The 230,686-nt window shown below is 43.3% G+C and carries 199 protein-coding genes, 7 tRNA genes, 1 other RNA gene and 2 pseudogenes; 147 read left to right on the top strand and 62 right to left on the bottom strand.

What is annotated here, in order from left to right; all coding sequences use genetic code 11:
• Window positions 1-143: 143 nt before the first annotated feature.
• On the bottom strand, window positions 144-611 hold the full coding sequence (locus AAEY80_RS01045) for an Lrp/AsnC family transcriptional regulator (protein ID WP_025651631.1): 468 nt from the start codon (window positions 609-611) through the stop codon (window positions 144-146).
• Between the two features lie 274 nt (window positions 612-885).
• Here AAEY80_RS01045 and rarD point away from each other — a divergent pair, with 274 nt between their 5' ends.
• On the top strand, window positions 886-1,908 hold the full coding sequence (rarD, locus tag AAEY80_RS01040; RefSeq protein ID WP_502945546.1) for an EamA family transporter RarD: 1,023 nt from the start codon (window positions 886-888) through the stop codon (window positions 1,906-1,908).
• A 113-nt stretch (window positions 1,909-2,021) separates the two neighbouring features.
• Here the strand turns inward: rarD and smpB are convergent, their stop codons facing one another.
• Window positions 2,022-2,498 carry an SsrA-binding protein SmpB gene (smpB, locus tag AAEY80_RS01035; protein WP_025651629.1) on the bottom strand — a complete coding sequence of 159 codons (477 nt, stop codon included), beginning with the start codon at window positions 2,496-2,498 and terminating at the stop codon, window positions 2,022-2,024.
• 239 nt (window positions 2,499-2,737) lie between these two features.
• On the opposite strand from smpB, the gene coaD reads away from it, so the two are divergent.
• The 18 genes from coaD to recO all read left to right on the top strand — a co-directional run bounded on the left by coaD (window position 2,738) and on the right by recO (window position 22,057).
• Complete coding sequence (coaD, locus tag AAEY80_RS01030) at window positions 2,738-3,256, top strand: pantetheine-phosphate adenylyltransferase (RefSeq protein WP_101211791.1); 519 nt, start codon at window positions 2,738-2,740, stop codon at window positions 3,254-3,256.
• A gap of 84 nt (window positions 3,257-3,340) precedes the next feature.
• Complete coding sequence (locus AAEY80_RS01025) at window positions 3,341-3,589, top strand: YfhL family 4Fe-4S dicluster ferredoxin (protein WP_201576641.1); 249 nt, start codon at window positions 3,341-3,343, stop codon at window positions 3,587-3,589.
• Window positions 3,590-3,866: 277 nt separating this feature from the next.
• Window positions 3,867-5,171 (top strand): adenosylmethionine--8-amino-7-oxononanoate transaminase, encoded by a 1,305-nt coding sequence (gene bioA / locus AAEY80_RS01020; protein WP_350587760.1) that lies wholly within the window; start codon window positions 3,867-3,869, stop codon window positions 5,169-5,171.
• Window positions 5,168-5,887, top strand: coding sequence for a dethiobiotin synthase (gene bioD / locus AAEY80_RS01015; protein WP_025651624.1), 720 nt, complete (start codon window positions 5,168-5,170; stop codon window positions 5,885-5,887). Before bioA ends, bioD begins: the two co-directional genes overlap by 4 nt.
• 86 nt (window positions 5,888-5,973) lie before the next feature.
• Window positions 5,974-6,330, top strand: an RNA gene (gene rnpB, locus AAEY80_RS01010) — RNase P RNA component class A.
• A gap of 133 nt (window positions 6,331-6,463) precedes the next feature.
• A tRNA-Met gene (locus AAEY80_RS01005) sits at window positions 6,464-6,540 on the top strand.
• A gap of 235 nt (window positions 6,541-6,775) precedes the next feature.
• The gene (locus AAEY80_RS01000) at window positions 6,776-7,588 is read left to right on the top strand and encodes an ABC transporter permease (protein WP_350587758.1); all 813 of its coding nucleotides are present in this window, start codon (window positions 6,776-6,778) and stop codon (window positions 7,586-7,588) included.
• Between the two features lie 56 nt (window positions 7,589-7,644).
• Window positions 7,645-8,316: an ABC transporter ATP-binding protein gene (locus AAEY80_RS00995; RefSeq protein WP_101211795.1), complete on the top strand. Its 672-nt coding sequence runs from the start codon at window positions 7,645-7,647 to the stop codon at window positions 8,314-8,316.
• Window positions 8,294-9,400, top strand: coding sequence for a KpsE/RkpR family capsule polysaccharide export protein (locus AAEY80_RS00990; RefSeq protein ID WP_227502344.1), 1,107 nt, complete (start codon window positions 8,294-8,296; stop codon window positions 9,398-9,400). Before AAEY80_RS00995 ends, AAEY80_RS00990 begins: the two co-directional genes overlap by 23 nt.
• Window positions 9,401-9,538: 138 nt before the next feature.
• The gene (locus AAEY80_RS00985; RefSeq protein ID WP_201616468.1) at window positions 9,539-11,320 is read left to right on the top strand and encodes a polysaccharide biosynthesis/export family protein; all 1,782 of its coding nucleotides are present in this window, start codon (window positions 9,539-9,541) and stop codon (window positions 11,318-11,320) included.
• 33 nt (window positions 11,321-11,353) lie between these two features.
• Window positions 11,354-13,945, top strand: coding sequence for a capsule polysaccharide biogenesis protein (locus tag AAEY80_RS00980; protein WP_350587757.1), 2,592 nt, complete (start codon window positions 11,354-11,356; stop codon window positions 13,943-13,945).
• A gap of 153 nt (window positions 13,946-14,098) precedes the next feature.
• Entirely contained in the window at window positions 14,099-15,316 is a 1,218-nt protein-coding gene (locus AAEY80_RS00975; RefSeq protein WP_227687578.1) for a capsule polysaccharide biogenesis protein, read from the top strand.
• A 271-nt stretch (window positions 15,317-15,587) separates the two neighbouring features.
• Complete coding sequence (gene lepA / locus AAEY80_RS00970; protein WP_025651617.1) at window positions 15,588-17,384, top strand: translation elongation factor 4; 1,797 nt, start codon at window positions 15,588-15,590, stop codon at window positions 17,382-17,384.
• Between the two features lie 78 nt (window positions 17,385-17,462).
• On the top strand, window positions 17,463-18,365 hold the full coding sequence (lepB, locus tag AAEY80_RS00965; RefSeq protein WP_201616464.1) for a signal peptidase I: 903 nt from the start codon (window positions 17,463-17,465) through the stop codon (window positions 18,363-18,365).
• Window positions 18,366-18,550: 185 nt separating this feature from the next.
• Window positions 18,551-18,946: a DUF4845 domain-containing protein gene (locus tag AAEY80_RS00960; protein WP_025651615.1), complete on the top strand. Its 396-nt coding sequence runs from the start codon at window positions 18,551-18,553 to the stop codon at window positions 18,944-18,946.
• Window positions 18,947-19,100: 154 nt separating this feature from the next.
• Complete coding sequence (gene rnc, locus AAEY80_RS00955) at window positions 19,101-19,898, top strand: ribonuclease III (RefSeq protein WP_025651614.1); 798 nt, start codon at window positions 19,101-19,103, stop codon at window positions 19,896-19,898.
• Window positions 19,899-20,260: 362 nt separating this feature from the next.
• The gene (gene era, locus AAEY80_RS00950; RefSeq protein ID WP_051395131.1) at window positions 20,261-21,226 is read left to right on the top strand and encodes a GTPase Era; all 966 of its coding nucleotides are present in this window, start codon (window positions 20,261-20,263) and stop codon (window positions 21,224-21,226) included.
• A gap of 60 nt (window positions 21,227-21,286) precedes the next feature.
• The gene (recO, locus tag AAEY80_RS00945) at window positions 21,287-22,057 is read left to right on the top strand and encodes a DNA repair protein RecO (protein ID WP_101211800.1); all 771 of its coding nucleotides are present in this window, start codon (window positions 21,287-21,289) and stop codon (window positions 22,055-22,057) included.
• A gap of 196 nt (window positions 22,058-22,253) precedes the next feature.
• Here the strand turns inward: recO and AAEY80_RS00940 are convergent, their stop codons facing one another.
• A complete protein-coding gene (locus tag AAEY80_RS00940; protein WP_227674977.1) occupies window positions 22,254-22,979 on the bottom strand; it encodes a GspH/FimT family pseudopilin in 726 nt (241 codons plus the stop codon).
• A 582-nt stretch (window positions 22,980-23,561) separates the two neighbouring features.
• On the opposite strand from AAEY80_RS00940, the gene AAEY80_RS00935 reads away from it, so the two are divergent.
• The 3 genes from AAEY80_RS00935 (at window position 23,562) to mscL (ending at window position 27,707) form a co-directional block, all read left to right on the top strand.
• Complete coding sequence (locus AAEY80_RS00935) at window positions 23,562-24,857, top strand: OmpA family protein (RefSeq protein WP_350587756.1); 1,296 nt, start codon at window positions 23,562-23,564, stop codon at window positions 24,855-24,857.
• A gap of 356 nt (window positions 24,858-25,213) precedes the next feature.
• Window positions 25,214-27,064, top strand: a complete 1,851-nt coding sequence (gene typA / locus AAEY80_RS00930) for a translational GTPase TypA (protein WP_025650910.1) — start codon at window positions 25,214-25,216, stop codon at window positions 27,062-27,064.
• 196 nt (window positions 27,065-27,260) lie between these two features.
• A complete protein-coding gene (gene mscL, locus AAEY80_RS00925) occupies window positions 27,261-27,707 on the top strand; it encodes a large conductance mechanosensitive channel protein MscL (protein ID WP_025650911.1) in 447 nt (148 codons plus the stop codon).
• 134 nt (window positions 27,708-27,841) lie between these two features.
• Here mscL and AAEY80_RS00920 read toward each other — a convergent pair whose 3' ends face one another.
• From AAEY80_RS00920 to cysM, 6 genes are all read right to left on the bottom strand, one after another.
• A complete protein-coding gene (locus AAEY80_RS00920; protein WP_350587755.1) occupies window positions 27,842-28,282 on the bottom strand; it encodes a hypothetical protein in 441 nt (146 codons plus the stop codon).
• A 220-nt stretch (window positions 28,283-28,502) separates the two neighbouring features.
• A complete protein-coding gene (mutM, locus tag AAEY80_RS00915; RefSeq protein WP_350587754.1) occupies window positions 28,503-29,465 on the bottom strand; it encodes a bifunctional DNA-formamidopyrimidine glycosylase/DNA-(apurinic or apyrimidinic site) lyase in 963 nt (320 codons plus the stop codon).
• Between the two features lie 64 nt (window positions 29,466-29,529).
• Window positions 29,530-32,082, bottom strand: coding sequence for a RelA/SpoT family protein (locus AAEY80_RS00910; protein ID WP_350587753.1), 2,553 nt, complete (start codon window positions 32,080-32,082; stop codon window positions 29,530-29,532).
• 397 nt (window positions 32,083-32,479) lie between these two features.
• Window positions 32,480-34,021 (bottom strand): 23S rRNA (uracil(1939)-C(5))-methyltransferase RlmD, encoded by a 1,542-nt coding sequence (rlmD, locus tag AAEY80_RS00905; protein ID WP_350587752.1) that lies wholly within the window; start codon window positions 34,019-34,021, stop codon window positions 32,480-32,482.
• 67 nt (window positions 34,022-34,088) lie between these two features.
• A complete protein-coding gene (locus AAEY80_RS00900; RefSeq protein ID WP_201565866.1) occupies window positions 34,089-34,913 on the bottom strand; it encodes a 3'-5' exonuclease in 825 nt (274 codons plus the stop codon).
• Between the two features lie 24 nt (window positions 34,914-34,937).
• The gene (cysM, locus tag AAEY80_RS00895) at window positions 34,938-35,897 is read right to left on the bottom strand and encodes a cysteine synthase CysM (protein WP_407074162.1); all 960 of its coding nucleotides are present in this window, start codon (window positions 35,895-35,897) and stop codon (window positions 34,938-34,940) included.
• A gap of 501 nt (window positions 35,898-36,398) precedes the next feature.
• On the opposite strand from cysM, the gene AAEY80_RS00890 reads away from it, so the two are divergent.
• The 10 genes from AAEY80_RS00890 (at window position 36,399) to tsf (ending at window position 49,850) form a co-directional block, all read left to right on the top strand.
• Window positions 36,399-39,878 carry an ATP-binding protein gene (locus AAEY80_RS00890; RefSeq protein ID WP_201576665.1) on the top strand — a complete coding sequence of 1,160 codons (3,480 nt, stop codon included), beginning with the start codon at window positions 36,399-36,401 and terminating at the stop codon, window positions 39,876-39,878.
• Window positions 39,879-40,083: 205 nt separating this feature from the next.
• Window positions 40,084-40,896: a crotonase/enoyl-CoA hydratase family protein gene (locus AAEY80_RS00885; protein WP_201631563.1), complete on the top strand. Its 813-nt coding sequence runs from the start codon at window positions 40,084-40,086 to the stop codon at window positions 40,894-40,896.
• Window positions 40,897-41,163: 267 nt separating this feature from the next.
• Window positions 41,164-42,423 carry a multidrug effflux MFS transporter gene (locus tag AAEY80_RS00880; protein ID WP_101211810.1) on the top strand — a complete coding sequence of 420 codons (1,260 nt, stop codon included), beginning with the start codon at window positions 41,164-41,166 and terminating at the stop codon, window positions 42,421-42,423.
• 423 nt (window positions 42,424-42,846) lie between these two features.
• Window positions 42,847-43,722 carry a substrate-binding periplasmic protein gene (locus AAEY80_RS00875; protein ID WP_101211811.1) on the top strand — a complete coding sequence of 292 codons (876 nt, stop codon included), beginning with the start codon at window positions 42,847-42,849 and terminating at the stop codon, window positions 43,720-43,722.
• A gap of 13 nt (window positions 43,723-43,735) precedes the next feature.
• Entirely contained in the window at window positions 43,736-45,955 is a 2,220-nt protein-coding gene (locus AAEY80_RS00870; RefSeq protein WP_201631559.1) for an ATP-binding protein, read from the top strand.
• A 20-nt stretch (window positions 45,956-45,975) separates the two neighbouring features.
• Window positions 45,976-46,338, top strand: a complete 363-nt coding sequence (locus AAEY80_RS00865; protein WP_350587751.1) for a response regulator — start codon at window positions 45,976-45,978, stop codon at window positions 46,336-46,338.
• Between the two features lie 30 nt (window positions 46,339-46,368).
• A complete protein-coding gene (locus AAEY80_RS00860; RefSeq protein ID WP_101211814.1) occupies window positions 46,369-46,818 on the top strand; it encodes a chemotaxis protein CheX in 450 nt (149 codons plus the stop codon).
• Window positions 46,819-46,866: 48 nt separating this feature from the next.
• The gene (locus tag AAEY80_RS00855; RefSeq protein ID WP_101211815.1) at window positions 46,867-47,316 is read left to right on the top strand and encodes a chemotaxis protein CheX; all 450 of its coding nucleotides are present in this window, start codon (window positions 46,867-46,869) and stop codon (window positions 47,314-47,316) included.
• A gap of 447 nt (window positions 47,317-47,763) precedes the next feature.
• On the top strand, window positions 47,764-48,573 hold the full coding sequence (gene rpsB / locus AAEY80_RS00850; RefSeq protein WP_025650922.1) for a 30S ribosomal protein S2: 810 nt from the start codon (window positions 47,764-47,766) through the stop codon (window positions 48,571-48,573).
• A 392-nt stretch (window positions 48,574-48,965) separates the two neighbouring features.
• Entirely contained in the window at window positions 48,966-49,850 is an 885-nt protein-coding gene (gene tsf / locus AAEY80_RS00845; protein ID WP_025650923.1) for a translation elongation factor Ts, read from the top strand.
• Window positions 49,851-50,142: 292 nt separating this feature from the next.
• Here the strand turns inward: tsf and AAEY80_RS00840 are convergent, their stop codons facing one another.
• The 4 genes from AAEY80_RS00840 to hflX form a co-directional block, all read right to left on the bottom strand.
• Entirely contained in the window at window positions 50,143-50,964 is an 822-nt protein-coding gene (locus AAEY80_RS00840; RefSeq protein ID WP_025650924.1) for a lytic transglycosylase domain-containing protein, read from the bottom strand.
• A 407-nt stretch (window positions 50,965-51,371) separates the two neighbouring features.
• Window positions 51,372-52,061, bottom strand: coding sequence for an LrgB family protein (locus AAEY80_RS00835; RefSeq protein ID WP_025650925.1), 690 nt, complete (start codon window positions 52,059-52,061; stop codon window positions 51,372-51,374).
• Between the two features lie 22 nt (window positions 52,062-52,083).
• On the bottom strand, window positions 52,084-52,512 hold the full coding sequence (locus AAEY80_RS00830) for a CidA/LrgA family protein (protein WP_101211818.1): 429 nt from the start codon (window positions 52,510-52,512) through the stop codon (window positions 52,084-52,086).
• Window positions 52,513-52,945: 433 nt separating this feature from the next.
• Window positions 52,946-54,412, bottom strand: coding sequence for a ribosome rescue GTPase HflX (hflX, locus tag AAEY80_RS00825; RefSeq protein ID WP_025650927.1), 1,467 nt, complete (start codon window positions 54,410-54,412; stop codon window positions 52,946-52,948).
• Between the two features lie 317 nt (window positions 54,413-54,729).
• Between hflX and AAEY80_RS00820 the strand changes: the two genes are divergently transcribed.
• A complete protein-coding gene (locus tag AAEY80_RS00820; protein WP_025650928.1) occupies window positions 54,730-55,530 on the top strand; it encodes a lysophospholipid acyltransferase family protein in 801 nt (266 codons plus the stop codon).
• Between the two features lie 226 nt (window positions 55,531-55,756).
• Here the strand turns inward: AAEY80_RS00820 and AAEY80_RS00815 are convergent, their stop codons facing one another.
• Together AAEY80_RS00815 and AAEY80_RS00810 are read right to left on the bottom strand one after the other, a co-directional pair.
• The gene (locus AAEY80_RS00815) at window positions 55,757-56,797 is read right to left on the bottom strand and encodes an aldo/keto reductase (protein WP_350587750.1); all 1,041 of its coding nucleotides are present in this window, start codon (window positions 56,795-56,797) and stop codon (window positions 55,757-55,759) included.
• 56 nt (window positions 56,798-56,853) lie between these two features.
• Entirely contained in the window at window positions 56,854-57,351 is a 498-nt protein-coding gene (locus AAEY80_RS00810; RefSeq protein WP_201565886.1) for an FKBP-type peptidyl-prolyl cis-trans isomerase, read from the bottom strand.
• 166 nt (window positions 57,352-57,517) lie between these two features.
• Between AAEY80_RS00810 and AAEY80_RS00805 the strand changes: the two genes are divergently transcribed.
• Window positions 57,518-58,189 carry a DUF1294 domain-containing protein gene (locus AAEY80_RS00805; RefSeq protein WP_350587749.1) on the top strand — a complete coding sequence of 224 codons (672 nt, stop codon included), beginning with the start codon at window positions 57,518-57,520 and terminating at the stop codon, window positions 58,187-58,189.
• A gap of 31 nt (window positions 58,190-58,220) precedes the next feature.
• The gene (locus AAEY80_RS00800) at window positions 58,221-59,006 is read left to right on the top strand and encodes a hypothetical protein (RefSeq protein ID WP_201607378.1); all 786 of its coding nucleotides are present in this window, start codon (window positions 58,221-58,223) and stop codon (window positions 59,004-59,006) included.
• 90 nt (window positions 59,007-59,096) lie between these two features.
• Here AAEY80_RS00800 and lspA read toward each other — a convergent pair whose 3' ends face one another.
• The 4 genes from lspA to AAEY80_RS00780 form a co-directional block, all read right to left on the bottom strand.
• Window positions 59,097-59,723, bottom strand: a complete 627-nt coding sequence (lspA, locus tag AAEY80_RS00795) for a signal peptidase II (RefSeq protein WP_350587748.1) — start codon at window positions 59,721-59,723, stop codon at window positions 59,097-59,099.
• Window positions 59,716-62,577 carry an isoleucine--tRNA ligase gene (gene ileS / locus AAEY80_RS00790; RefSeq protein WP_350587747.1) on the bottom strand — a complete coding sequence of 954 codons (2,862 nt, stop codon included), beginning with the start codon at window positions 62,575-62,577 and terminating at the stop codon, window positions 59,716-59,718. Before ileS ends, lspA begins: the two co-directional genes overlap by 8 nt.
• 421 nt (window positions 62,578-62,998) lie before the next feature.
• Window positions 62,999-63,550: a protein disulfide oxidoreductase gene (locus AAEY80_RS00785; RefSeq protein WP_025650934.1), complete on the bottom strand. Its 552-nt coding sequence runs from the start codon at window positions 63,548-63,550 to the stop codon at window positions 62,999-63,001.
• Window positions 63,551-63,860: 310 nt separating this feature from the next.
• On the bottom strand, window positions 63,861-65,498 hold the full coding sequence (locus tag AAEY80_RS00780; protein WP_025650935.1) for a carbon-nitrogen hydrolase family protein: 1,638 nt from the start codon (window positions 65,496-65,498) through the stop codon (window positions 63,861-63,863).
• A gap of 548 nt (window positions 65,499-66,046) precedes the next feature.
• Here AAEY80_RS00780 and AAEY80_RS00775 point away from each other — a divergent pair.
• Entirely contained in the window at window positions 66,047-66,676 is a 630-nt protein-coding gene (locus AAEY80_RS00775) for a BLUF domain-containing protein (protein WP_201565906.1), read from the top strand.
• A 160-nt stretch (window positions 66,677-66,836) separates the two neighbouring features.
• On the opposite strand, the gene AAEY80_RS00770 is transcribed toward AAEY80_RS00775, so the two are convergent.
• Window positions 66,837-68,285: a D-2-hydroxyglutarate dehydrogenase gene (locus tag AAEY80_RS00770; RefSeq protein WP_350587746.1), complete on the bottom strand. Its 1,449-nt coding sequence runs from the start codon at window positions 68,283-68,285 to the stop codon at window positions 66,837-66,839.
• A gap of 490 nt (window positions 68,286-68,775) precedes the next feature.
• Here AAEY80_RS00770 and serA point away from each other — a divergent pair, with 490 nt between their 5' ends.
• Both serA and AAEY80_RS00760 read left to right on the top strand, forming a co-directional pair.
• Complete coding sequence (gene serA / locus AAEY80_RS00765; protein ID WP_025650938.1) at window positions 68,776-70,002, top strand: phosphoglycerate dehydrogenase; 1,227 nt, start codon at window positions 68,776-68,778, stop codon at window positions 70,000-70,002.
• Window positions 70,003-70,388: 386 nt separating this feature from the next.
• Window positions 70,389-70,922: a DUF488 domain-containing protein gene (locus tag AAEY80_RS00760; RefSeq protein ID WP_101211827.1), complete on the top strand. Its 534-nt coding sequence runs from the start codon at window positions 70,389-70,391 to the stop codon at window positions 70,920-70,922.
• Window positions 70,923-71,028: 106 nt separating this feature from the next.
• On the opposite strand, the gene trhO is transcribed toward AAEY80_RS00760, so the two are convergent.
• A complete protein-coding gene (gene trhO / locus AAEY80_RS00755; RefSeq protein ID WP_350587745.1) occupies window positions 71,029-72,093 on the bottom strand; it encodes an oxygen-dependent tRNA uridine(34) hydroxylase TrhO in 1,065 nt (354 codons plus the stop codon).
• Window positions 72,094-72,492: 399 nt separating this feature from the next.
• Between trhO and AAEY80_RS00750 the strand changes: the two genes are divergently transcribed.
• Complete coding sequence (locus AAEY80_RS00750; RefSeq protein ID WP_201565908.1) at window positions 72,493-75,711, top strand: Eco57I restriction-modification methylase domain-containing protein; 3,219 nt, start codon at window positions 72,493-72,495, stop codon at window positions 75,709-75,711.
• 87 nt (window positions 75,712-75,798) lie between these two features.
• Here AAEY80_RS00750 and AAEY80_RS00745 read toward each other — a convergent pair whose 3' ends face one another.
• The 3 genes and pseudogenes from AAEY80_RS00745 to metX all read right to left on the bottom strand — a co-directional run.
• On the bottom strand, window positions 75,799-76,380 hold the full coding sequence (locus tag AAEY80_RS00745; protein ID WP_101210612.1) for a tetratricopeptide repeat protein: 582 nt from the start codon (window positions 76,378-76,380) through the stop codon (window positions 75,799-75,801).
• Window positions 76,381-76,791: 411 nt separating this feature from the next.
• Window positions 76,792-77,412 carry a methionine biosynthesis protein MetW gene (gene metW, locus AAEY80_RS00740; protein WP_201631527.1) on the bottom strand — a complete coding sequence of 207 codons (621 nt, stop codon included), beginning with the start codon at window positions 77,410-77,412 and terminating at the stop codon, window positions 76,792-76,794.
• A 71-nt stretch (window positions 77,413-77,483) separates the two neighbouring features.
• Window positions 77,484-78,896 (bottom strand): annotated as a pseudogene (gene metX / locus AAEY80_RS00735) (homoserine O-acetyltransferase MetX); the annotation flags it as partial.
• 330 nt (window positions 78,897-79,226) lie between these two features.
• Between metX and hemH the strand changes: the two are divergent.
• A complete protein-coding gene (gene hemH / locus AAEY80_RS00730; protein WP_101210610.1) occupies window positions 79,227-80,246 on the top strand; it encodes a ferrochelatase in 1,020 nt (339 codons plus the stop codon).
• A 72-nt stretch (window positions 80,247-80,318) separates the two neighbouring features.
• On the opposite strand, the gene AAEY80_RS00725 is transcribed toward hemH, so the two are convergent.
• A complete protein-coding gene (locus AAEY80_RS00725; RefSeq protein ID WP_173239191.1) occupies window positions 80,319-80,651 on the bottom strand; it encodes a hypothetical protein in 333 nt (110 codons plus the stop codon).
• Between the two features lie 163 nt (window positions 80,652-80,814).
• Between AAEY80_RS00725 and AAEY80_RS00720 the strand changes: the two genes are divergently transcribed.
• Window positions 80,815-82,119: a right-handed parallel beta-helix repeat-containing protein gene (locus AAEY80_RS00720; protein ID WP_201616441.1), complete on the top strand. Its 1,305-nt coding sequence runs from the start codon at window positions 80,815-80,817 to the stop codon at window positions 82,117-82,119.
• A gap of 67 nt (window positions 82,120-82,186) precedes the next feature.
• On the opposite strand, the gene AAEY80_RS00715 is transcribed toward AAEY80_RS00720, so the two are convergent.
• From AAEY80_RS00715 to AAEY80_RS00700, 4 genes are all read right to left on the bottom strand, one after another.
• Complete coding sequence (locus AAEY80_RS00715) at window positions 82,187-82,975, bottom strand: SDR family NAD(P)-dependent oxidoreductase (RefSeq protein ID WP_101210607.1); 789 nt, start codon at window positions 82,973-82,975, stop codon at window positions 82,187-82,189.
• Window positions 82,976-83,228: 253 nt separating this feature from the next.
• Window positions 83,229-83,765 carry a hypothetical protein gene (locus tag AAEY80_RS00710; protein WP_025650950.1) on the bottom strand — a complete coding sequence of 179 codons (537 nt, stop codon included), beginning with the start codon at window positions 83,763-83,765 and terminating at the stop codon, window positions 83,229-83,231.
• Window positions 83,766-83,943: 178 nt separating this feature from the next.
• A complete protein-coding gene (polA, locus tag AAEY80_RS00705) occupies window positions 83,944-86,898 on the bottom strand; it encodes a DNA polymerase I (protein WP_350587804.1) in 2,955 nt (984 codons plus the stop codon).
• A 351-nt stretch (window positions 86,899-87,249) separates the two neighbouring features.
• A complete protein-coding gene (locus tag AAEY80_RS00700; RefSeq protein WP_101210606.1) occupies window positions 87,250-87,663 on the bottom strand; it encodes an organic hydroperoxide resistance protein in 414 nt (137 codons plus the stop codon).
• A gap of 294 nt (window positions 87,664-87,957) precedes the next feature.
• Between AAEY80_RS00700 and AAEY80_RS00695 the strand changes: the two genes are divergently transcribed.
• The 13 genes from AAEY80_RS00695 (at window position 87,958) to rimI (ending at window position 98,912) form a co-directional block, all read left to right on the top strand.
• Window positions 87,958-88,863 (top strand): hypothetical protein, encoded by a 906-nt coding sequence (locus AAEY80_RS00695; protein ID WP_101210605.1) that lies wholly within the window; start codon window positions 87,958-87,960, stop codon window positions 88,861-88,863.
• Between the two features lie 218 nt (window positions 88,864-89,081).
• Complete coding sequence (locus AAEY80_RS00690; RefSeq protein WP_025650955.1) at window positions 89,082-90,677, top strand: peptide chain release factor 3; 1,596 nt, start codon at window positions 89,082-89,084, stop codon at window positions 90,675-90,677.
• A gap of 275 nt (window positions 90,678-90,952) precedes the next feature.
• Window positions 90,953-91,798, top strand: a complete 846-nt coding sequence (locus AAEY80_RS00685; RefSeq protein WP_227502356.1) for an RsiV family protein — start codon at window positions 90,953-90,955, stop codon at window positions 91,796-91,798.
• Window positions 91,799-91,877: 79 nt separating this feature from the next.
• On the top strand, window positions 91,878-93,041 hold the full coding sequence (locus AAEY80_RS00680; protein ID WP_350587744.1) for an FHA domain-containing protein: 1,164 nt from the start codon (window positions 91,878-91,880) through the stop codon (window positions 93,039-93,041).
• A 193-nt stretch (window positions 93,042-93,234) separates the two neighbouring features.
• Window positions 93,235-94,731: an anthranilate synthase component I family protein gene (locus tag AAEY80_RS00675; RefSeq protein WP_201565927.1), complete on the top strand. Its 1,497-nt coding sequence runs from the start codon at window positions 93,235-93,237 to the stop codon at window positions 94,729-94,731.
• A 248-nt stretch (window positions 94,732-94,979) separates the two neighbouring features.
• Window positions 94,980-95,055, top strand: a tRNA-Thr gene (locus tag AAEY80_RS00670).
• A gap of 66 nt (window positions 95,056-95,121) precedes the next feature.
• Window positions 95,122-95,205: transfer RNA gene (locus tag AAEY80_RS00665), tRNA-Tyr, on the top strand.
• An 81-nt stretch (window positions 95,206-95,286) separates the two neighbouring features.
• Window positions 95,287-95,360: transfer RNA gene (locus tag AAEY80_RS00660), tRNA-Gly, on the top strand.
• Between the two features lie 119 nt (window positions 95,361-95,479).
• A tRNA-Thr gene (locus AAEY80_RS00655) sits at window positions 95,480-95,554 on the top strand.
• A 444-nt stretch (window positions 95,555-95,998) separates the two neighbouring features.
• Window positions 95,999-97,189, top strand: coding sequence for an elongation factor Tu (tuf, locus tag AAEY80_RS00650; protein WP_025652105.1), 1,191 nt, complete (start codon window positions 95,999-96,001; stop codon window positions 97,187-97,189).
• A 200-nt stretch (window positions 97,190-97,389) separates the two neighbouring features.
• On the top strand, window positions 97,390-97,560 hold the full coding sequence (locus AAEY80_RS00645; RefSeq protein ID WP_227692024.1) for a hypothetical protein: 171 nt from the start codon (window positions 97,390-97,392) through the stop codon (window positions 97,558-97,560).
• 92 nt (window positions 97,561-97,652) lie between these two features.
• Window positions 97,653-98,198 (top strand): prolyl hydroxylase family protein, encoded by a 546-nt coding sequence (locus tag AAEY80_RS00640; protein ID WP_350587743.1) that lies wholly within the window; start codon window positions 97,653-97,655, stop codon window positions 98,196-98,198.
• Between the two features lie 243 nt (window positions 98,199-98,441).
• Window positions 98,442-98,912, top strand: coding sequence for a ribosomal protein S18-alanine N-acetyltransferase (gene rimI, locus AAEY80_RS00635; protein WP_201565937.1), 471 nt, complete (start codon window positions 98,442-98,444; stop codon window positions 98,910-98,912).
• A gap of 63 nt (window positions 98,913-98,975) precedes the next feature.
• Here rimI and AAEY80_RS00630 read toward each other — a convergent pair whose 3' ends face one another.
• The 3 genes from AAEY80_RS00630 to trxB all read right to left on the bottom strand — a co-directional run bounded on the left by AAEY80_RS00630 (window position 98,976) and on the right by trxB (window position 101,323).
• A complete protein-coding gene (locus tag AAEY80_RS00630; RefSeq protein WP_025652108.1) occupies window positions 98,976-99,407 on the bottom strand; it encodes a MerR family transcriptional regulator in 432 nt (143 codons plus the stop codon).
• A gap of 62 nt (window positions 99,408-99,469) precedes the next feature.
• On the bottom strand, window positions 99,470-100,300 hold the full coding sequence (aat, locus tag AAEY80_RS00625) for a leucyl/phenylalanyl-tRNA--protein transferase (RefSeq protein WP_025652109.1): 831 nt from the start codon (window positions 100,298-100,300) through the stop codon (window positions 99,470-99,472).
• The gene (trxB, locus tag AAEY80_RS00620; protein ID WP_101210916.1) at window positions 100,301-101,323 is read right to left on the bottom strand and encodes a thioredoxin-disulfide reductase; all 1,023 of its coding nucleotides are present in this window, start codon (window positions 101,321-101,323) and stop codon (window positions 100,301-100,303) included.
• Window positions 101,324-101,992: 669 nt separating this feature from the next.
• Here trxB and AAEY80_RS00615 point away from each other — a divergent pair.
• The 3 genes from AAEY80_RS00615 (at window position 101,993) to AAEY80_RS00605 (ending at window position 107,349) form a co-directional block, all read left to right on the top strand.
• Window positions 101,993-105,352 carry a DNA translocase FtsK gene (locus tag AAEY80_RS00615; protein ID WP_201633285.1) on the top strand — a complete coding sequence of 1,120 codons (3,360 nt, stop codon included), beginning with the start codon at window positions 101,993-101,995 and terminating at the stop codon, window positions 105,350-105,352.
• 97 nt (window positions 105,353-105,449) lie between these two features.
• Window positions 105,450-105,731, top strand: a complete 282-nt coding sequence (locus AAEY80_RS00610; RefSeq protein ID WP_201580932.1) for a hypothetical protein — start codon at window positions 105,450-105,452, stop codon at window positions 105,729-105,731.
• A 124-nt stretch (window positions 105,732-105,855) separates the two neighbouring features.
• Window positions 105,856-107,349, top strand: a complete 1,494-nt coding sequence (locus AAEY80_RS00605) for an amidase (protein WP_201633281.1) — start codon at window positions 105,856-105,858, stop codon at window positions 107,347-107,349.
• A 35-nt stretch (window positions 107,350-107,384) separates the two neighbouring features.
• Here the strand turns inward: AAEY80_RS00605 and AAEY80_RS00600 are convergent, their stop codons facing one another.
• Both AAEY80_RS00600 and rlmH read right to left on the bottom strand, forming a co-directional pair.
• On the bottom strand, window positions 107,385-108,287 hold the full coding sequence (locus AAEY80_RS00600; RefSeq protein WP_025652117.1) for a DODA-type extradiol aromatic ring-opening family dioxygenase: 903 nt from the start codon (window positions 108,285-108,287) through the stop codon (window positions 107,385-107,387).
• Window positions 108,288-108,464: 177 nt separating this feature from the next.
• Window positions 108,465-108,953: a 23S rRNA (pseudouridine(1915)-N(3))-methyltransferase RlmH gene (gene rlmH, locus AAEY80_RS00595; RefSeq protein ID WP_201575579.1), complete on the bottom strand. Its 489-nt coding sequence runs from the start codon at window positions 108,951-108,953 to the stop codon at window positions 108,465-108,467.
• Between the two features lie 236 nt (window positions 108,954-109,189).
• On the opposite strand from rlmH, the gene AAEY80_RS00590 reads away from it, so the two are divergent.
• Window positions 109,190-109,636: a DUF2147 domain-containing protein gene (locus AAEY80_RS00590; RefSeq protein ID WP_350587742.1), complete on the top strand. Its 447-nt coding sequence runs from the start codon at window positions 109,190-109,192 to the stop codon at window positions 109,634-109,636.
• Window positions 109,637-109,803: 167 nt separating this feature from the next.
• Here AAEY80_RS00590 and AAEY80_RS00585 read toward each other — a convergent pair whose 3' ends face one another.
• The 6 genes from AAEY80_RS00585 to dapC all read right to left on the bottom strand — a co-directional run bounded on the left by AAEY80_RS00585 (window position 109,804) and on the right by dapC (window position 117,341).
• Complete coding sequence (locus AAEY80_RS00585) at window positions 109,804-110,343, bottom strand: DUF421 domain-containing protein (RefSeq protein WP_101210912.1); 540 nt, start codon at window positions 110,341-110,343, stop codon at window positions 109,804-109,806.
• A gap of 160 nt (window positions 110,344-110,503) precedes the next feature.
• Window positions 110,504-111,019, bottom strand: a complete 516-nt coding sequence (locus tag AAEY80_RS00580) for an ABZJ_00895 family protein (protein WP_025652121.1) — start codon at window positions 111,017-111,019, stop codon at window positions 110,504-110,506.
• A 139-nt stretch (window positions 111,020-111,158) separates the two neighbouring features.
• Complete coding sequence (locus AAEY80_RS00575) at window positions 111,159-113,231, bottom strand: D-alanyl-D-alanine carboxypeptidase/D-alanyl-D-alanine-endopeptidase (protein WP_350587741.1); 2,073 nt, start codon at window positions 113,229-113,231, stop codon at window positions 111,159-111,161.
• A gap of 94 nt (window positions 113,232-113,325) precedes the next feature.
• Window positions 113,326-113,931, bottom strand: a complete 606-nt coding sequence (locus tag AAEY80_RS00570; RefSeq protein WP_173240168.1) for a 3'-5' exonuclease — start codon at window positions 113,929-113,931, stop codon at window positions 113,326-113,328.
• 17 nt (window positions 113,932-113,948) lie between these two features.
• Window positions 113,949-115,907, bottom strand: coding sequence for a DUF294 nucleotidyltransferase-like domain-containing protein (locus AAEY80_RS00565; RefSeq protein WP_350587740.1), 1,959 nt, complete (start codon window positions 115,905-115,907; stop codon window positions 113,949-113,951).
• A 186-nt stretch (window positions 115,908-116,093) separates the two neighbouring features.
• Window positions 116,094-117,341: a succinyldiaminopimelate transaminase gene (gene dapC, locus AAEY80_RS00560; RefSeq protein ID WP_201633271.1), complete on the bottom strand. Its 1,248-nt coding sequence runs from the start codon at window positions 117,339-117,341 to the stop codon at window positions 116,094-116,096.
• A gap of 397 nt (window positions 117,342-117,738) precedes the next feature.
• On the opposite strand from dapC, the gene AAEY80_RS00555 reads away from it, so the two are divergent.
• Window positions 117,739-118,410 carry a hypothetical protein gene (locus tag AAEY80_RS00555; protein ID WP_025652125.1) on the top strand — a complete coding sequence of 224 codons (672 nt, stop codon included), beginning with the start codon at window positions 117,739-117,741 and terminating at the stop codon, window positions 118,408-118,410.
• A 430-nt stretch (window positions 118,411-118,840) separates the two neighbouring features.
• Here the strand turns inward: AAEY80_RS00555 and glnD are convergent, their stop codons facing one another.
• Window positions 118,841-121,585 (bottom strand): [protein-PII] uridylyltransferase, encoded by a 2,745-nt coding sequence (gene glnD, locus AAEY80_RS00550; protein ID WP_350587739.1) that lies wholly within the window; start codon window positions 121,583-121,585, stop codon window positions 118,841-118,843.
• Window positions 121,586-121,759: 174 nt separating this feature from the next.
• Window positions 121,760-122,551: a type I methionyl aminopeptidase gene (map, locus tag AAEY80_RS00545; RefSeq protein ID WP_392397124.1), complete on the bottom strand. Its 792-nt coding sequence runs from the start codon at window positions 122,549-122,551 to the stop codon at window positions 121,760-121,762.
• Between the two features lie 224 nt (window positions 122,552-122,775).
• Between map and AAEY80_RS00540 the strand changes: the two genes are divergently transcribed.
• The 11 genes from AAEY80_RS00540 (at window position 122,776) to AAEY80_RS00490 (ending at window position 140,529) form a co-directional block, all read left to right on the top strand.
• Window positions 122,776-123,480 (top strand): esterase/lipase family protein, encoded by a 705-nt coding sequence (locus AAEY80_RS00540; RefSeq protein WP_025652128.1) that lies wholly within the window; start codon window positions 122,776-122,778, stop codon window positions 123,478-123,480.
• Window positions 123,481-123,747: 267 nt separating this feature from the next.
• Entirely contained in the window at window positions 123,748-124,836 is a 1,089-nt protein-coding gene (locus AAEY80_RS00535; RefSeq protein WP_101210905.1) for an esterase/lipase family protein, read from the top strand.
• A 205-nt stretch (window positions 124,837-125,041) separates the two neighbouring features.
• A complete protein-coding gene (locus tag AAEY80_RS00530; RefSeq protein ID WP_101210904.1) occupies window positions 125,042-126,151 on the top strand; it encodes a lipase secretion chaperone in 1,110 nt (369 codons plus the stop codon).
• A 448-nt stretch (window positions 126,152-126,599) separates the two neighbouring features.
• Window positions 126,600-127,088 carry an META domain-containing protein gene (locus AAEY80_RS00525; RefSeq protein ID WP_101210903.1) on the top strand — a complete coding sequence of 163 codons (489 nt, stop codon included), beginning with the start codon at window positions 126,600-126,602 and terminating at the stop codon, window positions 127,086-127,088.
• A gap of 231 nt (window positions 127,089-127,319) precedes the next feature.
• Window positions 127,320-128,330 carry a beta-propeller domain-containing protein gene (locus AAEY80_RS00520; RefSeq protein ID WP_201575564.1) on the top strand — a complete coding sequence of 337 codons (1,011 nt, stop codon included), beginning with the start codon at window positions 127,320-127,322 and terminating at the stop codon, window positions 128,328-128,330.
• Between the two features lie 313 nt (window positions 128,331-128,643).
• Window positions 128,644-129,294 carry an OB-fold-containig protein gene (locus tag AAEY80_RS00515; protein ID WP_101210901.1) on the top strand — a complete coding sequence of 217 codons (651 nt, stop codon included), beginning with the start codon at window positions 128,644-128,646 and terminating at the stop codon, window positions 129,292-129,294.
• Between the two features lie 289 nt (window positions 129,295-129,583).
• Window positions 129,584-131,605 carry a flotillin family protein gene (locus AAEY80_RS00510; protein ID WP_265089658.1) on the top strand — a complete coding sequence of 674 codons (2,022 nt, stop codon included), beginning with the start codon at window positions 129,584-129,586 and terminating at the stop codon, window positions 131,603-131,605.
• Window positions 131,606-131,789: 184 nt separating this feature from the next.
• A complete protein-coding gene (locus tag AAEY80_RS00505; protein ID WP_201576486.1) occupies window positions 131,790-133,412 on the top strand; it encodes an RNA-directed DNA polymerase in 1,623 nt (540 codons plus the stop codon).
• A 171-nt stretch (window positions 133,413-133,583) separates the two neighbouring features.
• A complete protein-coding gene (locus tag AAEY80_RS00500; RefSeq protein WP_350587738.1) occupies window positions 133,584-139,838 on the top strand; it encodes a DNA repair ATPase in 6,255 nt (2,084 codons plus the stop codon).
• Between the two features lie 129 nt (window positions 139,839-139,967).
• The gene (locus AAEY80_RS00495; protein WP_084212304.1) at window positions 139,968-140,129 is read left to right on the top strand and encodes a DUF2256 domain-containing protein; all 162 of its coding nucleotides are present in this window, start codon (window positions 139,968-139,970) and stop codon (window positions 140,127-140,129) included.
• Window positions 140,130-140,370: 241 nt separating this feature from the next.
• The gene (locus tag AAEY80_RS00490) at window positions 140,371-140,529 is read left to right on the top strand and encodes a DUF2256 domain-containing protein (RefSeq protein WP_084212305.1); all 159 of its coding nucleotides are present in this window, start codon (window positions 140,371-140,373) and stop codon (window positions 140,527-140,529) included.
• A gap of 73 nt (window positions 140,530-140,602) precedes the next feature.
• Here the strand turns inward: AAEY80_RS00490 and AAEY80_RS00485 are convergent, their stop codons facing one another.
• Window positions 140,603-141,784: a hypothetical protein gene (locus tag AAEY80_RS00485; protein WP_350587737.1), complete on the bottom strand. Its 1,182-nt coding sequence runs from the start codon at window positions 141,782-141,784 to the stop codon at window positions 140,603-140,605.
• A gap of 242 nt (window positions 141,785-142,026) precedes the next feature.
• Here AAEY80_RS00485 and AAEY80_RS00480 point away from each other — a divergent pair, with 242 nt between their 5' ends.
• Genes AAEY80_RS00480 through AAEY80_RS00470 form a run of 3 tightly spaced genes read left to right on the top strand, consistent with a single transcriptional unit; the run spans window position 142,027 to window position 145,934 of the window.
• Entirely contained in the window at window positions 142,027-143,061 is a 1,035-nt protein-coding gene (locus AAEY80_RS00480; protein WP_025652137.1) for a phosphoribosyltransferase-like protein, read from the top strand.
• A gap of 3 nt (window positions 143,062-143,064) precedes the next feature.
• The gene (locus AAEY80_RS00475; RefSeq protein ID WP_025652139.1) at window positions 143,065-144,999 is read left to right on the top strand and encodes an ORC-CDC6 family AAA ATPase; all 1,935 of its coding nucleotides are present in this window, start codon (window positions 143,065-143,067) and stop codon (window positions 144,997-144,999) included.
• A complete protein-coding gene (locus tag AAEY80_RS00470) occupies window positions 144,999-145,934 on the top strand; it encodes a hypothetical protein (RefSeq protein WP_025652140.1) in 936 nt (311 codons plus the stop codon). The genes AAEY80_RS00475 and AAEY80_RS00470 overlap by 1 nt, the downstream gene beginning before the upstream one ends.
• 126 nt (window positions 145,935-146,060) lie before the next feature.
• Here the strand turns inward: AAEY80_RS00470 and AAEY80_RS00465 are convergent.
• The 3 genes and pseudogenes from AAEY80_RS00465 to metH form a co-directional block, all read right to left on the bottom strand.
• Window positions 146,061-146,192: pseudogene (locus tag AAEY80_RS00465) on the bottom strand (vitamin B12 dependent-methionine synthase activation domain-containing protein); the annotation flags it as partial.
• An 8-nt stretch (window positions 146,193-146,200) separates the two neighbouring features.
• Window positions 146,201-147,130, bottom strand: a complete 930-nt coding sequence (locus AAEY80_RS00460) for a bile acid:sodium symporter family protein (RefSeq protein ID WP_025652141.1) — start codon at window positions 147,128-147,130, stop codon at window positions 146,201-146,203.
• Window positions 147,131-147,332: 202 nt separating this feature from the next.
• Entirely contained in the window at window positions 147,333-151,130 is a 3,798-nt protein-coding gene (gene metH, locus AAEY80_RS00455; RefSeq protein ID WP_201575558.1) for a methionine synthase, read from the bottom strand.
• 583 nt (window positions 151,131-151,713) lie between these two features.
• Here metH and AAEY80_RS00450 point away from each other — a divergent pair.
• Together AAEY80_RS00450 and AAEY80_RS00445 are read left to right on the top strand one after the other, a co-directional pair.
• Entirely contained in the window at window positions 151,714-152,268 is a 555-nt protein-coding gene (locus AAEY80_RS00450; RefSeq protein ID WP_201575551.1) for a fasciclin domain-containing protein, read from the top strand.
• 465 nt (window positions 152,269-152,733) lie between these two features.
• Complete coding sequence (locus AAEY80_RS00445) at window positions 152,734-153,348, top strand: fasciclin domain-containing protein (RefSeq protein ID WP_173240191.1); 615 nt, start codon at window positions 152,734-152,736, stop codon at window positions 153,346-153,348.
• 443 nt (window positions 153,349-153,791) lie between these two features.
• Here AAEY80_RS00445 and AAEY80_RS00440 read toward each other — a convergent pair whose 3' ends face one another.
• The gene (locus tag AAEY80_RS00440; RefSeq protein ID WP_201575549.1) at window positions 153,792-155,339 is read right to left on the bottom strand and encodes an alanine/glycine:cation symporter family protein; all 1,548 of its coding nucleotides are present in this window, start codon (window positions 155,337-155,339) and stop codon (window positions 153,792-153,794) included.
• 1,016 nt (window positions 155,340-156,355) lie between these two features.
• Between AAEY80_RS00440 and AAEY80_RS00435 the strand changes: the two genes are divergently transcribed.
• The 4 genes from AAEY80_RS00435 to AAEY80_RS00420 all read left to right on the top strand — a co-directional run bounded on the left by AAEY80_RS00435 (window position 156,356) and on the right by AAEY80_RS00420 (window position 160,182).
• Window positions 156,356-156,988 carry a LemA family protein gene (locus AAEY80_RS00435; RefSeq protein ID WP_201582314.1) on the top strand — a complete coding sequence of 211 codons (633 nt, stop codon included), beginning with the start codon at window positions 156,356-156,358 and terminating at the stop codon, window positions 156,986-156,988.
• Window positions 156,989-157,218: 230 nt separating this feature from the next.
• The gene (locus tag AAEY80_RS00430) at window positions 157,219-158,412 is read left to right on the top strand and encodes a TPM domain-containing protein (protein WP_350587736.1); all 1,194 of its coding nucleotides are present in this window, start codon (window positions 157,219-157,221) and stop codon (window positions 158,410-158,412) included.
• A gap of 73 nt (window positions 158,413-158,485) precedes the next feature.
• Window positions 158,486-159,010: a TPM domain-containing protein gene (locus AAEY80_RS00425; RefSeq protein ID WP_201582312.1), complete on the top strand. Its 525-nt coding sequence runs from the start codon at window positions 158,486-158,488 to the stop codon at window positions 159,008-159,010.
• Window positions 159,011-159,183: 173 nt separating this feature from the next.
• Window positions 159,184-160,182 carry an adenosine deaminase gene (locus AAEY80_RS00420; protein ID WP_350587734.1) on the top strand — a complete coding sequence of 333 codons (999 nt, stop codon included), beginning with the start codon at window positions 159,184-159,186 and terminating at the stop codon, window positions 160,180-160,182.
• A 97-nt stretch (window positions 160,183-160,279) separates the two neighbouring features.
• On the opposite strand, the gene AAEY80_RS00415 is transcribed toward AAEY80_RS00420, so the two are convergent.
• The gene (locus AAEY80_RS00415) at window positions 160,280-161,080 is read right to left on the bottom strand and encodes an NAD-dependent deacylase (protein ID WP_350587733.1); all 801 of its coding nucleotides are present in this window, start codon (window positions 161,078-161,080) and stop codon (window positions 160,280-160,282) included.
• Between the two features lie 35 nt (window positions 161,081-161,115).
• On the opposite strand from AAEY80_RS00415, the gene AAEY80_RS00410 reads away from it, so the two are divergent.
• Window positions 161,116-161,484 (top strand): hypothetical protein, encoded by a 369-nt coding sequence (locus AAEY80_RS00410; RefSeq protein WP_025652151.1) that lies wholly within the window; start codon window positions 161,116-161,118, stop codon window positions 161,482-161,484.
• A gap of 260 nt (window positions 161,485-161,744) precedes the next feature.
• Here the strand turns inward: AAEY80_RS00410 and AAEY80_RS00405 are convergent.
• Window positions 161,745-161,821, bottom strand: a tRNA-Arg gene (locus AAEY80_RS00405).
• A gap of 381 nt (window positions 161,822-162,202) precedes the next feature.
• Between AAEY80_RS00405 and AAEY80_RS00400 the strand changes: the two genes are divergently transcribed.
• From AAEY80_RS00400 to AAEY80_RS00360, 9 genes are all read left to right on the top strand, one after another.
• Entirely contained in the window at window positions 162,203-162,868 is a 666-nt protein-coding gene (locus tag AAEY80_RS00400) for a c-type cytochrome (protein WP_227687539.1), read from the top strand.
• A gap of 251 nt (window positions 162,869-163,119) precedes the next feature.
• Window positions 163,120-164,082 carry an ABC transporter ATP-binding protein gene (locus AAEY80_RS00395; RefSeq protein WP_025652154.1) on the top strand — a complete coding sequence of 321 codons (963 nt, stop codon included), beginning with the start codon at window positions 163,120-163,122 and terminating at the stop codon, window positions 164,080-164,082.
• 32 nt (window positions 164,083-164,114) lie between these two features.
• Entirely contained in the window at window positions 164,115-164,888 is a 774-nt protein-coding gene (locus AAEY80_RS00390; RefSeq protein WP_025652155.1) for an ABC transporter permease, read from the top strand.
• Window positions 164,889-164,968: 80 nt separating this feature from the next.
• Entirely contained in the window at window positions 164,969-165,820 is an 852-nt protein-coding gene (locus AAEY80_RS00385) for a hypothetical protein (protein WP_101211296.1), read from the top strand.
• Window positions 165,821-165,964 carry a hypothetical protein gene (locus tag AAEY80_RS00380; protein ID WP_156915615.1) on the top strand — a complete coding sequence of 48 codons (144 nt, stop codon included), beginning with the start codon at window positions 165,821-165,823 and terminating at the stop codon, window positions 165,962-165,964.
• Window positions 165,949-166,242 (top strand): hypothetical protein, encoded by a 294-nt coding sequence (locus tag AAEY80_RS00375; protein WP_201582303.1) that lies wholly within the window; start codon window positions 165,949-165,951, stop codon window positions 166,240-166,242. Before AAEY80_RS00380 ends, AAEY80_RS00375 begins: the two co-directional genes overlap by 16 nt.
• A 27-nt stretch (window positions 166,243-166,269) precedes the next feature.
• Window positions 166,270-167,115 (top strand): hypothetical protein, encoded by an 846-nt coding sequence (locus tag AAEY80_RS00370; RefSeq protein ID WP_350587732.1) that lies wholly within the window; start codon window positions 166,270-166,272, stop codon window positions 167,113-167,115.
• Between the two features lie 63 nt (window positions 167,116-167,178).
• Window positions 167,179-168,054 (top strand): NADPH-dependent 7-cyano-7-deazaguanine reductase QueF, encoded by an 876-nt coding sequence (queF, locus tag AAEY80_RS00365; protein ID WP_201575543.1) that lies wholly within the window; start codon window positions 167,179-167,181, stop codon window positions 168,052-168,054.
• Window positions 168,055-168,138: 84 nt separating this feature from the next.
• Window positions 168,139-168,540: a lysozyme inhibitor LprI family protein gene (locus AAEY80_RS00360; RefSeq protein WP_201566314.1), complete on the top strand. Its 402-nt coding sequence runs from the start codon at window positions 168,139-168,141 to the stop codon at window positions 168,538-168,540.
• Window positions 168,541-168,625: 85 nt separating this feature from the next.
• On the opposite strand, the gene AAEY80_RS00355 is transcribed toward AAEY80_RS00360, so the two are convergent.
• Window positions 168,626-170,344, bottom strand: coding sequence for a proline--tRNA ligase (locus AAEY80_RS00355; protein ID WP_101211300.1), 1,719 nt, complete (start codon window positions 170,342-170,344; stop codon window positions 168,626-168,628).
• A gap of 673 nt (window positions 170,345-171,017) precedes the next feature.
• Between AAEY80_RS00355 and AAEY80_RS00350 the strand changes: the two genes are divergently transcribed.
• Both AAEY80_RS00350 and AAEY80_RS00345 read left to right on the top strand, forming a co-directional pair.
• The gene (locus AAEY80_RS00350) at window positions 171,018-171,767 is read left to right on the top strand and encodes a DUF4230 domain-containing protein (RefSeq protein ID WP_350587731.1); all 750 of its coding nucleotides are present in this window, start codon (window positions 171,018-171,020) and stop codon (window positions 171,765-171,767) included.
• A 221-nt stretch (window positions 171,768-171,988) separates the two neighbouring features.
• On the top strand, window positions 171,989-172,243 hold the full coding sequence (locus tag AAEY80_RS00345) for a hypothetical protein (RefSeq protein ID WP_025652163.1): 255 nt from the start codon (window positions 171,989-171,991) through the stop codon (window positions 172,241-172,243).
• A gap of 67 nt (window positions 172,244-172,310) precedes the next feature.
• Here the strand turns inward: AAEY80_RS00345 and AAEY80_RS00340 are convergent, their stop codons facing one another.
• Window positions 172,311-173,942 (bottom strand): cryptochrome/photolyase family protein, encoded by a 1,632-nt coding sequence (locus tag AAEY80_RS00340; protein ID WP_350587730.1) that lies wholly within the window; start codon window positions 173,940-173,942, stop codon window positions 172,311-172,313.
• 171 nt (window positions 173,943-174,113) lie between these two features.
• On the opposite strand from AAEY80_RS00340, the gene AAEY80_RS00335 reads away from it, so the two are divergent.
• From AAEY80_RS00335 to AAEY80_RS00290, 10 genes are all read left to right on the top strand, one after another.
• Complete coding sequence (locus AAEY80_RS00335; RefSeq protein WP_025652165.1) at window positions 174,114-174,785, top strand: phosphoribosylanthranilate isomerase; 672 nt, start codon at window positions 174,114-174,116, stop codon at window positions 174,783-174,785.
• A 120-nt stretch (window positions 174,786-174,905) separates the two neighbouring features.
• Complete coding sequence (gene trpB / locus AAEY80_RS00330; RefSeq protein ID WP_201575537.1) at window positions 174,906-176,180, top strand: tryptophan synthase subunit beta; 1,275 nt, start codon at window positions 174,906-174,908, stop codon at window positions 176,178-176,180.
• A 122-nt stretch (window positions 176,181-176,302) separates the two neighbouring features.
• Window positions 176,303-177,055 (top strand): hypothetical protein, encoded by a 753-nt coding sequence (locus AAEY80_RS00325; RefSeq protein WP_350587729.1) that lies wholly within the window; start codon window positions 176,303-176,305, stop codon window positions 177,053-177,055.
• A gap of 53 nt (window positions 177,056-177,108) precedes the next feature.
• Window positions 177,109-177,933, top strand: a complete 825-nt coding sequence (gene trpA, locus AAEY80_RS00320) for a tryptophan synthase subunit alpha (RefSeq protein WP_201617452.1) — start codon at window positions 177,109-177,111, stop codon at window positions 177,931-177,933.
• A gap of 651 nt (window positions 177,934-178,584) precedes the next feature.
• Window positions 178,585-179,547 carry an acetyl-CoA carboxylase, carboxyltransferase subunit beta gene (gene accD, locus AAEY80_RS00315; protein ID WP_025652170.1) on the top strand — a complete coding sequence of 321 codons (963 nt, stop codon included), beginning with the start codon at window positions 178,585-178,587 and terminating at the stop codon, window positions 179,545-179,547.
• Window positions 179,548-179,730: 183 nt separating this feature from the next.
• Window positions 179,731-181,086: a bifunctional tetrahydrofolate synthase/dihydrofolate synthase gene (gene folC, locus AAEY80_RS00310; protein ID WP_350587728.1), complete on the top strand. Its 1,356-nt coding sequence runs from the start codon at window positions 179,731-179,733 to the stop codon at window positions 181,084-181,086.
• Window positions 181,087-181,486: 400 nt separating this feature from the next.
• Window positions 181,487-182,698 carry an SPOR and LysM peptidoglycan-binding domain-containing protein gene (locus AAEY80_RS00305; protein ID WP_025652172.1) on the top strand — a complete coding sequence of 404 codons (1,212 nt, stop codon included), beginning with the start codon at window positions 181,487-181,489 and terminating at the stop codon, window positions 182,696-182,698.
• Window positions 182,699-183,000: 302 nt separating this feature from the next.
• Entirely contained in the window at window positions 183,001-183,531 is a 531-nt protein-coding gene (locus AAEY80_RS00300; RefSeq protein WP_350587727.1) for a DUF2726 domain-containing protein, read from the top strand.
• Window positions 183,532-183,779: 248 nt separating this feature from the next.
• Window positions 183,780-185,240, top strand: coding sequence for a hypothetical protein (locus AAEY80_RS00295; protein WP_350587726.1), 1,461 nt, complete (start codon window positions 183,780-183,782; stop codon window positions 185,238-185,240).
• 117 nt (window positions 185,241-185,357) lie between these two features.
• Window positions 185,358-186,620, top strand: a complete 1,263-nt coding sequence (locus AAEY80_RS00290; RefSeq protein WP_157908401.1) for a DUF5723 family protein — start codon at window positions 185,358-185,360, stop codon at window positions 186,618-186,620.
• Window positions 186,621-186,688: 68 nt separating this feature from the next.
• Here the strand turns inward: AAEY80_RS00290 and AAEY80_RS00285 are convergent, their stop codons facing one another.
• From AAEY80_RS00285 to gatC, 7 genes are all read right to left on the bottom strand, one after another.
• Window positions 186,689-187,645, bottom strand: a complete 957-nt coding sequence (locus tag AAEY80_RS00285) for a DUF1853 family protein (protein ID WP_350587725.1) — start codon at window positions 187,643-187,645, stop codon at window positions 186,689-186,691.
• Between the two features lie 698 nt (window positions 187,646-188,343).
• Window positions 188,344-188,670, bottom strand: coding sequence for a hypothetical protein (locus AAEY80_RS00280; protein ID WP_201575519.1), 327 nt, complete (start codon window positions 188,668-188,670; stop codon window positions 188,344-188,346).
• Between the two features lie 260 nt (window positions 188,671-188,930).
• Window positions 188,931-189,065 carry a DUF4102 domain-containing protein gene (locus AAEY80_RS00275; RefSeq protein ID WP_201575517.1) on the bottom strand — a complete coding sequence of 45 codons (135 nt, stop codon included), beginning with the start codon at window positions 189,063-189,065 and terminating at the stop codon, window positions 188,931-188,933.
• 163 nt (window positions 189,066-189,228) lie between these two features.
• Window positions 189,229-189,305 (bottom strand) — tRNA-Pro (locus AAEY80_RS00270).
• Window positions 189,306-189,432: 127 nt separating this feature from the next.
• Entirely contained in the window at window positions 189,433-190,965 is a 1,533-nt protein-coding gene (gatB, locus tag AAEY80_RS00265) for an Asp-tRNA(Asn)/Glu-tRNA(Gln) amidotransferase subunit GatB (protein WP_201578295.1), read from the bottom strand.
• Window positions 190,965-192,461 (bottom strand): Asp-tRNA(Asn)/Glu-tRNA(Gln) amidotransferase subunit GatA, encoded by a 1,497-nt coding sequence (gene gatA, locus AAEY80_RS00260; protein ID WP_025652177.1) that lies wholly within the window; start codon window positions 192,459-192,461, stop codon window positions 190,965-190,967. The genes gatB and gatA overlap by 1 nt, the downstream gene beginning before the upstream one ends.
• A 70-nt stretch (window positions 192,462-192,531) precedes the next feature.
• A complete protein-coding gene (gatC, locus tag AAEY80_RS00255; RefSeq protein WP_025652178.1) occupies window positions 192,532-192,846 on the bottom strand; it encodes an Asp-tRNA(Asn)/Glu-tRNA(Gln) amidotransferase subunit GatC in 315 nt (104 codons plus the stop codon).
• Between the two features lie 822 nt (window positions 192,847-193,668).
• On the opposite strand from gatC, the gene AAEY80_RS00250 reads away from it, so the two are divergent.
• The 33 genes from AAEY80_RS00250 to rplQ all read left to right on the top strand — a co-directional run bounded on the left by AAEY80_RS00250 (window position 193,669) and on the right by rplQ (window position 213,689).
• On the top strand, window positions 193,669-194,706 hold the full coding sequence (locus tag AAEY80_RS00250; RefSeq protein ID WP_025652179.1) for a rod shape-determining protein: 1,038 nt from the start codon (window positions 193,669-193,671) through the stop codon (window positions 194,704-194,706).
• Window positions 194,707-194,977: 271 nt separating this feature from the next.
• Window positions 194,978-195,844, top strand: a complete 867-nt coding sequence (mreC, locus tag AAEY80_RS00245) for a rod shape-determining protein MreC (protein WP_025652180.1) — start codon at window positions 194,978-194,980, stop codon at window positions 195,842-195,844.
• 141 nt (window positions 195,845-195,985) lie between these two features.
• Complete coding sequence (mreD, locus tag AAEY80_RS00240) at window positions 195,986-196,471, top strand: rod shape-determining protein MreD (RefSeq protein WP_101212093.1); 486 nt, start codon at window positions 195,986-195,988, stop codon at window positions 196,469-196,471.
• 238 nt (window positions 196,472-196,709) lie between these two features.
• Window positions 196,710-197,384, top strand: coding sequence for a Maf family protein (locus AAEY80_RS00235; RefSeq protein ID WP_025652182.1), 675 nt, complete (start codon window positions 196,710-196,712; stop codon window positions 197,382-197,384).
• Between the two features lie 171 nt (window positions 197,385-197,555).
• Window positions 197,556-199,166 carry an Rne/Rng family ribonuclease gene (locus AAEY80_RS00230; RefSeq protein WP_101212092.1) on the top strand — a complete coding sequence of 537 codons (1,611 nt, stop codon included), beginning with the start codon at window positions 197,556-197,558 and terminating at the stop codon, window positions 199,164-199,166.
• A gap of 407 nt (window positions 199,167-199,573) precedes the next feature.
• Entirely contained in the window at window positions 199,574-199,885 is a 312-nt protein-coding gene (gene rpsJ, locus AAEY80_RS00225) for a 30S ribosomal protein S10 (RefSeq protein WP_010196670.1), read from the top strand.
• Between the two features lie 49 nt (window positions 199,886-199,934).
• Window positions 199,935-200,573, top strand: coding sequence for a 50S ribosomal protein L3 (gene rplC, locus AAEY80_RS00220; protein ID WP_025652184.1), 639 nt, complete (start codon window positions 199,935-199,937; stop codon window positions 200,571-200,573).
• A gap of 14 nt (window positions 200,574-200,587) precedes the next feature.
• A complete protein-coding gene (gene rplD / locus AAEY80_RS00215) occupies window positions 200,588-201,190 on the top strand; it encodes a 50S ribosomal protein L4 (protein ID WP_025652185.1) in 603 nt (200 codons plus the stop codon).
• Window positions 201,187-201,537, top strand: coding sequence for a 50S ribosomal protein L23 (rplW, locus tag AAEY80_RS00210; RefSeq protein WP_025652186.1), 351 nt, complete (start codon window positions 201,187-201,189; stop codon window positions 201,535-201,537). The genes rplD and rplW overlap by 4 nt, the downstream gene beginning before the upstream one ends.
• 11 nt (window positions 201,538-201,548) lie before the next feature.
• The gene (gene rplB / locus AAEY80_RS00205; RefSeq protein ID WP_025652187.1) at window positions 201,549-202,376 is read left to right on the top strand and encodes a 50S ribosomal protein L2; all 828 of its coding nucleotides are present in this window, start codon (window positions 201,549-201,551) and stop codon (window positions 202,374-202,376) included.
• 12 nt (window positions 202,377-202,388) lie between these two features.
• Window positions 202,389-202,664 carry a 30S ribosomal protein S19 gene (gene rpsS, locus AAEY80_RS00200; protein WP_021813372.1) on the top strand — a complete coding sequence of 92 codons (276 nt, stop codon included), beginning with the start codon at window positions 202,389-202,391 and terminating at the stop codon, window positions 202,662-202,664.
• 10 nt (window positions 202,665-202,674) lie between these two features.
• Window positions 202,675-203,004 (top strand): 50S ribosomal protein L22, encoded by a 330-nt coding sequence (gene rplV, locus AAEY80_RS00195; RefSeq protein ID WP_010196689.1) that lies wholly within the window; start codon window positions 202,675-202,677, stop codon window positions 203,002-203,004.
• Window positions 203,005-203,007: 3 nt separating this feature from the next.
• A complete protein-coding gene (rpsC, locus tag AAEY80_RS00190) occupies window positions 203,008-203,736 on the top strand; it encodes a 30S ribosomal protein S3 (protein WP_010196691.1) in 729 nt (242 codons plus the stop codon).
• 3 nt (window positions 203,737-203,739) lie between these two features.
• Window positions 203,740-204,153, top strand: coding sequence for a 50S ribosomal protein L16 (gene rplP, locus AAEY80_RS00185; RefSeq protein WP_010196693.1), 414 nt, complete (start codon window positions 203,740-203,742; stop codon window positions 204,151-204,153).
• The gene (gene rpmC, locus AAEY80_RS00180) at window positions 204,153-204,350 is read left to right on the top strand and encodes a 50S ribosomal protein L29 (protein ID WP_010196696.1); all 198 of its coding nucleotides are present in this window, start codon (window positions 204,153-204,155) and stop codon (window positions 204,348-204,350) included. The genes rplP and rpmC overlap by 1 nt, the downstream gene beginning before the upstream one ends.
• Window positions 204,347-204,619, top strand: coding sequence for a 30S ribosomal protein S17 (gene rpsQ / locus AAEY80_RS00175; RefSeq protein ID WP_010196699.1), 273 nt, complete (start codon window positions 204,347-204,349; stop codon window positions 204,617-204,619). The genes rpmC and rpsQ overlap by 4 nt, the downstream gene beginning before the upstream one ends.
• 181 nt (window positions 204,620-204,800) lie before the next feature.
• Window positions 204,801-205,169 (top strand): 50S ribosomal protein L14, encoded by a 369-nt coding sequence (rplN, locus tag AAEY80_RS00170; RefSeq protein WP_010196702.1) that lies wholly within the window; start codon window positions 204,801-204,803, stop codon window positions 205,167-205,169.
• 8 nt (window positions 205,170-205,177) lie between these two features.
• Window positions 205,178-205,495, top strand: a complete 318-nt coding sequence (rplX, locus tag AAEY80_RS00165; protein ID WP_010196703.1) for a 50S ribosomal protein L24 — start codon at window positions 205,178-205,180, stop codon at window positions 205,493-205,495.
• A 21-nt stretch (window positions 205,496-205,516) separates the two neighbouring features.
• On the top strand, window positions 205,517-206,053 hold the full coding sequence (gene rplE, locus AAEY80_RS00160) for a 50S ribosomal protein L5 (RefSeq protein WP_025652189.1): 537 nt from the start codon (window positions 205,517-205,519) through the stop codon (window positions 206,051-206,053).
• A gap of 12 nt (window positions 206,054-206,065) precedes the next feature.
• Window positions 206,066-206,371: a 30S ribosomal protein S14 gene (gene rpsN / locus AAEY80_RS00155; protein ID WP_010196705.1), complete on the top strand. Its 306-nt coding sequence runs from the start codon at window positions 206,066-206,068 to the stop codon at window positions 206,369-206,371.
• A gap of 11 nt (window positions 206,372-206,382) precedes the next feature.
• Window positions 206,383-206,781: a 30S ribosomal protein S8 gene (rpsH, locus tag AAEY80_RS00150; protein WP_010196706.1), complete on the top strand. Its 399-nt coding sequence runs from the start codon at window positions 206,383-206,385 to the stop codon at window positions 206,779-206,781.
• A gap of 175 nt (window positions 206,782-206,956) precedes the next feature.
• A complete protein-coding gene (gene rplF, locus AAEY80_RS00145; RefSeq protein WP_025652190.1) occupies window positions 206,957-207,490 on the top strand; it encodes a 50S ribosomal protein L6 in 534 nt (177 codons plus the stop codon).
• 11 nt (window positions 207,491-207,501) lie between these two features.
• Complete coding sequence (gene rplR, locus AAEY80_RS00140) at window positions 207,502-207,852, top strand: 50S ribosomal protein L18 (RefSeq protein ID WP_025652191.1); 351 nt, start codon at window positions 207,502-207,504, stop codon at window positions 207,850-207,852.
• Window positions 207,853-207,854: 2 nt separating this feature from the next.
• Window positions 207,855-208,370, top strand: coding sequence for a 30S ribosomal protein S5 (rpsE, locus tag AAEY80_RS00135; protein ID WP_010196711.1), 516 nt, complete (start codon window positions 207,855-207,857; stop codon window positions 208,368-208,370).
• Window positions 208,371-208,390: 20 nt separating this feature from the next.
• Window positions 208,391-208,570 (top strand): 50S ribosomal protein L30, encoded by a 180-nt coding sequence (gene rpmD / locus AAEY80_RS00130; RefSeq protein WP_025652192.1) that lies wholly within the window; start codon window positions 208,391-208,393, stop codon window positions 208,568-208,570.
• A complete protein-coding gene (gene rplO / locus AAEY80_RS00125) occupies window positions 208,570-209,010 on the top strand; it encodes a 50S ribosomal protein L15 (RefSeq protein ID WP_010196716.1) in 441 nt (146 codons plus the stop codon). Before rpmD ends, rplO begins: the two co-directional genes overlap by 1 nt.
• A gap of 19 nt (window positions 209,011-209,029) precedes the next feature.
• A complete protein-coding gene (gene secY, locus AAEY80_RS00120) occupies window positions 209,030-210,361 on the top strand; it encodes a preprotein translocase subunit SecY (RefSeq protein ID WP_198015437.1) in 1,332 nt (443 codons plus the stop codon).
• 32 nt (window positions 210,362-210,393) lie between these two features.
• The gene (gene rpmJ / locus AAEY80_RS00115; RefSeq protein ID WP_010196721.1) at window positions 210,394-210,510 is read left to right on the top strand and encodes a 50S ribosomal protein L36; all 117 of its coding nucleotides are present in this window, start codon (window positions 210,394-210,396) and stop codon (window positions 210,508-210,510) included.
• 254 nt (window positions 210,511-210,764) lie between these two features.
• Entirely contained in the window at window positions 210,765-211,121 is a 357-nt protein-coding gene (rpsM, locus tag AAEY80_RS00110; protein WP_021813384.1) for a 30S ribosomal protein S13, read from the top strand.
• A gap of 20 nt (window positions 211,122-211,141) precedes the next feature.
• Window positions 211,142-211,531: a 30S ribosomal protein S11 gene (rpsK, locus tag AAEY80_RS00105; RefSeq protein WP_010196728.1), complete on the top strand. Its 390-nt coding sequence runs from the start codon at window positions 211,142-211,144 to the stop codon at window positions 211,529-211,531.
• Between the two features lie 48 nt (window positions 211,532-211,579).
• Window positions 211,580-212,221 (top strand): 30S ribosomal protein S4, encoded by a 642-nt coding sequence (gene rpsD / locus AAEY80_RS00100; RefSeq protein ID WP_010196731.1) that lies wholly within the window; start codon window positions 211,580-211,582, stop codon window positions 212,219-212,221.
• Window positions 212,222-212,302: 81 nt separating this feature from the next.
• Window positions 212,303-213,310, top strand: coding sequence for a DNA-directed RNA polymerase subunit alpha (locus AAEY80_RS00095; protein WP_201566328.1), 1,008 nt, complete (start codon window positions 212,303-212,305; stop codon window positions 213,308-213,310).
• A 19-nt stretch (window positions 213,311-213,329) separates the two neighbouring features.
• Entirely contained in the window at window positions 213,330-213,689 is a 360-nt protein-coding gene (rplQ, locus tag AAEY80_RS00090) for a 50S ribosomal protein L17 (protein WP_025652195.1), read from the top strand.
• A 90-nt stretch (window positions 213,690-213,779) separates the two neighbouring features.
• Here the strand turns inward: rplQ and AAEY80_RS00085 are convergent, their stop codons facing one another.
• Both AAEY80_RS00085 and AAEY80_RS00080 read right to left on the bottom strand, forming a co-directional pair.
• The gene (locus tag AAEY80_RS00085; RefSeq protein WP_025652196.1) at window positions 213,780-214,400 is read right to left on the bottom strand and encodes an L-threonylcarbamoyladenylate synthase; all 621 of its coding nucleotides are present in this window, start codon (window positions 214,398-214,400) and stop codon (window positions 213,780-213,782) included.
• 253 nt (window positions 214,401-214,653) lie between these two features.
• Window positions 214,654-215,388, bottom strand: coding sequence for an elongation factor P hydroxylase (locus AAEY80_RS00080; protein WP_201566329.1), 735 nt, complete (start codon window positions 215,386-215,388; stop codon window positions 214,654-214,656).
• 382 nt (window positions 215,389-215,770) lie between these two features.
• Here AAEY80_RS00080 and AAEY80_RS00075 point away from each other — a divergent pair, with 382 nt between their 5' ends.
• The 6 genes from AAEY80_RS00075 to lysM all read left to right on the top strand — a co-directional run bounded on the left by AAEY80_RS00075 (window position 215,771) and on the right by lysM (window position 220,280).
• Entirely contained in the window at window positions 215,771-216,364 is a 594-nt protein-coding gene (locus AAEY80_RS00075; protein WP_025652198.1) for a YceD family protein, read from the top strand.
• A gap of 318 nt (window positions 216,365-216,682) precedes the next feature.
• Window positions 216,683-216,865, top strand: coding sequence for a 50S ribosomal protein L32 (gene rpmF, locus AAEY80_RS00070; protein ID WP_010196743.1), 183 nt, complete (start codon window positions 216,683-216,685; stop codon window positions 216,863-216,865).
• Between the two features lie 423 nt (window positions 216,866-217,288).
• A complete protein-coding gene (gene fabD, locus AAEY80_RS00065) occupies window positions 217,289-218,257 on the top strand; it encodes an ACP S-malonyltransferase (RefSeq protein WP_025652199.1) in 969 nt (322 codons plus the stop codon).
• The gene (gene fabG, locus AAEY80_RS00060; protein WP_240990841.1) at window positions 218,248-218,982 is read left to right on the top strand and encodes a 3-oxoacyl-ACP reductase FabG; all 735 of its coding nucleotides are present in this window, start codon (window positions 218,248-218,250) and stop codon (window positions 218,980-218,982) included. Before fabD ends, fabG begins: the two co-directional genes overlap by 10 nt.
• 272 nt (window positions 218,983-219,254) lie before the next feature.
• The gene (gene acpP, locus AAEY80_RS00055; protein WP_025652201.1) at window positions 219,255-219,491 is read left to right on the top strand and encodes an acyl carrier protein; all 237 of its coding nucleotides are present in this window, start codon (window positions 219,255-219,257) and stop codon (window positions 219,489-219,491) included.
• Window positions 219,492-219,770: 279 nt separating this feature from the next.
• The gene (gene lysM / locus AAEY80_RS00050; RefSeq protein WP_201567773.1) at window positions 219,771-220,280 is read left to right on the top strand and encodes a peptidoglycan-binding protein LysM; all 510 of its coding nucleotides are present in this window, start codon (window positions 219,771-219,773) and stop codon (window positions 220,278-220,280) included.
• A gap of 145 nt (window positions 220,281-220,425) precedes the next feature.
• Here lysM and queG read toward each other — a convergent pair whose 3' ends face one another.
• Window positions 220,426-221,652, bottom strand: coding sequence for a tRNA epoxyqueuosine(34) reductase QueG (queG, locus tag AAEY80_RS00045; protein ID WP_201567771.1), 1,227 nt, complete (start codon window positions 221,650-221,652; stop codon window positions 220,426-220,428).
• 190 nt (window positions 221,653-221,842) lie between these two features.
• Here queG and AAEY80_RS00040 point away from each other — a divergent pair, with 190 nt between their 5' ends.
• On the top strand, window positions 221,843-223,639 hold the full coding sequence (locus AAEY80_RS00040) for an NAD(P)H-hydrate dehydratase (RefSeq protein WP_350587723.1): 1,797 nt from the start codon (window positions 221,843-221,845) through the stop codon (window positions 223,637-223,639).
• Window positions 223,640-223,668: 29 nt separating this feature from the next.
• Here the strand turns inward: AAEY80_RS00040 and AAEY80_RS00035 are convergent, their stop codons facing one another.
• Window positions 223,669-224,172, bottom strand: coding sequence for a DUF4124 domain-containing protein (locus tag AAEY80_RS00035; RefSeq protein WP_201576931.1), 504 nt, complete (start codon window positions 224,170-224,172; stop codon window positions 223,669-223,671).
• 977 nt (window positions 224,173-225,149) lie between these two features.
• On the opposite strand from AAEY80_RS00035, the gene AAEY80_RS00030 reads away from it, so the two are divergent.
• The 6 genes from AAEY80_RS00030 to AAEY80_RS00005 all read left to right on the top strand — a co-directional run bounded on the left by AAEY80_RS00030 (window position 225,150) and on the right by AAEY80_RS00005 (window position 230,596).
• Window positions 225,150-226,862 (top strand): acetolactate synthase 3 large subunit, encoded by a 1,713-nt coding sequence (locus tag AAEY80_RS00030; protein ID WP_201577114.1) that lies wholly within the window; start codon window positions 225,150-225,152, stop codon window positions 226,860-226,862.
• The gene (ilvN, locus tag AAEY80_RS00025) at window positions 226,862-227,359 is read left to right on the top strand and encodes an acetolactate synthase small subunit (RefSeq protein WP_025652207.1); all 498 of its coding nucleotides are present in this window, start codon (window positions 226,862-226,864) and stop codon (window positions 227,357-227,359) included. Before AAEY80_RS00030 ends, ilvN begins: the two co-directional genes overlap by 1 nt.
• A 164-nt stretch (window positions 227,360-227,523) precedes the next feature.
• Window positions 227,524-228,540, top strand: a complete 1,017-nt coding sequence (gene ilvC, locus AAEY80_RS00020; RefSeq protein WP_010196778.1) for a ketol-acid reductoisomerase — start codon at window positions 227,524-227,526, stop codon at window positions 228,538-228,540.
• 238 nt (window positions 228,541-228,778) lie between these two features.
• The gene (locus tag AAEY80_RS00015) at window positions 228,779-229,204 is read left to right on the top strand and encodes a hypothetical protein (protein WP_025652209.1); all 426 of its coding nucleotides are present in this window, start codon (window positions 228,779-228,781) and stop codon (window positions 229,202-229,204) included.
• Between the two features lie 355 nt (window positions 229,205-229,559).
• Window positions 229,560-229,772, top strand: a complete 213-nt coding sequence (locus AAEY80_RS00010) for a cold-shock protein (RefSeq protein WP_010196799.1) — start codon at window positions 229,560-229,562, stop codon at window positions 229,770-229,772.
• A gap of 263 nt (window positions 229,773-230,035) precedes the next feature.
• Entirely contained in the window at window positions 230,036-230,596 is a 561-nt protein-coding gene (locus AAEY80_RS00005) for a DUF421 domain-containing protein (RefSeq protein WP_201576894.1), read from the top strand.
• Window positions 230,597-230,686 lie beyond the last annotated feature (90 nt).

Here is a 230,686-nt window from a genome sequence, read left to right as displayed (position 1 = left end):
ACTACGACTTCCTTGTCTACTGTCAATGGACTATTGAGGTGGCAATTATTGTTTACTGCCAGACTTTCGTTGATATCGTACCTTTTTTAGTAGTAACTTATCTACTTTTAATTAACTCAATAAACCAATGCTTGTTGAGATTGCTAATCAAGCAAAATCTTTGTCCCACTTTTAGTAAAATTCATCACAAATTGGCTTTTAAAGTTGCGTACATTGTTCTCATAGGTGAGCAGACCAGTCGTGAATCGATGATAATCGCTCATATTTCTGGCATTGACCATCAACATAAAATCCGCATCACCGGACACTTCATAGCAGCTCATCACTTGTGGCTGCGCATTCATCAAGCGCTCAAATCGATGTTGCATCGAGGTATTTGAGCGCGCCATCTCTATCATTACCACGGCAGTCAGGCCGTAGCCAACCTTATTTGGATCCACTATAGCGACTTGCTTAGTAATGACGCCATTGCTTATTAATGCTTGGATGCGGCGTTGGGCAGTAGCGATAGACACATGCACTTGTTCTGCCACCGTTTTTAATGGCAAGGTCGCATCATCTTGTAGCAAATTTAAAATCGCTTTATCGATATCATCTAAAATTTGGCTCATTGTATGCTCTCTTCTAAAAAGTACTTTTGTTAAAGATTTTTATAATTTTTATCATTATAAGTCAAAATTTAAGAAAATATTTGGTTTTGAGAGTCATAAAAGATAAATTTATTTATGAATAGCTTTATTTGGAGATAATTTATCAATATCGTCCAGTAAAATAGACACCACTAATCAAAGCTTGGCAAACAAAGCCTAGTAATCAAAGCTTAGCCATAATAAATACAGGCTAATAGCGGGTTTTCTAAAATCTATTTACATGTACGGTGTCTTTATGTCTATCTTAATGCTATCTAACGTATTCGCTAATACACTCGCAACGACTGTTTCGCGCTTGCCACTGGCTACTATCTGGACAGCAGGCAGCACACAGCAACGTACGTTAATCATGGGCGTGGCCTTAGCAGTATTGTCGAATTTGTTGTTTGGCGTACTTTATGCTTACAGCAGCTTTTTAGCGCCATTGTCAGGTACGCAAGTCTTTATCTGGCGTATGCTAGCGATGTGGGCGGCACTGATAGGCTATTTGCTAATTAGTGGGCGCTTGGGTTTGCATATTGATAAGTTAAAAGCGCTAGGTACTGTGAAGCAGTGGGCGTGGTTGTTATTGCCAACACCGATATTCCTCAGTCAGTTTTGGTTATTTATGTGGGCACCGGTCAATGGGCAGGGCGTTCAAACCGCAATGGGCTATTTTTTATTCCCACTAATGATGGTTATATTTGGCTGTGTCTTTTTTGGCGAAAAGTTAAGCCGTCTGCAATGGTTGGCGGTTGCCTTTGCCGCTGTCGGCGTCGGTAGTGAAATTATTCGTACCCAAAGTGTCTCTTGGGCCACGCTTTGGGTCTGTGGCACGTATCCTATTTATTATATTTTGCGTCGTCTGCAAGGGATTGGCGCGGTGACTGGACTCTTGGTCGATTTAACGATATTCGCGCCATTTGCCTTGGTTTATTTATTTTTATTCGCGCCGAGCAGTTTGAGCGTGGTAAGTGGTTCTGGTTTCTTTATCATGATGCTGGCAGGGTTGGGTGTTCTTAGCGTGCTGGCTATGAAAACCAACGTCGATGCCAGTCAAATGCTCCCCGTGAATGTCTATGGCATGATGAGTTACTTAGAACCAGCATTATTGTTTATACTGGCCATCACCGTCTTGGGCAATCCCTTTGAATCAGCGATGATTTATAGCTATGGTCTGATTTGGTTGGGTATAGCTTGCTTAATTGTGCATGGTATCCGTCAATTACGCCGCGCTCATAAGCAGTCGCAGTTTAATAAAACAGCCCAAACGATTTGAAAATAGATGCACTAAATTGATTTAATTTATTTGCCAAAGTAAAAAGGACGATTCAACAGTATGCTGAATCGTCCTTTTTACTTTAGAGTAAAGTGAATGGTTTCATCCATCTATTAATCTAAATGCTGTTTAAAGCCGCGCTGCTTATCACGTTCCCAATCACGGTCTTTTAGCGTTTTGCGTTTATCATGTTGCTTTTTACCCAGTGCCAAGCCAATTTGACATTTAACCAGCGAGTTTTTCCAATAACAAGACAACGGTACGCAAGCATAGCCCTTTTGATTGACAGCGCCAAACAGCTTTTCAATCTCGCGGCGATTGAGGAGTAGCTTACGGGTACGAATGCTATCAGGACTCACATGCGTTGAGCTAGATAACAATGGCTGGATATGCGCGCCAAATAAGAAGGCTTCATTATTGCGGAAGATGACATAGGCTTCAGTAATCGTCATTTTACCTGCACGAATGGCTTTGACTTCCCAGCCTTGTAGCGCCAGACCTGCTTCAAACGTCTCTTCGATGAAGTATTCGTGGCGCGCCTTTTTATTGGCACAAATTTGATTGTCCGGTTTTCTTGATTTTTTTGACATAATTTCTCCATAAGGGCTGCAAAATATATTGCCCTTGTCTAACAGTCCTCATCCTAACCCTTTAATATGGATTGTCTTTTATTATAAATAATAAGAGGGATGAGTCGAACCGCCTATTGTAGCAAAGCAGTTCACAAAAATGTAAGTCGGCTGTTAGGACAAATGTAGCAGATGAGTATTAAGTTTGGGCAAAATTTGCTAGCATATAGCGTAATATTACCGACTACATTAGCCACGTTATGAGCCATCCTACTGCTGCCAATTCCTCAAAGCTACATACCAAAATTTTATATCCTGGTACCTTTGACCCCATTACTAATGGTCATGTCGACTTAGTCAAGCGAGCAACCAAGCTGTTCGACGAGGTCGTCATTGCCGTTGCTTCAGGCCATCATAAAAAACCGCTATTTAGTTTTGAAGAGCGCGTTACCTTGGTCGAAACCGTATTTGCCGATTTACCGCAAGTATCGGTGATTGGTTTTGAAGGTCTGCTGGTCGATTTTATGCGTGAAAAAAATGCCACTGCTGTCTTGCGTGGTCTGCGGGCGATGTCGGATTTTGAGTATGAGTTTCAGCTGGCCAATATGAACCGCGAGCTCGATGAAAACTTTGAAGCAGTATTTTTGACCCCATCTCAGAACTATTCGTTTATCTCGTCTACCATGATTCGCGAAATTGCCAAGCTTGGCGGCGATGTGACTAAATTTGTTCCTCAGTGTGTGTCGCAAGGCTTTGCTGAGAAACTCAATCTTAAATAGACATAGTATTTATTGACGACTATTCGCTGGAACCGTCAAAACGGCCAGTCTTGATTGTTATCCGTAAAATATAAGGAGCAGTTTATGGCGCTATTAATCACTGATGAATGCATCAACTGTGACGTCTGCGAGCCTGCCTGCCCGAATGAGGCCATCTCAGAAGGCGATGACATCTATGTTATCAACCCCGACCTATGTACCGAATGCGTTGGCCATTTTGATGAGCCGCAATGCGTGGTCATTTGTCCGGTCGACTGTATCCCCCATGATCCTAATCATGTCGAAACCGAAAGCGATTTGATGTCTAAATACAAACGTATCACTGGTCAGTAATGCGTTGCCAATCGTGCCTTTGAGTTAATAGTTATTTTAAAATAAAATCGATACGTTAAAAATCGATACATTAATAGATAGGTGCGATTGGTATAAACTTCCTTTGCTTGCTGTTATCACAGAGGCTACGAAAAACTCATCCCAGTCGCACTGTATTTTTTTTAAAGTAAATCCACTATATAAAAATGCTAAAAACTAGGAATAATATGACGAATACGGATATTCAAATGGTAGTACGCTTTTTTAAAAATAAATGCTTGTCGTTTGAGCGCGTACTATGAGTGTCGATGCTGCTACCAGTGATTTTGATCAACAGCACCTTTGGCATCCCTACGCCAGCCTGCCGCCCACCTATCCAAATATCGTTATTGATCATGCAGAAGGCATTTATATTGTCACGCAAGATGGTACGCGTCTGATTGACGGCATGTCATCTTGGTGGGCGAGTGTCCATGGTTATAATCATCCAACGCTCAATGCCGCGATGATTGAACAATTGGGCAAAATGGCGCATGTCATGTTTGGCGGCTTGACCCATCAGCCAGCGATAGATTTAGGCAAAAAGCTGCTAGCTATTGTACCTGCTGGACTCGATGCGATATTTTATGCCGATAGCGGCAGTATCGCGGTAGAAGTGGCGCTAAAAATGGCATTGCAATATCAAATTGCCACTGCGCGTCCGCAAAAGTGCCAGTTTGCCTCAACGCACTCTGGCTATTATGGCGACACGTGGCATGCGATGAGTGTTTGCGATCCTGTTAATGGCATGCACAGCCTGTATGGTAAACAATTACCGATGCAGCACTTTGTGTCTGCGCCGCCTTTAGGATTTGAGCGCGGGCTAAATCAAACTACACGTGATGAATTAATAGTGTTTTTTGCTAAAAATAGCGATCAACTTGCCGGATTTATCATTGAGCCTATTATTCAAGGCGCAGGCGGTATGCGCTTTTATAGCCCTGAGTATTTACAACTACTGCGTCAGCTATGTGATGAGCATAACGTGCTGCTCATTGCTGATGAAATCGCCACAGGCTTTGGGCGTAGTGGCAAGCTGTTTGCTTGCGAGCATGCCAATATTAGTCCTGATATTATGACCATTGGCAAAGCACTGACGGGCGGTTATATGACCTTTGCCGCGACTTTATGTACGCGCCATATTGCTGACACCATCAGCCAAAGTGATTATCCAGCCCTGATGCATGGCCCGACCTTTATGGGAAATCCGCTGGCTTGTGCGGTCGCTTCTGCATCGATTGATTTAATTTTGTCCTATGATATCGAAGCTCGTACGGCAAATATGCAAACCGTAATGGAACAACAACTCGCGCCTGCAGCGACGTTAGCTGGCGTTGAAGAAGTACGTTGTTTGGGGGCGGTAGCCGTCATTGAGCTTAATGACGCGGTTAATATGCCAGTATTTCAATCTTTACTTATTGAACACGGCATCTGGGTACGACCTTTTGGTAAGTTGGTTTATATCATGCCGCCCTATATGACTACTGACACTGAATTAGTAACGTTATGTCAGTCATTGTTAACGGTGGTTCGTGTTTATTTAACAAAGCAAGGTCAACTATGAGCGTGCTATTTATCTCTGGTATCGATACCGATATTGGCAAGACTTACGCTACCGGCATGGTAGCAAAGGCGCTGATGCATCAAGGTGCTAACGTCATCACTCAAAAGTTGGTACAAACAGGCGTTAGCGTCAATTGTGATACTGGTGAGATGAATATTGCCGATGATATTGTCACTCATCGTCAATTGATGAATATGCCGTTGCAGCCTTGTGATTTAGACTTTACCACGTGTCCGTTTCGCTATGAGAAACCGGCGTCACCGCATTTATCTGCTGCGCTTGCTAATGCCGTTCTAGATCCTGAAATCATCACCAAGTTTACGCAGCAATTGCAACAAAGCTACGATATAGTGCTATTAGAAGGCGCAGGCGGATTGCTTGTACCGATCACTGAGCAATTATTAACCTTGGATTATATTGCCACTCAAGGTTATCCGGTCATTTTAGTCACATCAGGGCGGCTTGGTAGTATTAATCATACTTTGCTGAGTTTAGAGGCGATTAAAGCGCGTGGTTTGACGGTACATAGCGTCATTTATAACCATATTCATGACAGTGCTGCCCAGACGGATAAGCAAATAGCTGATAGCACGATTGATTATTTAAAAAACTACTTAGCGCAAAATTATCCAAACACACATTGGTTACAGCTGTCACGCCAAGATAAAGACCAGAAGAATGACAATGATTTAATATTACCGCTGAACTTTCTTTAGATCCTGATTCAAGTCATTTGGTAAAAAAGTGAAATAAACGCAAAAGATATTCCTAGACAGCCATTAGTTTTGCTATACTAGCGCGCTTGGTAGACTAGGCAATCGCCGCTGCACACTGGCAACAGATGCGCAGGGGAGGAAAGTCCGGGCTACATAGGGCAGCGTGCCAGCTAACGGCTGGGCAGGGTAACTTGACGACCAGTGCAGCAGAGAGTAGACCGCCCCGCGCAAGCGAGGTAAGGGTGAAAGGGTGCGGTAAGAGCGCACCGCGTGAATGGCAACATCTCACGGCATGGTAAACTCCACGCGTAGCAAGACCAAATAGGCATCGGCATGGCGCGGCCCGCGTTCGATGCGGGTAGGTTGCTTGAGCGTATTAGCGATGATACGCCTAGAGGAATGATTGTCCACGACAGAACCCGGCTTATCGGTTTACCAATTTTTTATTGTTCGTTTTTATCGTTAGTGCTATGCATATTTGCTATTAATTTGAATTAAATTCCTATTTTTTGCAGATAAACGATAATTAGGGGTTGACGACAGTCGTCTCTATCGGTATTATACCGAGCCTTAAATGGCGATGTAGCTCAGCTGGTTAGAGCGCATGACTCATAATCGTGAGGTCAAGAGTTCAAGTCTCTTCATCGCCACCATTTATAGTAAGAATAGCAGTACGAAAGAAGCCAATCCTTTGTGATTGGTTTTTTTTTGGCTAAAAAACCCAATGAAGACAATATTCTAAAGTCAGTTAGATAAATAACCGTTTATATTTACTTGCTGTTTTCTTGCTAAATCATAGGTTTATCTGTTTAGACACAGATTAATTCTTGTAACTTATGTCCCGCTTACTTATCATAGGGGCTGTTTTCGGTAAAGTCCTGTAACGCTATGTCTGTACAATTACCTCCTTATCGTCCTATTAAGCACCGTAGTGGACTGAAAGTCATGGGTGCGGCATTCCATGCATTGCTCATGCGTGAGTTGCAAACGCGTTTTGGTGGTTATCGCTTGGGTTATTTATGGGCGCCGCTAGAAGTTATTTTTCAAATTCTTATATTTTTGGTTATTTTTGGTGCTATTCGTGAGCGTTTAGTGCCAGGAATGGATTTTTCTTTGTTCTTAGTAGCAGGGATGGTTCCCTTTCGTATGTTTCAAAAAATAGCAACAAGGGCATTAGGGGCTGTTGAAGCGAATAAAGGCTTGTTGATGTATCGCTCAATCAAACACATCGATGTAATTATTGCCCGCTCATTTTTAGAGTTAATCATTTATTTTTTTACTTCGATACTACTATTAGTTGGTTTGGCCTTTTTTAATATCTATGCCAACTTAGAAAACCTGCATATTGTATTGTTTTGCTGGATTACTTTGTTCATGTTTAGCTTTGGCATCGCTTTGATTATGATGGTAATAGGGTATTATGGTGGCGAAATTAGTAAAGTAGTGGCAATATTTTTTACGATACTTTACTTTACCTCAGGTATTATTTTCCCTATTCACATAGTTCCAGAGCCTTATTTTAGTTACTTATTATATAATCCTCTGATCCATAATATTGAGCTCATAAGACATGCTTTCGCTCCCAATTATCCAGCCTATCATATTGATATAGGGTATTTTTTGAAGTGGATGATCGGTGTTAATTTTTTTGGCCTTTTACTTTATAAATTTACAGAAAGAGATATGCTGCGTTCTCGTTAAGTAGCTAACTTTCTCCTTAGTATTATTGATAGTCATTCAAAAATATAGGTAGATAAATGATCGAGATCAAAAATATTTCCAAATCATTTATGACTAAGCAAGGTCGGCATTATTTATTTAAAGATTTAAACCTGACCATCGGTGATAAAAAAAATGTAGGTTTACTTGGTCGAAATGGTGCGGGTAAATCAACGTTGCTGCGGATTATTTGTGGTCTTGATGAGCCGGATAGTGGTGAAATTATTACCGATTCCACTATTTCTTGGCCAGTAGGCGTAGCAGGCGGTTTCCAAGGGAGTTTGACGGGCCGTCAAAACGTGCGTTTTGTTTGTCGTCTTTACTCAAGCGGACCCTATATCGATGAAAAAATTCGTTTTGTCGAAGAATTTGCTGACATTGGTAATTATTTTGATATGCCAGTAAAAAGCTATTCTTCAGGTATGAAAGCACGCTTAACCTTTGGTTTAAGCTTAGCCTTTGATTTTGATTATTATATGCTTGATGAAGCTGGTGCGGTTGGTGACGCCGCTTTTCGTAAGCGTAGTGAAGAGATTTTAGCAGCGCGCCGTCAGCAAGCCGGGTTTTTAATTGTATCGCATAACATCGGTGATATTAAGCGTAATTGCGATATTGGTATTGTGCTAATGGATCAAACAGCACACGTCTTTGATGACACAACAGAAGCGATTGAGGTTTATGAAAAGCATGTCCACAAAGCGAAAAAATAAGATAATTGACTTCTCGCTGTTCATTGGCTTGGTGATCCTCCCTTGGGTGTTGGTGATCTTTTATGTCATGACCCTTGCACATCCGCGCTTTATTTCGACAGCTGATGTGGTCGTGAAACAAGTGAGCGAATCTAGCGTACCTTCTGGTGGCGGTCTATCGGCCTTATTAGGTGTGAATAGCACCAGTAAAGAAGATGCAACCTATCTGACTGAATATATACTGTCCAATGATATGGTGAAGCGCCTTGATAATAAGTTTAAGTTCCGCGAGGCTTATTATGTTGACGGTTCGGATCCTATTTACGAGATTGATCCTGATGCGTCGCAAGAAGATTTACTCGAATATTTTAAAAGTCGGGTTCATATCAATCTTGACGAACAAAGCTATGTATTGTCAGTATCGACAGAAGCCTTTGATTCAGACTACGCTTTTGAGCTTAACAAAGCGATTTTGAGTGAGTCTGAACAGTTTGTAAACCGCATTTCACAAGAGGTCGCGCGTGATCAACTGGTGTTTGCCGAGACGCAACTCGATGAATCACAGGATCGCTTGAATGATGCCAAAGAACAGTTGCTCAATTATCAAAATGAAAACGAAATTTATGACCCGCAGGCCAATGCCCAAATTGTTAATCAACTGATTGGTAGCCTACAAGCGCAGCTTAGCTCATTACGCACTGAAGAGCGACAATTGCTAAGCTATTTGAACCCAGATGCGCCGCAAGTGGTGTCGTTAAGAAGTCAAATCAAGGCAGTTGAAGAGCAGATTGCTCAAGAACAAACCAAACTAACCTCACCAAATACGACCAAATTGAACCGTCAAGCTGTACAGTTTGAGACGATTAAAGCGGATGTTGAGTTCGCCACTGAGTTATATAAGTTGTCACTATCATCGCTTGAAAAGGCCCGCTTAGAAGCCTTTAAAAAAATGAAAAACTTGATTGTAATCTCAACCCCTTATGAGGCTGAAGAAGCATCCTATCCGCGTCATATTTATATTATTTGGACATCGCTGGCATTGCTTTTGATGCTTTATGGCTTTGTACGTCTAGTAATGGCAGTGGTTCGTGACCATCGCAGCTAACTTTGGATTGTCTTACAGGGTAAGTTTTAAAATTTTTACCCTGTAAAAAGCTAAAGATTTGATGCGCTTGGCAATCGCGAACGATTTGCCAAACCAAATACCAGTAATGATCGATAGATCTGCAAAGGAATACAACGCATGAACATGAAACCACGTCCTATCGTGACCATGATTAAGGTAATCAGCTTGACGATGGCTGCGACCAGCATCTCGGCAATAGCAGCAACCAGTTATGCGGATCAAATAGCAGGGTCTAGCTTTGGTACTAGTAGCAATAGCATGAGTCAAGACCAAAACCGCAGTAACATTAATGTCTCAACGCAAGCTTTCTCTGGTGGAGTTCCGGGTCAAGCAACAACGCAAGAAGCCGTCAATGCAGCAAGCTTACCGAGTCAGTCAGTGATCAATACCACGCGCCCTTACCAAGATATCGACACTCAAGATATGATGTTTGGGGAGCAGCTATTTCGCGGTGCGTTTTCGACGACTTCTGGTTCTACCTTTAACGACAGCTATGTGATTAATCCTGGTGATAATGTACAAGTACGAATGTGGGGCGCCTATCAATATGCCGCGACCACGACTGTAGATCCGCAAGGTAATATTTTCTTACCGAATGTTGGTCCAGTCCGTATCTCTGGTGTGCAAAATGGCAGTCTACAAAACGTGGTCAAAAGTGCGGTCAGTCGTATTTATCGCTCGAACGTCGGCGTTTATGCGTCATTAGAGCAAGCACAGCCAGTGAAAGTTTTCGTGACTGGCTTTGTCAAACAACCCGGTTATTATGGTGGGCTTGCAGCAGATTCAGTATTGTCCTATTTAGACCGTGCGGGCGGCGTTGATCCAACCCGCGGCAGTTATATTGATATCCAAATCAAACGTAATGGTCAGATGTTGCAGCAAGTCAATTTATATGATTTTTTATTGGCGGGTAAATTACAGTCATTTGCATTCCGTGATGGTGACGTCATTACTGTTGCCCCACAGAAAAAAACCTTTCAAGTGGGCGGGGAAGTTCAGAACGAATACACCTTTGAGTTTGATGTAAACGACTTAACCATCGGTGATGTACTGCAAGTTGCTAGTCCCGCAGCTAAAGCTACCAACGTTAGCATCACTCGCAGTGCAGGACGCGCGCAAACCGCAGAATATTACTCCCTTGCAGAAGCGCAGAATGTTCCTGTCTATAATGGCGATCAGATGGTGGTTACCTCAGATCGTTATGCCGGCACCATCGCCGTACAAGTTAAAGGCGCTCATACGGGTAATGGTGCCATGGTTGTACCTTATGGTGCTCGTCTAAAAGACATCGTCCCCCAGTTGCAACCAAGCCCATTGGCGAAGCTGACGCATTTAACGATTTATCGTGAGTCTGTTGCTGAACAGCAAAAACGCATGATTAACGAATCGCTGGATCGTTTGGAAGAATTGACGCTTGCCAGTCAATCGACAACGCGTGAAGAGGCGGCATTGCGTCAAGACGATGCCAATTTGGTCAAGCAGTTTGTCGCCAAAGCCCGTAATGTTAAAACCACTGGTCAAATCGTCGTCGTACCGAATTCATGGCAGGATATTATCCTACAGCAAGGCGATATCATTGAGATACCCGCGCAAACCTCTGTGATTACGGTCAATGGTCAAGTACGAGCACAAGGCGCGCTTACCTTTAATCCAGATTATACGGTTGGTGACTATATTGCCAACTCAGGTGGCTTCACTGATAACGCTGATGCTAAAGATATTTTAGTTGTTCATCAAAATGGGGCAAACGAAGTGGTCAATACCGCTTATCGTATCCAGCAAGGTGATGAAATCATGGTATTGCCGAAAGTCAAAACCAAGCGTGTAGAAATTGCCCGTGGCTTGTCGCAAATACTTTATCAATTAGCCATTGCGGCCAAAGTTGTCCTAGATCTATAGTCAACCCTATATAACTTGAATAAGGTAGAGAAAATGGCAAAAAGTGTGACAAATAAGGATAAGATGCCGCTGGCGTTACCCTTTATTGACGCACTTTTTTTGCCATCAATGAAATCTAATTTATTGCCATCTAATTTATCAAAACCTGAACCGTTGGAGTCTACTGCGCCAAAACGTCTGGCGGTAGTCGGTAAAGGAATGCGCCGTAATAACCTTCTACTGTCAGACGTCTTACGAGCAGAGCTACAGCGTTGGTATCCTTGGTCAGCTTTGCAACAGCGCTTTAACGTAGGGCCTAAAACCCCTCATGCTTTTATCGGTTGGGGTCATAAAAAAAGCTATCAACGAGCAAAGCGCGCCGCCAACCGGCAAGGGCTGCCGACATTAAGTATTGAAGATGGCTTCTTACGTTCGCTAGATTCTGGGCTTAGTAGCCGCTATGGATTAAGTGTGGTTATTGATGATATCGGTATCTACTTTGATTCGACGCAGCGCTCACGCCTTGAACAGCTAATTATTCAACGTGCTCATGATTATTCAAGTGCGCATGACTTATTGTCAGACAACAAGCGCGCGCAAGCCTTAATGGCGCGTATTTGCAACGCTAAATTAAGCAAATACAATGCAGTGATTGCAAGTCCCTCATTAGATGACTTGGTGACCGAGAAAAATTCTAATATAGCGCCCACTGCTCCAAAAACGCATGTGTTGTTAATTGATCAAGTCGTTGGTGATGCCTCTATCAAAGGCGCGGGTGCTGATGGTAAGCAGTTCAAGCGCATGTTAAAAGCTGCTTGCCGTAATCACCCTCATGCCCATATTTGGATCAAAGCCCATCCTGCAGCAAAATCAGGATACCTGACCCGTTTAAAACGACCTAAAAACGTTCGACTGTTAACCCAAGCGCTTAACCCTATCGAGCTGTTGACGCAAGTTAGCGATGTTTATACCGTTAGCTCGCACATGGGTTTTGAGGCATTAATGCTCGGCAAAACAGTACATTGCTTTGGCGTTAATTGGTATAGTGGTTGGGGTTTGACCGATGATAGCGGTGCACCAAAGCGCTTGCTTAAAGTAGTAAAGAAGCGCCGTCAAGCGTTTGCTATTGCCATGACACCGCTTGAAAAATCAACAGAATCAGGGCGACTTTCTAAGTTACTGACAAAACCGTGGAAAAGACCTGAGCATCTGCCTAACCAGCGAAGAAAGCAATCTTCTAATAACCTTAGGGTTACGTTAGAAACCTTATTTTATAGTGCTTATATCGATTATAGTTCCTATGTAGATCCAGCTACCAAGCAAGCTTGCGAGATTGATAGCGCCATTGAGTGGTTAATCACCAATCGCTATTGGCAAGGACGACTTGAGGGTAATTTAACGGTATACGAGTTTAGCCGTTGGAAGCTGCCCTTTGTGAAAGCTTTTGTCAATCTACCTCGTACCAATTTGTTTGTAAAACCCAAGCCACGCCTCAAAAATTTACTGCATCCTGATCACTTACGGGTTAATTATCAGCAGCCGCTACTGGTATGGGGTCTAGCCAAGCGCCAGCAAGTACAAAAGAAACGACAAAGTAAATTGGTTGGGCAACGCTCAGATATCACAGCTATTTACTGTATGGAAGATGGGTTTATTCGCTCAAACGGTTTGGGAGCTACCTTATTGGCACCGTTGTCTGTGGTTATAGACAAGCAAGGTATCTATTATGATGCAACGCAGCCATCAGATTTGGAAACGCTATTGCGTTACTGTGAGGCCTTGACGCCAAAGCAGTGTGCACGAGTAGAGTCGCTGCGAGACAAGCTGCTGACTCAGCGGGTAAGCAAGTACAATGTGGGCAGTCATACGCCTGATTCTGATAGCAATGCTGATGGTCAGTGGAGGCAGGCCTCAATAGCATCTGGAAAATCGCGAATTCTTATTGTCGGGCAAGTAGAAGACGACTTGTCGGTGCAATATTGTGGTTCAACGATTAAAACCAACAGTGGCTTGATTGCGCGTGTACGCCAAGACAATCCTGATGCTTATCTGATTTATAAGCCGCATCCAGATGTTGAGGCAGGGTTACGCGCAGGAAAGGTAGCGGCCGCGCATCTGAAACAGGTACAAGCGGTCGCTTATGATACCGCAATGCCGGACTGTTTAGACAGTGTTGATGAGGTGCATACTATTAGCTCATTGACAGGTTTTGAAGCCTTGCTTCGTGGTTTAGACGTCACTTGTTACGGCTTACCGTTTTATGCCGGTTGGGGTTTAACGACAGATATTGATGCCCAACTATCACCAAAAGCGGACTATTTAAAGAGACGAAAACGACAGACGTCGTTGACGCTTGAACAACTGCTACACTGTACGTTAATAGACTACCCTTTGTATCGCCTTCCTAATGGCTATGGACTGGCGCAAGTCGAGCAAGTGATTGACTATTTGTACCCGCCGAAAAATAAGGATTTTGCCGTGAAGCAAAACCAGATAAATAATGCTTCGATGAAGACAAGTGTCACGTCAAAAATGCCTTTATCTCTAAGCAGCCAGATACCTAGCCAGTTTAAGCGCCGTGCTGCCACGTATTTTATGCAGCAGCGCCATCAATGGCAGCAGCGCTTACGTAAATCATCTCGTTAATAAACGCCAAGTACCTCTTATAAATCCATTGCGACAAGCAAGGGTTTTTTCGGTATAATTGTTTGTCATTTAGGGTTATTTACTCAATCCCTTTGCCTCTCTTTTGTCTGTCTATTCTTCAATCAATGGTAATCTAATACTATGGCAGCTTCGATGTCTCATTTGCTTACTCATCGACACGTCTTGCTGTTACAGGGAAAGATGGGCGGCTTTTTCAATCGCTTTTCTACATTTTTGCAGACTCAAAATATTCAAGTAAGTAAAATCAACTTTAATGCCGGTGATGCGTTTTTTTATAGCCATCCTAATACACATGAGTACACAGGTACTTTGGCGCAGTTTTCGTCTTGGCTACAGGCCTTTATTAGCGAGCATAATATTGATGCGATTGTGTGTTTTGGTGACTGCCGCCCGCATCATACACAAGCGTCGTGCATCAGTGAAAAGTTAGGCACTTCATTTTTTGTGTTCGAAGAAGGCTATTTGCGACCCGATTATATTACCTTGCAGGAGTACGGTATTAATGGTAATTCGCGGTTAAAAATTGCCGATATTAAAGCGTTGAATAAAGCCAATGATAAGCCGTTATATACGCACAATCGCTTTTATCGCTTGAGTATCGCCGCCATCGTTTACTACATTATTGCTTGGCTATACAAGAGTCGCTATCCCCATTATTCGCATTACCGAGGTATGACAGCGTGGCAAGAGGCAATAGCATGGTTAAAAGCGCCATGGCGTAAGCTGCGCGGCTATGTACCTGACAAACAACTACAAAAGAGACTGACCAAACAAGAAAGTGATAATTACTTCTTGATTAGCCTACAAGTACACAATGACTCGCAGATTACTCATCACAGTGATTATCGTGATGTGGTGCAGTTCATTGACGAAGCCATCGCAAGCTTTGCAGGTCATGCTCATGAGGCGCATTTATTGGTATTTAAGCACCATCCGTTAGATCGCGGTCATCGAGATTATCGAGAATTGGTCTGCAGTTTGGCTGCGCGCTATCAGGTCAGTCATCGCGTTTTTTATGGCTGCGATATGCATCTGCCAACCTTGATGAAGCATAGTATTGGTATGGTGACGATTAATAGTACGACAGGGCTACAGTCGGTATATCATAAAAAACCTACCAAGGTTATGGGTCGCGCGATTTACGACACCCCAAAACTGACAGACCCAAAGCCGCTTGATGATTTTTGGCAGCATCCCAAAAGCCCAGATAATGAGTTTTATTTAAGGTTTCGTGAATATCTGATTGAACAGACGCAAATCAATGGCGCTTTTTATGGCAAATCACCCTGGATGTATAAGTATTTAAAGCCAACGGATGCCACTAGCATAAGTTCTGATACCGCTAAATAACTTATCAGACAGAGCCAGCCAATGATGTCTTGGTTAAATTAAAGCCATTAATATTGCGTTGTAAAATGTTAATCTAAGCACTTATTTAATCGTTAACACTACTCAGTCGTTAATGTCAGTAGCCATTCCAATCCCTGCTAATAAAATCGCCTTACTTTACAGTGGAAAACTGCTAGAATACCTGCATACATCGGTACGCTTTAGCAATGGCTATTATTACCATTGTGCGAACCGATCATTACTCCAACATCCATTATTTAGTAGGCGCTTTGTGACTGCATTAGCCAATATTCGTAACTTTTCTATTATTGCCCACATTGATCATGGCAAATCGACCCTTGCCGATCGTTTTATTCAGATGTGTGGCGCGCTGCAAGATCGCGAGATGCAGGCACAAGTCCTTGATTCCATGGATATTGAGCGTGAGCGCGGTATCACGATTAAAGCACAGTCGGTGACGCTGTATTATGATCATCCAAACGGTGAGCGTTATCAGCTAAACTTTATTGATACCCCGGGTCACGTCGATTTCTCTTATGAAGTCTCACGCTCACTAGCGGCTTGTGAAGGCGCACTATTGGTTGTAGATGCGGCTCAGGGCGTCGAAGCACAATCGGTCGCCAACTGTTATACCGCAGTGGATCAAGGTTTAGAGGTGATGGCAGTCTTAAATAAGATTGATCTACCACAAGTTGAGCCTGAGCGTGTCATTCAAGAGATTGAAGATATCATTGGCATCGATGCCGTTGATGCGCCGCGCGTGTCGGCGAAATCAGGTCTTGGCGTTGATAAGTTACTTGAGGCATTGGTTGAGTTTATTCCTGCGCCAACGGGTGACCGTGACGCACCGCTACAAGCGTTAATTATCGATTCATGGTTTGATAATTATTTGGGCGTCGTATCACTAGTACGTGTCCGCCAAGGTACCATAAAAAAAGGTGACAAACTTTATATTAAATCGACCAAAGATGCGCATTTGGTCGGATCCATTGGTGTATTTACCCCAAAACCATTAGATACAGGTATCTTACAAGCGGGTGAAGTTGGCTTTATTATTGCGGGTATCAAGGATATTGCTGGCGCGCCAGTGGGTGATACGATTACGCATGCCAGTACGCCAGATGTTGATCGTATTCCTGGATTTAAACAGATTACCCCGCAAGTATATGCCGGTATGTTCCCTGTTGAATCGACTGATTTTGAAAAGTTCCGTGAAGCGCTGCAAAAATTACAAATTAATGATGCGTCATTGTTTTTTGAGCCAGACACTTCTGATGCACTAGGTTTTGGTTTTCGTTGTGGCTTCCTCGGCATGCTGCATATGGAGATTATCCAAGAGCGTTTAGAGCGCGAATATGACTTGGATTTGATTACCACTGCGCCGTCAGTTATCTACGAGATTGTAAAAAAAGATGGCAGTATTATTTACGTTGATAACCCATCAAGATTGCCCGAACCGAATAATATCGAAGAGTTCCGTGAGCCGATTGCCCGCTGTCAGATTTTAGTACCGCAGGATTATCTCGGTAACGTGATGACGCTTTGTATTGAGCGCCGCGGGGTACAGGTAGATATGCGCTTTATGGGTCGTCAAGTACAGCTGATCTTTGATATTCCGATGGGGGAGGTGGTCATGGACTTCTTTGACCGTCTAAAATCAGTATCGCGTGGTTTTGCGTCACTTGATTATAATTTTGAGCGTTATCAAGTGGATAAATTGGTTAAGGTAGATGTATTAATCAATGGTGAGAAAGTCGATGCGCTTGCCATGATTGTGCACGAAACCCAATCGCGTTACCGTGGTAATGCGCTCGTTGGTAAGATGAAAGAGCTGATCCCACGTCAGATGTTTGATGTCGCCATTCAAGCGGCAATTGGTAGCCAGATTATCGGACGTAGTACCGTAAAAGCCATGCGTAAAGACGTCTTGGCTAAATGTTATGGCGGTGATGTGTCGCGTAAGAAAAAGCTGCTCTCAAAACAGAAAGCCGGTAAAAAACGCATGAAGCAAGTGGGTAATGTCGAGATTCCACAAGAAGCCTTCTTAGCGGTACTGCAGGTAGATTAGATTATTAATAGACGAATATCATGGCTGGTTTTACCGATATCATCGTTGGATAAGTAGCTCGCTAATAGGCAATTAAGTATGGATTTTGATTTTAATTTGATTTTAGTGCCATTAACTATTGGCTTGGGTATTATTTGGCTATTGGATAAGCTGGCGCTAAAACAGCGTAAAACACGTGGCCGCGGCCAAGAGAGCTTACTGGTACGTTGGGCCTATGATTTTTTCCCCGTATTGGCAGTAGTATTAATAGTTCGCTCATTTTTAATTGAGCCTTTTAATATTCCGTCCTCATCCATGGTACCAACTTTATATACTGGCGATTTTATTGCCGTCAATAAATATGCTTATGGAGTGCGCCTGCCGCTGACTTACAATAAGGTATTGGATACTGGCGAGCCGGAACATGGCGACGTGGCGGTCTTTCGCTACCCTGAAAACCCTAGTATTTATTATATCAAACGTGTCATTGGCTTGCCGGGTGACACAGTCAGCTATGATCAAGGTACGCTTGCTATCAATGATGTGCCTGTAACAACCAAATCTATTGATTTTGATGCCAATGCTGAGCTAACTGCACAGCTGTACCCTGCCGGACAAGTTGCCCCAGGACAAGTGCTGACGGAAGAAAATGCGGCAGCAATGGGTCAGCAAGAAGAGGGTGAAGCGCAGTATTTTCAAGAAACGCAGGGTGAGCATGAGCATCTCGTTCGTTACTTGAAAGGCATGAATAGCTCACAGTATGCGCCCTTTTTGCAGCAACAAGCACCAGAAGTGGTTAGCTCAGAGGGTAACGAGTGGCGTATTAAAGTTCCTGAAGGTAATTATTTTGTGATGGGTGATAACCGTGATCGCAGTGCCGACGGCCGTTTTTGGGGCTTTGTCCCTGATGAAAACCTAGCAGGCAAGGCTGTTTATATTTGGATGCATAAGCCACCAGGTCTCAATTTGCCCACCTTTGCACGTAACAGCGCTATTGATTAAAGTTCTGAAGCGATTAAATTTATAAAGTGATTAAATTTATAAAGCAATAGCGGCTTGATGCGTCGGTCGTAGGCTGACTTATCAATAATAGTTTCGTGCTAATATTATGATTATCGATTGAATTGAGGGCATGCTGTAGTTAAGTGCTCAATAATAATATAATAATTTACCCGTTGAGAGGTGTTATGGTGCAGCAGTTATCTGGTTTGTCGACCCAGCGCGGAGCTAGTGTGACTAGCATTGTTTTATTCATCATTGTTCTCGGTATTGCCGTCAAATTGATAATTGCTATTGTACCGGCACAGATTGGTGATTATCAGCTGACCAAGCTTTTAGGAATGGAGCTTAAAGAAGCCAATGACAAAGGTGAGACGGCCAAGCAATTCGTCGAGCGTGTGAATCGGCAGCTATCTATCAATGCTGATTATGATACCAATGCAGAAGAGGTGTTTACTTTCACCAACAAAAAAACCGGTCAGTTGGCTATTTATAAGAAATATGAAGAAACCAACAACCTTTTCGGTAACGTCGATATTGTCAATCGCTTTGAAGGTGACATTGACGCAACCGTGACAGAGTAACCTGAATAGGCAGAGTGCTTATCTGTTATTTATTTAGCAAAAATTATTTACTTTTATATTTTTTAATAGCGATTAGTTATTAACTAATCACTATTAACCAGTCATTATTGACCAATTACTTCAGTAAAACAAAAGGGATAACCACAAGCCTCGCATGAAACCAACTTCGCAGCACTCTCAGGCGCTTCCTACCTCCCAAACAAATGACCCGTCTGTTGACACGCTTATTGTTAGCTCAGAATTCATCCAACGCCTAGCGATATTAACGCGCAAACTGGGTTATGTGTTTAATAACCTTACGCTTCCCAAGCTGGCACTGACTCATCGCTCGTTCGATAGCAAAAAAAACTACGAACGTTTAGAGTTTTTGGGCGATGCGCTATTGGGTATGATTGTGGGTGAGGCTTTATACCATCGTTATCCCAGTCAAAACGAAGGGCGATTGACGCGTATGCGTGCCACCTTAGTACGTCAAGAGTCACTGGTCATCATTGCTCAAAACTTAGAGCTTTCCAACCACCTCATATTAGGGGTAGGTGAGCGCAAGGGTGGCGGTCGTAATCGCGCCTCTATACTAGCCGATGCTGTAGAGTCGCTGATTGGCGCTATCTATCTAGACAGTCAGGATATGACTATTACTCGTGATTGCGTGCTCTCATGGTATGGCGATCTGATCGATAATGTCAACGACCAAAAAGCCCTAAAAGATGCTAAGAGCCGCTTGCAAGAATGGCTGCAATCTAAACAATTCGATTTGCCACATTATGAGCTGATGGAAACGCGTGGCAATGCACCACACCAAATTTTTGTGGTGCGCTGTCAGGTAAATATTAGTAATTGTCCTGATATTACTGAATCGGGTGAGAGTCGCCGTATTGCTGAGCAAAAAGCAGCAGAGCTAATGATTAACCAGCTACATAAACTGCCAAGCTTGCCAAAAACTCGCTCATAATCTAAATCTTAAAGCCATATTTTATAAAACAATAAATTTACATTTTTTTAAGTAAGGGTTATTTTTAAATAATACTTATTTTAAAACCGCAAATATCTCAAGCCAAGCATGGTGCTGCTATCTTATTTACTACTACTTTATTGTAGATAGCAGTAGAACTGCTGAGCTAATGATAAACCCCACAGGATAAATCTATGAGCAATCGTACTGACTTGCCATCAAATAATGAAGATAATACCGACGCTATGACCCAAAAAACAGACGTAAAACCAACGCCAGAAATCGCTGAATCAAAAAGTGCTGAATTAAATTCCGAGCACTCAGAAAACAACGATGCAGAAAACAACGATGCAGAAAATGATATGGCCATCGAAGAGTTTTTTTCGCCAAATAATAATGCGCGTATGGCTGAGGATTTTAAAGCAGGTTATGTGGCAATCGTTGGACGTCCAAACGTGGGTAAGTCAACCTTGATGAACCATTTATTGGGTCAGAAGTTATCTATTACGTCACGTAAACCGCAAACGACCCGTCATCGTATCCACGGTATTTTGTCCAATCATGAAATGCAAGCGGTGTTCGTTGATACGCCAGGTATTCATCGTAATGAAGTGCGAGCTATCAATGAGCGTATGAATAAGGCTGCCGTATCGGCACTGGTTGATGTCGATTTAGTTCTGTTTGTCGTCGACTCAGATCAGTGGCGTGACGATGATTTACTGGTTTTACAAAAGCTTGGCGATACTAATCTAACAGTAGTTTTAGTGATTAATAAAGCGGATACCTTAAAAGACAAAGGCAGCGTTTTACCATTAATCGAAACCTTTAGTGATAGCTTTGATTTCGCTGATATCGTTCCAGTTTCTGCATTAAAAAATCAAAACTTAGATCGTCTGCAAGAAGTTATTGCTTCGCATCTGCCTATTGCTGCGCCTATCTATGACACTGAGCAAATTACCGATCGTTCAGAGCGTTTCTTAGCCAGTGAAATTATCCGTGAAAAAATCATGCGCAGCGCGGGTGATGAAGTACCCTATGACTTAACGGTACAGATTGATGGCTTCAAAGACGAACCTGCGCATACCGATCCAAAGACGGGCCGCCCACGTAAAGCTTGTACCTTTATCGATGCGACGATCTACGTCGAGCGTAGTGGTCAAAAGGCAATTGTCATCGGTGATAAAGGTCAACGTATTAAACAAGTGGGTATGGATGCACGTAAGGATATGGAGCAGCTGTTTGATAAAAAAATCATGCTAACGCTTTGGGTAAAAGTGAAACGTGGTTGGTCTGATGACGAACGTGCATTGACCAGCTTGGGCTATTAACAGTGATTTAAGAATAACATCTTTGAGTGCATTTTATGATCAGCGCTGAGGTAATGATAAATGCGTAATGAAGCATTGATTGGTTATTTGTTACATCAGCGCCCTTACCAAGAAAAACGCGCTTTATATTACCTATTCTCTCAGCAGCATGGGGTCATACATGGTATTGGTAAAAAAGGCGCGCCCTTATTTATGCCCTTGCAATTGTTTGCTACGGGTAAGCGGGATTTAAAGACATTCAGCCAGATTAATATCGCACCTCAGTACGTCGTACAAACAGATGTGCTTCTAGAAGACGCTACCGCGAAAACACTCACAGCCATTCCTTACGAAAACATCACTGGTCAACAGCAATACGCTGCCTTGTATCTAAATGAGATACTCTGGCGCTTATTGCCCACTGAAGATCCGATGCCAATCTTATGGCAGCATTATCAAGACAGTTTAGATAGGCTTAAACAGCCCTTGTCTGCTAATGAGCTGCGCTTGTGTTTGCGGCAATTTGAACAGTATCTATTTAACGAGTTGGGTTTTGCCCTGACGTTAACGCATGACAATGTTCAAGATAGCATTGAGCCTTACAGTGTCTATCGGTTCTTACCTGATGTCGGTTTGGTCCCCATTGTACAAGCTGAGTTTTTAGACAGTGCTAGCCTAGGGCGAACGGTTTTTGAGGGCAACGAGATAGTGCTGATGGTAGAGCAGGGAATAAGTGATGTCACACTTAATGCTTGGTCGCGTTTACATCGGCAACTGATTGACCATCTCTTAGATTATCAGCCGCTTCAAAGTCGCTTGCTTTGGCAACAGCAACAGCGTTATCAGTTATAGCTTAAACCTCAAATCTCAAAGCATGTTAGGGTGTGTCCTCATTTTAAAAATGGTCATAAAAATGAGATAAATTGAAGTCAAATGAGGAAAGTAGCGCAAATAATATCGGGATATTAATCAGCTATTTGACGATGTTTGGCAAAATTTAGCCATTTTTAGCCCATTTAGATACAATCGCTTGAATTGAGGACACGCCCTAGTCACCACAATCAGTAGGATGACTGTCATTAGGTTTGAAACTAATATTAGCGCCTTGACTGAATGATATTTGATACATCGCCTGACTGTATACTGAGCTTGGACAATACTTAAAGTGGCCAAAATGTCCGCGTGGCTTGCCGCTATCGCCATAGAATCTGACGTAACGACGTCTTCCTGCACGCAGATGTAGGGTGCCATATTTAGGGTTTAGGGTTTGTTCTTGTAATAAGTCATCTGTGCCGCTATCGAAATGCTGATTATCGTTGTTATCTACGAATAGCAACAAGGTTTTATTGCTGTTCTTATCGCAGCGACCATTGCTATCTGACAAACATACCAATATATTTTGACGGCGAATAAGACTCTCTACTTTCGCGAGCTTTAGCGTATCTGTTAAGCCATGCCTGATACGTTTGGCTTCCATGCTTGCTAATTGCGTCAAAATAGCTGGCGCAGCAATCGTTGTGATAATCGCGAGTATTGCAACGGTGACAATCAGCTCTACCAGCGTAAAACCATTTTGACTTGAAAGTTTATAAGCGTGTTTATCGTCGGTGACATTCTGATTTAGAATCGTTTGTTTATGATTTATAGAAGAGATTTGAGACGTATAAATAAATATGATTGTACGGGCAAGCTTATTCTTAGCTAAGAGCAACTTAAGTAAAATAAATACAGATAGTTGTTGGCAATTTGACGATATTATATGTAATATAGCCATACGAGTATTACCTGTAACAAATTATGTATTTGATGCTATATTGATATGCCTATGATCACTATCACTCATTCTTGTCCGTAAACATGCAAGTTAATAACATTTAAGTTTTTGAGATAATCATCACTCTATACACGTATCATTATCGATCAGATATTCATAATGGATTAATGTTGGTTATTACAATATAAACAGAATATATGTCTATTGTCAAAAAATGTTTCAATTAGTGAATAGATAGTTTTAACAATAGAGAAAAAATACTAGTTGTACTAAAATACCCTCAACCAACAGATACGCTTCGGTTTAGAATCTATTGCGAACTCATACACAAAAGGTGAAAATCGTAAGGTGTGTTAGTTCTCAGTAACTTAAGCTGGTCATTGTGTTTTAGTTACGACATTATCGTGTAATAATGTGTAGCTCGTTAACGAAAAAAGTTGTAAACTGAATTGATAATCGCTAAGCTACTTCTAAATTAGTTTTGCTTTGTAATTTAAAATTCGTAAAAGATGTGTTTTCGGTAGCATCTTGAGAAGTAGTTTTGCTTAATGCATCACTAAAATTATCCTTTGGAGGAAGTCCATGAAATTGAATAAAATTGCTCTAGCTCTGGTTGCCGTATCGGTTGCACCTTTGGCAGCTAACGCTGGTGTTACTATTAGCCCATTGTTACTTGGTTATCACGTAACTGAGGATATCAGTGACACAGCTGACAAACAGCGTGAAGTGCTTACTACTGGTAAGAATTTACAAAACAACACTGATCGTGTAGGTAATCCTAACGGTGGTGTAGCAAAAGAAAGTGGTCTATATACTGGTGCTGCGTTAGGTATCGAGCTAACTCCTTCTACTCAGTTCCAAGTAGAATATGGTGTGTCAAGCACGAACGGCGAAGCGTCTGAAGATTCTGCTGATTCAGGCGTTAATCGTTTTGATGTTGAACAGACTATGATTTCTGGTAACTTCTTAATCGGTACTGAAGAATTTACTGGTTACACTGACAGCCCGTTCAAACCATATGTTCTAATTGGTGCTGGTCAATCTAAAATTGAAGTCGAAAACCAAGAAGCGTATGAAGCTACTTCAGACGTAGCTGGCTATGAAGTAGGCGACACTGTAAAAGCTGGTACTGAAGTATCAAACTCTAAAGACACTATCGGTAACTTAGGCCTAGGTGCTATGTATCGCATCAATGACGCGCTAAGCCTACGTGGTGAAGCTCGTGCGATTCATAACTTCGATAACAACTGGTGGGAAGGCATGGCTTTGGCCGGTCTAGAAGTTGTACTTGGTGGCCATTTAGCACCTACAGTAGCTGTTCCTCCAATGGTAGAGCCTATGGTTGAGACTCCACCAATCGTTGTTGTTGAATCTGATCTTGATTCTGACGGCGATGGCGTACCTGATAGCATTGATGCGTGCCCAGGCACTCCAATGAATGTTGTTGTTGATGAGCGCGGTTGCCCAGTACCAGTAGACATTACTGATGAGCTGAAAATGGAACTTCGTGTATTCTTTGATAACGACAAATCAGCTATCAAAAACCAATACAAACCTGAAATCGCTAAAGTAGCAGAGAAGATGCGCGAGTATCCTAACTCAACTGCACGCGTAGAAGGTCATGCTTCTAAAACTGGTCCTTCAGCACGTTATAACCAACGTCTGTCTGAAGCCCGTGCCGTTGCTGTGAAATCTATGTTGACTAACGAATTTGGTATTGCTCCAAACCGTCTATCAACCGTTGGTTATGGTTATGACCAACCAATCGCGCCAAACGACACTGAAGAAGGTCGCGCTATGAACCGTCGTGTTTATGCCATCATCACTGGTGACAAAACTATGACTGTTGAACAAACTAAAGACATGGTTGTTCAGTAAATAATAGCTAGACAGCTAACTTCTTAGTTATATCGTTACAAAAAAAGCTGCCCAATGGGTGGCTTTTTTTTATTTATGTACTGAGAAAAGCAACTTATTACGTAAATTAATCGTGCAATAATGTTATACTAGCGACCCAAACACTTTGTAGATTAACAAAGTGTACATTAGCATAGCTATCTGTACGATGGATTTTCCAGCATAGGTATTTGATTTTATTACTATTAATTAAATGAGTCTACAAATTGTGTAATCATTTAAGAGTCAAATAATCATATCTTTCTGGTTGATGGTAAAAGTTTATCCAGCGGTGCTTACTGCTACTGCATTTTTTTAAGACGAAAAGAGCATTTTATATGGCGAACGATATCAAACACCTGCGTAACATCGCAATTATTGCCCACGTTGATCACGGTAAAACAACTTTGGTTGATAAACTATTACATCAATCTGGCACTTTTGGCGACCGTGCAAACATTGCTGAACGTGCAATGGATTCAGGTGATATTGAGCAAGAGCGTGGCATTACTATTTTGGCCAAAAACACAGCTATTCGATGGACAGATAGTACTGACGATACCGAATATCGTATCAATATTGTTGATACTCCAGGTCACGCCGATTTTGGTGGAGAAGTTGAGCGTGTTATGTCGATGGTAGACTGCGTGCTTTTGGTCGTTGATGCTGTTGATGGACCAATGCCACAGACTCGTTTTGTGACACAAAAAGCCTTTGAACAAGGTTTGAAACCAATTGTCGTTATCAATAAAATTGACCGTCCTGGTTCGCGCCCTGATTGGGTTATGGATCAAATCTTTGATTTGTTTGATAACCTTGGTGCCACAGATGAGCAGTTAGATTTTCCAGTGGTTTATGCTTCGGCATTGAACGGTGTTGCTGGTCTAGAAGCCGATAGCTTGGCTGATGACATGACACCACTTTTCAAAACTATCGTTGACGTTGTGCAGCCACCACAAGTGGATGCAGATGCGCCTTTCCGTATGCAAATCTCAAGCCTTGATTTTAATAGCTTTGTTGGTGTTATTGGTATTGGTCGTATTCAACGCGGTAAGATTAAAACAAATACTCAAGTAACGATCATTGATAAGCACGGTAACACGCGTAATGGTCGTATCTTAAAAATCATGGGCTATCATGGCCTTGATCGTATCGAAGTAGAAGATGCACAAGCAGGTGATATCGTTTGTATCACTGGTATTGACGCGCTTAATATCTCAGATACTATTTGTGATCCGAACAACGTTGAAGCCTTACCAGCATTGACGGTTGATGAACCAACGGTATCAATGAACTTCCAAGTAAACAACTCACCATTCGCAGGTCGTGAAGGTAAGTTTGTGACCTCACGTAATATTCGTGAGCGTCTTGAGCGTGAGTTGATTCATAACGTGGCTTTGCGTGTAGAAGACACTGAGTCCCCTGATAAATTCAAAGTATCAGGTCGTGGTGAGCTACATTTATCGGTGTTGATCGAAAACATGCGCCGTGAAGGTTTTGAGATGGGTGTATCTGGCCCAGAAGTTATCGTTAAAGAAGTTGATGGTAAGCTACAAGAGCCGTATGAAAATGTTGTCTTTGATATTGAAGAAGAGCATCAGGGTCCAATCATGGAGCAAATCGGCTTACGTAAAGGCGAGATGACTAACATGGAGCTTGATGGTAAAGGTCGTATGCGTATTGAAGCGACTATGCCAGCGCGTGGCTTGATTGGTTTCCGTTCTGAGTTTTTAACATTGACTTCAGGTACTGGTATCATGACGTCAAGCTTCTCACATTATGGACCACAAAAAATTGGTGATGTGGGTGGTCGCTCTAATGGTGTATTGGTCTCTATGACCAAAGGTGTTTGTCTAGGCTTTGCTCTGTTTAATCTACAAAAGCGTGGCAAACTATTTGCTGAGCCACAGCTTGAAGTTTATGAAGGTATGATCGTTGGACTTAATTCACGTAACGATGATATGGCGGTGAACCCAACAACTGGCAAGCAGTTGACTAACGTTCGTGCTAGTGGTACGGATGAAGCGTTGACGTTAACACCAGCTGTCAAGTTTACTCTTGAGCAAGCGCTTGAATTTATTCAAGATGATGAATTGGTTGAAGTAACACCAAAAGCGATACGTATCCGTAAGCGCTACTTAACTGAAAGTGAACGTAAGCGTCATGGTCGTAGCAAGAAAGGTGCTTAATAGCTTATATTAATACCAATAAATATTTAAAAAAAGGCTAACACTATGTTAGCCTTTTTTGCATTTTGCTATTATACCCATAATAAATGCATGAAATTTTCCTTATAATACCCAAATAATGCCTATTGTCTGATACTTCGTCGTATACTAAATGGGCTATAGTATAATCCAAAAATATTTTTTAGGAGGACACATTATGAGTATGGTATCTGAGTTTAAAGAGTTTGCTTTAAAGGGTAATGTGATGGATTTAGCGGTCGGTGTCATCATCGGTGGTGCTTTCGCAACCATTACCACCTCGTTGGTTGAAGACATTATTATGCCGATCGTCGCCTTTATCTTTGGCGGTGAGATTAACTTTAAAAATATGTTTCTCATCTTGGGTGATGCCCCTGAAGGTATCGCGATGACTTATGATGCCCTTAAAGAAGCTGGCGTCCCTGTATTAGCGTACGGTAGCTTTATTACAGTGCTTATCAACTTTTTAATTTTGGCCTTTATCATTTTTATGATGGTTAAAATGGTCAATAACATGCGTCGTGCTGACGAAGTAGAAGAAGTGGCGGTAGAGGAGCCTTCAGAAGAAGTGCAATTGCTTCGTGAAATTAGTGCAAAGCTTAGCAATACTAATATTACTAAATAAACCCATATTATTGGACTAGTAGAATATAAAAAAAGGCTAACGCGATGTTAGCCTTTTTTATTGTCAGTTCATAAAGTTGTTAGTATGAAGGTATGACTTAATAGTTAGAGAGTATTTAAAAAGATTTGAATATCTTACGGTCTTACTATCACATAGTCATTGGTATTGATTAAAATCTCTGATGGCTGATCGACGATGATACGCACGACATTGTTATCAGTGACTTGTGACTTATAATAGTTATCCTCGGCGACGGTACAGCCCAAGCAACGTCCCATCGCATCCCACGGCTCTACAAATAACTTCTGCTGCGCTTGATCCGCATTACCACCGACGACGGCGAAAGGCAGGCTAACTAAATAGGCGGCTGTACCAGTAACGGCGGCGACTAGTTGCAACGGCTTACCTACTACCGTATCGACTACCATAGTGTCATATGAAGGACCAAAATCTGTCTCGTCAATCTCGATTGCCGCTGAGGCTGAATTCATAGTGATAACTACAAGGCTGATACTAGTAAGAGCGGTTAAAAGCTTGGACTTAACAGCATGTTGAAAGCGAGTTTTGACAGTCATGATGTCATCCTAAAATAAGGGTTGAAGATAGAGGCTAAGGCTATTGCTAAACGTTAGTATTATTGAGCGCAACTACTATTAAACATAGCTACTATTAAACCAAGATGTTGGGCGATTAGCAATATAAATCCATGCGCTGCACCCTTGGCTTTATCATTAACGGCTCAATGAATCACTTTTGTCTTGACTACTTTCTATAAAGCTTTAGTGAGTCATGTAGCTAACGATTTGGCTTTGGTAGCGGTTGACACTCAGGGCAAAAGACACTCGCGCGCCCATTGAGCTTGATATTATCAAGAATAGCGGCGCAGTTCGGACAATCTTCACCTTGTCGACCGTAGACATTTAATGTCTGTTGGAAATATCCGGTTTGTCCGCTAGCGACCGTGAAGTCTCGTAAGGTCGATCCGCCCAGTTCTATCGCTTTTTGTAGAATCATTTTAATATGTTCGACCAAAATTACAATATCATCATACGATAATAGGTGAGCGGGGGTAGCTGGATGTATTTTGGATAGATACAGACTTTCAGTCGCATAAATATTGCCAACGCCAACCACGACTTGCTGCTCCATAATGACGGACTTGATGGCTCGGGTCATTGGCTGTTTTTTAGGTTTTGCTTTACTCGCTATTGTTTTACCAGCTGTGGTTTTGAGCGTTGTTTTATCAGATAGATCCATGCGTTGGATTAGCTGATATAAGTAATCTGCAGTGAAGGACTTTGATAATGGCTCAGGACCCAAATGGTCTAGGAGCTTAGGACCATAGTCTTCATACCACAATACCGAGCCAAAGCGTCTAGGGTCATGATAGTGTAATTGTGTTGGCACATTATCAGCATTGTTAAACCCTATCACTAAATGGTCATGTTTACGCTTCTCAGTGCCAGCGCTATGCTGTTGCAAGCTACCCGACATGCCTAAATGAATGAGAAGTTGGCGCGGTGCTAATGTGGTATATCCAGTCGTGATGCTACTGTTAGGTAAGGGTGGTAAAAAATTCAATATCAAATACTTTGCTCGGCGCTCGACGCTATCCAAAGTGTAATCAATCAATTGAGTCAAGTCATCAGGCATCGACCAACGTAGTTTTGGTTGGAAGACTTTCACATCGGTTACTTGCTGACCTAATAGCGGCGCAAGGCTGGTTTTTGTGGTTTCTACTTCGGGTAACTCAGGCATAGTATTTCTTATGAAGACTCTATTATTGGATGAATATTTTTGCACAAAGCGTTAGCGTTTTTTTTTAAGCAACCGCGCGCCGAGCGTGTAAAATGCCATGCTGCTGTTCAAGCTTGGCTAAGAGCTTAGATAAATGCGCCAATCCTGATACCTCAATATGAAATTTTAAAAAGGCAATATTATCGTCATTGCTAAGGGTTTCAACTTGACGAATATTGACGTTTTCTTTGTCGATAATTTGAGTTAAATCACGCAATAATCCCCGTCTATCATAAGCTTCTACATGAATGTCGACAGGTTGGTAGCGACCTGATTTTACGCGCCAAGCGGCAGCGATTTGACGCTCAGGGTCACGTTCAATGAGACGCAAATATTCTGGGCAGCCTCGATTATGCACACTAACGCCGCGCGACAAGGTGATATAACCGGCAATAGGTTCACCATGTACCGGGTGACAGCAGCCTGCTAAATTGATCTCAATATTGTCTAGACCATCGATACGAATTTTATACGCATCAAGCTTGCCCGCGTCTCTGGCATCGACACTGGGTGTAAAGTCTTCCTCTGATCTCTCTGGCTCTAAGTGTAGCTGACGAGAAATATGGCTGGTCAGCTGGTTTAGGCTAATCTCACCTGTGACCAAACCGACAACGATATCGTCGGTATTATTGACATGAAAAAACTGCGTGTAATCGTTAAGATCGATACTGTTGGGGTGGACGGATAAACGCTCAAGCTCCTTACTAAGCATGTGCCGACCAATCTCAATGTTTTTGTCACGGTCTTGTTTATTAAACCATTGACGCAGTTTTGAGCGCGCCCGATTGGTATGAATATAGCCAAGTGAGGCAACCAGCCAGTCACGGTTAGGCTCGCGGGACGCTTTGGTAATAATCTCCACCTGCTCGCCAGTTTTTAGCTGATAAGTGAGCGGTACATAGCGCTGATTGACACGTGCAGCCTGGGCACGGTTACCGACTTGCGTGTGCACGTAATAAGCAAAATCAAGAACGGTGGCGCCTTTTGGTAGTTCGGTAATATCACCGTCACGACTAAAGATATAAATGCGCTCGAGCTCATCAAAATCAACCAGTTGTTCTTCTTCGTCGAATTCAATTTCGTCTAGCTCATCGCCGTCCAACATGGACGAGCGTGGTTGATTACGTGTTTCGTTATTAATAGAAAGCAGCTGACGCAACGAGCTGATTTTTTGATTGAGGTAGTTGTCTTTTTTGTTCTTTAGCCCTTCTTTGTAATTGACATGAGCACACATGCCAAGCTCGGCCTCAAAGTGCATCTCATGGGTGCGAATCTGTACTTCAAGCGATTTATTTTCGGCAATGACCGCCGTATGTAGCGAGCGATAGCCGTTAGATTTAGGATTGGTAATATAGTCATCAAACTGCTCGGGAATATAGCGCCACAGACCGTGTACCAATCCAAGAACATGGTAACAGTCTGAAGGATTGGTCACTAAAACGCGCAGCGCACGGATGTCATAGAGCTGGTCAAACGATAAGCCTTTAAGCTTCATTTTTCGATAAATAGAATAGATGTGCTTGACACGCCCTGATACTTCACCAGCGATACCTGCTTCTGCCAAAGCCTCATTGAGCTTATCTTGTACGCGCTGAATATAAGACTCGCGCTCACTGCGCTTTTCGGACAATAGCTTGGCAATCTCTTTATAGCGATCAGGAGCGAGATAACGAAAGGCGAGGTCTTCAAGCTCCCATTTAAGCTGGGCAATCCCCAGTCTATGGGCCAGTGGGGCATAAATCGTCATGACCTCACGCGCCACTCGGTTTTGCCGCTCTAGATGAGAAAAGGTCAGCTCACGCATCGCAAAGGTACGTTCAGCCAACTTAATCAGTACCACACGCACATCATTGGTGACAGAGATGAGCATGCTATAAATGTTCGATAGCTGGTCACGCTGATTGTTGACGAAGTGGTCTTCTAAGCGTTTGTTGCTTTCGATAATTTCTGATAGTTTCCCCATCGCCAAGGTGTCTTTGACCAAGGTGGAGATGTCCTTACCAAATTTTTGCTCAATTTCAGCCAGACTGATGATAGATTTACGCGCACTGCGATAGAGCATCGCTGCCACGAGTGCATCTTCGTCTTGATAAAGATAGGTTAAAATATCGGTCATGCCAATACCAGTAACATAGGCACCGGAGCGTTCAGATTCGCTAGTATTCATATGACTACGGATAAAATTACAGGCAGCGCTAAGGTTGGGGACAGACTCTTGCCCGATACGCTTGGCCACATTATCTAACCATGCCGGCACATCAATATTGGCATTATTTAGATCAATCTCTTCAAGCTCCTCTTCTGAGAGAATATGAGCATCATCTAAAAGCTGGTTGTCCAGATATTCGTCTTCGAGGTCAGGGTCATGACTGTGGTAAGCGTGCTGTGCAGAGCGATCAAAAGTCGTATGCAGCTTATGAGTGGTCAGTTGGTATTTGATATCGAGTGGAATTTGAGCGTAACTATTAGCAGACTGATGAGAGCGTTGACTCGCCACCAGTTGTGCCGCTAAAGTCGCACTGTCGGCTTGTGTGGTCTGTCCATCTACCAACGGTAACCCTTCACGAATTTTTACCATAGCCGACTCCTCTTAGCTATTTTGAATTGATTATAATCTTATTGACTGCGTACGGAACTCAAACTTATACAACGCATAAGTAGGTAGCTCAAAATCAATACAGCCGCTAAAAATCCATTTTTAGCAGCCATAGAGTTGTACGTAGCATCTATAAGATTATGAGTGCTAATATCCACTGCATGCTGATTAGACAGGCATAAGAAGATCACCTATTATTATCCCACTTTAACAGGACAAATCAAGAGAGGCTCTGTAATGCTCATGTCACTCAGATTGGCATAGCCGTTACTTTAGTAGCGCAATTTGACCTTGTTAATAAATATCTCTAAGACGGTTAATCTCGCGACTACTCGTCACTAGTGCCAACATAAAAGAAAGCATGTAAGCAAAATCATTGCTAAGTAGGTATCTTTTCAAAGCGTGCAATGGACTCGACATGTCCAGTGTGGCAAAACATATCCATCACGCCAGCATGAGTCAGGCGGTAGCCTTGCTCTAACAGTGCTTTGGTATCGCGTGCGAGCGTTGCAGGGTTGCAAGAGACATAGACAATACGCTCGGCATTAAATTTTGGCAGATACTGCATAATCTCCCACGCACCAGAGCGAGGTGGGTCGATAAGTAATGCATCAAAGCCCTGATTGGCCCAAGGCTTGTCAGTACAGTCTTGCGTTAAGTCTTGGCTATAGAATTCGGTGTTATTGATACCGTTACGACGTGCATTGTCAGCGGCGCGTGCGGTCATCGCCTCGCTACCTTCAACACCAACGACAGAACCAGTCTCACCAACCAAGCGTGCCAATGGTAAGCTAAAGTTACCTAGACCACTGAACAAATCGAGTACCCGTTCACCCGCTTTTAGGTCTAATAAATCACAAGCAAGCTTGGTCATCTGACGGTTCACCGACAGATTGACTTGGGTAAAATCTGTTGGGATAAATTCAAAAGTAAGGTCATATTCTGGAAGTTGGTAATACAAACGACCAAACTGCTCACTCAGGTCATCAGCCTCTGTCAAAGCAATACGCTGAATGCTGTCAACACCTTTCGACTGTAAGTACAATTGCCAATTGCGCGCGGCAAAAAACACCTTTAGCTTCTCTACATCAGCGTCTGATAACGGCGCTAAGTTGCGCACAATAAGAGCAACTGGTTGATTACCATCTGGTAGCTCTGGCATCGCTTCACCCATCGCCAACTCAAGCTGGGCAATCTTGTCACGGCTCTCTAAAGTACTTATAAGGGTTTTTAAGTTCTCGATCTCAAAGCCAATACGGGGATCTAGGATATGACACTCATTTAGCTCAGCCAAAAAGTTACTTGAGCGCTCACGAAAGCCCACCAAAGCCGTTTCTTTTTTGACCACATAACGCACACCCATTCGTGCTTTGGTACGATAACCAAGGCGATCGCCGACCACAGGGGCAAGCCAATGCTCAGGCTCAGCATTGGCTTGGTGCATCAGCATTTCAGCAAGGACAGATTGTTTAAAGTTAATCTGAGCATCTGGCTGCCAATGCTGTAAGTTACAACCACCGCAGACACCGAAGTGCGGACAGGGCGGTACCACGCGCTCAGGATTTGGGTTGGCAGTGATGCTGATCGCGTCACCTTCTTCAAAGCTGGTTCGACTATTAGTGAGTTTGACCACAGCGCTTTCACCCGGTAAAGCAAAGCTAACAAAGACTTTTTTGCCATGTTTGTCTACGGCATGACCGTCTTCTTCACTGAAGCCATTGCCATATACAGCCACGCCGCGACCATCATGCGACAGCCCGTCAATAGTAAACGGTAAGGGTTCAGCCTCTTTCAGACGGCGACGAGTCTTTGACGACGGTTTGGATTTTTTCTTGTTTGGTGGAATAGTAATGGTCTTGGTGTCGTTCACTTGCGGCGTCGCATCAGCTGCGGTAGATGTTTTTGAATCGGTGGGTTGCATAAACCTGCCTTAAATAAATAATAAATAACTAAAAGGTGAGTACAGATATTAGTACAAAGAATAATTTTTATACGGGCGGCGTAAATGACCAATCAGCGATGAATTCTTGATGACGGGCACTACCATCGGCTTGCGTGTAATTGGTTAGATAATCATGGCTTTGCTGCTGCCAAGTATCAAAATCTTGTGAAGACAATTGACCAGTCAAACGCAGCCAGCGTAGATAGATTAGCCAGGTATTCATCACATCAGACTCGCAGTAAATAGACAGTGTCTGCCAGTCCTCATTGCTCACGAGATCACCAACCATGCTGCCATCGACGCTGGTTTTGCCCGGCAGTCCGTAGAGGCTGGCGACGATATCCATCGCTTCACGGCGACTGGCACCATATTGGCTAAATCTGTCCATCAAATCAAGGTGACGAGTATGAAAACGATTGACATAATTATCAAAGCGCATGTTTTTGATGCGTTCGCCCTCTTCAAACAGCCAAGGCGCTGACAGATCATATTGCATGGCGCGGTAAATCAATACCGGAAGATCAAAACCTGAGCCATTCCAACTGATGAGCTGTGGTAATTTTTCAATGTTACTAAAGGCTCGAAAGAATTTAACGAGAATGTCTTTTTCGCTAAACTTATCTGCGGTCAACGAAAATAACGATAACTTGCCGTCCTTGATATATAACGCCGAAATACAAACAATACGTTGCAACGGCAAGCGCATAAAGTCATGCCCAGCTTCTTGTATACGTAACGCTGTCAATGCGCTCAGGGCATCCGCATCATTGAGATTCGCCAATTGTGGATAAATACGGCGAGCCGCCGCTGTATCCGCAACGGTTTCAATATCAAAGACCAATATAGGGTCAGAGGGTAGGGCATGTGACATAGATAAACCTAATTAATTTTGAAATTATGGTGCTGCATGGTCTATGCTGTCATCAACGTTATATAAGCCTGTCGATAGATAGCGATCACCACGATCGCAGACAATAAAGGCGATAACGGCATCAGGGTTTTCTTTAGCCACTTGTACGGCAGCCCATGCAGCGGCACCTGAAGATACGCCCGCGAAGATACCTTCGGTTTTGGCCAGTTTGCGCATATATACTTCAGCGATATGTTGGTCAATATCCATCACTTCATCAACCAAATCTGCATCAAAAATACCCGGCATATAAGCGGTAGGCCAACGGCGGATACCCGCAATAGAAGCTTCCTCGTCAGGCTGCAATCCGATAATTTTAATCGCTGGGTTTTGCTCTTTTAAGTATTGTGAGACACCGGTAATAGTACCAGTCGTACCCATCGAGCTAATAAAGTGGGTAATTTTACCGTCAGTTTGCGCCCATAGCTCAGGCCCAGTCGTTAGATAATGCGCTTGTCTGTTATCAGGATTATTAAACTGATCTAAGACGATACCTTTGCCATCGGCTTGCATCTGCAATGCCAAATCACGTGCCGCTTCCATACCTTCGTCCACTTCGATCAACGTCGCGCCATAAGCCATCATGGCGTCTTTGCGCTCTTGGGTCGAGTTGGTTGGCATCAATAGCGTCATTGGATAACCACGCATCGCTGCGACCATAGCCAAGGCAATGCCAGTATTGCCGCTGGTTGCTTCAATCAGCATATCACCAGGCTTGATATCACCGCGCTGTTCTGCCTGATAAATCATATTAAAGGCCGGACGGTCTTTGACAGAACCAGCAGGGTTATTGCCCTCAAGTTTGGCGAGCAGTACGGCACCGTTAGTAATATGTTCTTGCTCAGGCAGACGATGCAATTTGACTAAAGGCGTCTGACCTACGCAGTCGGCAAGATCCGTTACTTGAGTGATAAAGTTGGCGTTTGCCATGGCCGTAGTGGACATAAGGTATCCTTATTGGTTTTTTAGAGGACAATTTATTTAATAATGTGTGCTTTTTAGCCCATTTAGATGACTATCGAGTTAATTGAAGACAGGCCCTAATTAATACACTATTTTTATCGTTTAATAAAAGCTTGAGACCATCAGCGTAAATTCTGAAACCGTCATGATAAATCTTGTCCTATGACAAGGTATTGATGGTGACAGATAAAAAGTTGCGTCATTATATCATTTTGTTTTCAGCCGCGCTGATGACATCAGATATTATTGGTAAATGTCTTGCTAACAAAATGAATCGTTTAAACCTTGCAGACGTCAGTGTTATCAATGAGCGATGTTTCTCTTATAAGCGTTATGAAGGTTAAGATAAGCGCTATGAATGTTTAACAGCCATTCATAAAATCCTGTTAAGATAATCTCGAGCGTCAGTGATAGGCTGCGGCGTAATAAGTGAAAACAGCATACGTATTTATTGTAAAAATATCAGTGGAGAGTCAACCCAGCATGGCATACAAAAAACGTTTTGATACCAGTAGCGCCTATGGCCAGCTGATTATATTGGTGTTTTTACCGATCTGTTTATTAGCAGCGGTTGGCGGTACTCTGGTATTTTATGAGACGATGCGTGCCAGCAACTCAGAGCAAGAAGCATTGGCAGAGGCGGTGCTCATCCGCTATACACCCACGATTGCTGAGCGTATTCCTGAATTATTGGAGCAGCGCCAACAAGCAGCCAGTAAGGTCAATGCTGGCAATGCAGATCAAGCATCGCAAAGAGCTGCCACTACGCTCGGTGGTATCCAAGAGAGGCTTGGGCGTATACAGTCTGAGCAGCATGTCCAGCGTATTGCTATTATTAATCAGGACAATCAAGTACTCGCAACGGTAGGTTATGGCGTTGAAGAAGCGTGGCCTATGATCGAAACGACCGGCAAGTTTTTATCGCAAAAGCCAACACCTATCGGTAACGCCTATGGCAGTATGCTTGGGGATTTTGACGGTCAGCAACTCTGGCTAATGATTGATATGGACAATGAGCCGCTTTATATTGCTCGGTATCGTATTGCCATGGCGCTAGTCATCACGGGCTTGTTCACTATTTTGATATTACTGCTGAGTTTGAATATTTACTCAAAACGTTGGATTGCACCGATTTATGAGTTGCGCTTGCAGTTACAACGTACCCATGTTGACAATCTCTACCAACCTATTCCGGTTGAGTCAAATGGCGAGCTGAATTTGTTGCAACAGGATTTAGTCAGGACGTTGCGCCGCTTACATGGTAGCTTTCAAGAGCTTAAAGACCACGCCGAGCAGACCGAAGATGACTTGCGTTTGGCGTTTGATGAGATGGAAATGCAAAACATCTCTATAAGAAACGCACGTGATGCCGCTATTTCAACCAGCCAAGCCAAATCTGCGTTTTTGGCCAATATCAGCCATGAGTTACGCACGCCGCTCAACAGTATTGACGGCTTTATTAATTTGCTGGCGCGTCATGGTGAGCTCAATCCTGAACAAGACTTATATGTGCAAACCATACGCAAATCGTCGGCACACTTGCTCGCTTTAGTGAACGATGTGTTAGATTTTTCTAAAATCGAAGCGGGCAAATTGGTGCTCGATCGCCATGAGTTTGACTTGTATGACACCATCTATGATGTGGTCGACATGCTGTCACCGGTATCCTCAGAAAAGGGGCTACGCATGGCGGTGCTGTTTTATAATGATGTGCCGATGCGCGTCAATGGCGATGCCTTGCGGCTCAAACAAGTATTGACCAATATCGTCGGCAATGCCATTAAGTTTACGGACAGTGGTGATGTGGTGGTGCGCGTCAGCTTGGATGACCATCGCGACAATTACTTGATGATTAGCGTGCAAGATAGCGGCAAAGGTATTTCTTTAGCTGATCAAAAAATGCTGTTCCAAAGCTTTAGTCAAGGCGATCCGTCAATCACTCGCCAGTATGGTGGTACAGGGCTGGGTTTGGTTATCTCCAAGCAATTAACCCGTTTGATGGGCGGCGATATTGGTTTTTATGATAATGCACAAGAAAACATCGCCAATCAAGGCGCGACGTTCTGGTTTCGGATGCCAGCTCATGTCGATGTGCTAGAAGCTGCTACTGGTCAGACGATTGCGCTACCCGTGTTAGCGCCGCTGGCAAGTGCCACAGATGAGTTTAATGTGTTGGTATGGATCAATCATACGGCGTCCATCCAAGTGCTCAAAGCCAGCTTGCAATACCTACCAATTAAGCTGACCCAAGCCAACTCATTACCCGGTGTACTTGAGTCGTTAAAAGAGCGCGGTAACTATTGGGATTGGGTCATCGTCGATGATGACACCCAAGACGATATGATGGCATTACTCAAACAGATCCGCCTCCATTACCAAGGTAAGCTGGCGGTATTTGGCTATCAAGTTGCCGCTGATCAAGCGCTACTCAACCGCTATCATGCCAATATATTGTATGAGCCATTAGACAAGCGCCAGCTCTATGCCATGCTCGATACGCAAAAACGCAGGGCACCTAAAGACATGCAAGAGCCGCGCTGGAAGGGCGTGACCGTGCTGGCAGTCGATGATCATTTGCCCAACCTGCTGGTGCTCGATGCCTTGCTCAGCGAGCTTGGCATTCAGGTGATTACGGCCAATAGTGGTTTTGAAGCCATAGAGCTCATCAGCAAACAACAAACCAAAAATATCAAAACAGCCAAAGCTGATAAGCAAAGTTTATCCAAAAAGACCCAAATCTCAAAAGCCGAAACCCGTGACGAAGTGGGTAAAGCCACGAGCAGTTCTGGGTATTCTGAAGAGGCTAATGAAGACAAAGGCAGCAATCAGGATAAAACCAATAATCAGGATAAAAACAGTATTGACTTGATATTTATGGACATACAAATGCCACGGATGTCAGGGCATGAAGCGGCTCGACAAATTCGTAATATCGAAAATGCTGATAATCGTATTCCTATTATTGCCTTGACCGCCCATGGCTTGGCTGACGAGCGTGACAAGCTGATGGCGAGCGGTATCAATGATTATGTGGGTAAGCCTATTAGCCAACCACAGTTGCTACAAGTGCTGCAAAAGTGGCTAGGACGCACGACGACCGTGCCGCAATTAACCGCTATGCCAGAAGCCCATGCACAACAAGGTACTGATGCTCAAGATTTTAATTCGCAAGATTTTGATGCGCGAAATCATCCTTTAGGCTTGCTGCCAGATGATATATCGCCTGCTTATCCGCTAGTTAAGGGTAATGACGATAATCGTGATCAGGCGTCCGAGGGTATCAATCAGCAAAAAATTACTCGCCCTTTATCATTGAAAAAAATCCGTGATGACTACTTACGAGACAGCCAGCCTCGTGATGACTATAGACGAGAAACGCTGCGCGAAACTCAGCCACGTTATGCAAGTTTGCGCTATCAACAACAACGCCAAGCGTCGTTATTGTATCCTCCTTACCAAGTGTCAAGCGACACAGATGAAGAGATGTCGGCAAGCACGCAGGCCAAATTGGACGACGACATAAACCTCGACCTGAGCGTTAATGATACGAGCAGCTCCCATATCTTAGACTGGCAAGATGCGCTGACTCGTTCAGCCAATAAACCAGATCTCGCAGCCAAGCTTATTATTATGATGATTGATACGATCAATGAGGAAAAACGCGCCCTCACTCAAGCGTGGGATGCCCGTGACCGTAGTGCCCTTGCGCAAATTGCCCATCGTATCTTAGGTGGTAGCCGCTATACTGGTGTGCCGCAGTTGCGTCAGGCCAGCCAAGATTTGGAAGACAAGTGCTTATTGAATGTCCAACATACCACGCCCGCCCAGTTTGCAATGCTTGAACCCTATTATGACGCATTGCTAAGCGCGTTAAGTAATTTACAAGCGCTAGATTTATCGGCTTATCCGCAGCTGAATTATCATCGTTTGAGTGAAAATGATATGACATGGAAAATGATTTAAGACAGCCACCGACAGTGCTACATTTGAATGTTTAAAAGACCCTAATATATCAGCTAGATTTATCTGCCAAATTGACCATCATTTATTGATTAATAGGAGGGATGATATCCTGACAGTCAGTTATTCATAGGGTATGGTAGATATAACCCTGTTAATATTGGCCTCATTAGCAGGATATTTATTTTATTTATTAATAAGGATTGTTATGAACGCGATTGCCACTTATCAGTATAAGACCTTACAAGTGAGCGTGACTGACCACATTCTCACCGTTACCTTAAACCGCCCTGAGAGAAAAAACGCCATGAGCTTTCAGGTGGTCGATGAGTTGATCAAAGTAGCGGGTCGCATCAGTAAAGATAAGACGATACGTGCGGTGATTTTAAATGGTGCCGAAGGGACGTTTTGTGCCGGTATCGATTTGGGTGATTTAAACCATCCAAAAAACCAAGCATTTGCCCTTTGGGAGTTGGTAAAACCTTGGCAGAGCCTTTTTCAGCGCGTCTGTTTGGTTTGGCGTGATGTGCCTGTCCCTGTTATTGCGGTACTAGAAGGCTACTGTATCGGTGCAGGACTACAACTGGCGCTGGCTTGCGATGTTCGTATCAGTCATCCTGATTGCAAGTTGTCTATTATGGAAGCCAAGTGGGGACTCGTGCCAGATATGGGATTGACTCAATCGGCGTTGGGTGTGGTTCGCGCTGATGTCCTAAAAGAGCTGGCGATGAGTGCGCGTACGATTGATGCAACCGAAGGTAAAGAGTTAGGTCTCGTCAGTCATTGTAGCGAGACACCTTTAGAGCAAGCACAACAGCTCGCTGCTGAATTTGCAGAGCGTTCACCAGATGCGGTATTGGCCAGTAAGCGGGTCATTAATGCGATGTATGAACAATCAGCGTTGACGTTATATCAAGAAAAAGTCTGGCAGTTAAAGATGATGTTCGGTCGTAACCGTAAGCTTGCGCTCAGAAAAGCCAAGCAAGCCAGTACCGTATTCGCTAAGCGCCAATTCCGTTAAAAAGTATTAGTCCTCTCTTGATAGAGTGTTTTTGTTGTTAGCGTTTGTTTTATTAACGTCACATGGCTATTGAAATACATGCAGATAGTAAGATATAACACTGTCTGCTTGTGTAGCTGCGCATAACTTGTTTACCTGTGCATAAATAGGCATTATTATTTTTGCTACCAGTTGTTTTTATTCTTAGTGTTGTTGTCTCAAATAAAAGCTGGTACCAAGCAAAGCGTGAATAATAAAATAATAACCATCATACAAAACGGTCTAACTATGTCTGCTCCAAAGTCTTCCTTGCCCAATAAACCGCTTGTCTCTGAACGCGTGCGCTCTGCTGATTTGCCTGTTGCTTGGATTATGATGCTCGGGCTCATTGTGGCGATAGGGCCGCTGTCCATTGATATGTATCTGCCAGCATTACCCGAGATGGGTAAGAGCTTCGGCGTATCGACCGCGTTTATGGCCAACTCGGTGCCAGCGTATTTCTTAGGTTTGGTCTTTGGGCAACTGGTCTATGGCCCTCTAAGTGATCGTATTGGTCGCGTCAAACCGCTATATTTTGGTATGACCCTCTATGTTATCGCCTCGATTGTCTGTGCGACGACGGATAATGAATATGTGCTGTTTGCAGGACGTACCTTTCAAGCCCTCGGAGGTTGTGTGGGGGCAGTGGTTACTCGTGCGGCGATTCGTGATCGCCTGACTGCCAAGCAAACGGCCAAAGCTTTTTCTATCATGATATTGGTGATGGGCTTAGCGCCGATATTAGCACCATCACTGGGTGCGCTATTTTTGCGCTTCTTTAGCTGGCACTCTATTTTTTGGTTTTTAGCGGCTTTTGGTACGCTTAACTTATTGCTTACCAAATTTTTCTTTTTTGAAACGCTGACTGAAGAAAACCGCAATGTACGCCCTGCCAAAGAAGTCTTGAGTCAGTATTGGGATTTATTAAAAGACCCTACCTTTAATTATCCCGCGATTGGCGGCGGTCTCTTGATGGGAGCGATGTTTGTTTATATTAGCTCGGCCTCTGAGCTAATCATGGATACTTATGGAGTGTCAGCAACCCATTTCGGCTGGTTATTTGGTATGAATGCAGCCGGTTTTGTCGCTTTAACCCAGCTAAACCAATGGCTGACCAATCGCTTTCGTATCCTAAGTATTTTGCGTTTTGGGGCGATGATGCAGGTTATCTCTGCAGGTATTTTGTTTGTGGTAGGGATTATCTTTGGGGTAGAGGCGTGGCTGCCTTTGGTATTGGCCTGTATTTTCTTTTGTATTGCTGGTCTTGGTTTGACTCAGCCAAATGCCTCCGCAATTGCATTAGCCTTTCAAAAACGCCGCGCAGGTATGGCAAGTGCGCTACAAGGCTCGCTCATGTTTTCAGTAGGTATTTTTGGCGGTTTGTTATTAAATCTATTTCCAGTCAATCCGGTACTTAAGATTGGTATCGCCCTGTTTTCTCTAATGAGTCTTGGTTGCTTTTTAATCTGGCAGATAGACCGCAATCTAAATCTTGATGATGCCGAATGATCGATTGACTGAGTAACTAAATCGTCAGTTGAATCAGTTCTTACTTACTTGTTAAGGAGCACTCAAACGTTTTAGGCGTTATGGGTGCTTTTTTATGCGCCTTATATTACCGAATCCTATATACATTTTTGACTGCGGTTTTATAAACAAGAATCTTTTATTAGGCTGGATTTTTCTATATTTATAGGAAAATATTCTAAATGCATCCCTTATGGCAAACAAATGTAATTCAAAATTATATGCGCTATTTGCTATATATAACCATTTGTATATAAGCCTTAAACATAATTATTGCAATCATAGAGTTGCTCGATTATTATCCTACGTAACTTTATGTAAGCAAATATTATCTAACTATTATGCGACCTTGCTAGATTGTTATTCACTAGAATTTAGAAAAACCTTAAACTTTAAGGATAGGATATGAAGCAAATATATCGGATGTTACCGATTGTGTTAAGTGTTGGCTTATTCGGATGTGGTAATTCTTCTACTCAAGAGAGCGTAAGCTCGACTGGCAAGGCGATAGCGACAGAAAGTAAAGATGATTTTGTCAGTAAACTACCTGATACTGCGCCAACATTAAAGGTTGCTACTACGGGGACGATGCCACCATTCTCGTTCCAAGATGATTACGGCAATATGCAAGGCATCGACATTGATTCTATCCGTGCAATTGGTGAAGAGCAGGGTTTTAAGGTCGAGTTTTATAAAGAGACTTGGCAGAATATGTTCGACAGTGTGGCGTCAGGTGGTCGTGATTTAGCGATATCTGGTATCTCTTATAAGGACGACCGTGCAGAAAAATACGGCTTATCTGATCCTTACTTTTTTAATCCCTCTTCAATCATGTATGCTAAAAGCGAGGTAAAAATCGGTGGTATACAGGATTTAGCTGGCATGCATGTAGCGGCGATGGAAGGCTCCAAGCAAGAAGATCAGCTCAAGGCAATGGGCCAATATAGCGAGATGACTACCAGAAGCACCGCTTTTTTGCTCTTTGAAGACTTAATGCAAGGCAAGGTTGATGTGATTTTGCATGATTTGCCTATCTTGCAATATACGGCAAAAAACCATCCAGAGTATGACGTCACTATCGTCCCTTATGAAGGCGCGGATAATCCATCAGCGCAGCAAGTCATATTGATGGCGAAGGGTAACAGCAAGCTTATCAATACCGTCAATGAAGGGATTGCCAAGCTTGAGAAGAAAGGCACATTTAAGCAAATCGATGAGCAGTGGTTGGGTGGGTCTGAGCCGGCTACTAAAAGCACTACTACCAATCAGCAATCGAACTAAGGGGCTATAAAAGATGGCAACCACACATAATGTTGACAACAAACGCTATCGCAGTCTGATTGTTTCAATTGCACTGTTTTTATCATTGATTGGCGCTTTGCTGGCCTTTACTTTTTATACCTCTAGCTTGCTCGAAAGAAACACAGTCTTAATCGACCAAACCAACCAAGTCGCCAATAGTGCGCAAGCGGTAATCAAAGATCTATTCGACTTAGATAGTAGTTATGGCGAGGACACCAGCTCTCCGCATATTCAGCGAGTGTTGGAGCGTTTGGAACAAAACACCGCGCTTATCACCAACTCGATTACGGCGATTGGGCAGGGCGGAGAGATTACCGATATTGAGGGTAACAATTATAAATTACCAAAGATTAATGAGAATTCTCAAACCAAAATTGGCGCTGCTAATGAGCAGTGGCAACTTTTGGAGCCAAAGATTCAAAGCTACCTAAAAGATGCTGATAACATCATGGTTGACTCCTCTGATGAATTGATTCAAGCAGTTGAGCAGGCCAAAACCTCCAGTTTGTTTATCAACGAATCGTTAGATCAGCTTACTGATGAAGTGTTTATTAACGCTGAGCGCCAAGCGGATACCATTCGTTTGATTCAGGTGCTGGGTGTTGCGGCTATCTTTGCCTATTTCTTGATTTTCGTTTTCTTCTTCGTTCGTCGTCTGCGCGATACCGATGCAGAAGCTTTGGCTGCTCGTCGTGAAACCCAAGAAATCATGGAGACGGTGAATACAGGGCTTTTCTTGCTAGACAAAGACTTGAATATCGGTCAGCAGCATTCTCGCGCATTGACCAACATTATAGGTGCTGACAGCTTAGCTGGAGAGAACTTTACCAATGTCTTACGAGGCCGTATTTCTGATAAAGATCTGAATACCACCCGTCAATTCATTGAGCAGCTATACAATCCACGTGTCAAAGAAAAACTGGTCGATTCTTTAAACCCATTAAACAAAGTCATGCTGCACAATGCTCACGGAGCAGAGGGTGCTGACAGTCGTTATTTAGACTTTAAGTTTTCGCGAGTTTATGAAAATAAAGACATCGCTCGTATTTTGGTCAACGTCAATGACGTGTCCGACGCGGTATATTTAGAACAGCGTCTAGAAAAAGAACGCTCACAAAATGACATGCAAATCGAGATGCTAACAACTATCTTGAATGTGAATCCAAAAATTATTAACGAATTTATTAGCAATACCAAAGCGCACATCGACAAAATGAATAACATTTTGAAAAACCCAGGTAGCTCGCAATTTGAGCTAGAAGGCAAGCTCAATGCTATCTATCGTGAAATGCACAGCCTAAAAGGCGAAGCTTCTGCGTTAAAACTGCACAGCTTTACCAAAATTGCCTCCGATGCAGAAGACAAGCTGGATGCGTTGCAAAATCAGGGCAAGCTATCGGGTAATAACTTCTTGCCGTTAGCTGTACATTTAGATGACTTGCTCAGCCTATCGAATACCATTGAAACACTGGGCGAACGTATCAATCAAGCGACACCAAAAAGCGCGGCTGCGACCAAGTCAGTAGCACCATTAGCCACGCCTGCCTCTAATATTGAGAAGTCAGAAGTTGCCTCTAGCGACAGCGCATCAACGCATCATTCAGCCATCAGCATGCCTATTGCCGGCGGTAATGATATTGATTTGAGTGACGAGTCGGATGACGATCAGCTGTCTTATTATCAAAGCTTTGCGCAAGACATCGCGGCAAGACAAGGCAAGCAAGTGCAACTAAAGAGTCAGACGTTAGCGCAGGCGGCGATACCAGCCCATCTTAAAAATGTCGTCAAAGAAATCAGTATTCAGCTATTACGTAATGCTGTTGTACATGGTATCGAAACGCCTGCAGCGCGTCAGTCAGCTAACAAGCCGGCCGTGGGTACTATTGATTTAGAAGTACAGAGCGACAGCCGTGATCTCATTATTACTTTGCAGGATGACGGACAAGGTATCGATTACGACAGCATTCGCCAAAAACTTATCACCAAAGGTCGCTTTAGTGCAGACGCTGCCGCACAGCTGAATCAGGGTGAGCTATTAAAGCAACTGTTTACCTCAGGGTTTTCGACCAAAGAGCAAGCGGATGAAGATGGTGGTCGCGGTGTGGGCTTGGATATTATCAAAGCGCAAGTAAAAGAGTATGACGGTAAGCTCAACGTCAATAGTGAGCTTGGTCAAATGACTCGCTTTACCATTACCTTGCCTAAAGCTTAATTGAGGATAAGAAAGACGTTATGTATAAATTAATGATTGTTGATGATTCTAATATCATCCGAAACCGTATCCAGCGCGCGTACGATTCAGGAAAATTTATGTTGGTGGCCACGGCGACCAGCGGTGTGCAAGCCATTGAAAAATTCAATGTGCATCGTCCTGACGTCGTCACCATGGATTTAACCATGCCACAAATGGATGGTCTGGAATGTATCGAAAAAATAATTGCCATTGATCCAGAAGTTCGAATTTTAGTGGTGTCAGCCTTATCTGATAAATCGACTGGCATTGAGGCATTATCGTTGGGTGCGAGTGGGTTTTTATGTAAGCCTTTTTCAGAAGAAGAGCTTGTCGAGTCTTTACATGAGCTGATGCAAGACTAATTCTAGCCAACGATTTAAGCAGATGTCATTATGAAAGAACAACATTTACATATTTTTTTGAATATCATCACCAACTATTTTAATCAGTTCGGTAGTGAAGCACTGATCGTTGATACGCCTTATTTACTAGAAAATAAACAGCCAAAAGTCTACGACTATACTGGTGTAATCGGCATATCGGGCGTGCAAAAAGGCGTGGTATATTTTTCTGCTACTCATGAGCTATTGGCAGGTATTTTGGACAGTATGGGTGAAACGGATAAAAGTGAAGACAATTTTGTCGATCTTGCTGGCGAAGTGGCCAACACCATTGCTGGCAACGCTCGCCAAGAGTTCGGTGCAAAATTTCATATCTCTGTACCCTTGGTGTTTAAGGGCGCACCGCAAAGTATTATTTTGCCCAAAGATGAGCGTTCTTTTATCATTCCCGTTACTTGGCGCGGTCAAGTCGGTGAAATTGTGGTTTGTTTGCAAGATTAAGCGCAGCACTCACACCTCATCGATGTTAGCTATGGACAATACACTATTATGGTTAAAGTAGAAAAATTAGGCGTCTTTTTAAGCTCAATCAGCGCATTCTTTGCGCAGATTGATGAAGCGCCAGTGGCGATTGATACACCGTATTTGAACAGCAATAAAAGTGCCGTTGGTTATGATTATAGCGGCATTATTAAGATATCTGGGCCTATTGAAGGCTGCGTTTATGTGAGCGCGCCAAGCGTGATGTTGCGAGAAGTCATAAAAGTGATGGGCGAGCCCGATTCGTCGATTACGATGATGAAAGACTTGCTGGGTGAGATGACCAATACCATCTCAGGCAATGCGCGTACGGAGTTTGGCTCAGATTTTATTATCTCGCCGCCCAAGATTATTGAGGGCGCGCCAAGCATCTCTTATTTACCAAAAGATCGCCAAAGCTATGTCACGCCATTTACTTGGCGTGGTTATGAAGCGGTGATTGGTATTTGTATCGCTTAGGGCGTGTTTGATCGTCTGAGCATGGCACTGAACGTAGCTGTTCGTGGATCTAATGATAGTAATCAGCGAAAAAACGACGTTAAAGCGTCGTTTTTTTATGGTTTTTATCCAAAAAATTGTTTCATACCTTGTTCATTTATTTGATATTTAACTTGCGCGTCTCATAATAATAGCGCTAGCAGTGAGCTATGCTTTTATGATAAAATACAGCCCAGTTATTTTTAATCATATAGTATTCTATACGTTCAAATTATAGCTCATTTTTTAAACCAACCCATCAACCAATGACACACACATCATGGCAAAAAATTGCTGGGTGTTTGGCGACTTGATTAATTTGCAAAAAGTTAGTGCGATATTTATCAGCACTAATCATTAGCAAATGCGTGTCGCTAGATAGGCAGTTTTTGTGATGTGGAGGCATAACCCAACCAATAGGAATTTCACATGGCTACAAAGAATCCAACCAAAATCGAAATGCGCGACCTACTACAAGCCGGCGCTCACTTTGGTCACCAAACACGTTTTTGGAATCCAAAAATGGGACCATATATCTTTGGTGCCCGTAACAAGATTCACATCATCAACTTAGAGCACACGGTAAAAGCGTTTAACGAAGCATTGACTTACGTAAACGGCTTAGCTGCTAAGAAAAATAAAGTATTGTTCGTTGGTACTAAACGCGCTGCTAGCGGTATCATCCGTGAACAAGCTGCCCGCGCTGGTATGCCATACGTTGACCATCGCTGGTTAGGTGGTATGCTTACCAACTGGAAAACCCTTCGCCAGTCAATCAACCGTCTAAAAGAGCTAGAAAAACAAGCAGAAGACGGTACTTTCGCTAAGCTTACTAAGCGTGAAGCATTAGAGCGTACTCGCGATATGGAGAAACTTGAGCGTTCATTAGGCGGTATCAAAGACATGGGCGGCCTACCTGACGCAATCTTCGTTGTAGACGTGGATCATGAAGCGATCGCTATCAAAGAAGCCAAGAATCTAGGTATCCCAGTTATCGGTATCGTTGATACCAACTCTAACCCTGATAACGTTGATTACATCATTCCAGCAAACGATGATGCTATCCGTGCCGTGACTTTGTATGTAACTTCTATGGCTGATGCGATTATTGCTGGTAAAGAATACGCACAGACTCAAGCAGGCGGCAAAGCTGATCAAGAGCAACCTGTAGAGCAAGCAGCTACTGAAGCAGCACCAGCTGAAGCGGCTACCGAAGAAGCAGCCACTCCAGCAGAATAAATAGCTGACCCAAAAGGTTTACCTTTGTAAGGATATCTTGATAGTGACTCTGTCAGCATCCATATAAAGATATTAACAGCGTATAAGCTCACAATAGGCATGATGTAGTTCTACTCGTCATGCCTTGTTGTTGATGAATTGCTCGTTATTAGGTGAGTATTATCGCTTATAGTTGGACTCGTGATACTCAGTGTCTGCTATCACAATGACTTCAGTTGTCACGATCAACGATGTGCACTTTCATCACCACAAGAGCAATATAGTATTGATAAACAGTACTTATAAAATACAGTATCTGTAAACAATATTTATAAACAGTATAAAAATATTGAATAGAAGTTAAGCACTCACATACATAACAATACTCACATACATAATAAAAGGTAACTCTTATGTCAGAAGTAAAAGTATCTGCCAAAATGGTAAAAGAATTGCGCGACCGTACTGGTCTTGGCATGATGGAATGTAAAAAAGCGTTGGAAGAATCAAACGGTGATGTCGAAACTGCCATTGATAACCTACGTAAGTCTGGTCAAGCCAAAGCCGCTAAAAAAGCGGGTAACATTGCAGCTGACGGCGCTATCATCATCGCTCAAGGCGAAAACAAAGCATTCTTGTTAGAAGTTAACTGCCAGACTGATTTCGTTGCAAAAGATGACAGCTTCAATGCATTTGCAGAAAAAGTGGCTAGCATTGCTCTAGAGAACAACGTGACTGACGTTGCTGCTATCGCTGAATTACCATATGGCGATGGTCAAACCGTTGAAGAAGCACGTGTATCATTGGTACAAAAAATCGGTGAAAATATCCAGATTCGCCGTGTTGAAGTACTTGAAGGCGCTAACATCGCTGCATACCGTCATGGCCTGCGTATCGGTGTAGTGGTATCTTATGAAGGCGGCAGCGCAGACACTGGCAAAAACCTTGCCATGCATATCGCTGCGTTTAACCCAGTTGCCGTCGATGACGAAAACGTCGCTGCTGATGTACTAGCGCGCGAAAAAGACATCATCGAAGCCAAAGCCAAAGAATCTGGCAAACCTGACAACATCGTTGAAAAAATGATCGAAGGTGGCCTACGTAAGTACCTAGACGAAGTAACGTTATTGCGTCAGCCATACGTCATGGACAACGAGAAAAAAGTTGGTGACGTATTGAAAGCTGAAGGCGTAAAAGTACTTGGCTTTAAACGTCTAGAAGTTGGTGAAGGCATTGAGAAGAAGCAAGAAGATTTCGCTGCTGAAGTTGCTGCAACTCAAGCACTAGCTAATAAGTAAGTTTTAAAATGCAGTAAGTGCTGAGTTTGTTTTTGCTCAGTACTTATAGATTGTTTGACATAAGAAGCAATCAAGCACAAAAAAGCCCGTTATTTAATAACGGGCTTTTTTGTGTCTGCTGATTTAGTTATATCATTAACAGTTATAGTCAAAACATCCTAAAAACGCGACAGTATTGCTGATATCAATTTTTTGCAGCCTCTGTCTGCGCAGGCACAGCAAGCAAGAAAAATTGATATCAGCAGTGCGTGATGTATTGATATTACTTTTCGCTGATCATTATGTCACTATATTAACGTAAGGCCGCATACGCTGAATTGGCATAACTGGCGCTATTGGTATTGCTGCTAGTGCCATAACTGACTTTTTGCATGCCATTACTAGCAGTGGTATTGCTGTTGCTGGCGCTCATGCTACTACCAGACAAACCTGAGTCATTTTTATATAAGCTGTGATAGCGGCTCATGACGCTTTTGACATAGTTGCGAGTTTCTTTAAACGGCGGGATGCCACCATATTTATCGACGTTACCTTCACCCGCATTATAACCGGCCACCGCATGTTCGACGTTATTATTAAAGCGGCGCATCAACCAAGCGATATATTTAGCAGACCCTTCGATATTGTCGGCAGGATTCCAAGGATTGCTCACTTTGAAGCGGCGGGCAGTGGCTGGCATTAGCTGCATTAGGCCTTGAGCACCCACAGGCGAGCGCGCGTTGGGATTGAATGCGGATTCGGTATGCATCATGGCTTTCATGAGGGCAGGATCTACACCATTACGCTCGGCAGAGGCGCGAATATAACTGTCATAAGCGTTGCGGCTACCGCTACTACTTGCTGTGCTGTTACCATAATCACTACCGCTGCTATTACTGCCATCATACATCTTAGAGTCTTTGTAGTAAGTCACTTTCACTTTTTTGGTAAATTTATCAAAGTTGCCACTAGGATTGACATTGGTGAGCAGTACTTGTCCGCCTTTGTCTTTATAGATATACATATTGCCTGCGTGAGCAGTCATCGAAAGCGTGGAGAAGGTAAGTGTACTAGCAATGGTGCTGAGTAAAAGCGGAGACAAACAGCGGGTAATCAAAGGGGAGATATTTATCATAGAGATATCACTTTTTATCGAATAATAGCAAATTGTTTTGCCTATAGGCGCGTCATGTTGCGCGTTAAAGCGGTTACCGTGTTTGCAGGATTTTATAGCTATAAAGAAGATAGCCACCTAGCAATAACCACGCTTAACAAGAAACCACTTGCGATAGATACAAAAAATAATAGTTGCTTACTATAACATATAATAACTTTTTAGCGCATAGGATTAGCAGAACAAAGCACAAAAGCCGCCTTTAATTTGTAAAAAAATCAACACACTAAGGGTTTTAAGCGCATCGATTGCATACTTGCTTCAGTGTTTTTAAGTTGATACAAACGCCTCAATAGACGGACTGCGACGGTAAATGATCAGTAAAGACGAAAAATTGGCCACAATAGTGATGGGTTTTCTAAACGCTCTTAAACGGAAAAGGCACTGATAAAAATAGGTACCCACACGGCAGTGACCAAACCATTAACTGCCAAACCAAAGGCTGCATAACGACCGGCAGTGTGGCTAATTTGCCAAGCTTCTACCGTGCCGAAAGCATGAGCAGCCAAGCCAAGTGCCAAACCTTTAGCACGATCATCATCGATACTGCGAAACAAAAAGCGCGCTAGAGTACCACCGATTAGACCTGAGACAATAATAATCAAGTTAGCCATGGCCAGTGGCGCTTTAATCAAATCGGCGACGCTCAAACCAATGGGTGTAGTGACTGAACGGGTGGCAAACGCCAATATAGTGTCATGACTTAAGGAAAACAGGTACGCCAATGACATGGGTAGTAACGCACCAATAACGCTGGCCATGGCTACGATTAAGGTCAGCTTCTTGACTGGTAAGCCTTTAAAATTCATCGCCGCTAATGGCACGGCTAACAGTACCGTTACATACCCTAATAGATGGTCAAATACGGGCTTGGCAACGCTATAATAATTATTGTAATCCCATTGCAGGATGAATAAGAATAAAAGGACAAGCCCCAAAGCGGTAATCACCATCGGTAGCCACGATAGCTTACGTGCCAGTACGCGGGCAATGACGTGCGCTGCCAAGGTTAATAATATTGCTGCAAGGGTTGCCATCAATACACTATCAAAAGTCATTACATCTCCTTGGTCACACAGCTCAAGGCTGCTGTTCTTGCTTATGAGTAGTATTGGTATTTGCGCTATTGCTTAGCCAGTGATTGGCAAGGATAGCAAGTCCCCATAGCGGAATGAGCGTACTGATCAACATAGTCAGCATCACACCCCAAAACTCATCCCCTAAGGCAAATAGCAGCAAGCCTGCTCCAGCTGACACGGGCAAAAAAGCAAAGCCACTATCGACCAATAAAGTGTTGCTGGCTTGGGTGAGCCAACTGGGCAGACCTTTGAGTAATCGCCATACCATCAAAATAAGGAACATGGCGACTAGGCCAACGATATTGGCCGCTTTTTCGATACCTGCCCACTGACAGATAATAACGGCAGATTCGCGGACAAAGATGACCATGATCAATGTTAGGATGACGGACATCCATAGGGGCATACGCGAGGAATGAGTGGACTTCATAAGCAGTTTTGGCCAATTCAGAGAGAGTGTATTTATAAGCGCGAGTCGGCATAGAGCCACGAGCATGGCAGAAAAGAATATTTTTGCTAACATTGATAGTAGTCTTGAGCACTCAGCATTTTGTGTCGCGAGTTTTAGGCTGCAAGATTGGTTGATTATACAAAGCTCGATTATATAGAGAGTGGTCCAACTAATAAAGCCTATGGGCTGCTAGGGCGTGTTATTGATCTGCTAGATTTTATTAAAAAACCACTGACATAAAAAAGTCAAAAAAATGGACGATATCGTTGATAGCGTCCATTTATCATTTATCATTTAATAATTTATGATGGGCAATCGATTATACTAAACCATCCATCATAATATACCATCCATCATAATATACCAATCAACTAATTGTATTAATAAGCCCATCATTGTATTAGGCAGCTATTTAAGTCTGTGAATCTGGAATTTTCGTTTCTAGCGCTTTAGACTGCTCTGAATCTAATGTCTCAGCGTTGAGGGCATTAAATTCGTCAAACGCTTGTTCTTCGGCTGCTGTCATAGACGGTTCATCCTCTTCATCAGGCTGCTCGAACTCTTCCAGTATGGGCATCAGTAGCGTGGCTTGCGCTAATGGCAATACCTCTAAAGGATTCAAGTCGGCCTGACCCAGCAGCTGTTTTAGGCGTTCGCTAGGCAGACGAATCGTTAGGCACTCATGACCATTATCATCGTAGCTTTCTTCTAAGATAACGCCCAGCTCATACAAGGTGTTTTTAAATTGACCAGCCGTATAAGGCAGCGTCAAATCAAAGGTCGTCAAGGTACCGGTAAGCAGCTGCTGAACCGCAAGTGACAGCTCCTCCATTCCTAGATTTTGTCTAGATGACACATAGACGCGATTGGGCTGACCTTCGCTAGCGTAACCGATATGGGCAGGCTCATCTGTCAGGTCAATCTTGTTGTAGACGTTGAGCACGGGCACATCATTATCAATCTCTGCCAATACGTCTTTCACCGCTTGGATTTGCTCATGCATATCTTCACTTGATGAGTCGATGACATGTAGCAGTAAATCGGCTTCTAGCGTCTCTTCTAATGTGGCATGAAAAGATTCAACCAACTCATGCGGTAGGTGACGGACAAAACCTACGGTATCCACCAAAACCACACGACCAACACCCTGCCAGTCTAAGCGGCGTAGAGTAGGATCAAGCGTGGCAAACAGTTTATCCGCCGCATAGATGTTTTCATCGACCAAGCGGTTAAATAAGGTAGATTTTCCCGCGTTGGTATAACCGACGAGTGAGATAGTCGGTACGTCAGATTTCTGCCGACGGGCTCGACCTTGGGCACGGGTTTGGCGAACTTTTTCCAGTTTGGTTTTGAGCTGGTTTACCCGTGTTTGCAATAAGCGACGATCCGTTTCAAGCTGAGTTTCACCCGGTCCACGCAAGCCGATACCCCCTTTTTGGCGTTCCAAATGCGTCCAACCACGGACCAAACGTGTCGACAAATGGTTCAACTGCGCCAGCTCTACTTGTAGCTTACCTTCATAAGTACGCGCACGCTGGGCAAAGATATCTAAAATCAAACCGGTACGATCGAGTACACGGCATTGCACCACCGATTCAAGGTTACGCTCTTGTGACGGCGATAAACTGTGATTGAACAAAACGATATCAGCGTCATGCTCACGAACCAGTTCAGCGATTTCTTCCGCTTTACCACTACCAACGAAGAATTTGGCATCGGGTCTTTGGCGTGAGCCAGTAACCAACGCCAAGCGATCAGCCCCTGCTGAATCTGCCAGTAGCTCAAACTCGTTAAGATCGTCAGGATCTTGAATTTGGCGGATGTCTAAATGTACGATAATGGCGCGTTCGCCACCTTTATGTTTGTCAAAATAATCCAAAGAGTATCACCTATTAATAAAGTAAATAAATCGCTATTATCCATTCAGCTAGCTTTGATATAACGTTCATATGACCCTCTATATGTGGTCTTATCACTTGATATTAAAGGGTATTCGCATAATTTGCGATGACTTTATGTTACAGCCATTATCGTTGCAAATTTTCAAAGTTCTTAATACCCAGTATATAAACGAACATATGGAGTAGCAGCTCACAACACTGAGTGAACAAACTATCACTGAGCATCAGAATTTTGTTATACTTAGCTCGTTTTTTCACTATCCAAAAACTAGACATTCAATTATGAGGGACGAAGATGAGCCAAGCTAAGTCAGGCTTTTCACTCAGAAAACAATTGGGTCGCGGCAAACAGATTGCCGGTATGACCACGACGATCGCTGGAGGGCTACGCGCCGCTCAGCGGATTGGTGCCTTTAAACAGCCACCACGCGAAAAGCTGCCACGCTATATTCAAGCGTTTTGTCGCAAGATGGCCGGCTCATTTGGGGTAAAGGTCGTCGAAGTCGAGCCAGTACAACAGCATCATGGTCTATGGGTATCCAATCATGTGTCATGGATGGATATTCCGGTTGTGGGCACGGTGAGTCCGGCTTTTTTCTTATCTAAAGCAGAAATCGGTGAGTGGCCAGTATTTGGCAAGTTGGCTCATGCGGCAGGCACGGTGTTTATTCAGCGCGGTTCCGGCGATGCAGGCTCGGTGGCAGCGCAGATAGCCAGCTTTTTGGCGAAAGGGTTTTCGGTGGTATTCTTCCCAGAAGCGACCACCACAGATGGCAAGAAAATCAAGCGCATTCATGGTACCTTGTTACAAGCAGCGATAGATGCAGATGTACCGGTCCGCCCCATTGTTATCGCTTATGTCAATAAGGACGGTACGCTCAGCGAAGCACTGCCGTATTATGGCAAGCTGACGATGACAGAGAGCCTAAAAAAAGTGCTTGATACTAAGGATGTGACCGCTTATGTATTGCCGCTAGAACCAATAGATCCGAAGGGTCTAAATAAGAGCTCAGTAACTGACTTGCTACAAAAACGTATGCAAGAAGGCTTGGCTGAGCTACACACACGGGTGTTAACCACCGACCCTAAGGCATAATTTTCTAAAGTATAAGCATCTAAAGCATCGCTTGTTAAATTAGAAAATCAGCCAAAAAAAGGCGCAAATCGCAGTGATAATGCTAGCGATTTGCGCCTTTTGCTTTTGATGTAAATACGCTAACTTATAAATACCTTAGTCGCAATTTATGACAGTATGATTTGTATCAGACCAACGTTCGCATTGAATTAACTTAACTATCAAATTAATAGGTCAAGATAATAAACTAAGGTGACGGATTGGGTTGCTGGGTATGTACCGCTTCAATCGCGTCTAGTACGTCTGAGCTTAAGGTCAAATCGATGCTGTCAATATTCGATTTTAATTGCTCAGTACTGGTCGCCCCAATAATATTACTGGTCACAAATGGGCGTGAATTGACAAAAGCTAGCGACATTTGCGCCATATCCAAACCAGCATCAGAGGCAATCTTGGCATACTGTACGGTGGCTGATTTTGCTTGCTCGTTCACATAGCGGGCAAACCGATCATACATAGTGAGACGTGCACCTTCAGGGCGTTTACCATCGAGATATTTGCCAGATAGTACACCAAAGCCAAGCGGTGAATAAGCAAGCAGACCAACATTCTCACGATGCGCAATCTCTGCCATATTGACTTCATATAAGCGGTTCAGCAGGCTATAAGGGTTTTGCACAGTAATGGGTGCTATCAAATTATTCTTCTCAGCTTCCCACAGATAACGCATCAGACCCCAAGCCGTGTCATTCGATAGCCCATAAGCGCGAATACGACCTTTTTTGATCTCGTCATTTAACGCTTGAATGGTCTCTAAAAAAGGCGTCAAACCCTCCAATGATTGCGCTGCCATCTCTTCAGTATAACCGCGCTGACCAAAGAAGTTCGCTTGGCGTTCGGGCCAGTGTAATTGGTAGATATCGATATAGTCGGTTTGCAAACGCTCAAGATTGCCATCGATGGCGCTACTGATATCTTTTGCGGTATAACGTGTCTGTCCGTCGCGTAAAAAATCCATCGGTGATATTTTACTGGCCAAGACGACTTTATTACGCTGCTTGGTTCTGTTAAACCATGTGCCCATAAAGCGCTCAGTATCGCCTTGCTTGTCTTTATCTGGCGGTGACGGATACATTTCAGCCGTATCCCAAAAGTTCACCCCTTCGCTGAGCGCCATGTCCATTTGCTCATGCGCTTGGGTCTCGTCATTCTGTTGCCCCCACGTCATGGTACCCAGACAAATTTTGGAAACGCCTTCATTAATTTGTGGCAGTTTTTGATATTGCATCTTTTTATCCTTGTTTTTATTCTAAATAAGGTTTTTACTCTAAAGCAATTTTTATACTACATTAGCTTGATACCAGTGACGCCCGGCGGTGTTACTTTAAATACTTTCACTTTGAACAAGACGGATTGACCGGCTAAAGGATGATTGAAATCTACTTCTATCTCATCGTCACTGATGGCACTAATAGTGCCGGGTAAGGTGTTTTTGCCTTTGTCCTCAAACTCTATCATCATGCCGATTTCAGGGTTGTCAGCGACCAGCGCAAACTGGGTGCGGCTAAAATGCTGAATATTGTCAGGGTTCCAATCGCCAAACGCTTGCTCTGGATCGAGGTGGGCAGAGCGTGTATCACCCGCGCGCAGGTTCATTAACACTTGCTCAAAACCGGGCAATAAGCTCTCGTCGCCAATGGTCAGCGTCACTGGCGCATCGCGGCTAAACGTTGAGTCAATCACTGTACCATTCTCTAGGGAGACTTCAAAATGCAGCTTTACAAGGCTGCCAAAAGTGATGCGTGTGTCTTCATTGGGATTGATAAATTGCGAGTCATTCATAGTCAAAAGCCATCTGTTGCGGGATTGGGAAGTCAGGTCAAAAAATTCATATAAGAAATGATAAGTATAAGAAATGATAAGCCATCTGAGAAAGGTTGTAAGCGTAAATAGTGTAACGCAAATAGTGTACTATATTTGGCAAGTCTAAATGAGGGTGGAAGCAACCATGGCAAATAAGCAACAAGGTCACATTAAGAAGTGGCAAGATGATAAAGGCTTTGGCTTTATCGATACTGAGCAGGGCGACTTAGTATTCTTTCATATTAATGAGTTCAAAGTGCGCCGTCGCCCTGAAGTGGGTGAGCAAGTCGTCTTTACGCTTGGGCAAGACAATCAAGGGCGGATGCAGGCAAAAGACGTACAAGAGCTGAGCTTTGTACAGCAGAAAATGGCACAAAAGAATCAGCAAATCCGTCAGCGTAATGCAAAACGTAGTCATCAAGCGGAGTTTGAAGCTGGACAAAAGAAACGGCTGTTCCTCGGCGTTGGATTTTATGGCGTTTTAATTTTATTGGTGGTCATGAATAAGCTAAACTGGTTAGTACTTGCTTGGTATGTAGTATTAGGGGTTATTACTTATGCAATGTACGCTAAGGACAAGGCTGCTGCGCAAAGTGGCGCTTGGCGTACGCCTGAGTCGACCTTGCATCTGTTAAGTGCGCTAGGTGGTTGGGTAGGGGCGCTATTGGCTCAGACGTATCTGCGCCACAAGTCACAAAAGCCTGAATTTCGCGTTACCTATTATTTGACCGTTGTCATTAATATGGCAGGCTTGCTGTTTTTATTATCAGGTGGTGGGTTAGAGACCGTGACTGATTTACTGTCAGTGTCTCTGTAAATAAAACTAAAACATTAGGCATAAATAAAACATGATATTTTCCCGGGATTTGAAACATATAAAGTCAAATTATCACTTTAAACTAAGAACGATATTAGATTTCATCAATGAAATAGATATTTATATAGAAAAGAACCTTGATGAGATTAAAGAAGCTGGCCTTCCTTCTGACCCTGAAACTACGTCAGAAGGAGAGAAGTTAAGAGACTTTTTTATTCAAGCTTTAGATAAGAGTAATAATAAGAAGGGTGAAGGTAAATTCAAGGTTACATCGCCAGCATTGTCTAAATTTATACTAGTTTTCATTAAACAAATGAAATACAGTCAATTTTTAAATGAAATGACGCTGTCATATTTGATTGCATGCCAAGAAGCAATGTTTAAGGATTATTTGCAGTGTATTTTAATGAATAATACTAACTGTCTTAAGTCAGGAAAGGACAAACTTTCATATGATGAAATTTTAAATTTTGATAGTATGGACGAATTGGTTAAAAGTATAGTAAAAAAAACAGTTGATAGTATAGGTTATGGCAGTACCGAGGATATCGCTAAATACTATCTCGAAAAATTCAACATAGAATTTAAAGACTTTCACGGCTGGAAGATAATTGTTGAATCAAGTTTACGAAGAAATCTAGTTATTCATAATAAAAGTTTAGCAAACGATAGTTACTGTAGAAGGTTTAGTGAGTTTAGCGTAGATGATAAGATTGACATTAGCGGTGAATACATTAAGGGAGTTGCAGAAAATTTAATAGAATTTAATGAGTTTTGTCTTTTTACAATAAGTCAAAAATTTGGGATAGAAACGTAGAGTTTAGGGTAAACAAAAAAAGGCGCGTTACGACTGCGTAACCCACCTTTTTAATTTATAAATCGAATTAACATCTCTAGCTACATGCGTTTATGACCGTGGCATTTCACGCTTCTTTTCCAAAAACAGCATATCGATGACAATCAATAATACACCGATAGAGATACCAATATCTGCGATATTAAAAATCGGATAATGCCAAACATCAGCATAATGCACATGGATAAAGTCAATCACATGACCATGTAACAAACGGTCGATCAAATTACCAAGCGCACCGCCCAATACTAAGGCCAGTCCGATAGAAAGCAGCTTGGCTTTTCGCGGCGCTTTAACCAAATAGCCGATCAAGAATAATGACATTAATAATGCCAATCCGGAAAAAAACCACTTTTGCCAACCGCCAGCATCAGCCAAAAAGCTAAAAGCCGCACCGTAGTTATAAGCCAACGTCCAATTGAGGAATGGCTCAATCACGGGTACTGGCTCATGGAAAGTCAGGTTGGTTTCAGCCAGCCATTTCGTGCCTTGATCGATGATAAGTACGACCAGCGACAGCAAATACCATACAAAAGCACGACTGCCATTAGCAATCATTTTTGGCGTTTTGGTCAAGCGACTTCTCGGCGTCGTTGAGTTCCCTATTGTTGCATGCGCAGGTTTAGGCGAATTATCGACGTCAGTAGGTGGCAGATTGTTTTTTGATGAATTAGGCATAGTGGCGCACCTCGCCATTGCCTGCGACATTGGTGACGCAGCGGGCACATAGTTCAGGGTGTGCGCTATCGGTACCGATGTCATTACGGATATGCCAGCAGCGTACACATTTAGTGCCAGTCGCAGCGCTAATATTGACTATTAAATCTGCCGTTTCTTTGGTGCTGTTTTCGGCTTGCTCTGCTGTGTCATTCTGATTAGCAGCAGGAGCATCACTCATCGGCTTCAAGGTTGCATTACTAGTAATCAACACAAAGCGCAGTTCTTCATCGAGCTTGGCTAAGCTTTCATACATCGCCCCATCAGCATATAAATCAACGTCAGCAGATAAGTTGGCATTGATGATTTTTTCACCGCGCGCCGTTTCGATATGTTTATTAACGATATCTTTTGCCTGCATGATACGTTGCCAATCATCGGTACTGATGGCGCTTAGCTCAAATTCTGGGAAGGTATACCATTCTTCGGTAAACACATAACCTGCTTCATTGCCATTTTTACCTTGCAATACCTCCCACGCTTCTTGCGCGGTAAACGACAAAATAGGCGTAATCCAGCGAATTAACGCTTGGGCAATATGATAAATAGCCGTTTGCGCAGAGCGACGTGGCTGTCCATCAGTCTGGGTGGTGTACTGACGGTCTTTGATGATATCTAAATAAAAGCTACCCAAGTCTTGTGAGCAAAACGCGGCAATAAGTTGTGTGACTTGATGGAAGTCCATTGCATCATAGGCGTCGATGATTTGTGCTTGCACTTTTTGCGTACGCTCAATGATGAACTTATCAAGGCTGACGAGCTCATTGATATCAACGCTATTGGTGGCTGGATCAAAGTCATCGGTATTGGCAAGCAAGAAGCGCAGGGTATTACGGATGCGACGATACATATCGATTGCACCTTTAAATACTGTTTTGCCCGCGCTCATCTCATAACGATAATCGCTCGACGCAATCCACAAGCGCAGCATATCCGCGCCTGTTTTATTAATTTCTTCTTGCGGGGTGATGATATTGCCCAGTGATTTACTCATTTTGCGACCGTTTTCATCGACCACAAAACCATGGGTTAAGACTTGTTTAAATGGTGGGCGTTCGTACATGGCCTCAGAGGTCAATAGTGACGTCTGGAACCAACCACGATGTTGGTCAGAGCCTTCCAAGTACAGATCAGCAGGATTGGTTAATTCATCGCGCTGCTCAAGGACGGCAAAATGCGTCGTGCCTGAGTCAAACCAAACGTCTAAGGTGTCGGTAGATTTATCATAATCAGCCGCTTCTGCACCTAAATAATCCTCACAGCTGGCATCAAACCAAGCCTCAACACCGCCAGCATCGATATTTTTTGCGGCAGTTTCCATCAGCGCAGGAGTATTAGGATGCAACTCACCCGTTTCTTTATGAGTGAAAAAGGCAATCGGTACGCCCCAAGTGCGCTGGCGTGAGATACACCAATCTGGGCGACCCGTCATCATTGATTCGATACGGTTTTGCCCCCATGCTGGCGTCCAGTTGACCGTTGGGATATCCGCAAGTGCACGCTCACGCAGATCTTTGGCTTCCATACTGATAAACCACTGCGGCGTGGCGCGGAAGATAATCGGCGATTTATGACGCCAGCAATGCGGATAGCTGTGCTCAATCTTGGTATGGCTAACGAGATGACCGTTATCATGTAAGGCAGCGATGATTTTTGGATTGGCTTTATAGATGTGTTCACCAGCAAACACCGCTGCGCTTTCTAAATAAACGCCCGTACCACTGACAGGGTTTTCAACAGGTAAGTTGTACTTTAGACCAACGATATAATCGTCGAGACCGTGACCCGGTGCCGTATGGACTAAGCCAGTACCGCTATCAGTGGTCACATGATCGCCCAAGATAAGCGGCACTTGACGATCTTCAATCAATGGATGTTGGGCACGTAGACCTTCAAGCTCGCGTCCTGATACGATTGCTAATACACCTTCATTGCTGAGTTTAAACTCAGTCAGTGCGCTTTCAACCAAATCAGTTGCTAATAGGAAGTTACCTTTTTCAGTCGCCACCACACTGTAGTCATGCTCAGGATGTACGGCGATGGCTTGGTTGGCAGGTAACGTCCAAGGTGTTGTGGTCCAAATAACGGCTGCGATATTACCGTCGATTTTGCTCAATGCGGCAACCTTTTCGGTATCGAGTACATCAAAGCTAACGTAGATAGCATCTGAGACTTTATCTTGATATTCCACTTCGGCCTCAGCCAGCGCAGAGCTACAGTCCAAGCACCAGTTGACGGGCTTCATACCGCGGGTCACATGACCGTTTTCATGAATCTTGGCAAGTGCGCGCACGATATTGGCTTCTTGATGGAAGTTCATCGTCAGATAAGGGTTGTCCCAATCACCAAACACGCCTAAACGCTTGAAGTCAGCCTTTTGTAGTTCAATTTGTGTGCTCGCATACTCACGGCACAGACCACGAAATTCAGTCGCAGACACTTTTTGACCAACTTTGCCGACCTTGGCTTCGACCTTTTGCTCGATAGGTAGACCATGACAATCCCAACCGGGTACATAAGGCGCATCAAAGCCTGACAAGGTTTTTGACTTCACGATAATGTCTTTTAGGACTTTATTGACCGCGTGACCTAAGTGAATCTGACCGTTGGCGTATGGAGGGCCATCGTGCAAAATGTATTTGGTCGCACCTGTACGCGCCTGACGAATTTTGCCGTACACATCATCCGCTTCCCATGCAGCCAGCCAATCTGGCTCGCGTTTGGCAAGGTTTGCACGCATCGCAAAAGGCGTGTCGGCAAGGTTTAGCGTGTCTTTATAATCTTGGCTTGGTGTATCAGTGCTTTTATCAGTCATAGAAGGCGTCTTTTAAAATGAGGGTTAGAGGTTGCGTTTGAAATTCAGGCTTAAGGTTAAATATAATATGGGGTCAAATATTTGATAATCGATGCTAGCCTTTTGCTTAGAAAACGTTGCTTATAACGTGTTGCTTAAAAGATATAGCTTATAACGTGTTGCTTATAAATAGTTACGTCCATCATAAATGCTAATGAGACGATTGCAACAAAAAATATTTTTAACAGAATAATTAGAAAAGTGAATATGATAACGGCAGCTATTATATGACAAAATGGGTAGGGTAAAAAGAGCTGACCAGTATCGTCCTGTTTTTAACTAAAACCAATCATTGATGTCAGCATAAATACTTTGTCCATTAAAGCATAGGTCTGGCAAGTTTGATTGTCTATTTATTAGATTATACCTAACTGGCTAAGCGCTAAAAAACTTCTGACAACCACAAGCGTAATCTAAGCGACCAGAGTGGTTGAATACCGGTCAGCCCTTGCGTCATCTCGCCATCTTTTAGAACCACATAAGAAGGCGTGACTTGTCCTTGCCAATCGGCAAATATCTCACCTGCTTGATCGTTGACCGTGGTAAAGCGGTAACTATTTTCATTAAGGTAGCGGTGCAGCTCTTGATCTGAGCCAGACTTAATCGCAATGGTAACCACTGGATAATTATTTGCCGCTGCAAGCTTGTCTATCGTCGGTGAGGTCACACGACAAATCGGGCACCAAGTCCCCCAAAAGTATATCAGGGCCGGTTTATCCTCACTCAGCGCTGCTAAGTCAATGCTTTGACCTTGATAGTCGGTCAATTGCAGTTGCGGATTGGCTGGCATGACCGGTTGTCGCCACCAATTGACTGCGCTATAAATCACCGCAAATATCAAGCCATATAACAGTATGGTCTTAACTATCGACAACGTTCTTTGCTTCGACGTCTTTTTAGGTGTCTCAATTATCTTTTGGCTATCAGTCGTCATAGTGTCTGCTTTTTTTGCTTTGGCATAGTCAATCCCCTATAAATTAGATACGCTGTCAGGCTCGCTCAGTCTACTATATATAGTCAGAGCACTTTTAAACCGCTACGGTGTTACCCGCCCTAGAGGTACTCAATGTACTATCTGCGGTCGGTCGCCTTGTAGCGATTCTAAAATTCCTTGACTATATAGTACTTTCATTCGCCTTCCTTACATCTAAATTATCTTGAACCAGCGATAGATAAAAATAAACGGCTGAATAGTCAGCCGTTTATTAAAGTATTTTGTTAGAGGGTTTTTTTATACGAATCGCCTAAGGCTTTTGCGCGCGATTTTGTAATGGATCACCGATGAGGACGCTACCTGAATTTTCACGACGCTCTTCGTCGGTTAATTTACTCGCTGGAATTTTGGCTTTTTTCTTCCATTTTAAGCTAAATAAGTCATCACGGCGATCAAGCAAGTTATGCACCGAGCCTTCGTTACGGACATGAGTGAGCTTATCCAAATTCACATCTGAGAAGAAGACCATTTCGGTATTGGCTGTCGTTTCTGCCATAATCGCATCATGCGGAAAAGCAAAATCAGAGGGTGAAAAAATAGAGGACTGTGCGTATTGAATGTCTAAGCTTTCAACTTGCGGTAAATTACCCACTGAGCCGCATATCATCACATAACACTCGTTTTCAATGGCTCGTGCTTGGGCGCAGTGACGCACCCGCAAATAGCCGTTTTTGGTATCTGTCCAAAAAGGCACGAACAAAATATCCATATCGTCAAGCGCCAACAAGCGTGCAAGCTCAGGGAACTCAATGTCATAGCAGACTAAAATCCCAATACGACCCGCATCGGTATCGAATACTTTGACCTCGTCGCCACCTTCGATGACCCATGCGCTACGTTCATGCGGGGTAATATGAATCTTGCGCTGCTCTTCAACCGTCCCATCGCGGCGGCAGAGATAACTGACATTGTATAGTGTATCGTCTTCGTCCAATAATGGCATAGAGCCGGTGATTACATTGACGTTATAGCTGACTGCCAGATGCGAGACTTCGTTTTTGAACCATTCGGTATAACCGGCTAAAAAGCGAATGGCCACGTTTTGATCCGTGGATTCACACAGACCCATCAATGGCGCGTTAAAAAACTCTGGTAAGCAAGCAAAGTCTGAGTTGTAATCCGCCATAATATCAACGAAGAACTCCACTTGTTGTAGCAGCTCCTCAGGCGATTCAACCTCACGCATTTGCCACTGAATACCACCGATACGCACCTCTGATTTACGGGTGTTTGGCTTATAGTCTTGCGGCTCATAATAAATGTTGGCCCATTCAAGTAGCGTCGCAAAACCTTTAGACTGAGCATCATCTGGCAAATAGGCCGTCAAAATACGTTTAACAATAAAACCGTTGGATAATTGGAAAGATAGGGCAGAGTCGTGGATTTCACGTGACTCGACCGCATCGATATATTCGCCAGGGGTCAGGTCTTTGTGGTTATGATAATTAGGAATGCGACCACCGGCCAAGATGGCTCGGAAGTTTAACTGGCGGCACAGCTCTTTACGCGCATCATAAAGACGACGACCCAAACGGTAGCCACGATATTCAGGGTCAATTAGAGCATCCAAGCCATAAATAGCATCGCCTTTTGGATTGTCTCTAATGATTTCTTTGTGCCCAATCAGGTCATCATAGGTATGCGGGTTAGAGAACTTGGCATAATCAACGCGCATCGATAGCACGATACCAATCAATTGATCGTGGTCAAATAGGGCAATCTGTCCCTCTGGAAACGCATCAATCAAAGTATGAATAGTAGTCTTCGACCATGCACCGCCCAAGTTCACATACACGCGATCCATCAAGGCTTTTAACTGCGGATAATCTTTTTTCTTAATCTCAGCAATCGTGAGGTGAAAGTCGTCTATTTTTTCGATTTTACTCATAAGGTTCCTGTCTTCGCTGTCAATAAATGTCGTAAAGTTAACGCTGTATGCGCGGTAATAGCCATAGTTATCAGTAGAACTAAAAACTTTTGTGTAACAAAGGCGATAAAAATATTCCAATCGACTTATATAATCGTTACAATAATTTATCTTTTTATTTACAATGAGTTATAAAGACCACATCTCATATCAAAGATTTTGATAAGGGTTTTTCGTAGGTTTGCAAGCGTCTCTATTCAAGAATACTGACCTCATTAGTAGCTGTATCAATCGTACTTGAATAAACTACCTCTGTTCTACTAGTGCCCAAGTTCTGTCACATCTCTTATTATTTCTGGCTAGTCCCAGTTTGGCTTATTACTGCTGATTTCGATAATCATCATACCAAGGTAGCGGATCAATGACAGTCCCACGTAGTAAATATTTGCTACGTTTTTGTGAGTCGCTATCTCTGCTTAGCTTAGAATGAGTTTGGAATGAGCTTGGACGTAGTCTTTGTTTTTCTTGTTTTGTTTTGCGGCCTATGGGCGGCTTTTTAGGATTATTTTATGACGCCCTTAACGCGCACGGTCGACACATTAGAAACCGTAGAAGATTCCGCACTGATACAATTGGTGTATGTCAGCAGTATTACCCTCAGTGCACGGCTAAAAGCCTCAATATTCGATGAAGTAGAAGGTCATGCTCGCGATCATAATGAGCAGCATGGTATCACTGGTACTTTATGTTATGGCAATGGTCATTTTTTACAATGTATCGAAGGCAAGAAATCTGAGGTATTCGACCTGCAAAAACGCATTTTTGCGGATAGCCGTCACAAGAATATTGAAGTATTGCTATTGCGAGTCATCAATCAGCGCAGCTTTGTTGATTGGCGCATGCGCTTGTTGTTTTTGGAGCGTTGGTTATGGTCACCAGCGACCAAGAAACAAGCCGCGCAGTTGTCTCCTTTTTTACCGTTTACCCCGCATGGCTGGACTTCTGAGCGCACCGAGCAGTTTTTACAAATTATCAAAACCTTTGATACGCCGCCACATATAAAAGCCGCCGGTATTACTTACAATGCCTTGGGCAATATGTTTCGCCATATCGCGGCGCCGCACCAAGCGTTTTTAATCGTCCAAGGTTGTTTGAGTCTATTGTTGATGGTCGCATTGGTACTGCTTTATTTATCATAAACATCTTATAGATTAACTACTTTTACGCTTTTAATCTTTTATACAAGTGATGCATTGCCAGCTTAAGAGCAAAAAAGACGCTAAACTTTTCAGTCTAGCGTCTTTTTTATACCATAAAAATGGTTTACTTCCTGCTAAACCATCAATCAACAGACCCTAATCACATATCAAAAATCTTCCCACGGTTCATGATGTTGTTTGGATCAAATACTTTTTTGACTTCGCGTAAGTAATTAATCTCAGTTTCGCTGCGGCTATAGTGCAGATAAGGCTTTTTGGTCATGCCAACGCCATGTTCAGCAGAGACTGAACCGCCGTATTTTCGTACCGTCTCAAATACGTGTTTATTAACGATTTGACATTCTGCAAAGAAGTCATCTTTGCTCATATTTTCTGGCTTTAAGATATTCAGATGCAAGTTACCGTCACCGATATGACCGAACCAACACACTTCAAAGTCAGGGTAGTTGCTGCTGACGATGTGATCAATATCAGCGATAAACTCAGGTACGTAGCTTATCAGTACCGAGACATCGTTTTTATAAGGGGTAAATACTGAGATGGTCTCCGAGATATATTCGCGCAGCTTCCACAGCTCTTCCGCCTGCGCCAGACTCTGACTCATCACCCCATCGACGACCCAACCTTGTTCCATACAATGCTCAAATATTGCCATGGCTTTATCCATGATAGGCTCATACGGCGCTTCAAACTCGAGTAGCGTATAAAACTTGGTACGTGACTCAAACGGCTCTTGTACTTGGCCGTGCGCCATCAGCTTATCAATGGCCACATCATCAAAGAACTCAAACGCGGTCAAATCGATCTTTGCTTGAAAGGCTGATAGCACATTCATGACGTCGTTAAAGCTGTCCATGCCAAGTACCATGACGTTTAAGTCTTGCGGCTGACGCTCAAGCTTGATTTGCGCATGAGTCACTAAACCAAGCGTGCCTTCGCTACCGATAAACAACTGGCGCAAGTCATAACCGGTGGCATTTTTCACCATGCCGCGATTGAGCTGCAAGATATCACCTTTACCAGTGACGACAGTCAGGCCCATAATCCATTGACGAGTCATGCCATAACGAATTACCTTGATACCGCCCGCATTGGTGCCGATATTACCGCCCATTTGGCTAGAGCCAGCCGAAGCAAAGTCGACAGGGTAGTAGAGGTCGTTAGATTCGGCGAATTGTTGCAATTGCTCAGTCACCACGCCCGCTTCAATCTCGACTAAGCGATCAGCAGGATAGAATTTGCCGATTTGGTTCATCTTATCCATACTGACCACAATCTCACCATTGGCCGCGACCGCGCCAGCAGACAGACCGGTGCGACCGCCACTTGGCGTCAAGACAACATTGTGCTCATTGGCAAGCAAGACGATGGCTTGCACTTGCTCAGTGGTTTTTGGAAAGACAATGGCCGAGGCGGCAGGCGCGAAATGCTTGGTCCAGTCTTTGCCCCAATGTTCTAGGCTTTCGCTATCGGTCTTGATTTGGCTGGCGTCAAATTGATGGCTATCAAGCAGTGTGCGTAAAATAGTCTGCACGGCGTTGGTATTGTCATTGGTGTCAGGTGTAGGCTGGCTAGATAAAGAGGTCATGGTCAAATCTCGGTATGAACGTAGGCGCTATGCATAAAGGGGATTATTATATCGCTAAATGGATATAACGAAGCGGCTATAACTGTGTTTATATAATAAGAAGGTCGCGAATGTGGTTTTTAGTATTCATGAATATGCTTATTATATAATGAAATATTTGCGCGCGCATACATGGCATAAATAGTTAAAAAGACAGTTTAATAAACATTGAACATAATAGTTCACTATAGCATAAAAAGTTTTCAGGCTTGATATCCAATAATTCATCTAATCTGCTAACATCGACGTCGAATTTTGTGTAAGATATCCGGACTGTTTTCGTTTCATCCATCGTATAGTCAAAGCACTTGTAAATGGTTACGGCGTTAACCTCTCTAAATGTACTAAGTTGTACTATTTGCGCTCGGTTGCCTTGTACCCACTTTAAACTGCTTCGACTATAGATTATCCTTCAGATAATTTTATAAGACAATTATAGGACAGTTCTCATATGGCGTTATCACTACAAAAAGACAAAATCCGCTTTTTATTGCTTGAAGGTCTACACGACAATGCCTTAAAAATATTGACAGATGCTGGTTATCAAAACATCGAGAATATCAGTCATGCGTTAGATAAAGAAGAGCTGATCGAAAAGATCAAAGACGCTCACTTCATCGGTATTCGCTCACGCACCCAACTGACGCGTGAAGTACTGGAGCATGCGCACAAGCTGATTGGTATTGGTTGCTTCTGTATCGGTACCAACCAAGTAGACTTGGAAGCGGCTCGTGAACTGGGTATTCCCGTCTTTAACGCGCCGTATTCGAATACTCGTTCGGTGGCTGAGTTGGTATTGGCCGAAACCATCATGCTGTATCGCGGCATTCCTGAAAAAAATGCCACCGTACATCGCGGCGGCTGGGGCAAGTCTGCGACCAACTCGCATGAAGTACGCGGCAAGACCATGGGTATCGTCGGCTATGGCTCTATCGGCTCACAGTTGTCTGTGTTAGCAGAAAGTTTCGGTATGAAGGTCATTTATCATGACGTGGTGACCAAATTGCCATTGGGTAACGCCGTACAAGTCGGCAGCTTAGAAGAATTACTGTCGACCGCTGATATCGTGACCTTGCATGTTCCTGATGTGCCAAGCACCCGCTATATGATGAAAGCTGAGCAATTTGCGCATATGAAAGACGGTAGCTACTTTATCAATGCCGCACGGGGTACTTGTGTCGAGATTGATGATCTAGCAGCGGTATTAGAATCTGGCAAAATCTTGGGCGCGGCGATTGACGTATTCCCAAAGGAGCCAAAATCTGCTGACCAAGAGTTTGAATCACCGCTACGTAAATTCGATAACGTGATTTTGACGCCACATATCGGCGGCTCAACGCAAGAAGCACAAGCCAACATCGGTCTAGAAGTCGCAGAAAAATTCGTTCGATATTCAGATCAAGGTGATACCCTCACGGCAGTGAACTTCCCAGAAGTCTCTATTCCGTTTAAAGAAGGCTCACATCGTCTGTTACATATTCACAAAAACGTACCTGGCGTCCTCTCACAGATTAACCGTCTGTTCGCTGAGGCGCACATCAATATCTTGGCACAGAGCTTAATGACCGAAGGCGATGTTGGTTATTTGGTCATGGACGTAGATTACAACGACTCAAGCGCGGCGCTGGATCAGCTAAAAGACGTTGAAGAAACCATTCGCGTCCGTATTTTGTTCTAATAGATTACTCATAACGTTTCAGACTGACGGTATACTGATGGTATAAAAACACGTCTTAAAGTAAGTTAAGCGAAATAGCAGATGACCTTGGTGGTTGTCTGCTATTTTTTTATGTTGGGTATCGTTATAAGTATAGGGTCTAGATTGCTTTGTTTGATTTTACTGCGTTAGCGACCTTCGACCACGATTGTCCTACAAAAGTCCTAATGAGTGAGCAGGTTGAGACTGGTTAATATTGAATGAGCAAAACCATTGAACCATTTAAGACAAAACCATTTAAGACAAGAGCATGCAAAATAAAACCATACAAAATAAAGCCATGCAAAATAAGACGACAACCATAAAACTTAAAACCACAATGTGACAATACGATAACGGCTTAACTTATGACCACCACATTTTATACGATTGGACATTCGACCCGTAGTCTTGATGAGCTGATTGAGATGCTTCAAGCGGCTGATATCGAATTGCTCATCGATGTGCGCAGCTTTCCTCGTTCTCGTACCAATCCTGTTTTTAATATCGATACTTTTCCACAAGCGCTCAGTCAAGTTGGTATCAGTTATCAGCACTGCACCGACCTTGGCGGGCGACGTCCAAAACAAAGGCAGGTCGATGAGCAGATAAATGATTTATGGCGCGTGCAAGCTTTTCATAACTATGCAGATTATGCGTTGAGTGATACTTTTCAAGCCGCTCTCGACCAACTCATGCAACTGGGAAAAAAACAGCGTCTGACCCTGATGTGTTCTGAAGCAGTATGGTGGCGTTGCCATCGGCGTATTATTACCGATTATTTACTTCTGAGAGGCCATAGGGTGGATCATATCATGGGCGTTGGTCGCTTAGATCTTGCCAAACCAACACCAGGAGCTGAGCTAAATAGTCAAGACCAAGTGGTTTATCCAGCGGTATAAAAAAAGGGTTAAAAGAAGATACGCTGTTGGTCCCTTCTTTTAACCCTCATTTTCAATAAATCCGCATTTCTAATAGACGCTAGTGTCGTTAAGTGTTTGCTGATTTCTATTGTTTAGATTTAGCGTTTTCTTGCTGCTTTCGCGCTTCAATCTTTGCCGCTTTACGCTTTTCTATAACGTCCATCACATCGCTACCAATATGCGCTTCGCCGCGCTTTTTCGCCAGCTGCATTTGATGCTCGCGCTCACGGAATCGCGCTTTTTGCTCGTCAGTGGCTTTATCGATACAATGCGGGCAAGATTCGCCTTTGATATAAGCCGCACTTTGCATGTCATCTTGAGTAATGGGCATACGACAAGCGAAGCATTGCTCATAGCTGCCTTTTTCTAAGTTATGATTGACCGAAACCCGATTGTCAAAGACGAAGCAATCACCTTGCCACATAGAGTCGCTGACGGGCACTTCTTCGAGATATTTTAGGATGCCGCCTTCTAGATGATAAACCTCTTCAAAGCCTTGCTCGCGCAAATAGGCTGTAGACTTCTCACAGCGAATGCCGCCGGTACAGAACATCGCAACTTTTTTATGCTTAGCGGGGTCAAGCTCTTTTGCGACGTACTCTGGGAACTCGCGGAAGGTTTCGGTATTTGGGTTGACGGCATTTTGAAAGGTACCGATTTGCACTTCGTAATCGTTACGCGTATCAATCAAAATAACCTCAGGGTCTGAGATAAGCGCATTCCACTCGCTTGGTTTTACATAACGACCGACCGATTGCAAAGGATCGATATTTTCTACGCCCATTGTCACAATTTCTTTTTTTAGCTTTACCTTAGTGCGATAAAAAGGCTGGGCATCGGTATACGACTCTTTAAAGGTAAAGCTGCCGATGGCTTCGATACTGCGCAAATAATCTAAGACATTATCGATACCTTGGCGGCTACCAGAAATCGTGCCGTTAATGCCTTCAGCAGCGATTAACAAGGTGCCTTTGACGTCATTATCGAGCATGGTATTTAAGATTGGCTCGCGATATTGCTCAAAATCTGCAAAGCGCGTGAACTTATAAAGAGCGGCAACGACGATGTTATTGGTGACGCTATCGTAGGCTAGGGCTGACTTACTATCGGTCAGATTGGTATCCGCATTGCTATTTTGAATGGTACTCATATTTTTCTCCTGCTGGCTAGGTCGCAAACCTAGTGCGTTGGGTTAGCAGTCTGGTTCAAATAAACACGCTATTGTGTCATCCTCGCTTGATGTACTTTGGGTACAATCTGTGCTCGGCTTCCTTATATCGCATTTATTTGAAATAGACTTGGTTGGTTTAGAATGAGATATAACACTAGCGCAATTGTGGAATTGGCTAATGCGGGCGTAGTGTAGCAAATTTAGCGTAGATTTTGAATAATTTAATAGCTGATAGCATCGTTAAATACAGGCATCACTCATTAAAGACTCTTATTGAAGCGATAATAGTCTTTAGGCATTTATCCGATGAGTAGAGCTTGCTATAGTAGATGTTTGCTTATCATTTTGTTCTATTTATTTCATTGTAAAGGCGCTCATATGTCTCTGTTCCAATCTATCGTCATCGAAAAGTATGTCAGCGAACTTGATAACACTCAGTTAGAGACAGCATGGCAGACTTTTAGCCATTGTTTTTTAAACTTATCAAAGCAAGACAACATCCGCCTAAGTAAAGAAGAGCAGTATCAAGAAGGCTTTTTGCGTGACTTATTCGTCGATGTCTTTGGTTACACGCTAAATCCCAATCCTGACTATGATATAACGACAGAATTCAAAAACCAAACGGGCAGTAAAAAGGCTGATGGCGCGATACTCAAAGAGGGTCATGCTATTGGCGTGATTGAGCTAAAAGGTATGAATACCACTGACCTTAGCAAAATTGAGCAGCAAGCTTTTGGCTATAAAAACAATCAACCTAAGTGCCGCTATGTCATCACCTCTAACTTTCAAAAGCTACGTTTGTATATCGATAATGCGGTTGAGTTTATAGAGTTCAATCTATTCACTTTGGCTCAAGAGGACTTTGCATTACTGTATTTATTGCTCAATCGCGACAGCATCATGAACGATTTGCCTGCCAAGCTCAAGTCGGCATCATTGTCTCAAGAAGAAGCGATAACTAAGCAGCTTTATAAAGATTACTCGGTGTTTAAACGTGAATTATTCAATGATTTGACCACCAATAACCCAAGCGTAGACAATTTAGTATTATTTCAAAAGTCACAAAAATTACTCGATCGGCTACTGTTTATTTTCTTCGCTGAGGACAGTCATCTGTTGCCTGCCAACTTTGCAAAGGGAATCATCAGCGAATGGGAGAAGTGGAAATCGCTAAAAATGACTGTGCCTTTGTACGATAGGGTCAAAGCGTACTTTGGTTATTTGGATAAAGGTCATAAAGATGAGTATAGCGAGATATTCGCCTATAACGGTGGACTGTTCAGCACTGACGAGCTGCTGGACAGCGTCATCATCAGCGATGATATTCTACAGACCCATATCAAGATACTCTCCGAATACGACTTTGACAGTGAGGTAGACGTCAATATCTTAGGTCATATCTTTGAAAACTCATTATCAGAGCTTGATGAGGTAAAGGCGCAGCTGACAGGTGAGGTGGTAGATAAATCGCAAACCAAGCGCAAAAAAGATGGCGTGTTTTACACGCCAAAGTACATCACCAAATATATCGTCGAAAACACAGTCGGCAAGCTTTGTGAAGACAAAAAGTTAGCGTTAGCATTGAATGACGAAGATTATGAGCAAGATATTACTATTAATAAAAGCGGTAAAAAACGAAAAAAAACAGATAAGAGAATCGAAGAAGAAAAGGTAGCTCTAGATAGATTAAATGCGTATCGAGACTGGCTATTACAAATCACGATTTGTGACCCTGCGGTAGGGAGTGGGGCGTTCTTGAATGAGGCGCTAAACTTCTTAATCGCTGAGCATGAGTATATCGTTGAGCTAGAGACTAAGCTATTTGGTAGCGGTCTGGCTTACCCTGATATCGAAAACAGTATTTTAGAAAACAACTTGTTCGGGGTCGATATTAATGAAGAAAGCGTCGAGATTGCCAAGCTGTCACTGTGGTTACGGACAGCGCAGCCACGACGTAAGCTGAATAATCTCAATGATAATATCCAATGCGGTAACTCACTGATTGATGATGTAGAAGTCGCAGGCGATAAAGCTTTTAATTGGCAAACGGCATTCCCACAAGTCTTTGCAAAAGGTGGATTCGATGTGGTGATTGGTAATCCGCCTTATTTACGCATTCAAGGACTTCAAAGTGCTTATCCTGAAATGGTTAGCTATTATGAAAAGCAATTTGAATCTGCGATGGGGAATTATGATATTTATGTTTTATTTATTGAACGCTCTTTAGATTTAATTAAAGAGACTGGACAAGTTTCACTTATTTTACCGCATAAGTTCCTTATTTCTGAGTTTGGAGAAGGCGTCCGTAGATTACTGGCAGAAAACAAGCTTGTTGCAAGTTTATTACACTTTGAGGAACATCTAGTCTTTGAAGTAACGACTTATACTTGCATTTTAACGCTTAATAAAATGTCAAAAAATGAGCTACAATTTAGCTTTATCAACCCACAAAAAATCCAAGAAATGATTGAGTGGACAAGTTTGTCTTATGACGAATTGACTCATGAGAAATGGAATTTATTATCTGATACTGAAATTAATTTATTTGAAAAATTACATAAACAACCCTTAACCGCAAAAGATGTATTTTCCAAAATATTTGTTGGATTACAAACCAGTGCAGATAAGATTTTTCTGATTGATGGTCATATTGAAGGTAATTTAGTTAAAGGCTATTCAAAATCTTTAGGCTGTGAGGTTGAGATTGAAGCAGGTCTCATGAAACCTTTGTTAAAAGGACAGGACGTAGCAAGATATAAATCTCTAATAAATGAAAACTTTGTCTTATTTCCATATAGTATTGACTCTGATGGTAAAGCAAAATCAATGACTGAAAATGAAGTAGCCCAAAACTTCCCTTTGGGCTATCAATATCTTAAAGCCAATGAAGTAGAGTTAAGAGGACGCGAAAAAGGTCGTTTTAATGAACCAAATCAATGGTACTTATTTGGTAGAAAGCAAGGTATAAACGAGGTGGAACAGTCTAAAATTATTACTCCAGAGATATCTTTGGGTTGTAATATGAGTTTTGATGTTGGGTCTATGTATCATAATACTAAGTGCTATTCTTTTATTTTAGATAAGCCGTCTGATTTGGCATATAAGTTTTATCTCTCAGTTTTAAATTCAAAAATATTATGGTTTTTCCTGTCTAATACTGGCTATGTTTTACGTGGGGGTTACTTCACTTTTAAAACAAATTATTTATATCCTTTTCCATTACCTAAACTGCCTGATAATGCTAAATATTTTTCTCAAAAAGCCGATCTAATGTTATCGTTAAACGAGCAGTTGCAGAACTCAACTGGTAAGTTTGTTCGCACCTTGCAACGAAAATTTGATATCGACAAGCTGAGTAAAAAGCTAGAAAACTGGCATGAACTAACGTATTCAGAGTTCGTCAAAGAGCTGGCAAAAAAGAAAATTAAAATGAGCTTGGGTGATGAAGCGGAATGGGAAGAGTATTTTTTAGCCGAACAGACTAAAGCAAAGCAATTGATAGCAGAAATTGAACGTACCGACCGTGAGATAGATCAAATGGTCTATAAGCTATATGACTTAACCGATGCTGAGATTGCCATTATCGAAGCCAGTTAATGTCAGCATTTATCATTCTCTAAACACAAAAAATCCAGCTCAAAGGCTGGATTTTTATTTTCAAACTAAAGCTGTATGTTGCTAGATTTACTTGCTCTGAAACCAAGTATCGGCTTTACTACGAGCGCTAGCGATGTCTGAGCTTGATAAGTTCAATGCCAACTGACCGATTTTACCGCGTGCTTTGTTACGTACTTTTTCATCAAGCATGCCGTCACGGGCAGCCAAATCGTACCATTTATAAGCATCAACTAGGTTCTTTTGCTTTTCATCTAGCAAGGCAAGCGTATAGCTGGCACGGTTATCGCCGCGCATTGCCGCTTTTTCTAGCCAAACACGAGCTTGTTGTAGGTTTGGTTGGACACCTTCACCGCGCAAGTACATGATGGCAAGATTCAACTGAGCAGGGGCAACACCTTGTTGAGCCGCTTTGGTATACCACTGGATCGCTTGCTGAGTGTTTTGGGCAATCCCTTCACCTTTTTGCAAACGTTTGGCTAAGTAAAACTGAGCGTGATCGTTGCCTTGTGCAGCACGATTAGACAATTCACTGACAGGCATTAGCTCAAAACGTGAGGTATCAAGTGGCACGTTTGATATTAACTCAGCGTTGGCAAGGCCGGCACAAGAAAACAAGGCAGTAAATAACGCAGCTTTTAATAATTTCATAGCAGCTCCAAAATTAGGCAGTTAATAAGCAAAAAGAGTTGTACCGCTAAACATTGTCTCGCTAAAGACAGTTAGACGGTGATAACAATTAGGTGAAATCTTGCGATATGAACTTACCTAATTATTAGCAATTTAAATAGTTGTTGAGTATAGCCGTTACCTTTAGTCGGACCGATAAACGGTTAAAATAGAGGTGTGACTGACACTATTTCGCTAGCTTAACACCCAAACTTACGAAACTCAAATACTAATTACACGATTTAATCCTCATCACTACCTTAGTGTCCTTAATAAAATCATAGAGTTACTAAGAGATAATAAAGAGTTAACAATGTATTAAGGTCTAAAAACGTGCGTAATGGCTATTTTTAGATAGTTTCAAAGGGGCGTAAACCCTTATTGTTGTAGGTATTATTGTGCTGGTTTTTGTTTGGTCACACGGTAAATAGCGACGTCTGCCAGCAGATTTGGCGCTTGGCGTATCAAGGCTTTCATGAGCGGTGTGTGACCTTTTTCCGAATCACTAACGGCAAAGCGGTTGATGATATGGATGTCATACTTGGCACAAAGCTGCTCAAAGTCTTTAAAGGTACATAGATGAATATTTGGCGTGTTATACCATTCATAAGGCAGCGCTTCTGAAACGGGCATCATGCCTTTAAGACCCAGATGCAGGCGGTTTTGCCAATGCGCGAAGTTAGGGAAAGTGATGACGGCCTCGCGGGCGACTCGCAGCATATCGAGTAATAGTACGTCTGGCGACTTAACCGCTTGCAGCGCCCGTGCCATGACCACGGTATCGAAGCTATCATCAGCGAAACGTGCGAGACCGTCATTAAGATCTTGCTCAATGATGGACAACCCTTTGGCGATGCCATCATTGATTTTTTCTTCGTCAATCTCAAGTCCGTAACCAGTGACGCCGCGATGCTGTTGCAAGTGCGCCAGCAGCTCACCATTGCCACAGCCTAAATCCAGCACATGTGACTGCGGGGCAATCCAGCGCTCGGCCAGTTGATGATCCATTCTCATGAGCGCACTCCTGTTTGCTGACGACTGTTTTTCGTCTGGCGGTTTTTAGCATGGCTATCTGTGATAAATGGCGCGGTCAAAAATCCTCTAACGGCGCCCATATAACGGGGAATATCAAATAAGAAAGAGTCATGACCATGTGGCGCATCGACATTGATATAGTTGACAGGTTTGCCAGTCGCCATCAAGGCATCGACAATCTCTTGTGAGCGCTCAGGAGCAAAGCGCCAGTCGGTGGTAAACGACACCACTAAGTACTGACACTGAGTGTGGGCAAAGGCCGCTTTGAGCGCCGCTAATTCTTGCTGACGATCGTTTTCAGTGTCAGTTTGAGTTTCGCTGTCAGTTTCATCGCCAGTTGCTAAGTTATCAGTTGCTAAATTATCAGTTGCTAAGGTAGCTTCAAGCGCATGCTGTGCCGCTTGTTTGGTCGCATTTTTAGTCGTTTCGACAGACGCCGCGATTGAGTCGTCAAGTAGCGATCCAGACTCCGACGGATTTGTAGAGTCTACTGATGGTGCTGTTGACTGGGTTGATGACTGCCCTGACAGATAGCCACGCGTTGGATCAAAATAATCCAAAGCTTTGGTCATCAGCAAATAAGTATTGGCATCGAAATTTTCGCTAAAGCGTTCGCCTTGATAGCGAAGATAGCTTTCAACCTGAAACTCGACATCATAGCCATACATAAATTTGCCAGATTTTAAATCACGACCAAATTTAGCCTTCATCGCATCATCGGTCAAATAGGTGATATGACCAACCATACGTGCGAGGATCAGTCCGCGACGAGGGTAGGTGCCAGCTTGTAAATAGCGTCCATCCTTAAAGTCGGGGTCAGACAATATGGACTGACGTGCGACTTCATTAAAGGCAATATTCTGGGCAGAGAGTTTGGGCGTACTGGCAATGACCACGCAGCGTTTTAAACGATTTGGATAGTCGACCGACCATTGTAGTGCTTGCATACCGCCCATTGAGCCACCGATGATGGCATGCCAGACGTCAATGCCCAAGCGATCTGAGAGCATGGCTTGGGTTTTTACCCAGTCTTTGATGGTAACCAACGGAAAGTCAGGGCCATAGACCTCTGCTTCGCTAGTGTTATCTGCTTGTTTTGCATTGACACTGTCAGGATTAATCGTCGTTGGACCAGTAGAGCCAAAACAGCTGCCAATATTATTGAGACATACCACATGAAAGCGGTTGGTATCGATGGCTTTATTGGGGCCAATCATATTGTCCCACCAGCCGGCCTTTTTATCATCGGCACTGTGCAAACCTGCTGCGTGATGGCTGCCGGACAAGGCATGACAGATTAATATGGCATTTGATTTGTCGCTATTAAGCGTGCCATAAGTCTCTACCATTAAGTCAAATGAGGGCAGGGTGCGGTTGCACTCCAAGGTCAAGGGTTCGGCAAAATGGAAGTTCTGTGGTGTGACGATTCCAACTGAGCCAACGGTATCGACTGAGCTATCCACATAAGCGTGATCTTTTGGGGAGTGGTCACTGGTACTATCAGGACGTGCGTTCAAAGCTACCTCGCAAGACGACAATTATCAATTATCAATAAAAAAATAGGATGGCAATATGCTTGCCTATTGTATGGCGATGCGCGGATGAGCACAACCTTCGAGTTGAGTCTTTCGAGCGCAGTGACCATCCAGTGCGTATCAAATTGTATTAGTGTGCTTTTACCACGCGCTATCGATCTATAAAATGCTACACTCATAACGCAGTCATTCAATAATGACTTAATAATCTTTTACCTCATATTCTTCTTTAATTAACCTAATAATAAATAATACTCTATGAAACCTAAATTGCCCCCACGTATTGCCGTTTTATTGGTCAACCTTGGTACGCCTGATGAGCCGACAGCGCCTGCGGTACGTCGCTACCTCAAACAATTCTTATCAGACCCACGGGTGATTGAAATCCCAAAATTCCTGTGGGCGATTATCCTAAATCTGTTTGTGTTGCCAAGCCGTCCTAAACGGGTGGCAGAAGCTTATGCCAGTATTTGGGATGGTGACTCGCCAATGCGCAATATCCTGAACCAACAAGTGGCGATGTTAGATACGCGTTTGGCTGAGCAGGTTGCACCATTTCGTGTTTCTGTCCATTCTGCAATGAGCTATGGCAATCCAGGTTTGCCCGATGTGATGGACAAACTGCGTAGCGAAGGCGTTGACCACTTTGTGATGTTACCCGTATTTCCACAGTATTCAGCGACTTCAACGGGTGCAGTGTACGATGCCATTACTAAATGGTCGCTAAAGCAGCGTAACTTGCCTAATATTACGATCGTTAAAGACTACTTTGCGCATCCTTTATATATAAAAGCATTAGCGGATAGTATTCGCCGCTTTCAAGCGGTACATGGCAAACCTGACAAGCTGATGTTTAGCTTCCACGGTATTCCGCAGCCGTATATGGATAAAGGCGACCCTTATCCTAGACGTTGTAAATGTACCGCAGCGCAAGTCGCGCACGAGCTTGGTCTAAAAGATGACGAATGGATTATTAGTTTTCAGTCACGCTTTGGTAAGCAAGAGTGGGTTAAGCCTTATACCGACGTCATACTCGATGAATGGGCTAAATCAGGTGTAAAGTCAGTACAAATTCTCAGTCCAGCGTTCTCAGCGGATTGTCTAGAAACGTTGGAAGAATTGGCGATTGAGAACCGTGAGAACTTTCTTCATGCTGGCGGGCAAGAGTATCACTATATTCCAGCGCTGAATGCCGATGAGGCGCACATAGATTTGTTAGAAGCTATTAGTGCGCCATTGGTCAAAGGTTGGGCAGGCACTTTGGATGGTTGGGCTTAAACGATTGTATTTATTAAACCATAAAAAAATACCGAACATCGTGTTCGGTATTTTTTTGTCTAAACCGTTATCCTAAAAATCATCATCGTTACTACGTTCAGCGGCTTCTCTATCAGCGATATCCATCGCATCTGGATAATCACTGTCATCTAAATTGTCTTGAACCAATACTTCATCGACGCGCGATTCATCGATATTTTGACGATGCATGGGCGTCAATCCTTGCGTTGCATCTGTGCCGACTTCCGAATTGTCAAAGCCCGCGCTATTATCAATGACATCATCATTATCGATGGTATGTAGCATGGGATTGTCTAAATCAACTTCTTGGCTGTTATCATTGATGTCGGTATCACCTTGGATATGATCCATCTCTTCTGGTAACGGCGTTTTTGAATGGTCCATAAGGGTTTCCTTGTTATTAATGGTTATTATTGATGGTTATAAATGGTTATGGTTGATTTTGTTTATAACAATGAGTGTGACGCGTTATGATGACGACTGATAGTAGTAAGGTGTGACAGGATGTTCAAAAAATGTAAGATGAATCATAAATAAGAGGTGCTTAATGGTCGCCAGTAAGAAGGGTTTAATCACATTCTCGTTAATAACAGCCTCGTTGCTCAGTACCACGGTAGGTCTGACGGCTTGCGAACGACTGCCTTTCGTTAATGCTGATAGCACTAGAGAAAAGGTTAAGGTACAACAGCCGCTGGTGATTGATAGCAAACTCCCGACCGCTACGACGGTGATTGATTGCACACAATTAACACCCAAGCAGACGGTGGTGATAAAAGGTCATAGCGCACTCAGTAACAGCTGTGATTTGACAGGCAAGTCGCTACGCTTTGAGCTCAATGAGTCAAACAGTTCACTCGACTGTCGGGGCGCACGGCTTAGTACTATGGCTGATGATTCATCAAAGGCCAGCGCCATTACTATTAAGCCGAAAACAGATAGAGCTATCGATAATATAGCTGTGGCCAATTGTCATGTGGATGGCTATGGTCATGCGCTGCACATTCGCCAATATAGCAACCCCAATCAGCGTTACGCGCGCGGCTTTACCAACCCTGCTGACAACCGCACCCTTGCGCCAAGCAATATCCGCGTCATTAATGTCAGTAGTCGCAATAGTATTAATAGCGGCATGTTCGTCGGAGATCATGCGCATGACATTACTTTTGATACAGTGCATATCCACAACGCAGGCACCGTTGGGCTCTATTTAGAGTTTGGTAGTCGTGATAACGTGATTAAAAACTCTGTCTTCGTCGGTAATGGCTTTCGTACCTTTAAACCCAATCGTGAGGCGATTGCCATTGATTCGTCGAGCAACAATCGTATCGAAAACAATCAATTTATTCATAATGGCGCAGGCAGTATATTGCTCTATCGCAATTGTTTTGAGCATGCCGACGATCCGGCGCGGAGCAATCACTTTAAGCGTACTGAGTCGAGCCGTGACAATATTATCGTTAACAATACCTTTGAAGATGAGCCAGTCGGTGTTTGGGTAGCGTCAAGGCAGTCGCGCAATCTAAAAGGTTTTGAATGCGGCGCTTATTTAGTGAAGCAAACGCCATTTGCCAGCTATCATTTGGACAGTGCTAAAGACAATCAGATTATCAATAACCGTTTTGAGCAGGTAGAGCAAGGCATTATCGTAGAGGATGACGGCACGCTGATTAAGGGCAATAAGTTTGCAGCAAACGTCCGCTTACCTATTATTGTTGGTTCTGAGATTCGGGAAGACAGCGCAGCAGGCGCAGTCAAAGATACGCGGATTGACAATAATACCTTTATCGATAAATCTATCGAGCAGGCTATTGATATTAGACCAGCAAGCAAAACGGCTACTCATATTGAGTAGCCGTCATTGTGATTCACATTAGATAAGCATCATCGCTCATAGATACGATAGCGGATAGGCGCTGCTGTTATTGGGCGCCCACTTTTGTATTGATCCAGCGAATAAGTGGATCAGGAGTGACCTGCGAGAGAGTCTGAAAAACTTTGGCCGGTATACCAACAGAGTAGTGCGTACTTTTTAGCTTACGGTTGGGGCTGGTGCTCAATTTGCATAAAGTCTTGGCCACATCATGGACGGTCAAGTTAATACCTAAACGGTCAATACTGGTGACTTCGATGTCTTTGGTCATGTCGGACTTGACCCAGAGTGGCATCACATCAATGACTTTGATGCCGAGTTTCTCATATTCAATATTGAGACCTTCGGTGAGACCACGTACAAAAAACTTACTGGCCGCATAAGTGGCAACCTCAGGCTGACCATAGATAGCCGATGCCGAGGACACATTGACGATTTTGCCATCTTTGCTCTCCGCCAAATAAGGCGCTAGCTTATGACAACCAATCAGCACGCCCTTACAGTTGACGTCGATGAGCGACAATTGCTCCTCTAATGCTGTCTTTGGCAATGCTCCGCTAACCAGCACACCCGCATTATTAATCAGCGTATCGATGCCGCCAAAGTTATTAATCATTTGCTCGATAGCGCCATCCCATGAATCAGGCTGAGTGACATCTAACTGACCAATAATGATGCGTTTCTTTTTTACGGCCTTTTTAAAGGCTTTGTCTTCGATAGCCTGCTCAAGCGTCGTTGTATTGGTTGCAAATAATCCAACGTTGTGACCTTTGGTGGCCAATCTTTTGGCAGCGGCCAGACCGATACCGCGTGATGCACCTGTAATTAATATATTCATAATGGCTCGCTTTATAGTTATCAATGAGTTAAATCGAGGTGCATTACCAGCTGACTATATGTAGATAAACAGTTACACACAGCTACGGTTTTAATGTAAGGATCAAGACCATCCATTACAATCGTTATCGTCCCTCGTGCTTAGACTCAGTATAACAAACTAATAGACAAGGATTGTGCTTAAGATAATTACTAGTGGCAACCTAACGCTACGTCTATATTTACTTAACAGTTATTGAGTCACCACTATGGGGCTATTGGTTAATATGACTCAATTCAAAGTTTAATTTACGCAATAGGCATGATTCAAAATCGCTTAATTTAAATCGCCATAAATAAACCAACGCGATCACATAAATAATCGTTTCCGCGAACTCTTCGACTATGCCACCCAAAGTGTGGGGGAACATAATAGCGTTCTCTCCCATATATTGTAGTATGGCCAAAGTGGCGACACCAAGATAGAGCGATACGTCTACATCTTTTAGTATTGCCCAAAGGTAGCGCCATGAGTAAATCAATAAGCCAACGCTCATCAGGTAGATTACTAAAAGCACAGCGTCCTCCCACCAGTCATAAGAATGGCTGAGAAGCGAAAAATTACTTGGGATAAATAATTCTGGTAAATAGTTTAACTCACGACGAATGACCGCGACGAATACGAGAACTGAGGCCAACCAAAAGGCTTTAATTTGTTTGACATGACTCTGTGCTACGTACTGCGCGCAGCGTAGCAAGCAAGCTATTAATAGGATAATACTGGGAATTTCAATGAAGCCATCTGTCGCCAAAATAAGGCACTCCTGCTTTTTTTTGAAATAAAAAAGTGAGCCCTTGGGCCCACTTCAAACCGTAAATTGTCTCATAAGACCAGATAATTTAATGTACTGCTATTATACAGCGAAATGCCTTATCATGCCATTATGTAATTTAACTAATCAGTCATATCTCATTGTTAATACTACACAATCAATGCGCCTCATCCCAGTTTTGACCACTATCGGTCTCCACCAATAACGGTACCGCGAAGTCTACATGCCAACCTTTTTCCACGGCTGTCGTCCTTAAGACGTCTTGCATGGCATCGGTAATCAACTGGCTAATTTCATCAACCTTGTCGCTATCCACTTCGAACACCAGCTCATCGTGGACTTGTAGCAGCATTTTGGCTTGCTCTTTTGGCAGTACTTTATCGACGGCAATCATGGCAAGCTTAATTAGGTCGGCGGCAGAGCCTTGTAGCGGCGCGTTAATCGCTGCGCGTTCTGCCCCTTGCTTAACCATACGGTTGCTATGATTGATATCTGGCGTATAAAGCTTACGACCTAATATCGTCTCGACATAGCCTTTTTCATAAGCGCTGGCACGCGTATTGATCATGTAGTCTTTGACGCTTGGATAGCGCTCAAAATACATATCGATATAATCTTGCGCCTCATTGCGGCTCATTTGCAACTGCTTGGCAAGTCCAAAGGCACTCATGCCGTACAACAGACCGAAGTTAATGGCTTTAGCATTGCGGCGCTCAGTGGCGCTGACCTCTTCAACAGCTTTACCTAATACTTCAGCAGCCGTTGCAGTATGAATATCCAATCCTTCATTAAAGGCACGGGTCAAGTTTTCATCGCCTGAGAAATGCGCCATCAGACGCAGCTCAATTTGTGAATAATCCGCAGCCAAAATAACGCGACCTTCTGGTGCGATAAATGCTTGGCGAATCAGGCGACCAGTGGCGGTACGAATCGGAATATTCTGCAAGTTAGGATCAGTGGATGATAAACGACCGGTGCTGGTCAATGCTTGATGGTAGCTGGTATGCACGCGATCCGTCTCCGCATCTGCGACATTATCGAGCGCATCGGTATAGGTGCTTTTGAGCTTGGACAGTCCGCGATATTCCAATGTGATATCGACCAATGGGTGGTCAATCTTTGATAATACCGCTTCGCCAGTCGAGTATTGACCAGATTTGGTTTTCTTGCCACCCGGCACGCCCAGTTTTTCAAACAGCATCTCACCCAGTTGCTTTGGTGAGCCTAAGTTAAATTCTTCACCGGCGACTTCATACGCGCGTTTTTCTAGCGTGATGATTTCTTCATCGAAGCGTTTTGATAGCTCGTTTAAAAATGAGCGCTTGATTAAAATGCCATTTGCTTCCATTTGGCAGAGTATCTCGGCAGTTGGAATCTCTAGCTCATGTAAGAGCTTGGCATTATTTTTATCATCAGCAAGCTTTTCACTAAACAAATCAAACAACTGATAAGTGATGTCGGCATCTTCGCAAGCATAGTCACTGGCGATATCGATGGCGACTTGATCAAAGGTGACTTGCTTGGCGCCTTTGCCTGCGACGTCCTCAAAGCTGATGGTCTGGGTGTGCAAATAATGGCGCGCCAAATCATCCATGCCGTGACGAGTAGCTGCCGCATTGATGACATAGCTGGCAAGCATGGTATCCATTGCCCAGTTATTAGGGCTGGCATGGATAGCGCCTACTAAATCAATACCATAATGACTGAGAATATGCGCGTCATATTTTAGATGTTGACCGATTTTGCCTATTTTTGAATTTTCCAAAACAGGTTTAAGTTTCGCTAATACCGTATCACGATCAAGTTGCTTTGCAGTCAGCTCATCACCTTCCAGACGATGAGTCAGCGGAATATAATAGGCTTCATGCGCTCGCAGGGCAAAAGACAGCCCGACGATTTCGGCTTGACGCCAATAGACGCTGGTCGTTTCGGTATCAATAACGAAGTGCGGTGCAGCCTCTAACAATTTAACCAAGCTGTCAAAGGCAGGCTCGTCTAAAATCGTATGCCATGCTCTATCAGGATTTTTGCTGTCAGTGATATTCTCAATAGTGCTTGATTGTAGCGACTTAGCTATTTGCGCTTGTGACTCGGCATCGGCTTGACTGTTAGCGACACTTTGCGAGCCGTTGGCTGGATGGTTTGGGTGGTCAAGAGACGCTAGCTCGTTTCTAAACTCAAGCTCATTATACAATTCGCGTAATTCATCTATATGGGCACATGGATCGGTATTGATTTTTAGATCGTTCCAGTCTTGACCGATAGCTAAGTCTGTCACGATGGTGGCAAGCTTCCTATTAAACGGAATATCATCAGCATGTTCAATCAAACCTTTGGCACCTCGACCTTTGATAAAACCAATATGCTTTAACATATTGTCGATGTCGCCATACTCAACGAGTAGGTCTTTTGCCGTTTTTTTACCGATACCAGGCACGCCTTTTATACCGTCTGAGGCATCGCCCATCAAGGTCAAAAAATCAATCATTTGATTTGGCATAATACCAAGCTTGTCTACGACCGCTTGAGTGTCCGTGACTTTGCCAGTAAAGCTGTCTTCCAATATTACGCAGTCATTAACCAGCTGCATCATGTCTTTATCGCCGGTGGATATGACGACGTGATGGCCTTGTTCAACCGCACGATGCGCCAGTGTCCCGATGATATCATCGGCTTCTGCACCCTCGATGCGTAACAGTGGAATACCTAACGCGGTCACCAAGCGATGAATATAAGGAATCTGCTCTACCAGCTCTATGTCGATGGGCGGACGAGCGGCCTTGTAATCAGCAGACATATGGTGGCGAAAAGTCGGTGACTTGGTATCAAAGCAAACCGCCATATGAGTAGGGTGATAACGACGCATCAGCTTGAGTAACGCATTGAGCGTGCCACGGATGGCATTGGTGATCAGGCCTTGCGAGTTTTGCATGGTCTTCGGTAAGGCATGATAAGTGCGAAACAGATAGTAAGAGCCATCAACCAAAATAAAAGGCGGCTGATTGCTGTCCACATGACTGGTGTCCATGGTCGCCACATTGGGCATAGTCTCAAAGTTTGGCAAGACGGCAGGATCAATCGCTTGATGGGAGTTGTGGTCACTGTCGGTCATGGAGTCGGTCATAGGATCAGTCATAAAGGTCACTTATCAGCTATTAGATAGAAATATGTGCTTATTATAACGATAAAAATGACGTGTGCCGAACTGCTTAAAAGTTATGATATGTTCTATAGTCAAAATATTCTAAAAACGCGATGGTATCGCTGATATCTATTTTTCGTCACCTCTGTCTGCGCAGGTACGGCAAGCAAGAAAAATTGATATCAGCAATGGGTGATGGTTCGATACTACTTTTCACTCACTATAGCGTCATTATTTTTTGGCCAAAATTTAAGGAAAAAAAGAACCCAGCGTTAACTGAGCTCTTTTATATCTATTACTGATACTGTCATTGTTCAGGCATTATTTTACTTCTGAGGTCACTTCGCTATCGATATTACCGCGTGTGGCTTTCGAGTATGGGCAAACTTTATTGGCTTTCTCGACCAGCTTTTGAAATTCATCGGCTGAAAGTTCTGTATTTTCGCCAGTAACATGAATTTTCACCGCCAGTTGAAAGTCTAGACCTTCACCTTTACGTAAATCTACCGATACTTGAGTGGTCGAGTCAAATTTTGCTTTTTCTTCGCCTTTGACTGCCGCAAGTGCGCCATCGAAGCAAGCCGCATAACCCATAGCAAATAATTGCTCTGGATTATTACCATCTTTACTTGAACCCGGTGCGACCATGTTAATCGTCAAATCACTATCTTGTAGACTAGCTTTACCAGAACGACCGCCAGTGACGGTTGCTTGAGTAGAATATAACGTGTTCATAACATATCCTTTGTTGTTGGTTTATTTATATAATTATTTAATCCAATTAGCCATCAAGCATAACAAACTGGACGCTACGCTCTATAGCTCAGTAGTAACCATATACAATGACTTTGTAAGTGAGCATTTATGTGAATAACGATAATGTGCTTCACATTCACCAATAAGCATTGCTAAACAATTAATGGCTTTAAATATATAAGTCATGGCGACATTGATGTAAACTAGTCACATGGTTTTTCACACACTATCAGCATAGCCCTATAAAAAATCCTAACCGTAAGGACGCCTTTTATGAAAGCAACAGTATTTTTGCCTATGACCCTATCCTTACTCGCGATGGCACTCGTAGGATGTGGCGGAGAAGATGATGGTGTCTACGGTTCAGGCGACAATAAAATCACGCTGACGAGCTTTGGCAATAGCTATGACAACCGAGCCAACGCGAGTGCTATTGCGCGAATTGATCAGACATACCGCACTGGCGGGCGCGAAATTAAGATAAAAAATCTGGTGAACAGTTATAATAACCAAAGTCTTAATAGCTTAGACAGAACCGTGCTGGCAGCTGATTTTGAAGGAAGGCTGGAAAATAAGGATATTGAAGTAAATGGCCGCACCGTCAAACGTCCTATTTATGAGACAAACAGCAACAAGCAATTGAACTATGAGATTACCTATAAAACCCTGAATCTCGCAGGTTTGAACGCTGGTAGTTATAGTCCGGGCACTACCATAGGCAATAGCCGTGGTATCATTACCGATTTAAATAACTATCCTGATATCCCAACCAATGTGACGTTCCCAGCGGGCTCGGTTTGTTATATTCCAGTGGTCACTAGCGAGCGCTCGTTTTTAGCCTTTAATGAAAAAAATAAAACCGGCTATAGTACGCTGGACAGATGGATTGAGGCGGCCGAAGAACGTTTTAACGACGATAGAGATTTTAGCACCTCACGCTTTGGTGTGGGTTTGGGCAATGACCAAAAAGCTGCGCAAGTGACGTTTTTTGAGTTTAGAAACCAGCCTGCTTATCAATACAATGGCGTTGAATATGATAATGATATTTATGAAGCCGACTCTGTGGTGCAAGGCAGCACTGACCCGAATACCAACAGTGTGCGCGGTGTCGTTGACTGCACGATAGTCAATGAGGTGGCAGGGGACTTCTTAGCAGCGCAAATCACACGCTATTATTAAATTCAAAAAATATTAAGCACTTTCTAGTTAAGTGTTTTCTAATTAAACACGCTCTATTTGACCAGTAGAGCGTGTTTTTTTATGCGCTAATTCTGCAACCTGACGCTAAATCCGCTACAATACGCCCATTATTTATACTATTTATTGAAATTAATGCCCAAAAGAAAGTTACTGTCTAAAAGACAGCCTTTTGGAAGTCAAGGTTGAAGCCAAAAATTATGAGCGTAGATCCAAAGAAATTAAACAAAGAAGTGGCCAAGCGCCGTACCTTTGCTATTATCTCGCATCCCGATGCGGGTAAGACCACCATGACTGAAAAGCTGCTGCTATGGGGGCAAGCGATTCAGGTGGTTGGTGAAGTTAAAGGCCGCAAAACCGACCGTCATGCGACATCGGATTGGATGAGCATGGAGCAGGAGCGTGGTATCTCTATCACTACTTCGGTTATGCAATTTCCTTATCAAGACCATATGGTCAATCTACTAGACACCCCGGGTCACGCCGACTTTAGTGAAGATACTTATCGTACGTTGACCGCTGTCGACAGCGCGCTGATGATGGTTGATGGCGCAAAAGGCGTCGAGGAACGTACCATCAAATTGATGGAAGTGTGTCGCATGCGTGATACTCCAATTATCTCGTTTGTGAACAAGTTGGATCGTCAGATTCGCGAGCCGCTTGAGCTGCTGAGTGAGATTGAGACGGTGCTTAAGATTAAATGTATTCCGTTGACGTGGCCCATTGGTATGGGGCAGGATTTCGTTGGCGTCTATCATTTGACCGAAAATAAGACTTACCTTTATGAAAAAGGTAATGGCGGCAAGATGACCGTCTCTGAGACCCGCGACGGCTATGATTATCCGGACATACGCGAGCGCCTTGGGAAGCTGATGTTTGATGCTTTTGAAGAGTCGCTTGAGCTGGTACAAATGGCGTTAGAAGACTTTAGCGAAGAGGCATTCTTGGCGGGTGAGATGACGCCAGTATTGTTCGGTACAGCGTTGGGTAACTTCGGTGTCAACATGGTGCTCGATACCCTTGTGAAATATGCACCGCCACCAAAAGCCCATCCGACTACTGAGCGTCAAGTCTCTGCAACTGAGACGGACTTTACGGGTTTTGTTTTTAAGATTCAGGCCAATATGGATCCGCGTCACCGTGACCGCATTGCTTTCTTGCGCGTGTGCTCGGGTAAGTACGAAAAAGGCATGAAGATGAAGCACGTGCGTTTGGGTAAAGACGTGCGCATTGCCGATGCGCTGACCTTTCTCGCCGGAGACCGTGAAGCCTTAGAAGAAGCGTATCCGGGTGATATTATCGGTCTGCATAATCATGGGACCATTTCTATCGGTGATAGCTTTACTGAAGGCGAAGAGCTGAACTTTACCGGTATTCCACATTTTGCCCCTGAATTGTTTCGCCGCGTGGTGCTCAGAGACCCACTCAAGTCTAAAGCGCTACAAAAAGGCTTGCAGCAGCTCAGTGAAGAGGGCGCAACGCAGGTATTTATGCCGCAGATTAATAATGATTTAATCTTGGGCGCGGTGGGTGTACTACAGTTCGAAGTGGTCGCGCATCGCCTAAAAGAAGAGTACAAAGTACAGTGTACCTTTGAGCCAGTTTCAATTGCGACCGTGCGCTGGATTCACTGCGATGATGAAGTGGCCTTGGCTAAGTTTAAGAAAAAAGCCCATGACCAGTTGTCACTTGATGGTGGTGGCTATCTGACCTATCTTGCGCCATCACGAGTTAACTTGCAGCTGATGCAAGATCGTTATCCAGAAGTGACTTTCAGCAACACTCGCGAGCATTAATATCTGTTATTTAAGTATGAGTAAATGGTTGAAACCTATTTTCTGTTTTTTAAAAGACACGCTAGCCGTGTCTTTTTTATTGCCCGTCGTTTAGACCGTTATTAAACCGATTTTTCATAAACACTGACATCTCAAAAATACTGATGACTCAAAAGCACTGATACTTCAAAAATAGTAACCCCTCAAAAACACAAACAGTGTTTCAACAATACATCACAGTGGTTACGGTAGAATAATATTAACCATTATGTATTTATGGAAAAATTATGATAATAATGTCTCGATTTACGAGCGCCACACCACCTATTAATCCGCCGTTAATGCCGAGCAGTGGTAACTTGCGCCGAGTTGGTACGTTAGTGACAGGCCTGCTGTTTGGAACAATAGCAATGTCCGCTAATGCGGACAATCTCATTAGCAGTACCGATTATCTTGATTATGAGCTGCCCAAAAGTGTGCAAGAGATATGTGCCGAACGACAGCATTGTCCAGAGATTGAGGTTAGGTATCTCAAAACCAATCAGGATTGGATAAACGATATCACCAACGCCCGTATCAATCATCTTGTCGTCAATAGTAAACAGACTGAATCCGCACCTATCAATACTAAGGCGACGCCGACTATGGTTAAGGCGGCTATTGATGACTTCGCAAGCTCACAATTTATAGATATGCCAGACGACAGTTCATGGTCGTATAATCTGACAGTGAAGCCTGAATATTTGGGTCATGTGAATGATTTTGAATTGTTTGAAATAAGCTCCTATGTGTTTACGGGCGGCGCGCATGGCATGCCTTATAGTGAATATTTAATATTCGATACAAGCAGTAAAAAACAACTGCAACTGACAGACATATTACAGACGGGCAAAAAACCCCGTTTTGAGGCGTTGGCTTATGAGGCATATAAACAGTGGGTAAAAACGGTCGATAACGACTTAAGCAGCTATGAAAAAAATTGGCCATTTACCCTCAGCGATAACGTCACATTGACCGATAAAGGCGTTGATATTCGCTACCAGCACTATTCTATTGGCCCTTATGCTTATGGTATGCCTGTCCTAAGTATGCCTTATAACAAGCTTGACGGTGTGATCAAACCACGTTTTATTCCCAAATAATCGTTTTATCCTAAGAGAATAGTTGTAATAAGTTTCAGAGAATGATTGAACATTTAATAATAAATTAAGGAGTAATGTTATGACGAGTAATATAGACAACACAGCAGCGCCAACCCAAGCAACAGTCGCAGATACTTGGCGTCTCAATGCCTTAACCGCGGCGCTGGGTGATCTGACTTTGACTGTCAGCGACAGCCTGTCTGTGGGACGTGGCAGTGATAATGATGTGGTACTTGGTAGCAAAGAAGTATCACGCAATCACGCGGTACTGAGCGTACTGAATGGCAAGCTGTACGTGAAAGATTTGGACTCCTCTAACGGTACGTTTATTAATGAGCAACGTATTGACGGTAATAAGTCTAAGCATCTTGAAGCCAATGATACGATTGGCTTTGCCAGTTTTGCCTTCACTGTAACGCCGGTGACTGTTGCAGTGGATGAAGCTGTAGAGCAGCCAGTCTTCGCTGAAGAGCTGATGGTTGAGCGCGAATCTACGGTTGATACGGATGCTGACAAACCCGAAATGGTGATTGATGCACCAGACGTAAATTCTGAGCCAACTGCAGAGGTTAAGCCAGTTGTCAAAGAAACGATGGTTACAGACGTGTTGCCGTCAGCTAATGACTCAGATACCACTCCTGTTCAACAAGCTGATATTACTGAAAGCAAGATTGATAAGACTAATGAGGCTGATGCTCCAGTTGTTAAAGAAACGATCATCGAAGAGGTATTGGCGGCCAAAGATACTGTGGATACCACATCTGTGCAAGCGGCTCCAGTTGCCGCAGCTGCCTTAGACGAGCAGACACCGACTACTGAACAGGAAAATGTCGTGCCTAAAGAGGTCGTGCCTAAAGAAACAATAACTGAGACGCCTGTTACTGAAGAGCCAGTAGCTACTGAAAATGAAAAAGCATTAGTTGAACAGCCCGCTGTCGAGCAACAGTCCTTAGACAATGCAGACCACGACAAAACCACCAAAACCGAACTACAGGAAGAAGCTGATCCAGATGTGTTGCGTGCCAAACAAGCAGCAACTGCTCAGTTTTCGGGTACGGCCAATTTAGGGCAGGCTCACGACCTTGGTACCGAAGGCAACAATGCCATGGACCAAGCTGTCGATAACCCCGCAAATGCTGGATACGTAGAGAAAAAGCCTAGTGGTGGTTGGTTCATATGGGTATTTGCCGTCATCCTTATCATTGGCCTTGCGCTATGGCTGTTCAATATGGGCGGTATATAAAAGGTGTACGACCCTAGCTTTGTTATATCGATAAGATAAATTAATGAGTTAAGGTTAGTTCCATTATTCTTAAAAATAGCGTCAGCGTTCGTTGGAGTGTTGACGCTATCTTTGTATTGTATTTTTATCATTGTTTTGAGATTGCTTCTAAGTTTAAGGCGCTTTGCCAACCCTGTGTTAAGAGAAAGCTACTATGATGACCTTTGATGAGTATGACGCCTTTAAAAATCGTGGCTTTAGTCATGCGCCACTGGTAAAAAAACGCTTGATGGATGCGCAGACTCCAGTCTCGGTATTCTCTAAAGTACGTGACTTAAATGGCTCAGCGTATTTGTTTGAGTCCGTCGTAGGCGGCGAGCGTTGGGCGCGCTATTCGATGATTGGTCTAGGTAGTGATCTGATTTTGCAATATGTAGACGGTAATATGACGGTCAAAAAAAATGATCAGACCACCGTGGATGCAGTTGATGATCCCTTTGACTATATTCGTCAGTTGATGGCGCAGTATAAGATGCCAACTGCCGAAGATATTATTACCTTGCCGAGCTTTAGCGGTGGTCTCGTCGGTTATTTTGGTTATGATATGGTGCGAGTTATTGAACCCAGTGTGGGACTGTCTGACGCCCCCGATCCGATGTCACTGCCGGATATGTGGCTGATGCTGTCGATGAGTGTCATTGTTTTTGATAATTTAGAGAATACGTTGTCCATTATTGTTTATGCGGACTGCACCGCTGAAGATGGTTATGGTCATGCCATTCGTGAGCTAGAGCAAATTGAGGGTAAGTTGGCAGAAATGGCAGATTTAAGCGCACCGATTATGCCAACCCCAAAGTTTGAATCACAAACAGGGATGGAGAAATACTGTCGCGACGTTAAGAACATTAAAGACTATATCTCAGCAGGAGAGGTGATGCAGGTGGTGCCTGCCCAGCGTTTGACCGCTGACTATACTGGCGACTCGCTTGCTGTCTATCGCGCCTTACGGTTTTTAAACCCATCGCCTTATTTATTCTTGGTTCATGGTTACACGCTTGATGATCATAAGCGTTTCGACATTATCGGTGCTTCTCCAGAAACCTTATCACGTATCGAAAATGGCAGAGTCACCGTGCGTCCACTGGCGGGCACCCGTAAACGTGGTCAAAACGCAGCGGAAGATTTGGTGCTTGAGCAGGAGCTGCTGAGTGACGAAAAAGAGATTGCTAAGCATTTAATGCTGATTGAGTCGGGTCGCAACGACATTGGCCGTGTTTGTGAATGTGATAGTGTCAATGTCACCGAAAAGATGTTTATCGAGCGCTATTCGCAAGTCATGCATATTGCCTCTAACGTTGAGGGCGATATATTGCCTGATAAAGATGCGCTTGATGTCTTTTGTGCGACTTTCCCCGCAGGCACGTTAACAGGCGCGCCTAAGATTCGTGCGATGCAAATTATTGATGAGCTGGAGCCGTTACGCCGCACTGTATTTGGTGGCGCCATTGGGTATCTGGGTTGGCACGGTAATATGGATAGCGCCATTGCTATTCGTACCGCTGTGATGCGGCGCGGCAAAATCCATATCCAAGCCGGTGCTGGGGTAATCGCTGATTCTATTCCAGAAGCAGAGTGGGACGAGACCAATAAAAAAGCGTTGGCGCTCATTAAAGCGGTCAAAATGGCCTGTAATGGCTTGCGTATTCGCTAGATGTTTGATGGAAGTGCTTGGCAAAAGTGTCATTAAAGTTGCTAGTCCTCACCATGCAAGTTGTCGTTTTCATAAGCATGTTAATAACTATTCGAACAATCCGGATAAAAAGCGCTATTTTGTCTGATAAAAAATATCAATATAATCAGTTGCTTGACGTTTATTATTAAAATAAGTGTAAAAAAACTCAAAAAGAGCTTGCGTCTGTCTAAATATTTGATAGAATAGCCACCACTTTGAGAGAACAAGCCGACTTAGCTCAGTTGGTAGAGCAACTGACTTGTAATCAGTAGGTCGCCAGTTCGATCCCGGCAGTCGGCACCATCTCTTTCAAAGTCGCTTTTTATGAATTTGTCTTAGATTAAGTCATCTTTGTTCAAAGCAAGCTAAGGTGGGATTGGGGAGCGGTCAAACCCAACAGACTGTAAATCTGTCGCGAAAGCTTCGAAGGTTCGAATCCTTCTCCCACCACCATATTTTCTAAGTTTGTTATAGCGCCAAGCATACTCAATATATAACCACTCTTTATAAGAGTGAGCTTACAGAAGAGTAAATGCGGGTGTGGTATAATGGTAACACCTTAGCCTTCCAAGCTAATGACGCGGGTTCGATTCCCGCCACCCGCTCCATATAGTCACAATCGCAAAGACTACCAATAATTCATCACGACAGTCAGTATATTATTGCTGTATCGTGATATTTTTTTTAGTGCAACCCACTGGTTGGCTACTGTAGTTGTTAAAAGCATGCTCATATAGCTCAGCGGTAGAGCACTCCCTTGGTAAGGGAGAGGTCTCGAGTTCAATTCTCGATATGAGCTCCATTTATTATTCCAGCTTTTTGCGTTTGCTTTGCTATTTTAATACACAGCTTTATATCGATATCGAAACTATAGAATATTGAAAACGATAAAAAATCAGTATAGCAAATAAAAATTTAAGGGTGACACTGAGGTGTTGCCTTTTAGTGCTGTCAATTTCTCAATCAATTATATTGATGAAGCAATGCAGTACGAACACGCTCACATAATACAGTTTAATATTCGAGAGCTAAAAAAGTTAAAGATTGAAAAGCAAGTATAATGCCTACATATAAAAGTATGGCGTTTATATTGCACTAAAGCAGTTAAGAGTAAGACAATAAAGCAGTTTTTAGTAGATAAACCATAGCGTCAACGGTTTGATGGTTTTGTATGTATCATGAGCCGTCAAACAGCTATTTACCGATCTTTGATTATAAAGATTCACCAAAAAAAGAGGAAATACCCATGGCAAAGGCCAAGTTTGAACGCAGCAAGCCACACGTCAACGTCGGTACCATCGGACACGTTGACCACGGTAAAACCACACTAACCGCCGCTATCGCAACCGTAGCAGCAATCACCTCAGGTGGCGAAGCCAAAGACTACGCGTCTATTGACTCAGCCCCAGAAGAAAAAGCACGTGGCATCACCATCAACACCTCACACGTAGAATATGACACCCCATCACGTCACTACGCCCACGTCGATTGCCCAGGTCACGCCGATTATGTTAAAAACATGATCACCGGTGCAGCCCAAATGGACGGCGCAATCCTAGTCGTATCAGCCACTGACGGCCCTATGCCACAAACCCGTGAGCACATCCTGCTATCACGTCAGGTTGGCGTACCATACATTGTCGTATTCATGAACAAGTGCGACGTTGTTGACGACGAAGAACTGCTTGAACTCGTAGAAATGGAAGTTCGTGAATTACTAAGCGACTATGACTTCCCAGGTGATGACACCCCAATCATCCATGGTTCTGCTACTGAAGCCCTAAAAGGCTCACAAGAAAAATACGGCCAACCAGCCGTCGTAGAACTACTAAACGTACTAGACACCTACATCCCAGAGCCAGAGCGTGACATCGACAAAGCATTCCTAATGCCAATCGAAGACGTATTCTCAATCTCAGGTCGTGGTACCGTTGTGACCGGCCGTGTTGAATCTGGTATCGTTAAAGTTGGTGACGAAATTGAAATCGTTGGTATCCGTGACACTCAAAAAACCACCTGTACTGGTGTAGAGATGTTCCGTAAACTGCTTGACGAAGGTCGTGCAGGCGAAAACTGTGGCGTACTACTACGTGGTACTAAGCGTGAAGACGTCCAACGTGGCCAAGTACTTGCTAAGCCAGGTTCAATCACTCCTCACACCAAGTTTGACGCTGAAGTTTATGTATTGTCAAAAGAAGAGGGTGGTCGTCACACACCATTCCTAAACGGCTATCGTCCACAGTTCTACTTCCGTACCACTGACGTAACTGGCGCAATCCAATTACAAGACGGAACAGAGATGGTTATGCCTGGTGATAACGTTGAGATGGGCGTAGAGCTTATCCACCCAATCGCTATGGACAAAGGTCTTCGCTTCGCAATTCGTGAAGGCGGCCGTACGGTAGGCGCTGGTGTTGTTGCTAACGTATTGAACTAAGCGTTAACCTACTCAGAGTCATCTGAGAAAGTTGATCAGTTCGTGAAAAGCCATTCTCTTTATTGAGGGTGGCTTTTTTTATTGACGCCTAAATACTTATCCTAAAGTAATCGACTTTAAATTTCTGGTTTCCTTCTATATATTGTAGTATGAAAGTTAATAACTTTATATTGTCTAACTTATTAGTTAAGGAGTAATGAATGAGTGGTCTAAAAAAATTAAATAAAGAATGGAAAGAGTGGGTGAAAGTATGCATCCTCAAGGGCGTGCCAACAAATGAAATTGCTTCAGAATTATTTTCACGTGGATGGGATGATGCTGCTTATGAACTAATGAAAAAAAAAGTGGAAGTATTAATAGACCATATATAGATTTAACTGACAATAAAATATCCCTAAGTGATAAAGAAGTTTCTATATCATATACCTGTCATAAACCGCATATTGTTGTAATTGATGATTTTTTGAGTTTAGAAGAATGCGCATCTCTAATTGAAGATTCTCATGACAAATTTAAGATCTCTAGAGTTGTAAACGATGAGGATGGTAGTCGCGTTCAGTCTACCTCGAGAATAAGTCAGAGTGTAAGTTATCGTCAAAGTTCGAATAAAGTTGTTAAAACCATTGAGGCACGTATAGCAGAGTTCTTAACTTGGCCTGCTAATCATGGTGAAGGTTTATTAGTGTTAAGATATGAAGACGGGGGAGAGTATAAACCGCATTATGACTATTTTAATCCCGATAAAGAGGGTAGTAGTAATATTATGGAAGAAAGTGGGCAGCGTGTGGGTACTTTTTTAATGTTCTTATCAGAAGTCGAGTCTGGAGGTGCTACCCGTTTTCCTAAATTAAATTTTGAGGTTCGTCCCAAAACTGGTAGAGCTATATACTTCTCTAACGTTGATCTAGCAGGTAAGGTTGACGAGTTGACCTTGCATGCTGGTATGCCTGTTACTAAGGGTGTCAAGTATCTTGCAACTATTTGGCTTCGCGAAAAACCCTATTTATAGAATAATCCTCAATGAATAATAAAAAATATTGAGGTTATGCTTTTGACTTACTCCAATATTTTCTTATTACCTAAATTCTTACAGGTAGTTAAAAAATCACTCTTTTAATAGAGGGTGACTTTTTTATTGGGATAAGATTCTAGAGTAAGGTTTATTTATATATAGAATCATATAACAAGTTATAAATCCTAAGCTATGCTGGCTGTAAGTCAGGCACAGCAAAGCTAAATAAAGAGAAAAAGGATGATTATTATAGAAGCACTGCCCACGGAATTAGCCAAACGCACCACAATAATCCAAGCCGTTGCCAATATCGAAACTATTATTCAACCGCAAGATGCTTGGGGTTATCAGACAATAATAGAATTACTTGAGCAAGATAGTATTGATTTATTGGTCGTTTATCAAAGCGATAAAGTCGTTGGTTACTGTCTCTATCAAGTTATCTTTGAGCAAGCAGAGATCCTGCGCATCGGCACGCATCCTGATTACCAACGCCAAGGTATCGCCTCGCAACTTTTTGCAAAATTGAATACTGAGTTGATGAACAATAAGGTGGAACATTTACTGTTAGAGGTACGCGCAGATAATGTAGCGGCTATTACTTTATATGAGCAGCAAGGGTTGGCAGTGATTCATCGGCGGAAAGGCTATTACCAGATTCCTCATCACCCAGCCATTGACGCCTTGATTATGCAGCGTGTGTATCTTTAATAGTCATTAGCAGCACACATACTATTGGATTAATAAGTATTATAAATGAGAACATGCCCTAGATTACTCGGGTATTGTCTTTTTGCACACTTCAATATCGAGCTCATAGTCACTATCTGCTTTCATTCGCTCAAGCACTTCAATACGTTCGCTTAACAGCTCTATCATGACATTGATATTGGCTTGTTGTTTTTTGACTTGTGCCAGTTTTTGCTGTGTGAGCGTCAGTTGTAAATCGATATCTAGCTGCCCATCATAATAGTCATTAAGACTGTCTCTGATTTCAGTAAGGGTAAAGCCAATGGCTTGTGCGCTTTTAATCAACTCAATACGCTCAATGCATTCGGGATGAAACTCAGTATATAAGCGTGAGCCGGCCTGACGTTTGCGAGACTTGAGTAGCCCTAGCTCATCATAATGACGTACGGTGTCTTTGGTTGTATTGGCTTTGATGGCCAGTTTTCCAATTAACAAAAATGATGTATCAGGAGCCATAACAACCTCGTAAGTAAGATGTTCGATTCGATTATTATCTACAATCCAGTTTGAGTCTGCACTTATAACTGTGGCTGCCAAGGCTCTGCGGTATCTAGTAACGATACGGCTAAAGGTTTATGAGAGTCTTTGTGCCATTTGACTGAACGGCTGGCTATCAGTGTGTCTAATTGGTTAAGAAATTCAGCACGTGGTAGGGTCGTTGCCCCCAAGCTCATCAAATGCTCATTGGGTAGTTGGCAGTCCACAAGCGCGACATTGCTTTGCGCGCATAAGCGCATCAAGCCCCAAAACGCCAATTTAGACGCATTAGAAGCACGGTGAAACATCGATTCACCAAAATAGATGTTGCCTATTTTTAGCCCATATAAGCCGCCGATTAGTTGGCTGTTATTGTCCCAAACTTCAATACTATGCGCAAAGCCTTGCGCATGTAGCTTGGTATAAGCTGCAATCATCTCATCATGAATCCACGTGTGCTCGCCCTCAGGCAAGCCATCGCTGCGCGGCATACTACAAGAGTGAATCACTGCATCAAAGTCTTGGTTGAGAGTGAGTTGCCAACGTTCGCGGTGGGCTTGTTTGCGTAGGGATTTACTCGGTTGATAGTCAGTTGGCAGCATCACACAGCGCGGCTCAGGACACCACCAAGCGATAGGTTCGTCTTCATTAAACCAAGGAAATAAGCCCTGCGCATAAGCAGAAATCAGCGTTTCAGATGCTAGATCTCCGCCCACAGCGACCAAGCCAACCCCTTCAGGATCGACGGAAATAGGATTGGGGAAATCATAAAGCCCAAGACTTTTTAGAGTCTCAGGCTTTATATGAGCGTCAGTATCGATATGATTATCGACACTGACGCTTGGGTTAGCAGTTTTAGCAGAGTGGCTCATTTAGACTTCTTTATCAGCAGTGAGCGTTGATGCATAAGTATGATCGGTCGCCACGGTTTCGCCTAGCGAGTCTAGATATTTTTCTGCATCGAGGGCTGCCATACAGCCAGTGCCCGCAGAAGTAATCGCTTGACGGTAGACATGATCTGCCACATCACCAGCGGCAAAAACCCCTTCAACACTGGTCTGTGTCGCATTACCATTGAGGCCACTGTTGACCACAATATAGCCGTCTTTCATATCCATTTGGCCTTTGAATAGCTCGGTATTTGGCTTGTGTCCAATAGCAATGAATACCCCAAACACATCTAGTTGCTTGGTGCTGCCATCGATAGTAGACTCTAACACCACGCCATTGACGCCCATATCGTCGCCTACCACTTCTTTGACGCTATGGTTCCACTCGATTTTGATATTACCGTTTTTGGCTTTTTCAAACAATTTGTCTTGTAATATTTTCTCAGAACGTAGACCATCACGGCGATGCACCAGCGTGACTTCAGCTGCGATATTTGATAAGTATAAGGCTTCTTCAACGGCGGTATTACCACCACCAATAACCGCTACTTTTTGGTCTTTATAAAAGAAACCATCGCAAGTTGCGCAAGCTGATACGCCCAAACCTTTGAATTTTTCTTCTGATGCCAAGCCCAAGTATTGCGCTGAGGCACCGGTTGAGATAATCAAGGCATCACAAGTGTAGTTGCCGTTATTGCCCGTTAATTTAAAGGGACGCTCTGTTAAATCGACATCATTGATATGGTCATAGACCAATTCTGTACCGAAGCGCTCAGCGTGCGCTTTCATACGATCCATCAATGCAGGACCCGTTAAGTCATGCGCATCGCCCGGCCAGTTGTCGACTTCGGTGGTGGTGGTGAGCTGTCCGCCCACTTCTAAACCAGTGACCATAACAGGTTTTAGGTTGGCACGCGCTGCATAAACAGCAGCAGAGTAACCAGCAGGGCCTGAGCCTAGAATAATGAGTTTTTCGTGGCGTGGAGTAGGGTTGTCAGTTGCCATGTTTTTTCCTTGCTAAATATAAGAATGAAAAGAGCTAATAATCAATATGATAAGAAATAATCACCAAAAATATGCGTTAGTATAGTTTTTTTAATTGCTGTGTGATAATAACATAAGGGCAGACGGCAAAAAGTGCAAGTTTGCTAAAACAAACATGGGTATCATTAGAATTAAAGCATCTATAGGAATGCTTAACATGCGCAAACACAGCCTAAGAACGGCTGGGTATTTTAAAGCGTTTAGGTAAGAAGTTTAAGCGTTTTTTGTGAGTCATATCGGTTAAATGTGGCAGATTTTTGCCCAAATTGTCTATTAAGAGGTTTTCTTGCACGCTTTCTTTATAACACTGTCGCCACCGTCCCTATCTATTTGTTATTATAGGAGGTTATGCCCAGTGTCATGACGCTTGTCCGAGTCAATTATTCGATGGACAAACGATAGCAAATGACAAATAAGGGCAAGTGATAAAGCACATGTTTTATCTTATCAATGAGGCTAAACTCCCTTATATATAAGGTTTAGCCTGATGCGCTTCATCATAAACACTGCACTAGGTAAATGCATATCAGCACTTTATATTGGTGCGTTATATCAGAATTTTATGTCAGCATGGTTAGGCTTAGTCATGCATTGGCGACCAATTAGTATTAATAACAAGGCAGATCTTACGTGATATCAGCACCGCTTATTGAGTATTTGAAAAAAGGAATATTTACCCTCCTTGGGTTGATACTGGCAGTTTATCTGTTTGTTATTTTACTGACCTATACCGGTAATGATCCAAGCTGGTCGCATATCAGTAGTGATATGACGACCATCAATAATATGGGTGGTGAGACAGGTGCTTGGTTATCTGACCTGCTTTATAGCTTTTTTGGCTTTGGCGCATGGTGGTTGCTGGCGTTTGTGGTCTATGAATCTATTCTTATTTGGTGGGACAATAAGCCGACGTTTTGGTTGCTGCGCTTGGTTGCTTATGTGTTTTTAATCCTAAGTGCGAGTGCTTTATTCGCGCAACTGGTCGCTTTAGTGCAGCAAGTAGCCGATCCGGTCGCCACAGGCCTCAAAGGGGTAGCGGGTGGTATTATCGGGCTTGAGCTGCAAGCACGTTTGGCTCAATTATTATCGCAGTGGGGGAGTGTGATTTTTTTAACGGTGTTCGTGATTATCACCGCGACCTTTGCCTTTAATATTCATTGGCTGGTGATATATCAAAAAATCATGACCCTATCATGGCTTGGTTCTGGTGTAAGAAAGCAAGATAACGAGCGTGATAGTGTGCAGGCAACTAAAGAACGTCATCAACAGCGTGATGATGACAGTCGAACTGACGAAGAAGCCGCGCAAGCGGTAGCAGAATATGAGCAGCTGCCCCTTGAGCTGCAAGCTACTGAGGACACTGCGCATAAGCCACAAGCAGATAATAGTGGTCGTTTCAGTCATGTACTGACTGATTTTTTAGCGACTTCTGGGTTAGGTGCTAGCGTCAAGGCTTCTATGGCAGCAGCGACGCCAGTATCCGCGAGGAATGATAGTCAGAGCGAGCATTTATCAAGCGCCGCCGTCACGCCTAGCAGCACCAGCGTAAATGCCTCTAGCACCTTTAGCGAGAACAAGGTATCTACTACCTCAAACCCTGTCACAACGTCTACCCGTAAAGTGGAGCCGAGCTTTGCTTGGAATGATGCCAATACCGTTGATGACCTATTGGCCAGCGACTTTGCTATTCACGATCAAAGTATTCAAGACAGTAATCAGTATTCTGACGCTGCTGCACCTACTTATATGAATCATACTGAGTCACCAACTGAGACCTCAGTAGCCACAGACGCGGTAACAGAAACGGCAATGCTAGAGACACCAACAGCAAGCTCTACTGTTAATTACCAACCAAACAGCGTCGAGCAGGCAGTTGTAGGGGCAGCAAGCAAGCAAATCGCGCCTCATCTTATGGATGAGCCTCAAGCTGCAACGTCAGATGACAGTCATACAACGCATGAAACGCATGAAACAGTTGATACATTGGCAGAGTCTTGGTTAGCAGAGCATGCGCCTGTTTCACCACCTTCTCAAGAAACAGAAGAAGATACTAATAAACCTGAACAGCCAGCACTAAAGCCAGCAGTAGAGAATACTTATGACGCCTCTGCTGGGTCATCAGACAAGTTAGCAGACAAGTTATCAAATGAAGAGCAATGGAAAAGCCCATTGTCAATACAAAGTCCTGCTCCAGAAGAGGATGATGTAAGTATCGTCGCACCAGTCGCTGATATGACCCCGACCAATACGCCACCGGCTAATCCTAAACTGCCGCCTACAGTAGAAACTACCGTCACAGCGCCAGCTATTGAACCGATAGTTGCGTCTAAACCAACGGTAAGCTTTGCCGTGCCAGAGGGTGATAGCGGTAACCATATTGCTGATATGATGCCAGAAGATGACAGTCGAGCTGACGACACTGACCTGCCTGTGATGCCTCATATTAGTGATGATGCCGCCTTTAGCCAAAAATCTCGTTCGATGCAAACGGCTGCCTATCGCAGTAGTCTGACGCCTATCCCTGAGATCTCTATTTTAGATAAACCAGATCCTGATCGTAAGCCCAGTTATACTATTGCTGAGCTTGAGCAATTGTCTGAGTTATTAGAGATCAAATTGCAAGAGTTCAACGTCAAGGCTGCTGTGGTCAATGCTATTCCGGGTCCCGTTGTCACGCGCTTTGAAGTGGAGCTTGCCGCTGGCGTAAAGGCCAGTAAGGTCACCGGTATTTCACGCGATTTGGCGCGTTCGCTATCAATGGCATCTTTGCGTGTGGTCGAAGTCATACCGGGCAAGCCCTATATCGGTATCGAAGTGCCCAATAAAAAGCGCGAGATGGTGCGTTTGATTGAGCTATTAAATACCGAAAAGTTCAACGACCCGAAAGCCCAAATCAGTATGGCGATGGGTAAGGATATCGGTGGTAATGCCATCATTACTGACCTTGCCCGCGCGCCGCATATGTTGGTTGCGGGCACCACAGGCTCTGGTAAATCGGTATTGGTCAACTCAATGCTACTGTCGATGCTACTCAAATATACGCCAAATGAGCTGCGTCTGATTTTGATTGATCCAAAGCAATTAGAGCTTGCCAACTATAACGACATTCCGCATCTGCTAACGCCAGTCGTCACCGATATGACTGAAGCCGCTAGTGCCTTGTCATGGTGTGTGGCAGAGATGGAGCGCCGTTATCAGCTAATGAGCTTATTAAAGGTGCGTAAGCTTAACGAGTTCAATAAAAAGGTCATTGCTGCTGAGAAATCAGGCAATCCTATGCTTGACCCTTTATGGCGACCCAATGATAGTGTCAGCATCAGCCAAGCACCGAAGCTAAAAACTTTGCCGATGATTGTCATTGTCGCGGATGAGTTTGCCGATATGATTATGCAAGTCGGTAAACAAGCTGAAGAACTGATCACGCGCTTGGCGCAAAAATCACGCGCGGCAGGGATTCATTTGATGCTTGCCACCCAGCGTCCATCGGTCGATGTCATTACTGGTTTGATTAAAGCCAATATCCCCGTTCGTGCAGCGTTACGAGTGAACTCAAAAGTGGATTCGCGAACGATTCTAGACAGTGGCGGTGCCGAAGACATGCTTGGTAACGGCGATATGCTATTTTTAGGACCTGGTCAAATTGAGCCGGACCGTGTGCATGGTGCGTATGTCAGCGATGAAGAGGTCAACCGTGTTTGTGATGCGTGGCGTGAACGCGGTGCGCCGGATTATATTGATAATATGGCAGGCAACTTTGAACTGTCTAGTCCTAGTGGCGGTGGTAGTACGGCGAATGCCTCTGGTGAGGACGATGACCTTTATAACGATGCTGTGGCGTTTATTATGGAGACGCGAAAAGTCTCTGCCTCTAGTATTCAGCGCAAGTTTAGCATCGGTTATAACCGTGCTGCTCGTATCGTTGACTCAATGGAAGAGGCTGGCTTGGTCAGTTCGATGGGTAAAAGTGGTAAGCGTGAGCTATTAATGTAGATAAATATTGAGCTTAAAAGTAGTTATCGTTGGTTATCTATATTAGAATAAATATAAAGAGTAATAATTGCATCTGCTCAATATATAGGGAAGTTTTATGAAAAAGATAGTATTTACTATTATCGTTGCAACTTTAGGTATTTCCAACATTACGCTTGCTGATACGTTTCAAAAGCATATGTACTGTTCTAAGCCTAGTAAACCCTATAACTTTACATCTGAGGCTCAGTACAATCGATTTGTGGATGATGTTAATAAGTATCAAAGTTGTATTAACGACTTTGTTGAGGAACAGAACCGTGGAATTAAAAACCATCAAAAATCAATAAATAATGCGATTGAAGAATGGAATAGGTTTGTTCAGTTTGAACTAAAATAAAGCTTTCAAAAACAGAAAAGTCAAACATAACTGTTTGGCTTTTTTTATGAGTAGACATTACTAAGAAAACAACACTATATTAGTTTAACTTAACTCAATACTTATAAACCAAGGAAGGTCAGTTATGTTTAAAGAATATACCCAATATGATGCCATAGCATTGGCGGCATTGGTCAATGCAGGTGAAGTCAGCGCTAAAGAGGTGTTAGATGCTGCCGTCTATCAAGCCAATACACTCAATCCAAAATTAAACGCTATTATCCATCGTTTTGATGAGCGTGCTTATGATGCCGCGCAAGCAGAATTGCCAGCAGGTGCATTTAATGGTGTGCCGTACTTACTCAAAGACCTATCATTTTATTTTGCTGACGAACCCATCACGATGGGCAGTCGTAGCGTGAATGTCGTGCCAGAAAACGACAGCGAAATCGTTAAACGTATGAAAGCGACGGGTGTCAATACCTTTGGTAAGACCAATACGCCAGAGTTTGGTTTAATCATCACCACTGAACCCAAAGCGCACGGTGCCACCCACAATCCATTCAAAAAGGGCTATAGCTCTGGTGGCTCATCGGGTGGTAGCGCGGCGGCGGTGGCGAGCGGTATCGTACCGATGGCAGGTGCTGGCGATGGTGGCGGCTCAATACGTTTTCCGGCAGCATGGTGCGGAGCGTTTGGATTCAAACCCAGTCGTGGACGTAACCCCATAGGCCCCTCATTCGGGGAAGGTTGGGAAGGGGCAGTTGCCGATCATGTGATTACTCGTAGCGTACGTGACAGTGCCGCTATGCTCGACGCTACCAGTGGCGCTGAGATTGGCGCGCCTTATGTGATTGCGCCACCTGATGGGACATTTTTACAAGCAGCGATGCGCGCCCCTCGGCAATTAACGATAGCTTTGCACCAGCAGCCACTAGTCGCCAATACCGTAGTAGACAAAGAAGTTTTGAACGTTCTGGAGCAGACGGCAAAGCAATTAGAAGCTATGGGACATCGAGTGGTACCTGCCGAGCCAAATATTAATATCGAGCAATTTTGGCATGATTTTTTAGTGGTGGTTTGCACCCATACCGCCTTTACCATTGATAATATTGAACGCACATTTGGCTCGGAACATATAAAGAATCTAGAGCCGCAAACCTATAACATGGCGATGTTGGGACGCTCGCTCTCTGCCGTTGACTTGGCGCATGCTAAGCAGGGCTGGCATGACAGTCAATATCAAACGGGTCTATTACTCGACATCTACGATATGATTCTGTGTCCGACCGTACCGACGCCTGCGGTTAAGCATGGCGTGCTACCACCAAGTCGTATGGATGAGATGCTCATGCGCAGCGCAGGCTTACTCAACAAAGGCATCGATATGGGTAAATATGCCTTTAGCTCAGGGATGATTGAAAAACTTAGTCAGCCTGTACTGGGCAAAATGGCCTTTACTTTGCTGGGCAACGTCACTGGACTGCCTGCCATGTCGTTGCCAGTAGGTATGAGCAAAAAGGGTTTGCCGATTGGGGTGCAGTTGATTGGGCGTATGAATGATGAGACGACGCTATTTAGTATTGCTGGCGAAATGGAGCGCGCTGGGTTGTTTACCAAAGCTGCTTTTGAAAAGTAATTGTATTTTTGCTATCGCTATGGCTTGAAAGTTGCTTAATCAAAGCGAAAGATATCCATTCCTAAGCTGTGGTGCGCCATACTTTGATGCACCACCGAGACGCGTTGACCAGCTCCTAGGGCAAAAAATAGTGGTAATAGATGCTCATCGCTCGGATGTATGCTTCGATAATTAGGATATTGCTGCCAGTCTAATGCTGCTGGGATGTCTGTTTTGAGCTGCTGGAGTAACCATAGCTTAAAGTCTTGTGCCGTCTCATCTATGCTATCAGCTTGCCAGCGTAGGGCTTGCAGATTATGAGTGATATTGCCTGAACCAATGACGAGGATTTGCTCACGACGCAGCTGCGCCAGTTGCGCGCCTAGCTGATAACAGGCAACACTGTCATAGTGCCGTGGCAATGATATCTGGACGACAGGCACATCGGCCAGCGGATAGAGGTGTATAAGCGGTGCCCAAACGCCATGATCGCAGACGCGCATCGGATTGACGCTACAGGCGATACCACGTGCCGTTAACTGCTGCGCTAACGATTCAGCGAGCGCTGGGTGACCAGCAGCAGGGTATTGTAGCTCGTATAGCTCAGGCGCAAAGCCCGAAAAGTCATGCCATGTCTTTGGTCTTGGGTTACTACTGATTTCCAACTTTGCCGACTGCCAATGCGCCGACATAATGACGACGGCACGTGGCTTAGGTAAGTTTTGCCCGATACGAGCCAAGGCGCTGGTTGTGGCCGATTGTTCAATCGCCAGCGTTGGGGCACCATGCGAGATAAATACTGCTGGTAGCTTGGCTAAATTGGGCGCAGTTAACTGCCCAGCCTGGACCTCTGCCAAAGCTGCTGTGGTGGTAATAGGCTTATGCAGCTCTTGGTGATGTGACTCACGTTGCTGATGCGCATAAGGGGCGTTCGATGTCGCTCGTTTTGGGTATTTCATGTTCCGTTTATTAGGGCGCGCGCCCATTTTTCAATCGCTTTGATGAGGTATCTTTTTTAAGCAAACCGTTATCCATTAATATAGCATTCATGCTATTTTTGATGGCTATAATTTTCAGTAGCTAAGATTTTTGATATTAAAGCTTTCAATTGCTTAAGTTTTCAATTGTTAAGGTTTTTAGTTGCCACGATGATAAGGGTGGTTGTGATTGATGCTCATCGCCCGATATAGTTGCTCCATCAACATCACCCGTACTAATGGGTGCGGCAAGGTCAGCGCGGATAACGACCATTTCACATCAGCTTTTGCCAATACGTCCGGCGATACGCCATCAGCGCCACCTATGACTAGGGCGATATCATCGCCTTGCTGCATGGCACCGGCCAATTTATCGGCCAATCCTTCTGTCGAGAGCATCTTTCCTTTGACATCCAATACCCATAACTGCTCACGTCCCGCTGCATTATGAGCGGCTAATATCGCCTGACCTTCTTGCTCGCGGTACTGGGCGAGATTGGCATTCGAAGGGTTTTTGGCACGTTTGGCGGCGGCAAGCTCAACAATTTCTGTGCTGAGCATTGGCTGGATACGTTTAAAATATTCATCAAAACCCGTCTGCACCCAGCTCGGCATCTTGTTACCAACCGTCAAAATTCTTACTTTCATAATACATACCATGTCAATAATTGAGAAAATGTAACAAAAAATTTTTAAGGTTAAGTTGCCGTAACAAACAACCCTTTTACAAAGCTTTTTTTATGCTTTACTAGCATTCGACAAACAGTTGTTCTTTACTTCATTGTTATCTTGAGAAGTAAGGAGTTATTGTATAATGTCTTTATGCTATTTTTTTAATGCATCATAAGTTCAATTGAAAATTTTTTTAACGAAAGGAGTCGTTTATGAATCGTACTATATCGAGTTTACTTACCTTTACCGCTGGTGCTCTGCTATCTACCTCTGTTTTTGCTGCCTCTTTAAATGGCTCGCAATGGCAAACCATTGATGACAAAACGGGTGAAAAAAAGGCCATCATTCAGCTGAGTGAGAGCAATGGCAAGGTGTCAGGAAAAATAATCAAAGTACTCAACAAAGAAAATGCTAAAGCCGTTTGTACTAAGTGCCCTGGCAGCCTTAAAAACCAACCTGTTGAAGGTTTGCAGATTTTATCAGGCCTAAAAGCCGATGGTAATAATACATGGAGCGATGGCAAGTTAGTAGATCCTGAGTCTGGCAAAACGTATTCTGGCAAACTTACGTTAAGTGACAACGGTCAAAGTCTAGACCTGCGAGGCTATGTTGGCTCGCCACTCTTTGGTCGTTCGCAAACATGGAAACGCATCAAATAAAGGTTAGCCAATTTGATCAGCTAGACCATTTAGCAAGATTGTCATTCAGAAAGCTGTAATTTCAGAAAGCTGTAATTTCAGAAATAGTCTCGTTGAGTATGAATTTAACAACAAAGGATAGCCGATCAAATTGGCTATCCTTTTTTATATCTGTATTACTAACGACATCACATAAGTGGCGCAATGGTTTGTGAGACTTTGTCTTCTGTATTTTGGATATCAGCGCTATCGCTTGGTCTAGGAATAATCGTCAGCTTAGCGTCAGATTCAAAAACGATCGCCTCTACATCATCAAAACTATTAATGCCTTCAGAACGCATGGCACACTCGATTTCTTGACGGGTCAGGCGTTCAGCATTCATGGCATCTGGCAAAAACTGCCCTTGATAAAAAACGATGCGCGGTTCTGACAAAATAAAACTGCTAAATTGCGGTGAGATAGAGGCATATTTGGTGACCAAAAACTGTAATAGGTATAGAACCAAAATAGAAGCCATGCCTTCGATAAGGGGGATTTCTTTGAGCAATATGGTACTGGCACCCAATGAGCCAATCATCACGGTAACGACCCAATCAAAGTTATTGAGCTGAGAAGTGGAGCGCTTACCAGAGATTTTGGTGGTCAGCACGATTAGGATGTACACCATCACAGTGGTCAAAACGATGCGTCCAAGCTTGTCTATGTTGTCAAAAAATAGCATGTCCATAGTGTCAACTCCTATCAATAATACAAAGTAGTTCAATGTTAAAGGCTAGGGCGTGTCTTCAATCTGAAGGTTACGCTAGCTAAAACTAGCGTAACGGAATTCACACCCTAATAGTGAAAAAACTTTGTAGTACGTTGTAGAGAGTCAGGCGTGTTCAAATTCAAAGGGTTTTGCGTTTGGGATCAAGCAGACGATTCAGCGCCCAAATACTGATACGCGCACTGATAAAAGTCAGTACCAGTATCATGACTAAAGCAGAAACTAGCGGTAGAGGTTGCTGCATAGCCATCTCGACCAAGACTTCACGGTTCACCGCGTCGAATAAAAAGAACCATATGCCTAAGAAATAAATAGCAGTCAATAACCAGACCACCGCAACCCCGCTTAACGTCAAGCGATTGATTTCACTTTTATTCAGGGCGCGCTGTTGATGTTTAATAAATTTACTGACCGCAATATAAGCGCCAATAATGATAGAGAGTACGGTGACCAATTGCGAGTTTAGGGCAAGTTTGGTCTGAATCATCATAAATATCGCACTGGTAAGAATATAACCTACCGTAAAAAAACCAACATATTGTGTCAGTTTAGGCGACGTTAATTTGCTGCTTTGTGGCGACCCAGTGTGTGCAGATTGAGTAGTAGACTTGCTGAGTGGCGTGGTCTTACGTGACATAAGCTGACCTTTATAAAGGTAAAACACTGACTATCGATAACAGTGCAAAATAAGGCAATAAAAATGTGCGATAAATCAATAGAGAAGGTTGAGCGCTATTTGTTAGAGCTATTTATTCATATTACTTGATAAAGACCAATCATTGCTGAGCGGTCCAGTCGAGCATTGCATCCAATACCGGTCTGGCGGTAGTAGCATTTAACGCCTGTTCGGTATTGATAAGGCCAACGACGACATAATCCTGCCCAGACAAGCCTTTGACATATCCTGCCATCGATGTGACGTTATTTAAAGTGCCAGTTTTTATCCACGCGCGACCGATAGCGTCCGACTCAGGCAAGCGCTCGCCATGAGCGGCAATGGTGCCACTGACCCCAGCGACGCCTAACGAATTGACATAAGCATCGAAACTAGGATGGCTATAAGCATAGGTTAACAACTCGCTTAAATTAGCGGCCGTGATGGTACAGTCGCGGCAGAGTCCTGAGCCATTGGTCAGATAGGGTGGCGGGGTGTTCAGATGACTCTCCCACCACTGATTTATCGTTTGTAATGCCGCAGGATAGTCTGTAGCAGCAGGTTTGCCAAACTGATATAAGCTGCTTGTCTGCTTGCTCATGGTTTTATTATCTACGGCGTTAGCATTGCTCGGTGTATTATTATTTCCGCTAGTTATATTGGATTCTATATTACTTTTAATATTAACGGCTTTAACGCTATCTGCTTTGGTTGTACTGTTACCTATAGCAGATTGACCATAAGCACCAATCGATAGTGCGACTTGCTCGGTCATGACATTGTTAGAAAAATGATTAATATCATAAATCTGCTGGGTTAAGGTTAACGAGGGGTAACTGACCAGCGGCAAGGGTGCCATCGATAACGCTGCCAGACCCTGCGTCGACTTGCTATTTTTTGCGGTCTGATAAGGCGTTTCTTGTGAGATGACCTTGCCACTTAGGGTGTTTCCCAGTGCTTGCCATTTGGCCGCGATGACCCGTGCCGCAAAGTCTTTGGCGTCAGGATAGGCGACATAAAAAACATGCTCGCCGCAGCTGTCTGGTAGGTTATTATTTAACGCCAGCTGTTCTGATTGCCACTGCGGTGCTAGGCTATAACGGGCTTGGCCACAGGAGGCTGTGCGCGTGTTGATCGTAGTTGGCAGCTGATAATCGGCCAATTTTGGTGTGTAGTCGAGGCTTGCTTGCCCATTATCTAACGGGTAGCTCTTGATACCTATCGTACTAAAATTCACCAAAAAACCATCAGGGCTGGCGTTATAAGGCCGTAGAGGCGCATTATCAAAGGCTGCCGGATCCTTACTCACATGATCGAAGACCGCGCTATCGATAATGATATTACCATCGATATGGCGAATACCCGCTGCTTGTACGCGATAGAGTAGTTGTTGTAAGCGCTCATGGGTCATCTTTGGGTCGCCACTTCCTTGAATGATTAAGTCCCCATACAAACGGTCGCCGATGATAATGCCGCTATGATACACGCGTGTATGCCAGACAAAGTCAGCACCAAGTGTGTCCAAGGCAATAAAACTGGGAACGAGCTTCATCGTACTGGCAGGTGTGCGAGGGATGTCGGCTTGATGATTGATCAACGGTGAAAATGAAATCTTGATAGAGGTGTTTTTTGTAGACCCAGTATTTGTAGGCGCAGCGTTTATCGCAACTTCGCTACCTTCATTGCTACTACCATTATTGACAGATGTTGAGGTATCATCCGGCAGTATCGATGGCGCACTCTCTAAACTTTGATAAGTATAAGGATCATCGGTATAAGCGTGTAGCTGTTGCTCATGCTTTTGGATCGTCTGCTTTTGGATCGTTAGCAATGAACTCTGATAGGTGGTGGTTTTTTGCTTGTTGATATGATCATCACTATGCTTGTCACTATTAGTGATTTCGCTGCTATTAACAATCTGAATAGGCGCGGGTAAGCGACTGGCATTTTTGTCACCCACTGGGGTGATCACAATACTGATATCTGCTGCGGTTAAATCGGCTCGCCCTAGCGCGGCTTGAATGGCTGCTGGTAGAGCCGCTTGTGCATAGAGCGGCGATGCCATAATAGCTGCCAACAAGGCCAGCGTGGAGAAGCTTTTGCCAGACGGCATAAACAGTCTCAGATATTTCGCAAGCGATTGATGTTTGGTGGTAATAGCAGGGTCATTAGAGGGTTTAGAAGTGAGTAGCATGAGCAGTCTGTCATCAGGTAAAAAATCAGACTATGGTAACATGAGTTGCTGTTTTCGCGTAGCTGTAGCGAGCCCCTCTCAACATCAACACGCTCTAACGTACATGTAAAAATGCCATTGCTGTCATGATAGCATCGTTATACGCATCGTGGCTTCCCAATTTGGGAATCTGATAATGCGCTAAGATATTGCCCAGCTGTTGTGACTGAGTGGGGATACCCTGCGTGCGATCGCCCATACGCCGACTGTATAAATGCCGCACATCAATGACTTCGTTCGGTAATGTCGTGCCCATATAGCGTTTCACCAAGGGATTCAAAAACCCCGTATCTATTTGTGGGCAGAACCCCACTATCGGTCGATTATTAATAAAGGGTAGCAGTAATGCCAACATCTCATCATAGCTCATGCCATGCTCGACATCAGCGGTACGCAGACCATGAATCACGATAGTATCGCGGTCAGGCATCACTGGCGGTCTGCAAACCAGATGCATGCCATTACCAGTATCGATAGTATTGCCATTGATATGAATCGCAGCTATAGACAGTAAGTGGTGCTTTTTTGGATTGAGTCCAGTCATCTCACAATCAATCGCTACCCACTGCTCAGGTGCTGATGGAGCAAACATCGTTGCTAGCTCTGGACGCTGTAGATGCTTCTTTTGCCACGCGCATGATAACTGTCGAAACCAACCCATATTCGTCGATCGTCCATTCAAGAAATTTCTAGTTGATAGTGCTGTCTGAGCTGCGCCTTAAAGCTTTTAACCACCGCCAGACACTCTTTTAATAGATCGCGCTCGAGCGCTGATAACGTCGTCGGATTGACCTGCCGTGCATGTTTGTCATCGGTAGAGAGCGCCACGGATAAACGCTGCGCCATAAAAAACTCTAACGCCTCTAATAAAGTGTCGGCACGTTCTTGGGTTAAGGCATGACTGCTTACCAAGGCCTTTAGACGACCTTTAGTGCTAGGCACGTGTAAGACATCATTCTCTAATGCCAAAGTGCGAATACCATGAACCAGCGGAAAGATACCGGCTTTTTTTAAGTCAATATCTTGTACATTGGGCTTACCGCCTAGTAGGGGCACGAACTTTTGCCACCACTGATTGACATCACCAAACTGTAAGGCGGCACGGGCGAACTGACGGACGAACATTGGATCAGATTGCCTATGCGCTGTTTTTAGATGGTCGCGTATTTCAGTGAGTAGCGACTCATCGCCGCAGACATATTCGCCGTCCAGTATGGCGGACAAATAAATACTGTGCATCGGATCGCTGTTTTTAAACCACAAACTGATATTTGCTTTGAACTGTTTTAACGGCTGGCGCCACATCGGATTGGTCATCATGATATTGCCATCGCATAACGGATAACCAAGGTTTGCCAAGTGGTTGTTAAAGGTATCAGCGAACTGCGCCAAGTCAGGATGGGTAAAGCCATCACGGATAATTAAGGCATTATCTTGGTCAGTACGCATGATTTGCTCGCCGCGACCCTCTGACCCCATGACGATTAGGCAAGTATTTTCCACAATGTCTTCAGGAACGATAAGTCGCCAGAGTTTGGTGAAAACTTGGGCATTGAGCGTCTGTACCATGCGGCTAATATTGCCAATTTTGACACCGTTTTGATGTTGCGCGCGTATATAGCGACCGATGAGCTCGACTGCCGTATCTAGGCTCGGCAAGTCTTTTGCTTGCTCGATTTGAATACTAATGAGCTGCGAATGATGCCCGATATGGGCGAGCATATCGCTTTGTCCCAGTACGCCTGCGACGTCTCCATTGCTGTCAATCACCGGAAGCCTATGAATGCGGTAGCGGGTCATGGTCAATAGCGCATCGCCAATCTCGTCATCAGCCTTGATGGTACGCAGATTGAAGTTGGCATAACGCTGGCAAAGGGTAGTGGCAGGGTCTTGCTGTTCGCTCACGGCACGGCAAATATCGCTATCGGTCAAGATGCCGAGCAGATGACCGGTGCCATGTGATGTTTCTTTTATATTTTCTAAATGATTTAAGGGTCTTATCAGTACATGTTTTAGCCCCGCTTTGGTCATAGTATGAGCGGCTTCGTATAAGCTATTATTGGCATCGACAATGTGTACCGGCAATAGATTGACATCAATCACTGGCTGCAGCATGATTTGCTGTACTTCTTGCTGATCATTATAGCTATCAATATCTAAGCCTTGACTACTACGACGCTGTTGTAAGGCTTTTAACCGTTCAGGCAATTTGTCTGACAATAACTGGCGTACCAAATGGTTTTGCGCACTGATTTTGTCCACGGCCGTACCATCAACTTGTAGCAGTAGAGTGTCTTCAGCCGCACGGAACTGGTAGGGTGAGGGGTTGGTAGTATTTATGTCTGAGTCTGCTACCGATGTTTTCTCTGTTAGCGATTTGGGCAGACGCCGACTATCGAACCAGTCGTTGCTATTCAAGTGGTCAGAGTGATTGCTACCCAAGTAGGAAGCGACAAATTCACCATCAAGCAGTTGCTCAATTTGCCCTTTGATGACCACATAAAGATACTGCATGTCTTCAGTAGCCAAGCTTTCATTTTTGGCAAGATAGCGAATTTGGGTGTGCTTTCTGATACTTTGCCGTTCAGATAAACGAAAAACATCAAACGGTGGCTGGGTAAAATCAAGATGGGGCATGGCATCATCCTTGATGGCATATTCAATAGTAGACGCTTTACTATAGCACTATTAAAGCAAAAAACCTCCAATAACCATATTATTATTGTGGTTATTGGAGGTTGCTATGTAGAGGTGGATATATTTTTTAGAACTTACTGCTTTAAGGACTACTGCCGTTAAAGGTGAATGCTGTTAAAGCGACTGTTATGCGCCAAGCAACTGACGAATACGACTGATGGCCTCACGGCTCTCTTCGACACTGGCAACCAGTGCAATACGCACATAACCTTGACCGGGGTTGTTGCCATTGACCTCACGTGACAAATAGCGCCCAGCTAAGGCGTGGATATTGGTCTGCTCGTACAAGGCTTTCACAAATGCCTCGTCATCGCCCGCGAACTGCTCGGGGACTTTGACCCAAAAGTAAAATCCCGCTTCTGGCATCCGCAGTGCTAACAGTTCACCAAGCTCAGCCATCCACAGCGCGAATTTTTCTTGGTACAGCGCGCGATTGTGCTCGACATGTTTCTCATCTTGCCACGCTGCGATAGACGCCAGCTGATGAGGGATGGGCATCGCGCAGCCCTGATAGGTGCGATATTGCAAATAAGCCTGCAAAATCTCTGCATCACCAGCGACAAAGCCCGAACGCAGACCGGGTAAGTTGGAGCGTTTTGATAATGAATGAAACACCACACAGTTTTTAAAGTTATGACGACCCAAGGCTGCACAAGCTTGCAGGAGTCCAATCGGCGCGGTATCAAAATATAGCTCGCTATAACATTCGTCACTGGCAATGATAAAGTCATATTGGTCTGACAGGCGAATGAGATACTCCCAATCATCCATCGTCATGACCGAACCTGTTGGATTGTTCGGACTACACACGAATAACAGCTGTGTTTGCATCCATACTTCTTTCGGTACAGCGCGATAATTGCCTTTAAAATCATTGTCTAGCGTGCAAGGCACAAAGTAAGGCGTTGCTTGCGCCAGTATCGCAGCACCTTCGTATATCTGATAAAACGGATTGGGCATGACCACAGTAGGCGATGAGCCAGTCGATGAGCTAGGCAACTGGTGGTTTTCTATGCTATCTGTTGTCTTAGCCTTATGATCAACAACCGCTTGCACAAAACTAAAAATCGCCTCACGCGTGCCCATGACGGGCAATACTTGCGTTTTGGCATCGACGTGATTTAAAAAAAAGCGCCTCTCAAGCCAGTGAGCAATGGTTTGGCGTAGCTCAAAGAGGCCATTAGTGTTTGGATAACGGCTTATTTTGTCCAAGTTTTCACGTAGGACGTCCAGCACAAATTCAGGTGGCTCATGTTTCGGCTCACCAATACCGAGCTTGATTTCACTGTGGTTATGGGCTGGCGTACTATTAGCAAGTAAAGTTGCCATCTTAGCGAAGGGATAAGGATGCAGAGCGTTCAAGTTGTGATTCATAAGTAGGGTAACTATAATAGACAATTAATAATAAAGTTATAAAGAAAATTTACATTCGAGCAGTGTAGCACTTCCCTTATTTTTTGTCTTTTTCTTATCGCTGCTAATTTATCGTCTCTTAAATAAATGCTAATTAGAAATTATTCATTGATTGAAGCGACAGGCAAACCTAAGAAGATTGCAGGCATTATCATAAGTTTGGTGCTTTATAGCTGCTTGGTGCTTTACAGCTGATAGCATCTGCAAAAATTTGACTAGCAAGGAAGGCGAGTGCCAGTACTACATTTAGTAAACTAAGTGAGCTTGATACCGCTAATCACATTTTTGGGATTGGTATGATAATAATATAAAAGTAACTGTCAGTGTTAACGACAGATTATGCTGAGGATAATTTGATATGGCTAGTGTCTCAAAGACTGATGATCTCAATGCCAAAGATATCAATAACAAAAACTTTGATAATAGTACGCCGCGCGCAGAGTTGTATAGGCAATTAAAGCAGCGTGAGCATCATTGGTGGCAGGCGCGTCAGCATCTGATTCGCCTAAAAGAGCGCCAGATGTTTTGGTTCGGTGAGAACAGCTTTATGATGTGGCTGCTATGGCAACTGGTCAGCTATGTGGTCGTAGCGATGGTACTGATGTCGCTCAGCAAGCTATTAAATATCTCGCTGCCGCTATGGCAGTATGTGGCTTTATTTGTGCTACAAACGCTGATTTTTATCGTTATGCTGGCTTTTAAAGGTCGATTGGCCAATAACTTGCAACGCCGAATCAATAAACAAGAGCTACTGCGCGAAGAGGCGCTGAATGAGATGACTATCTTAGCCGCTGACAGTCTGTATCTCGATGTGCATGCAAAAGCACCTATCTCTTTAAAAGCACTCTATGAGCATTACGATGCCCAGTTTCATCTCTCAAGCTTGCAATGCTTGCTCAAAAAGGAGGTTGATGCGGGACGATTACTCTTGGGGGAGCAGCAGCTAGAGGCAAATATATTGCCACCAGATTTGGCTGATGATGAGCTCAACGAGCATGCTAGCGAGATGATATATAAAAGCATCATATAATCAATTCTATAGTTGAATCACTATCAAACCAATACCGTGCTGCTGGGATAAATTTTGCGCAGCCTCTGTCAGCGTAGACACAGCACGCAAGTAAAATTTGCACCAGTAACACTGATAACATTAGCATATCGATTTTATGTCGAATTGACTATATATAAATTCGCTACATCGTTATCCTCGCTAAGCATGCTAATGCATCGCTTGCACTCGGTTTCCTTGTATCAAAGTTACTTGAATTCAATTATACAAAACCAAAAATGGATTAATGACTTGGTGCTAAAAAGTCTAAACTTATCCAGCACCAATCCACTTTTCACCTTAAAAAATTTTTCACCTCAGAACTTCAATCCCAATCAATCAACGACACTTGTCAAATTCATGGATCGTTCATATTTTTAACTCTCTATACCATCTTAATCTTCAGTACCGTTTAACTTTCAACATTGTCGCTACGTAAGCTAAGACTCGTTATCAGTGCCGTTTTTAAGGTTTCGAGCTTATCGGCTGATAAGGGTTCGTCATTTCGGTCACTTATATAAAACATATCCTCTGCACGTTCGCCCAAAGTGGTAATACGGGCTGCATGCACCTCAATTTGTTGCTGCAAAAATATCTGACCGACTCGTGCTAATAGTCCTGGCTGATCGAGGGTTTCTAAGCTCATAATGTGCTGATCTGAAGCTTCATTAAACTCAAAATTAATCGTCGTCGCCACTTCAAAGTGCTTGAGCTGGCGCGGGATACGTTTGTGCGTCAATTTTGGCACTGTCGGGTTTTTGAAGGCATCGATCAGTCGCTGTTTAAGCTCTTGCTGGCTGTCTTCATCAACCAGTAGCGTGCCACTACGATCCAGCAGCACATAGGAATCCAAGGCAAAGTCACGGGTGGCAGTAATGATTCTTGCATCCAATACGTCTAGATTCATCTGATCGAACACCGCCATCGTAACAGCAAACAGATTTATTTGATCTTGGGTATAGACAAAAACCTGTACCGCATCCAGTGCCAGTTCACGATGTTCACGCAAAACCACCATTGGCGGACTATCCGCATTAGAAGCAAGCCCAATCGGTGGATGGTTTAAGATGGCTTCGGTGTGCCACAAGATGTCTTCTGCAATCTCTCGCAAAAAGTACTCATCGCCCAAATCGTCCCATAGTCGCAATACTTCATCGCGATTCATGTGCTGATTATTGACATTATCTAGCATCGCGAGCGCCTGCGCACGAGTGGCACTGATCATATCTTGGCGATTGGTAGGCGCATCAATATCGGCGCGCAGAATACGCCGCGTCTGCGAGTATAACTGTTTCATTAGCGTTGCCCGCCAGCTGTTCCATAACTGTGGATTGGTGGCATTCATATCGGCGACGGTCAGCACGTACAGATGATTGAGATGAGTGACGTTGCCTACTAAATCTGCAAAGAGTGTCACGACTTCTGGGTCTGAGATGTCTTTTTTCTGCGCAGTCATCGACATTAATAAGTGATAGCGGGTCAGCCAACCAACCAAATTGGCATCAGCGACACTCATGCCGTGTGCCAAGCAAAATTCAATCGATTCAGTCTCACCAAGCAAGCTATGATTGCCGCCGCGGCCCTTGGCAATATCATGAAACATCGCCGCCAGTACCAAAATCTCTTTGCGCTCGATACGCTGAAAGATAGCGCTGACCAGTGGAAACTCTTCAGAAAACATAGGATCGGTAAAGCGGTGCAAAATTCGAATCAAAAATAAAGTATGCGCGTCCACCGTATAGCGATGAAACAAATCATATTGCATCAGACCCGTGACTTGCGCAAAAGCAGGAATATAGTTGCCCAATACCCCATAGCGATTCATGGTGCGCAGGCGATGGAACAGATAGTTTTGCTCTTTTAGATTAGATAAAAATAAAGCTTTGTGAACGGGGTTGTCCCTATAGATTTGATCGATGCCGCGTGCTGCAATTTTTAGCGCTCGCAAGGTATGGGTACGGACGTTTTTGATGCCGTATTGACCCATGAGTAAAAACATCTCTAAAATCGACTCAGGATGTTGGGCAAAAACGCGATGATGCGCCATGGCAATTTGTTCGCCGACTTGGTTAAAGCGCGCGTTTATGGGTTGCTTTTTTGGGCGCTCATCATCAGGCAGTTGCGGCTCGATGATGGTCTCATAATAGTGATTGGTCAGCATCTCAGACAGCGTCGATATCTGCATGGCACAGCGATAGTAATCGCGCATAAAACGCTCAACGGCGGCGTTAGGCTGATCGTCTGGCTGCGCTTCATAACCCATCAGTTGGGCGATATCACGCTGATAATCAAAAAGCAGCTTGTTTTCATTGCGCCCAGTCAATTCATGCAAATGATGACGTATTTGCCATAGATAGCCTTCGGCAAAGCTCAGCTCGTCAAACTCTTTTTCGGTCAAGAAGTTCTGCTGCACCAAGTCATAGAGCTTGCTCACTCGAAAGTAGCGCTTGGTCACCCAGCCGATGATATGAATATCACGTAGACCACCGGGGGCCGTTTTAATATTAGGCTCAAGGTTATATTCTGTGGCATTGTGCTGCAAATACCGCGCTTTGGCCTCTGCAATCTTTACCTCAAAAAATGCACGCGGCGACCACTGTTTGTTGACGATCTGAATAGGCACGTCTTGCAAAGCCTCATTACCAATGAGCAACCTTGCTTCGAGTAGTGCACTGGCAATGGTATGGTCAAGCGCTGCTTCCACGCCATCACTGACACTACGCACGGATAAGGCAGGCTCAAGTCCGATATCCCACAGTAACGCCACCAAGTTATCAATCTTGCTACTGGCATCAGGACCAATCTCATTGGGAGCCAATAATAGAATATCGATATCGGAATATAGGGACAGCTCGCCGCGCCCATAACCACCAGTGGCGAATAACGCCAAATCGGTCTTATCCAGCTCAAACCATTTAAACAGGGCGATAAGTAGACTGTCTATAGCACAGGCGCGTGCCGCCACCAGTTGACGAATATTGATACCACGCTCAAGCGCGCGGCTGATATCTTCATTTATTTGGGTTAACCATTCAGGAATGCCGAGTAGGCTTTTTTCCGGCGTTTTTGCAGGCGTCGTTGGCAACAGTGACGCCGTAGGTGAGGAAAAGGAAGGCAGCGGCGTCAGATCGATCGAGGCGGCATCACAAGTAAACATGAGTGTTATCCCGTTAACAATTTAAAAAGGTGGATCATTGAAGCCAATAACTTCTTGGAGTTATAAAACTGAAAAATCGATAAGCACAATACGACGGTATCGTTGTCGATTGAGTTAAGAACATGCTCTAATAATAGCGCAAAAAAAAGACCGCCTAGGCGATCTTTTTTTGTACTACTGAGTTAAAAAGCTTAAGTCTTCTTCAGGGCGCGTGGTAAATACTTCACAGCCATTGTCGGTTACGACCATCGTATGCTCCCACTGAGCGGACAGTTTGCGGTCTTTGGTAATCGCTGTCCACTCATCAGGTAAAATCTTGGTCTGCCATGTGCCTTGGTTAATCATTGGCTCAATGGTAAAGGTCATGCCCGTCTTTAGCTCAAAGCCTGTGCCTTTTTTGCCGTAGTGCATGACTTGTGGCTCATGGTGGAATTCATCACTGATGCCATGACCACAAAACTCACGAACGATACTAAAGCGCTCAGGCTCGACCACTGCTTGAATCGCTGCACCAACGTCGCCGAGACGCGCGCCGTTTTTGACCACACTCATGCCAGCATATAGCGCGTCTTGTGCGACTTTGCAGATACGCTGCGCCATGATAGAGCCGTTACCGACGATCCACATTTTTGAGGTGTCGCCGTAGTAGCCGTCTTTGATCACGGTCACATCAATATTGATGATATCACCATCTTTGAGTAGCTTGCTTTCGGTTGGGATGCCGTGACAGACCACGTGGTTTACTGAGGTACAAATCGATTTTGGAAAACCGTTGTAATTCAGCGGAGCAGGGATGGCTTTTTGCACATTAACGATATAGTCATGAGCGATTTGGTTGAGGGCTTCGGTACTGACGCCAACTTTGACATGCTCATCGAGCATGACAAGGACGTCGCTGGCAAGTTTGCCGGCCACACGCATTTTTTCTATGGCTTCTGGGGACTGGATAAGGGATTTTTTAGTCATCATTGTGGTACTTATAGTTATGGGTTTTATGTGGTCAATTATAGCATAAATCGACAACATGCTGTTTGAATGCAAGTCATTGACTATTTCAATCATAGTGATATTAAACGACTTTATATGCACATATATGACTATATAGTCATCAATATAGGACTATTAGCATAAAAATTCCATTGAATATTGCAAAACCGACTCTAGGTGCTCTGAGCACAGGTCTTCTGTTAATGACGATGCAAACTACTTCGGCGCAAGCGGCTGGACAGTATTATAACTGTGCCAATGCTACTGGATGTGAGCTAGTCAGTAGCAAACACTGGACGTCAAATCACACGGATACCAAGTACCCCGTTGTATTGGTGCATGGCGCTAATGGATTTAATAGGCTGTTTGGGGTACTCGACTACTTCTATGGTATTCCACAAGCTTTGATAAATGGTGGGTCGAATGTATTTGCAACTAAAACCTCTGCTATCCACAACAGTGAGTTTCGCGGTGAACAATTATTGCAACAAGTCAAAATTATCAGTGCCATCTCAGGCAGCCCTAAAGTCAATTTACTTGGTCACAGCCAAGGTGGTATCGACATTCGCTACGTTGCTGCAATGCCGACCAGCTATTGTGGTCAACCCGCTGATACTGAGGTTAATGGCATTAAGTATTACTCATTTAGTGGTGTTGGCCAGATAACCAATGGTCTTGATCCAAGTGATTATCTGTTAGCTACTACAGGACTTGCGTTTGCTGGCGAGCCAAATGATGGTTTAGTGTCTTCTTGTTCAAGTCGTCTTGGCTATGTCATCAGAGACAATTATAAAATGAATCATTTGGACTCTGTCAATCAAGTAGTAGGATTGACCGCTTGGGGGCAGCCTAATCCAAAGTCTCTTTATACTACTCAGGTTAATCGTCTCAAAAATGAAAGTCTGTAACACTATCAAAAGCTTGTTGGAATATAAAGCATTAACATGAATGACTATTAAAGCTATAAAAGCAATTATTTATTAATTAATGACTGAAAAGTCACTAAAAATCGCCCCGTATATTCTAAAAAACGATTGAATGTTACAGAAGATAGCAGTATGATAATTTTGGTTGCTAAATGATTTAGCAATAGTTTCTTTATAACTTTTGCAGTAAGTGCAATATAAGTTTATATAAAGGAACTGCCAAACTTTAACGATAACAAGGATGTTGTTATGACTAAAAAACCCTCTCTTGCCTCGGCTCTCACGCCTAGCGCATTTTTACCCTCACTTGGTGCTATCAGTGCCGGTTTGCTCCTAATGGCGTTACAAACCACATCAGCCCAAGCGGCTGGTCAGTACTATAATTGTGCCAATGCCACAGGTTGCAATCTGGTTAGTAACAAATACTGGACGTCCAATCATACGGATACCAAATATCCAGTTGTCATGGCACATGGTTTAGGTGGCTTTACTAAAGCGTTTGGGTTGGTCGACTATTTTTATGGTATCCCTGAAACATTAATGCAAGGCGGAAGTCAGGTTTATACAACCAAAACGTCTTCCGTCCATAACAGTGAGCTCCGCGGTGAGCAATTGTTGCAACAGATTAAAACCATCAGTGCTATTTCTGGCAGTCCAAAAGTTAACTTGCTGGGACACAGTCAGGGTGGTATTGATATCCGCTATGTGGCTGGTGTTGCTCCACAATACGTCGCTTCAGTAACGGCAATCTCAAGCCCAGAGCAAGGCTCAAAGATGGGTGATTGGGTTATGAAACAAGTTATTGAAGGTAGTGCTAAGGATGGTTATGCTGACGGTGAGTTTAATGTCGCCTCACAGATTACCCTTGGTGTCTTTAAGTTAGTTGGTAACTTGACGGACATTAGCGCCGGTATAAGTTTTAAAGAGTTACAAGAGCAGGACGGTTGGGAGGCACTTCAAGCCTTATCTACTGATTCTGCTACTAAGTTTAATGCTAAATTTCCGGCAGCGATGCCAACCAGTTATTGTGGTCAGCCAACAGCTACCGAAGTCAACGGCATCAAATATTACTCATTTAGTGGTATCGGTCAGGTAACCAATGGACTGGATCCTAGTGATTATCTACTGGCTTTAACGGGAACGACATTCGAGGGTGAGCCAAATGATGGCTTAGTATCTGCCTGCTCAAGCCGACTCGGCTATGTGGTTCGTGATGACTATCGAATGAATCATCTGGATTCTGCCAATCAATTATTAGGTCTAGTCGCGTGGGGTCAACCTGATCCAAAAACGGTATACCGTGATCAAGTGAATCGTCTTAAAAAAGCCAATTTATAATTGGTTAATGAGTGGACTATAGCCTTGAGTCTGCAAGCGTTGTGTAAGAAAAGGGTCAACTGAGTTGACCCTTTTCTTATATGGGTAGCAGAGGTTATATATTCACACAAACAAATTTTTTATTCATGCTATCGCTTGGTGCCTCTTTCATATATTAGTATGCTACACACATATCAACTGACTTATTAAATAAGATATTTTCGTTATGCCAAACAATCGCCGTTTACCTTATCTTCCTATCATTATTATCGCTGTCATCATCGCTATCACTGTGGCGATTATCATGTGGTTTAAGCCTGACCAAGGCACTGCTGGATCTTCTGAGACTACCTCTACAGCAGTGGAGAATAACGCCAATAGCACAATGATCAATAGTTCTGATGCTAATAGTGGGGTGGCGACATTGTCTGGTCAAAATAACACTCAATTCATCACAGGGCTTGAGAACTTGCCGCGGTCTTTACAAGGCACGGATGTAGACGGTGAAATCATCATTGATGAAAATAAACAATTAGTCGTTACCGAAGGCTTACGCCGCTTGTTCGATTATTTCTTATCGGCGCTTGGTGAAGAAAATGACGCTGTCATCTATGCTCGCGTTGAGAGCTATATCCGTAATCACACGCCAGAGCCTGCCGCCAGTCAAGCGGTTGCCATATTTGACCAATATATTGCCTATCTAAAAGCCATCCCTGAGATAGAAAAGCGTTATGGTAATCTGCAATTGCAGGCGACCAAAAGTGGCGAGTTGGATTTGAATGCGGTGACACAGCAAAAGCAAGACGTCAGTAAGCTACGTCAGCAGTATTTTTCCAAAGAAACCATCACCGCCTTCTTTGGTACAGAGGATGACTATGATGATTATAGTATGGAGATGGTCAGAATCAACCAAAATACCCAGTTGTCTGATGCGCAAAAAGAGGCGGCAAAACAAGACTATATTAGCCGCATGCCGGACAACACTACCAAGGCCAATATTGCACAACAAGCCAATCTAAATGAGCTAATGACTCGTACTGAGCAGATGAAAGCCAAAGGCGCAAGCCCCGAAGCACTATACAATATGCGTCGAGAGCTGGTCGGTGCGCCTGCAGCAGCGAGACTGGCACAAGTAGATCAAGAAGACGCCAATTTCGATCAGCGTTTTGATCAATACCAAACACAAAAGCAGCGCCTATTGAGCCGAAATGCGGACAAAGCGCAGGCACAAACCCAAATCAATCAGCTCGAGCAGCAGTTATTTAACGATACCGAGCGCAAGCGCTTGGCGGGTTATGCGGCGATGCAACAACAAAATGCTGCGGCTGCCCAATAATTCCTAATAATTAGATACGGGGCAAATGATTATTTGGCAGTGAGATGTTCGATAAATAACAGCTTGATCGATCATCGGTTGATAAGTCGATAAGTCGATAAGTCGATAAGTCGATAAGTCGATAAGTCGATAAGTCGATAAGTTGATAAGTTGATAAGTTGATAAGTTGATAAGCCAAAAGTAACAAGCAGACTCGCCATCACACAAAAGTGTTAGCAGCTTATGGCGCTGCTAACAAGACCTATTAGCAAATCACCTGTATAGTTGGCACAAACCACGTCTCAATCTATACCTAATCTATCATGACAGTCATATGGCAGTCATGCATAATAGCGCCCATGTGCTGCTCAATGAATAAAGTGCTGGTCAATGAATAAAATAATCAAACAGGCGCTATAAAGCTCCGCACATGTCTATAAAAATTTGCTTAAACCTTTTAGGAGATACTATGAAAAACATGACTAAAATAATGATGGCTGCGACACTTGCGGTAGGTACATTGGCTGCAGGTTGCCAAACTACCCCTAGTGTGACCGCGCCTGTGACTCAACCAATTACTGTTGATGCACTACAAGCATATAACTGGCAGCTTGTCGATGCCAAACGCAGCAATGGTGACAAAGTCAGCCAATTGTTTTTTGACCCAAGCAAACCATTAACGCTAAAATTCTTCAAAGACGGTACGAGCAACCGTGTCACCTTTGCTAATACTTGTAATAACATGGGCGCTAGTTATAGCGTCGTAAATGACAATGTGGTGTTAGGTAATGTAATGTCGACTATGATGGCATGCCCTGAGCCACAAGCAAGCTTCGATACAGCAACTATGGCGACGGTACAAGGCAAATACAGCATCAATAACAATGCGAATAACGTGCCTATCTTGACTATCCGTAATGCCAATCAAGTGGCGTACTTTAAAGCTGTCGCAAAATAATTTGCCAATTCAATGACGCAACTTAATCAGTAATTCCTGTCTTTGATATGCCTCACTATGTAGTGGGGCATTTTTTTATTCAAAATATGCTGCCGTTTGCGCTACACTAAGGTCATCAACTTTTGTAGTGATGGATTGTTGGGGTCGATTAATCCTCTTTGCTGTTATATAACCTTAGCTTTTACTCAAGCATATTTACCGCACCATTAAAACCCTATTGGACTTTATTTCATGTTAAAACCGATTGTTTTGAAACCGAATAGTAATGTACATTACCTAAATAAAATAATCGTCATAACGGCTATCACTTTTTTAACGGGGATGGTCCTAACAGGTTGTCAGACATTGCCGAACATGACCGCACCCAATGCTGCTGTTAATATAATGACGAACAATCCGCTGACAGCCCGCATGCCAGCAATAGATCGGCAAGGGTATATTGCTTATGTTGAGGAGCAAGGCTTTGGCGCTGCAAAGATATCGACACTCTATAGTATTCGCCCTGATGGTAGCGACCGCCAATTGATTGATCAGCTCAAGGGTTATATCTATGCGCCAGCATGGTCAGCAAATGGTCAAATGCTGGCCTATAGTAAACAAGCGCTGCGTCAGCATCCAAAGATTTATATCTATGATCGCAAAAGCAATACCCAAAATCTGGTGGTAAATGCTGAGGGCAGTAATTTGTCAGCATCATTTTCGCCTGATGGTCAAAAACTCCTCTACAGCTCAACCGTCGGCGGCAATGCCGATATCTATGAGATGCGCCTAAGCGACGGTAGTACCAAACAGCTAACCACCTTACCGAGTACGGAAGTGCAGCCAAGCTACGCCAGCGACGGGCAAAGCTTTGTTTATACCAGTGATAAGGTCCGCGCTGGTCGCCCCAGTATCTATCGCTATCGTTTTGCCACAGCCAATGCAAGCGTGATACCGACAGCGGGCTATGCAGCCAGTCCGCAACTGAGCTTAGATGGTCAACGCTTGGCCTACCTTAATGGTCGCAAGGCGGCGGTGATGACGCTGGCTACTGGGCAAGTTATCAATCTAGCCGAAACGGGTCTTGATGAACCCGCTCGTCTGTCACCTTCCGCGCAGTATGCCGTCTATCCCACCAAGCTTGCACAAGTGGGCAGTCAAAATGGCGGCAGCTTGGTCATTCATTCATTAACAGGTAATACAAGCTATGCCATTGGCAGTAAGACGGGAGGCGTCGTACGCTCACCCATTTGGGGACGGTAAGAGTAAAACCTATGTATTATGTAATGGAATGTATATATAATCACTGACAAAGAAACATAAGTTGATTGTATAGCCTGCATTTTAGAGGTGGCTTAGCCATCGCTTAAATTCGTTAAAGCCAATGCGCTTATAGCCATATCGCCTGTCATTCAAAATAGAATAATCAAGCTATGGGTAAAAAATCTGGTATAAGCAAGCTGACAGAACGAATCTGAGTGGAGCAAAGTTGAGTAAATTGTAACCACATACTGCCAAATTGTATAACCGAGCCATTAATATGTTGGATTAAGCGAGTAATAGGAGAGAGCGGTTCATGCAAGAGTCTTTTTTAGTCTTTATCACTAAAATCAGTTTGTACCCCACGATTGTTTTTACGGGGCTTGTGATGTTCGTGACTCTATATTGGCTGGTGTCTTTACTTGGCATGGCGGATATGGATAGCGTGGATTTTGGTGAGGCAGATGGTGATGTCTCCCCCTTGTCATCGCCTGGCTTTTTTACCGGTCTCATGCTCAAATTTGGTCTTTATGGCGTGCCTTTAATTATCATACTAAGCTTGATTAGCTTAATCGGTTGGCTGCTAAGCTACCTATATACCAGCTTTTTACATCAATATTTTGACTCTGGTCTTTTGTATTACCTATTCGGTACAGGGGCGCTCATTTTTGTACTGGTCGTCTCCATGTGGTTGACGGGCATTATCATTTCACCCATTCGCAAAAATATCGCTAAAATTCCCAAACGGAATGCGTCTAGCAATATTGGCAAAATCGCCGTTGTGCGCACCCTGAGTGTGACCGACAAACATGGCGAAGCAGAATTAAACGATGGCGGCGCAGGATTGATACTTAAAATTCGCTCAGACACTAATGATGATTTGCTAAGACAAGGCGATAGAGTGGTATTGATAGAGTATTTAGACGAAGCCAATACCTATCGAGTCGCTTCTGTCAAAGATGAGTAACTGTCACCAATAATGTAATCGTGATGGCTATTAATAGTCGCTGTTAGCGTAGATTAGACGTGCAGAGTAAATAGACGGCAACGGTTAATGAATAATGATTCAGTAAGATAAAAATAAACTATTTTTAAGAATGGTCGTAACGGTTTTAAATTCGCTTGTGGTTGATTCAATATAATTGAGATACAAGAAAAGTGAGTGCAAGTCCTACGAATAGTAGGCTGAGCGCGTTTAATGCCGTATCTGATTTATGTAGGATTGACTATAGAATGTTTTAATTAAAGGAATGGATATGGACATACTCATTATCGTCGGCGTGGTTGTGGTGCTGGCGTTTGTTTTTATGATGGTAGCACTTTTGATGCTCAAAGCCTTTTACTTCAAGGTTGAGCAAGGCAAAGCACTGATTATCAATGGTGTGAGTAAAATCGCCGTACGTTTTGATGGTGGCTTTGTTTGGCCTATCATCAATAAAAAAGAATTGATGAGAATCTCACTCATCACCTTAGAGGTTGATAGACGAGGTAAAGAAGGACTGATTTGCGCGGATAATATGCGTGCGGACATTACTGTTGCATTTTATTTGCGAGTCAATGAAACCGAAGAAGACGTGTTAAAGGTTGCCAAATCGGTTGGGGTTGAGCGCGCCTCTGATAAAGTCGCTGTCAATGAGCTGTTTAACGCTAAGTTCTCAGAAGCACTAAAAACTGTGGGCAAGCAGATTGATTTCGTTAAGTTGTTTGAAAATCGCAGCGAGTTCCGTGACAGTATCGTCCAAGAAATCGGTAACGATCTGAATGGCTATGTCTTAGAAGATGTGGCGATTGATTATTTAGAGCAAACGCCGAAAGCCTCACTAGATTCAAGCAATATCTTGGATGCTGAAGGTATCAAAAAGATTACTCAGCTAACAGCCTTCCAAAACGTCATCACTAACGAGCTTGAGCGTGACGAAGAGTTGGCCGTTAAAAAGAAAAACGTTGAGACCAAAGAGGCAATGCTGGAGCTTGAGCGTCAACAAGCCGATGCCGAAGCCAAACAGCAACGTGAAATCTCTTCTGTCATTGCGCGTGAGACAGCTGAGACGCGCAAAATTGAAGAAGAAGAGCGCAAAAAGTCTGAAACCGCGATTATTTCAGTTGAGCAGGACTTAGCGATTCAGCGCGAAAACCAACAACGTGAAATTGAAGTGGCTGGTCAGAACCGCTTGCGTGCGGTTGTGATTGAAGAAGAGAAAGTCACGCGTGCTCGTGATTTAGAAATCGTCTCACGTGAGCGTGAAGTTGACTTACAACGTATCGAAGCTGAACGCGCAATTGAGCTTGAGAAAAAAGAAATCGCCAATGTCATTCGTGAGCGTATCGCGGTAGACAAAACGGTCGCGCAAGAAGAAGAGCGTATCAAAGAAGTCCGCGAAGTGAGCGAAGCCGAGCGTTCTAAACAGACGCGCGTATTGGCAGCCGAAGCAGACGCCGAAGAAATCAAAGTACGTCAGGTCAAAAAAGCCGAAGCCGAAGAGCTGTCAGCCAAGCACAAAGCCGTCGAGATTACCACGCTGGCTGCCGCTAATCTTGAAGCCTCAGCCAAAGACTCGGAAGCCAAAATTAAAATGGCGGAAGGTATCAAGGCTGAAGAGTCGGCACACGGCTTTGCCGAAGCGGCTATTCAAGAAGCCAAAGCGTCCTCGCTTGAAAAAGAAGGCATTGCCAAAGCCAACGTTATCAGAGCAACTGGTCAAGCCGAAGCGCAATCAGAGCGTGAAAAAGGCATGGCTGATGCTGAAGTTATCGCGGCGCGCGGCGAATCCAACGCCAAAGCTGAGCGTGATATCGGGCTGGCAAATGCTCAAGTTATCGCCGCTCAAGGCGAATCAAATGCCAAAGCGGAGCGTGAAGTGGGACTGGCAAAAGCGGAAGTCACCCGTGCGCATTTCCAAGCCGAAGCCGATGGTCTGGTCGAAAAATTCAATGCGATGGGCAGCATGAGCAAAGAAGCGCGCGAGCACGAAGAGTTCCGTATGGGTCTCGAGACTGCGCTGCAAGAAGCCATGGCGTCTATCGAAGCTGGTAAAGAGATTGCCAAAGAAAACGCTGAAGTCTTGGCAGTCGCGCTACAGAAAGCCAAAATTGATATTGTTGGCGGCGAAGCGCATTTCTTTGACAACTTTGCTAAGTCATTGTCTATCGGTAAAGCCATTGACGGTCTCGCTGGCAAGTCAGATACGCTAAGCGGCATCATCAATACCATGATGGCAAGCCAGCTAGCGAACAAGACCAATCAGTCTAACGATGAGTCTACTCAACATAACGATTAGTCGGTTTTAATATCAATAAAAAATCTGCTACTTAGGTGGCAGGTTTTTCTTTAATTTCAAGTTGTCGTTATAGGCTGGCGCTTTTAGCCCAGCTTTCAAACTAAATTTTAAATGATAATTAAGATTTATAATGAAGTAGATAATACTGTTGATGTACTTAGTCAATTAAATTAATAGGTATGTAATGACGATTTCTTATTCTGAACACATGAAAGGAATTACTAAAGAAAAACTGCTTGAAGGATTAGTTGGCTACGGACTTTTCTCAGAGAAGCTCCCACCATTCTTAACTTCTGAAGACTTTTATAATTTTTGTATGAATGAAGACAACCATCCCAAGTCCTCTAATAATAGTTCTGGACTATTTAAAGCTAAGCATGTTTCGGAATATATTAAGTATTCAAACATGAGAAATATCAATGTACCTAGACTATTAGCTGTTCCAGAACCAATAGCATATTTTAATTTATGTCACTGCTTGTCACAGTATTGGACAGAGTTAACAGACTATTTCGAATCTAAAACTAAAAATGATGAGTTTAAGATTAGTAGAATCCATATACGTAAAATTAAAGAATCAAAAACGATTTTTTCGCTTGGTAGTAGTTATGATTCATCAGGCATTACTTGGAATTGGGTCAAGAGAGTTATTAGGCAACCTGTTTCAAAAGTTTTCTCAATGAATTACAAAGACTGGTCTGAAGATGATAATCCGACCCCAAAGATTAGGATAAAAAGTAGGTTTTTAGTGCATGCTGATGTTTCAAATTGCTTTGGTAGTATTTATACGCACGCACTTTCTTGGGCATTAGCGGGAAAAAACCAAGGAAAAACCCAGAGAAATGGTTACTGGCACAATGAAATAGATACCTACACTATGAACGTTAATAAAGGTGAGACTCACGGTATTTTAATTGGTAGCCATGCTTTCAATATTATTTCAGAAATTATTTTGATAGCGGTGGATGAAAAGCTTAAAGATAAATATAAGTATATTAGAAATATTGATGATTATGAGTGTTTTGTTGAAGATTATCAAACTGCAGAAAAATTTCTGATTGATTTAGAAGCAGAGTTAAGAGTTTATGGATTGACGCTTAATCATAAGAAAACAGAAATTACTGAACTACCCATAACATATGAAGCTGACTGGATAAGAGAACTTAGATATTTCGAAGAAGGTGACTACTTCGATTATAAAGAAACTGTTCATTTTCTAGACTTTGCTATAGCTTTGATGAAAAAGAACGATGGTAACTCCGCAGTGTTAAACTATGCTATTCAGGTTTTAAGTGATAAAAAGAAATCAGTATCCGCAACAGATTACTTTTTAGACACAGTCCATCATTTAGCTTTGCTCTATCCATATTTGATTAGTCTAATGGACGAAAACGTATTCTTAAGTATAACTGATGAAAAATTGAAATTTAAATATATAGAGTCTTTTTCAAGTGACATTTATGAAATTGGACTAAGAAAGAACTACTATGAAGCATTAAGTTATGCATTGCTTTTTAGCATAAAATACGATTTTAAAGTTTCCGATAAGGTTTTTGAGGATATAGAAAATTCGAGAGATGCTATTTTGTATTTACTAGGTTATATTCACGATAAAAAATTTAATAGTCACTCAACAATTATAAAAAAATATAAAAAACTAGCTGAAGATTTAAACCAGAATAGTTTCGATGAATACTGGTTGTTTATTTATGAGGTATTTACCAAAGGGAAGTTTAAAAATGGTGATTGGAAAAATATGAAGGAGCAAGATGTTAGCTTTCTAAGAGATGCTTTTAAAGTAGTTTAGTCTTTGAATGATTTAAGATGTAATTTTGAATCTATGCAATATCGATATAGTCAATCAGTGTACCCTAACTATAATTTATAAAACGTTTTTTTAGACTAGCCACACCTTTTTCATCTTTTCTTATTGACCAAAACTCTCTTATTATATAAAAACAGAAATGGACGAGCAACGATGGTGGATACGCAGAATTCAACCGATTCAGGTAGCAAAGACCAACATAATAAAGCTGAGCAAACAGATCAAGCCGTTGCTTCAGGTAATGCTTATGAGCTTATTAAAAAGCGTCTTACTGAGCAGGGCAGTCGTCTAGAGCAGCAAACGGCCAAGCTGAACAATGCGCGCTTGCAAGAGTTTGGCAGTACCCAAATGCAAGTCATCGCTCGCACCCGCATTCGCACCGAATATAACTGTGTGGCGCAAGACATGGTGCAAGTCGGTGATTATATGCTATTCGGCTACAACGTCTTTATGGGTCTCAAACGCGCGAGCAATATCAAAGATGTGTTGTCGCTATATCGATTGATAGATCCTCCTAACAAGAATGTTGGTGATAATAATAGTGAAAGTGCTGCCGATATTGATAATGGTGAAAGCACGGCAAATACTGAAAGCGCTACAGATAACAATGGGAGCCGCGAACACACTGAGCAAGAGTATCAGCTAGAAGAAGTGGATCTAAAAAACACCTTCTTAGATCAAGAGGCCTTTGTTCAAGACTTTAATGAGCTGTATCGATATTATAAGCAAACACGGCTGATTCAGCTGACTGTCAAAGACAGCAAGCTGCTATTGGCGTTTCAAATTGGCGAGCGTATCACTGATATTCGCGTCTTTCGTTTTGCGTTAGATTTTAGTCAAGGCACACCTGAATCGGCTCAAATTGCCTACGTAGACAATCGAGGCGAGCGTGATATCGAGTTGCCGCCTGCTTACGATTTTGATTGGATTGAGACCACTCGCGAGCAGATGATCAATGGCAAGTATCCGCATATGAATATCTTAGATACGGTGTTTGTAGAAACCGTCGGCGGCGATTTGACCATTAAAATTGAGGACAATACCCAGTCAGGGCAGGGTATCTATAGTGAGCCTGTAAATGATCGCACCCAGTCGCTGACCGATGCCGAGATTGCTTATGCCAAAGTTGGCAGTTTAATACTGCTCAAGATACTGCCGTATCGCGAAGACAGCTATCGCTATTTTGTTTATAACACCTTGACCGAAACGGTACTGCGTTTAGATGCAATTGGGCAGTCGTGTGTGCAGCTGCCTGAGGATCACGGCATTATATTTCCGGGTGGTTATTATTTACAAACGGGCGAGTATAAGCTGTTTGATGCCAATAATGTCGGTGCCAAAGACTTAAAGTTTAAACGTAAAATCGTATCGCCCAATGGCGAAGATGTGTTGTTTTTATTCTATGATGTCGCTTTAGGTGTCACAGGTCTGTTTCCCTACAACCTTATCAAAAAGCAATTGGCAAACCCCATTTATTGTAATGGTATGGCGCTGGCAGAAAATGGGCGCTTGGTGCTGTTTAGTGACCAAAGTGAGCCGTCACGCATTCACCCGATGCAGATATGGCATACGCCTTATGCCTCGCCTGAGTATGTCAGTGAGTTGCCTGAGAGCACCAGCTTTTATGGCAAAATCGGCAACAAAGAATTGGTGCGCGGTATCTCTGACCTTTATAGCATTACCCGCCTAATCGATAACCAAAGCGTCTCACAAAAGCTCTATGAAGAGCTGGCGGATAATACCAGTCGTCTCTTTGATAGCTATTACTGGCTGTCTGAGCCTGAGCTGAGTGAAGTCGCCAGTAGTATTAAGGAAGTGACGGCGACGGCTGAATTGGTCATTGATGAGTTCGCCAAAGTACAAAGCATCCAGAAGCAAACCCAAACGGCATTGGCCGATGCCGACATGCAGCAAAATGAGATTTTGCGGCAGATACGCGTCACCACCTTTGAGTCTGCCAGTGATTATGTCGATCAGCTGTCAGCATTAAGACGGCAAAAGGGCCGTTTGGTTAGCCTAGAGGATTTACGCTATTTAGATAGTGATAAATTAGAAGCGTTGCAGACTCAGCTAGCAACAGCAGAGAGCGAGCTTGCCGAAAAAACCGTGCTGTTTTTAAGCGGGGAAGAGGCACTCTCAAGTTACGAAGATATATTGATCGATGTCAGTGAGCGTTTAAACACAGCAGAAACCAATGCTGAATTAAAACCTGTACTAGAAAAAATTGATGAGACAGCGCAAGGCTTAGATTTGTTGACTGAGCTATTAGGCACATTAGATGTTGCTGATGCTACGGTACGTACCCAAATTATCGATGATATATCGACCATTTATGCGAGTCTCAATCAGAGCAAAGCCAAGCTTAATCATAAGCGCAAAAATTTAGGATCGGCTGAAGCAGTCGCGCAGTTTGGCGCGCAGTTCAAGCTATTTGGTCAGTCGATTGCTAATGCCTTATCCATTGCCAATACGCCTGAGAAATCAGACCAGCAAATGGCAAAATTGCTGGTGCAGTTGGAAGAGTTAGAAAGCCAGTTCGCGGACCCAGAGAGCGGTAGTGGCGATCAATTTTTAGCCGACATCATCAGCAAACGCGAAGAGATTTACGAGACTTTTGAGAATCATAAGCAGCAATTGCTCGATGCCCGCAACCGCAAAGCGCAGAACTTAGGCGATGGCGCGCTGCGGATGCTTGAGAGTATCAAAAAACGCACGCAAAGCACAGGCGTCACCGGCTTTAAGGAAGAGGAAGCGCTCAATACGTATTTTGCTGCCGACGGACTGGTACAAAAAGTACGTAATATCGCCAAAGAGCTGCAAGCGATGGGCTTTAGTGTCAAAGCTGATGACATCGATGCCCGCTTAAAAGCCATTCAAATCGAAAGCTATAAGAGTCTAAAAGATAAGTCAGACTTGTTTGAAGATGGTGGTCAAATCATCAAACTGGGCAAGCACCGCTTTTCAGTTAATACTCAGCCGCTTGATTTGACCTTATTGAGTCGTCAACAGTCAGATGGCAAGCGTGTGCTGAACTTACATCTAACGGGTACAGATTATTATGAAGTGCTTAATAATGCTGAGCTAAACGCCTTGCGGCCGTACTGGGATATGAATATCGCATCCGAATCTGACAAGGTATACCGCGCGGAGTACTTGGCTTATAGCATTATCGAAAGTGCCAAAAATAGCCAAGACGGCCTGACTGAAACGCGCCTATATCAAGCATACGATGCGACCATCATTACCCTTGATATTAATGGTGATATTGATAATGACAGCCCATTGTCTAAATTGGTCAAAGCTTACGCCACCCCTCGCTATCAGCTCGGTTATGACAAGGGCATTCATGACCATGATGCCACGCTATTATTGATGCAAATACTACCGACATTGCGTGAAGCAGGGCTACTGATTTATACCCCGCAAGTACGTGCCTTGGCACAGTTGTTTTATTGGCAATTGAACCTCGTGCAAGCGCTTGGCTTAGACGCCTTACGTCAGTTTGGTTATGATAATTGGCTGAATGAATCAGTGCTGACGCGTGCAAGCAACTGGACAGATAGAGCCGCTACCGCTGAGCAACTGCGCCGTGCACTGGGTAGCGACACAGCCAAATCTCTGCTCGTTGAGGACATGAGTCAAATCATGCATCAGTTTGTCACCGCTCATAATGATGACAGTATTGGTGTTAATAAAGGCAGTAGCGTTGATAACGGCGCTAGTAAGCAGTCAAAATCAGGCTTAGATTCAAAGCTAGGTTCTGAAAATAGCGATATTCATAACGCTAACATCTTTAAACCAAGCTATGTCCAGCTTGCCAGTGAGTATCTGGTGAGCGTCATAGGGCAGGCGAGTATCTCTGATAGTGGCGTAGATGCCAAGATAGACTGGCAAACGAGTCAACAAGCGCAGCAGTTGTGTGAGCAGTTAAGCCAAACGTTGAATAGCGCTGCCGGCAGCACGCAAAATACGACCAGTTTTGAGCAGCTACAGTCTTCTATCAGTAAGCTGGGTTTTCAACCCAAGTCAGCCTATGAGCTACTAGCCACATGGTTTCATGCGTTACTTGATAAGGCCTATGGTGATACTGAGTCGGCTAACGTATCAGCTGATGGCACGGATGAGGCAGGCGCGGCCCTCACTGAAGAGCAGCTTGCTGAGAGTCAAGAAAAAGAAGCACTACGCAAACAACAGCTAGAAAGTGGCCGTCATTATGTGCCCGAAGCGATTGCGGTCTTACTTACCCAGTTAAATGATACCCAGCGTGAAGCCTTGGTACAGCGCCTCATTGATTCAGGTATTAGTTTCGATAAGAGCGCCACTGGCACGCCATCTACACTGTCATTCTCAGCCACAACCTCGCTGACCAGCCTCAACAATCCGCTCAATCAAGTGCAGAGCTTTGAGCGCAGCACAGGTAAAGTATCGCTTGAGATTCAAATTAATAACTTACTAGGTGAGCATACACGTATTCATCAGCAGACCTTGACCTTTGCGGTCGATGACTTCTTAAATCGTCTGCATCACCATGATACCCAAGTCATCCCTGCTTACAGACGCTATCTAGCCATGCGCTCAGAGATTTTGCATGATTCAAAAGAGACGTTGCGACTGGACGAGTTTATGCCGCGACCACTGTCCTCCTTTGTGCGTAACCGTCTGATTAATGAGAGCTATTTGCCGTTAATTGGTGACAACCTCGCCAAACAGATGGGCACGATCGGCGAGGATAAGCGTACCGATCTGATGGGTATCCTAATGATGATATCGCCACCAGGTTACGGTAAAACCACCTTGATGGAGTATGTGGCAAATCGTCTCGGCCTTATCTTTATGAAGATTAACTGTCCATCACTCGGTCATGATGTCACCTCATTAGATCCCGAAAAAGCACCTAATGCCACCGCCCGAGAAGAGCTGAATAAAATCAACTTAGCCTTTGAGATGGGCAATAACGTCATGCTCTATCTCGATGATATTCAGCATACGCATGCGGAATTTTTGCAGAAGTTTATCTCATTAGGTGATGGCACGCGCCGTATCGATGGCGTCTGGCAAGGCAAAACCAAAACCTATGACATGCGTGGCAAAAAGTTCTGTGTGGTCATGGCGGGTAACCCGTACACCGAAAGCGGTGAGGCCTTTAAAGTCCCTGATATGCTTGCCAACCGCGCCGATATCTATAACTTGGGCGATATTATGAGCGGCATGGAAGAGGTATTTGCGCTCAGTTATATTGAAAACTCACTCACCTCTAATACCGTTCTCGCACCACTGGCCAACCGTGACTTAGCGGATGTTCATCGTTTGATTAAAATGGCAAAAACGGACAATGCCAACCTCGCCCAAGCACAGAGCAGCGAGCTGACGTATCCGTATAGCACTTCAGAGGTTAACGAGATTATCGCTATCTTGCGCCATATGTTTAGGGTGCAAGAAGTCATTCTTGACGTTAATCAAGCCTATATTGCCTCAGCATCACAAGATGATAAATACCGTGTCGAGCCGATATTTAAGCTGCAAGGCAGTTATCGCAATATGAATAAGATGACCGAAAAGCTATCGGCGGTCATGAATGAAAACGAGCTGAACCAGCTGATAGACGATCACTATTTGGGTGAGTCGCAGCTATTGACCCAAGGCGCAGAGAGCAACCTTCTAAAGCTTGGCGAGATGCGCGGTGTGTTGACTGACGCAGAAAAAGAGCGTTGGGCACAAATCAAAGCCGACTTCTTACGTAATAAAGCCATGGGCGGTGAAGACGGTGATACTGGCGCGCGTATCGTTGCCCAGTTGGTCGACTTGGCTAGTGGCTTCAATACCATCAGTAGCCAGTTTGAGACATACTTAACGAAAAATGACCCAGAGCAAATCGCCCGCTTACGACAAGCAGGACAACAAGCACAACTCGATGCCCAGCTAAACGCTCAATTAGAAGCACAGAAAATCCTTGCCGATAGCGTCATTAACAATGCCAAAGTCGTCAGCGACAGTATCGACCATAGCTTTGAGAAAAGCGTGAGTCAACTGGTACAAATATATAAGCACAATCACAATACTGAAAAGGCGGAAGGCGAGTATCTCAAACAAAATCAAGGCGCGCAAAAAGCGCTGATGATGCAGCTGGTGGATGCTGTTGAGCAACTGGCACAAAAAATGGCTGATAGTTTGTCTAATAGCTTAACAGAGAGCCTGCTTAAGAATGATGAGAACCAAACGGCAGACAGCGATACGCTTGATGTTCATCAACAGACCGCGCTGATGGCAACAGCTCTTAAAGAAGCGCTTACGCCACTGACGATGCGGATGGATGAGAAGCTGGCAATTGATAGCAGTACCGATCAATCCGGCAAGCTTATCGTCAATAGCCTCAACAGGCTAAACAAAATCTTTGATGACTATGATTGATACTGACGATTAACGCTTATAAGCAATAATGATAATTAGAACTTATAATTAATAGGCTATAGCGATAAGTTATTGATGTATAGTCGTGGCAGTTGATTCGACTATGTTAAACAAACCAATGAGAAACGTATGGCGCACAAAAAGAAAAACGTCCGCAAAAAACTCTGCCCTGTCTGCGAGCGCGAATTTAGTTGGGCGAAGAAGTTGGATAAAAACTGGGAGAGTATGGTCTATTGTTCCGACCAATGCCGCCGCGTAAAAAAGTATGAAGGGTTAGATCATCAAAAGTAAGAATTTAAATCTAAATTTCGCGTTGGTTGTAGGCTGGGTTTTTAACCCAGCCTTTTATACTATATTCAGTCCAATATGAAAAAGATACAGCGGGACTGGGATGCTTAGTTTTTAATATGATTTTTGCAGCCTCTGTCGGCATAGGCACAGCAAGCCAGAAAAATTTATACCAGTTTCGCGTTATTAAATAACGTATCCATTTTATTTAGTATTAACTATACAAAGTGACGCAGGGAAGCTCATGGCACACAAAAAAGCAAACCTACCGCAAAAAGTATGCCCAGTCTGTCAGCGCCCATTTACGTGGCGCAAGAAGTGGGAAAAGGATTGGGAGCAGGTGATTTATTGTTCTGAGCGCTGTCGGCGGAGTAGAAACGATTTAAACAATAAGAATCATTAGATTTCATGATAAGTTTTGGACAGTTCGAGTATGCAAGTTGATTTAGTCTGTGTTTACAAGCCGTAGAAAGAAATTATAAGATAGGCATACTCAGTATAGCTTCTCTAGTAAGGTATTTAGCACATTTACCTTGAGCATGCATGCTACGCCACAATTTCCCTACTTCGCTTGAAACACTATTCCAAATTATTTTGCTATCATCTTTAGATTTGCTAGACAGCATGTAAACAGAGTCTGTAAAAATTTGATTACCTTCTTTCACAATAGACTCTCTATTCAATGCCCTTTTTCCTACTCTTGGTATCAAAATATCGTTAATATTCGCACTTTTAAAAATTTTAGATTGTTGCTTATTATTTAAAAATAAAAAAGGCTCTTTTAGATCCGTAGTATGAATAGATTCTAAATCTAGGTGGTCAAAATGTAGTTTACTATGACTCCCACGTACTAAAGAAGAGTTTAAGTCGCCTATTGTCTTACAGTTGCTATCTACCAAACTATTAATAATTTTTAGTTTATGGTGATACTCGAAGCATAAGCTTTTCATAGCTTCATTTCTAGTTACTAGAATTTGGTCAGTGATTCCACCAAAAGCGTCCATTTTCTTTAGACTTATTCTGTGTTTAAACTCATTCGATGATCTTTTATGAGCTATAACAGCATAGGATTGAACTTCAGTCTTCTCATATATACTATCATCCAAACTTATCACCGATAAGCTGTCAAAACTATTGATAAACTTCTCCCGTTGAGGAAAATATTTCTCAAAAGCTACAAAAGGTGCGGAAATTATAAACATCAAAGAAGATTTACAGTTCATTGATGACATTACTTTGTCTAAGAAGGCTATATCTAACTGCTTGAAACTTGAATTAGAGTTTAGTTCTAAGAAGTAATCGAAACTATAATTAGTTTTTTTCCGACAGAAAGGAGGGTTACTGATATATAAATTTTTTTTGTTTGAAGGAAGATGTTCATTCAAATAGAAATTTTCATCCAAAACATCAGCAAGGATAGGTTTATGTAGTTTACTTAATGTTCTTTCTAGTTGTTTAAACCTATCAACATCAATTTCAACCAAAATTCCATTTGATATCGGTAGTAACGCCGAAAGGTTACCCAAACCAGCCCCCAAGTCAGCGAAAAAATCATATTTATTTGGAAGAAGTGATACTAAAGACTGCACAATATGAGGAGGAGTATCAACCTGACCCAAATCTTTATCTGACTTGCTCAGATTACCCATAAGTTCCATGTTCAGTCCAAAATTTGTTTTTTAAGTATAGTTGGCCGTATAATATATATTTAATATTAATTAACAATTGTATGTTAATTCGGGTAAAGTAAACTAGATCTCTATTCATTATGTTGCTCGTACAGAAATATGTTCTTCTTGTTCGTTAAGCTTAATGAACATAAACTGTTTGAAATTCATTTCATCAGCACTGTACCATTTTTTACATGGTATCGGCTATAGTAAAATTTTAGGGCTTTAGCATGGAGCAAACAATCACAAATCTTGACGAACTAGATCACTACCTAGGAAGTGACAACTATGAAGACATTCTTGAAGATGAAGAAGCGAGAATTATTGCTAAGCATCGTTTCTTAGTATCTAAGGGTTTAAGTCATATTAAAATTAGAGATATTGAAAAATGGCTTAAGACATTTCAAAATAAACTATCGCATAGATTTATTTCAGTTTTTTTGTTGCAGAGCATTACTTATAGAAACTATGAAATGATGGAAAGTGCCTTTGCTAGAAAAATATCTAAGGATATTAAAAATATTTACGAGGAAGTAAGTCCTTATAAGAGTGATAGCCTTGAAGAATGGTTGAGACTAATAAGATACTCCAAAATAATAAGTTCACATTCGTTTGCCAATATACATTTTTATTGTATAGATAAGAGAACTAGTAGTGTGACTCAATCGAGTAACACTATTCTAAGACGACTATCATCTAAAGTCATAAATCATCTACGTATACTTCAAAATATCGATGAAGTGAAAGAAAGTATAAAAGCTAAAAATATGGTAGTTTTTATAGATGATTTCTTAGGATCAGGTACTCAAGCTGCAAAATTCTTTAATGATCATGAAATTTTTGAACTTATTGAAATTGATGATGCTAACCAAATGCCGTTAATATATATGCCTTTGATGGCAACAAATACTGGTATAGACAACTTAAAATCTGAGTTCCCTAATCTAAGAGTTTTACCATCTGAGATAATAGAAGAAGACTCTAAGTTATCAAAGCATCATTCTTTAAGCGATTTCTTACAAACATTTGACTTGGATATAATGAAGATAGATATCGAAGAGCTTTTCATAGAAATGCAATCCTCTTACAGTTTTATAAGAAAAAATGCTTGGTTAGGATGGACAAATGCTATGCTTTCCATCGTGTTTGAATGGGGTTGTCCTAATTTGACGGTGCCATTAATTTATCATGATAATAATAAGCCAACTACAGAAAACCCTGATGGGTGCAATGTAATGTATCCACTCGCTGCTAGGAGAGTGTAGGTTATGACAACTGTTGAAAAATTACTCACTAATTTATCTGTTGCTCGTACTGAGTTTAAAGTAAATAACAGAAGCGTATTATCAAGCTTCGTTAAACCACCATTTTTTGAGCAAGTAAACATTTTAAATTACGAACATTCAATTGCTTTAGTAGGTGGTCGAGGATCTGGTAAAACAATGTATTTAAGGTATTTCTCACATTGGACTCAGTTCGGTGATGGTGTGAACGCTCAAATAGATGATTTAAAAAATATAGTTCTCTACTGGAAACCAGATACTATATTCTCTAGAGCAATAGAAAGGCGTGATTTGAGCCCAATTTTAGAAGACGCCTTTTTTCAATCTTTAATAACCATAGAAATAACCAAAGAAATCATTGGTTTAATTCGGAATACAATTAATCATTTTCCATTAGAAGCAGAAGAGATAAATCTAGAGAAGGAAGTTATTGCACTGATAAGTCGCATATATGATATTGAAGTTAATGATATAAAAAATGTAGTTTTTGAACTTGACCTGTTGTTTCAGACAATATATAGCAATATATTGTCTGGAAATATGCTGAAATCATTAATACCAAATTTATTAATAAGGACAATTCTAGAAAAATTGAAGAGCTACTCATTATTTAGTAACACTTCGTTTAAAATTTATATTGATGAATTTGAGAACTTTACTTTGAATCAGCAGGCTTTCATAAATGCGTTAAGGAAGCATTCAGATGGTTTTATAAGTTGGAATGTCGCCTATAAGGCTCACGCCGAGATATCTAATTATGTACACACAAATAGTCAGAATAGTGAACAGCTTCAGAAACAGAATGATTATAGAGAAGTTAATATTGATCAAATTATTGAGGATTCTAACAAGTTAGATATTAATAATTTCTTTTCTAAAATACTGATGGTAGCTATTGATAAGATAAAATATTCTGAATGTAGTTTTGAACAATCTTCTGAAAATGTAAAAAATATGCTTGTTCATCATACTGTAAGTAGCATAATCAAATCTTATTCTAAGGAAAATAGTGGCTTTCTAAGTCGTTTATCCAAGGAACTCCGTACTTCGGACGATGGCTTAGAAGAAGAGTTAGTTCAGAGAGTCTTGCTAAAACCTGATCTAGCCGTGGCATTGGTAGCTATAAAAGGGCAAAGAAACTTTAAACCAAACTCAATCGATAGATATTTACTAAACAACCTATCTGACGCCGAAGAAAAAAGTCTAGAAGAGAAGATTCGTCACTATGCTCCATCAGGTGTATTTAAATTAAATATAACTTCTGCTTATAATAATATTCCAATCTATAGTGGATTTGATAGGTTTATGATCCTTAGTTCCAGCAATGTTAGACATTTTCTTGAACTTTGCTATCAAACATTTCAACTTCATCTGAAATCAAAAGATGGACAACAAAATTTAGAGTTGGATGATTTATTTAATATATCGAACGATACGATGCATAAAGCTGCAAATATAACTAGTGCAAAGCTGTTGAACGAAGTAACTTCGTTTGCTCCAATGGGACAAAGATTGAATATAATTGTTCAGAGACTTGGTGAGTTGTTTAGAATAAAGCATCAACTAACTCCAATAACAGAACCAGAAATCAACCATTTTGGTATAGTGACAGATTCTTTAGACGAACAAATGCAGAAAGTTTTAAACCAAGCTCTATGCTGGAACGTACTTATTCAGCATGAAGTCACTAAAGAGAAGAACAATATTGATATTAATAAATACGATTACCAACTCAATCCTATTTACGCTCCTGCCTTTGGTATCTCATATAGAAAGATGCACAAGAAAAAGTTCTCTTCTGAAGAGTTAGATATTCTATTTAATGCTAATAATGAGCAATGGATAAAGTATAGAGACTCGATGGAAAAAAATAATAACAGCATTAGCTTCAAAGCTGATACACAAGCGGAGCTATTTTAATGAAATGCAGCAATTGGTATGAACATAAAGAAGGTGATAACTGGTGTAGTATTCTAGATGAGATTGACTGTCTTATAGTTGGTAATCACTATGAGATTGACGACAGATGTAAATTCTTAGGTGGCAAATTTGAAGAATATAATAAAAATATATATGTATTCAATGTTATATATCTTCAAACGGGAACTCCTAAATTCTATCTAGATAACGAAGAAGTATCAGTTACTGATTTGAATAAATTTATCCAAAGTAAAGAAGACAGTCAATCACATCTATTGATTGACATCTCTACATTTGATCTTCCTGAACTTTACCATTTTTTAAAGTCATGTAATGATATTTTGACTTTTGCGCATATAGCTTATTCTGAACCAAAAGGATACGCTGAAGGTAATACAAAAGATGGATCGAATCTACAAACTAATAGTTTTTTATCAGAAGATGGTAACGGACTTGACTATCTTAGCTTTTGTGAAATCCTTCCACATAAAGATAAGCGATATTTAATTAGCATAGGTTATGAGTCGCACAGATTAGCAGGTTTTCTCGGTTCTGATGAAATTAGGATTGAAGACAATAAAGCTGTGATTATTGGGATACCTCCTTTTAATGTAGGATGGGAGAATCACACTATTAGGAATAACTATCAGATATTAGATACGCATAATGCAGATATTCATATAGCGCCAGCAGATGATCCAGTCCGTACTTATTTAAGTGTTTTCGAAGCTCATCAAGAGTTAAGATCATCAGAAAACCTAGTGTTAATGCCTATAGGCCCAAAACCACAAGCATTGGGAATGATTTGGTTTGCAATAGATAAGAATACAGGACCAGTTGCTGAAGTTGGCATTCAGTATGATTTCGTTCAAAAAGTGCAAAAAAGAACTTCTGGCATTAGCAAAGTCCATGTTTGGGACTTTAAATTTAGATAGTATGCTTTGGTTGATTGCTGACAAATTAGTAGTGGTGTTTTGCTAAATGCGTACACTTACTTCAACAGACTTGATTATCTTCAATATCGAACGATTAAAGTCTGCTAATAGAAAGTTTTCAACGGTCTACAGATTCAGATTTAACCACCTCTCAGCAGTCTTTATATCCCAGCCTTTATGCTCAGCATAGCTTTCTAGCTGATCGGTACTGATTTTACCGACGTTGAAGTATTCACTATCAGGATAATAGTAATAAAAACTATCACTTAACGAGCATCTCTTTTGGCAAAGATATTAGCAACCAATGCACCACTAAAGTTATGCCAGACACTAAAGATGGCACTAGGCAGGGCAGCGACAGGATTAAAATAAGTCGCCGCAAGGGCAGCGCCAAGTCCAGAGTTTTGCATGCCCACCTCAATCATAATGGCGCGGCGTTGTTTCTCAGTGAAGCCGGACAAGCGAGCGATTACATATCCCAAGGTGTAACCCAGCATATTATGTAATGCTACGACGACAAATACGATAGCACCACTTTCTAAAATAGTGGCTTTAGACACGGCAACCACTGCGGCTATAATGATAGAGATACCCAATACCGACACCATCGGTAATATCTCGGTGACGAACTCGATCTTTTTACCCAAAAATTTGTGGAAAATAACCCCTAATAATATCGGTAAAATAACGATTTTAGTAATGGTTAGCATCATACTGGCTAAATCAATATCAATCAATTGACCGGCAAAAATATTTAACAGAATAGGCGTCAAAAAAGGCGCAAGTAGGGTGGATATAGAAGTAATGGCAACACTTAGCGCCACGTCGCCTTTGGCTAAGAACGTAATCACATTACTAGACGTACCACCGGGGCAACAGCCAACCAAAATAACCCCAACAGCGATCAAAGGATCAAGATTAAAGATGACGGTTAGCAAGTAAGCAATCAAAGGCATTAAGGTAAATTGTGCCAACAGCCCAACCAATACGGGCTTTGGTCGCTTAATGATTTCTACGAAGTCTTCCGTCTTCAAAGTCATGCCCATGCCAAACATGATAATACCTAAGATAGGCACAATCAAAAACGCCAACGAGGCAAAGAATGCAGGAAAAATAAATCCTAAGACAGCACTGACCAATGCCCAAATTGCAAAAGTTTTGCCAATCCAACTGGACAGTAGAGCAATTTGATTCATAACCTTTCTTCCTGAAAATCATAGTAGGCAATAACTTAGCACGTATGTAGTCAGGAAATGATAAAAGTATTTTGCTATCAAGGTAGCGATAAGTTTGCTGACGTGGAGCAGGCTATTATTTTATAAAAAAATGGCTTACTCATATTAAATAAGTAAGCCAAAAATAACTATCAGATGTTTAGGGATTGACTAAATTTCATCCCTACAAATTCGGATTCAACCACTTCTCAGCCGTTTTCACATCCCAACCTTTACGCTCAGCATAACTCTCTAACTGATCACGGCCGATTTTTCCGACGTTGAAGTATTCACTATCAGGATGCGAGTAATAAAAGCCGCTGACCGATGAGCCCGGCCACATTGCATAGCTTTCCGTTAATGTCGTACCGATCGCATCGGTAGTACCTAACCATTCGAATAGCTTACCTTTTTCCGTGTGTTCCGGACAGGCAGGGTAGCCAGGCGCAGGGCGGATACCGACGTATTTTTCCTTGATCATCTCATCATTGGTTAAAGACTCATCAGCTTGGTAGCCCCAATAGTCTTTACGGATCAGCTCGTGCAAATGCTCCGCAAAAGCTTCTGCCAAACGGTCTGACAAAGCCTGCACCATGATAGCGTTATAGTCATCACCAGCCGCTTTATACTTTTCAGCGAGTGCTTCTGTACCCACCATCGATACCGTAAAGCCGCCCAAGTAATCAGTACACGACTCTGATGGCGAGATAAAGTCCGCCAAGCTAAAGTTCGGCTTGCCGCTGGCTTTGTCGCTTTGTTGGCGCAGATGCTCAAACTGATATTCTGCTGTGCCGCCCTCAGTCGGCGCTTGATCATAGACGGTGACAGTGTCGGCAGCCGTGCGACGGGCTGGCATCAATTTAAACACGCCCTTTGCCACGACTAACTTTTCATCAATTATCTTTTGTAGGATGTCCTCGGCATTACCAAACAGATCACGAGCCGCTTCACCAACCACATCATCTTGCAAAATTTGGGGATATTTACCTGTGAGTCCCCAAGAGATAAAGAACGGTGTCCAGTCAATATAAGACAACAGGTTAGTGATGGGGTAGTCGTCAAATATTACTTGCCCTAACTTATTAGGGACAGGCGGCGTATAGTTTTCCCAATCGTATTGAAAGCCAATCTTAACCGACTCAGCGTACGATATCTTAGCGGCTTTGGGCTGGCGCTTGGCCAGACGCTCACGCACTTTAATGTATTCGGCGCGAGTATCATCAATTAACTGTACACGGTTCTCTTTAGAGAGCAGCTTGGTGACCACGCCGACTGCACGTGAGGCGTCGGATACATAGATGACGGCATCGTTTTGATATTGCGGCTCGACTTTGACCGCAGTATGCGCTTTAGACGTCGTTGCCCCGCCAATCATCAGCGGTAGGGTCATGCCGCGTTCTTGCATTTGCTTGGCGACATAGACCATCTCATCGAGGCTTGGGGTAATCAGACCCGATAGCCCGATGATATCGACTTTTTCGGCAATAGCGGTATCGAGGATCTTATCACACGGCACCATCACGCCTAGATCGACGATGTCATAGCCATTACAGCCGAGTACCACGCCGACGATGTTTTTGCCGATATCATGGACGTCGCCTTTGACGGTCGCCATAAGGATTTTACCTTTGACCTCGCCTTCGACTTTTTCCGCTTCGATGTACGGGTTCAGCCACGCTACCGATTGTTTCATCACCCGTGCCGACTTGACCACTTGCGGTAAGAACATTTTACCCGAGCCAAATAAATCACCGACGATATTCATGCCGTCCATGAGTGGCCCTTCGATGACATCGAGGGGTTTGGGGTACTTCTCCCACGCTTCTTTGGTATCGGCTTCGATAAAGGTAGTAATGCCTTTGACCAATGCGTGCGCGATACGGGCTTCTACCGTGCCTTCGCGCCAGCTCATGTCGACAGTGCTGTCTTTTTTCTTACCACCGTCTTGGTAGTTTTCAGCGACCGTCATCAGGCGCTCAGTGGCATCTTGACCGGTTTCGCCTTGATTGCGGTTGAGCATCACGTCTTCGATGGCATCGCGTGCTTCTTTAGGGATGTCATCATACAGCTGAAGCATGGCAGGGTTAACGATACCCATGGTTAAGCCATTTTGAATTGCATGATAAAGGAATACGGAGTTGATGGCTTCACGAATCGGATTACCACGGAAGCTAAACGAGACGTTAGAGACGCCGCCCGATACCATGGCATTGGGCAGGTTATCGGTAATCCATTTGGTCGCATTGATAAAGTCTGCGCCATAATTGTTGTGCTCAGTGATACCGGTGGCGACCGCAAAAATATTCGGGTCAAAGATGATATCTTCTGATGGAAAGCCGACTTCATTGACCAAGACATCATAGCTGCGCTGACAAATCTCAGTTTTACGCTCATAAGTATCGGCTTGTCCGTCTTCATCAAAGGCCATGACGATAATAGCGGCGCCGTAGCGCATACACAGTTTGGCGCGTTCAACGAACTCAGCATGACCTTCTTTTAAGGAGATAGAGTTGACGACAGATTTGCCCTGTGTGCGCTTGAGACCTTCTTCGATGATGTCCCATTTAGACGAGTCAATCATTAAGGGTACACGGCTGATATCCGGCTCGCCTGAGACCAAGTTGACGAAGTGAATCATCGCCTGCTTGGAGTCGAGCATGCCTTCATCCATGTTGATATCGACGATTTGCGCGCCGCCTTCGACTTGATCGCGGGCAACATCAAGTGCTTCCGTGTAGGCTTCGGTTTTAATCAAACGTAAGAACTTCTTCGAACCGGTGACGTTGGTACGCTCACCGACGTTGACGAATAAGCTCTCAGGCGTGATGGTAAAGGGCTCAAGTCCAGATAAGCGGCAGGCAGGCGCAATCTCAGGAATTTCGCGCGGTGGATATTTTGCCACCATATTAGCGATTTGGCGGATATGCTCAGGCGTCGTACCACAGCAGCCACCGACGATGTTTAAGATACCTGCTTTGGCAAAGCCCTCTAGCAGGGCCGTGGTTTCCTCGGCTGTTTCATCATACTCACCAAACTCATTCGGCAGACCGGCGTTCGGATGCGCGGAGACATAGGTATTGGCGATATTAGACAGCGTTTGAATATGCGGACGCAGGGCATCAGCACCAAGTGCACAGTTAAAACCGACGGTTAAGGGCTTAGCATGGCGAATCGAGTTATAAAAGGCTTCTGCCGTTTGACCAGATAGTGTACGACCTGACGCATCAGTAATCGTCCCCGAAATCATAATCGGTAATTCAAAACCGATATCATCAAACACCCCTGTCACTGCAAAGATGGCAGCTTTGGCATTGAGCGTATCAAAAATAGTCTCGATTAGGATGAGGTCGACACCGCCTTCCATGAGCGCCAGTGTGGCTTCACGATAATTAAGCACCAACTCATCAAAGGTAATGTTACGAAAAGCAGGGTCGTTGACATCAGGAGATAGCGAGCAAGTTCGTGACGTTGGCCCTATGACTCCAGCGACGAAGCGTGGCTTGTCAGGCGTCTTGGCAGTGTATTCGTCAGCCGCTTCACGGGCAATCTTGGCAGCCGTCTTGTTCAATTCTGGCACCAGATACTGCATATCGTAGTCGGCCATCGACAGCCGCGTACCATTAAAGGTATTGGTCTCGATAATGTCTGCGCCAGCGGTCAGGTGGTCGCTATGAATCTCTTTGATCATCTGCGGCTGCGTGAGTACCAACAGATCGTTATTACCGCGTACGTCCTGCTCAATATTAGCGAAGCGCGCCCCGCGATAATCAGCTTCTTCCAGCTTATAATTCTGGATATGCGTGCCCATCGCGCCATCGAGCATCAAAATCCGTAAAGCCATTTGCTTGGTAATACGCTCGCGAGCGGTGAGCTGCTGTGCCTTGTAAGGAAATACCTCAGGCGGCGTTAGGACAAAATCGTTCGGAGTGGTGTTATCGTCAGCTGAGGTATTATCTGCTTGAGTAGCGGTTTGTAGTGTCATAGAAGGACTGCTTATATCGTCAATATTATGATAGGGAAGAAGAAAAGCGTTGGGAGCCATTCAAAGTAATAAATAAAAATTACACGCTTAAAAAGAGAGAAATATACGTTATTTTAGCATGAAAATTCGTCGTCTCGAGGGATTGTAGCGATTGCTGTTTTGGCGATACCAAAGCGTGATGTTGTCTCCTCAGCATTCGCTTGCTCATGCTACTACGACATGGACTAAAGTGTATGACATAAAATACTAGGGGACAAATGAATATCATTTCGCTTAAAGATTACATAAAGCTTTGTTTTTAAAATTAAAGTCTATTAAGCCACCTAAAAGACTGACATAAATTACATACTCATGACAAAAATAGCGTAAAAGTGAACTAATAAGGATGCTCTATATGTTAATTTGATTTCAGAAGTATTGACTTTTAGTAAGAACTGCTTACAAGCAAATGTTAATTATTTTTATTTAGTAATCATTATTAATACTTACCTATGCCAGTGCCAGCGAATTTTAAGAGTTAATTATCTACTCGTAAATTAGTAATACAATAATCAAGAATGATTCAATCATTAAGGACAATGTTATGAAAATTACCAAAATTGCTACTATCGGTACATTAGCGCTTTCGATCGCGGGTTTAACGGCTTGTAATAATATGATGCCTACTAAAAGCGCAGAGATTAAAGCACCCATGCATAGTCAATCTATGGCAAAAATGAATGTGGTACAAATTGCCCAAAGCAACCCAGACTTCTCGCTATTAGTTGAAGCAGTACAAGCGGCAGGCCTCGCGAGTGCCTTGTCTGATCCTAATGCCAACTATACGGTATTTGCTCCAACCAATGCCGCGTTTATGCAAGCATTGGCCGAAACCAAAATGACCAAAGCGCAGTTATTTGCTAATAAGCCACTGTTGACCAAAATTTTAGGCTATCACGTGATCAACGGCAATATGGCGATGTATGCCAAAGATGTGAAGCCTGGCAATGTCATGACCTTGAGCAATGATACCTTGATGGTGACCCCGAAAGGCCAACTAATGGATGAGATGGGTCGTACAACTAATATCGTCAAAACAGATATTGCCGCTACCAACGGTGTGGTGCACGTGGTTGATAGAGTATTGATGCCAAAATAACTTTTGATGTCATGATTGTTGACAGCAATGTTTATTAAAAGCAGTGCTTATTGAAATCAGTACTTATTAAAAGCAGTGCTCACTTTTTGTCTTTTTATATGATGACGCTGGTACTCGTACCAGCCATCGTTTGTGCAAGCTGATTATTAAAGATATTTTTAACGCTAATCTTTACTTCAATTTTTGTTTAAACGTTACTTTATAAACGTTATTTTATCAATAATGGGGTAGTACACGTGATCAATACAGTGTTGCTACCTAAATAAGCATGAATTGCAGATTAATCAGTTAAAATCGTATTTATTGATATGGCAGAACTAATTTTAATACATGTTTAGAGTTGGCCAGTTGATTACTGAGACTTATTAATCGCTGACTGTTATCTTCATTAATGCACAAGTCACTTTAATAAGCCGCTTTATTAACTAAGCCCATAAACTAATTAACATCTACAAGGATATACCCATGTTAAAGAAGAATTTACTATCTATCGCCGTCGTTACCGCAGCAATGTCACTAGCCGCTTGTAATGACAAAGAAGCTGTTACTGAACCGGTAGAGCCTGAAGCCACGACTGAAACAATGGCTGAGCCTGAAGTCATGGTTGATCCAGCTGTAGAAGCAGAGCCTATGGCTGACCCAATGGCAGATACCATGGCGACTCAAACGATTGCTGAAATAGCAGCGGGCAATGAGAACCTAACTATCTTGACCGCAGCGCTTCAAGCCGCTGGCCTTGATACTATGTTGATGGAAGACACCAAATACACCGTATTTGCTCCAACTGACGACGCTTTTGCTCCAGTACTAGAGAAGTTAGGCGTGACTAAAGAAGAGTTACTCGCTAACACCGATCTACTCAAAAAAGTACTTCCTTACCACGTAGTAGATATGGAAGTTAAAGCCGCTGATATCCCTTATGGTACTGATATCAAAACCGCTAACGGCGCAACGATTTCTATCAGCGATGCTAATGTCATTACTGATGCGACCGGCGGAACGGCCAACATCACTGGTACTGATATAATGGCGACTAATGGTGTGGTACATACCATCGATGCCGTATTAATGCCTGAGTAAGTTGTACTATCTGGCTTATGTTTAGGTAAGTATAAGCACTTTTATACGCCGACTAACATAAGCTACTAGCAATACCTAAAAAGCCTAGCCGCTGCGCTGGGCTTTTTTTGTGCATGCATTTTTTTGTCCATACATAATGCCATGATGCTTCTGTCATTTAACCATATAGTCAAAATACCCTAAAAGCGCGACGCTATCAGCAGTGCCTCATGGTTCGATATTACTTTTCACTAACTATAGATGCTTACACTCATAAGAAAATACGCTCATAAGAAAATACGCTCATAAGAAAATACGCTCAAAGCCGTTATTAAAGCTATGTTTGCCTTTGCTGTTTTTTACTTTAATCACTCCAAACTTATAAACCAAAAAGCCCGAGACAATGGTCTCGGGCTTTTTTACTTTTGCTTAATAAGAGTGAACAGTAGGCACATCAAAGAACGTTATTTATGCTCTTTACGTAATGGATCTGCTGCCATTCTTTGTTGCTGTTTAAGATGACGCTCTTCCCAATAAGGGGCGTTTTTGATACCGAATTTGGCAGGATCAAAAGTATAGTCCGTAACACCCGCTTTAAGCTGTGCTTCGTAGTCTCTAAGCATAGTAAGCGTTGGACGAGCCACAAAGAAGATAACCAAGATACCAACAATATTGAGCCAAGCCATGAGGCCAACACCAATATCACCAATAGCCCAGATATAGCCTGCTGAGTTAAGACCACCGTAAGCGACCATCACCATGATAAGCACTTTTACTAAGAACAGACCAGTCTTGTGAGCGCCGCGACCGATAAAGCGAGTCAAGTAAGTGACGTTCACTTCAGCGATGTAGTAGTACGCTAAGATGGTCGTAAAGGCGAAGAAGAATACGGCGATAGCAATAAAGGTATTGCCATAAGTACCATAAACAGATTCCATTGCCATTTGCGTAAAGGCTGGTGAACTGATTTCCACACCAGCGGCAACATTCTGTACGATGAACTGACCATCTGGAAGCGTGCCTTGAATGTTGTACATACCAGTAGATAAAATCATAAAGGCAGTCGCAGAACAAACGAGCAACGTATCGACATAGACCGAGAATGCTTGTACTAGGCCTTGCTGTGAGGGATGCTGAACTTCAGCAGCGGCCGCAGCGTGAGGACCTGTGCCCTGTCCAGCTTCGTTAGAGTAAATACCACGTTTGACACCCCAACCAATAGCAGCACCAAAACCGGCTTGTGCGGTAAAGGCATCACCAACGATCATACCAAATACATCTGGAATCAAGCTGACATTGCTGAACATGATAATCAAGGCTAGAGCGATATAACCTAGTGCCATAAAAGGCACTGCGTATTCAGTAAAGGTTGCAATACGCTTGATACCACCAAAGATGATGATACCTAAAACCACTAGAATGATTACCAAGGCAACTAAACGCATAGAGCCTACTTCTAAGGCTCCGATGTTCATCATAGTACCTTCACCCATTACCTGAGCAAAAGCATTGATAACACCGTTGGCTTGAACGCCTGGTAAGAACATACCACAAGATAAAATAGAAGCGATAGCGAAGAGGATGCCGTACCACTTTTGGCCTAAAGCGCGCTCAAAGTAATAAGCAGGGCCACCACGATATTCGCCAGTAACGATGTCTTTTTCTTTATAAATCTGTGCAAGCGTTGACTCAACGTAGGCAGTAGAAGCGCCTAAGAAGGCCACAATCCACATCCAAAATACTGCACCTGGGCCACCGAAGCCGATAGCAGCAGCTACCCCAGCGATGTTCCCCATACCCACACGTCCTGCGAGCGAGACGGCAAGTGCCTGAAATGACGAAATACCATCAGCACTGGACTTACCAGTAAACAGTAGCTTGATCATTTCACCGAATAGACGTACTTGTACAAAGCGCGTCATAATGGAATAAAACAGACCCGCGCCCAGACACAGATAGATCAGTGCAGGACTCCAGATAATTCCGTTTACTAAATTGACTAAACCTTCCATATATATATTCCTAATACTGTCTCGAAGTGGCTATTAATGCCGGCGTCAACCAATCATGTTAGTGGTTCACTTATCTTGCCTGCACAGACTTAAATATCTCAGTTAAGTCTTATCGGTACTTAGCCACTCAGAATGGACTGTAGTTGTCTGTATTTATCCGCTTGGCCTATTCGCAACACTGACCATGTGTATACCGCTCATTAGAGTCAATTTTAAAATGAGCTGCAGTTGCAATCCTTTGCTGTCTTTATTATGCGGTACATCTTGTCATTACGTCATCGACGTAAAAGCTGTTATCAATGGACCAGCGGATAAAACAGGCGGTTATATAATTAAACGCTGATCAGTAAAGTGATAGCATTCAACTTGCTATGAGTCATATCGATTGGCTACACTGGTAAAAGCTTATTCATTTGTTATCTCATGTTATGACAGTCTATCAACAGCGTTAATAAGACGTTCATAAGCCTTTAATACTAAACAAACGATAAGTCCACTACCAAATGTATTCAAACCGTACGGCTACGTAACTGCAATTTGCCATATTTTTAGTGCAATTACTAGAAATTTCTTTAAGAAATGCTGTATATCTCGATGTTTCAGACGATAGGGCCCATGATAAATAGCGATTAAATAAAGGAATTTTGTAACTGCTGTATTGTTATTTTACCTGCAAGCTATAGCGAAATCAGCTATAAGTAGACATAATTAGGCTTTTAAGAATAAGTAATCACAGTATAAGCAAGCACGAGTGCTAACGTGGCTAAGCGTTGCGGTTGTGTTTTGGTAACGATGAATTGTAAAAGGTGGCTTATATCGCCATTATTGGCAGGATATCTTGTAGGCTATTAGTATTAACCGTCACTTATTGCTAGCATTATCTATATTTTAAAGGTGGCCAGCAGTTGATAGACTGGATAAGTAGCGGCACAAGATGGTTAAATAAACGGTTATATCCGTTATAAAAAAACGTGTTACTAGGTATTTGTTATTTATCACTATTAGGAGAGACAACGATGACGCGTAAATCCATTGTAAAACCCATGTTGCTATCAGTAGTATTAGCGACTTCTACCGTTGGTTTGACGGGTTGTGGCTATAACAATCTGCAAGCTCAAGATGAGCAGGTAACAGCTTCGTGGTCAGAAGTGGTCAACCAATACCAACGCCGCTCAGACTTAGTGCCAAACTTGGTCAAAGTCGTACAGCAATACGCAGAGCAAGAGCAAGAGGTGTTCACCCAAGTTGCTGAAGCGCGCTCACGTGCCGGTAGTATCACCGTGACCCCTGAGGTGCTCAATGATCCTGAGGCGATGGAGCGTTATGCGGCTGCGCAAGAGCAGATGACTGGTGCCTTGTCACGTCTAATGGCTGTCTCTGAGCGTTATCCTGAGCTAAAGTCAGATGCCTTGTTCCAAGATTTGCAAGCACAGCTAGAAGGCACGGAAAACCGTATCGCCGTTGCTCGTAACCGTTACATTCAAGAAGTACAAAGCTATAATACGACGGTACGTCAGTTCCCAACCAATATCACCGCCAAAGTATTTGGTTTAGATGCCAAGCCAAACTTTAGCGTTGCCAACGAGGACGCTATTTCAACCGCACCCAGCGTCGATTTTGGCGACGACGATGCAGCGACTGCTCAGTAAAGTAAGACGCATAATATTGGTAGCATAAAATACATTTGCAGCATAAAGATAAGTGATGATTGAGGTAAAGCGGTGTTTGACGCTTTACTTTTGGCGTTAATGCTTAAAACATAGCAGATGAGTCAGCAGAGAAGTTTAGTAGTCATTAACGTAGCAACCATTAATGTAGTATTAATTAACGTAGCAACTATGCATTCAGCAAAAACGGCACTTGAGGTGGTATAGATTAGATGAATCATTCAAAAGCACTCTTATCAGTATTACTATTTACGCTGAGCATCAGTAGTGCGCCAGTGCTGTATGCGGCACCCAATGATACGGCAGTGGCTAGTGATAGTGGCTCAAATAGCACCTCGAGTATCCAACAAAATCGCAGCGTCGAGGATTTGGTGGCGATAGCCAAAGCAGGCGAGTCTAACGAAGCGATTAACGAGGCGGTTTTAGGTAACGAAGCGATTAATGGCGCCCTACTTGGCAATGATGCAATCAATCCTAATGCGGCTAACAGTGACACGGCTAATAGTGAAAATCCAGCAACACGAGCGCCTGCTAAGCCAGCTGTCCAATCAAGCGCTGAAAACGTCGATGCGGATAAGCTGATATTAAATAGTCCTGTCGTTGACCAAGCCAATATCTTGAACCCGCAAGAAAAACAACGATTAGAGGCGCAGCTACGGTCGATTTATCAGCAAGGCTTGGCGCAAGCAGCTGTGGTCATTGTGCCAACAACCAATGGCGTGCCAATATTTGACTATGCCTTACAAGTTGCAGAGAAGTGGGAACTTGGCAATAAAGACATCGATGATGGTTTGCTAATGGTTGTGGCGGTCAATGATCGTGACATGTATATCTTAACCGGCTATGGATTAGAAGGAGTGCTACCAGATGCCGCCGTCAATCGTATTATTCGTGAAGACATCACGCCCCTGTTTAAGCAAAACGACTATGGTGCTGGGATATTAGCAGGCGTTGGGGCGCTTGAAGCGCGTCTTGGTGCTGATCCTGAAGTGTTGGCGCGCGCTGATGCACAAGCGGCTGAACGCAGTCAAAGTCAAAACGATGTTGGTGACAGCCCATCGCCTGTTTTTTTATTCGTCATGGCGATGATATTTGGTAGCTTTATCACCAGTATTTTTGGTCGCATCTTTGGCTCTATCTTGACTGCTGGTGGTTTCTTTGCTGGCTCGCTGGCACTGGGCGGCGGCTTCTTTATGACCTTAATCATGGCGATATTTATATGGCTATTCTTAATCTCGCGTGGCTCCGGCGGTGGTCGTGGCGGACGCGGTGGTGGCGGTCGTAGAGGGGGCGGCATGATTTTCTTGCCCGGCATGGGCGGCGGTAGCGGTGGTGGATTCGGTGGCGGCGGCTTTGGCGGCGGCGGTGGTGGATTCGGTGGCGGCGGCGCAGGCGGTTCGTGGTAAATCGCTAGTAGGTGCTAAATAGAAAAACACACTAAATGACCGTCAGTAATGATTTACTTGAGGAAATAATATAATGGCACAAAACAACTCGTCACAGACAAGCTTTGCGCGCTGGTGGCGTCAAGTACTGTTTGTCCCTTTGCTACATAGCAAATGGCTGACAGCCGCAGCCAAAGCTCGTCTGACAGATAAGGTGACTAGCGCTGAGCGTGGACATCGCGGTGAGGTGTTTTTAATTATAGAAAATCATTTACCGATTCAGGAGGCTTTCCATATCGACTGTCGCGAGCGGGCGGTGGATTTATTTAGCGAGTATCGAGTGTGGGACACCGAAGAGAACACCGGCGTCTTGGTTTATGTCAATATCTGCGAGCACCAATTAGAGATAGTCGCGGATCGTGGTATCAGCACTCACGTGAGCCCCACAGTCTGGCGGGCAATGTGTGAAAAAGCCGTGTCTGGCATCGCTAATAAAAACACTGAAGAGAGCTTGGCTGAATTGTTAGACGAAGTTGGACAAGTCCTGCGTCAGTACTATCATCTTGAGCATGACCCCGCAGGTAATGAGCTGTCTGATACGGTAGTATTTTTGAAATAGTTTTTATGAACTGGCATTTATAAATCAGTCTTTATAAAATAGTTCTTATTAGTGGCAAAAACAGCTTAGCGTTTGTCCATAGGGTTTTACGGTAAATTGAAATATAATACTGACTCTAAAACAGCGGGTGCTGACCAAGAGGCATCTCGATAAAAAACCACTACTGGAACACTATGATTGAGTTAATAAAGAAACTGCCAAAAGCGGAGCTGCACTTACATATCGAAGGCTCACTTGAGCCGGAGCTGATGTTTAGATTGGCGAAAAAGAATCAAATAGAGATTTCTTACACAGACATAGAAGACGTACGCCGCGCCTACAACTTCACCAATCTACAAACCTTTTTAGATATCTACTATGCGGGTGCCAATGTTCTCATCACTCAAGATGATTTTTATGATTTAACGTGGGAATATATTCTTAAGTGTGTTGAAGACAACGTCATTCATACGGAGATATTTTTTGATCCACAAACGCATACGGCAAGGGGCGTACCTTTTGCAACCGTTATTACTGGCATCAAAGAAGCGCTTGCCGATGCCAAAGCACAATATGGCATCACTTCTTGCATCATCATGTGTTTTTTACGACATTTATCGCAAGCAGAGGCGTTTGAGACCTTAGAGGAGGCGCTGGCGTTTAAAGATGACATCATTGGGGTTGGTCTTGATTCTGCAGAATTGGGCAATCCGCCTGCCAAGTTTAAGGACGTTTTCCAAAAAGCCAAAGAAGCGGGCTTTAAATTGGTTGCCCACGCTGGTGAAGAGGCAGACTTTACTTATATCTATGAAGCCTTGGATTTATTAGAGATAAATAGAATTGATCATGGCGTGCAATCGATCAAAAGCCCAGAGCTGATGCAACGCTTAAAAGACGAGCAAATACCGCTGACGGTTTGTCCGAACTCTAATATCGAACTCAAGGTGTTTGAAACCTATCAAGAGCACAATATCAAAGAACTGCTAGATTACGGTCTAAATGTCAGCATAAATTCTGACGATCCAGCGTATTTCAAAGGCTACATGAATCAGAACTTTATAAATATATGCGAAAACTTACCGCTGACAGAAGACGATGTGGTTACTTTGGTAAAGAACGCCTTTCATTCTTCGTTTATCAGTGATGAGTTAAAAAAGGAATATTTAGCAAAGGTGGATCTTGCTTTGCAATAAGCAATGATTGAAGAAGTTTTTATTCGCTCAGGCTTAACGGTTGATATCAATCGTTAAGCCTTTTCTTTTTATACGAGATGCTTCTAGGGTCAAGCGATTACAGCGCTGTGATTTTTTTGATTAACAACGGCATAATCACACCGGCTTTTTCTACCAAGGTAATATCAACGATGGCGTTCGGCGTTGGGTCAAGATTTATTTCGATAACGTTAGCACCATTTTGCTTGGCCAATTGTGCAAGCCCTGCCGCAGGGTAGACCAAGCTCGATGTGCCAATACTGATAAATACCTCACAATTCGCCGCCACCTCTTCAGCGGTTTGCCATGCTTGGACTGGCAGTGCTTCGCCAAACCAAACGATATCTGGTCTGATATAGCCCTCGCAATGTGGGCAGTTAATTAGCGTCTCACTATAATCCATAGTGTCAGCGCTGCTATATGAGCCTCTAGACTGCTTTTTATAGGGTGCATCGCATTGACTACAACGATTGGCCCACAGATTACCATGCAAATGAGTCACGCTACTACCAGCCTGCTCATGTAAGTCATCGACATTTTGGGTGATGAGTGTTACCTGCTGGTCGGTTGATTGGCTATGGTATTGCCACTGCGCTAAAGCCTCATGAGCAGGATTCGGTTTTTTGTCCGCGACCAATTGTCTGCGCCACTGATACCACGACCATACCAGCTTTGGGTTGCGAGTGAACGCCTCGGGTGTCGCCAAATCCTCAACGCCGTAGTTCTCCCACAATCCTGTTTGTTTATCTCGAAAAGTGGGAATACCGCTTTCTGCTGAAATCCCTGCGCCAGTTAAAATGCAGATGCGTTGTTTTGAGTCCAATAGTTTGGCGGCAAGCGCTACTTCAGCTATTAACGCTGGTGGTAATTCTGCTAACATGGCATAACCCCTGCTTACAATGGATGCATATTTATATGATAGATGGAATTTGGTGGCTTGTCATGTTGCTAGCCGTGGTCGCAGCCCTTTGGCTGGTCGCAAAGACGCGAGGCGCAAAAGCGGATGAGACCTTTGATAATAAATCACCCAAAGGCGCGAAAAAACCTAGTAATGATGACCTACAAAAAACAGCGGTATTAATTAATAACTATTTTCCTGACTATCGCGTTAATCGTAAGGCCAATCATTTAGTTATCAGCGAGCAAAACAAAAAGATTGCGATGATTACTATTGATAAAAAAGTGGCTGCTGGTCAACGGCGTCTAGGCGACGTACCCGTGATTAATTACCACCGAGTCCCCAACCGTGCCCAATTAACTGCAAACTTACAGGATGCAGAGTAGTGTCAGTCATACAGTTTTATAAATAGGCAATCAGGCAGGCAAGTAGGAAGGCAAATTGCGGCTCAATTAGAAGATGACATATATTGAATAGAGGTTGACAACGATATGTACAACATTTTATAGGTGTTAATACATCATAGTTAATAACAGCTAAAGACGCAGAGCGTTGCTGTTAAAGGTTTTTGGAAGTGTTAGTAGGTAGGGTGCTAGAAGTATTAGGAGGTAATGCTAGGGAGAGATGAAATATCATTCATAAGAAGTGGTGCGCTCGGCGGGAATCGAACCCACGACCCTCGGCTTCGGAGACCGATACTCTATCCAACTGAGCTACGAGCGCATAATACGAGTTGACTGCTAGGTTGCTCAATACTGCATACTACGTTTAATTGAGTATTATTGACAGGGCAGTCTGTCGAAAAATAAAGACCGCCTAGTCTAACAAATAAAAGCCAGAAAGCCAATGAGCGAAGGCTGCTATTGACGCTTTTTAAGAAAAAACAAGATAGTCATTAAACAGGCATGGCAATTTACCTGCCTTTTCCCTTATAATGTCAGGGACAATTCATATTTATAATCACCGATTACAAGTGCGCTTGCAGGCGGGATGGCTGTTTGCTATTGATGACGAGGTGTCGTCAAAAGAGGATAAACAGAATGTCCAAGTCATGCGAGTCCTTGTATCTGTAATAAGAGAACGTGACGAATGAGAAAAGTAGTGATGTTATCGGCAGCTGCCATTCTAGGAATTGCTAGTATCGCGGTGAGCCAAGCGGAAGATGTTGCAGATACCCCTGTAACTGTCTCTGATGTAGCAGAAGCGCAAGAGGTGGTCGAAAATGCGCCACAACAGCTCGGTGATGATACCCAAGCTGCTGCCGATACTACAGATGACACTGCTGCAGCTGATGCGAGCGTGACAGCAGACGGCACCACAGATGACGCTGCGGCAACGGAAGAGATGGCCGCTGCAGCGCCTGCGGCTGATGAAGAGCCTATTCCGCAAGATACGCCGCAAGTACAAAAGCTCATTGCCCTATATCCTAATTTGATTGCGCGTATTCAGCCTGTTGCTACAGTATGTTTCGAAGACGATGAAGTTTGTGATGTAACCGCACGCTCATCAGGTCCTTCGGCAGGGGATGGCCCTCGTGATGGTGCTGCTGTTTATAACGCTGTTTGTCAGACTTGTCATGCTTCAGGTTTGCTTGGTTCACCTATGTTAGGGGACGCAGGGGCTTGGGGACCACGTATAGCAAAAGGTAAAGATACTCTATATACCCATGCGATCAACGGCTTCAACGCGATGCCTGCTAAAGGTGGTGCGGATATTCCTGATGAAGAAGTTCAAAATGCAGTAGACTATATGGTTGGTGAAGCCAGCTAATCATTACCAAGCCATTATGGGCGGTGATACATAGCCTATTGAATTTTTAAGATACTCATTGATTAAACGCCTATTTCATTTAATGAGGTAGGCGTTTTTTTTGATGATGAGTATTATTAATATGGTACTTCTCACATAATGCAGTTGAAATGTGGTGTTGATAGCCTCACTTTAAGACATTAAATCGTACCTGCTAAAATATTCTACAAAGCAGTTTTGATGTAAATTTTATAACAAATAAAGAGGTATTCATGTCTGAAGTACCAGCGCTATCTATTCAGAACTTATCCAAAACTTATGATAACGGGTTTTCGGCATTAAAAGATGTCAGTTTAACGGTGCCACAAGGTGGTTTTTTTGCGCTACTAGGACCGAACGGTGCTGGTAAATCGACGATGATTGGCATTATTAGTTCATTATTTAAGCCAACCAGCGGCAGTGTAAATATTTTTGGTGTCGACTTATTAGCCAATCCTTCGGTGGCTAAACAGTATCTTGGCGTCGTCCCACAAGAATTTAACTTTAACATGTTTGAAAAAGTAGAAGATATTCTGATAACCCAAGCAGGTTATTTTGGTATTTCTGCCAAAGAGGCAAAGCCACGCGCTGAGCGCTTGCTAAAAGCATTGGGTCTCTGGGATAAACGTGATAGTAAGTCGCGGGAGCTGTCAGGCGGTATGAAACGTCGTTTAATGATTGCCCGAGCGCTGATTCATAAGCCTAAGCTATTGATTCTCGATGAGCCAACCGCAGGGGTCGATATTGAGCTGCGCCGTTCTATGTGGGAGTTTATGCAGCAGATTAATGTCGAAGAGAACACCACGATTATTCTGACGACCCATTATCTTGAAGAGGCTGAGCAGCTGTGTAAGCGCATCGCTATCTTGGATCATGGTGAGATTCGAATCAATACAGATATGAAGGATTTGCTGGCGCAGTTGTCGGTCGAGACCTTTGTCTTTGACGTCTCGGCGCCGCTTGAGCATCCCTTGCAACTGACGGGCGTGACTGAAGTGGTGCAACCAGATGATCTCACGCTTGAGGTAACCTTAACAGAAGGTGAGTCATTGAATGGCGTGTTTACGCAATTGTCCGAGCAAGGTATTACTATTGCCAGTATGCGTAATAAGTCTAACCGTTTAGAAGAGCTGTTTATGCGCCTTGTCGACCAAAATATTCAGAATCAAGACAGTATGAAGGAGTCAGGACTATGAATCAGAAAATAGTAGTAGACCCTAATGACAGTATGTCATGGTCCAAAAAATGGATTGCTTTTCGGACGATATTGCTAAAAGAAGTACGCCGAATTTTGCGTATTTGGCCACAGACTTTGTTGCCACCCGTCATTACTATGACGCTCTACTTCGTTATCTTTGGTAAAATGATAGGCGATAGAGTAGGCGAGATGGGCGGTGTACCTTATATGCAGTTCATCGTCCCTGGTCTTATTATGATGGCCGTGATTACCAACAGTTACTCTAATGTGGTCTCTAGTTTTTTTAGTGCCAAGTTTACCGCGAGTATTGAAGAGCTGTTAGTCTCTCCTGTCTCCAAGCATGCTATCTTAATGGGTTACGTCAGCGGTGGTATCTTCCGTGGTTTGGCCATTGCTATTATTGTCTCTATCGTCGCGCTGTTCTTTACCGATCTTGGTATTGAACATTTATTTGTGACGATATTTACCGTGCTTGGTACTTCGATACTGTTTTCGCTGGGCGGCTTTATTAATGCCGTTTTTGCCCGCTCATTTGATGATATCTCTATTATTCCGAGCTTTGTATTAACGCCTCTTACCTTTTTGGGCGGCGTCTTTTACTCAATGGAAGGGTTATCAACATTTTGGCAAAACGTCTCGTTACTCAATCCCATTGTCTATATGGTGAATTCGTTCCGCTACGGAATTTTGGGCTATTCTGATGTCAACGTCTGGTATTCAATGGCAGCGATTTTTGTATTTTGCGTGGTGTTTTATGTCATCTCTTATCGTTTACTAAGCGATGGCTCGCGTGTGCGCTTGTAGTTAATTTATCACCTCGGTAACTTGTCATCAGTATACCGATAGTCTTATTATAAAAGCCTAACATTGTTGGGCTTTTTTTTATGTTTAAAACTTCACTAATACACAAGTTTTTTATACTAGCTGCATTAAGTAGCTTTTCCATTACTGCTATCGCGGCATCGTTCGCGACTACCGATGATTATGATTGGGTGGTTATGGAGAAGCCTCTAGATCCTGCATCTTATAAATATGACTGTAATCATGATTACAAATATGAGACTCATGCGGCTCTACAAAATTGCCTTTATAACTTGCGAGAAGATGTTGATAATGCGTTTAGTAAGCAGTGGGGGATTGACGACAGAGTTATTCGAGAAAGAAATGCGATTTATATTGACGTGCCTAATCGTAAACACCCACTAGTATTGGTTGATTATTCCAGTCCTTTTGAGACCGATTTCAATGCTTATTATTCATTAAAATATTATGATAAATCGCGGCAATTACTGACCATACATCAAAGCTTTTATGAATCAGAAACTCTGACAGTGGTCAATTTGAAGACTGGGTTTTGGCAAGATTTTGATTTTAGGAAGCTAAGTGTTTCGCCTGATATGAGATATATCGTAGGGTTTGAAAGCGAGATGGGCGCTACTGAAAACATTAATATTTGGGCACTGCAAGATAGTGGTTACTATGAAGGCTACTATAAACAAGTCTATAGCAGTAGTGACGATTCAAAAAACTACGACAGTCATAAAAATTTTTATCAAGCGGACAAAGCCAAGCTGGTTTATGATGCCGAAACCCTTACTTGGTTGAATGATAGTAAATTTTATGCAGATTATTTTTATAAGCTAAATGAAAAGGATTCCGCAGCTTTTCGAGTGCGTTATACCTTTATTAAGAATGCCTCAACGGATAAGTGGCAGCTACATGCAGGTGATATATAAATGATCGCTATTTCTCGTTATATAAAAACAGCATTGACTGTCGCAGGACTATTTATATTGACCACAATAGCAGCCTTAGATGCACAGGCAGCGCCTTTAGCTTTAGAGCCATCGACAAGTGAGGAGGTATGGCTAAAGATATAATGTTATGGGATCGTCAAAAAGCTAACAATGACGGACGCTATACAATGGTATTTGGTAGTAATGAATTATATGAGCAAAATGATAATGAGGACAAAAAACATGAGGTGTACGAAGCGCGAGATATCAGTTGGACAAGCGATAATAAAATCAACGTTGATTTTTATTACAGAGTCAATCCCACTGACACGGTAGCATTTCGCGTGCGCTATATTTATGCGGCTGACAATAAAGAAGGTAAATGGCAGAGAGTTTCAGCTGATGCTAATACCAACGATTAAAAAATAATAAAAAGGTTTAACTCTCATATGCAAGTAACTCTACCAGTAGCCCATTCAATTCGCATCTGTATGATGAGTGCAATACTGCTAATGCTATCAATGCTATCAATGCCAGCGCAAGCAGAACTGCCCAAAGCGACAATGGATGACTATGTTTGGAAAGCACTAGACAAGCCCATTTATCCTAACTGGGGTAAGGATTGCAATAGTAAGGATGAGCGGATTTATCAAGATTGCTTAGATAAAAGCTTGATGATTTATAATCAGAAACTCATTAAGAAATGGCACTTATCAAAATATGTTTCTCGTCAGTTAAATAAAACTATTATCACACTGCCCAATCATACAAGTCCTATAGTATTGACGGACGATTTTGCAGAAGGAGAAAAAGAGCTTAGATATGTTTATCTTTTAGACCATTATGATGCAGATAAGAACTGGCTTTATCTATCTGGGCAAATCTATGAGATTAACAATACAGTATTGATTGATTTAAATTCAGGCTTCAAGCAAGAGTTTGAAGGATCTCATTTGACGTTTTCACCAGGTATGACTTATGCAGCTACAGTTAAAGTTGAGTTTCCAGGAGAAGAAAATGTCATGATCTGGAAAAAAGATAAGAGCGGTGCTTACCAGTATGACGAAAAAAATAACAGGGATTACGATAAATTCCGACAACATTTAAAATTTTATAATGGTAGCAAAGATAATCCAATGGTTCACAAGGTAGAGGTTGAATGGATTACCAATGAGAGCTTATTGGTAGATTTCTATTTCAAAATGAACGATAGCGATACTGCTGCTTACCGAGTACGCTTTAACTATGTAAAGACAGATTCTGCATCAGACTGGCAAATGATTCCCATAAAATAGCCCATTGCTGTAAAATGACTGGTTGTTATTTCATTATATTTAAGCATGAAAGGTAAGTAACTTATGAGTATTCACGGTATCTTGGGTGAGCAAACTACTGACTATCCAACTGAGTATAGTCCAGAAACCTTATATCCTATTGCCCGCAGTATGGGGCGTGATGCCATTGGCTGGCAAGATGATAAGTTGATGGTTGGCATCGATTGGTGGCAGGCATTTGAGATGTCTTGGTTGAATCCGCAAGGACTCTCGCAAGTGGCTATCGCACGTTTTGGTATTCCTGCTAGCTCGCCATTTATCGTCGAGTCAAAATCACTTAAGCTGTATTTGAACAGTATCAACTTTACCGAATTCCCTAGTTGGGAAGCTGTGCAAACGCTGATTGCTAAAGACTTATCGGCATGCGTACAAGCAGAAGTGCAAGTTGAGCTGTTTGGCTTAGATGATAATCTTTATGATAAGACATCAGAGTTATTGATTGCTCAGCCTGAGGGTGCGTGTATTGATGACGCGCTTGCCAATACTAGCGAAAAGATTGCATTATGCGAGCATCCTGATGCATCTTTATTGAGCGATGCTAGAACGAATGCTCATTCAGAAATTGCCAGTGCTCAGCCTTATACTTTTTATTCTAATTTACTGCGTAGTAATTGTCCGGTGACCAATCAGCCAGATTGGGGTACATTGGCGGTTTCGATGACCAGTGATAAGACAGTCGACGACGCTGGCATGCTGCGTTATATCTTAAGTTTCCGCCAGCATAATGGTTTTCATGAGCAGTGTGTCGAGCAGATATTTGCTGATTTAAGCAAACAGTATGAGCCAAGCGAGTTGATGGTTCGTGCGTGGTATACGCGCCGCGGCGGTATCGATATCAATCCTTGCCGTGTGAGTGATATCCGCTTATTACCACAGCCAAGCCGCTTGATTCGTCAGTAGACTAAGAGTACTTGCTAATACTCATCAAATGCGTTTATATACTTATTTAGGCAGATATTATTTTGCTTTGCTTGGGAGGTCAAGATGAAATGGGCAACTGGTTTTTTGACGGCGCTAGCGGCAGCTGCTTTGTCTATCTCTCTCATGCAATCGGCACAAGCGGAGTTTATTGAAAATCAATATAACTGTGAAGATGCTTATATGGAAGTGGCTTATGATTGTGGTAATGATGCGATTATAGTCGAAAAAAATCGCCTTAATAAAATTTATATGAGTGCTTATCGTACTTTGAATACGACACAACAACAGCAGTTGGACAAAGAACAACGTATATGGTTAAAGAGTCGCAGCGATAAGTGTGACTTTGAATACGACGGTCCAATGAATAATTCTGTGGTGTACGCCCAGATTGGCGCTAATGTTTGCACCGCTAATGAGAGTCAGAAACGTAGTAAGGTGATTGCTAAAAAATATAATATCAAATAACAATTTTCATTTTTTAGAAGTAAAAAAGCGCCTATCTCATTAAATGAGATAGGCGCTTTTTATGGCACAGTTTTTACGAGTAAAACTATTTGCCGCTTACTTTTGCTATTACTTCTTCACGGCTTAGCATCTGCTTTTCTGTCTCACGGCGATTGACGTACTCGTATTTGTCCTCTGCAAGATTGCGATCAGAGACGACGATACGGTGCGGAATACCAATCAATTCAAGATCAGCAAACTTAACGCCAGGACGCTCGTTACGGTCATCGAGTAGCACGTTGATACCTTGAGCCTTTAACTCGTCATACAGGGCAGTAGCGGTCTGCATGACGGTCTCTTCTTTTGACTTCATCGGTATGATAGCGACTTCAAAAGGTGCAATCGAATCGTCAACGGTCGGCGTTTTTGGCCACATGATACCGTTTTCATCGTTATTCTGTTCGATAGCAGCAGCGATAATACGGCTGACACCAATACCGTAGCAACCCATCATTAGAGTGACTGGCTTGCCATCTTCACCAGATACGGTCGCATTCATCGCTTGCGAGTACTTATCACCGAGCTGGAAGATATGACCCACTTCGATACCGCGTTTGATTTTTAGACTGCCTTTACCATCAGGAGAAGGGTCGCCTTCTTGCACGTTACGCACATCAACAATACGTGTGATGCGAGTATCACGTGCCCAGTTCATACCGATGGTATGTTTATTGACTTCATTCGCACCGCAGACAAAATCTGATAGTGCTGCTGCTGAACGATCGACAAACACCGGCATATCTAAGTCAACACCGATATAGCCTTTATGCAAACCTGCGGCTTTTAGCTCTTCATCAGAGGCCATAGTCAAAGGGACGTTGGCTTCTTCGATTTTCTCCGCTTTAATCGTATTTAATTGATGATCACCGCGCAGTACGATCGCTATAAGCTGTGGCTCATCATTCTCATTATGACCATGGACGATTAAGGTTTTAACCGTAGTGGCTAATGGAACATCCAAATGTTCAGCAACCATTTTACAACTGGTCATCTCTTCAGTTAACACGTCTTCGCGTTCCATTTTGGGTGGCTGCCGCTCAGCAGTGCTCACCGATTCTGCCAGCTCAACGTTCGCTGCATAATCAGAAGAATCTGAAAAGGCGATATCATCTTCACCGCTATCTGCTAAGACATGAAACTCGTGCGACGCAAAACCACCGATAGAGCCAGTGTCTGCTTGTACCGCGCGAAAATCTAAACCCAAACGGGTAAAGATGCGCGTGTAAGCGTCATACATATCATGATAGGTCTTGGCCAATGAGGCCTGATCAACATGAAATGAATAGGCATCTTTCATAGTAAATTCGCGTGCGCGCATCACACCAAAGCGTGGACGAATCTCATCACGGAATTTGTTTTGAATTTGAAAGAAAGTAATCGGTAGCTGTTTATAACTACGTAGCTCGCCTTGCGCAAGATTAGTGATGACTTCTTCATGGGTCGGACCAAGCACAAAGTCGCGATCATGGCGGTCTTTAAAGCGCAATAGCTCAGGGCCGTAATCATTAAAACGACCGGTCGTTTGCCAGAGTTCTGCTGGCTGAGTCATTGGCATGAGCACTTCTTGCCCGCCAATATTCTGCATCTCTTCACGAACAATACGTTCGACTTTTTGCAAGACGCGTAGCCCCATGGGCAACCAAATATATAACCCAGAAGCGATTTTACGAATAAGACCGGCGCGCACCATTAATTGGCTTGAAGCGATATCGGCATCACTTGGGGTTTCTTTTAGAGTAGCAAACAAAAATTGACTGGCTTTCATAAATAAAGCGTAACCTTATCAACGATAAAAAATAAGAAGTAGTAGGATGTTGAGCATGTTGCTGAAAGTCTCAGAACCGCCGCAAGCTTACCTTTATTACTTGGTAATAGGCTAGGACATTGCCTAGCGAAAGAAGGCTTTTACAAAAAGCACTTTAGTAACCACATCCTGCACACAGCAGGGCGTAGTTGTAGTTGATGCATCAATATATCGGGCTATGCAAACACAAATATTCAGACTAAAAGCCTGAAGAATAAATATATGCTGGCATTTTGTTCATGCAATCTGACTATGTTAGGTAAAGTTTGCCTAAGACGCAATGACTTTTTGTTTTTTCAGAGCGAACATCGTAGAAACAGCTCAGTCTCACCTCAATCATCTGATGATTTACTGATTTTAAAGACATTTGTATAAAGATCTCTACTCTTTTTATGTAGGGATATTTGTCAACAATTATGTAGAGGATTGGTAGTTATTACTTGAAGTAATGGTTCAAAAACATCATCTAAGTCACACCATATTTACGGACTCTATTCATAAAAAGCTGATTAAGCGAATGATCAAACACAGTTTCTAGAAGAGGCTTTTATATAAGACGTGTCCATAAATAAAGCTTTTGATAAACACATGATAAAACTCTAACAATAAACGATGAAACCTTAAGGTGGCTTAAATGATCAATCCTGATAAACGTTCTTCTGCCAGCAATAACACCACTGCTCAGCCAGTAAAAAAGCCCATTGCTCTGATGTCGTGGCTGGTATTACTTATTGGTCTGGCCGCCATCGTTTTTGCGATTTATACTGTGCAAAATCTGAATAAAGAGGCGCCAATAGAGACCATTACTCGTGAGGGTGTGGTCACGCAAATCCAGCAGCTCAATCGGCTACAAACGGTCGCCTTTAGTGTAGATACCGTTATCACAAGCGAGCGCCCAGGGAGTTGGATGAAACTTTGGCAAGATGAACAAAAAGGGTTGTTTATCGCCCGCGGCCGCGTAGAAGCAGGGATTGATTTAAGCGCATTGACACCTGAGATGGTACAAGTGGTACAACCTGATATTCAGTCTAATACTAATGTAGGTGAAACAGAGGAGGGCGACGCGAACACGCCAGTCTCAATGATGCCGCAGATTGATATTACTTTGCCACCCTCAGAGATATTTTCGGTTTATCTAGATGATATCGAGATTTATGATTGGCAAACTGGGGCTTTTGGTATGATGCAAGTGGATCCTAAAATCTGGGAGCAAGCACAGAGTATGGCAAAAAAAGAAGTGCTTGAGCGTGCTTGTCGCGGCGATGTCATGAACATGGCACTAAAAAACGCTCAAACGCAGATACAACAGCTGTTTGCGTTGACAGGAGCTGTGGTCACGGTCACCACGCAGGGCGCAGGGGCGTGCCAATTGCCAACGGCTTAATGCTTAGGTTTTATTAATAAAAGGTTTTGGAGAGAGAATGTTTTAGTACGGGTAGTTAAATGAAAACGCTTTAATGAATTGCTACGCCGATTAGCAGATGTTGCTTGAAATTATTGGTAATAAGGTTACTATATTATATAGCAGGACTTATTTATTATTAACGATAGCTTTATAAATGCTGTCGTTAATACTAAGCTTATATAATGTAAGAGGTGGCATATATGACAACTCCTAATAATCAGCCGTCTGCTCATGAGAAGCGCAAATTAACCAAACACCGCAAAGAAACGGAGTCGCTATCTTTTGCGACTTGGGTGCTGCTCATTATAAGCTTTACTTGTCTAGCGTATGCCATTTATACGATTCAGACGCGAATAGTAAAGCCAGCTATCGATACTGGTAACGCTAAGGCGGCACAAAGTAGTTTGGTACAAACTGGCAGTGCGCCGCAAAATAAAGCCAAAGTAAACAGCTAACGCTTTCTTCTCAAACATATCAGCTTTACGACTTTTTTAAACTCATGACTGTTTTTTAATTCAATACTTATTTTTTAAATTCAGTAATCGCCAGTTGCCGTGCCGCTTTGTGTTCGACCATTGGGGCGGGGTAATCTAACCGCCTAAACCTATCGTCTGTGTTGATAGCTTTACGTATCTTGTCTTCGCTATGCAAAATGCTGGCAGGCATATCCTTTAATTCAGGTAACCATTCCTTTATGAATTCCCCATCAGGGTCATGAGTTTTGGCTTGGCTAAAGGGATTCATAATACGGAAGTAGGGCGCAGAGTCCGTACCGGTCGATGCGCTCCATTGCCAGCCGCCATTATTTGAGGCAAAGTCGCCGTCTATCAGTTGCTGCATAAAATAGCGCTCGCCTAAGCGCCAATCAATCAATAAGTCTTTGGTCAAAAACATCGCGGTGACCATGCGTAAGCGATTGTGCATAAAGCCCGTCGCATTTAAGCAACGCATCGCGGCATCGACTAAGGGCACACCCGTCCTGCCCGTACACCACGCATCAAAATCATCCTCATTGTATGACCAATTAATCTTAACATCGGTCTCATTTTTATAAGCTTGATGCTGGATAAGTTCTGGCTTATAGTCTAATACATGGCGATAAAAGTCTCGCCACGCCAGCTCACTGATCCAGCGATTAATGTCTTCATTGTCGCCATCATTACCATGCAATTGTTCTTGTGCTTTAGCCGCTTGTAGGTAGCAAAGTCTGGGACTGATGACCCCAATTGTCAGATACGCTGACAACTGACTGGTGGCATGTAAGCTTGGCACATCGCGGCTCACATCATAGTTATGAATATCATCTGCAACGAATTGATCCAAGCGGTGACAAGCGGCCACTTCCCCAGCAGGATAGGCAGCACGTGCGTTAGTAAGCTGTGCCTCGCTATCAATATGACTGAGCTGGGTATTATTTGCTAATGACTGTTGATAATCCTTAACCACTTTTTGGCTTAATGCTTCTATCGTGTTGGCATTATTGACGGTCTGTTTCGATATTTTTAAAGTAGCGTTATCACTATTGATTGCTAAAGCTTTATGCAGTTGTATGTTGCTAACTTCCAAGGTATGCCGCCATTTTTTATAAAATGGCGTAAATACTTGATACATACTGTCGTCATTGGTAGTGATGCTTTTCGGTGGTAAAATACATTGATCATGCCAGCGTATAAACTCGATGTCACTTTTTGCAAGCAGCTGGCTCAATTGTGCGTCGCGCTCAATCTCATTGCCCTCATATTCATGATTGGCCATGACGCAGCTAATATTATTGGCTGCACATAAGGCGTCTAATGAATCCACACAATCAGAGAAACTATCGCAAACCTGTACATGCAAGGTGATATTTAACTGTTTGTGCAAGTCATTTGCCAATATTGGCAAGGTACGGGCGATATGATCGAGTTGAACCAAGGACATGTCGTGCGTTTGCCATTGCTCAGGGGTGAGGAAGAACACAGCGCTTACTGATGCGTCATTATCACGGGCACGCTCACAAAGCGCTGCTAAAGCGGTGTTGTCATGTAGGCGTAGATCACGGCGAAACCACATCAAATAATGGGCAGAGGTTAGGCTGGTATTATCATCGTTGCTATTATTATTGCCATCGTTGTCATCAATGGTAGTGGTAGTTGCCGACGCAGTGTTAGACATTAAGTATCCTCATATTAATCAATCGCAATCATAAACAAAACTATGAATAAAAGTATGCTAGGATAAGTTTTTGGATGCAATTGATTTACTCATTGAGTAACAAATCCTCATCATTTTATGCTTAATCGCTATGACAGCCAATCTATGGCTGCTGTATTTTAAGGTCACACCATGCACGTGAAGTTTTGCGGGTTTACCGACGTAGCTGATATTCATACTGCCACCCAATTGGGTGTCGATGCGGTCGGCTTGGTATTTTATCCGCCCAGTCCACGTGCTGTGACCATGGAACAAGCCCAAACCTTAAGCATCGCCGTTCCTGCCTTTGTCAGCGTCGTCGCCTTGGTGGTTAATATGTCACACGAAGAGTTGGTTGAACTGGCGAACCATGTTGCATTTGATATCATTCAATTCCACGGTGATGAAAGCCCTGAGCAGTGCCAACAACTGGCAAATGCGGTCAATAAACGCTGGATAAAAGCCTTACGCATCAATGCGGAGAAAGATACCCTTGCTAGCGTAAGCGCGCGTATTGATAGCTTTGCAGCGGCAGGGGCAAGTAGTATTTTGCTCGATGCTTATCATCAGCATAAATATGGTGGTACAGGCGCGCGCTTTGATTGGAGCCTTATTCCTCACCATAGCTCGTTACCGATTGTCTTAGCGGGCGGTCTTGATGCTCAAAACGTCGCTGCGACGACAGAGTTACCCATTTACGCTGTTGATGTCAGCGGTGGTATCGAGGCGGCTAAAGGCAAAAAAGATGCTGCCAAAATGCGCGCCTTTATGAAAGCGGTCAAACGCGATCGATGGCAAAGCGTGACGGTCACTGACGCCATCTAAGCGATTCATAAAGCACCTTTATCCTTGTTTGGTCGTTATTCCGATTTTCTGCTTAAATCTTATTTTTTCGTTCTCCACTATTTATATTAAAAAATACCACTTATTACAGTAGGAATTATCATGAGTCATGTCGCTAACAAAGATTTATCAGCCACGGCACAAGCCGTCAATACTTTTACCAATCCAACTGATGTCCAAGACTTCAATCAGTATCCTGATGCCCGTGGGCACTTTGGTGTGCATGGCGGTCGTTTTGTCTCTGAAACCTTGATGGCAGCACTAGAAGAGCTAGAAGCGTTATACACCAAAGTCAAAGCCGATCCTGCATTCTGGGAAGAGTATCACAACGATTTGGTCAATTATGTCGGTCGTCCAACGCCGCTGTATCATGCCAAGCGTCTCAGTGATGAGATTGGCGGTGCGCAAATTTATTTTAAGCGTGAAGATCTAAACCATACCGGTGCGCATAAAGTAAATAACACCATTGGTCAGGCATTGCTTGCCAAAATGTGTGGTAAAAAACGTATCATCGCTGAGACCGGTGCAGGGCAGCATGGCGTCGCGACGGCAACGATTGCGGCACGCTTAGGACTAGAGTGTATCGTCTATATGGGTGCTGACGATGTCGAGCGTCAAAAGATGAACGTCTATCGTATGCGCTTGCTTGGCGCGACAGTTGTGCCAGTCACTTCTGGCTCACGTACGCTCAAAGACGCAATGAACGAAGCCATGCGTGACTGGGTGACCAATGTGGATAGCACCTATTACATTATCGGTACTGTGGCAGGCCCGCATCCTTATCCGCTGTTGGTTCGTGATTTCCAAGCGATTATCGGTAAAGAAGCACGCATTCAGCATCTAGAAAAAACAGGCAAAATGCCTGATGCCTTGGTTGCGTGTGTTGGCGGTGGCTCAAACGCGATTGGTTTGTTCTTTGACTTCCTAAACGATACTGAAGTTAAGATGTATGGCGTCGAGGCAACAGGCGATGGTATCGAGTCAGGTCGTCATTCAGCACCATTGGCTGCTGGCCGTATCGGTGTGCTACATGGTAACCGTACTTACCTAATGGCAGATGATGATGGTCAGATTCAAGAGACGCATTCTATCTCAGCGGGTCTTGATTATCCTGGTGTCGGCCCAGAGCATAGCTTCCTAAAAGACATGAAGCGTGTTGAGTATGTTGGTTGTACGGATAAAGAGGCGCTAGAAGGCTTCCATGAGGCAACGCGCAAAGAAGGCATCATTCCTGCGCTTGAAACTGCTCATGCCGTCGCTTATGCATTGAAACTGGCGAAAACCATGACACCTGACCAGACGATCGTCGTTAATATGTCAGGTCGCGGTGACAAAGATCTGCATTCAGTGATGAAAGCAGAAGGGATTGAGATGTAGTAAGAATAGAGTGGTTTAGATGGTTGTATAAGAAAGTTTAGCAGCGTATTAACTCGATTAGGTATCATAAATCTCAATACGCTAATTGATAACTATTTTTTAATTATCCATAGTATGCCTTCATGAATTTGAACCGCTTAATACCTAGTAAGCCTAGCCAGTTGGGCAAGTATCCAGACCAAGCGGTGCTAACAGCGCCAGTCACAATAAGTGTGGGTGTGCCTACTGAAAGTGTCAGTTTTTGGCAGAGCTATATTCTCTACTTAATGATGTTTGTAATAATACAAGTTACTATTATTTTATTTTTTATGAGTTGGTGGGCTAGTTTTGAGACAATGAGTCTATATGAATCAATACAAGACATTAAGGTTGTATGGATAATGTGTTGTTTAGGTTTGTTTTTACTATCTTACTGGATATATAGGATCACTAAGAATTCCGCTGTGCCAAATCCATGGATTGCTAAAAAATGGACTTGGAAGCATATCCCCATACTTATAATCGATAAAGACAATATCCAATTGACGTCTCAGTTTTATATAGCTAATAAAAATTTTCAGCACGATAAAGTCATAAATTATGATGACGTTAAAGCATTTTATCTTAACCGAATTCAAGGAAGCACTATTGGTTTTTGGATAGATTACACAGAAATATATAGTAGAAAGATGAAAAACCGAGGGAACAGGGTGCAAGGTCTAATATTTAATAAAAATATTCCACTGTGCGAGAGGTACAATGTTTTAAACGGTCTATACTACATAGAGCAGCGTGAAATTCTAAATATTATGAATACTTTTCATAAGCAAAGAACTGATGATATTAAATATTTGTCGCAGGACAATCCTGATAATTTAATGGATATTGGCTGGTAAGAATACACTTATATAAGCTAAAAATTTATTTAACAAAATTATAAGAGATCACTATGACCCGAATTGAAAGTACCTTTGAAACCTTAAAATCACAAAATAAAAAAGCCCTGATTCCTTATGTTATGGCAGGCGATCCTAATCCGACCACTACGGTAGGTCTGTTGCACGACTTAGTGAAACACGGCGCCGATATGATCGAAGTCGGTTTACCATTCTCTGATCCGATGGCAGATGGCCCAACAGTTGCCTTGGCTGGCGAGCGCGCTTTAGCCGCAGGCACTAGTACTCGTGATGCGCTAAAAATGGTCGAAGAATTTCGTCAGCAAGACACGCAAACACCAATTATTTTAATGGGCTATCTCAATCCAGTTGAAATCATTGGTTATGATAACTTCGTTGCGCTGTGTGAGCAGTCAGGCGTCGATGGCATATTGATGGTTGATTTGCCGCCAGCAGAGGCGGGCAGCTTTACCCAGCATTTGACTGACAACTCGATAAATGAGATTTTCTTATTATCACCGACCACTTTGCCTGAGCGCCGTAAGCAAGTATTAACCCATTGTGGCGGCTATATTTATTACGTTTCGCTAAAAGGCGTCACCGGTTCAGCAACGCTCGATACAAATGATGTAGCGACTCAAGTGCAAGCGATTAAAGCCGAGACCGATTTGCCAGTATGCGTGGGTTTTGGTATTCGTGATGCGGCATCTGCCAAAGCGATTGGTGAGCATGCCGATGGTATTATTGTCGGTAGTGCGTTGGTGCAAAACTTTGCTGATATAGATGCAAGTGATGCGACTGCTGTTGCTGCTGCTCAGCAAAAAATCATGAGTAAAATGGATGAACTACGCGGCGCGTTGGATAGCTTGAGCGCTTAGATTTATATAGTGATTGCCTGATATACCGATCGCTTATAAAAATTATCAGTAGAGTGAGTCGTGGACTTGATTCGCGGAATGAACGTATTTAGCGTCGCTATCCATCCAATATCTATCATTTAACATCTGCCATCAATACTGTATGGGTTTTATGGTCTTAACTTGAGAAATGGTCAATAGCGTAGCCACCTTAATTTACGGTTTATAAAGACTTAGTATTTATGAGCGCTTAGTATTTATGAGCGCTTAGTATTTATAAGCACTTAGTATTTATAAGCACTTAGTATTTATAAACACAAAGTTAAATGACTTTGCTAAATTTAGTTTACGAGTGTAAACTAATATAATTATAATAGTGGTTGTTAAAATAGCATTTATTGATCGTTCTATAGATTGCTTGATATCGATAAGCATAATAGGTATCAATAAGTACAATAGACTGTCATATATGTACCTAAAGATAGATACGTAAAGATAGATACGTAAAGATAGATACGTAAAGATAGATACGTAAAGATAGATACGTAAAGATAGGTACGTAAACGTGTCGCATAACGGCTCATGTTATGCTGGTATTTGACGTTTGGTCTAGACAACCATTAAACTCTCAAGGACAAGGGAATGAGCCAACTTGTCGATAAGCCTTTGATGATGGCAAATAATATGACTGATACAATAACAAAACCTGACATGACTACGCCGAACAATACTGAAAAAACCAATGCCGAGCCGAACGGGAACACCGCTGGGCAATCGTGGTTTAATCGCCCGATACCGGGTATCAAGCAGCAATTGACAGCGCCTTTGACAGCAGTAGAGACTGAGCCGTCAACCAAGTGCAGTAATTGTCATTCGATGATTACTAACACGGCGCTGATTTTTAACTGTTATGTGTGCCCGCACTGCGATCATCATTTACCGATGAGTGCTCGTGAGCGTCTGCATTGGATATTGGATCAAGTAGATGGTGAGCTTGGGCAAGAATTTACGGCAAAAGATCCGCTGAGATTCGTCGATAGTAAGCCATATCCAAAGCGCATGAGTGAAGCGCAAGAAAAAACAGGCGAATCTGAAGCGCTGATTGCTATGTATGGTAAGCTGCGCAATCTTGATGTCGTGGCTTGTGCTTTTGATTTCCGCTTTATGGGTGGCTCGATGGGGTCAGTCGTTGGCGATCGATTTGTACAAGCGGCGGAAAAAGCGCTTGAAGAGAAAAAGCCGTTACTTTGCTTTGCAGCTTCAGGCGGCGCGCGTATGCAAGAAGGACTATTGTCTTTGATGCAAATGGCTCGTACCGCAGCAGCGATTGAACGCTTAAGAATTGCTGGCGTGCCGTATATCGTGGTGCTGACCAACCCTGTTTATGGCGGTGTGACGGCATCGCTCGCGATGCTCGGTGATATTCATCTGGCAGAACCAAAAGCCATGATTGGCTTTGCTGGCAAGCGCGTGATTGAGCAAACAGTTCGTGAGACATTAGAAGAGCCGTTCCAGCGTGCTGAGTTCTTGTTAGAGCATGGCGTGGTCGATGAAGTGGTACATCGTCATCAGCTAATCGATACCATTTATCGCTTGCTAGCGAAATTATGTGGCGTTCCTAATGTTGATGCTTAGCACAGGATAATGAGCATGAGCAGCTGATTCAGTTTATAACTGCTTAGCAGCGTGCTAATATCTCTAAAATATGCAAAACTCTTTAATAGCATTTATCGTTATATGACGGTAAGTGCTATTTTTGGTTTTTAGTTAGCAAATATACAGTCTCTATTTTCATAAAATTAAATATAGGTTTGCGCCATGTCTGATTCTCAAGTTTCTAATTCCACTAGCCCCAATGATAAAGCCAGCATAACGATATGGTTAGATTACATGCAACAGATACACGTATCAGCGATAGATATGGGCTTGTCGCGAGTGTTGCCAGTTGCTGAAGCATTAGGCGTGGTGCAGTCAGCGAAAGACGATGCTTATGTATTTACCGTAGCAGGCACCAATGGTAAAGGCTCGACGACGGCAGTGATTGCACAGATGTGCCTAGCAGCGGGTTACAAGACAGCTCTCTATCAATCACCGCATCTGAGTGCTTTTAACGAGCGTGTACGTATCAATGGCGAAATGGTCAGCGATGAGATACTAATCAACGCTTTTTGCAAAGTAGAAGCGGCGCGATTACAGTGCGCTTTGACGTTGTCGTTTTTTGAGATGACCACATTGGCTGCATTATTGATATTTGCCGAAGCCGACTGTGATGTATGGGTGCTAGAAGTGGGACTCGGTGGTCGCTTAGATGTCGTCAATATTATTGACCCTGATATGGCAGTCATTACCAATATTGGCATCGATCATGTCGATTGGCTTGGTGACAATGTCGAAGATATTGGCCGCGAAAAAGCAGGTATCTTACGCAATGATATGCCTCTGATTTACGGCGCTACCGACATGCCAACCAGTGTGCAGCAGGCTATCGATAAGAATCAGGCGACTTGTTATCAAGTTGGCAAAGACTTCCATTATCGCGAGATCGATGCAATTACTTGGCAATATAGTAATGCTGCTGTTACTCTACAGTTGCCAAGACCAGCACTGTCACTAACCAATACTGCCAATGCCTTATCAGCAGTGCTGGCCAGTTCATTGGCTGTCGATATCGCTGCTATTGAGCAGGCGCTACAGACCGTTAAGCTTGCAGGGCGCTTTGACTATCGAGAGTTAGAGAATCGTCACTGGTTGTTTGATGTGGCACATAATGAGCAAGGCGTTGAGTTTTTATTAGCGCAATTACTACCGCTCTGGCAGCAACATGTGGCGCAGCAAAATAGTGATGAACAAACCAATAGCGCACCTGCAACTATCAAAATGCTCTTTTCTATGCTGGCGGATAAAGATATCGACAAGGTCGTTCAACGTTTGACCGAATCAGGCTTGCCGATTAGCGACTGGTTCATCGCTGAGATTGACTATCCGCGTGCGGCGAGCACCGAGCAGCTGCAACGTATCTTGAGCAACTATGTGGATAGTGCACAAATACATGAATTTAAACGTTTATCAGAAGCGACCGATGCCGTTATAAATGGCAGTCAGGCGCAAGACCTCATTGTCGTTTGTGGTTCGTTCCATACCATTGGTGAGGTATTGGCAGCGTTTGAAGAATGAGAAATTAAGTGAAAATATGACCAGTTTAATGTTAGGGTCTATTGAACATTCAAGTATTAGGACTGCCAGTGCCACATTTGAATGTTCAATAGACCCTTATCTTAACAGCAGCGTGAGAGCAGACAGCATGAAAAATATACTTTATAATCAAAGAGCTTTTGCAAACAAATAGATTTATTATAAGATGCTTTATAAAAGGTATTTTCATAAAAAAGCGTTTTCATAAAAACGTGCTGTTATAAATATGACATAATCTTTGAGAGATGATGGCAGTAACGGGCGGCAGCGGCTAATTATCAAAACTACTTATCAAAACCACTGGTAGGATATTAGCCGATAGGGTTTTAACAATAACCGTGCCGACCAATCAACCTTATTACCAACTAAGAGACGTAAACGGATGAACTTTTCGAGACAAGCCTTATTGGGCATTGGGATGATTATCGGTGGTAGCGTAATGCTATATGCCATGGTGCAACAAATTGGTGACGGTAATAAACCTGAGCCCGTGACCGCGATGGTCGATAAGCCCAGCGCCGAGCAAGCGGCACCGCAGCCACTCACCACTGACATCGACACTGAAAAACGTATCCTAGCGCAAAAGCAAAAAGAACGGGCGGCGCGGGTAGCTGAGCAAGAAAAGCGGGCGCAGCAGTTTTTGACGGAGCAAGAGACTGCGGAGGCGCAAGCCTTGGCAAAATCGCGGGCGGAAAATCAGCAGTATATAGCCAATAGCGCGCCTGCTGCCGAAGATGACAACAGTTCAGCAGCTGCTCAAAATGTGGTTCAACCCTCAAGCGCACAGCCTAGTACCAATAATGAAGCAACTGTCGCTACGAGCGACAATGACAAGCAACAGGCCGCTCAAGCCCAGCAACAAGAAGCCAAAAGACAGGCCGCGCTAAAAGAACAAGCCGCTGCCAAAAAAGAAGCGGAAGCAAAGCGACAGGCTGAAGCCAAACGCCAAGCGGAAGCAAAAAAGCAAGCTGAGGCTCAGACTATGGCTGAGAAAAAGAAACAAGCGGTTGAACAAGCAGCAGAAGCTGCCAAGAATGAACCACCAAAATCGCCTTCTGACTATCAAGTAAAAAGAGGTGATGGGTTGATAAAACTGGCGCGGCAATACAACATGCCTGTAGAAGTCTTAGCACAAGCGAATAATCTTTCGCCATCGACATCGTTACAACTGGGTCAGAGTATTACTATTCCATCGCGTAAGCAGGTAGATCGTTTAGCACGTGAAGCAGCAGCAGCCGAACAGGCTCGTGAAGAGAAGCGTCAAAAAGAAGAGGCGCTCGCCAAGAAGTCGACTGATGCCAAACGTGAAGCGCAGCAGAAACTCAGTGAAGCCCGTAAAGAAGTCAAAGAGACAGACGCTAAAGGTAGCTTTGGGGTACAAGTTGCCCTGGCGAATGACCAAGCCAAAGCCGATGAATTGGCCAAAAAATTCAAGTCAGCAGGCTATCAAGTGAAGACTAGCGCTACCAGTCGTGGCGTCCGAGTCGTCGTCGGTCCTGAACGTGGTAAAGTCGCTGCCTTGGCACTAAAAGACAAAATCAATAGTGATCCCAAGGTAAATACGACGAGCGCTTGGGTACTTTACTGGCGTTAAAATACTAGCGTCCATCTTGCTGTAACTGATCATTATTGCTCAATAATCAACACTCTCTTAATTAGGTTCTTTTTCGTTCTAGCTAATTTTATTCAAACACGACATCTATTGTCGTGTTTTTTGTTTTAGTGTTTGCCCATTGAGGTAGGCTTAGCTACCATGCATACCGTTTATTATTTCTTTCTGTATAACCTGTCAACCTATAAGGGTTGCCCTGTTGTGATAGGCAAATACTGACTTCCTAAAGCTCATAATAGTCACGCTATACCGCCTCTCACGCTCCTACTGTATAAGGTAAAACCATGTCATTTGGCGTTATATTTTTAATGTTGGCCGTTGGATTCTTAGGGCTGATTACGTTACCAAAGCTGTTAGCAAGACGTGAAAGCGCCGAGCCTGATCCAAAGCCAGTACGCGGCGATGAGCTGGCTATTTGGCCATTTGCCCCAATGCCCATTATGACCGATACCGAGGTAATATTTTTTAATAAGTTAAAAAATGCGCTACCAGAATATCATATCTTTGTGCAAGTTCAGCTGTCACGCATCATTGAAGCCAATAGTGATGAGACCTCTGAGCGTAGCTTTTGGTTCAATCGTATTTGCCGTCAAAGTGTGGATTATGTGATCGTTGATGTTGATGCCCAGACCACATTGCTGGCAATCGAGCTGGATGATTGGACGCATAGTAGTAAGGCACGGCAAAAGGCGGACGATAAAAAGGACAAAGCTTTAGCCAGTGCTGGCATTGCTATCGTGCGCTTTCACGCTGAGCGCATGCCAAGCGCAGATATGCTCAGGTACGAGCTGATGCAAGTGATTGAAAATTATTGATAAAGTATCTTTGGCGGACAGTCAAGATTAGTCGCAACAACGGCATTTAATTTTTTGTGTAACATTGCTGTTATATCCGTTTACTTTATAGATAAGTTGTTTAAATAAGAGTATTATTATTTTATTTTAAAGCAAACTTAAGTTTTCTAAACTAAGAGGCGCTTTTTTAAATTAAGGCATTATTTGCTTAATTAGATAAAGATTTTGGTGCTTCTCGTTTTTAAAATCACTCTATAAAGGACTGTGTTATGAAATTTTTTAAATTGAGCGCATTAGCGTTAGCCAGCACGTTAGCGTTAGCAGGCTGTGGTGATGACAACAATAATTCTTCTTCTTCTGGTAATGGTACTAATACGCCAGATGTGCCAGTTAAGCCGCCTGTCGATAATAGTTTGTCTGAGATCGAGCAAGCGAAAGAGATGATTCGTACCGCCAAGCTATTTGTCAGTGACAATAAAGCGGTTACAGATGCTTACGAAGATGTAAGTGATATCCTTACAGAAAAGCAAGATACACGTCTGGGTTATACCTTCGATATCCCAAGTGATCTAAAATACTATATGGAAGAGAATGATATATCACAGCTCACGGCAGCTGATATCTTAGCATTAGCCAATGATGCAAAATTTGAGGTCGCATTAGGCAATATCACTTTAACGCCCGAAAATGGTTTTGTCGCAATGCTAAGTACTGACGGTAAGTTTACCTTGAATGGTACAACCAAAGTAGATGTTGAAGAATACGATTATGTGTATAACCCACAAACAGGTTTGTACGGACCTGTTGTCGTCAATCAAGACAGTTTTAAGGTAGCATTTGATGGCTTTGAAGATGCGTTAAGCTCAAACACCAGTACAGATAACTTTAACGGCAGCTTGGGTTTCAAGAGTATTAACATTGGCACTGGCACTGATATCGTTGCCCTCAGCTCAAATACTAAAGGCGCAACAGTCAGTGGTCAATTCAGTGATAAAGTCATGGTCAATGATGAGTTTGATATCAATGATGCAAATAGAGAAGGCATCACACTAGAAAAGGCGGTCATCAAATTAAGCAGCCTGAAGTTGACGGCTAATGATAGCGTGATTGAAGCAAAAGATTTTGAATTTGCCGCACTGGATGTCAGCAGAAAGCTAGCAGATAACAGTCTGGTGGTTAGAACAATCCCTTATAAGTTTGCTATAACGGGCAAGATGACCAAGCAAAAACCGATGACTGATGTAGAGATTACACTGAACGCGACTGCCAATGACGCTGATATAAAGAAATTTATCATAATCGATGAAGTCGGTGATATCGAAGAAGCCGCCAATAAATACGTAGGTATGGAAATAGTATTGGCGATTAAGGGCAAGGTAACGAAAGAGAGCACAACGACGATTCCACTTGATTTCCAAGCCAATCTTAAACGTACTGCTCGTAATGTTATTGAGCTACAAGGTCTGACTGCTAGCGTAGAGGGTAAGAAGCTATTTGTAACAGGTAAGTCAAGCTTAGATAATAACTATGATGTGGTTAGCACCCAGTTTACCGTTGAGCAAAATAAAGCATCGATCAAGTTAAATGTCGATGCCAATGGTGATTTTATCAAAGATAAAATGGGTAAGCTTGGCGATATCATGGTTAACGGTAAAGACTACGGTGATTTGATGGATAATGATGGCAAAGTTACTGCCAAATTTACTGATGACAGTTTAATTATTCTATAATCAAATCATGTGTCACATCGACTCTCAACCGTTGTTAGTAGCGATTGAGGTATAGCAACAAAAAAAGAGACAGATTACTGTCTCTTTTTTATGCTCTCTAATAAACGTGAGAAATTTATGCCATATAACGTTTCAATTCTCTATGGTTTTTTACCTAAAAGCTTAGCATCGCATTTATACAGCCGTACCAAGTTAATCACTACGCCAGCGATTGCCGCTATGATGATATCCAGCGCTGCGGTTGCTGATAGTGCAGATATACCAGCTGCTGATACGAATTTTTACTTCTACCCCCAAGCGACAGGGTTGCTAGACAGTCAGACCAAACAATCAGACGCACAGATAGAGTGGAGTGTGATGGCAACGGCTCATAGCCCAACACAGCCTATCTCAGCATTTTTAGACGATTGGAGTGCCCCTTTGGACTCGGGTGATCATGCTTATGCCCAAGGTCGGACGTCGCTTGAGATTCGTCCTGCGGGCAGTGCGATTAGCTACGGTCTAGGTTGGCGTTATGATTATTTAATGACGTTTAGCAAAGAGACTGCCGAAGTTTATTGGCAGTATGAAAATAAACAGCCCTCAAGTACCAGTCAAGATTATCCGTTATTTTTGGAAGCCAAGCACAATGAAAGATTCGGTGCTAATATTGGTCTGACGCAGCAGCTCATGCCTAACTGGCAATTGACGACTCGTGCCAATCTCTGGCAAGGACTGCATGCATTAGAAGGTAAGATAGTTGGCGATTTAAGCACCAGAGTGTTGCCAAATAATGAGGTAACAGACATACGAGACAGTTTGGATAAAACCAACGCTTACATCGATTATTACTATGATGAACCGGCTTTAGGGGAGGAAAACCTAGACTGGAACCCCGCGAAACCTTCGGGATATGGTTATTCGCTCGATTTGCAGCTCACAGGTCAGTTGTCTGATAGTACGCAGTTGTCTCTGAGTGGCTACGATATCCTTGGACGTATGCACTGGAAAGACATGCCAAGCACTCGTTATGCATTGGATTATGACGTCAACGGCAGACCTCTCTATACGATTGAAGGGCAGCTTAGCACTGATGATGTCACACAGACATTGCCATGGCGAGTGGAAGGTAGCCTTCAGCATCAGCTAGACAGTCAATGGCAGCTCGGTCTACATGGTCAAGTGAATGACATTCAAGACTTATATCAATTATCCGCAGGCTACCAAACGTCCAACGATGCTTTCCCCATTACGGTGACGGGCTTGATAGAGCCGCAAACGCAAGCATTGGGTCTTGCTGTAGACAGTCGTTATGCTGGCATCAAATTGCTGACCGACAGTCTCGATTCAGAAAAAGCCAAACGCAGTGAGATTAGCTTGTATGGACGCTATGCTTGGTAGCTTCATTGCATTGCATTAATAAAGCAGATGGCTAAAGCGTCAATGTGCATATAATGCGGTGGACGTTACTAAAATTTATCATGCGTTTTGCCGCGCTGTTCAGGATAAATGACGATCGGACTATGACCTTCGAAGTATAGTCCTGTCGTAGGCATAGGCATTGCGTCGTTTGACCAAGCTACCTGCGGCTGTCGTCCATCATAGCAGTCGCGCCTAGTAAACCATTCGATATAATGGGCAGCTCGTAATGCCCTTATATCAAGCGTCGCAAGATTAGTCATATCGGTGTTATCGCACCATTTATGTATAGGAAAGCTTGGCGCTAACCAAGGCGGATAAGTAAAATTACAGGTATTGATTGGCAAAAAGAAGCGTCCTTTAATTATCCCATAACGCTTATCAATTTTAACTTGTCCATGCTTTTCGGTATCTACCCATACGGTACGAAACTGCTTGGTTTGCATATGGGTCATTTTACGCTGTAGATTGTCCTTGGAATTAATCCCAACCCAGTTCTCAGGAGCAAACGGCGCTGATCCCATAAAAAACTTAATGGCCAATTCCCAGTGTTCGGTGAGCTTGTCTTGATGATTGTATAAAATCAAATCTAGCTCACCAGTCGTCTGCTTACCGTTATACAACTGGACGTTACTGGCTAGGGTCTCATACGGATGTAGCTTGCGCGCAAAGCCATCCTCTAGCCAAAATGACAGTAATCCTTCAAAGTGAAAACCCAAGCGATTAGGGCTAGGCCGCTTGAGTAAATAGCGAGTCAGCACCTGATAAGCATTGGTGCTATCAAGTTCTTTTAAACGTGGTTCATACGCCTCAAATTGCGATTGCCAAAAGTTGGCGCTATGTACCTCAACCTCATGCGTATTTTGATGCGACGCGAAGTCCAGCCATTTGGTCAAGACGTTAGGGCAGGCAAGCACATACGCCAAATCACGAACATAAGGTCGTTTGTATGCTTCCCAAGGTGAGTTATATAGCGTGGATAAGGGTTGAGCAATAGGCTCGGACATAGGCTAGACCATCATAATGTTGTAGCATTTACCCTAACTGCTCGCTCTATAAAAGTCTATAGATGACAGGTATCAGCTAGGGTAGTGCTTGATTGTCCGATTACTAAATCATGATATTAATAATATAAAAATTAAGCTGAATATTTGGTGTATTTGATAATAAAGGTATCAGAATAACGATTAAAAACCTTAATACACCAAACGACCATTTTGGTAGTTTGTTGAATATTTTTTGGACTGATGATTTTGTGATGGTTGGAACTTCAGATTTCTCTTAGTGTTCATCTTGCTAGACCAAGTGACTTGGTTGATACGATTTAAATCGTAATTATCCATTATAGTAAACCCAAAAAAGAGCCAACCATTGAAAACAATGATTGGCTTTTCTCTATTACTACTATGTTTGGTCGGAACGGCAGGAAGTAAAGTAAAGGCTGTATGCACTGTAATACATAGGTTTGGTTATTTAATATATTAACGATACCAACAATAATACCAACAATCGTTTTTAATAATGACCTTTTTTGGCTGTTTACTGCTTCACTTACTATTATTTTGTAATTATTTTCACTGTTTGCCGTTTCAACATTTCTCAACACGGTAGGGCGGTGTAATTGTTCACAGCTTCACCAGTAGTGACCGCTGCCTAAGTGATTTTTGTGCGTCCGCAATTCGCACTTACTCCTTCTTAATGGCTATTATTTCCTCCATTCTTTCAGCTCAATCCTCTTTTCTGATTTTGCCCTATCTGCTTTTTCTTCTGCATTGGATTTTGCCCAAGCTGCACGTGCTTTTGCGTACGCTTCTGCTCTAGCTGCTTTTTCTTTTGTCATATCTTTTGTTATATCTTTTATCATATCTTCTACAGTTGCTTCTGCTTCTGCTTTAATTGCTTCTGCACTAGGTTTTGCGCTGGCTTCTTGTGCAATAGCATATCTATTATTGGCATTTGCTACTCCAAAAGTAAAAGCCGTTAAAATTATTACACCTGATAGGAATGTTAATAATTGGTTTAATACTCTCATAATACCTATTACCTTAAAGTTGGTTCAAACACGATCACTATATAATCTATCTAAATCATTAGGCAAGTTTAAAAGTTAAGCATTTTACGATGTGCCCCTAATAATCTATCCATCAGGTTCATATATTCACAAATTATCTTATTGTACGTGGTTCGGTGCATTCTTTTGGGTCGTTCACGCATGCCATGAGCAATCCCTGCTTACCATCACTGCCTATTGCTCTGTCAGGTAATATGTATTGTTTCTCATGCCAGCCTAGTTTATCCACGCATAACGCCCGTATAACGCACCCATAATTGCAGCCCGTTACCGTCACTGTGCTTATCAGGTCGTTTTGTGTCAATAGCAGTGGGGCTAGGCTGTAGCTTATTAATACCTGTGTGGGTTAGGGGCATGGGGTCATCCTTTGTTGGTATTGTCGCTGTTGGTACTGCTCGATACCAACAATAATACCAACATTCTATATGGAACGCCATACACCTATAAGACAGTGAAAACCTGAAAAACGCCCAAAATAAAGGGCAGACGGTCAATGACGGTCTGCCCTAAATCTATGTTTGGTCGGAACGGCAGGATTTGAACCTGCGACCACTACACCCCCAGTGTAGTGCGCTACCAGACTGCGCTACGCCCCGAATGACTGACTATTTTACGCAAAATTAGGCATATTGCAAGGGCTATTTATTTTAGCCAAAATCTATGACCCCAATTTACGTATTACAGTCAGCATAACCTATCGGCAAAACCAATTAGCAATTACCCTTAACCCAGTAGCTCTTTTAAGATTTGGTTTACTTGCTGTGGGTTGGCACTACCGCGACTGGCTTTCATGACTTGTCCGACCAGACCGTTAAAGGCCTTTTCTTTACCGCCACGATACTCATCCACCATGGCTTTATTTTTCGCAATGACCTCTTCAACGATGGCTTTAATAGCGCCTGTATCGGTTTCTTGCTTAAGCCCTTTTTCTTCGATGATTTTGTCAGCTGCATCATCAGTATCGCCGGCTTCACGCTCATAGAGCGCGCTAAAGACTTTCTTAGCCAATTTGCCAGATAGTGTATCGTCTTTGATACGCGCTAGCATACCTGCCAATTGCTTGGCGCTGATAGGAGAGTCGATGATGTCTTTGTCGTCGTCTTTATTTAGCGCACCGAGTAGGTCGCCCATGACCCAGTTACCAGCCATTTTGGCATCTTTCTCACCAATCTCAGCGACGACATCTTCGAAGTAATCGGCAAGCTGACGACTACCCGTCAAAATACGGGCATCATATTCTGATAGACCAAGCGCTTCCTCAAAGCGTGCACGACGGGCAACTGGTAGCTCCGGCATTGCCGCACGAATGCTATCGACAGTATGTTGCTCGATACGCACTGGTAGCAGGTCAGGATCAGGGAAGTAGCGATAGTCGTTGGCATCTTCTTTGGTACGCATGGTACGGGTTTCGTCGCGCTCTGGGTCATAGAGCATCGTTGCTTGCACAACTTTACCACCGTCCTCAATGATGTCGATTTGACGCTCGATTTCACGATTGATGGCGCGTTCGATAAAGCGGAACGAGTTTAAGTTTTTGAGCTCAGTACGCGTGCCCAATTCTGCACCCGGCTTACGAATAGAGACGTTACAGTCACAGCGGAATGAACCTTCTGCCATGACCGCGTCTGAGATACCAAGCCACGTGACCAGCTGGTGAATGGCTTTAATATAGGCCAGTGCTTCATGAGCCGAGCGCATATCAGGCTCAGAGACGATTTCGATTAATGGTGTACCAGCACGGTTCAAATCCACGCCCGTCATGCCATCGACGGCATCGTGTACTGACTTACCAGCGTCTTCTTCTAAATGCGCACGGGTGATGCCCATACGTTTTGGATATTCGTTCTTTTCACCTTCATTGACCACGACATCGATATAGCCTTCGCCAACGATAGGATTGGCCATTTGGGTGATTTGATAGCCTTTCGGTAAGTCAGGATAAAAGTAGTTTTTGCGGTCAAAGGTATTAAATAAACCCAGCTCAGCGTTGACGCCGATACCGAATTTTAGCGCACGATCGACCACGCCAGCATTTAGAACTGGTAGGACACCGGGCAAGCCTAAATCTACGATACTGGCTTGGCTGTTTGGCTCATGACCAAAGTCAGTCGGTGCGCTAGAAAATATCTTACTTTCCGTATTGAGCTGGCAGTGGATTTCAATACCGATGACCACTTCATAACCATCGACGAACAGCTCTTTACGAACCTCATGTTCGCGGGCGGCATTATTATCAGTAGTAGTTGCTGTGTTCATTATACCGTCTCCTTCGCGATGGTAGAGTGTTGCAAATGATGGTCGGTGTGCTGCTGGAATAGATGCGCAGTGGCCAACAGCTTGCTTTCTTGCCAATATTGACCTATTAATTGTAAGCCAACAGGCAAGCCTTCAGACGTCAGACCAACAGGCTGACTGAGCGCTGGTAGACCGGCTAAGTTAACACCGATGGTATAGACATCGCCCAAATACATCGTTGCAGGGTCAAGATCTTCAGCGAGCTTATAAGCAGCGGTTGGTGCCGTTGGGCTGGCGATGACATCACAGTTGGCAAAGGCGTCTTCGAAGTCTTTGACGATTAAGCGACGTATTTTTTGTGCTTTAGTATAATAAGCATCAAAATAACCAGCAGATAGCGCGTAAGTACCGGTCAAGATACGGCGCTGTACTTCAGGGCCAAAGCCTTCAGAGCGTGAGCGCGTATACAGATCGATGAGATCGGTTGGGTTTTCACAGCGATAGCCAAAACGTACACCATCGAAGCGTGACAGGTTTGAAGAGGCTTCAGCAGGGGCGAGCATATAATAAGTCGCCAGCGTGATATCAGGGTCAGTGATATTCACTTCCACAATCGTTGCGCCCAACTCTTCATATTTCTTTAGCGCAGCACGTACGGTGGTTTCTACTTCAGCGTCAAGCCCTTTGCTAAAGTATTCTTTAGCGACACCAATGCGTAGACCAGCAAATGGCTTATCACCAGCAGCAGCTTCTGCGTCATTAAGGTCTTGCACGTAGTTCGGCATATCATGCTTGATAGAAGTTGCATCGCGTGGATCGTGACCAATCATTGGTTGTAATAGATAGGCACAATCTTTAGCGCTACGACCCATGCTACCAGCTTGGTCAAGGCTTGAAGCATAGGCAATCATACCGAAGCGTGACACTCGGCCATAAGTAGGTTTGATACCCGTTAAGCCGCAGAATGAAGCAGGCTGACGAATAGAGCCACCCGTATCACTACCGGTTGCGACAGGGACGAAGCCAGCGGCAACAGCGGCAGCACTACCACCCGATGAGCCACCAGGGACATGGTTAAGGTTCCAAGGGTTGTGCACCGCGCCATAATATGAGCTCTCATTATCCGAGCCCATCGCAAACTCATCCATATTGAGCTTGCCCAAGCTAATCATCCCCGCTTTATCGATGTTTGACACGATAGTGGCGTCATAAGGTGAGACAAAGTTATGTAGCATCTTTGAACCACAAGTGGTCAGCACCCCTTGGGTACAAAAGATATCTTTGTGCGCCATCGGTACACCAAGCAGAGGACGCTTGTCGCCTTGAGCACGCATCTCGTCAGCTGCTTGCGCCTGTGCGCGGGCAGTTTCAGAAGTATTAGTGATAAAGCTGTTGATCTTGCTATCTAAGGCGTTGATGCGCTTGATATAGTGTTCGGTTAATTCCGCGCTGCTAAATTGTTTGTCTTGCAAGCCCGTAATAAGCTGCTGGGTACTCAATAGATGAAGTTCAGACATAAGGTGTCGTCCGTCAAAATGTTAATAGCATTAAATAGAATAAAATAAAGGCAGAAGTAAATAGAATAAATTATTCAATCACTTGTGGTACCAGATACAAGCCGTCTTCAACAGCGGGGGCGACCGATTGGTTGCGCGCGCGGTTGATATCGTGTTTGGCGATATCGGCACGTAAGTCTTGGCAAACTTCATGAATATTTGATAGTGGTTTGACATCAGTCGTATCAACGTTGCTAAGAGTATGCATCAGCTTTAAGACTTTACTGATTTCATCGGCATAGCTATTGGCTGTCGTCTCATCGACACCTAAGCGCGCAAGGCTGGCAACTTCTAGGATTTCTTCACGGCTGACGTTGCTGTCAGACGTTGCTGGTTGCTGTGACATAGTTTCTCCAGTGCAGGACAGTTTTTGTTATAGTCAGAGCACTTTTAAACCGCTAGGGTGTTACCCGCCCTAGATGTACTCAATGTACTATCTGCGGTCGGTCGCCTTGTAGCGATTCTAAAATTCCTTGACTATAGAGTAAATAGGTTCAAAAGTAGCGGTTAAAACGAGCGATTAATAAAGCCGCTAGTAATACCAATTATTAAAATAAAATAGCTATGAAAAGTAACGGTTATAACTAGCTACTAACATTGGTTACTGAAATTGGTTACTAAAACAAGAGTGTGATTATGAGCTTATTATAAAGCATCTGACCCAAGTTTACAGAGCTTGACGCTTGATTGCTGCACAATCTCAACCAAGTCGCGGGCATTTGTACAGACAGCATGATGATAGCCCAGACAATCATGGTAAAATTGACCGTATAGTTATGCAATCATTGGCAATCGCTCACCCGTTACAGTCAGAAATACGTTACAGTAGGCACTCGCTGCTGAGCAAAATTACTATATGCCTGTCGAGCCTTGTTATTGAATTAAATGGTGTTTCATTAAATGCACAGCTATGTGCCGCTATTTCAAACTTTGTAACAACTTTTAGCGTTTAAGACTAAAATCCTGACTTACTGATGCAAATATCTGTGTTTTTTTTGAGCTAAATCGGTATAATTTAGCTCAGTTTTGTCATTGCATCATTATTGCTTAGGTTTGACTTGTCGCGATACCTCACTTTCGCCGTAAGTAATGTCTAACGACGACCTGCTCAACACTGACGAGTAACCCCTCAGTCAATCTCATTCGCCTTATTTGTAAAGCGCTGGATATATTAGTCATGAACCTGTTTGGATTTTTATCAAATAATATCGCAATCGACCTTGGTACTGCGAACACTCTTATTTTCATTCCTGGTAAAGGCGTGGTGCTCGATGAGCCTACGGTGGTCGCGCTACGAAGCAATCGTACCCATAACCCTACCGTCGCTGCAGTTGGCCTCGATGCCAAGCAGATGCTGGGTCGTACCCCTGCCAATATCACGGCGATTCGCCCGCTAAAAGACGGCGTGATTGCTGACTTTGAAGTGACCCAAAAAATGCTTAAGCACTTTATCGGCAAGGTAAAGGCGAAGCGTTTTATGGCACAGCCTAACGTCGTGGTTTGTGTGCCTTGCAAATCAACCCTCGTTGAGCGCAAAGCCATCCGTGAAGCGGTATCATCAGCGGGCGCGAGCAAAGTGCTCTTGCTAGAAGAGCCGATGGCAGCTGCGATTGGTGCCGGCATGCCAGTGCACGAAGCGAGTGGCTCAATGGTGGTTGATATCGGTGGTGGTACGACTGAGATCGCCGTTATTGCGCTATCAGGCTGCGTTTATGCTGAGTCGATTCGTATCGGTGGCGACATATTTGATGAAGCCATTATCACTCACGTACGCCGTACGCATGGTTGTGTGATTGGTGAAACGACGGCTGAACGTATCAAGCAAGAAGTAGGCTCAGCGCTGAACGAAGACAGCCAGCTAGAAGTTGAAGTACGCGGACGTAGCATGGCAGAAGGCGTACCCAAAACCTTTACTGTCAATTCAGAAGAAGTGCAAAAAGCCCTGAGCGATCCACTAAGCGGTATCGTTAGCGCGGTAAAAGCAGCACTTGAGCAAACACCACCTGAGCTATCATCAGATATTGCTGAGCGTGGTATTGTTTTGACTGGTGGCGGTGCGCTATTGCGTGATTTAGACAAACTTATTTCAAGAGAAACTGGTTTGCCAGTGACGGTCGCTGAAGACCCATTGACTTGTGTCAGTCGTGGTGGTGGTATCGCTCTCGACTTTATCAATAATAAAAGCTTAAACATGATTTTTGTTTAAACAGTTTTTATTGTTGATGTTCGTTGTTGATTGTGTCGATATTACTTTTCACTGACTATATTGATGTTCCAATGACCATTAAAACTAGCAGTGAACAGTCGCTGCAACGATAAAAGTAAAAAACGATAAATTAAAGGTAGCCAGTTGTGCTGCCTTTAATCGCATTAATGAATGCCAGCTACAAGCATTGTCCGTAAATGCTGATAACAATGTGATTGTTATCACTAGCGCTGGCTACTGCTCACATTAGAAACCCTTAATTAGATGACTTATGACGCCAAGTATTTTTGCACGCCAGCCACTTGCACTTCGTAAGGCTGCTATTGTATTGATAGTAGCGTTAATACTGATGTGGTTCGATAGCAAAAATCCAGAATGGTTCAATCCAGTGCGCAACACCAGCCACGCCGCTATGCAGCCTATCTATGAGTTGTCCTTATTGCCCAGCTATGCCAAACATTGGGCAAGTGGCAGCTTACAATCAAAAGAAGCGCTACGCCGCGAAAACATGCAGTTAAAGTCACAATTGATCCACGCGCAAGCCAAGCTTCAGCAGCAAGACTATATCTTGGCACAAAATGCGCGCTTACAGGGTATCTTGTCGACCACCAAGCCTGAACAGTTTGAGCTAAATTTGGCACAGGTTATCGGTACCGACACCAACTTACTCCGCCAAATCGTCGTGCTTAATAAAGGTGCGCAAGATGGCGTGCAAGTCGGACAGACAGTCATCGACGAAGACGGTATATTGGGACAGATTATCAATGTCTATCCCAATACCAGTCGCTTACTGCTCATTACTGATGAGCAGCAATCGGTAGCGGTCACGGTCAAGCGTACGGGTCAGCGGGCGATTGTGACCGGTCAAGGCATACCCACCTCGTTAAGTCTTAATTATGTATTCAAAACCTCAGACGTGCGCGTGGGTGACGAGCTGGTTTCTTCAGGTCTAGGCGGGCGTATTCCAGCAGGCTATCGAGTTGGTCGTATCGCTCATATCAAAGATACCCAAGCTGATAATTTTAGAAGTATTGAAGTCACGCCAGCAGCCAACTTTATCGATAATGCGTACGTATTAGTGCTACAAGACAAACTAATAGGCAAAAACAACCTCGGTACTAATGGCAATGGCAGCTGACACTCACATCATACCTAGTGAGCCATTTATGCACTTAGCCACTTGGCCTTGCTGTACCAATAGCATCATGTATACCCATACCTTTTTAGCCCTATTCTCTGCTAAATAGCCGCCGCCAAACATTCCTAAAGGTAAGTATCCATGGCGTATTCTGACTCTAAGCACCCAATTGGGCTCTTGCTCTTTGCCATTGTTGCAAGCTTCATCGTTGCCTCATCGCTCAATGTCTATCCATTAAGTCCTAGTATGGCTACCTTGCGTCCCATGGTAATGATCATGGTGCTGATTTTTTGGTTGCTGTTTCAACCGCGTTACGTTGGTATCTTTACCGCGTTTACTATTGGTTTAGTCGCAGATCTCTTGATGGACACCCATTTAGGTCAGCAAGCCTTTGCGGCGGTCATGGTGGCACTGGTCATCAAAATCAGTAGTATCTATGTCAGACAATTAAATACTGTCAATGCATGGCTTATCGCCTCATTAAGCTTGCTACTGTTTCAGCTGAGCTTGTGGATGCTACAGATGTTTATTCAAGATATCTTTGTGGCGCAGTCCGCCTTGTCTTTATTGATGAGCATAGTCAGCTGGCCGCTAGTGCTATTAGCGTTACGCAAATTTGTGCGTTAACCAATTAAGCCTCCATTCGATAATTAGTGTGGAGTGCCTTTCCGTTATGTCTTTATCAGCAAGATGATACAGTCAGTTGAATATAAAAAAGATACAGCATGACTGATATAGATTTTTTGCCGCCTCTGTCTGCGTAGATACAGCAAGCAAGAAAAATTTGTACCAGTCACGCATCATAAGGTTGTGTATCTATTTTATTTAGTATCGACTATAGCAATCATAAAATAAGAGAATAGCGATGGATATTATTTTAGCATCTGGTTCGCCGCGTCGTCGTGAGCTGCTAGCCAAAGCGCAGCTAGATTTTACGATTATGAGCGTCGATATCGATGAAACGCCACAAAGTAATGAGTCGCCTACAGAGTATATCGAGCGCATGGTCGCTACCAAAGCTGCCGCCGCAGTACAACAGCTAAACGACACACTTAAAACGAGCAAGGCCAATCTCGCTGAGCAGCTTATCATTTTGACCTCAGACACCATTGGTGTACTGCCAGATGGTCAGACGGTACTGGTAAAACCAACTGACCGTGAGCACGCCTATCGCATGTGGCAGCAAATGTCAGATAATACCCATGAAGTATGGACAGCGGTACAAGCTACTCACGTATCTCGTGTGCCTTTAGCTTCCAAGGGTGCCAATACAGCAGACCATGAGACAGTATTCCAAATCATCAAACAACAGCAAATCACCGAGCGCACAGCAGTCACCTTTATCCCGCTGACGATGGAGATGATGAGCCGTTATTGGGAAAGTGGCGAACCTGCTGATAAAGCAGGTGGCTATGGTATTCAAGGGTTGGGCGCGGCTTGGGTGAGCCGTATTAACGGCAGCTATACCAATGTCGTGGGCTTGCCACTGCCGCAAACGCTGGCATTGATTAAAAATATCACCGAGAGTGGCATTCATTAGATAGTCAGAAGGGCAGGGACAATTTTATTAATACGCTACAAGCCCTTAACTGCTTGTCTGCACATAACGACACGCTAGGGTAATGGGCAAGAGCAAGTCGCATTTGTTACACTATGAAGCCAGTAGGCGATGAACGCCCAATAAGAAAGCTGAAAGATAAGAGAAAAAATTATGTCCGAAGAGCTGCTGATTAATATTAGTCCAATGGAGTCACGTGTCGCCGTGTTAGACAACGGTGTCCTAGGCGAAATCTATATTGAGCGCCATCATAAATTGGGTCTGGTCGGCAATATCTATTTGGGTACCGTCGTGCGTGTCCTGCCGGGTATGCAAGCGGCCTTTGTCGATATCGGTCAGTCACGGACAGCGTTTTTACACGTCAATGATATGCAGCGTGAACCGCGTCCAGTCGCCGAAAATAAGAATAAGACAGATGAAGAGCGCAATAAGAACCCTGATACCGGTACAGACAACACTGTGGTAGAAAATGGCATTGATGGCCTAGAAGTCAGCCCACCAGTGGTCAGTGTGCAAAGTGCTGATGTCTCTCCTGTCTCTAAAACCCTTATCCAACACCGCTTGCACGAAAGCCAACGTATCTTGGTACAAGTGACCAAAGACCAGCTGGGTAGTAAGGGCGCACGCTTAACCACCAATGTTTCTCTGCCATCACGCTATCTTGTGTATCTGCCATCGAGCGATCATATCGGTATCTCGCAGCGTATCGATGGCGAAGAAGAGCGCAACCGTCTCAAGACTGAGCTGAATAGTTTGATGCAAACCGTCAACCTAAAAGGTGGGCTGATTGCCCGTACGGCTGCCGAGCGCGTGCCTGTCGATAAGCTGGAAGAAGACATTTATTATTTATTACAGCTTTGGCGGACTATCTGCGCGCGGCGTCAAGAGATCAACCATCATCAAAGCTCAGAGCTTATTTACCAAGAGCTGGCTCTGCCACTACGCTCGATTCGTGACTTGGTACATACCGATACTGAAAAGGTCATTATCGATAATGCACAAATCTATGAGCAGGTCAGGCATTTCGCCAAAGAGTTCGTGCCTTTCGTTTACGATAGGATCGTGCATTATACCGCTGAGCAATCCTTATTTGACGTCCATCGTGTTGAAGACGATTTACGAGATGCCTTAAAACGTCGCGTTGATTTAAAGTCAGGTGGTTATCTGATTATTGATCAGACCGAAGCGATGACCACGATTGATGTTAATACGGGCTCTTTTGTTGGGGGACGTTCATTAGAAGATACCGTGTATAAGACCAACTTAGAAGCCACGCATGCCATCGCTCGGCAGCTGCGTTTGCGCAATCTGGGCGGCATTATTATCTTAGACTTTATTGATATGCTGGAGCAGCAGCATAAAGATGACGTGCTGGAGAGTTTACAGTCACAACTGGCACAAGACTATGCCAAGACTAAGATTACTCAGGTTAGTGAGCTTGGCTTGGTAGAGATGACCCGTAAGCGTACCCGTGAATCATTAGGGCAGCAACTGTGTGAGCCGTGTTCAACCTGTCAAGGGCGTGGCTTTGTCAAAACTGCTGAGACCGTTTGCTTTGAGATATTCCGCGAAATCATGCGCTGCGCGCGCACCTATAATTCACCGAAGAAGTTTACAGTAGTTGCTCATGCCGCAGTCATTGATTTACTACTCACTTCAGAGTCGGACACGGTGGCGGATTTAGAGTATCTGTTAGGTAGAGTTATTACTTTTGATGTAGAAAACCTCTATACACAAGAGCAGTACGATATTGTTTTAGACTGATAATTTGTACATCAGTAGGGGATTTAACACCTATTATTGAGTATGAATGGTGTTGTTTATAAAGCGTAATATCTTTAAATGCCGTGGATATTGCTCTTGCAATGAACGAAATACTATGTATAATATACACCACTGAATTATATATGCGCAGCCAATAATAAAGCTGGCGCTATGACAGCTAGAGCATCGTTTCTAGCACTATTTCATTATGCCTTTGCTGACATCCTATTATGGAAGGGTCGGCGGGGCTTTAAACTATTTTACTTTTGGCATGCTATAAGTTCGGATAAAGAACTCATTCTGGTTAAGAACAGAAGGCCGCTTTAAGTGAATATTTAACCAAACGGCTTTTGGTCATATCTTTGCAAAGCAAGAATGACGAAAGCACATATTAGGAGCTTGCTGGCATGGCTAACCAGAGAATCCGTATCCGTCTTAAGTCTTTTGATCATCGTCTGATTGATCAATCTGCACAAGAGATTGTTGATACTGCAAAGCGCACCGGTGCGCAAGTTTGTGGTCCTGTACCGTTGCCGACTCGCATTGAGCGCTTCAACGTTCTAACCTCACCACACGTTAACAAAGACGCTCGTGATCAGTACGAAATCCGTACTCATAAGCGTATGGTTGATATCGTTCAACCTACTGACAAAACTGTGGATGCGCTAATGAAGTTAGATTTAGCGGCGGGTGTTGACGTTCAAATTGCTTTGGGTTAATGCACACTACACACCCAACCCATTAATATAAGATATAAAGAGGTCTAAAATGGCGATCGGTTTAGTCGGTAAAAAATGCGGCATGACCCGTGTCTTCACTGAAACAGGCGCATCTATCCCTGTAACAGTGGTTGAGGTCAATGCAAACCGCATTACTCAAGTAAAAAATACTGATGTAGATGGCTATCAAGCCATCCAAATCACCACAGGTACCCGTCGTGACAGCCGCGTAACCGCTGCACAAAAAGGTCACTTCGCTAAAGCTGGTGTTGCAGCTGGTCGTGGTGTTTGGGAATTTCGTGCCAATGACAGCGATCTTGAAGGTCGTGAGATTGGCGGTGAGATCCTAGCTGACTTGTTCGAACAAGGTCAGATGGTTGATGTCACAGGACAGAGTAAAGGTAAAGGCTTTCAAGGCGGCGTAAAGCGTCACAACTTTAGCATGCAAGATGCCACTCACGGTAACTCAGTATCACATCGTGCTATCGGTTCAACTGGTCAAAACCAGTCACCAGGTAAAGTCTTCAAAGGCAAAAAAATGCCAGGTCAGATGGGTAACAAACGCGTTACCGTTCAAGGCCTAGAAGTGATATCGGTTGATGTTGAAAATGGGTTAATTGTCATCAAGGGTGCTATCCCTGGTGCCACCGGTGGCGATGTCATCGTACGTCCGTCAGTCAAAGCCTAAGCAAGGGGATTAACGTGGATTTAAAAACAGTTACAGGTGCGGCGGTTGAGCTTTCTGATACGGCTTTTGGTCGTGAATTCAACGAAGCATTAGTGCATCAAGTCGTCACCGCATATCTTGCTGGTGCTCGCCAGGGTACACGTGCACAAAAAACCCGTGCCGAAGTTTCTGGCGGTGGCATCAAGCCATGGCGCCAAAAAGGTACTGGTCGCGCTCGTGCAGGCTCTATTCGTAGCCCTATCTGGCGTGGGGGCGGTCGTGCATTTGCGGCCAAACCACAAGATTGGTCACAGAAAGTTAACCGTAAGATGTATCGCGGTGCTATGCAGTGTATCCTAGCCGAATTGATTCGCCAAGAGCGTCTGATTTTGGTTGAAGAGTTGAGCGTTTCTGGGCCTAAGACCAAAGAGCTTATCGCCAAGTTAAATGATTTGGGCGCACCTCGTGCACTAATCGTTACCAAAGACGTTGACGAAAACTTATACTTAGCCGCTCGCAACATTCCACACGTCAATGTACTTGGTACAAACGAAGTGGACCCAGTGAGTTTGATCGCTTTTGATAAAGTGATCATGTCAGTTGAAGCTGCGAAACAATTTGAGGAAGCACTAGCATGAATAACGCAAGACTTTATCAGATCCTAAGAGGACCTGTATTCTCAGAGAAATCTCAAATGCTTGGCGACTCATTTGGTGTGCAAGTATTTAAAATTGACTCTAACGCTACTAAGCTTGAAGTTAAAAAAGCAGTTGAGATGATGTTTGAAGGTGTTGAAGTTTTAAAAGTAAACACTTTGAACGTTAAAGGTAAGACAAAGCGTTTTGGTAAAAGCATCGGCCGTCGTAATGACTACAAAAAAGCCTATGTTACCTTAAAAGCTGGTCAAGATGTACAAATGGCTGATGCTGGTGAAGAGGTCGCGAATACGACTGCTTCTACTAGTGAAACAGCGAATAACGAATAAGGATTACACTCATGCCTATCGTAAGAGCAAAGCCAACATCACCAGGCCGTCGTTTTGTTGAAAAAGTGGTGCATCCACACCTTTATAAAGGTCGTCCTTATGCAGCGCTTCTCGAATCAAAAAGTAAGTCAGGTGGTCGTAACAATAATGGTCGCATAACGACTCGTCACATCGGTGGTGGTCATAAGCAACATTATCGTATTATCGATTTTAAACGCACCAAAGACAATATCCCAGCTACTGTAGAGCGTATTGAATACGATCCTAACCGTACTGCACATATTGCCTTACTTAAGTATGCTGATGGTGAGCGTCGCTATATCATTGCTGCTAAAAAACAAGCAGTTGGTGATACCGTGATGTCAGGTGAAACTTCACCTATCCGTCCAGGTAACTGTTTACCGTTGAAAAACATCCCATTGGGTACTGTGATTCACAATATCGAGCTTAAAATCGGTAAAGGTGCACAGATGGCTCGTTCTGCGGGTGCTAGTGTTCAATTACTAGGTCGTGACGGTATTTATGCTATTCTACGTATGCGTTCTGGCGAAACTCGCCGCGTTCATGTGAATTGCCGTGCTGTTATTGGTGAAGTATCGAACACTGAAAACAACTTGAAATCACTTGGTAAAGCCGGTGCTTCACGTTGGCGCGGTATTCGTCCTTCTGTTCGTGGTGTCGCTATGAACCCGGTTGATCACCCACACGGTGGTGGTGAAGGTCGTAACAAAGGTCGCCATCCAACCAGCCCTTGGGGTCAGAAGTCTAAAGGACTTAAAACGCGTCATAATAAGCGTACTGACAACATGATCATCCGCCGTCGCGCCAAGAAGAAATAAAGGAAGAATTTCATGCCTCGTTCATTGAAAAAAGGTCCATTCATAGACGCGCACTTGTTTGCTAAAGTTGAGAATGCATTAGACACCAACTCACGCAAGCCAATTAAGACTTGGTCGCGCCGCTCGATGATTCTGCCACAAATGGTTGGCCTAACTTTATCTGTTCACAACGGCCGTACTCATGTACCGGTTATCGTGAGCGAACAGATGGTTGGTCATAAACTAGGTGAATTTGCCCCGACTCGTACGTATCGTGGTCATGGCATTGACAGAAAAGCTAAGAAATAAGGTGCTTACCATGGAAGTAACTGCAAAATTACGCGGTGCCGCCATATCGGCACAAAAAGTTAGACTCGTTGCTGATGAAGTTCGTGGCAAATCTATCGAGCGTGCTTTGGATATCCTAACGTATAGTAATAAAAAAGGTGCTGTGTTTGTTAAGAAATGTCTTAACTCAGCCATCGCCAATGCCGAAAACAACAACGGTTTAGACATTGATACGCTTAAAGTATCAACTATATACGTTGATGAAGGCATTACGCTAAAACGTATCCTACCACGTGCTAAAGGTCGCGCTGATCGTATCAGTAAGCGTACCTGTCACATCACTATAAAGGTAGGAGAATAAGTTATGGGTCAAAAAGTACATCCAATCGGAATTCGTCTTGGTGTTGTCAAAAAGCATAACGCAAACTGGTATGCTAACCCTAAACAATACTCAGAATACCTCATCAACGACATTCAAGTTCGTGAGTATCTACGCAAAAAGCTAGACAACGCTATGATCAGCAACATCATGATCGAGCGTCCTACTGGCGCCGCTAAGATTACCATCGCCACTGCGCGTCCTGGTATTGTTATCGGCAAAAAAGGCGAAGATATCGAAAGACTTCAAAAAGAATTGACCAAAATTATGGGCGTACCTGCTCAGGTCAACATTGAAGAAATCACGTCACCTGATCTTGATGCACGTTTGGTAGCAGATGGTATCGGAAGTCAGCTTGAGCGTCGTGTTATGTTCCGCCGTGCGATGAAACGCGCCGTACAGAACAGCATGCGTTCTGGTGCTAAAGGCATTAAAGTTGAGCTGTCTGGCCGTCTTGGTGGTGCTGAGATTGCTCGTAGTGAATGGTATCGTGAAGGCCGTGTGCCATTACATACACTTCGCGCTGATATTGACTATGCGTCAGTACGTGCAGAAACAACTTACGGCACCATCGGTGTAAAAGTTTGGATCTTCCGCGGAGAAATCCTTGACGGTATGAACAGTGTTTATAATCCGGTCAAAGAAGAGCAGACTCGTGCGCCAAAACGCCGTGGTCGTGGAAACGGAAACCGTCGAAACTCAGACAGAGGTTAAACTATGTTACAGCCAAAACGTACCAAGTTTCGTAAAATGCACAAAGGTCGTAACACTGGGCTAGCTCATCGTGGAAGCACCGTTGCATTCGGACAAATTGGTCTAAAATCATTGACGCGCGGTCGTATGACAGCCCGTCAAATTGAAGCGGCACGTCGTACCATTACTCGTAAGATTAAGCGTGGTGGTAAGATTTGGATTCGTGTATTCCCAGACAAACCAATTACTAATAAACCATTAGAAGTACGTATGGGTAAAGGTAAAGGTCCTGTAGAGTATTGGGTATGCGAAATCAAACCTGGTAAAGTGCTATATGAAATTGAAGGGGTACCAGAAGAGCTTGCACGTGAAGCTTTCACGCTTGCTGCAGCAAAACTGCCCTTTAAAACTACCATTGTTAAGCGGACGATAATGTAATGAAGATCAGTGAATTACGTGATAAATCATTAGAAGAACTGACCCAGTTACTTGATGAAAAGCAACTTGATGCTTTCCGTATTCGTATGGCTAAAGCAACTGGTCAGTTGGGTAATACCCATGAAGTCAGAGGCAATCGTCGCACGATTGCTCAGATTCAGACTTTGATTAACGAGAAACAACGAGGCGACTCATGAGCGATAACAATCAAACAGCTAATGCTAGCGTATTGACAGGAAGAGTTGTCAGCGACAAGATGGACAAGTCCATCACAGTTTTGATTGAACGTCTGGTTCGTCATCCTTTGTATGGCAAGCAGCTTCGTCGTTCTACAAAAATCAAAGCTCATGATGAGAATAACGTTTGCCAACAAGGCGACCTTGTCCGCATCAAAGAAACGCGTCCAATCTCAAAAACTAAGTCTTGGACTTTAGTTGATGTGGTTGAAAAAGTAGAAAAAATCTAAGTAAATTGCATTAAAAGCCAGAAGCTGTTAAAATAGCCGCCTTTTTAAGGATGCTGATTGCGCCGAGCGTATATCACTCACATTAAGAGTAGCAGCGGTTATTTATATTAAAATGCCGACTACTCATACTGTGCTAGCGGCAGCAACTGGTTTTTATTGCTCATACGTGTGGAGTAACGCTATGATTCAGGTTGAGTCAATGCTGGAAGTTGCAGACAATAGCGGTGCAAGGCGAGTTCAGTGCATTAAAGTACTGGGTGGCTCTCATCGTCGTTATGCATCAGTTGGCGACATTATTAAAGTAACGGTTAAAGAAGCCATTCCTCGCGGTCGTGTTAAAAAAGGCGACGTGATGAATGCGGTAGTTGTACGTACCAAAAAAGGCGTTCGTCGTCCTGATGGTTCTGTTCTGCGTTTTGATGACAATGCTGCGGTATTGTTGAACCAAAACAAAGCACCGATTGCAACTCGTATTTTTGGACCGGTAACTCGTGAACTACGTGGTGATCAGTTTATGAAAATTGTATCCCTAGCACCAGAAGTATTGTGAGGTAATCCATGTCAAAATTACGTAAAGGCGATACAGTTATCGTGATTGCTGGTAAAGATAAAGGCAAACAAGGTACTGTACAAGCTGTAAAAAATGATCGTATTAAAGTAGAAGGCATTAATATTGTTACTAAACATCAGAAGCCAAATCAGGCGACTGGCGTTGAAGGTGGCATTCTTAAGCAAGAAGCTTTTCTGCATATTTCAAATGTCGCAATATTAAATGCGCAAACCCAAAAAGCTGATCGTATTACTTATCAGTTCGGCGAAGACGGCAATAAACAACGCGTCTATCGTTCGAACGGTGAAGTAGTGGCGACTGCGTAAGACACTAAGGGTGTAATGGTAATGGCAAGATTAAAATCTTTATATAACGATGAACTAAAGCAGCAAATCAAAGAAGACCTTGGTTTAGCGAACGTGATGCAAGTGCCTAAAATCACTAAAATCACACTTAACATGGGTGTAGGCGGCGCGTCTCAAGACAAGAAATTGCTTGAAGGTGCAGTAGCCGACATGACCGCTATTGCTGGTCAAAAACCTGTGGTCACTAAAGCGCGTAAATCAGTTGCTGGCTTTAAGATTCGTGAAGAATGGCCAATTGGCTGTAAAGTAACGCTACGCGGTGAGCAAATGTACGAATTTTTAGATCGTCTCATTGCCATTGCAATTCCTCGTATTCGTGATTTCCGTGGTTTTTCACCTAAAGCCTTTGACGGACGTGGTAACTACTCATTGGGTATCAAAGAACAAATCGTATTCCCAGAAGTAGACTTTGACAAGATTGATCGTATCCGCGGTATGGATGTAACAATCACCACGTCAGCTCAATCTGATGAAGAAGGTCGCGCGTTGCTTAAAGCATTCGGCTTCCCATTTAAATAAGGTAAAGACGTTATGGCAAAGAAGAGCATGATTAACCGCGAATTGAAGCGCGAAAAAATGGTTGCTAAATATGCTGAAAAGCGTATCAAGCTAAAAGAAACTATCAGTGATATGACTGCAAGTGACGAAACTCGTATGGAAGCGATGCTAGAGCTACAAGCTCTTCCACGTAACTCATCACCAGTACGTCTGCGCAATCGTTGTGCTATCACCGGTCGTCCTCACGGTTACTTCCGCAAGTTTGGCTTATCACGCAATATGCTGCGTGAGCGTGTCATGCAAGGCGATGTGCCTGGTGTTCGTAAAGCAAGCTGGTAAGGAGTAACTATATGAGTATGCAAGATACCGTTGGGGATATGCTAACCCGTATTCGTAACGCACAAATGGCTAACAAAGTATCGGTAGCAATGCCGAGCTCTAAACTACGTAAATCAATTGCTGATTTACTGGTTAGCGAAGGTTATGTAGCGAACGCTGTTGTCACTGAACAAGACAACAATAAAGCCACACTAACTATCGAACTAAAATACTTCGAAGGTAAAGCTGTTATCGAAACGATTCAACGTTTCAGCCGTCCTGGTTTACGCCAGCATCGCGGTAAAGACGCTATCCCTACTGTTAAACAAGGTATGGGTGTTGCTATCGTATCAACCAGTCAAGGTATCATGAGCGATCGTGCTGCACGCGCTGCTGGTATCGGTGGTGAAATCGTTGCATTTGTAGCGTAAGCTACACGACGATAAAGTCTATTTGATGCTTGTTAGACTTCTATCAATTGAGTAATTATAAATTATTTCAAATTGATAGGTGTCTAACGCCATCAATTATGCTAAACTAACACGCTTTTTAGCCTGTTAGTTTTTTCGCTAATAGAAGTAAGTTAATTTTTTAAGGAATATTCCTATGTCTCGTGTGGCTAAAGCCCCAGTAGCACTGCCTAACGGCGTAAGTGTTACTTTGAACGATCGGCAGGTCGAAGTTAAAGGCAAGAACGGCAATTTGTCTTTACGCCTGCATGAATTGGTCGAGCTGAAACAGGAAGATGATGCAATCATTTTCTCACCTACAGTCGATTCAAAAGAAGCCATGATGCACACTGGCACCATGCGCGCTTTGCTTAACAACTATGTTACAGGCGTGAATGAAGGCTTTGAAAGACGTCTTCAACTAATTGGTGTTGGTTATCGTGCTCAAGCTACTGGTAATAAAGTAACGCTAAACGTTGGTTACTCACATCCAGTAGAATATACGCTACCTGAAGGTGTGTCGGCTGAAACCCCAACGCAAACTGAAATTGTTTTGAAATCAAACAATAAACAGCAGCTTGGTCAAGCAGCGGCTAATATCCGCGCTTTCCGTCCACCAGAGCCTTATAAAGGTAAAGGTATTCGTTATAGTGACGAGCATGTGATTCGCAAAGAAGCCAAGAAAAAATAAGGTGAGTTGAAATGTTTGATAAAAAAGCAGCTCGTCTACGTCGAGCAAAGAAAACCCGCGCACATATCCGTCATTTAGGCGCACATCGTCTAACGGTTAACCGTACGCCGAAACATATTTATGCCCAGATTATCTCTCCGAACGGTGGTGAAGTGATTGCTCAGGCATCTACCTTAGACAGCAGCTTGCGTTCAGGCGCGACTGGTAATGCTGATGCAGCGACGTCTGTAGGCCAATTAATCGCAGAACGCGCAAAAGCAGCTGGTATTACTAAAGTTGCCTTTGACCGTAGTGGTTTTAAATATCATGGTCGAGTAAAAGCTTTAGCTGAAGCGGCTCGCGAAAACGGATTGGAGTTTTAATCATGGCTAGAAATGATAAAAATGATAAAAATGAACAGACTGACGGTCTAGTAGAACGCTTAGTTACCGTTGATCGCGTTGCAAAAGTAGTTAAAGGTGGTCGTATTTTCTCTTTCACTGCGTTAACCGTAGTGGGCGATGGCAATGGCCGCGTTGGCTTTGGTCGTGGTAAAGCACGTGAAGTGCCAGCTGCTATTCAAAAAGCACTAGAAGCTGCTAAACGCAATATGATTACTGTTGAGCTCAACGATGCAACTTTGTATCATCCGATCAAAGCACGTCATGGTGCTAGTAAAGTCTACATGCAGCCTGCATCTGAAGGTACTGGCGTAATCGCTGGTGGCGCAATGCGTGCTGTGTTAGAAGTTGCTGGTGTCAAAGATGTTTTGACTAAATGTTATGGTTCTACCAATACTGCTAACGTGGTTCGCGCTACGTTTAACGGTTTACGTGATATGTCAACTCCAGAGAAGATGGCAGCGAAACGTGGTAAATCTGTAGACGAAATCTTGGGTTAACTTAGACTAGGTGAGTTACGATGAAAAAAATGAAAGTCACTCAATTGAAATCGGGTGCCCATCGCCTAAAGAGCCACAAAGCATGCTTGAAAGGATTGGGTTTACGCCGTATTAATCATTCTGTTGTAGTAGAAGATACTCCTTCAACTCGTGGTATGGTCAATCGCGTTAACTACTTGGTAAAAGTGGAGGAAGCGTAATGGGTCTTAGATTAAATGAATTATCACCAGGTGTTGGCGCAAAGAAAACTGCCCAACGTCGTGGTCGTGGTATCGGTTCAGGTCTTGGTAAGACTGGTGGTCGTGGTGTAAAAGGTCAGAAATCTCGTTCAGGTTCTAGCATACGCTCAGGATTTGAAGGTGGTCAAATGCCTTTATATCGCCGTCTACCAAAATTTGGTTTTACCAGTAGAATGGCAATGACGACTGCTGAAGTTCGTCTGTCTGAATTGAACAAAATTGAAGGCGATGTTGTCAGCATTGAAACACTTAAAGCTGCCAACCTTATCCGTCATGATATGAAGCGTGCTCGTGTAATGTTATCAGGCGAAGTGACCAAAGCTTATACCTTTAAAGGTATCAAAGTGACTAAAGGCGCTAAGCAAGCAATCGAAGCTGCTGGTGGTAGCATCGAGGAGTAGTAACGTGTCAAAACAATCAATGTCATCGGCTGGTATACCGCTCAATCCATTTGCTTTTATACGTAAGTATGATGAGCTATGGACGCGTTTATTATTCTTAATCGGCGCATTGATTGTTTATCGTTTAGGGTCACACATTCCGGTACCGGGTATTAACCCCGTTAATTTGGCTGATCTGTTTTCGCGCAACGAAAATACCATTCTGAGCATGTTTAACATGTTCTCAGGTGGTGCGCTAGAGCGTATGTCCATCATGGCACTTGGCATCATGCCATATATCTCTGCATCTATTATCGTACAGATGATGTCTGCAGTGTTGCCATCGCTTGAAGCCCTCAAAAAAGAAGGTGAAGCAGGACGACGCAAGCTAAATAAGTATACCCGTCAAGGGACACTTGCTTTAGCCCTAGTACAGTCATTAGGAATGTGTGCTGGCTTAATCAGCCAAAATCTTACCCTATCTTCTGGTTTGACTTTTTATATTCCAGCCGTGACTTCATTGGTCGCAGGCGCTATGTTCTTGATGTGGCTTGGTGAGCAGATTACAGAGCGTGGTGTAGGTAATGGTATTTCAATGCTGATTTTTGCCAGTATTGTGGCTGGTACGCCAGGTATGATTTCGCAATCTATTGAACAGGTCAATCAAGGTCAAATGAACTTGATTGTGCTCTTTATTTTTGTACTGCTAGGTATCGCGGTTACCGCGGGTATCGTCTATATTGAACGTGCCCAGCGTCGTGTACCAGTAAACTATGCACAGAAGCAACAGCAAGGTCGTAAGATCTATGCGCAGCAGCAATCACATTTGCCGTTGAAGCTTAACATGGCAGGGGTTATCCCAGCCATTTTTGCCAGTTCGCTATTGTTATTTCCAGCAAGTTTAGGGCAGTGGGTTGGTCAATCAACTGATCCTACCTTTGTACAAAAAATATTGCAAAATATGGCATTGGTATTGTCCCCAGGGCAACCGCTATATTTAGTACTGTTCGGTGCAATGATTATTTTCTTCTGTTATTTCTACACGGCTTTGGTATTTAGTCCGCGTGAAGTGGCAGAAAACCTTAAACGTAGTGGTGCGTATATCCCAGGTATTCGCCCAGGACAACAAACTCAGCGTTATCTCGATCATGTATTAAACCGACTGACCTTTATTGGCGCGATGTATATTACGGTTATTTGTTTAATGCCAATGGTCGTCCAGTCATCGTTTGGTGTACCGTTTCAACTTGGTGGTACGTCGCTACTGATTATGGTGGTTGTGGTAATGGACTTCATCTCGCAAATTCAAGCGCATTTGATGACCCATCAATATCATGATCAGACGTTAATTCAATCGCCCACTCAACCTTAAATGAGCGGTACGATATCTCAAAGGAGTATGCTATGAAAGTTCAAGCATCAGTTAAAAAGATTTGTGGTAGCTGTAAAGTTGTACGCCGTAAAGGCCGTGTACATATTATTTGTACAGCAGAACCGCGCCACAAGCAACGTCAAGGTTAATATTTGAGTAGGGTAAAGCAACACGCTCAACCTACTAGTTAAATTAATACTTGAAAAACAACGGCGGATGCGATATCATCCGCCACTTGCCGTAGTTTATGCAAAAACTTTTATAATAGCGTCAATGAACGGACTTGTTCACAAGTCAAAACAGCGATAATAATTATAGAAGCTTTAGTATTGACAGCAAAAAATCTGAAAATTAAAGCCTTATTGATAAATAAAGCTTATTTTTCTTTAATGGAGAGAAATCAATGGCTCGTATTGCCGGCGTAAACATTCCGGATAATAAGCATGCTGTTATTTCATTAACTTACATCTTTGGTGTAGGCCGTACCACTGCTCAGAAAATCTTAGAAGCAGTTGGCATTGCCCCTACTACTAAAGTCAGTCAGTTAGATGATACACAGTTAGATGCTATCCGTGCACAAGTTGCAAATTACATGACGGAAGGTGATCTTCGTCGTGAAGTGTCAATGAATATCAAGCGTTTAGTTGATCTCGGTTGTTACCGTGGCATCCGCCATCGTCGTAACCTACCAGTTAGAGGTCAGAACACCAAAAACAACGCTCGTACTCGTAAGGGTCCGACACGCCCTCTCAAAAGATAATTAACTTAGGAAGCTAAAAGATGGCAAAAGACACTCGCAGTCGCAAAAAGGTGGCTCGTCGTTCAGTATCGGAGGGCATAGCCCATATCCATGCGTCTTTTAATAACACCATTGTTACGATTACCGATCGTCAGGGTAATGCATTGGCTTGGGCCACTTCAGGTGGACAAGGCTTCCGTGGTTCACGTAAATCTACACCATTTGCAGCGCAGGTTGCAGCTGAAGTCGCTGGTAAAGCGGCTCAAGAATATGGTGTTAAGAATATCGACGTTTTGGTCAAAGGACCAGGACCGGGTCGTGAGTCTGCGGTAAGAGCACTAGGTGCATTGGGTTATAAAGTCAACAGCATCTCTGATGTAACCCCAATCCCACACAATGGTTGCCGTGCGCCGAAAAAGCGCCGCGTCTAATATTAAAGACGAAGCTTTTTATCCCAAAAGCTTATAGGAGACATAACAATGGCCCGCTATATTGGACCAAAACTAAAATTATCACGTCGTGAAGGTACGGACTTAGGTCTTAAGTCTGGCGTTAAACCATACGACGTTAAAACTAAGAAAGCTGGTCGTCCACCAGGTCAACATGGTGTAAGCCGTAACAAGACCTCAGAATATGCTCTACAGCTGCGTGAAAAGCAGAAAGTTAAGCGTATCTATGGTGTACTTGAGCGTCAGTTCGCTAACTACTATAAAGAAGCTGCTCGTAAGCGTGGCGCTACAGGTGAAAACCTACTAGCAATGCTTGAGAGTCGTCTAGATAACGTGGTATATCGCATGGGCTTTGGCTCAACGCGCGCTGAAGCACGTCAGCTAGTCAGTCATCGTACTGTTATGGTAAAAAAAGCTGGCCGTGATGAGTTTGTTCGTGTGAACATTCCATCAATTCAGCTACAAGATGGTGATGTCATCGCTATCCAAGAGAAGTCTCGCGAACAACTACGTATCAAAAACGCTATTGAACTGGCGACACAACGTGGTATTCCAGAATGGCTAGATGTTGATCACAGCAAACTACAAGGTACTTTTAAACAAGCACCTGATCGTATTGATCTACCTGCTGAAATCAACGAAAGCTTGATCGTTGAGCTATACTCTAAATAACTGACGTATTAATCAATGTTATAATAATAACATTGATTAAATAGCGTTAATTAAACCAGTTAAATAAATCGAGGTGACATCATGATGCTAAATGCAACTGAGTTTCTAACGCCGAATGCCATTAACGTGGACACGGTTAACGAAACGATTGCGAAAGTCACGCTCGAACCGTTAGAACGCGGCTTTGGGCATACCCTAGGTAATGCCTTACGTCGCATCTTGTTATCTTCATTACCTGGTGCTGCAGTCATTGAAGCTGAGATTGATGGTGTTGACCATGAATACTCAACGCTTGAAGGATTGCAAGAAGACGTGCTTGACCTGCTTTTGAACTTAAAAGGCTTGGCCATCACGCTTCATGACCAAAATGAAGTATCTTTGACCTTGGATAAACAAGGTCCAGGCACTATTACTGCCGCAGACATCGCGTTACCGCATAATGTAGATATTATCAATCCAGAATTGGTATTAGGTACATTAAGCGACCGTGGTCATCTTAAGATGCGTTTGCGTGTAGTAATGGGTCGTGGATATGAGCCAGCAAACCAGCGCCGTGAAGATGGTGATACGAAAGCAATTGGCCGCTTGAAACTTGATGCAAGTTTTAGTCCTGTGCTTCGTGTTGCTTATCAGGTTGAGAACGCACGTGTAGAACAACGTACTGATCTTGATCGTCTTATCATTGAGCTTGAAACTAATGGCACTATAGATCCAGAAGAAGCAATTCGTAAAGCAGCCACTATTTTACAACAACAGATTTCTATCTTTGTTGACCTAGAAGCTGAAGAAGCGCCTGAGCCTGTGAAAGAAAAAGAAGAGGTTGATCCGGTGCTATTACGCCCTGTGGACGATCTTGAACTAACGGTTCGCTCAGCCAACTGCTTGAAAGCTGAAAACATTTACTATATCGGTGATTTGGTACAGCGTTCAGAGACTGAACTACTTAAAACCCCAAATCTTGGTAAGAAATCATTAACGGAAATCAAGGACGTGTTAGCGTCTAAAGATTTGGAGCTTGGTATGCGCCTAGATAACTGGCCACCAGCTGATTTACGTGTTGATGATCGCTTTTCTTATCGTAGCCGTTAAACTTTAAGGATTTTTGACTATGCGCCATCGTAAGAGTGGAGTCAAGCTGGGTCGTACCGGCAGTCATCGTAAGGCAATGTTTCAGAACATGACCAACTCATTATTTGAGCATGAACTGATCAAAACAACTTTACCAAAAGCAAAAGAGTTACGTCGCGTTGCCGAGCCATTAATCACTATGGCTAAAGAAGACAGCGTTGCTAATCGTCGTTTAGCGTTTAGCCGTATGCGTAGCAAAGCTATGGTAGGCAAATTATTTGGCACGTTAGGTCCTCGTTACCAAGCGCGTCCAGGTGGTTATTTGCGTATCGTAAAATGCGGTCACCGTGATGGTGATAATGCGCCAATGGCTTATGTAGAATTGGTTGATCGCGACTAATTTTATACGCTACTCGTAAGATAAAAAAAGCTCCAATTAATTGGAGCTTTTTTTTATGTCTTAAATTTGGTTAATCACATTATTCATTTATTAGAGCAGTAATGAATCGACGTTGGCAGCGCCTTGTCTGATAACTTCAGGTTTGCCGCTAGTCATATCAACGATAGTGGTAAGTTTGGTCGTTTTGATACCAGCATTAATGAGACCATCTATTTGGTTGCCTAACAAATCTTCTATCTCGAATGGATCATCAAGTATGTCATCACGATTCGGTAATATTAATGAGCTGGTTAAAATAGGCTCATCCATGGCTTCTAAAAGCGCTTGAGCGATAGGGTTGCTCGGTACGCGGATACCAATGGTTTTTTTCTTCGCGTGTGCTAACTTCTTCGGCACATCTTTGGTGGCATTTAAAATGAATGTGATAGGGGCAGGGGTGTGTGCCTTGAGCTGTTTGAATTGTACATTGTCTACAGCAGCGTAATTGGCAATCTCACTTAGGTCACGACATAGCAAGGTAAATTGATGCTTTTCATCAAGCGCGCGTATTTGCTTGAGCTTTTCTAGCGCATCTTTGGCACCTAGACGACACCCAAAAGCATAGCTGGTATCGGTTGGATAGATAATCAACTGATCCTTACGCAATAAGTCAGCGGCTTGCTCAATAAGACGTGGCTGCGGATTTTCTGGATGGATATAGAGTACTTGCATAACAATTCCTTATTTTATAATTATGAGTTATAGGCTTTTAGAATGGTCGATCAATTATTTTTATTAAAATATCTTTAGTAATAAATTAAAATTTTATCAACTTAACATACTGTTGAGACTGAAATAGAAACTCTTTATCTAACAGTATAGCCTAAAGCCCATATAAGTTTATTGGCAAGGCGTTACGATGGGTAGGAAATCGTTAACGGATTAGAATTATGCCCGTAAGGGAAGGTATAGAAATTTATAGTGGCTAGGTACTGGTTGATTTATCGTTACAAACTTGCAGTAATATGCACAGTAAAGTTTTAGCATCCCGCGGTAGTGTATGAGGGTCAGTAATATAAGCTTCAACTTGTAGATAAACGTCCCGAGCAAAAGTGCTACCGCTGGTATCGAAGTCGGCAAACAAATTATCTTGAGAGACTTGAAAGCGGCGGCCACAGACAAGAGTGAATAAGCATTCAAGGGCTTGTGGTTTAATCTCTACACGCTCAAACGCTTGCTGCTGAGCGGCCGTACGTCCATCAGGTGCATACCAGTAGCCAAAGTCGCTTAAGCCTCTACGTTCTTTACCAGCGACACACCAATGGCTGCACTCATGCAGCGCACTGGCAAAAAATCCATGCGCGAATTCAATTCGTGCTGGCTGCTGGTCTTGAGCAGGGAAGTATTCTGGTTCACCATCACCGCGAGCTAATATCACTTGCTGTTCGGCAAATAAGGTATTAAATAGATCAATAAGCCAGCTAGTCGCTGCTTGTTCGCTATCTTCTGTAGAGTCAACTCTCTTAGAGATATTTTGCCATTGCACTGCCAACTCTTTTAGGTTTTCGTTTGTCTTATCATTGGGTATGCTAGGTTTTGACGTACTACAACAGGATTTTAACGCTTCATCTTCTAAATTCATCAGACACTGGAGCAGAAGATCTTTGTCAATAGACGACCATAATTCAGAAAAATTAGGATTAGTAGCAGGCGATATCATAAATAAAAGGGTGACCAAATAAGACAAAAGAGAGTACTAGGGCTCTATAGATATAAGCGAGTAATAGGCAATATAAAGATAGATGTAAACTGAGAACTAAAGCGTGTCTTCAATTCACTCGATAGTCATTTAAATGGGTTAAAAATGGTTAAATCTTGCCAAACATCATCAAATAGCTGGTTAATATCCTGATATTATCTGCGCTATTTTTCTTGTTTGACTGCAATTTATCTCATTTTTACCACCATTTCTGAAATGAAGATATGCCCTAGCACTAAAATTAGTACCAAAAATCTTAACATACTAGCGCTAGCGCTATTCGGTGCTTTCCGTTAGTATGGCAGGCAATATTATACACCGTTTTTGATGAATGAGGCCGCGTATGTCAAGCACCCCAGATAGTAAGCCGTCAGTGGTTAACGCTGACAATATACAAACGCCGATATCGACCAGCATGCCCGAACACATCTCCCTCAATAAATGGGAAGACACTGGCTTTGAATGGGAAGGGGAGATAGCCCCTGCTACTTTTGAGCGTCTTTCCGCTATATTGACGACCGAGCATGAACAGGCAAACATTCAGCTTAGTATTAATCTATATCGTCGTAGCAATGTCTTACACCTATCGTTCAAATTAGTAGGTGATGTATGGCTGACTTGTCAGCGTTGCTTGCAGCCGGTAGATATTAATTTGACCGATGATTATGATATCGCTCTACTCGATGATGAGAGCCAAGTGCGTCTAATTAACGAAGAGCAAGATTATCTATTGCTTGATGAAGTGGTCACTGAGCAATCGCCTGAGCGTTTATTGCCTTTGAAGAAACTGATTGAAGATGAGATTTTGCTTAAAACACCCATGGCGCCGAAGCATGATGACTGTGAAATGACTGTTGAGCAGTTTGGTGAAATACCAGAAGAGGAAGAAAATGAGAATCCTTTTGCTGCTTTAGCGTCGTTAAAAGGCAAACTATAAGTGTAAAGTTCTGCATTTAGCGGATTTAGGACACCTTTTATCGGCTTTGTGCAGAAGAGTGGCAAGCAGGGCTTTATTAATCGATGAAACATGCGTATAATGTCCCGTTTATTGCATTCTAGCAACACGTTACTTGCAGATAAAAACTGACTAGGCAAATTGACTATAGATTTTAGACGTAGTTAGCATTTTAATGCACGTGGCAATCTATTTAACTAATGATGCGTAAGACTTAGGTTGTTGTGATTATATAGCCTCTGTCAGTATCGACTAAAGCTGAATTTTAAGCTTATCCCTTTTAAGTATAGGAGCTATATCATGGCTGTTCAAAAAAGTCGTAAAAGCCGTTCTCGTCGTGACATGCGCCGTTCACACCATCGTATGGAAGTGGCTGAGCTGAGCGTAGATGCTACCACCGGTGAAAAACATCGTCGTCATCACATGACTAAAGATGGTTTTTACCGTGGCCGTCAGCTGTTCAAGGTCAGTCAAGACGCTTAATTGATTGACTATTTAATCAGTGATGCAACGATACGATAGTGCTGATGGCACTCTACGATTTTTTGCACTGCTATTATTAGGCAATACATTTTGAGCTAACGAAAGCCAAGTTATTCCGCTACCCTTTATTAGGTGTTGGGATAACTTGGCTTTTTGCTATTAAATTTTTATCCTGTCGTTTTTATAAGTGGTTTTTATAAATTGGTATGCCTAAAAACTATCGAAAGTTAAACGCCAAAAGATATCTTACTTCAACGCCTCATTTTTCCATCAGCTATGATAATAGTAGTGGTCAGTGTATAGTTTACTTATATTGAGCTGTCTGAGTGCTCCAATCAAAAATATAACTCTAGACTGCCTCTAATTCTACAATACTCCCCATTTTCTTTAGGGATGTTTCCAATTACATAAGGAATATTGGTTATGGCCTCTGTACCCGATATGATAAAAAAACAGCCAGCCCGCATTGCGATACTTTTCCCCGGACAAGGCTCACAAGCCCTCGGGATGACCAGCGAGCTTGCTGAAATTTATCCAGAGATTCGTGATACTTTCGCTGAAGCTAGTGCTGCGCTTGGTGAAGACTTATGGGCAATTTGTCAGGATGAAGAAAAGCTCAACCAAACGCAATATACTCAGCCAGCCTTATTGACAGCTAGTATTGCTATTTGGCGCATTCTACAACCAAAATTCAAAAAAGCGCCTTGCTACCTGGCGGGTCATTCTTTAGGTGAGTACAGCGCCCTTTGTGCCGCTGGAGTGATATCGCTTGCTGATGCGGTGAAATTGGTACATACGCGTGGTCAACTAATGCAAGAGGCCGTAGTAGGTATCGATACAGCGATGGCAGCAGTGTTGGGACTAGAAGATCATCGCGTGGAAAACTTGTGTGAGCAGGCAACCGAGCATGTTGATGGGGCGGTTGTTGGCGCGGCAAATTTCAATAGCCCAGGACAGGTTGTGGTTTCAGGAAATGCGGCAGGCGTTACGGCTGTTATTGATAAAGTACAAAATACTGGCAAAAAAGCCATTCCGCTAAAAGTAAGCGTGCCATCGCATTGTGCATTGATGGAACCAGCGAGTAGTGCCTTAGCGGAAGCTTTAGCTGCCATTAAGTTTGATCAAGCGACGATTCCGGTCATTCAAAACCGTCATGCGCGCGTTGAAAGCAGTGCCGTGGGTATCAAGCAGGCATTAACCGAGCAGCTAAGTGAGCCAGTACTGTGGTCGAAAACCATGCAAGAGCTGGCTGATAAACAAATTAATATTTTAATCGAGTGTGGCAGCGGTAATGTACTGAGTAATTTGGCCAAGCGTCAAGCGCAACCGATTACCAGCTATCCTACTGACAAACCCGCCCGTCTTGATAAATTAATGGAGGTATTATCATGAGCCGTACGATCACTCTAGTGACTGGCGCCAGTCGTGGTATTGGCAAGGCCGTCGCCAAACGTTTTGCAAAAGAAGGACATTTTGTTATTGGCACAGCGACCACTGAAAAAGGCGCTGAACTCATTGACGGTTATCTACATGATAGTGGTGGTATTGGCCGTGTGTTAGATGTGCGTGATACCGCACAGGTTGATAAGCTATTTGAAGAGATCGAAAGCGTCTATGGTGCAGTGCAAGTATTGGTCAATAATGCTGGTATTACCCAAGATGGTTTGTTAATGCGTATGAAAGATGAAGATTGGGAAAATGTGATTGATACCAATTTGACATCAGTTTATCGCATGAGTAAACGTGCGGTACGCGGTATGATGAAAGCGCGCCGTGGTCGTATTATTAATATCACCTCTGTGGTCGCACAGATGGGTAATGCGGGTCAATCTAACTATGCTGCTACTAAAGCGGGCGTCGAAGGTTTTAGCCGTACGCTGGCACGTGAGATTGGCTCACGCCAAGTCACGATCAACTGTGTGGCGCCCGGTTTGATTGAGACCGATATGACTGATGAGTTGGATGAGCGCCTACTAAACTCGATGTTAGACGCAGTGCCAATTAGCCGTCTCGGTCAGCCAGAAGACATCGCAGCTGCTGTACATTTCTTAGCCAGTGACGAAGCCAGCTATATCACTGGTGCGGTTATTCCTGTCAACGGCGGCATGTATATGTAGTTTGCTAAACTGCGTTACATACTTATAATAAAAAACTGTGTGAACGAGTGTAAACTATAATAAAGGGTGTTATAATGACGAATACTTTTACGTCAAAGCCCTGTATGATAGCAGGGCTTTACTAGACATTAGACAGAACGTATAACGTGTCATAGAGTACTCAGACGGCAATGCTGATCTGGCAAATTCCATTTTATATACTAGGCGCTAGCGTTTAATTATCACGCTAGCGCAGTTTATTAAAAATAATAGATGATAAAGGAGTAATCTATATGAGTAATGATACCGAGCTAAGAGTAAAAGCGGCAGTAGCTGAGCAACTGGGTATGAACGTTGAAGACATCAATAACGATGCTTCGTTTATGGAAGATTTAGGCGCTGATTCATTGGATCTCGTTGAGTTGGTTATGTCATTCGAAAGCGATTTTGGCATTACTATTCCTGATGAAGATTCAGCTGAATTGACGACGGTTCAAAAAGCAATCGACTACGTACAAGCTCAGCTATAATTCGCTATTCACTTAGCAAGTTTTACAATACCGTTTATCTTGATAGATAGGCGGTTTTTTTATGGCTGTCATTTAGTATAACAAAGCCAATATACCATTAACATAAGCTTGGCTCATTTAACATTACTCAACATACTCTTACTATTCAAATGGAACATCTTTGCTATACTCAGAACGCTAGCAATAGCAATCAGAACGCTAGCAATAGCAAATAATGGTAATAATTAAAAAATTATCGTTAAAATAATAATGAATAAAAATACTTCAAGGAGCAGTTATATGGGTATGTTCAGTTTTGCAAAAGACATCGGTGATAAAATCTTTAACCGTGATGATGCCAAGCATGACGCTAAAGCAGAAACCAAAGCGGATGCCAATACTCCAGTACAAAGCAGTGAGCCTTCAGCGCAATCGGTTGCCAACATTTTGCTGCGTCGCATTCAGCAGCAGAATCTCAATATCAGTAACCTAAAAATTAAATATAATGGTTCGACGGATACTGCCGAAATCAGTGGTAATGCTAAAACTCAGGCTGACCGTGAAAAAGCCATTATCGCTATTGGTAACGTTCAGAACGTCGCTAAAGTGATTGATAATATCGATATCGAAGAGGATGCCCCTGAATCTACGATGTATACCGTAAAATCTGGTGACAGCCTCTCTAAAATTGCTAAAGAAGTTTATGGTTCAGCGGGTGATTATACAAAAATCTTTGAAGCCAATAAGCCTATGCTTTCTGACCCAGACAAAATCTATCCTGGTCAAGTATTGCGTATTCCTAAGCCGTAATGATGCAGTTAAAGCTCCTAATCCATAATGCTTAAGTTTAATTAGCATTAGCATATTTAATAGACATAAAAATGCCTCTTATTAAAGAGGCATTTTTGTGTCTAGCATGAGCAAATTTAGCCCATTTAGAGGTTTATCTATTGAATTAAGGACACGCTCTAGTATTCAATTTCTCAGTTTGTTCGCTAAGTGCCCAATCAATTTGTTCATCCAGCATGTCGTTATGCAAGCCTAACTTCGATCGTAGGTGAGTGACGATTTCTATACTGGGGTTAGCATTGCCAAGTCCAATGGCGATATTGCGCAAAAAGTTCACATAGCCTGTACGCCTGAGGGGACTGCCTTCAGTTTTTTTCATAAACTCTGCTTCTTGCCATTGCCATAGCTCAAGCAAACTGCTGTTATCAAGCTGATGCCGTGGTGTGAAGTCTTCTACGGTTGTAAGGTTGGCGTAGCGATTCCACGGACAAATAAGCTGACAGTCATCACAGCCAAAGACACGGTTGCCAATTGCGCGTCGATATTTGGTATCAATCACCCCATCATGCTCAATCGTTAAATAAGAGATACAGGCAGAAGCATTGAGCTCATAGGGGGCGACAATCGCTTGGGTTGGACAGATGTCAATACAGGCGCTGCAACTGCCGCAGTGCTCTTTTACTGGCTCATCATCTGGCAGCTCAAGACTCATAAACAACTCACCCAGCACAAAGAACGAGCCCGCTTGTTTGTTTAGCAGTAGCGTATGCTTGCCCGTCCAGCCAAGCCCTGCTGCATCTGCAATAGGACGCTCAAAGATAGGGGCAGAGTCACTAAAAGGTCTAAAAATAAATTCCGAGTCAGCCCCAATATCCAGATGCTGCCATTCGGCAAGCATCGCTTCTATCTTTAAAGCCAATTGCTTTAAACGGCTGCGCATGGTTTTATGGTAATCGCGACCTCTGGCATAGCGCGCAATGATACCTTGGTTGGGATGATCGTTATCAGTGACTGCCCGCGGAGTGGGTGTCTGAGTCAGATAATCCATACGCACGCTGATGATGGTTTTTGCCCCTTCTACCAGTTGGGCAGGATGCGCACGTAGGTGGTGATTGTTATGCATAAACTGCAATTGGCCTTCATAACCTTTATCCAGCCACCGTTGCAATTGTTCAATTTGTTGAGTAAATAAAGGATGATGTACGGATAAGAAGCCACAGTCGGCAAATCCTAAAGACTGTGCTTGGGCCTTAATCCATTGCTTTACCTCTGCGGTAGTGGCAAACGTTGGGCTATTATTCACATTAATTTTTTTTTCGGGCGCAGGGTTAGGCTGAGCTGATATCTGCTGAGTTGAAGAGATAGGCAAGTTTGCTTTAGAAGGATTATTCATGTGTGATAGCAGGTGATAGAGTGAATACCGATATGATAAGCCAGTGAGCTAAGAGCGCAAGCATAAAAGCAAATAAACTCACATTTCATATTGATACATACGTCAAAGTGAGCTTTTGCTAAGCTGAGATAAGCGAGTAACCAGCAAGTTTTAATATGATCAAACACCAATAAAAATAATAGAGGACATTATGAAAGCTCAATCTAAAGTATTCTTAGCAGACACAACCAGACCGATAGCGCTCTATAGCAGCGAGCAGGTCTACGCTATGGAGCAAGCTTGGTTTGCAGAGGGTTATGATAGCTTAGGACTGATGAAGCAAGCAGCTTGGCAAATGGCGCAGCATATCGAGCGGCTCTATGAGCAAAAATATCTCCAAGCTCGTGCCTCAGCTGATCATAAAGTTTATCGACGTAATAGTTGTCAGCAACGAGCGAGTATCTGGGTAGGAAAGGGCAACAATGGCGGTGATGGTTGGCTTATTGCCTACTATCTGCAACAGGCAGGCTGGCAAGTACAACTCCTCACAGTCGGTTATACTGCCGATGATCTGGAAACAGACAATCTAATGAATGCCTTTAACAAAGCAGACAAGCACGACGTTGTATCTGATGCTAAGCAAGCGCAACAAATAGCCCTATCTGCCAAGGTGCCTTACCAACGCTTTGAGGATAGTAGGGCCAGTCAAAGTGAGATAAGAGAAACGGACTGGCCAGCTGATATTTATATCGATGCATTGTTTGGTATTGGACTTGACCGTGCACCTGAAGGTGTTTATGAGCAGGCTATTAGCGCCTTTAACAAGATAACGCAACTAAATGATGCTTTGGCAATTTCGGTTGATATCCCGAGTGGCTTAGTGGCTTCTACTGGTCAAGTATTTGAGCGCATCGCCATACAAGCTGATGTGACGTTGTGTTTGATTGCCCGTAAATTCGGCTTACATACCAAAGATGGCATGGACTATAGCGGGAGCGTGATCGATATACCGTTAATACCGACTCAGCTCAGCAACTCAGCCGCCACACTGGTAACTGTGGCTCATGCTTTGAATACTCGTCGACAGAACAGCTACAAAGGTAGCTATGGTCACGTCTTGGTCATTGGTGGTAATCGCATTAATGGCTCACAAGGTATGGGCGGCGCAGCCATTCTATCTGCTAGCAGTGTCATGGCGACCGGTGCTGGCAAAATTACTGTGGCTTGTCACGACGCCTTTCATGGCGCCCTATTAACATCATTACCAGATGCAATGACAATCGATTTGCATGATAAAGAAGGGGTGAGGAAATTAATTAAGGAAGCTAGCGTCGTAACCATTGGTATGGGACTGGGACGTGATGAAAAGGCACAAGCACTTTTCATTCATTATGTTCAGGCTGCCATAACAGAGAAGAAGCCACTGGTCATTGATGCTGACGGCCTTTATCATCTGGCATCGTTACAGATGGAGAGTCAGGAGCACGAACTCATCGCTCAGCTGCGACAACACAGTATAGATCATCAGGTTTGTTTGACACCGCATAGCGGTGAAGCGGCTAGATTGCTTGATAAGAAAGTTAGTATTGTAGAAGATGATCGTTTGGCAGCTATAAAACAATGTGCTAACACTTATGGCGGTGATTGGGTGCTAAAGGGCGCAGGTTCATTGGTACTGGAGCAAAGCATATTAGAGCAGAAGGGTTCGCAAGCGCATGTTTATGTTTATGTTTGCGGCTTGGGTAATGCAGGTATGGCAAGCGCTGGCATGGGCGATGTATTGTCTGGGGTGATTGCTGGGTTGTTGGCACAACAAGATATAGAAGACGAAGGGCGCTGCTTGCATCAAGCAGTTCTGCTACACGGGCTAGCAGGAGACATCTTGGTCAAAGATATTGGCTATCGCCACGATAATAACACGCTACTGATTGGACAGCGCGGGCTACAAGCGCAAGATATGCCAGCAGCCATTCGTCATGTGATGCAACTGATTATCAATCAAAATTAAGTAGAGCAGTATGCCGTATTACATCAAGATTAGGTCGTAGAGCCATTACAGTACTGGGTGATGGCCTGCTGTACACGCTCACGCTTAAGCTCGATTTCACGACCATCTAAATATTGACGTTTGCCATTACTGTCCATCTCATAAATACGGCCGCCAACATTTAGATTGGTCAAGTTATTGCGTAGTGATTGGCAACGCTGCGCATTGGCTTGCGCTTCTTGATCCTTGATACGTGCTTCTAGTTGGGCCACCCGCTGTTCTTCTGCACTTTGAGTAGGCGTGTTTTGGTTAGCCTCTGTCTTTCCTGCTAGCTGACCTGCGTTGTTCTGTCTACCATCGCTACGAAATTCGATCACTTCAATATTTCTACCCTCTTGCGGCGCATGCTGGCTGTACTTCACTTCACCATGCGTACCAATCGATTTATACACTTGGATAGCATGACTGGCATTCATTGACAGCATTATCATACACGCAGTACTGATACTGATAAGCAGCTTGGCAGGGGTATGTATGGTAGACGTGTATGCCATAGTAGCAATCCTCTTAAGGGGTAAAAAATGAAGGTAGACATTTATTTAAGGGTAGTATTTACATTGATAAATAACAATATGAATACAGTAGCGTTTGATTTTAGCAAATAATGCTTATGAATGTACATTATTTAATAACTAATAGTTAGGGGTGGGTTTTAGAAGTTTTTCTTGACAATAGGACTCAAACCATTGAATATAATAGCAGTTGATTGGTCAGTGAGCGGCTTTTATGATATTGCCGTGGCACTTGAGAATGAGAACTACGGGTTACTTATCGGTAGCTTACGTCGTTTTATTTTCTTTGTGATAATGATATGGCAAAAATGATGATCATAGCGATTATTATTAATAACTGTATATGTTGTCTCCGGACTTATCTGTCTACAATGACTAAGATAAACTTATTATTTGAAATACGCTAAGTGTGGATTTTTGCGGTTGTATTGCTTGCATTAAATGCAAGACAATATTCGGTTATGATATTTTTTATTAGCTTATTATAAGATCGGATGATCTTATGACATAGTATTGGCTATTAGAATTATTTCATGACTTTAGCTATAGCAGCGCCTCTTTTATAAACACTATCGCTCATAAGTAATAAGCCTCTTTTATAGATGCACTCGCATCTTGTCATAGTATATCGATAAACTCCTGTCACAAAACTGACCCCAAATACATTGCTGTGTTTGAGTATTCTCTTGCGTTGTACAATGCAATTACTTAAATATAGTGGGCACACATTCTTGATATGGACAAGGATTGGCAATCATTTTTATAAGACTTAAAATAACGCCCAAACGTGGTTGTTTTCTTTTATAAAATAACGCAAATTCTCGCCGCAAAAAAAGGTGATGACAGTGACGCAAACCACGCAAAGTCCGAATATGACGGGACATACCCAAACAGGTAATGCCGCCAAAAATTTTGAAGAAAAGCAACAACGTCTTGCCGAAGGTAGCAAGCAGCCTGTGATGCTATCTGGTGCTGAGATGCTGGTGCAATCGCTGACGGATGAGGGTGTCAAATATATTTTTGGCTATCCAGGCGGCGCAGTGCTGCACATTTATGACGCGTTGTTTCAGCAAGACAACATCGAACATATTTTAGTGCGTCATGAGCAAGCAGCTGGCCATATGGCTGATGCTTATTCGCGAGTGACCGGCAACACAGGTGTCGTGCTGGCCACGTCAGGTCCTGGTGCTACCAATACAGTAACCGCTATTGCCACCGCCTTCATGGACTCAGTGCCGATGGTCGTGATTTCAGGTCAGGTGCCAAGCAGCCTAATCGGTGAAGATGCGTTCCAAGAAACCGATATGATCGGGGTCTCTCGTCCTATCGTGAAGCATAGCTTTCAAGTACGCCATGCTAGCGAAATCCCAATGATCGTCAAAAAAGCCTTTTTTATTGCGCAGTCTGGTCGTCCAGGTCCTGTCGTCATTGACGTACCAAAAGATATGACCGCGCCTAGCGAAAAATATGCCTACGAGTACCCAGATGAGGTGTTTATACGTTCGTACCAGCCTTCAGTGAAAGGGCATGGCGGCCAAATTAAAAAAGCGGTTGAGACCTTATTATCAGCGCAGCGTCCTGTTATCTATGCTGGCGGTGGCGTGATTTGGAGTAAAGCCCACAAAGAGCTGACCGAACTTGCACATCGTCTAAACTTGCCAGTGACCAATACGCTAATGGGTTTGGGAACATTCCCTGGCTCTGATCGTCAGTTCTTGGGCATGCTTGGTATGCATGGTACTTATGAAGCCAACATGAGCATGCATCATGCAGATGTTATTTTGGCAGTTGGTGCGCGTTTTGATGACCGTGTCACTAATAATGTCAAAAAATTCTGCCCGAATGCGACCATCATTCATATCGATATCGATCCAGCTTCTATCTCCAAGACTATTTTTGCCCATATTCCTATCGTTGGTGACGTAAAATCAGTACTTACAGATATGTTGGAAATTATCGGCGAAGATAAAGAGTTGGAGCAGCATGCCTTACTAGACTGGTGGGCACAGATTAATGAATGGCGTAAGCGTCATGGTCTGCGTTATGACACCAGCACTGACAATGGCATCAAGCCCCAAGCGGTCGTTCAAGCACTAGATAAAGTGACCAACAGCAACGCTATTATCACCAGTGACGTTGGTCAGCATCAGATGTTTGCCGCGCTTTACTACACCTATTTAGAGCCGGGTCAATGGCTCAATTCGGGTGGTTTAGGTACGATGGGTGTTGGCTTACCGTATGCGATGGCAGCCAAACTTGCCAATCCAGATCGCGATGTGGTTTGTATTACTGGCGAAGGCTCTATTCAGATGAATATCCAAGAGCTATCGACGTGCTTACAGTACAATCTACCGGTCAAAATATTGAACCTAAATAACGCGCAGTTGGGTATGGTGAAACAGTGGCAAGACATGCTGTATGAGGGTCGTCATGCGTCATCTTATATGAATTCATTACCAGACTTTGTCAAGCTAGCTGAAAGTTATGGTCATGTTGGTATCAAGATTACTGATCCTACCACCATGGAAGCACAGATTGCAGAAGCCATGGCAATGAAAGACAAGCTGGTATTTATTGACGTTTATGTCGATCGTAATGAGCATGTATATCCAATGCAAATCGCTGGACAGACGATGCGTGATATGTGGTTAACCAAAGGGGAGCGTACCTAATGCAACAACAACATCTGATTTCGGTATTGATGGAAAACGAAGCGGGTTCGTTGTCGCGGTTAGTCGGCTTGTTCTCACAACGTGGCTATAATATCGAAACCTTAAACGTCGCCCCAACAGAAGATCCGAGTATTTCGCGTCTGACGTTAACCACCATTACTTCCCCTGAAAGAATTGAGCAGATCACCAAGCAATTGCATAAATTGATTGAAGTGGTTAAAGTGCTTAATCTATCAGACACCGTTCACGTTGAGCGTGAGTTAATGCTAGTCAAAGTTCGCGCAACGGGTAGCGTACGTGAAGAGATCAAACGCAGCGCAGATATTTTCCGTGCACAAATTGTTGACGTCAATGCCAATCTCTATACGATTCAGATCGTTGGCGATACGGCTAAGCTGGATGGTTTTATCGATACTATCGGCCGAGAACGTGTCTTAGAAGTGGTACGTTCGGGTGTGATTGGTATTGCACGTGGAGAAAAAACACTGAGTATTTAATACGCTTAGTGGCTGAGCAACTGAATAGTTAATCAAAATCATTTTAGTTATAATCTATCTACCATTAACATAACGCTTATGTTAGTGACCATTTTACGATAATGGCTACTGCATAAGCGTTTACTATCCATGGCACGCCATGATTGAGGAAAAGGACTCTATTTATGAACGTTTATTATGATAAAGATTGCGATCTATCGATTATCCAAGGCAAAAAAGTTGCGATTATTGGTTACGGTTCACAAGGCCATGCACACGCACTTAACCTACAAGATTCAGACGTCGATGTGACTGTTGGTCTACGCGCGAACTCAAGCTCATGGAAAAAGGCGGAAAACGCTGGTCTAAAAGTTGCTGAAGTGGCTGATGCAGTTAAAGCTGCTGACGTGGTTATGATTTTGACCCCTGATGAGTTCCAAAAAGAGCTTTATAACAACGAGATTGAGCCTAACATCAAAGAAGGGGCTACGTTAGCTTTTGCTCATGGTTTCGCGATTCATTATAACCAAGTCGTTCCTCGCAGCGATCTTAACGTTATCATGGTTGCGCCTAAAGCACCTGGTCACACCGTTCGTAACGAATTCACCAAAGGCGGCGGTATTCCAGATTTGATCGCTATCTATCAAGATGCTTCAGGTCAAGCCAAGCAATTAGCTTTGTCTTACGCAGCTGGTGTTGGTGGTGGTCGTTCAGGTATCATCGAAACCACGTTCAAAGATGAAACTGAAACCGATCTATTTGGCGAGCAGGCCGTTCTTTGTGGTGGTGCTGTTGAGCTAGTAAAAATGGGTTTTGAAACGCTAACAGAAGCGGGCTATGCGCCAGAAATGGCTTACTTTGAGTGTTTGCACGAGCTTAAGCTTATCGTAGACCTCATGTATGAAGGCGGTATCGCTGACATGAACTACTCAATCAGTAACAACGCTGAATATGGCGAATATGTGACTGGTCCTGAAGTCATCAATGAGCAATCACGTGAAGCTATGCGTAATGCGCTAAAACGCATCCAATCTGGCGAATACGCAAAAATGTTCATCAGTGAAGGCGCAACCAACTATCCATCAATGACGGCTCGTCGTCGTAACAACGCTGAGCATCAAATCGAAGTGACTGGTGCTAAATTGCGCGGCATGATGCCTTGGATTGGCGGCAACAAAATCATCGATAAAGACAAAAACTAAGTCAATACTTATGATGGTAAGGCTTAATAAGTCTTAACAGACCCCGTGTTATCAAGTGATAGCACGGGGTTTTTATTGCTATCAGCAGTGCGTGATGGTTCGATATTACCTTTCACTCATTATAGCGGTTGAAAACCAGTAACCCACACCCAATGTAGGCAAGCGTCGGTTCAGTTACCTGACTATGTCGGTGACTATTTCTCTTCTTATTTTTTCCATAGATTACAGGTTGTATGTTGTGCAAATATCTTTTCCAGACTGGCTAACGCCGCAATTCGTGTATATTACTCTTAGTGCTGTCGTGGCTGTTTTGATTTGGATCGAAGGTGAGATGCTCAAAGGCACCGATGGCAAGCTGCCACAATCTAAGTTTTTTCAAATCAGCTCACTGCTAGACACTTCATGGTTTTTTATCTCTGTGGTAATGTTATATGTGATCGATCTAACGCCTTTGGCGGTTGCAGTGCCTGCCGCATACGGGATTTATACGGTGTTTGGCTGGGTCTATGGCACCAGATTGTTAAAGCGTAAAGGTATCCCAGACTCACCCAAAGATTTGGTCATACCAACTAAATATATCGCGTATAGCCAATCGTTTTCTTTAATATTTTTTGCCCTTTGCTTACTGGTGCTAACCTCGCCTTGGCTACCCTTGACCCAATAAATGTGCGCAAAAGATAGGGAGACTTAATTTTTATTATTGAATATATATAACAAGAATATTGAAATTGAAAGTAATAAACAGGGTCTATATGAGATAACAAGCCATCAAAATATGGTGACAAAAGGTTATTGAAGGGTTCTTATATTGTTTACAAAACTCTGCAATTTAATATGTTGCAGTCAAAAAAAACTGTTATAATCAAGCTGTACTCAATGGATTTGAGGCAAAAAACATAAGCTATCTTCTTGATATATTATGAGTTTGAGCCGCCGCATTCAGCAAAAGATCTAGAGTATATATCAATTAATCGGTGATGACACACGTCTCGCCAACAGTTAAAGAGTCAGGAAAATTTATGTCAGATAAAGTTGAAGGCACTGTAAAGTGGTTTAATGAAGCTAAAGGTTTTGGTTTTATCGCTCAAGACAATGGCGGACAAGACGTATTCGCTCACTACAGCGCTATCCAAGGTGGCGGTTTCAAAACCCTAGCTGAAGGCCAAAAAGTATCTTTCATCTTAGGTGATGGCAAAAAAGGCCCACAAGCTGAGCAAATCGAAGCCATCTAATTTTAACGGCTGTTGAGTATCACTGTTAACAGTATTCTCGGCAATGTTAATCTTAATAAGATGTACAGATTTCTTTGTTTGTTAAAAAAATAAAAATACTGTTTAGACTTTAAAAAAAAGCAACCTCTCATCAGGTTGCTTTTTTTATACCATTTATTTCACATCGAAAATAATAGTCGTTAAATACTAGCAGTTTAAGCAGTCGATGATTCCAGATAATGTAACGTATTTACGTAATAAAAATGCAGGAAAAAGGGTACTCTATGAAGTGGCAGACGTGGTTTTCGATTGAGTGGCAGCAAGTGTTGGGTATTTCATTGTCAGCGCTAGGATTTTATTTGGGCTTAATGCTATTTACTAGGCTAATGGGACTACGTAGTTTTTCTAAGCTCTCAAGTCATGACTTTGCTATGACAGTTGGGATTGGCAGTATATTAGCCTCAACAGTGTTGTCTGATAGCCCGTCTTTGCTACAAGGCTTGTTTGCTGTTGCTATGCTATTTGTGATTCAAGGGGTCATATCAATCATCAGACGTAAAGTCAAACCATTGAAAGCCTTGATTGATAATCAGGCCATCATATTAATGGCGCATGGCGAATACTTTTGGGACAATTTAAAAGAAGCGAATTTGAGTACTAGTGATGTGCAAGAGGTACTACGCAAAAATGGCCTCAAGTCAAAAAGCGAAGTATTTGCGGTCATTATGGAAACAACAGGGGATATGAGTGTTATTAAAAATGATAATACGACTCCCGACTGGTCATTGTTCGATGATATTCGTGACAGTCATTTATTAATTAAGCCTGATAAAAGCACTTTATAAGGTGTTTTAAACGTCCTAGATTCAAATAAGAAGTGCAACGTTTTAAAAGAATGAGTTGAAGAGTAAGATGTGCCGTGTTGCATTTCAAAC

Origin of the sequence: Psychrobacter sp. 78a-MNA-CIBAN-0178, assembly GCF_040309625.1 — a bacterium.
GTDB classification, from domain to species: Bacteria; Pseudomonadota; Gammaproteobacteria; order Pseudomonadales; family Moraxellaceae; genus Psychrobacter; species Psychrobacter okhotskensis.
The sequence above is the reverse complement of the archived record's forward strand: the minus strand, read 5'-3'. Positions and strand labels throughout refer to the sequence as shown.

What these genes read in the sequence shown, in the direction of transcription:
- rplB (WP_025652187.1), top strand. Translation starts at nt 201,549, where the DNA reads ATGCCTATCGTAAGAGCAAAGCCAACATCACCAGGCCGTCGTTTTGTT.
- gatC (WP_025652178.1), bottom strand. Translation starts at nt 192,846, where the DNA reads ATGTCACAGCAACCAGCAACGTCTGACAGCAACGTCAGCCGTGAAGAA.
- rpsQ (WP_010196699.1), top strand. Translation starts at nt 204,347, where the DNA reads ATGAGCGATAACAATCAAACAGCTAATGCTAGCGTATTGACAGGAAGA.
- rplN (WP_010196702.1), top strand. Translation starts at nt 204,801, where the DNA reads ATGATTCAGGTTGAGTCAATGCTGGAAGTTGCAGACAATAGCGGTGCA.
- AAEY80_RS00770 (WP_350587746.1), bottom strand. Translation starts at nt 68,285, where the DNA reads ATGACCTCTTTATCTAGCCAGCCTACACCTGACACCAATGACAATACC.
- aat (WP_025652109.1), bottom strand. Translation starts at nt 100,300, where the DNA reads ATGAGCCACTCTGCTAAAACTGCTAACCCAAGCGTCAGTGTCGATAAT.
- AAEY80_RS00435 (WP_201582314.1), top strand. Translation starts at nt 156,356, where the DNA reads ATGACGCGTAAATCCATTGTAAAACCCATGTTGCTATCAGTAGTATTA.
- AAEY80_RS00495 (WP_084212304.1), top strand. Translation starts at nt 139,968, where the DNA reads ATGGCGCACAAAAAGAAAAACGTCCGCAAAAAACTCTGCCCTGTCTGC.
- AAEY80_RS00820 (WP_025650928.1), top strand. Translation starts at nt 54,730, where the DNA reads ATGAGCCAAGCTAAGTCAGGCTTTTCACTCAGAAAACAATTGGGTCGC.
- AAEY80_RS00500 (WP_350587738.1), top strand. Translation starts at nt 133,584, where the DNA reads ATGGTGGATACGCAGAATTCAACCGATTCAGGTAGCAAAGACCAACAT.
- AAEY80_RS00085 (WP_025652196.1), bottom strand. Translation starts at nt 214,400, where the DNA reads ATGCAAGTACTCTATATCCATCCAGAAAATCCGCAGCCACGTCTTATT.
- AAEY80_RS00815 (WP_350587750.1), bottom strand. Translation starts at nt 56,797, where the DNA reads ATGCAATATCAAAAACTGCCACAAATTAATGAAGGCGTTTCCAAAATT.
- AAEY80_RS00325 (WP_350587729.1), top strand. Translation starts at nt 176,303, where the DNA reads ATGAATTTGAACCGCTTAATACCTAGTAAGCCTAGCCAGTTGGGCAAG.
- AAEY80_RS00335 (WP_025652165.1), top strand. Translation starts at nt 174,114, where the DNA reads ATGCACGTGAAGTTTTGCGGGTTTACCGACGTAGCTGATATTCATACT.
- AAEY80_RS00975 (WP_227687578.1), top strand. Translation starts at nt 14,099, where the DNA reads ATGTCTCATTTGCTTACTCATCGACACGTCTTGCTGTTACAGGGAAAG.
- AAEY80_RS00695 (WP_101210605.1), top strand. Translation starts at nt 87,958, where the DNA reads ATGAAAGCAACAGTATTTTTGCCTATGACCCTATCCTTACTCGCGATG.
- AAEY80_RS01025 (WP_201576641.1), top strand. Translation starts at nt 3,341, where the DNA reads ATGGCGCTATTAATCACTGATGAATGCATCAACTGTGACGTCTGCGAG.
- trhO (WP_350587745.1), bottom strand. Translation starts at nt 72,093, where the DNA reads ATGAGTACCATTCAAAATAGCAATGCGGATACCAATCTGACCGATAGT.
- map (WP_392397124.1), bottom strand. Translation starts at nt 122,551, where the DNA reads ATGACTAAAAAATCCCTTATCCAGTCCCCAGAAGCCATAGAAAAAATG.
- AAEY80_RS00340 (WP_350587730.1), bottom strand. Translation starts at nt 173,942, where the DNA reads ATGTCTAACACTGCGTCGGCAACTACCACTACCATTGATGACAACGAT.
- AAEY80_RS00485 (WP_350587737.1), bottom strand. Translation starts at nt 141,784, where the DNA reads ATGGAACTTATGGGTAATCTGAGCAAGTCAGATAAAGATTTGGGTCAG.
- AAEY80_RS00355 (WP_101211300.1), bottom strand. Translation starts at nt 170,344, where the DNA reads ATGAAAGCCAGTCAATTTTTGTTTGCTACTCTAAAAGAAACCCCAAGT.
- AAEY80_RS00645 (WP_227692024.1), top strand. Translation starts at nt 97,390, where the DNA reads ATGAGTGGTCTAAAAAAATTAAATAAAGAATGGAAAGAGTGGGTGAAA.
- mreC (WP_025652180.1), top strand. Translation starts at nt 194,978, where the DNA reads ATGACGCCAAGTATTTTTGCACGCCAGCCACTTGCACTTCGTAAGGCT.
- AAEY80_RS00865 (WP_350587751.1), top strand. Translation starts at nt 45,976, where the DNA reads ATGTATAAATTAATGATTGTTGATGATTCTAATATCATCCGAAACCGT.
- AAEY80_RS01000 (WP_350587758.1), top strand. Translation starts at nt 6,776, where the DNA reads ATGTCTGTACAATTACCTCCTTATCGTCCTATTAAGCACCGTAGTGGA.
- dapC (WP_201633271.1), bottom strand. Translation starts at nt 117,341, where the DNA reads ATGAATCACAACTTGAACGCTCTGCATCCTTATCCCTTCGCTAAGATG.
- rpsH (WP_010196706.1), top strand. Translation starts at nt 206,383, where the DNA reads ATGAGTATGCAAGATACCGTTGGGGATATGCTAACCCGTATTCGTAAC.
- rlmD (WP_350587752.1), bottom strand. Translation starts at nt 34,021, where the DNA reads ATGCAACCCACCGATTCAAAAACATCTACCGCAGCTGATGCGACGCCG.
- trpA (WP_201617452.1), top strand. Translation starts at nt 177,109, where the DNA reads ATGACCCGAATTGAAAGTACCTTTGAAACCTTAAAATCACAAAATAAA.
- rpsS (WP_021813372.1), top strand. Translation starts at nt 202,389, where the DNA reads ATGCCTCGTTCATTGAAAAAAGGTCCATTCATAGACGCGCACTTGTTT.
- AAEY80_RS00880 (WP_101211810.1), top strand. Translation starts at nt 41,164, where the DNA reads ATGTCTGCTCCAAAGTCTTCCTTGCCCAATAAACCGCTTGTCTCTGAA.
- AAEY80_RS00385 (WP_101211296.1), top strand. Translation starts at nt 164,969, where the DNA reads ATGTTTAAAACTTCACTAATACACAAGTTTTTTATACTAGCTGCATTA.
- trxB (WP_101210916.1), bottom strand. Translation starts at nt 101,323, where the DNA reads ATGGCAACTGACAACCCTACTCCACGCCACGAAAAACTCATTATTCTA.
- AAEY80_RS00445 (WP_173240191.1), top strand. Translation starts at nt 152,734, where the DNA reads ATGTTAAAGAAGAATTTACTATCTATCGCCGTCGTTACCGCAGCAATG.
- mutM (WP_350587754.1), bottom strand. Translation starts at nt 29,465, where the DNA reads ATGCCTGAGTTACCCGAAGTAGAAACCACAAAAACCAGCCTTGCGCCG.
- rpsM (WP_021813384.1), top strand. Translation starts at nt 210,765, where the DNA reads ATGGCTCGTATTGCCGGCGTAAACATTCCGGATAATAAGCATGCTGTT.
- AAEY80_RS00860 (WP_101211814.1), top strand. Translation starts at nt 46,369, where the DNA reads ATGAAAGAACAACATTTACATATTTTTTTGAATATCATCACCAACTAT.
- AAEY80_RS00600 (WP_025652117.1), bottom strand. Translation starts at nt 108,287, where the DNA reads ATGAAATACCCAAAACGAGCGACATCGAACGCCCCTTATGCGCATCAG.
- AAEY80_RS00075 (WP_025652198.1), top strand. Translation starts at nt 215,771, where the DNA reads ATGTCAAGCACCCCAGATAGTAAGCCGTCAGTGGTTAACGCTGACAAT.
- AAEY80_RS00555 (WP_025652125.1), top strand. Translation starts at nt 117,739, where the DNA reads ATGGCTAGTGTCTCAAAGACTGATGATCTCAATGCCAAAGATATCAAT.
- AAEY80_RS00520 (WP_201575564.1), top strand. Translation starts at nt 127,320, where the DNA reads ATGTTAAAACCGATTGTTTTGAAACCGAATAGTAATGTACATTACCTA.
- rpmD (WP_025652192.1), top strand. Translation starts at nt 208,391, where the DNA reads ATGAAAAAAATGAAAGTCACTCAATTGAAATCGGGTGCCCATCGCCTA.
- AAEY80_RS00810 (WP_201565886.1), bottom strand. Translation starts at nt 57,351, where the DNA reads ATGAATGACTCGCAATTTATCAATCCCAATGAAGACACACGCATCACT.
- typA (WP_025650910.1), top strand. Translation starts at nt 25,214, where the DNA reads ATGGCGAACGATATCAAACACCTGCGTAACATCGCAATTATTGCCCAC.
- rnc (WP_025651614.1), top strand. Translation starts at nt 19,101, where the DNA reads ATGAAACCAACTTCGCAGCACTCTCAGGCGCTTCCTACCTCCCAAACA.
- AAEY80_RS00375 (WP_201582303.1), top strand. Translation starts at nt 165,949, where the DNA reads ATGGCTAAAGATATAATGTTATGGGATCGTCAAAAAGCTAACAATGAC.
- AAEY80_RS00725 (WP_173239191.1), bottom strand. Translation starts at nt 80,651, where the DNA reads ATGGACCATTCAAAAACGCCGTTACCAGAAGAGATGGATCATATCCAA.
- ilvC (WP_010196778.1), top strand. Translation starts at nt 227,524, where the DNA reads ATGAACGTTTATTATGATAAAGATTGCGATCTATCGATTATCCAAGGC.
- AAEY80_RS00800 (WP_201607378.1), top strand. Translation starts at nt 58,221, where the DNA reads ATGATATTTTCCCGGGATTTGAAACATATAAAGTCAAATTATCACTTT.
- AAEY80_RS00460 (WP_025652141.1), bottom strand. Translation starts at nt 147,130, where the DNA reads ATGAATCAAATTGCTCTACTGTCCAGTTGGATTGGCAAAACTTTTGCA.
- AAEY80_RS00040 (WP_350587723.1), top strand. Translation starts at nt 221,843, where the DNA reads ATGAAAGCTCAATCTAAAGTATTCTTAGCAGACACAACCAGACCGATA.
- glnD (WP_350587739.1), bottom strand. Translation starts at nt 121,585, where the DNA reads ATGTTTACTTGTGATGCCGCCTCGATCGATCTGACGCCGCTGCCTTCC.
- rplC (WP_025652184.1), top strand. Translation starts at nt 199,935, where the DNA reads ATGGCGATCGGTTTAGTCGGTAAAAAATGCGGCATGACCCGTGTCTTC.
- AAEY80_RS00890 (WP_201576665.1), top strand. Translation starts at nt 36,399, where the DNA reads ATGGCATACAAAAAACGTTTTGATACCAGTAGCGCCTATGGCCAGCTG.
- AAEY80_RS00030 (WP_201577114.1), top strand. Translation starts at nt 225,150, where the DNA reads ATGCTATCTGGTGCTGAGATGCTGGTGCAATCGCTGACGGATGAGGGT.
- fabD (WP_025652199.1), top strand. Translation starts at nt 217,289, where the DNA reads ATGGCCTCTGTACCCGATATGATAAAAAAACAGCCAGCCCGCATTGCG.
- smpB (WP_025651629.1), bottom strand. Translation starts at nt 2,498, where the DNA reads ATGTCAAAAAAATCAAGAAAACCGGACAATCAAATTTGTGCCAATAAA.
- folC (WP_350587728.1), top strand. Translation starts at nt 179,731, where the DNA reads ATGTCTGATTCTCAAGTTTCTAATTCCACTAGCCCCAATGATAAAGCC.
- hemH (WP_101210610.1), top strand. Translation starts at nt 79,227, where the DNA reads ATGAAACCTAAATTGCCCCCACGTATTGCCGTTTTATTGGTCAACCTT.
- AAEY80_RS00425 (WP_201582312.1), top strand. Translation starts at nt 158,486, where the DNA reads ATGGCACAAAACAACTCGTCACAGACAAGCTTTGCGCGCTGGTGGCGT.
- lspA (WP_350587748.1), bottom strand. Translation starts at nt 59,723, where the DNA reads ATGCCTAATTCATCAAAAAACAATCTGCCACCTACTGACGTCGATAAT.
- AAEY80_RS00345 (WP_025652163.1), top strand. Translation starts at nt 171,989, where the DNA reads ATGACAACTCCTAATAATCAGCCGTCTGCTCATGAGAAGCGCAAATTA.
- AAEY80_RS00910 (WP_350587753.1), bottom strand. Translation starts at nt 32,082, where the DNA reads ATGGTAAAAATTCGTGAAGGGTTACCGTTGGTAGATGGACAGACCACA.
- AAEY80_RS00505 (WP_201576486.1), top strand. Translation starts at nt 131,790, where the DNA reads ATGACGATTTCTTATTCTGAACACATGAAAGGAATTACTAAAGAAAAA.
- AAEY80_RS00380 (WP_156915615.1), top strand. Translation starts at nt 165,821, where the DNA reads ATGATCGCTATTTCTCGTTATATAAAAACAGCATTGACTGTCGCAGGA.
- AAEY80_RS00980 (WP_350587757.1), top strand. Translation starts at nt 11,354, where the DNA reads ATGGCAAAAAGTGTGACAAATAAGGATAAGATGCCGCTGGCGTTACCC.
- AAEY80_RS00235 (WP_025652182.1), top strand. Translation starts at nt 196,710, where the DNA reads ATGGATATTATTTTAGCATCTGGTTCGCCGCGTCGTCGTGAGCTGCTA.
- rplV (WP_010196689.1), top strand. Translation starts at nt 202,675, where the DNA reads ATGGAAGTAACTGCAAAATTACGCGGTGCCGCCATATCGGCACAAAAA.
- rplF (WP_025652190.1), top strand. Translation starts at nt 206,957, where the DNA reads ATGTCTCGTGTGGCTAAAGCCCCAGTAGCACTGCCTAACGGCGTAAGT.
- AAEY80_RS00415 (WP_350587733.1), bottom strand. Translation starts at nt 161,080, where the DNA reads ATGTTAGCAGAATTACCACCAGCGTTAATAGCTGAAGTAGCGCTTGCC.
- mreD (WP_101212093.1), top strand. Translation starts at nt 195,986, where the DNA reads ATGGCGTATTCTGACTCTAAGCACCCAATTGGGCTCTTGCTCTTTGCC.
- AAEY80_RS00775 (WP_201565906.1), top strand. Translation starts at nt 66,047, where the DNA reads ATGACGCCCTTAACGCGCACGGTCGACACATTAGAAACCGTAGAAGAT.
- secY (WP_198015437.1), top strand. Translation starts at nt 209,030, where the DNA reads ATGTCATCGGCTGGTATACCGCTCAATCCATTTGCTTTTATACGTAAG.
- rplO (WP_010196716.1), top strand. Translation starts at nt 208,570, where the DNA reads ATGGGTCTTAGATTAAATGAATTATCACCAGGTGTTGGCGCAAAGAAA.
- ileS (WP_350587747.1), bottom strand. Translation starts at nt 62,577, where the DNA reads ATGACTGATAAAAGCACTGATACACCAAGCCAAGATTATAAAGACACG.
- AAEY80_RS00745 (WP_101210612.1), bottom strand. Translation starts at nt 76,380, where the DNA reads ATGAAATTATTAAAAGCTGCGTTATTTACTGCCTTGTTTTCTTGTGCC.
- AAEY80_RS00400 (WP_227687539.1), top strand. Translation starts at nt 162,203, where the DNA reads ATGTTATCGGCAGCTGCCATTCTAGGAATTGCTAGTATCGCGGTGAGC.
- AAEY80_RS00580 (WP_025652121.1), bottom strand. Translation starts at nt 111,019, where the DNA reads ATGTCACGTAAGACCACGCCACTCAGCAAGTCTACTACTCAATCTGCA.
- AAEY80_RS00780 (WP_025650935.1), bottom strand. Translation starts at nt 65,498, where the DNA reads ATGAGTAAAATCGAAAAAATAGACGACTTTCACCTCACGATTGCTGAG.
- AAEY80_RS00420 (WP_350587734.1), top strand. Translation starts at nt 159,184, where the DNA reads ATGATTGAGTTAATAAAGAAACTGCCAAAAGCGGAGCTGCACTTACAT.
- rplQ (WP_025652195.1), top strand. Translation starts at nt 213,330, where the DNA reads ATGCGCCATCGTAAGAGTGGAGTCAAGCTGGGTCGTACCGGCAGTCAT.
- AAEY80_RS00680 (WP_350587744.1), top strand. Translation starts at nt 91,878, where the DNA reads ATGACGAGTAATATAGACAACACAGCAGCGCCAACCCAAGCAACAGTC.
- AAEY80_RS00535 (WP_101210905.1), top strand. Translation starts at nt 123,748, where the DNA reads ATGACTAAAAAACCCTCTCTTGCCTCGGCTCTCACGCCTAGCGCATTT.
- AAEY80_RS00990 (WP_227502344.1), top strand. Translation starts at nt 8,294, where the DNA reads ATGTCCACAAAGCGAAAAAATAAGATAATTGACTTCTCGCTGTTCATT.
- rpmF (WP_010196743.1), top strand. Translation starts at nt 216,683, where the DNA reads ATGGCTGTTCAAAAAAGTCGTAAAAGCCGTTCTCGTCGTGACATGCGC.
- AAEY80_RS00785 (WP_025650934.1), bottom strand. Translation starts at nt 63,550, where the DNA reads ATGACGACTGATAGCCAAAAGATAATTGAGACACCTAAAAAGACGTCG.
- AAEY80_RS00935 (WP_350587756.1), top strand. Translation starts at nt 23,562, where the DNA reads ATGAAATTGAATAAAATTGCTCTAGCTCTGGTTGCCGTATCGGTTGCA.
- AAEY80_RS00830 (WP_101211818.1), bottom strand. Translation starts at nt 52,512, where the DNA reads ATGAAGTCCACTCATTCCTCGCGTATGCCCCTATGGATGTCCGTCATC.
- AAEY80_RS00285 (WP_350587725.1), bottom strand. Translation starts at nt 187,645, where the DNA reads ATGTCCGAGCCTATTGCTCAACCCTTATCCACGCTATATAACTCACCT.
- AAEY80_RS00530 (WP_101210904.1), top strand. Translation starts at nt 125,042, where the DNA reads ATGCCAAACAATCGCCGTTTACCTTATCTTCCTATCATTATTATCGCT.
- rpsD (WP_010196731.1), top strand. Translation starts at nt 211,580, where the DNA reads ATGGCCCGCTATATTGGACCAAAACTAAAATTATCACGTCGTGAAGGT.
- AAEY80_RS00875 (WP_101211811.1), top strand. Translation starts at nt 42,847, where the DNA reads ATGAAGCAAATATATCGGATGTTACCGATTGTGTTAAGTGTTGGCTTA.
- AAEY80_RS00835 (WP_025650925.1), bottom strand. Translation starts at nt 52,061, where the DNA reads ATGACTTTTGATAGTGTATTGATGGCAACCCTTGCAGCAATATTATTA.
- AAEY80_RS00410 (WP_025652151.1), top strand. Translation starts at nt 161,116, where the DNA reads ATGATAGATGGAATTTGGTGGCTTGTCATGTTGCTAGCCGTGGTCGCA.
- AAEY80_RS00350 (WP_350587731.1), top strand. Translation starts at nt 171,018, where the DNA reads ATGATCAATCCTGATAAACGTTCTTCTGCCAGCAATAACACCACTGCT.
- AAEY80_RS00575 (WP_350587741.1), bottom strand. Translation starts at nt 113,231, where the DNA reads ATGCTACTCACTTCTAAACCCTCTAATGACCCTGCTATTACCACCAAA.
- tsf (WP_025650923.1), top strand. Translation starts at nt 48,966, where the DNA reads ATGTCAGAAGTAAAAGTATCTGCCAAAATGGTAAAAGAATTGCGCGAC.
- AAEY80_RS00585 (WP_101210912.1), bottom strand. Translation starts at nt 110,343, where the DNA reads ATGGACATGCTATTTTTTGACAACATAGACAAGCTTGGACGCATCGTT.
- rpsJ (WP_010196670.1), top strand. Translation starts at nt 199,574, where the DNA reads ATGGCTAACCAGAGAATCCGTATCCGTCTTAAGTCTTTTGATCATCGT.
- AAEY80_RS00280 (WP_201575519.1), bottom strand. Translation starts at nt 188,670, where the DNA reads ATGAGAGTATTAAACCAATTATTAACATTCCTATCAGGTGTAATAATT.
- coaD (WP_101211791.1), top strand. Translation starts at nt 2,738, where the DNA reads ATGAGCCATCCTACTGCTGCCAATTCCTCAAAGCTACATACCAAAATT.
- bioD (WP_025651624.1), top strand. Translation starts at nt 5,168, where the DNA reads ATGAGCGTGCTATTTATCTCTGGTATCGATACCGATATTGGCAAGACT.
- gatA (WP_025652177.1), bottom strand. Translation starts at nt 192,461, where the DNA reads ATGTCTGAACTTCATCTATTGAGTACCCAGCAGCTTATTACGGGCTTG.
- rplP (WP_010196693.1), top strand. Translation starts at nt 203,740, where the DNA reads ATGTTACAGCCAAAACGTACCAAGTTTCGTAAAATGCACAAAGGTCGT.
- queF (WP_201575543.1), top strand. Translation starts at nt 167,179, where the DNA reads ATGAGTATTCACGGTATCTTGGGTGAGCAAACTACTGACTATCCAACT.
- AAEY80_RS00525 (WP_101210903.1), top strand. Translation starts at nt 126,600, where the DNA reads ATGAAAAACATGACTAAAATAATGATGGCTGCGACACTTGCGGTAGGT.
- metH (WP_201575558.1), bottom strand. Translation starts at nt 151,130, where the DNA reads ATGACACTACAAACCGCTACTCAAGCAGATAATACCTCAGCTGACGAT.
- AAEY80_RS00720 (WP_201616441.1), top strand. Translation starts at nt 80,815, where the DNA reads ATGGTCGCCAGTAAGAAGGGTTTAATCACATTCTCGTTAATAACAGCC.
- AAEY80_RS00005 (WP_201576894.1), top strand. Translation starts at nt 230,036, where the DNA reads ATGAAGTGGCAGACGTGGTTTTCGATTGAGTGGCAGCAAGTGTTGGGT.
- AAEY80_RS00675 (WP_201565927.1), top strand. Translation starts at nt 93,235, where the DNA reads ATGATGACCTTTGATGAGTATGACGCCTTTAAAAATCGTGGCTTTAGT.
- AAEY80_RS01045 (WP_025651631.1), bottom strand. Translation starts at nt 611, where the DNA reads ATGAGCCAAATTTTAGATGATATCGATAAAGCGATTTTAAATTTGCTA.
- rpsK (WP_010196728.1), top strand. Translation starts at nt 211,142, where the DNA reads ATGGCAAAAGACACTCGCAGTCGCAAAAAGGTGGCTCGTCGTTCAGTA.
- AAEY80_RS00360 (WP_201566314.1), top strand. Translation starts at nt 168,139, where the DNA reads ATGAAATGGGCAACTGGTTTTTTGACGGCGCTAGCGGCAGCTGCTTTG.
- AAEY80_RS00920 (WP_350587755.1), bottom strand. Translation starts at nt 28,282, where the DNA reads ATGACTGTCAAAACTCGCTTTCAACATGCTGTTAAGTCCAAGCTTTTA.
- rpsC (WP_010196691.1), top strand. Translation starts at nt 203,008, where the DNA reads ATGGGTCAAAAAGTACATCCAATCGGAATTCGTCTTGGTGTTGTCAAA.
- AAEY80_RS00885 (WP_201631563.1), top strand. Translation starts at nt 40,084, where the DNA reads ATGAACGCGATTGCCACTTATCAGTATAAGACCTTACAAGTGAGCGTG.
- AAEY80_RS00475 (WP_025652139.1), top strand. Translation starts at nt 143,065, where the DNA reads ATGACAACTGTTGAAAAATTACTCACTAATTTATCTGTTGCTCGTACT.
- rpmJ (WP_010196721.1), top strand. Translation starts at nt 210,394, where the DNA reads ATGAAAGTTCAAGCATCAGTTAAAAAGATTTGTGGTAGCTGTAAAGTT.
- AAEY80_RS00715 (WP_101210607.1), bottom strand. Translation starts at nt 82,975, where the DNA reads ATGAATATATTAATTACAGGTGCATCACGCGGTATCGGTCTGGCCGCT.
- AAEY80_RS00570 (WP_173240168.1), bottom strand. Translation starts at nt 113,931, where the DNA reads ATGGGTTGGTTTCGACAGTTATCATGCGCGTGGCAAAAGAAGCATCTA.
- rplX (WP_010196703.1), top strand. Translation starts at nt 205,178, where the DNA reads ATGTCAAAATTACGTAAAGGCGATACAGTTATCGTGATTGCTGGTAAA.
- AAEY80_RS00290 (WP_157908401.1), top strand. Translation starts at nt 185,358, where the DNA reads ATGCCATATAACGTTTCAATTCTCTATGGTTTTTTACCTAAAAGCTTA.
- ilvN (WP_025652207.1), top strand. Translation starts at nt 226,862, where the DNA reads ATGCAACAACAACATCTGATTTCGGTATTGATGGAAAACGAAGCGGGT.
- bioA (WP_350587760.1), top strand. Translation starts at nt 3,867, where the DNA reads ATGAGTGTCGATGCTGCTACCAGTGATTTTGATCAACAGCACCTTTGG.
- AAEY80_RS00995 (WP_101211795.1), top strand. Translation starts at nt 7,645, where the DNA reads ATGATCGAGATCAAAAATATTTCCAAATCATTTATGACTAAGCAAGGT.
- AAEY80_RS00760 (WP_101211827.1), top strand. Translation starts at nt 70,389, where the DNA reads ATGACCACCACATTTTATACGATTGGACATTCGACCCGTAGTCTTGAT.
- cysM (WP_407074162.1), bottom strand. Translation starts at nt 35,897, where the DNA reads ATGTCCACTACGGCCATGGCAAACGCCAACTTTATCACTCAAGTAACG.
- AAEY80_RS00515 (WP_101210901.1), top strand. Translation starts at nt 128,644, where the DNA reads ATGCAAGAGTCTTTTTTAGTCTTTATCACTAAAATCAGTTTGTACCCC.
- AAEY80_RS00510 (WP_265089658.1), top strand. Translation starts at nt 129,584, where the DNA reads ATGGACATACTCATTATCGTCGGCGTGGTTGTGGTGCTGGCGTTTGTT.
- AAEY80_RS00440 (WP_201575549.1), bottom strand. Translation starts at nt 155,339, where the DNA reads ATGGAAGGTTTAGTCAATTTAGTAAACGGAATTATCTGGAGTCCTGCA.
- AAEY80_RS00565 (WP_350587740.1), bottom strand. Translation starts at nt 115,907, where the DNA reads ATGCCCCATCTTGATTTTACCCAGCCACCGTTTGATGTTTTTCGTTTA.
- AAEY80_RS00095 (WP_201566328.1), top strand. Translation starts at nt 212,303, where the DNA reads ATGATGCTAAATGCAACTGAGTTTCTAACGCCGAATGCCATTAACGTG.
- AAEY80_RS00430 (WP_350587736.1), top strand. Translation starts at nt 157,219, where the DNA reads ATGAATCATTCAAAAGCACTCTTATCAGTATTACTATTTACGCTGAGC.
- rpmC (WP_010196696.1), top strand. Translation starts at nt 204,153, where the DNA reads ATGAAGATCAGTGAATTACGTGATAAATCATTAGAAGAACTGACCCAG.
- tuf (WP_025652105.1), top strand. Translation starts at nt 95,999, where the DNA reads ATGGCAAAGGCCAAGTTTGAACGCAGCAAGCCACACGTCAACGTCGGT.
- lysM (WP_201567773.1), top strand. Translation starts at nt 219,771, where the DNA reads ATGGGTATGTTCAGTTTTGCAAAAGACATCGGTGATAAAATCTTTAAC.
- queG (WP_201567771.1), bottom strand. Translation starts at nt 221,652, where the DNA reads ATGAATAATCCTTCTAAAGCAAACTTGCCTATCTCTTCAACTCAGCAG.
- AAEY80_RS00080 (WP_201566329.1), bottom strand. Translation starts at nt 215,388, where the DNA reads ATGATATCGCCTGCTACTAATCCTAATTTTTCTGAATTATGGTCGTCT.
- AAEY80_RS00900 (WP_201565866.1), bottom strand. Translation starts at nt 34,913, where the DNA reads ATGTCACATGCCCTACCCTCTGACCCTATATTGGTCTTTGATATTGAA.
- rplW (WP_025652186.1), top strand. Translation starts at nt 201,187, where the DNA reads ATGAATAACGCAAGACTTTATCAGATCCTAAGAGGACCTGTATTCTCA.
- AAEY80_RS00605 (WP_201633281.1), top strand. Translation starts at nt 105,856, where the DNA reads ATGTTTAAAGAATATACCCAATATGATGCCATAGCATTGGCGGCATTG.
- trpB (WP_201575537.1), top strand. Translation starts at nt 174,906, where the DNA reads ATGAGTCATGTCGCTAACAAAGATTTATCAGCCACGGCACAAGCCGTC.
- AAEY80_RS00450 (WP_201575551.1), top strand. Translation starts at nt 151,714, where the DNA reads ATGAAAATTACCAAAATTGCTACTATCGGTACATTAGCGCTTTCGATC.
- gatB (WP_201578295.1), bottom strand. Translation starts at nt 190,965, where the DNA reads ATGAACACAGCAACTACTACTGATAATAATGCCGCCCGCGAACATGAG.
- AAEY80_RS00470 (WP_025652140.1), top strand. Translation starts at nt 144,999, where the DNA reads ATGAAATGCAGCAATTGGTATGAACATAAAGAAGGTGATAACTGGTGT.
- AAEY80_RS00275 (WP_201575517.1), bottom strand. Translation starts at nt 189,065, where the DNA reads ATGCCCCTAACCCACACAGGTATTAATAAGCTACAGCCTAGCCCCACT.
- AAEY80_RS00035 (WP_201576931.1), bottom strand. Translation starts at nt 224,172, where the DNA reads ATGGCATACACGTCTACCATACATACCCCTGCCAAGCTGCTTATCAGT.
- polA (WP_350587804.1), bottom strand. Translation starts at nt 86,898, where the DNA reads ATGACCGACAGTGACCACAACTCCCATCAAGCGATTGATCCTGCCGTC.
- AAEY80_RS00690 (WP_025650955.1), top strand. Translation starts at nt 89,082, where the DNA reads ATGAGCGTAGATCCAAAGAAATTAAACAAAGAAGTGGCCAAGCGCCGT.
- rplR (WP_025652191.1), top strand. Translation starts at nt 207,502, where the DNA reads ATGTTTGATAAAAAAGCAGCTCGTCTACGTCGAGCAAAGAAAACCCGC.
- AAEY80_RS00390 (WP_025652155.1), top strand. Translation starts at nt 164,115, where the DNA reads ATGTCATGGTCCAAAAAATGGATTGCTTTTCGGACGATATTGCTAAAA.
- AAEY80_RS00230 (WP_101212092.1), top strand. Translation starts at nt 197,556, where the DNA reads ATGTCCGAAGAGCTGCTGATTAATATTAGTCCAATGGAGTCACGTGTC.
- AAEY80_RS00805 (WP_350587749.1), top strand. Translation starts at nt 57,518, where the DNA reads ATGGCAAATAAGCAACAAGGTCACATTAAGAAGTGGCAAGATGATAAA.
- AAEY80_RS00010 (WP_010196799.1), top strand. Translation starts at nt 229,560, where the DNA reads ATGTCAGATAAAGTTGAAGGCACTGTAAAGTGGTTTAATGAAGCTAAA.
- AAEY80_RS00395 (WP_025652154.1), top strand. Translation starts at nt 163,120, where the DNA reads ATGTCTGAAGTACCAGCGCTATCTATTCAGAACTTATCCAAAACTTAT.
- AAEY80_RS00300 (WP_350587727.1), top strand. Translation starts at nt 183,001, where the DNA reads ATGTCATTTGGCGTTATATTTTTAATGTTGGCCGTTGGATTCTTAGGG.
- AAEY80_RS00685 (WP_227502356.1), top strand. Translation starts at nt 90,953, where the DNA reads ATGTCTCGATTTACGAGCGCCACACCACCTATTAATCCGCCGTTAATG.
- rimI (WP_201565937.1), top strand. Translation starts at nt 98,442, where the DNA reads ATGATTATTATAGAAGCACTGCCCACGGAATTAGCCAAACGCACCACA.
- AAEY80_RS00370 (WP_350587732.1), top strand. Translation starts at nt 166,270, where the DNA reads ATGCAAGTAACTCTACCAGTAGCCCATTCAATTCGCATCTGTATGATG.
- AAEY80_RS00855 (WP_101211815.1), top strand. Translation starts at nt 46,867, where the DNA reads ATGGTTAAAGTAGAAAAATTAGGCGTCTTTTTAAGCTCAATCAGCGCA.
- rpsE (WP_010196711.1), top strand. Translation starts at nt 207,855, where the DNA reads ATGGCTAGAAATGATAAAAATGATAAAAATGAACAGACTGACGGTCTA.
- era (WP_051395131.1), top strand. Translation starts at nt 20,261, where the DNA reads ATGGCCATCGAAGAGTTTTTTTCGCCAAATAATAATGCGCGTATGGCT.
- AAEY80_RS00940 (WP_227674977.1), bottom strand. Translation starts at nt 22,979, where the DNA reads ATGGCTATATTACATATAATATCGTCAAATTGCCAACAACTATCTGTA.
- lepB (WP_201616464.1), top strand. Translation starts at nt 17,463, where the DNA reads ATGGATTTTGATTTTAATTTGATTTTAGTGCCATTAACTATTGGCTTG.
- rpsN (WP_010196705.1), top strand. Translation starts at nt 206,066, where the DNA reads ATGGCAAAGAAGAGCATGATTAACCGCGAATTGAAGCGCGAAAAAATG.
- rplE (WP_025652189.1), top strand. Translation starts at nt 205,517, where the DNA reads ATGGCAAGATTAAAATCTTTATATAACGATGAACTAAAGCAGCAAATC.
- AAEY80_RS00630 (WP_025652108.1), bottom strand. Translation starts at nt 99,407, where the DNA reads ATGGCTCCTGATACATCATTTTTGTTAATTGGAAAACTGGCCATCAAA.
- rpsB (WP_025650922.1), top strand. Translation starts at nt 47,764, where the DNA reads ATGGCTACAAAGAATCCAACCAAAATCGAAATGCGCGACCTACTACAA.
- AAEY80_RS00540 (WP_025652128.1), top strand. Translation starts at nt 122,776, where the DNA reads ATGACGATGCAAACTACTTCGGCGCAAGCGGCTGGACAGTATTATAAC.
- mscL (WP_025650911.1), top strand. Translation starts at nt 27,261, where the DNA reads ATGAGTATGGTATCTGAGTTTAAAGAGTTTGCTTTAAAGGGTAATGTG.
- AAEY80_RS00295 (WP_350587726.1), top strand. Translation starts at nt 183,780, where the DNA reads ATGAAATTTTTTAAATTGAGCGCATTAGCGTTAGCCAGCACGTTAGCG.
- AAEY80_RS00840 (WP_025650924.1), bottom strand. Translation starts at nt 50,964, where the DNA reads ATGATAAATATCTCCCCTTTGATTACCCGCTGTTTGTCTCCGCTTTTA.
- rlmH (WP_201575579.1), bottom strand. Translation starts at nt 108,953, where the DNA reads ATGAAAGTAAGAATTTTGACGGTTGGTAACAAGATGCCGAGCTGGGTG.
- AAEY80_RS00960 (WP_025651615.1), top strand. Translation starts at nt 18,551, where the DNA reads ATGGTGCAGCAGTTATCTGGTTTGTCGACCCAGCGCGGAGCTAGTGTG.
- AAEY80_RS00480 (WP_025652137.1), top strand. Translation starts at nt 142,027, where the DNA reads ATGGAGCAAACAATCACAAATCTTGACGAACTAGATCACTACCTAGGA.
- AAEY80_RS00305 (WP_025652172.1), top strand. Translation starts at nt 181,487, where the DNA reads ATGAACTTTTCGAGACAAGCCTTATTGGGCATTGGGATGATTATCGGT.
- AAEY80_RS00870 (WP_201631559.1), top strand. Translation starts at nt 43,736, where the DNA reads ATGGCAACCACACATAATGTTGACAACAAACGCTATCGCAGTCTGATT.
- serA (WP_025650938.1), top strand. Translation starts at nt 68,776, where the DNA reads ATGGCGTTATCACTACAAAAAGACAAAATCCGCTTTTTATTGCTTGAA.
- metW (WP_201631527.1), bottom strand. Translation starts at nt 77,412, where the DNA reads ATGAGAATGGATCATCAACTGGCCGAGCGCTGGATTGCCCCGCAGTCA.
- AAEY80_RS00590 (WP_350587742.1), top strand. Translation starts at nt 109,190, where the DNA reads ATGAATCGTACTATATCGAGTTTACTTACCTTTACCGCTGGTGCTCTG.
- AAEY80_RS00750 (WP_201565908.1), top strand. Translation starts at nt 72,493, where the DNA reads ATGTCTCTGTTCCAATCTATCGTCATCGAAAAGTATGTCAGCGAACTT.
- acpP (WP_025652201.1), top strand. Translation starts at nt 219,255, where the DNA reads ATGAGTAATGATACCGAGCTAAGAGTAAAAGCGGCAGTAGCTGAGCAA.
- rarD (WP_502945546.1), top strand. Translation starts at nt 886, where the DNA reads ATGTCTATCTTAATGCTATCTAACGTATTCGCTAATACACTCGCAACG.
- AAEY80_RS00700 (WP_101210606.1), bottom strand. Translation starts at nt 87,663, where the DNA reads ATGAACACGTTATATTCTACTCAAGCAACCGTCACTGGCGGTCGTTCT.
- AAEY80_RS00490 (WP_084212305.1), top strand. Translation starts at nt 140,371, where the DNA reads ATGGCACACAAAAAAGCAAACCTACCGCAAAAAGTATGCCCAGTCTGT.
- AAEY80_RS00985 (WP_201616468.1), top strand. Translation starts at nt 9,539, where the DNA reads ATGAACATGAAACCACGTCCTATCGTGACCATGATTAAGGTAATCAGC.
- accD (WP_025652170.1), top strand. Translation starts at nt 178,585, where the DNA reads ATGGCAAATAATATGACTGATACAATAACAAAACCTGACATGACTACG.
- recO (WP_101211800.1), top strand. Translation starts at nt 21,287, where the DNA reads ATGCGTAATGAAGCATTGATTGGTTATTTGTTACATCAGCGCCCTTAC.
- AAEY80_RS00610 (WP_201580932.1), top strand. Translation starts at nt 105,450, where the DNA reads ATGAAAAAGATAGTATTTACTATTATCGTTGCAACTTTAGGTATTTCC.